Genomic DNA, 230,686 nt, shown 5'->3' with positions numbered 1-230,686 from the left:
CCGTGGTTCATTTATCGTGATTCAAGACATGACGGGCCGTATTCAATTGTATGTGCCACGTAAAGAGCTTGCACCTGAAGTTCTAGAAACTGTGAAAAGTCTAGATCTTGGCGATATTATTGCTGTTCAAGGTTATATCGGTCGTTCTGGCAAAGGTGATTTATATGTTCATATTGAACATTTTGAATTATTGACGAAATCGCTTCGTCCACTTCCAGACAAGTTTCATGGTTTGAATGACACAGAAGTAAAATACCGTAAACGTTATTTAGACTTAATTGTGAATGAAGAAACACGTAAAACTTTTGAAATTCGTGCAAAAGTTGTGTCAGGTATTCGCAACTATCTCATCAATGAACGTTTTATGGAAGTTGAAACTCCGATGATGCATGTGATTCCAGGTGGTGCGTCAGCGCGTCCATTTGAAACACACCATAATGCATTAGATATGCCATTATTCTTGCGTATTGCACCTGAGCTTTACTTAAAACGTTTGGTTGTTGGTGGTTTTGAGCGTGTATTTGAAATTAACCGTAACTTCCGTAACGAAGGTGTTTCAACGCGTCATAACCCAGAATTCACCATGATTGAATTCTATCAAGCTTATGCTGATTACAAAGATCTCATGGCTTTGACAGAGGGTATGCTTGAAAAATTAGCAATCGACATCTTGGGTTCAACAGATGTTCCTTATGGTGAAGAAGTGTATAGCTTCAAAGGTCCATTTAAGAAAATCTCGATGTTTGATGCGATTCTTGAGCATAATCCAAATTTCACTGCTGAAAATGTTTCGGATCGTGAATTCTTGGCAACATTTATTCGTGAAGAGTTAAAAGAGCAAGTTAAACCAGGTTTTGGTTTAGGTCGACTACAAACCATCGTATTTGAAGAAACTGTTGAAACTCAATTACGTCAGCCGACATTCATTACTGAATATCCTGCGGAAACTTCGCCGTTAGCACGCCGAAATGATGATAATCCACATATCACTGACCGCTTCGAATTCTTTATCGGTGGTCGTGAGTTGGCAAATGGTTTCTCGGAATTAAATGATCCAATTGACCAAGCTGAACGCTTCCAAGCGCAAGTTGCTGAAAAAGATGCGGGCGATGATGAAGCAATGCATTTCGATGCTGACTTTATTGAAGCATTAGAATACGGTTTACCTCCTACAGCAGGTGAAGGTATTGGTATCGATCGTTTAGTGATGTTATTTGCCAATGCAGCAAGTATCCGCGATGTGATCTTATTCCCACATATGCGTCATAAAAATTAATTTATGATGTTATAAAAGATGTTGTAAAAAAAGCCACTGAATTCAGTGGCTTTTTTTTACTTAGATAATCAGCGCATTTTAGAAATGAAATACGCCTAAACCATTTTTGATTTCGTCTAAAGTATCTTGAGTGATGATACGGCATTTTTCCGTACCAGTTTTTAAGATATCCATGATGTAATCTGGATCTTTGGCTAGTTCCATACGACGTTCACGGATTGGTGTAATCAACTCTTTTAATACACCTTCAAGACGTTTTTTCACAGTACCATCGCCTAAACCACCACGACGATAATGTGCTTTAAGTTCTTCAACTTCTTCTTTATTTTGATCAAAAGCATCTAAATAAGTAAAGACAATATTTCCTTCAACCTGACCTGGATCTTCAATACGCAGATGGTTTGGATCGGTATACATTGCATTGACTGCTTTTTTGATGTCTTTATCTGTTGCATCTAACACGATGGTATTGCCCAATGATTTCGACATTTTGGCTTTACCATCAAAGCCAGGTAAACGGCTCATATTGGATAAAAGCGCTTTACACTCAGGTAAAACTTCTTGTCCAATTTGACGGTTTAAACGACGAACAATTTCATTGGTCTGTTCGATCATTGGAATTTGGTCTTCACCAACTGGCACGACAGTGGCTTTAAATGCAGTAATATCGGCAGCTTGTGCAACAGGGTAGCAAAGAAAACCTGCTGGAATATCACGCTCAAAACCACGTAATTGAATTTCAGCTTTGATGGTTGGGTTACGTTCTAAACGAGAAACCGTCACAAAGTTTAAATACAACATGGTGAGTTCATTCAACGCGGGTAAGCAAGATTGAACACAGATTGTGGTTTTTGTTGGGTCAATGCCGACTGCTAAATAGTCTGTTGCTACTTCAAGAATATTACGACGAACTTTTTCAAAGTTATCCGCATTATCTGTTAAAGCTTGAGCATCTGCGAGAAGGAGGTGTTGATGATGAGAATCTTGTAAGCCTACTCGTGAGCGCAAAGAACCTACAAAATGTCCCAAATGTAGTTGTCCAGTAGGACGGTCGCCTGTCAAAATCACAGGACGATTATCTTGATTCGTCATTATCGCTTCCAAAGTCTTTGTATAGACAGTCGTGTTTTATGAATGGGCACTATTGTACGAGATAATTTATTTTAATGTCAGCGAAAAATGGTGTAGAACCAATTTTTATCAATAAATGTGAAAATCTACAAAATTTTATATAGAAAAATGAATTTTCACTTTAAAATGACAGGATAACTAAAATTTTGGATAAAAAATGGCAAGTAGTCTATTAATATTATTAGATGATATCGCAGCAGTGCTCGATGATGTTGCCGTCATGAGTAAAATGGCGGCTAAAAAAACTGCGGGTGTTTTAGGTGATGATTTAGCACTGAACGCACAACAAGTGAGTGGTGTAAGAGCAGAGCGTGAGCTTCCTGTAGTATGGGGTGTCGCGAAAGGCTCCTTTATCAATAAATTAATTTTAGTGCCATTGGCTTTGCTGATCAGTGTGGTTGCACCGTGGTTGATTAATCCATTGTTAATGATTGGTGGTTTGTTTCTTTGCTATGAAGGCGTTGAAAAAGTTCTACATAGTTTGCAGCATAAAAAAGCTAAAACAGGTGAGGCTGCACAAGAAGAATTACAACAAATCGAAACTGATTTAGCCACATTTGAAAAAGATAAAATTAAAGGTGCGATACGCACAGACTTTATTCTTTCTGCTGAAATTGTGGTGATTTCTTTAGGCACTGTTGCGACGGCAGCATTTGGTACCAAAGTGATGGTGCTATCTGTCATCGCAATTTTAATGACGGTCGGTGTTTATGGCTTTGTCGCTATGATTGTAAAGATTGATGATTTAGGTTTGTACTTAACCCAACAAACATCAAATATTAAACAAAGCATTGGCCGTGGTTTACTGGTATTTGCACCAAAGTTAATGAAAACCTTAACGATTGTCGGAACCATCGCAATGTTCCTTGTCGGTGGGGGGATCATCACCCATGCGGTATCAACTTTGCATCATTGGTCAGAAGAAGCCGTTGATCATATTCAACATATTCCAACTGTTGGTAGTGTTATTGGTGCATTAACACCAACGTTAATCAATTTACTGATTGGTATCGTCGCAGGTTTAGCCGTGGTATTGGTTGTTGGACTTATTCAAAAAGTTCGTGGTAAATCAACAACAACCTAAATGCAAAGCACATCCTAAACGATAGCCAATTTAAAATAAAAAGGACCGATCTATGCGTTGGAAAGGACGTAGAGAAAGTGATAATGTCGAAGATCGCCGTGGCGGTGGTGGCGTAAAAGCGGGTGGGATTAGTATCCTGGGTTTAATCGTCGCTTTTGTTGCATGGAAATTCTTTGGTGTTGACCCACAGCAAGCCTATCAAGCGACCAAACAGGTGACTTCGGCTGGAGCAAGTCAAAATTCCGAACCCACCAATTTAACCCCTGAACAGCAGGAAACGGCATCTTTTGTTAAAACCGTTTTGGCAGATACCGAAGATACTTGGAAACCGATTTTCCAACAACAAGGTGTACAGTACGTTTCACCTAAACTGGTAATGTTTAGTGGTGCGATACAATCAGGCTGTGGTACAGCTCAATCTGCAATGGGGCCATTTTATTGCCCAGCAGATCAAAAAGTGTATATCGATACCCAATTCTTTAAAGATATGCGCCAACAGATGGGCATCTCTGGGGAAAAAAATCAATCTGAGCTTTCAGCTAAAGATGAAGCGGGTGATTTTGCACAAGCTTATGTGATTGCGCATGAAGTTGGGCATCATGTACAGAATTTATTGGGAATATCGACTCAGGTTCAACAAGCACGCCAGCGTGCCAGTGAAACTCAGGGCAATCAACTTTCAGTACGTTTAGAATTACAAGCGGATTGTTTGGCTGGGGTTTGGGCCAATCGTACACAACAACGCACGCAGTTTTTAGAACAGGGTGATATTGAAGAGGCGATGGATGCTGCTGAAAAAATTGGTGATGACTACTTGCAGAAAAAAGCACGTGGTTATGCGGTACCAGACAGCTTTACGCATGGCACCAGTCAGCAACGTATGCAATGGTTTAACATCGGTATGAATTCTGGTGATATCAATGCGTGTGATACCTTTAAATAGACAGCTATAGATTGTTGGGTTAAAGAAGAGAACATCATGTTCTCTTTTTTTCTCAATCAATTTTTTTTAAGCGCTTTTTATGTTAAAAAATATAACCAGTAATCATCATATTTCAGTTTTTTTTGTACAATTATCTAGATTGTTAAATGGTCTCTTATTTTATATTTTATAAAAAAATGATTGAGTGTTTGATGTGCATTTAAATTAAAAATCTAAAACAGGTTTCGGATGGGTAACTATTTCTTTCTTCAGGTCTTTACAGTCATTTTTGCGCTTTCTATTGCGACTACAATTTTTAATAAGCGAATATTAGGTTTCCCTCAAGCCATTGGTGTTCCCATTGTTTCAGCAATTTTTGTCTTTATTTTGCAATGGGGTGCCAGCTTACTCAATGGCAATCAATTTATCTCGATTAATATTCATAATATTGAAGAAGCTGTACGGCATGTCGATTTTTATGATTTTTTAGTCAATGGTGTCATTTGCTTCATTTTGACCTCTTCAGCACTTAAATTTAAGGTTTCAGATTTAAAAGTTTATTGGAAGCCGATCAGTATCTTGGCAACGATTGCTTTACTGCTCTGTGCTGTATTTTTTGCAGGATTGGTGTTTGGTTTTCAATTCTTGATTGGCAATCCCGTTCCAATTTTAGTTTTATTGTTATTGGGTTCTGCCTTAGGTGCGACAGATCCGATTGGGATCAAAGGTGTGCTCAGTTCAGTACGTGCACCGCATCATCTGATTGTTAAGTTGGAAGGCGAGTCCTTATTTAACGATGCAATGTGTATCGCAGTCTTCATGACATTATTAAATGTCCTCGAAGGAGAGCATTTTAGTTTAATGGCAACGCTACAAACTTTCTTATATGAGATTGTGGTTGCTGTCATCATTGGTTGGGCTTTTGGTCTGGGAATCTTGCGTTTATTACGTGGTAAACATGAGATGGAGTCCTTGATTCTTACCACTGCATTATTGGCATGTGGTTCTTATCTGGTTGCATTATTTGCCCATGCATCCGCTCCGATTGCCTGTGTGATCGGTGGTTTAATTGTAGGTAATAAATGGAAAGAAATTTTACAGGATCGTGAAATTCGTGAGGTCAATCATTTTTGGCATACGGTAGAAGGGATTATTAATTCTTTTCTCTTTACCTTGATTGGTCTAGAAATCTTTATTTTAGATTTAAGCACAAGTTTGATTCTTGGTGGTATTTTTGCTTTCTTTGCTTTGCATCTCTCTCGTTTTGCCGCAAATTTCTTAGCTTTTGCATTTTTCCCATCATTCCGCAAAAAAAGCTATAACGGTAGTCTGGCTATTCTTTCTTGGGGAGGGGTTCGTGGGGGGATTTCACTTGCATTGATCCTTGCTGTGGCAAACGTCCCTGAGTTACGTGACTACAGTAGTATTCTAATTGGTTATACCTTTATCAGCGTATTACTTTCAGGTGTCGTCTGTGGTTTGGGTTTACCTGCAGTCATGAATGCCTTTTATTACAATCCAAATGAAGAAACCCAAGGTTTCAAAGGTTGGTATCAGCGCATGTGCAATAAAATGAACCGTAAAGGCATTAAATATATTGTGGGTGAAGATAACGAAGGGTATGAAACCATCACCATTTATAACCCAGAAGCGTTGGTTGACAAGAAAGCTGCAGATGGTGTGGCCTCTGTACATCATCCTGAAAAAGCGCAAGAAATGAAGCGATTGGAAAATCCAGGTAACTTCTAAATGCAGCGCATTCTGCCAAATGAATAGTTAAGGCATAAAATTGAGCAACTAAAACTTCAATATTCTTAAAGGTTTGTCGCAATAAAAAAGCCAGTAACAATACTGGCTTTTTTATTGGAGCTGTTATTTTGCGTTTTTGCCTAAGAAATCGAGGTAAGGTTTCACCAGAAGTTGCTCTTGTTCTAAAATCGGTAAATGCCCGACTCCTTTTAGAATGATTGGCTCTTGTGCATTTTTCAATAGGCCTTTGAGTTCAGCTGCAGCTTCAACATTGATAATTTGGTCTTTATCTCCCCATGCAATCAATACTGGCTGGTCAATCGAACGTGCTGCAATGGCAAAAGAATCTGGGGTAAATAATTTAGACATGACAATCAGCTGTTCAACCAATTTGGTGGTGTTTGCTGATTGGCTGATCATCAATTTCTCTTGAGCATCTTTTAATTCTTTAGGAATAAAAGGCGGTAGACTGGTGGCAATTTTCATTAAACGATCAAAATCGCCAGGTTTGCTGACAATCATATTACGTAAAGTTGTCGGATCTTTTAAATAAGGAGTATTGGCAGATTTAAATACACCTGCACTATCAATTAAAAATAAAGATTTGGTATCAACAGGGTATTGTGCTGCGTAAAGTAAGGAAATCGAGCCACCCATCGAGTGACCAGCGATATTTAAACCATTGTCTACTTTAATGGCTTCAGCAAAACGACGTAATTTTTCAGTGAGATTGGGCAATGAATAATCAAAATCATTAGGGACTTTACTGTCACCTTGACCTGGAAGATCAGGAATAATCACATGATAATAAGGCGTTAAGTAACGTGCCACACGATTCCAGTTATCACGACTTCCAGCTAGTCCATGAACAAGCATAATGGTAGGTTTGCCAGCTGGTCCGCCTTCACTATAGGCCCAATCAATATCACCGACTTTTACACGTTTGGTTTCCATGCCCGCCCATGCACGTTCTTGTTGAAGCACACTTTGAATGTCAATCGCTGGGGCAGCATAGCTTGTGGTTGATAAGCCTACTGTTACCACAGAACCCATTACCAAAGCCGTCGATAAAATCAGTTTGTTGAAGATTCCTTTCATCTTTGAATACTCTTGTTGTTGTATTTGAGGTACGATTTAAGATTAGATTATGTACAGTCAAATTACATTTGCCTAAAATGTTGAAAGCCTATTTTCAAAGTCAATTTAACGCTGTTTGCCAAGATGCTTATGAATATTATTTTTTATTATTTGATTGATCTAAAAAATGTCAAATCATGAACTCGCTCAGATGATTTTAAATGTCATCATACAAATTCCCCAAGGTAAAGTTGCCAGTTATGGTCAAGTTGCCAAATATGCAGGCTTACCCAAACATGCACGGTTGGTTGGGCGTGTATTAGGACAGTTACCTGAAGATCATGATATCCCTTGGTATCGCGTGGTTAATTCACAAGGGCGAATCAGCCTAAAAAAGCTGGATGAGAAGGGAATGTGTATTCAGACTGCAAAGTTATTGGCTGAGGATGTTGTGGTTATTGATGGCAAAATAAATCTAAAAAAATATCAATGGTCACCTTAGTTCCTCACTATAAAGATAGTGAGGAATGTTTAAAACAAACGGTGAAAATTATTTAATTACTAAAACAGGGATTTGTAATTCAGTTAATAAGCTTTGCGCTACACTGCCCATAATAATTTTTTTCAGTCCGGTACGGCCATGTGAACTGAGAATGACCAAATCAATTTTTAAATCCTGTACAGCTTGATTTAAGGTATGTGCAATATTTTCGCCTTCGAGTAAACGTGTTTCAACTTGCACGCCTTCTGCGGCAAATTGATCTTTTGCCACATTGATATTGGATTGAATAAATTCACGAGCACGCTCAATCAGCATATTGCTTTGACCATGCGCCAAATATTCTGATGCAATATAAGGGTCTAAAGTCATCACCTGTACAACCGTGATTTTACTGTTAAATGCTTTGGCAAATTCAACCGCATGTTTCACAACAGATAATGAGGTTTCTGAACCATCAACAGGAACGAGGATATTTTGATAAGCCATGTCTATTTTCCTTATTTTACCGAAAAGCTGAGTTGAATATTTATTACAATTCTAAGTCTATAGAATCATCATAACGTGAATATGAGATGAATAAAACCGAGTAAATGTGTAGGGATAATTCATATAAATATCATAAATTTAATTAAAAGCATTGGCATCAAGTTACATCGTTTTTTTACTTGCAAATGCAGCTGAATAAAAAGATAAATCAATCAATAAAATAAAGATCGAGATGCAATCAAGCATGATCAAAATAAAGCTTTAAATTGTTTAAACAAAAGCCATACACAATTGAGAAAATATAGAGGCTGAATGAAACAATTGGCAAATTGTAAATCCAGTTCTTCCTTTAAAATGTTTTTAAATATAAATACTGAAAATAATAGGACCTTACAATTTAAACCATGGATTAAAAGGAAAAGACAATGGAATATCAAACAATTATAGTCGAAGAAAAAAATGCAGTTGGATATTTGAGCTTAAATCGGCCTGAACAATTCAATAGCTTTACACCGCAAATGTGCCTTGAAATTGTAGAGGTCTTAACACAATGGAAAGATGATACCGAAATCCGCATTATTGTGATTGCTGCGATTGGAAAAGCATTTTGTGCAGGTCAGGCGATAAACCCAGATTTATTTGATAGCGGTGCTATAGACTTGGGTTTGGTCTTGGAAAAATACTTTAATCCCTTATTAGCGCTCATCAATACACTACCAAAAGTGATCATCTGTGCTGTAAATGGCGTTGCAGCTGGTGCGGGAGCGAGCTTAGTATTGTTATGTGATATCGTGATTGCAGCAAGGTCTGCAAGCTTTTCACAAATCTTTAGTAAAATTGGCTTAATTCCAGACTGTGGTGCAACTTGGTTATTGCCGCGTATGATCGGCTTTGCCAAGGCCAAAGCATTGATGCTGACTGCCGAAAAAATCAGTGCAGATGAAGCTGAACGATTGGGAATGATTTATAAAGTGGTAGAAGATGATCAGTTACAGATAGAGGTTGTTGCTTTAGCTGAGCATTTGGCAAGCCAAGCCAGCCTGAGTTTTGCCTTGATTAAGCAAGCGATGCGGGTCAGCATGCAAAATGATTTTACTAGCCAAGTTAAAGTTGAGCAGGATTTGCAAAGACAGGCAGGGCAGTCAGCAGATTTTTTAGAAGGTGTTCGCGCTTTTTTAATGAAAGATAAGCCAAATTTTAAAGGACGATAAATAACGATTTAAGTTGGGACGCTTTTCAACCTGAAACATCAAAGCTAGTAGAAAAGTCTCATAATAATGTAATGCTATTTGCGCGAAAATAGTGTGCTCGAGGTTATTATAATAAGAAATAAAATTACACATAACATAATTTGATTATGTATTGCATAAATTTAAGCTTTCTTGTAGGATAAATTTAGAGTTAAGCGTCAGTGTAAATACAGCTCAAGGTTAGCGCTTTACATGGACTAAATTATGGAAAGGAAGAGTTCAAATCAGGATATTTTGTCGATTGACCTAAATACCTGTGATCTTTTCTCGGCATTAAAAAACGGATGAATTTATTCAAATAAGGGAAACTAGATGGATATTTTAGATAACCCATTAGAACTATGTGGCTTTGCATTTATTGAGTTTGTTTCGACGGAAAATGGATTAGATCAAATCTTTGAAGCAATTGGTTTTGCTAAAGTCGCAAAGCATAAATCAAAAAAAGTTTATTTATGGCGTCAGGGTAATATTAATATTATCTTGAATTATCAACCTGAATCTTATGCATCATTCTTCTTTAAAGAACATGGCCCATCAGCATGTGCAATGGGTTTTAGAACGCGTGATGCAGCTAAAGCTTTTAAAAATGCAATTGAACTTGGCGCAGAGCCAATGTATTCGCAAGCAGGACCAATGGAATTAAATATCCCAGCGATTAAAGGAATAGGCGGTATGCCAATTTTCTTGGTCGATCGTGATATTTATGAAAATGATTTTGTATTCTTTGATGACGAAAATCGAAATCCACGTCGAGCTGGTTTAAATGAAATTGATCATTTAACCCATAATGTCTATAAAGGACGCATGGATTATTGGGCAAATTTCTATGAAAAAATCTTTAACTTCCAAGAAATTCGCTATTTCGATATCAAAGGTGAATATACGGGTTTAACTTCTAAGGCGCTGACTGCACCTGATGGGATGATTCGTATTCCTTTGAATGAAGACTCAGACAAAGGCAATGGGCAAATTGCCGAGTTTTTGGCTGACTTTAATGGTGAAGGCATTCAACATATTGCTTTTATTACCGATGACTTAATTTCAACATGGGATAAGTTAAAAGGTTTAGGGCTGAAATTTATGACGGCACCTCCTGAAACTTATTATGAAATGTTAAAAGATCGTTTACCTGATCATGGTGAACCGACAGAAGAGCTGCAAAAGCGCGGTATTCTGTTAGATGGCAATACCAAAGACGGTCAGAAAAAACTGTTATTACAGATTTTCTCTGAAAATATGCTTGGACCTGTATTCTTTGAATTTATCCAACGTAAAGACGACGATGGTTTTGGTGAGGGCAACTTTAAGGCATTGTTTGAATCAATTGAACGTGACCAAATTCGCCGTGGTGTATTAGAAGCCAAATAACAAAATCGTACTCAATACAAAAAAGCCAAGAATTTAATTCTTGGCTTTTTGCGATCTTTCACTAAAAAATTAACGTGTTTGTATGTATTGATTCATCGCAGCAACTTCACGTTTAAATAGTTCAAGTTTTTCACTACCCGCGTTGACTGGTAAAAACATTTCACTGTCTAATGCAACAATACAAAATTCCATTGCAAGATGAGCGTTGAAAATAGGTAAACCCACAGCATTGATACCAACAAGTAAGTCACCTTGGGCAATTGCCATACCTTGCTGTAAAGTATTTTCTTTTAAAACAAGAAATTCGTCCCAGTTGGTGGGTTTGACCTGACTATGGTTCAGCGTTGCTTTTTCCCATTCAGAGTGCATCAATGGTTTGATTAGCGCTTCGGGTAAATAGGAGGCAAAAACCCGCCCAGCAGCTGAATTTACTAAAGGCATGATCGAACCGACTTTGGTCACAATTGAAATCGGATGATTTGATTCAATCGACTGTACAACTAATGGGCCTTTAGGTGACCATTTGCTGATTTGAATCCCGCAACCAATTTTACTTTGTAGTTCATAAATAAGGTGCTGAACAAGCTGTAAAACATCAGTGTGTTGGATACAGTTTAAACCTAAACGCCAAGCTTGATCACCAAGCGCATACTGACCACCCTCAAGTTGTTTTGCATAATTCATCCGAATCAAACTGACAAGATAACGATGTACCTTGGCTGGATGCATATCAAGTTTACTCGACAGCTCTTTTAAAATAATCGGCTTATTATGTTCCAAAAGGGCATTGAGAACGGCTAAGCCCACCTCAAGTGATTGAACCCCACCAGACAACTTTTCTTCAATCATTGAATAACCCTTAATCTGCATACGATCTAGCAGTTTTGATGTGCTGTCGATATTTGATTTACATATTTAACACATAGTGCCTGAGCATTGTACAAAATAGAACTTATCTTTTTAAATGAAATCTCAACAGAGTCTCAATGAATGTTATCAGCATACAATTGTTTTTGAAGTGCTGCATATGATTTATTAAACAACAGTACATCATCAAAAGATCTAGACCATTAAAGTTAAGTCGATAAAAATCGGTATTGGAGTCACAAGGCTTCAATACCGATGAATTCTAGCATTGTCCCACAGCAATATTTTAAATGCTGATTGCTGTTATTGCTTAAGATTCAGCAAAACTAGCATTGTGTGCCATTAAAGCTGCTTAATATCGTGTTCAACTAGATCTAGGATGCCAAATCACGAAACATACGATTAATAAACTGAGTAAGTACTCAGTTGGCTTTGGCACCCATATATACTCAATTGAGCATGATTATGCGCCCAATTCGTCTTCATGCAAAAAATGAGTATGTTGAGGCGCACGTTTGGTACGGCTCCACTCATCCAGCATTTCTAATTTCATTTCTTCGGTAATTCGTGCGATTTTTGCATCTGCATGCACATCGTTATAGGTCAGTTCTAAACGATGACCATTGGGGTCAAAGAAATAAATCGAGTGGAAAATGCCATGGTTGGTGACACCAAGAACTTTAACACCCTGTGTTTCAAGATGCTCTTTTGCAATCAATAACGTATCGAGGTCTTCAACTTCAAATGCGATATGTTGAACCCATTGAGGGGTATTTTCGTCACGCCCCATATCGGGTTGAGTGGGCAGTTCAAAAAATGCCAATACATTGCCTTGTCCAGCATCTAAGAATAAATGCATATACGGATCAAAGGCTTTGGTCGAAGGCACATGGTCTTCAGCAAAGGCCAAAATAAAATCCATATTGAGCATTTTTTTATACCATTCCACGGTTTCTTTGGCATCTTTACAACGATAAGCCACATGGTGAATTTTTTTAATCGCAAAGCTCATGATAAAACTCCTTTATCTCTATTCCCAATCTGGTTGTTGTTCTGGGGCTGCATTGAAGAAGGCAGGAAGGGTTAAACAGTGTTGACTAATTGACTCAATCTTTGCAAAAGCGCTTAAATCAATTTTAAAGCGTTTGGCGTTATAGACTTGAGGAATCAAACAACAGTCTGCAAATGTCGGTTGTGTACCAAAACAGAATTGCCCATTTGAATCTTTTAGTTGGGCTTCTAAGCTGTTAAAGCCCGCTATGATCCAGTGTTGGTACCAGTGTTTTTTTTGTTCGTCACTGAGACTGAGATCATGTTGTAAATACTTTAAGACTCTTAAATTATTTAACGGATGAATATCGCAGGCGATCGCTTGTGCAAAAGCACGTACTTTACTACGTGTGATGATATTTTCAGGCAATAATGAAATTGCTGGATAACGTTCTTCCAGATATTCCAAAATACTGAGTGACTGTAAAAAGCTTTGATCTTCATCCACTAAAGTTGGAACACACTGACTTGGATTAAGTGCTTGGTAACACTCTAGCAGTTGCTCATTCTTGACCAAATGCACGGGCTGTATTTCATAACTCAGTTGTTTGAGGTTCAGTGCAATCCGAACCCGATAAGCCGCAGAGCTACGGAAATAACTATACAGTTTCATAGCTCAAGTCTTCTGTTTGATGAAAGCTAAACTGGCGTGCTGGCAAAATGCTATTAGCAACTTCACCAAAGCCCACTCTGATCCCTGCTTTTTCACAATAGCCTTTCATCACAACACGGTCACCATCTTGCAAGAAACCACGTTTTTCGCCATTCGAGAGGGTTAGCGGTTTGGTGGTATTCCATGTCAGTTCAAGCAAACTACCATAAGCATCTTCTGTAGGACCTGAAATTGTGCCTGAACCCATCAAGTCACCGACTTGGACATTGCAACCTGCAATCGTGTGGTGGGTGAGTTGCTGTGCCATTGACCAATACATATATTTAAAGTTGGTTTGGCAAATTACATCAGCGTGTGCTGATTGAGGGCTTTGAACTTCAATACTGAGGTGAATATCATAGCTGTTGGCAATATTTTCCTCTAAATAGCAAAGTGGTTTAGGCTGTTGTTCTGGACCTTTGACTTTAAATGGTTCCAGTGCTTGCATGGTCACTACCCAAGGTGAAATTGCACTTGCAAAAGTCTTGGCATTAAACGGGCCTAATGGTACGTATTCCCATTGTTGAATATCACGTGCCGACCAATCATTGAGCAAAACCATACCAAAAATATGCTCCCAAGCATCTGCAATCGCGATAGGCTCACCCAATTCAGTCGCTTTACCAACGATAAAGGCAGTTTCTAATTCAAAATCGAGTTTACGTGTTGCAGAGAAAACAGGGCGTTCTTGATCTGGTAATTTGATTTGCCCAGAAGGGCGAACAATATCTTTGCCACTGACAATCACAGAGCTGGCACGACCATTATATCCCACAGGAAGTTCGCTCCAGTTTGGAAGCAATGCATTCTTTGGATCTCTAAACATGGTTCCGACATTGGTAGCATGTTCTTTGGACGAGTAGAAATCTGTATAGCCAGAGACTTGAATAGGTAAGTGTAAAGTGACTGTATTTTGCTTAAACAATGCGTTTTGGCGTAAAACCACATCATCACGAAGTATTGGATTTTCAGCAGAGAGTAGACTTTGTAATGTAGTACGAACCTTTTGCCAGTTGTGTTTACCCGTTTCTATAAATTTATTCAGTGTCGCTTGATTAAAACAATCTTGATGTCCATTGATCACTAATAGTCCATGTACCTCTAAGTGGGCAAGGTCTATGACCCAATCTCCAATGGCAACACCCACTCGTTTTGTGCCTTGGGGTGTTTCACTAAAAATACCGTAGGGCAAATTATGTATTGTGAAATCTGATTGTGAGTCAATTTCAAGAAAACAAGTTAAATGTGAGTTCATGATTTGCTTTCCTTGTCTTTAATTTTGTTAGGGGTGATCAAAATCTTTAATGTATTTTCTTAAGTATTTGAAAAACAAATAAATATAAAGCTATTTAGATGCCTTGTTCAAATGACTCAAGCAAGTTGTCAGTGTCTTATCATTTCTATCATACTGAAAATATTTAATTACGCAATACATAATTTGATTACATAATTCATAATAATTGTTATTTGTTGAATTTTCTGCTTATATGCGCGGTTATGAGAAAAGTAAATCAATTATTTTTCGATTAGATATAGGCATTTTTGATTAACTTATGATATACGTAATTTTGAATACAAAAATTACGAGACAAGGATGAGAATAATCATATGTCAAAACATGAGCAAGGAAACCTGAAACATGGTTTAAGCAATCGGCACATCCAGCTTATCGCGCTAGGTGGTGCTATTGGTACAGGATTGTTTCTGGGTATTTCGCAATCGATTAAGCTTGCAGGTCCTTCAGTCATACTCGGTTATGCGATTGCTGGATTTATTGCGTTTTTAATGATGCGACAGTTAGGTGAAATGGTGGTTCAAGAACCCGTCAGTGGTTCATTTAGTCACTTTGCCTACAAATACTGGGGCTCATTTGCAGGTTTTATGTCTGGCTGGAATTATTGGGTACTCAATGTTTTGGTATGTATGGCAGAGCTGAGCGCAATTGGTCTTTATATTCAATATTGGTGGCCTGAAATTCCGACTTGGATTTCAGCATTGGTGTTTTTTGTTTTAATCAACGGTATCAACTTATTGCATGTTAAATTTTTTGGCGAAATGGAGTTTTGGTTCTCTATTGTCAAAATTTTGGCAATCTTAGCCATGATCGGCTTTGGTTCCTACTTACTTGCAACAGGTACAGCAGGGCCACAGGCAAGCATTAGTAACCTTTGGGCATTGGGCGGTTTTTTCCCATTTGGTGTGGAAGGTTTAGTCATGGCAATGGCTGTGATTATTTTTGCCTTTGGTGGGATTGAGCTATTTGGTATTACTGCAGCAGAAGCGCGTGATCCTGATAAAACTCTGCCTAAAGCAGTCAATCAAATTATTTATCGTATTTTGATTTTCTATATTGCAACACTGTTTATCTTATTTGCACTTTTCCCATGGAACCAAATGGCAGAAGGCGGTAGCCCATTTGTAATGGTATTTGCTTCACTGGATAGTCATGGTGTTGCGACCTTACTGAATTTTGTCATCCTTACCGCAGCTGTTTCGGTGTATAACGGGACCAGTTATTGTAGTAGTCGGATGTTACTTGGTTTGGCGCAACAGGGTAATGCACCGAAGTTCCTTAAGCATATTAATAAGCGTGGTATTCCAACCAATGCGGTTTATGTTTCAGCTTTTGTCACAGTTTTATGTGTACTACTCAATTATGCATTTCCAGAAAAAGCATTTGGTTTATTGATGATGTTGGTGGTTGCTGCAATTGTGATTAACTGGGTGGTTATTTCATGGACGCATTTAAAGTTCCGTAAAGCCATGCAAACACAAGGGCAGACCACCAAGTTTCCAAGTATTGCTTATCCATTCAGTAATTATCTTTGCATTATCTTTATGTTGGGTATTCTGGTGGTAATGTCATTCACCGAGAATATGCGTATTGCGGTAATGATGATTCCAGCATGGATTCTTTGTTTGATGCTTGCTTATTATCTGAAACAACGAAAGTTAAAAAATGCACAGCAAAATGTTGTGTTAAATTCTGATGTATAGCAAAAGATTTTAATCTTTGCAAAAGGGCTAAATTGATATTTAGCCCTTTTTTCTTTCTGTGTGATTATTAACCTATACCGAGGAAATTATTCTGCTGCTTTTAAAAACTCAATCAATTGATTGATATCATCGCTTTGTAATCGCTCTCGAATTTTTAGAATTTGCTTCTCATCTAAATCATACAATTTAACTGACTGTAATTTTTCAATCTGATCTTGAGAAAACCGATATTTAATGATTTTTGTCGGTACACCACCGACAATTGCATACGCTGGCACGTCTTGAGTGACGACTGCACCTGTAGCAACGATGGCACCTTCACCTAGCGTTACCCCTTGCATAATCATGGCACGACTGCCAATCCAACAACCATCGCCAATCACCGTATCCCCAGCGGGTAAAAAGCTACGGGTATCAAAAGGAAATGTAGAAATCCAGTCAGGGCGATGTAATTGATTACCACCCATCATGATCACACATTCCGCCCCAAAACAAACAAAGTTACCAATATATAACTGGTCAATTGGTTTCTCTACAGTTGATGGCTTATCATGCAAATAACGCACCACGCAACGTTCAAATCCCTGATCCCAATATGCCGAATAATAAGAATAATTTCCTTTAATATGAATATTGGGATTTTTCACAGTCTTAGAAATAAACTCAAATTCGCACCAGTGTTTTACGGGGGAGTGAATAGCGTCAGTCATGGGAGTACAAAAGCTTAAGTGCAAAGGCTAGAGCGCGTATTGTAACCTTAGATTGAACTTAGATCTTGATCAGCAATTAAAAAATATTCAGTGCATTGGGTTTAAACATCAATTCTTCAGCGATGCCTTGGCTGGTATTCAAGTATTAACCTATTTTTAAATGGATCAAATGCGTGGCATGGGTATGACGAATATGATCAGCACGATGGTTAAAGTAACGATGGGTAATGTCTTTACCTGATAAATCTTCAACCACCTGATAACCCATCATTGCAACTGCATGATGCAATGCTTGCGAAGAAAACGCACCAATCAACGGCTCTTTTAAGAAACGGGTAAACTGTGACACTGCGAAGCTACCCAAACGCTCAATACCTTGTAAGGCTCTATAATCAATCGAATAATCCATCACGACTTGGCTATTTTTGCCAGTAAAGGCTGCAATGTTGTGTAAGGTTGCTAGGGTTGCTTGTGGGGTTAAATAATGGGTTGTGCCCAGCCATGAAAAAAATGCAGCTTGGGTATTTTGAAATCCACTACGCGCCAAAGCATCAGACAATTTTTCTTTTTCAAAATCAATCCCTACAAATTCCACATTGCTTGGGAGCTCACCTGTATTACTGAGCTTTTTTAATTTTTCTAATTTGGTTCTTTGTGTATCAGGATGATCAATTTCAAATATTTTGAGTTGAGGGTATTGCTGGGCCAAGCGTAATACAAAAGAGTCTAGACCAGCGCCAACCAATACATACTGTTGAATATGATCATGTTCAATCGCTTGCTTTAAAAGATCTTCTGTATAGCGAGAACGTCCAACCACTTGTCCAGTCAATTTACCAAAAGTTTGATTCATCAAATTGGAATTTAACGCTTTACGTAGAAGGGCGTTATTTAAAAGTAAGCGCCATTGTGAATTGGTCATTTCAAATGCATAAGGGTCAGAGAATACGGGATCGTTGGCATTTAAATGGTGATTGGCCCTAATTGCTGCTGCCGCTTCAGCAGTTTTACTTGCTCGTCCTGCTTTCATCCTCGTCCTCAATGAATTTTAATTTTTCCTCAATGTAATGCATAGAAAATATTTAACAATGGCAATTTACTTTGAGCAGTTGGTGAAAATTGCTAGTTTTCTTGGTGTCTATATGGCCGAGGTATCTTATTTAGCTTGGCGCAAGATCTGAGCGATGTATGGATGATGCTTGATGTTGATTAAATGGATATGCGAGCAGTGTTATTTTCTAGGTGAATGCAGGATTATTTTGATCTGACTGTTTTTAAATTTTTTTATCTATAGTCACCCTTCACTTTTAAGAATAATGAGGTGGTTTGACTATATATCTTGAGTTTTTGACAAAAATATTTTGAGCCTGTTTGTCTTAGTCAATGATTGATGACGGAATATAAAAGTGATTCGTTTTTTGTTATTGATATTATATTTTTAGCCCAATAAAAAGGGCTGAATCATCAGCCCTAGTATGTGTTAAATATATTCAACACTTACCACTTCATATTCCACTTCACCCTGTGGTGTGGTGATTTTGGCTTCGTCGCCTTCATTCTTACCAAGAAGACCACGCGCAATAGGTGAGTTCACTGAGATCTTATTGATCTTAAAGTCAGCTTCATCATCACCTACAATTTTATAGGTTTTCTTTTCTTCAGTATCCAAATTCTCAATGGTTACTGTCACACCAAAAACCACACGACCTGTTTGTTCGAGTCCTTTAACATCAATGACTTGGCAAGCACCAAGTTTACCTTCGATGTCTTGAATACGACCTTCACAAAAACCTTGTTGCTCGCGCGCTGCATGGTATTCTGCGTTTTCTTTTAAATCCCCATGTTCACGTGCTTCTGCAATTGCAGCAATAATACGTGGACGATCAACAGATTTTAGCTGTTGCAATTCTTTCTCTAAGGCGACCTTGCCTTCAGGAGTCATAGGATAACGTTGCATTGTTGTCCCTCAGTTCAGTATTTTAAAAAATACAGGTTTATAAAATGAAAAAAGCCCGCCACCGATAAGATGACGGGACTTATCGGAAACGAATTAACCTAGTGTTTGCAAATCTTGCAAGCGATATACATCCATTGGCAATTTAATTGCTAAAGCTTGGCATACAGCATCAGCACCATTCAAGGTTGTTGTGTAATACACTTTACCTTGAAGCGCAGAGCGACGGATTGAGAATGAATCCTGCTGAGCTTGTTTACCTTCTGTAGTATTGATAATGAGGTGAATCTCGCCATTTTTCAAGCGGTCGACAATATTTGGGCGACCTTCTGTTACTTTATTCACACGTTCACATTCAATACCAGCTTCTTTAATGACATCATAAGTACCGCCAGTTGCGATAATTTTGAAGCCTAAATCAACCAATTGTTTCGCAATACCCGCGGCACGAGGTTTATCTGAATGACGTACTGAAATAAATACGTGCTTCACTTCACCTTCAGTTGGTTTACCCGGTAAGCGATCATTAGAGCCTAACACAGCTTTATAGAAAGCTTCACCAAAAGTTGTACCAACACCCATCACTTCACCAGTAGATTTCATTTCTGGTCCAAGGATCGGGTCTACACCTGGGAATTTGTTGAACGGGAATACTGCTTCTTTCACAGCAAAATGCGTTGGGATAATTTCTTTTGTGAATCCTTGAGATTCTAAAGATTGACCCGCCATACAACGTGCTGCAACTTTTGCTAATGATTCGCCGATACATTTAGAAACGAACGGTACTGTACGAGACGCACGTGGATTCACTTCAAGAATATAAACGTCATTACCTTTAACAGCAAACTGTACGTTCATCAAGCCAATCACACCAAGCTCTTTCGCCATAGCAACGGTTTGACGACGCATTTCATCCTGAATCTCTTGAGAAAGAGAGTAAGGTGGAATCGAACATGCTGAGTCACCAGAGTGAATACCTGCTTGTTCAATATGCTGCATAATACCGCCGATCACCACATCTTTGCCGTCAGATACACAGTCAACATCGACTTCAGTTGCATCATCAAGGAAATGGTCAAGCAGTACAGGTGCTTCGTTAGACGCTTGTACAGCATCACGCAAGTAACGTTTAAGTTCGTCGTCGTTGTATACGATTTCCATCGCACGACCACCAAGGACATAAGATGGACGTACAACCAACGGATAACCCACTTTAGATGCTTCAGCCATACCTTCTTCAGCAGATTTAACAATGCTGTTGCTTGGTTGACGAAGATTCAAACGTTGAATCATCTGTTGGAAACGTTCACGATCTTCTGCACGGTCAATCGCATCTGGAGACGTACCGATAATTGGTGCGCCTGCTTCTTCTAAAGCACGAGCCAATTTCAAAGGTGTTTGACCGCCGTACTGTACGATAATCCCTTTTGGTTTTTCTGTACGTACGATTTCTAAAACGTCTTCTAAAGTGATCGGCTCAAAGTACAAACGATCAGATGTGTCATAGTCAGTTGAAACCGTTTCAGGGTTACAGTTAACCATAATAGTTTCATAACCATCTTCACGCATTGCAAGAGCAGCGTGAACACAGCAATAATCGAACTCGATCCCTTGACCAATACGGTTAGGACCACCACCGATTACCATGATCTTGTCACGGTTAGATGGATTCGCTTCACATTCGTCATCATAAGTTGAGTACATGTAAGCAGTATCTGACTCGAACTCAGCTGCACAAGTATCTACACGTTTGTAAACAGGGTATACACCCAAGTTCCAACGGTGCTTACGGAATTGCTTTTGCGAAATGCCCATCAAGTCTGCAATACGTAAATCAGATAAGCCTTTTCGCTTAAATGCACGGATATTGTCAGCGTTCAAATCACCAAAACCTAAAGTTTTGATTTGTTCTTCAGACTGAATGATGTCTTGGATTTGAATCAAGAACCAACGATCGATATTGGTTGCAGCAAATACTTCATCTAATGTGAAGCCATGACGGAATGCGTCAGCAACATACCAAATACGCTCAGGACCTGGCACTTTAAGCTCTACCAAGATTTTATCTTTCGCGCCTTCAGTACCCACCGCAATTTTCTCATCGAAACCACAAGCACCGACTTCAAGACCACGAAGTGCCTTTTGTACAGATTCTTGGAAGTTACGACCAATTGCCATGACTTCACCCACAGATTTCATCTGTGTCGTGAGTGTTGCATCAGCTTGTGGGAATTTCTCGAAGTTAAAACGAGGAATCTTGGTTACAACATAGTCGATTGCAGGTTCAAACGATGCTGGTGTTGTTCCACCAGTGATGTCATTTTTCAATTCATCAAGGGTATAACCCACTGCAAGTTTTGCTGCAATTTTGGCAATAGGGAAACCTGTTGCTTTAGACGCAAGCGCAGAAGAACGAGATACACGAGGGTTCATCTCGATCACAACCATACGGCCATCTTTCGGGTTGATACCGAACTGAACGTTTGATCCGCCTGTCTCTACACCAATTTCACGTAGTACCGCTAATGAAGCATTACGCAGTAATTGGAACTCTTTATCTGTTAGTGTCTGTGCAGGTGCAACAGTAATGGAGTCACCTGTATGCACACCCATTGGATCGAAGTTTTCAATGGTACATACAATGATACAGTTGTCGTTTTTATCACGAACAACTTCCATTTCATATTCTTTCCAGCCAATTAATGATTCATCAATCAATAATTGTTTGGTTGGAGAAAGATCAAAACCGCGTTCACAGATTTCAATGAATTCTTCTTTGTTATAGGCGATACCACCACCTGAACCACCCATCGTAAATGATGGGCGGATAATCACAGGGAAGCCGAAACGGGCTTGAATTTCAAGCGCATGTTCCATGCTTTCTGCAACATCAGCACGTGGGCATTCCAAACCAATTTTGCGCATTGCGATATCGAAAAGTTTGCGATCTTCCGCTTTTTCGATGGCTTCTTTGGTCGCACCAATCAATTCAACATTGTATTTTTCTAAAATACCGTTGGCATCAAGTGCCAATGCACAGTTTAATGCCGTTTGACCACCCATTGTTGGAAGAACCGCATCTGGGCGTTCTTTCTCAATGATTTGTGCAACAGTTTGCCACGTAATCGGTTCGATATACGTTGCATCTGCCATAGTCGGGTCAGTCATAATGGTGGCTGGGTTAGAGTTCACCAAAATAACACGGTAGCCTTCTTCACGAAGGGCTTTACATGCTTGCGCACCTGAGTAATCGAACTCACATGCTTGCCCGATGACAATCGGACCCGCACCAATAATTAAGATGCTTTTAATGTCTGTACGTTTAGCCATGATCGCTTCCTTAATTACTTCTTAGATGCTTCAATAAGTTCGATGAAATGATCGAACAATGGGGCACAGTCATGTGGACCAGGGCTTGCTTCAGGGTGACCTTGGAAGCTAAACGCAGGTTTATCTGTACGATGAATACCTTGTAGGGTTTGATCGAACAAAGATTTATGCGTAGCTTTGAGGTTTGCAGGTAAAGTTTCTGCATCTACTGCGAAGCCATGGTTTTGAGAAGTAATCATCACTGTACCATTTTCAAGGTTTTGTACAGGATGGTTTGCACCGTGGTGACCATGTGGCATTTTCACAGTTCTAGCGCCAGAAGCTAAAGCTAGAATTTGATGACCCAAACAAATACCGAAAACAGGTAGATTTGTAGTTTCAACAATGGTTTTTACTGCTGCAATTGCATAATCACATGCTGCTGGATCGCCAGGTCCATTTGACAAAAATACGCCATCTGGATTTAACGCCAATACTTTTTCAGCAGGTGTTTGTGCTGGAACAACAGTTAATTTACATCCGCGGTCTGCAAGCATACGTAAGATGTTGGTTTTGACACCATAATCGTATGCAACAACATGAAATTTTGCTTCTGGTTGAGAAAAGCCTTGGCCCAATGTCCATGAGCCTTCGGTCCATTCAAAACCTTCTGGGTCACAACATTCTTTCGCAAGGTCTAAACCATCTAGACCACCAAAGGCACGTGCTTTTGCAATAGCTTCTTCTTCAGTAATATTATCGCCGGCAAGAATGCATCCGTTTTGTGCGCCTTTGTCACGTAAAATACGTGTCAGTTTACGAGTATCGATATCTGCAATGGCAACGACATTATGTTGTTGTAAATATTCGCCAAGAGACTGAGTAGCTCGGAAATTGCTGTGTAATAACGGTAGGTCACGAATGATTAAACCATTCGCCCAAACTTTATGAATTCGACCTGATTCAGCGTCTTCTTCATTACAACCAGTATTACCGATATGAGGATAAGTTAAAGTTACAAGTTGCTGTGCATAACTAGGGTCGGTCAAAATTTCTTGATAACCAGTCATGGCAGTGTTAAAAACGACTTCACCAGTCGTACTTCCCGTAGCGCCGATCGATGTACCTTTAAAAACAGTACCGTCAGCAAGGGCTAAAATGGCGGGGGTGCTCAAACCATAGCTCCTGAACTAAAACCACAAAAATAGGGCTGTAAAAAAGCGAGTAGACGAAAAAAAAGGAAGGCTTACTAAATCCTACCCTCCTCTTGTCTGCTCGCTTGTAACTTAACAGCGCATTATACGCATGAGCCTCTCGAAAGTCTATTTTATTTCGAGGGATAATCTAAGATAAATACCTTGCTATTTAGCATTAATTCTGCTTTTAAAGTGAATTGTTTGAAATTGTAAGTATTTAAATATTGTCAGACAAATCAAAATCTAAAATTTATCCTTTCAATGTATCTTATTGACTCACATTCCAGGGGGAATCAATATGACTATATCTAAAGAAACTGTTACAAATAAAGTAACAAAAGAGACTGCGGCTTTGAAAGAAGTTGTGACTGAAACTACAGAAAATTTAGAGAAGTTAGGTAAAGAAGCACAGCAAAAAGTTGCTGAAGCGGTTACCGAAACTAAAACTAAACTTGAAGCAGAATCAGAGCAATTAACTGAGCAAGTTCAAGATCAAGTACAAAACTTTAAACAAGATTTGGTACAACGTCTTGATGTGATCAAATCACAATTTTCAACTTCACAAAAAGATTTGGTTGAATTGGCTGATTTCTTAAAAGCAGAATTAAGCATTTTAGTGAAAGAGTTAACTGAAGTTGGTAAAGAAATTCGTGAAGATGTTTCACAAATTTCGAGCAAACATAAAGTACAGTTAACTGAAACTTTAAAGCGTTCAAAAGATCATACTTTAGAAGTTTGGAATAAAGTAACTACAAAACAATAAGATATGTAAAGCTTATATTTTGAGGAAGGCCATTTTTAAGAGAAATGGCAAAAAAAAAGTGAGGCTAGTTGCCTCACTTTTTTATTTTCAAGCACAGTTTACATAAGCGTATTTTAAAATGTATGTAACCAATCACGTTTATTGTGAAAGTCGGCTTGTTGGCCACTGTGTTGCATAGCAAAGAAATGTTGACCTTGCGTGGTATTTAAAACAGCGCTTAAACCCAAAAATAAGTCTGACCATTTTAATTTATTGGCAAGCATGAACTCGCTAAGATCTATGCTGACATTTAATCCATAATGCGTGCGCTTTAACTGGTTTAATTCAATGTCATAAGCAGCGACTGGTGGCATATTTTCAGGATAACGATATTCTTCAAATTGGTAAGCTTGCCAAGCTTGAGAAGGGGATAGATTAATTTCACGATAATAATCTTCACCTTGCACACCAATAAAAATCTCAAAACAGGTATTTTCCCAAAGGAAATCCTGGCGTGGATTTGCTGTAACCAGTTCAGGATAAATTATGAATTGATTGGGATCTCTTAACCAATAACCGACATTGAGTGTATATGGGCTAATTTGTTCAATCGCGCCAACTAGGGAGATACTTTGAAAACGACGATCAAATGCATTCAGTTCGAAACTTGCCATGAAGATAAATCTTAATTTGAAAGATGAGCGTGGCGAACTAAATTAGACAATTTTGGATTTTGTTTCGCAGCTTTTTTATAAAGCAATGCAATTTTACCAATTGTTTGAACAACTTCCGCACCAGTGACATTGGCAATTTCAGTAATTGTTGCAGCACGTGCTTCGCGGTCTTCACCTGTAACCTTGACTTTAATTAACTCGTGATCATTTAAAGCACGGTTTAATTCTTCAACGACACTTTCAGTCAAGCCTTTATCGCCAAGCATTACAACAGGGTTTAACGCATGTCCGATTTGACGTAAACGTTTACGTTCTTGGATAGATAGAGCCGCCATAAAAGATAACCTAATTTTAGAAACGACTTAGTATAACAAAAGCCATATCACTACGCTGTAAATTCTGTAGAAATAATCGATGAAGCTTATTCAAAAAAACATATCAATATCTGTCGATTTAAATCAATATGAATACTGCAATGAGAATTTTTTTCACGTACAATCAGAAGTTAGTTATCGGTTTAGATCAAGAGAGTTATGGCTACACGCATTACCAACCAGAAGTTATCCAAAAGTAGTCGTGCGTGGATGAGAGAGCATTTAGATGACCCTTTTGTGAAAAAAGCACAAAAAGAAGGTTACCGCGCTCGTGCTGCATATAAACTTCTTGAAATTCAAGAAAAACACAAAATGATTAAACCAGGGATGACCGTGGTTGACTTGGGTGCTGCGCCAGGAAGTTGGTCGCAAATCGCAGGTAAACTGGTCGGTGATAAAGGTTTAGTGATTGCTTCAGATATTTTAGAAATGGATGCTTTACCTGATGTTACTTTCTTACAAGGTGACTTTAGAGAAGAAGAAGTTTTCGAAAAATTGTTAAATATTTTAAATGGACGCACTGTAGACGTTGTAATTTCAGATATGGCCCCCAATACATCAGGTAATAGGGCTGTAGATCAACCTCGCCAGATTTACTTGTGTGAACTTGCGTTAGATTTTGCCAACAAGGTTCTTGGACCAAAAGGGCAGTTTTTAGTTAAAGTTTTCCAAGGAACTGGTTTTGATGAGTTCCGAAAGCAAGTCGTGGATAGTTTTGATGTGTTAAAAACAGCAAAACCAGCTGCTTCACGTGCACGTTCAAAAGAAGTTTTTTTAATTGGACAGGGCCGTAAAAAAGTTTCGCAATAGCTGGTGTTTTTGAGGTATGTTCATTCTTCGTAATGAATTGCCAACAAATGCTTGCCAAGTTGTTAAAAATTGTGCATTTTGTACCTTTTTAACCTTTATTGCGAAATTCATTACTCGCTTTTTGTTACGATCAAGCAAGATTGAGCCTGATCAAAATAGTTATATATGGGAATAAAGCTTTGAGCGATTACTTCAAAAATGCCGTATTGTGGCTGGTCATACTGGGTGTGCTGATCTTAATCTTCAGCAATCTCAGTGACCGCAGTAAGCCTTCTGCGATGAATTATTCAGAATTCGTCACAGCGGTGAATGCTGGTCAAATTAGTAAAGTCACAATTGATGGTGAAAGAATAAGCGGCGAAAAAAAGAACGGTTCGAACTTTGAAAGTATTCGCCCAGCAGTTCAAGATCCTGAATTGATGCCTACACTCATCAAAAATAACGTTGTTGTTGAAGGTACTGCACCTCAACGTCAAGGTTTATTGATGCAACTTCTCATCGCAAGCTTTCCTGTGCTTTTAATTATTTTATTGTTCATGTTCTTTATGCGTAACATGGGTGGTGGTGCAGGCGGTAAAAATGGTCCAATGAGTTTTGGTAAATCTAAAGCAAAAATGCTTTCAGAAGACCAAATCAAAGTGACCTTTACCGATGTTGCTGGTTGTGATGAAGCAAAACAAGAAGTTGTGGAAATCGTTGATTTCTTGAAAGACCCTGCAAAATTCAAACGCTTAGGGGCAACAATTCCTAAAGGCGTATTGATGGTTGGTCCTCCAGGTACAGGTAAAACTTTACTTGCGAAAGCGATTGCTGGTGAAGCCAAAGTTCCATTCTTTAGTATTTCAGGTTCTGACTTCGTTGAAATGTTCGTTGGTGTTGGTGCATCTCGTGTGCGTGACATGTTCGAACAGGCGAAACGCCATGCACCATGTATCATCTTTATTGATGAGATTGATGCAGTTGGTCGTCATCGTGGTTCAGGTACTGGTGGTGGTCATGATGAACGTGAACAAACACTCAACCAAATGCTTGTTGAAATGGATGGTTTCGAAGGTAATGAAGGGATTATCGTCATTGCTGCAACAAACCGTGCGGATGTACTGGATAAAGCATTACTTCGTCCGGGGCGTTTCGACCGTCAAGTGATGGTGGGTCTGCCAGATATTAAAGGTCGTGAACAGATTTTGGCCGTGCATTTGAAGAAACTTCCTTCGGTAACAGGTGTTGATCTTAAAGTATTGGCACGTGGTACACCTGGTTTCTCTGGTGCGCAATTGGCGAATCTTGTAAATGAAGCTGCATTGTTTGCTGCTCGTCGTAACAAGAACACCGTCGATATGCATGACTTTGAAGATGCAAAAGATAAGATCTACATGGGCCCTGAACGTAAGTCGATGGTGATCCGTGAAGAAGAACGTCGCGCGACTGCTTATCATGAAGCAGGTCATGCCATTGTTGCAGAAATTCTTCCAGGGACTGACCCTGTGCATAAAGTAACAATTATGCCACGTGGTTGGGCTTTGGGTGTAACTTGGCAGTTGCCAGAACATGATCAAACTAGCCATTACAAGTCTAAGATGTTGAATGAACTTTCAATCTTATTCGGTGGTCGTATTGCTGAAGAAGTTTTCATTGATCAAATGTCAACGGGTGCGTCTAACGACTTTGAGCGTGCAACCAAAATGGCACGTGCGATGGTGACCAAGTATGGTATGTCAGACAAAATGGGCGTGATGGTCTATGAAGATGAAAACCAGAATGGTTTCTTCGGAAATGTCGGTAGCCGTACGATTTCTGAAGCAACACAACAACAGGTTGACCAAGAAGTACGTCGTATCTTGGATGAACAGTATCGTGTTGCGCGTGATATCCTTGAAAATAACAAAGATATTGCACATGCAATGGTAAAAGCCTTGATGGAATGGGAAACGATTGATCGTGATCAAATCCGTGACATCATGGAAGGTCGTGATCCTCAGCCACCTAAGGTTTATGTGGCTGAAAATCCAGTGCTTGATGTAACACCTACAGATGGTCCATCAACACCACCACCATTACCAGCAACCTGATCAGTCAGTGAATAAACAAGAGCCTCAATCGAGGCTCTTTTTTTATACGAAAAAATTCACAGATGAAAAAAAATCACTGTGCTATTAATTTGAATTGCTAAACTAGCCTGAATTGAATAAGGAGAATTGACATGCAACTGATGCCACTGCCCAAGCAAATTTTACAATGTGGGCGTTTGAGTCTGGATTTATCGCAAGCAAATGTCATGGGTATTTTGAATGTCACTCCAGATTCATTTAGCGATGGTGGGAAGCATGATCAAAAAGATCAAGCTGTTGCTTATGCCAAGCAAATGATTGCTGATGGTGCGACAGTAATAGATGTTGGCGGTGAATCTACACGCCCGGGTGCATCTGTAGTCGAGATTGCCGAAGAAATACGTCGTGTTGTTCCTGTGGTTGCTGAATTAGCCAAATTGGATGTCATTATTTCAATAGATACCTCACAGCCAGAAGTCATTCGTGAGGCGGTTAAGGCTGGTGCACATATTTGGAATGATGTCCGTGCTTTAACTCGTCCACATGCCTTAGAGACTGCTGCAGAGCTTAATATCCCTGTGATTATTATGCATATGCGAGGCGAGCCAACCACAATGAATCATCTTGACCAGTATGACGATGTTACTCAAGAGGTAATTGCTGAATTACAGCAACGCGTAGATGATGCACTACAGGCAGGAATTCAGCCTAAAAATATTATGATAGATCCTGGTTTTGGTTTTGCTAAAAATGCGCAACAAAATTTAAAGCTTCTCAATGAGTTTTATCAACTGAACAACATGGGTTATCCAATTTTATCAGCCTTATCACGTAAGCGCTTCATTGGTGACGCTTTAGATGGTGCAGATGCCAATCATCGTGCTGTAGGTAGTGTTACTGCACACTTGCTCAGTATTCAACAAGGCGCGTGTATGGTGCGTGCACATGATGTCAAAGCAATGTCGGATGCAATTAAAGTATGGCAAGCCATGCGCTCTGCAATTTAATGATGAATGATCAATAGTCCCTGATATTGTTTGATCTTTTTTAAAATTAAGATCATCTACATCTGAAAAATTAATCAGTTAAATTGCCCGATCAATTTGGTGAATTGTATAGTTTGTGTTATATAAGCGCGTGAATTGCTGTTTTATTTTAGGTTGCAATGTTTAACGATCTACTTCTCCCAATGTTCGATGATGAATATTATCCAGATATTCTAGTTGCTGAGGTTAAGCAACTTATTGAAAATTTTGCTAAAAAAGTGGCAAAAACCAGCTTTAGTGATGCAGAAATTTATTCTATGGCAAAACTGACTGTGACTGAAATTAATGAAATGAAGCCACAGTTTGAGGATCTTGATTCTTCTTTGGATGGTACTGCAGCTGATTATATTGCTGAAGCAATGATGATGGTGGTGCAAGACCAAGGATATCTCGATATTGAAATGGAAGAACTTGTTGCAAATAGAGAGTGGTAAGCCACTCTCTTTTTTTTGCTATAGATTTTTAGAGATAAATAGGGGAGAGAGCTTAATTCCTTACTTATTTACGCTGCTTATTAAGCTGATTTTTTCGATAAAAACATAAATATGTATTAAATTTAAACATTTAAATATCAATTGCTTAAAGTATGAGCATTGGTGTGTTTGAATGCTTGACGTAGGGTAGATAACTTTAGATAATGCGCACACAGTTTATGGCTATGTAGCTCAGTTGGTTAGAGCACCGCACTCATAATGCGGGGGTCACAGGTTCAAGTCCCGTCATAGCCACCATTTTTATAGACCATGCTCACTGCATGGTCTCTTTTTTTGTGCATCATCAAAAGATCACTAGATACAGATAAAAATTATCATCGTGCTATGAATATTTAGAATACTGAAAAAATTCAGTTGAATGTTTGATTAAGCTTTTTCTGCTAAATAATTTTCTATAAATCTTTGTGTTTGCGTGTCAAGGTAGAATGGCGCAATCAAGGATTGAATGATCTCATCCAATAAGCCATGCTGATCTAAAGCACCTAGTGTATGTGGAACAAAGCGATCTGCTTCGATAAATAAATCGTTTTGATCTAACCCAACCGAGTGTAGTAATTCTTGTAAGCTATATTCGCCAAAGTATTCATAAAATGCTTCGACAACATTTAAAATAACCTGTTGCATATATTCTGTTTGACGTAATTCTTTCCAAGTTTCATAAACAAGAATAAAGAATTCTTCAAAATCAATCGATTGAACTTGAGAGAAAGCCTCTTTTAATGAGCGTTGCTTAACTTCATTCCAAACATGTGTAGCGATATCTGCTAGGTCTTCATTAGGCAGTAGAATGATATTGCTGAGTTGGCTACGGATGGCAGTTGCGAGTTGCTGTTCTAATTTAAGCTCAATATTATGTTGCTGATCTTGAATAAAGCTAATGACTTTCGCGCCAATACGGTTGTGTTTAACCGTGTATTGACGCAGCTGGTTGAGCCAAGGCGTGTTGCTTTCTAAAATCTGGTTGGCAAGCTGTAGGCTAACCTGTTGAATCTGCGGGTTGTGCTGTAAGTTTTCTTGAATATAGTCTCTTAATTGTTCTAATTCTAAGATTTTAAACATCCACAGTTCAAAAGACTCATCTGAGAGTAGATCATTGAAAATGGTTTGACTATGAATGGCATATTGATGAATTTTTTGAGCGACGACACCGATAAATTCAAGAATATCTGCGCCTAAATTCAATTCAAAAGCATATTTTTGCACTACAGACTGCAGTTGCTCAAGTTGAATCACATTTTTTAAAAGAATTTTGTCTGCATTTTGGTAGGTTTGGGAAATAAAATTCTGAATAAATTGCGGATTTTTCTGATCTAAGAGTTGTTTTTTAATAAAGCGAACTTGCTCAAGCAAAAGTGCTTGAGCAAGTTCCTGAGCAAAGCTCGAAGGTGGAGGTGAATTATTCACATTCACGAGGCTTATACACCTGCTTTCCAGCCATTTACAATCGGATAACGGCGTTCACGGCTAAATGCGCGTGAGCTGATACGTGGTCCAATTGAACCTTGACGACGTTTGTATTCGTTGCGGTCGACAAGCTGAATGACTTTTTCCACGATTGCACGTTCAAAACCTTTGGCAATGATGTCTTCTTGGCTTTGTTCTTCCTCAATATATGCATATAGAATGGCATCAAGTACATCATAAGCAGGTAAAGAGTCTTGGTCTTTTTGATCAGGACGAAGTTCTGCTGATGGTGGACGAGAAATAACACGTTCAGGAATCACAGGCGTTTCAGAAATACTGTTACGGTACTTAGCCAATTCAAAAACAATGGTTTTATAAACATCTTTGAGTACAGCAAAACCACCTACCATATCGCCATATAGTGTGCAATAACCGACAGAAAGTTCAGACTTATTGCCTGTTGCAAGCACAAGGTTACCAAACTTATTGGACAAGCCCATAAGCAATGTACCACGTGCACGCGCTTGAAGGTTTTCTTCAGTTGTATCCGCAGGTGAGTTACCAAAGAATGGGAATAAGGTCTGCATAAAGCTATTTACGATAGGATGAATTTCGGCAATACCAAAAGTAACACCCATACGTTTTGCTTGTTCAGTGGCATCTTCCACACTAATTTGTGATGTGTACGTATAAGGCATCATCACGGCTTGAACTTTATCTGCGCCAATCGCATCAACTGCAATTGCCAAGGTTAAAGCTGAGTCGATACCACCTGATAGTCCTAAAATCACACCAGGGAAACCAGAGCGTTGTACATAGTCGCGTGTTGCTAAAACCAAAGCTTGATAGATTTCAGCCATGGTATTTAATGCTGGCGCAGCTTCAACGACTTGATAGGCTTTGTTTTCTATTTGGTAGTCAGCAAAGTAGAGATCTTCTTTAAAGCTTGGTGCTTGTAACGCAACTTCACCTGAATGGTTAATGACAAAACTGGTCCCATCAAAAATGAGATCATCTTGACCGCCCACTTGGTTGATATAAACCACATTGAGGTGGAGCTGTTTTGCCAACTCTTTTAATGTTTCGATACGATGTTGCGGTTTGCCGACTTCATAAGGTGAAGCATTCAAGACCAAAACACTTTCCACATTGAGTTGAGCAAGCTGTTGAACTGTATTTAAAGACCATACATCTTCGCAAATCAGTACCCCGAACTTATGACCTAAGTACTCAAATACAAGATGTTGATGTCCTTCATTAAAATAACGCTTTTCATCAAAAACGCTGTAATTAGGAAGATTTTGTTTGTTGTAAACCCCTAGAACTTGTCCATCTTTCATCACCGCAGCAGCATTGTAGCGTTGACCATCGTCAGTAAGATTGGCAAAACCAAATACCATCACGATGTCTTTAACAGTAGACAGTTTCTCGAAAGCTTGTGCAGTACGCTTTGCTAGGCTTGGGCGTAAAAGCAAATCTTCGGCAGGGTAACCGATTATAGAAAGTTCAGGGAAAACAACAATTTCAGCATTCTGTTTTTTTGCATCATTGGCTTGTTCAATCATTTTTTGAACGTTCGACTCAATATCACCAATGAATGGAGAGAATTGCGCGAGAGCAATTTTAAAACTTTTCATTTAAACCAAATCCTATTCCAATAGGGTAATTTATATACAAATTGTTGATTTTTAAAATGTAGTTATTCAACATATGTATATAGATATCACAGAAATTGCCAAAGGGCGAAACTATAAAATCATTAAAAATCATCAAAAATCTTTATTTTCTTGCAAGGCAAAAATTTCAGACATTGAGTATTTTAACTAAAAAAACGTCAGAAGCTAGTGATTCATTAAGTTTATTCAGTACACCATCAATGACCTCATGAATTTAGTGTATTTTTTTTATAGAAACTAGTGATTTTTCATTATTTTTTGGATTTTATATTGGAAAAAATCAGCTTTAAATATTTTTTGTGAAATGTATCACTTAATTTGTATAAATTAGCATCAAAATAAAGCGCTTAAATTGAAGGATTGACTGAATTTTTATCCAGAATAATATTTTCAATTCGATTTAAATAAATATCTTTGGCGATATCACCTTGTTGCTCAATATTGTAATCGAAATAAGCTTTTCCTTGAATGAGAGTGTAGCGATAAGGGTTATATTTACCAAAACTTAGGTAAAGTGCGGACTGTAAAATCGCCCCCTTAAGTAATACATTCTCATGGCGCTGATATTGATAAACATGAGCCATTTCATGAATAAAAACAGCTTGATAACCCAAGCTCATACAGGAGAAGTCTTCACAATAGTCTGCATCTTTTAAGTGAATATAACCATTGGGCGCCATCAAAATACCAACAGGCTGCCACGGTAAATAAGGATGATTCATCACCTTGACTTGGCTGTAGTCAATTAATTCTCCAAATACACTTTGGCTAATACGAATTTCGCCGTCTGTCAATTTACGATATTTGAATTGATCCAATTGAAGAAGTTGTACAAAGCGCCAAATGAAATTGAACATTGTTTTATTTTGTGCTGTGTAAAAAGTACATCCATAAGTTTAGCACTGATTCAGTGTGACCCAAAGATTAACTGTGGCCCAGATACACCACGATAAAAAACTGTCTATTGTATATATGCTGACATGAAACTTTTCTTGTTGCCTGATTTCAGTTATGTAGCGTATCCGTAGTTAGGGTTCAGTACACCCAAAAATTAAATCATGATTTAAGTAAGCCAAAGCTGATGACTTATCCGCAAAGGTCATTATTTATCAGTAGAGGCAAGCTCAGCCCTTATTTGTCAGACACTTTATTGAATAGTCATAAATTGCCAATGGATTGACCTGAAATGTCAGTGGTATTTGAATCCAGATGACTTACTTTTCCAACATAAATAGGATTTTTTACTTGAAATGTGAATTTGAACTGGTTTTCAGTCAAATCCTTGATCCCTAAATAAACAATAGGTGCTTCATATGTTACTTGCTAAGCCTGTCAAAAAAGTGTTTGCAAAAGCTTTTCCAAGTCGATTGCCTAATTTAAAAGATCAGATTGCGAATATCCCTATTCGTCACTTCAATTTTAAATTTAGCCCAGATGAGTTGGATGTTAAATTTTTTATGCAAAAAGAGTGGGCGACTGCCTATTTTGCCGCATTGTCAATTTTTTTAACTTATGGTGAAGAGTTGGTGATCGAAACTGCACGACATCATCGTGATCAAATACAAGACCCAGTTTTAAAACAGCGTCTAACCAGTTTGATTGGACAAGAGGCAATTCACTCTAAAGTCCATGAAGAATATAATGAAACCATGATTCCAAATAATTTGCCTGTGCAGTTATATCGGTTTTTAGCAGAACAGGTTTTTAATCATACTTTTTTAAAATTCCCACAACCTTTAAAGCTTTCAATGATGGCTGGGATTGAGCATTTCACCGCTGTTTTTGCTCAATATGCCATGACGCATCAAGACATCTTTAATCATTCTCTTGATGAAAAAACACGTGCTTTATGGTTATGGCATATGCTGGAAGAGTCTGAGCATAAAGATATTGCTTATGATACTTATCAAGTGCTTTCTGCAAATTATCCATTACGAATTTCAGGATTCTTTATTGCGTTGATTACTTTGGGTCTAGGCGTAGGTGCTGGCGCATTGATGTTGCCATTTTTACGACGTCCAATGAATAGCTTTAGTCTAAGTTTTTGGAAAGAGGCAAAGGGCAGTTGGGATTTATTATTTAGTCGAGACAATGGTGTTTTTGGTAGCAGTTTAGGCCATATTTTTGATTATTTGCGTCCAGACTTTCATCCTAATGATCATGATACAACTGAGCTTTTAGAATATTTCAAAAAAGAATTACTTGATCCTGAAACAGGCACACTCACCCCTTATTTTGTTAAAGCGTTTACCCCTGCTTTACGGATGTAATTTTATTCAATCTTAGCATTCAAATTTTCTATTCAATATAAAAACGATGTTGTAGATCGATACTGAGCTTTTCCATCAATTTTTGAAGGAAAAGTTTTTTTTAAAGCTGTGATTTTAACCAAGCACTTTATAAAAATTGTTTTTAAGGGACATTCTTTATCAGTGGAGGCAACTCTTAAAAGTGATTGTCTGACAATTATCTAAGGTTGTCATAATTTGCAAACCGAATGAATGCATGTGCCAATGGTAATTGACAAAGCATGTCGTAATTTTTAGCCATCAAAGTAGAGTTTTTACTCAAAAGGCGATCTGTAGCTCATCAGCGTAAAGACGATGAAATGGATTGCCATATTAAATGAATAAAGAGTACCAGCTATGTTCGCTAAGCCAATTAAGAAAGCCGTTGCTAAAGTTTTTGCTGCGGCACCATTCAGTCTGGAAAATCAAACGCCGATTATTCCAATTCGTCATATGAAGTTTGATTTTGATCCAGAGCAAGTAGATCACCGATTTTATATGGATGCAGAATTGGCAAGTGCATATTTTGCGTCATTGTCGATTTTCTTAACTCGTGGTGAAGATCTTGTGATTGATACTGCTCGTTATCATCGTGATTTCATTACCGATCCATTATTGAAGCAACGTGTTACTTCATTGATTGGTCAAGAGGCGATTCATTCAAAAATGCATGAAGAGTTAAATGACGCTTATTTAATTCGTGATTTGCCAGTAAAGCTGTTTCGTACTTGGGCTGGCTGGGCGTTTGAATATGGTTTTGAGCGTCTTCCACAACCGATGAAATTGTCATTGATGGCTGGTATCGAACATTTTACTGCGGTACTTGCAGAATACATGATGAATCATGAAGAAGTGTTCTTCCGTTCGCAAGATGAAAAACAACGGGCAATCTGGATGTGGCATATGCTTGAAGAATCGGAGCATAAGGATATTGCTTTCGATGTGTTTCAAGAATTATCCAATAACTATTTATTACGTATTGCTGGATTCTTTCCCGCATTGATCACGATTTTGGTGCTGATTTCAGCTGCATCATTTTTAGTGCCTTTTTATCGCAATCCTAAGAACCTGATTAGCTTACGTTATTGGAAGGAGATTCCATATAATTTTCGCCTGATCTTTGGCTTAAAAGATGGTGTTTACGGCAGTAGCTTTAAACATATTTTTGATTATCTGCGTCCCGATTTTCATCCAAATGATCATGATACATCTGAATTTTTGGACTATTACAAAGAGAAACTACTGAATCCAAAGACAGGTCTTCTTACGCCATATTTGACGAAAGAATTTTATCCTGCATTGCGTTCATAAAAACCTAAAAGAGATGGATTTAAAGTTTATGGGTATTTTTTCTAAAAAAGTTAAGCCGAGCCAAAATGCTTATGCGGTCGTGACTGGCGCAGGCAGTGGCATTGGACGTAGTTTTGCAATGGAACTTGCAAAACGCGGAGGAACAATTGTTTGTGCTGACATAAATCTGGATGCAGCCAAAGAAACGGTCAGTTTGATTGAATCACAAACTTCAGCTAAAGCATTTGCTGTGCAATGTGATGTGGGTGTGAAAGAGCAAGTAAAAGCACTTTCAGAACAAGCCGAAAAATTAATGAATCATCCTGTAAGCCTGATTATTAATAATGCGGGTGTAGGGCTGGGCGGTAAGTTTGATGAAGTGTCACTGGAAGATTGGCAATGGTGTATGCATGTCAACCTCTGGGGGGTTATTCATGGTTGTCATTATTTTGTTCCTCAGTTTAAGCAACAAGGTTATGGGGCAATTATCAATGTTGCTTCAGCTGCGGGGTATACAGCAGCTCCCGAAATGACCGCTTATAATGTGACCAAATCCAGTGTGTTGGCATTGTCAGAAACCCTTTCAGCAGAGCTTCGTGGTGACAACATTCGAGTGAATGTGCTGTGTCCAACATTAGTGCCTACAAATATTATGAAAAATGGTCGTTTACCTGGTCATTATGCGGGGTTAGCAGATGATTTACTGATGAATCATGCATTTACCACCAGTGATCAGGTGGTGATTAAAACCTTAAATAATTTGGATGCAGGCAAGCTGTACACCATTCCTCAGCCAGATGCAAAACTGTTTTGGATATTAAAACGTGTATCACCCACCTTATATGCCAAAGCGCTGGGTATCGGATATCCATTATTTAACAAATACATCAAATAAGCTGCGAGTAAATCAAGATGACAACAGAAACAACTTTAGCTACGCTGCCTAAAGAGAAAAGCGTAGAGCAAAACTCAGCACAAACTACAGTCGAAGACATTAAACAGGTGACTCAACAGAATACGGCACAAGACAAATCGCTTGAAGCAAAACAGCTTAAAGAAAAAGTACCTGTAGAGAAGCAAGTTGAGGCAAAGACAGTTACAAAGCCAGCGAAAGCAAATCACCCTAAAGCTGAAGTCCAAACTCCAGCTAAAGCTAAAAATAAGGCTGAGGTAAAAGTTGAAACACAAATAAGCGCTCAATCTAAAAAGCTTGAACAATCGGCTGAAGAAAAAGCGCCAAAGACTCAGCACAAAGAAGCTGTGCATATTTATGACACCATTGTGGTTGGTGCGGGTATTTCAGGGATTGCTGCTGCTTATAAAATGAATCAAGCAGGCTATAACGATTATGTGGTCCTTGAAAAAGCCAGTCGTGTGGGAGGAACATGGCGCGACAATAATTATCCGGGCTGCGGTTGTGATGTACCCTCAGCACTTTATTCATTTTCTTTCTCACCAAGCCATAAATGGAGCCATTTATTTGCCAAGCAGCCAGAAATTCTAAGCTATTTAGAAGAAGTGGTGGAAAAATATGACCTTGGTGAGAAAATTGAATTTAATAATGAATTGATCAGTGCCAAATGGGATGAAGCACAACATATTTGGCACTTAGAAACATCAAAAGGTCAATATCAAGCCAAGACGGTGATCTTTACGACAGGACCGATTACTGAACCTGCTTTGCCGAAATTAAAAGGAATTGAAAGTTTTAAAGGTGAAATGTTCCATTCAGCACGTTGGAATCATGATTATGATTTAACAGGTAAGCGTGTTGCAGTGATTGGTACAGGGGCTTCTGCAATTCAGTTTATCCCACAAGTACAACCTTTAGCGAAACAGCTGATCGTATTCCAGCGTACAGCACCGTGGGTACTACCCAAGGCGGATATGGAGTTAAACGAAACGGCTAAGGGGATCATTTCTCGTTTCCCAATCATTCAACAAACTTGGCGTAATAGCATTGCACAGATTTTAAATGGGATTAACTTTGGATTGCGTAATCCTAAAGTATTGGAACCCGTGAATTTCCTAAGTAAGCAATTACTCAAACTACAAATTAAAGATGAAACCTTGCGTAAAGCAGTGACACCGAACTTTACCATTGGATGTAAGCGCTTATTGTTTGCAAACAATTATTATCCAGCACTACAACAAGATAATGTGAATCTGATTGCACATGGTTTGGTTGAAATTGATGGAAATACAGTGGTTGCAGCAAATGGTGAACGTCATGAAGTGGATGTGATTATTTGGGGAACAGGCTTTGAAGTTTCACATCCTCCGATTGGTAAACGGGTTTATGATAGCAATGGTCAAGTCCTTGCTGAGCGTTGGAAAAATAGTTCACCTGAAGCATATTTGGGTGCCAGTATTGAACATGTACCGAATGCGTTCTTGGTCCTCGGTCCAAACATTCTGGTCTATGATTCATTTATTGGTATCGCGGAAGCACAAGTCGGCTATATTATTGATGGCTTGTTAAAAATGCGTGAGCAAAAATTCACTCGCTTTGAAATCAAAGCGGATCTGCTTGCCCATCATAACAAACGTCTGCAAAAACATTTAAAAACCACTGTATTTAATGCGGGTGGGTGTAAGTCTTATTATCTGGATGAAAATGGTCGTAACTTTGCAGCATGGCCATGGTCATTGCAACAATTACGTAACCAATTAAAACAACTAGATTTAAACCATTATAATGTGAGTAAAAAATAAGCTTAGCATTCAATTGCTGAACACTTTTTATGAGAGCCCTAAATTAATTTAGGGCTTTTATTTTTTTGTCTTGTGCGACGATATAATCCAAAAATAATGATTTCAGCTAGGATTAAATTGACCACCCAACCTAACCAAGATTCTAGTTGATAGATGTGAATTGGGGTTAACCAATCAAAATAAGGTTGTAACTGATAAAGCACGATTTTCCATGTCCTTAAGCTCAGTGCTGAAAGGCTCAGTGCAAAACTACGGATCATCCAGTCACGATGTAAAATCCAGCGCTTTTTCAATAAAAAGTATAAAGCGGATAGGGTGGTGATCGCCCAAAGTGAACTTAATAAGACAAAGCTGATTTGTGTGGATAACCCTCCAGCCGCTGAAAAAGCTAAAATTAAGCCACTGGGTAAAGACAGCCCCAAAATGGTGATGATGTAGAGCCAACCACTCCAGCGATGAATTCGGGGATAACGCGTGCGAAAGACACGGAAAAACTGTGTAAATCCAGCGATGAGTACAAAACTACTGCTGATCACATGGATTTTAAAAGCCGCCTGCCAAGGTTGAGTATTGACTACATCTTGCTTTAACAAGAGAAAATACTGATCAGTTTGCCATGGGAAATATTGTAGACATATCGCGACCATGAGATAGCATAAATAAGCATAGATCACGAGTGAAATTAGACTCAAGCTTGAATATGCCAAGTTAGTTTTTGTTTTGTTCATCACTGCTTATAATGGAATGGTGATTGAGAAATTATAGTGGAAGATAGGTTGAAACAGCATATTTATGTTTGGGTATGGCATAGATTTTAAAATAAACCACAGAGAATCCTGATTTATTTATCTTAAAGTAGATCACAAAGCAAACAATTTAATCTAAAATCAATGTGAAAATGCATCCAATATCTTCATAACAAATAGGTATAACAATGAATAAAAGTTTAATCGCACTCGTCGGATTAGGAATGATTGGTTTCCAGAATAGTTATGCACTGGATATTCAACAGTTGCAAAAATCTTGGTCTGGAAAATATGATGAGCAGAAAATTGCTGTTTTCATCCAATCTATCGATCGTAATCAGGTCAAAGGCTATAGTGTTCTCGGTAAAAATAAACAAAATTTCTCAGGAAAAGTACAGACGACTTCACAAGGCTATAAAATTACCGCAACAGAAAGCGGTGCTAAAGCAAGTAGTGGTGTGTTTACGTTTACTGTAAAACAAAATCAGCCGAATGTGTTGGAGTCTAGTTGGGAATCTACAACGGCTAAGGTTAAACCAAAATATTTTGATTTAAAGCCGCAACAGTGTCGCTATCAAAAAGATGTCGGTGATTATCCAGTTGCATCACAACGTTTATTAAAAGATGAGGATCTACAAATTCCTCCTGAAGAACTGGACTGGATGCGTAATGAAATTTATGCGCGTCATGGTTATTCATTTGCCAATAAAGAGATTGCCTCTCAATTTGCTAACGATAATTGGTATATGCCATGCAGTACCAATGTTGAAAATCAATTAACTCAGCTTGAAAAGACCAATATCCAACGTATTAAAAAAATTCGTCCGTATATGGCGAAAATGGAATGGGGTCGTTGATCAATGTTTTGATCATATCTGGTTTAAATGATAGCTAAAGCAAAAGCATTTTAATTTGATTTATATCATTATTTTTGCTTTAAAAAGCTCAAAGTCAGGTGCTTTGAGCTTTTTAAATTTTACGGAAAATGTTAAATAGCTTGGGTATTTTCATTTAGCCAGTTTAAAACATCACCTTCTAAGTGAGGTGCTAATCGTTCTCTGACTGTTTGATGGTACTGATTCAACCATGCTTTTTCATCATGACTGAGTAGGTCTAAAACGATACACGTCAGGTTAATCGGGCACAGTGTTAGTGTTTCGAATTCTAAAAATTGACCATAGGTCGTATCTTCAAAATGCTTAATTTTGTTGACGACAAGATTCTCAATCCGAATGCCGTACTTGCCTTGATGGTATAAGCCTGGTTCATTAGAGGTAATCATCCCTTCACGCATCTTGGTGGATGGTGTGACTGGGGCATAATATGAAATCACTTGTGGGCCTTCATGAACATTCAATGCATAGCCGACACCGTGACCTGTACCATGACGATAATCCAAACCATATTTCCACAGGGTTTGACGTGTGATCGAATCTAAAAGAGGTGATGCAATGCCTTCTGGGAAAACAGTTTGAGCAAGTGCAATATGACATTTTAATACAAGTGTATAATCGCGCTTTTGTTCAATGCTTGCGGTGCCTATAGGAACAACACGAGTAATATCTGTAGTTCCTTCATCATATTGTGCGCCTGAATCAATCAGTAGCAAACCATCACCACTAATCTCGCTAAAGCTTTCTTCTGTAGCACGATAGTGGGGTAATGCACCGTTGGCATTAAAGCCTGCAATTGTCGAGAAGCTTAATCCAATAAAACCTGCTTGTTGTGCGCGAAAGCCTGAAATTTTTTCGTCGATGGTGAGTTCGTTGATCGATTCTTTATCAGCCAGTGCGTTATCTAGCCAATGAAAGAAATGACATAGGGCAACACCATCTTTGGTCATTGCACTGCGTATATGGGTAATTTCAATAGGCTGTTTTTGCGATTTAAATAAGGTGCTTGGATTAATGTCTTGGACTAAACGATTTTGCTGCTCAATGGCTTGTGCAGATGAAATTGAGACTTTAGCAGGATCAATTAAAATATTTTGTTGTTTAAGTTCGAGCAAAAACTCGATGCTTGCGTTATAAGCTAAGATTTCAATGTTATCCAAAGCAAATCTTTGCTGCATTTCAGTTGAAAGTTTTGCATCATCAATAAAAAGCACAGTTCGAGAATGGTCAATATATAAGTGTGCTAAGAACACGGGATTATATTCAACATCACGCCCCCTACAATTCAAAATCCAAGCAATATCATCGAGTGCAGAAATAAAATGCCCCGTTGCTTTTTTCTGAATAAGTTTGTGACGGATCGCAGTTATTTTTTCTAAGCGTGTTTGCGCATTTAAATCATCTGCCATTTGCCAAATGGGTTGTAGGGGTAGTGCTGGGCGTTCAGTCCAAATTTCATCAATTAAATCTAAGTCTGTTTGGATTTCAAATTGCTGGGATTGAGCAACTTGACTTAACGCATCAAACTGTAAGGCGGAAATGGTGTGTCCATTGACTGAAATTTTTGTGTTTTTGGGTAGATGTTGTGAAAGCCAAGCCAAATGTGTTGATGATTCATCAGGTGTCTGCTTTTGTAAAACGTAACCTGTATTTTCCAGTTGCTGTTCAGCTTGTACCCAATATCGACCATCTACCCATAAACCTGCGAAGTCTTGAGTAACTACAATTGTGCCGACTGAACCTGTAAAGCCTGTTAGCCATTGACGTATTTTCCAATAATCAGGTAAATATTCTGACATATGTGGATCTGCACTCATGGCGATAAAAGCATCCTGCTGATATTTCTTCATAATTGTACGAAGGTTTTCTAATTTGTTGGCAGGTGACAAACTGTTCATACTTTTTCCAATTGCATATCAATAGATTTTTGAGAGGGGGTCGATGTTTGATTGAGTAATTTACGAATCGGTTTTCTCATTAACCATAGAACGAGTGCGCCAAGAAGTAAAGCGATGACACATCGCACAAATAGCAAGGGTAATTGGTCAACTTCATGGATAGAAACATGACCACCGATTAAACCTGCCATCAAGTTTCCTAAAGCAGATGCTGTAAACCAAAGCCCCATCACTTGTCCACGAATGATGGTTGGGGCAAGTTTAGTCATGGTTGAAAGACCAACAGGGCTTAAGCATAATTCACCTAGTGTTAAAAGCAGGAGGCTTGATGCGATCCACAATGCAGAAACAGTTCCACCATTTTGGGTGATCAAGTAACTGGCAATGCTCATCACGAGAAAACCACCCGCAGCGAGAAGTAAAGCAATAATGAATTTGGTGATATAGCTAGGGTCACGATTTTGTTTGCCTAATTTAACCCAAAGCCATGCGATGATCGGTGCGAAAATAATAATGAAAAGCGGGTTAATCGATTGAAACCAAACTGCGGGTATTTCAAAGCCAAAGAATTGGCGATCTGTAAAGTCTTGGGCGAAAAGATTGAAAGATGTTGGTTTTTGTTCAAATGCTGACCAAAAAAGTGCAGCGGTGATGAGTAAAATAAAACAGATAATGATTTGTTTTTTCTCGGTATTATTCAAACCAGCAAAGAGCAATAGATAGCTGAAATATAAGGCAATACAAATACAGATTGTGATCGTGAAATATGTGGCGATCTGAATTGGATTGATGTTAACTATCCCAAGAGAAACTAGACCGATAATCAGGCCAACAACGGCAATAAAACCTATGATCATTTGAGGTGCTTTAGGATTGTAATGTACAGGACGAGCCCAGTTATTTTCATTGCCTTGCACATGATTAAATTGTTTTAATTGAGGCACAGTTATTAACTTAAAAATCAGTAAGGCGATTAACATTCCAACGCCACCGATTCCGAATCCCCAGTGCCAACCATGTTCTTTAACCAATAAACCAGTCAATAGTGGGGCAATCAACGAACCTAGATTAATTCCCATATAAAAAATGGAAAATCCTGCATCACGCCGTGAATCTTGAGCCTGATATAAAGTGCCAACAATGACGGAAATACAGGTTTTAAATAAACCAGAACCGATCACAATCAAAACTAAACCAAAATAAAAAAAGAAATGTCCAAATAAAGCTGCCAATGCAATGGATAAATGTCCGAGTGCAATGATCAGTGAGCCGTACCACACAGCGCGCTCTTGACCGAGATAATTGTCAGCAACCCATCCACCCAATACGGTCATTAAATACATACTGCCTGCAAATAAGCCGACAATTGCTGATGCTGTTGGGCGATCTAAACCGAGACCGCCATCAGCAACTAAAGCCGCCATATAGAGGATTAATAAAGGGCGAATACCATAATAGGAAAAACGTTCCCAAAGCTCGGTAAAAAATAAGCCTTTTAATGGTTGTGGGTGACCAAAAAAAGCTTGATCTGGGTCGTGCACTTGTTTGGATAAATGTTGAGGCATCTTCAAGTCCTTTGAAAATGTATGATTAAAAATTTTTAAACAATATATAAAATAAAGTTATTTGTTGGGTGTTTTTTAAAGTAGTGATTTGTAAGTTTTATAGTAAAAATATAAATTTCAGTTTTCTATGCTTATATTGGTATTGTTATGTTTTGATTTTAAATGAATTTTAAAATAAATAGATTATACCAATTGGTATGAATATGTAATAAAAAACCACCCCAAAGGGTGGTCTCTTGTTCGATCTGAACGCGTAACGAATTAACGTTTGATATCGCGTTGAGTTTCGCCAGTATAAAGCTGACGAGGACGACCGATTTTGTACGGGCCGCTGTGCATTTCTAACCAGTGGCTGATCCAACCAACTGTACGTGCAAGCGCAAAGATTACCGTAAACATTTCTGTTGGGATACCAATCGCTTTAAGGATGATACCTGAATAGAAATCTACGTTCGGGTAAAGTTTACGTTCGATGAAGTACGGATCGCTTAATGCAATACGTTCAAGTTCCATTGCAAGCGCAAGTTGTGGATCATTGATACCAAGTGCACTTAACACTTCGTCACAAGTCTCTTTCATTACTTTTGCACGTGGATCGAAGTTTTTATAAACTCGGTGACCGAAGCCCATAAGTTTAACTTCTTTAGTTTTTACTTTTTCCATGAACGGTGCAACATTTTCTACAGAGCCGATTTCATCGAGCATCTTAAGAACAGCTTCGTTTGCACCACCATGCGCAGGTCCCCAAAGTGCAGCAATACCCGCAGCAATACATGCATAAGGGTTAGCGCCTGTAGAACCAGCTAAACGTACTGTAGACGTTGATGCATTTTGTTCATGGTCAGCATGAAGCGTAAAGATACGATCCATTGCTTTAGCAAGAATAGGGTTAACTTTGTAATCACGATCTGCTGGAGTAGCAAACATCATGTACAAGAAGTTTTCAGCATAGCTTAAATCGTTACGTGGATATACGAACGGTTGACCGATTGTATATTTGTAAGTCCAAGCAGCTAAAGTAGGAATTTTAGCAACTAAACGAACTGCAGTGATTTCACGGTGGTCTACGTTTTCAACGTCAAAACCGTTGTGGTAGAACGCAGATAACGCACCCACTACACCACACATAACCGCCATAGGATGAGCATCACGACGGAAACCATTGAAGAAACGGCTAACTTGATCGTGAACCATTGTGTGGTTGCGGACTTTGTTTTCGAAGTCTGTTTTTTGTTCAGCAGTTGGAAGCTCACCGCTTAACAATAAATAGCAAGTTTCTAAGTAAGAAGCTTGAGTTGCAAGTTGAGCAATCGGATAACCACGGTGTAAAAGAACGCCTTTATCACCATCAATGAAAGTGATTTTAGACTCGCAAGAAGCTGTCGCCATAAAACCAGGATCAAAAGTAAAGTGACCTGAAGCCAACACATCCTTAACGTCGATTACATCTGGGCCCAATGTGCCGCTGTAAATTGGTAATTCAATTTTTTTGCCATCAAGCTCTAGAACGGCTTTCTTGCCAGTTGCTGCAGACATTCAATAGATCTCCTGTCCTGGTGGATATTTTATCTAACTTGCTGAGTCATCTTGTAATGTACAAGTCAGACGGATCAAAAATTGCTATTTAGCTTAGTGAGTACTGAAATTTTGTCAATTATACTTATGGATGAAAAAACAATGTTTTCATCAGTAGTTAGTCTAACTTTAACCAGTAAGATTGATCATTAAATTTCAGAGTCGGTCAGTATAATAAGGTAAATTCTAAAGAAGGTGCAGAAAAATAATTGTGATTGCTAGACAGGAAATGGCATTTTTCACCAATATTTTGTGGCTTTTGTAAGTTGCGAAATGCATTGTTGCTGTTTTAAAACCATCTGAATTTCACGACTTACATAGCTTTTGCCATTATTTTTGTGTAAAAAACACCCAAATGAGTTGATGAAATATTTATTTTCATTTTAATGCTTAATTGATTAAAAAATAGTTTTTATTGAAGCTTTTAAAGGATAAAAAATAATCGAATCAGTATAAAAATAGGCATTTAGTTGCCTTAGGAATAATCAAATACCATAAAATCTTGCAGCTAAATTATGAATTATTCACAAACTAAGTCTTTCTTTCTTATTATAAAGCTTTCAGTCAAATCACTGAATTAAATGGCACCCATTTAAAATAGGAATAAAGGACTATTTTAAAATAACATGTTGGGTATCTACTAAAGCTTAACCAGCTGATGAAAAATAAAACAGCAGGGAGAAATCAACCACAGGACGATTTTGTCCGTAATGTTGTGCTTTAGTCTAAATTTATAAAAATAATATAAGTCGTAATTATGTGTAAAAGTAATATGTTTAAATGTCATAAAAAATAACGAGATAGCCTTGAAAAACAGAGGTGGGGGATCTGCTTTATTTTTCAAATGGGTGTAAATGATTCTTATTTGAGTGATTTTTAAAGAAAAAGCCAATTTCGATGGTTTGTATTTTGACAGTGCACGTTTTATAATTCAGTGTCGTTTAAAGTTCAGGCAATTAAATTTGTCTGACAATGCTAGCTTTCCTTCGAATTAATTCCAACAAACTCCGGATGGAGTTTTTACTTACAGGATGCCCGCTGTGAAAAGCAACAGACCTGTCAATTTGTCCATGGGTCAAGTTTTAGATGTAAACTTAAAATCCCCTGTGGCTATTGCATCAATTCTACACCGTCTATCAGGTGTCATCGTATTTTTACTCGTACCGGTACTTTTGTGGCTTTTAGACAAGTCTTTGTCTTCGCCTGAAGGCTTTGCTCAAGTTCAAGCAATCTTTGGTGGCTTCATTGTACGTTTTATCGTATGGGTATTTGTCGCTGGTTTATTATTCCATTTCATTATGGGTATTAAGCACTTACTTGCTGACCTAGGCTTTGCTGAAGAGTTGCAAAGTGGTCGCGTAGCAGCAACTATTGCATTAATCTTGGCTGCGATATCAGTTATCGCTTCATTTGTATGGATCGTTCTCTAATGAAAAGTGCTACAGGTTTAACGGGTTCAGGTTCTCGTGATTGGTATATCCAACGCGTAAGTGCTGTAGTTCTAGCTGTTTATACTGTTGTGGTATTAGGTTGGATTCTGTGCAATGGCGGATTTAACTATGAGCAATGGTTTGGCTTTATGATGACACTTCCGATGAAGATTTTATCTTTATTGGCAGTCTTATCTCTTGTTGCGCATGCTTGGATTGGTATGTGGCAAGTATTCACTGACTATGTGACTACTCGTCAGATGGGTCCTTCAGCTTCAGGTTTACGCATCGTGTTAACTTCAGCAGTGATTATTGCTGTTATTGCATATGCGATCTGGGCAATCCAGATTTTTTGGGCGAATTGATAGGAAAATGTCATGGGCGCTTTAACCCCTAAAGAAGATTATTCAAATATTCCAAGCCAGTTCTTCGATGCAGTCATCGTTGGTGGTGGTGGTTCAGGTATGCGTGCTTCATATCAACTTGCTCAAGCAGGTTTGAAAGTTGCAGTGCTAACTAAAGTATTCCCAACACGTTCTCACACTGTTGCGGCTCAAGGTGGTATTGGTGCATCGCTTGGTAACATGCAAGACGATAACTGGCACTATCATTTCTATGACACGGTAAAAGGTTCTGACTGGTTAGGTGACCAAGATGCAATCGAATTTATGTGTCGTGAGGCGCCTAAAGTTGTTTATGAACTTGAACACTTAGGTATGCCCTTTGACCGTAATGCTGACGGTACAATTTACCAACGTCCATTTGGTGGTCACTCTGCGAACTATGGTGAAAAACCAGTTCCACGTGCTTGTGCTGCTGCCGACCGTACAGGTCATGCGCTTCTTCATACGCTTTATCAAAGTAACGTGAAAATGGGTACTCAATTCTTCGTTGAATGGATTGCATTAGACTTAATCCGTAACGAAGCAGGTGATGTACTCGGTGTAACAGCAATTGACCAAGAAACAGGCAAAATTGCTGTATTCCAAGCCAAAGCAACATTGTTTGCTACAGGTGGTGCTGGTCGTGTTTACCGTGCATCTACCAATGCTTATATCAATACTGGTGATGGTCTTGGTATGGCTGCTCGTGCGGGTATTCCATTACAAGATATGGAATTCTGGCAATTCCACCCAACGGGTGTTGCTGGCGCAGGCGTATTGTTAACGGAAGGTTGTCGTGGTGAAGGTGCAATCCTTCGTAACAAAGATGGCGAACCGTTCATGGAACGTTATGCTCCAACTTTGAAAGATTTGGCTCCGCGTGACTTCGTATCACGTTCTATGGACCAAGAGATCAAAGAAGGTCGTGGTTGTGGTCCTAAAGGTGATTATATCCTACTTGATATGACTCACTTGGGTGCAGATACCATCATGAAGCGTTTACCATCTGTATTTGAGATTGGTAAGAAATTCGCAAACGTGGATATCACCAAAGAACCAATTCCAGTTGTACCAACAATCCATTATCAAATGGGTGGTATTCCGACCAATATTCATGGTCAAGTGGTTATTCCTGAAACAGCGAAAAATGCAGCAGATTTCTATGCAGGTTTTGATAAAGCTGCAAACGAATACACAACCAACGGTACAATGAATTACACAGTGCCTGTAAAAGGCTTCTATGCAATTGGTGAGTGTTCTTGTGTGTCTGTACATGGTGCAAACCGTTTAGGTACAAACTCATTACTTGACTTGGTTGTATTTGGTAAAGCTGCTGGTGAACACATCATCGATTACGTGACTAAACATCACGGTGATGAATACCAACCACTTCCAAATGATGTACTTGTGAACACGTTGAAACGTATCAATCATTTAGATGATTCTACTTCTGGTGAAAATGCACAAGAAGTTGCGGATGCGATTCGTGATATCGTTCAAGACCACGCGGGTGTATTCCGTACTCAAGCCTTGCTTGATGAGGGTGTTAAGCAGATTCTTGCGATTGAACCACGTGTACGTAACATTCATTTAAAAGACAAATCTAAAGTATTTAATACTGCACGTATTGAAGCTTTGGAAGTTGAAAACTTATACGAAGTAGCGAAAGCAACATTGATTTCTGCTGCTGCACGTAAAGAATGTCGTGGTGCACATACTGTTGTAGATTATGAATTGCCTGCTGATGATGAGCACTATTCATATGGTCGTCGTGACGATGAGTGGATGAAACATACTTTATGGTATTCAGCGGATAACCATCTTGAATACAAGCCAGTACGTTACAGCCCATTGTCTGTAGACCCAATTGAACCTAAACCACGTACATTCTAATCGGGAGAAATAAGATGAGTAGAGGTACACGTACATTCGAAATCTACCGCTATGATCCTGATAAGGATAAAGCACCGTATATGCAGACTTTTAAACTAGAGTTGACGGATAAGCATCGTATGTTGCTTGACGCGCTTTTAGCATTAAAAGTTCAAGACGAATCATTAACATTCCGTCGTTCTTGCCGTGAAGGTATTTGCGGTTCAGATGGTGTGAATATCAATGGTAAAAATGGTCTTGCGTGTTTATGGAACCTGAACGATTTACCTGAAAAAATCGTCATTCGTCCATTACCTGGTCTGCCTGTGGTTAAAGATTTAGTTGTGGATATGAATCAGTTCTACGATCAGTATGACAAAATTCATCCATTCTTAATCAATAATCAACCTGCACCACCAAAAGAGCGTTTACAATCTCCAGAAGAGCGTGAGCACTTAAATGGTTTGTATGAATGTATTCTTTGTGCATGTTGTTCAACATCATGCCCATCATTCTGGTGGAACCCGGATAAATTCTTGGGTCCTTCAGCATTGTTGAATGCATACCGTTTCATTATTGATTCTCGTGATACTGCGACACAAGATCGTTTATCACGTCTTGATGACCCATTCTCATTATTCCGTTGTAAAGGGATTATGAACTGTGTGTCTGTATGTCCGAAAGGTTTGAATCCAACAAAAGCGATCGGTCATATCCGTAGCATGTTGCTCGATCAAGCGGGTTAATACGATGTGAAAAAAGGGCGTGCATCTTGGGATGTACGCTCTTTTTTTATTGGATTTTTAATGAGATGGTTGTTTTTTGTTCGAGTGAATGGGATCTAAGCTTTAAGCATTGAAAAAGTATCAACAGACCCGATATAAATGGATGGATAATAATAGATTATTTCTTGTATGTATTTCGCTAATTTATAGGTGGTATGTGTCAAAAAAATCAATTGAAGTGACAGATCATGTTACGATTTAACAAACCACTATATGTGAAAAACACACCATGTTTTTGGTACATTTTTTCTACATAAGTGTGATCCAGATCAGTTTATAAATAATTTTATAAGCAAAGATTAGAACCGCTTTAGAAAAAGCAAAAAAGCCTTTGTTTTTTCTAAGTCGATTTGCAAAAAATTGCTCAGCTTCGGTTGAGTATATAAGTGAGTGATGATGCCATTGAGGGCGTTATGATTCATTGTATGCATTAGTAAAAGCTAATGTTTATAACGCCCCTTGGTCATGAGTATCTGATGGGTGAATGTCAATTTACCGATTTGGCATTATCAATCATGGGAGTGCTTAAAAAGCACCCTCTAATGTTTTTGCAATAGGAAATGGGTCCACAAATGCAAGAAGTTGCTGACGCATTGCGTCTTGATACTGAACTTTCCGCTGATAGTGCAGCGTATATTGAAGAGCTTTACGAACAGTACCTTTCTTCTCCAACCTCAGTAGGTGAGGATTGGCGTCAATATTTCGATAAATTCCCTAAAGGTGACCAACCACACGGAAACATTCGTGAGCAATTCTTATTATTAGGTCGTAATTCAAGTCGTGTTCAGCCTGTTGTGCAAAGTGAAGTAAGTACTGAGCATGAACGTCGTCAAATCGGTGTTTTGCAACTAATTGCAGCATACCGTAACCGTGGTCATCAAAAAGCGAAGCTTGATCCACTAGGTTTGGCTAAACGTGAAGATGTGCCAGATTTAGATCTTGCTGCACATGGTTTAACCAAGTCTGACCTAGATACAGTTTTCAATGCTGGAAATTTGGCGATTGGTAAAACTGAAGCAACTTTAGGTGAGATGGTTAGCGCAATGGAGGCAACATACTGTGCTTCTATTGGTGCTGAATATATGCACATTGTTGACACCAAAGAAAAACGCTGGATTCAACAACGTCTTGAAGGTGCACGCGGTCAGTTCGGTTTCTCGGCAGATCAAAAGAAACACGTACTTGAACGTTTAACTGCTGCTGAAGGCTTAGAAAAATTCCTCGGCAATAAGTATGTTGGTGCGAAGCGTTTTGGTGTAGAGGGTGGTGAATCTTTCATTCCAATGGTAAACGAACTTATTCAACGTGCAGGTTCTGTAGGTTGTAAAGAAGTCGTAATTGGGATGCCACACCGTGGTCGTTTAAACTTACTTGTGAACATCATGGGTAAAAACCCAGCTGATTTGTTTGGTGAGTTTGAAGGTAAAACTTTAGCTAAAAAAGGTTCAGGTGACGTTAAGTATCACCAAGGTTTCTCATCAAATGTGATGACACCTGGTGGTGAAGTTCACTTGGCTTTGGCATTTAACCCATCGCATTTAGAAATTGTTGGTCCTGTGGTTGAAGGTTCAGTTCGTGCACGCCAAGTACGTCGTAAAGACATTGGTGGTGATGACGTATTGCCTGTAATCGTACATGGTGATGCTGCATTTGCTGGTCAAGGTGTCAACCAAGAAACCTTCCAAATGTCACAAACGCGTGGTTATACCGTAGGTGGTACGGTTCATATCGTAGTCAACAACCAAGTTGGTTTTACTACATCTGATCCACGTGATGCACGTTCTACAGAATACTGTACTGACATTGCAAAAATGATTCAGGCGCCAATTTTCCATGTAAATGGTGATGACCCAGAATCTGTATTGTTTGTTGCGCAATTGGCACATGATTTCCGTCATACATTCCGTAAAGATGTTGTGATTGACATGTTCTGTTATCGTCGTCGTGGTCATAACGAAGCAGATGAGCCAGCAGCAACACAACCAATGATGTATCAAGTGATCAATAAAAAAGCGACTACACGTACGCTTTATGCGGATCAATTGGTACAAGAAAAAGTATTAGATCGTTCTGATGCAGATGCTTTAGTTGAAAAATATCGTGAAGATCTTGAAGCAGGTAACCATGTTGCGAATGCTCTGGTGCTTGAACCAAATGATAAAATGTTTGTGGACTGGAAACCGTATCTAGGCCATGAATATACAGATGTTTGGGATACGACTTTCCCAATCGAACGCTTAAAAGAAATTGGTACAAAAATGCGCGAATTACCGGAAGGTTTCGTGATGCAACGCCAAGTGTCTAAAGTGATCGATGAGCGTTTGAAAATGCAAACTGGTGAAATGCCATTAAACTGGGGTGCAGCAGAAACTTTAGCTTATGCTTCTATCCTTGATGATGGTTTCTTGGTGCGTTTGACTGGTGAAGATGTTGGTCGTGGTACATTCTCACACCGTCATGCTAAGCTACATAACCAAGTTGATGGTTCGGTTTATATTCCACTGTGTCATATCAAAGAAAACCAGCCACGTACTGCAATTTATGACTCATTATTGTCAGAAATGGCTGTGCTTGCATTTGAATATGGTTATGCAACAACATTGCCAAAAAGCTTGGTAATCTGGGAAGCTCAGTTCGGTGACTTTGCAAACTGTGCGCAAGTGGTTATTGATCAATTCATCTCATCGGGTGAAACCAAATGGGAACGTGTGTGTGGTTTAACATTACTTCTTCCACATGGTTATGAAGGTCAAGGTCCTGAGCATTCATCTGCACGTCTTGAGCGTTTCTTACAGTTATGTGCTGAAGAAAACATGCAAGTGATTACACCAACGACACCTGCACAGATTTTCCATGCAATGCGTCGTCAGGCAATTCGCCCAATTCGTAAGCCAATGATTGTGACTTCACCGAAGTCATTGCTTCGTCATAAACTTGCAACTTCAACTTTGGAAGAGCTTGCAACTGGTACATTCCAGACTGTGATTGATGAAGTGGATCAAATCAACAAACAAGATGTAACACGTGTTGTACTTTGTGGTGGTAAAGTTTATTACGACTTACTTGAAAAACGTCGTGAAGAAAACTTGAACATTGCAGTGGTACGTGTTGAACAATTGTACCCATACCCAGAAAAACGTCTTGCTGAAGTGCTTGCGACATATCCAAACATAAAAGAACTTGTTTGGTGTCAAGAAGAACCGAAGAACCAAGGCGCATGGTTATTCATTGCTCCTCGTTTATACGAAGGTGTAATGAAGTCTGCTCTACAAGTTCAAATTAGCTATGCAGGACGTGAAGCTTCAGCTGCACCTGCATGTGGCTCACCATATTTGCATGCAAAACAACAAGCTCAGCTCGTGAATGACGCACTTGCGATCGTAGCTGAACAATCAGGAGAATCTAAATAATGGCAACCGAAATTAAAGCACCGGTGTTCCCAGAGTCAGTTGCTGACGGAACAATTGCAACTTGGCACAAACAACCAGGTGAAGCGGTATCACGTGATGAAGTCATCTGTGATATTGAAACGGATAAAGTTGTTTTAGAAGTTGTTGCTCCTGCTGATGGTACTATCTCTGCGATCATCAAAAATGAAGGTGACACTGTTCTTTCTTCTGAAGTTATTGCGACATTTGAAGAAGGTGCTGTTTCTGGCGCTACTCAAACTCAAGCAGTTCAATCTGAAGAGAAAGTAGAACAAGCTGCGGCACAAACTCAAGCGGGTAATGCACCTGTTGTTGAACGTGCTCAAGTACAAGATCAAGCACCTGCAGTACGTAAAGCTTTAACTGAAACAGGTATTGCTGCTGCGGATGTAGATGGTACTGGTCGTGGTGGTCGTATCACCAAAGAAGATGTTGCAAATCATCAAACTAAACCAGCTGCTGCAGCTGTAACACCATTAAGCGTTGCTGTTGGTGAGCGTATCGAGAAACGTGTTCCAATGACACGTTTACGTAAGCGTGTTGCTGAACGTCTTCTTGCTGCTACACAACAAACTGCGATGTTGACTACGTTTAACGAAGTTAACATGAAACCTGTGATGGAAATGCGTAAGCAATATAAAGATGCTTTCGAAAAACGTCATGGTGCACGTTTAGGCTTTATGTCATTCTTTGTTAAAGCTGTAACTGAAGCACTTAAACGCTATCCTGCGGTAAATGCTTCAATCGACGGTGATGATATTGTTTATCATGGTTACTATGATATCGGTGTTGCGGTTTCTTCTGATCGTGGTTTAGTGGTTCCAGTATTACGTAATACTGACCGTATGAACTATGCTGAAGTTGAATCAGGTATTGGTGCGTATGCTGCAAAAGCACGTGAAGGTAAATTAGCAATTGAAGATATGACTGGTGGTACTTTCACAATTACCAACGGTGGTACTTTCGGTTCATTACTTTCAACGCCTATTTTGAACCAACCACAAACTGCTATTTTAGGTATGCACAAAATCCAAGAGCGTCCTATGGCTGTAAATGGTCAAGTTGAAATTCTTCCAATGATGTACTTAGCGCTTTCTTATGACCATCGTATGATTGATGGTAAAGAAGCTGTAGGCTTCTTGGTAACTGTTAAAGAGTTACTTGAAGAGCCAGCTAAACTAATCCTTGACCTTTAATTCTTTAGAATAACAACACGAGTTTAGAGTGATCCTTTAAACTCGTTTTTGGAGATAAGCATGTCTCAGTTTGATTTAGTGGTAATCGGCGGTGGGCCAGGTGGTTATGAAGCGGCAATTCGTGCTGCTCAACTTGGTTTCAAAGTTGCGTGTATCGAAAAACGTGTACACAAAGGTAAGCCATCTTTAGGTGGTACTTGCTTAAACGTAGGTTGTATTCCTTCTAAAGCACTTTTAGATTCTTCTCATCACTATGAAGACACTCTTCATGGCTTAGATGTTCATGGTATTACAGTTGAAAATGTCCAACTTGATCTTCAAAAGCTTCTTGCTCGTAAAGACAAAGTTGTAGATAACTTAACTGGCGGTGTTGCTCAATTGCTGAAAGGCAATGGTATCGAGTGGTTACAAGGTACGGGTAAACTACTTGCTGGTAAAAAAGTTGAATTCACACCATTAGAGGGTGGTGATGTTCAAGTTTTAGAACCTAAATTCGTAATTCTTGCAACTGGTTCTGTACCTGTAAATATTCCTGTAGCAAAAGTTGATGAAGACCTTATCGTTGATTCAACAGGTGCGTTAGAATTCCAAGAAGTGCCTAAACGTTTAGGTGTAATTGGTGCAGGCGTAATCGGACTAGAACTTGGTTCAGTATGGCGTCGTCTTGGCTCTGAAGTTGTTGTGTTTGAAGCATTAGATGCATTCTTACCAATGGCGGATAAAGCGTTGGCGAAAGATTATCAAAAACTTTTAACAAAACAAGGTTTAGATATTCGTATTGGCGCTAAAGTTTCAGGTACTGAAGTGAATGGTCGTGAAGTGACTGTTCAATATAACCAAGCAGGCGAAGATAAAACTCAAACTTTTGATAAATTAATCGTTTGTGTTGGCCGTAAAGCCTATGCAGAAGGTTTATTGGCTGAAGATTCAGGCATTAAATTAACTGAACGTGGTTTGGTTGAAGTAAACGATTGGTGTGCAACGTCTATTGACGGTGTATATGCAATTGGTGACTTGGTACGTGGTCCAATGCTTGCGCATAAAGCAATGGAAGAAGGTGTAATGGCAGTTGAGCGTATGCATGGTCATGCTGCTCAAGTGAATTATGACACCATTATTTCAGTGATTTATACACACCCTGAAGCTGCGTGGGTAGGTTTGACTGAAGAGCAAGCTAAAGAGAAAGGCCATGACGTTAAAACTGGTCAATTCCCATTTGCTGTGAATGGTCGTGCTTTAGCTGCCAATGAATCTGCTGGATTTGTGAAGTTTGTTGCAGATGCAAAAACGGATCGTTTATTGGGTATGCATATCATTGGTCCTGGTGCTTCTGACATTGTTCACCAAGGTATGATTGCACTTGAATTTGTATCTTCAGTTGAAGATTTACAATTGATGACTTTTGGTCACCCAACTTATTCTGAAGTCGTTCATGAAGCAGCGCTTGCTGTTGATGGGCGTGCGATTCACGCGATTCAGCGTAAACGTAAATAACACAAAAATGAGCGGTTTCGACCGCTCTTTTTACTTTTGATGGTTGTTTTTGATTGAATAATCATCTAAAAATAAAAGAACAAACTTTAATAAATGCCGATAGTTATTGCGATGGAAGTCTAATTATTGGTGTGTCATAACAATGTGAAAAGTAGTAAAAGGTAAAACATGAATCTACATGAGTATCAAGCGAAAACGCTGTTAAAAAAATATGGTATGCCAGTTCAAGAAGGCATTTTAATCACTACGCCCGAAGAAGCATCTGCTGCCTTTGAGCAAATTAGTGGCAAATTCGCTGTGATGAAGGCCCAAGTCCATGCAGGTGGTCGTGGTAAAGCGGGTGGCGTAAAAGTTGTTAAGTCAAAAGAAGAAGCAGCTGAATATGCAAAAAGCCTGTTAGGTACTCGTTTAGTCACGTATCAAACAGATGCCAATGGTCAGCCGGTAAATAGTATCCTTGTTTGTGAAGATGTTTATCCTGTAGAACGTGAATTGTATTTAGGTGCAGTGGTTGACCGTTCTAGTCGTCGTGTGACATTCATGGCGTCTACAGAGGGTGGCGTAGAAATTGAAAAAGTTGCTGAAGAAACACCTGAAAAAATTATTAAAGTCGAAGTAGATCCATTGGTTGGTTTACTGCCATTTCAAGCGCGTGATGTTGGTTTCCAATTGGGTTTAAAAGATAAGCAAATCAGCCAATTTGTAACCATCATGACAGGTGCGTACAAAGCATTTGTTGAAAATGACTTTGCGCTATTTGAAATTAATCCACTTTCAGTTCGTGAAAATGGCGAAATCTTATGTGTAGATGCCAAAGTCGGTATCGACTCAAATGCACTTTATCGTTTGCCTGAAATTGCTGCGATGCGTGATAAATCTCAAGAAAATGAGCGTGAGTTAAAAGCATCTGAATTTGACCTTAACTATGTTGCTTTAGAAGGCAATATCGGTTGTATGGTGAATGGTGCTGGTCTTGCGATGGCAACAATGGATATCATCAAACTGTATGGTGGTCAGCCAGCAAACTTCCTTGATGTTGGTGGCGGTGCGACCAAAGATCGCGTCATTGAAGCATTTAAAATTATTCTTTCAGACTCATCTGTACAAGGTGTGTTGATCAATATTTTTGGTGGTATCGTACGTTGTGACATGATTGCTGAAGCGATTATTGCAGCGGTTCAAGAAGTAAATGTAACCGTACCTGTGGTTGTTCGTTTAGAAGGGAACAATGCAGAATTAGGTGCTAAATTACTTGATGAATCAGGTCTAAAATTAATTTCTGCGAACGGTTTAGCTGATGCCGCAGAAAAAGTTGTTGCTGCTGTGAAAGCGTAAGGAGTATCAATCATGAGCGTATTAGTTAATAAAGACACAAAAGTATTGGTACAAGGCTTTACAGGTAAGAATGGTACATTCCATTCTGAGCAATCAATTGCATACGGTACAAAAGTAGTTGGTGGCGTAACACCGGGTAAAGGTGGTCAAACTCATATTGGTCTACCTGTTTTCAATACAATGCGTGAAGCGGTAAAAGAAACGGGTGCAAATGCAACATCAATTTATGTACCTGCTCCATTTGTACTGGATTCAATTGTTGAAGCAGTAGATTCTGGTATTGAGTTAATCGTGGTGATCACCGAAGGTGTTCCAACCTTAGACATGTTAAAAGCGAAACGTTACCTTGAAACTTATGGTAATAATGCACGTTTAATCGGTCCAAACTGTCCAGGTATTATCACACCAGGTGAATGTAAAATTGGGATTATGCCAGGCCATATTCATCAACCAGGTAAAATCGGGATCATTTCTCGTTCTGGTACATTGACTTATGAAGCAGTTGCTCAAACCACTAAGCTTGGTTTAGGTCAGTCTACTTGTATTGGTATCGGTGGTGATCCGATTCCAGGTATGAACCAAATTGACTGCTTAAAACTTTTCCAAGAAGATCCACAAACAGAAGCAATCATCATGATTGGTGAAATTGGTGGTAGTGCGGAAGAAGAAGCTGCTGAGTATATTCAATCTAATGTGACTAAACCTGTTGTTGGTTATATTGCGGGTGTAACAGCGCCTAAAGGTAAGCGTATGGGTCACGCAGGAGCGATTATCTCTGGTGGTAAAGGTACTGCTGAAGAGAAGTTTGCTGCATTTGAAAAAGCGGGTATGGCATATACGCGTAGCCCAGCTGAACTTGGTTCAACTATGTTTGATGTCTTAAAAAAGAAAGGCTTAGTTTAATTCAAAGTTTAAATTTTTAAGCTAAAAAATGGGAGCCAATCGGCTCCCATTTTTATTGGTTGTAGAGTATTGGTTGTAGCTTCTTGATGGTTAGTGTTTAATCTTGTGATCAAGATAAAGGAGATTTATATAAGATGGGTGATCTGTGATTAGCCTTTGACTAAACCACCATCCACAATCAAATTTTGTCCTGTTACAGCGCGTGACCACGGTGATAAAAACATCAGTACGGCATCTGCAAACTGCTCAGGTGTGGTGACTTCTTGCAAGGGCGTAGAGGCAGCGATCAAATCAAACACTTGATCAGGTGTTGCACTGCTGGCATCAGTCTTACGTAATAGACCACCTGAAAGCATATTTACATTAATGCCATACTGACCTAAATCATGTGAAGTGGTGCGGGTAAAGGCCAAAAGTGCTGCTTTAGCTGCAGTATAATCATGATAAGGAACCACAGGATTCTGTACAAGATTGGTTCCAATATTGATGATTCGACCAAAATGATCTTTTTTCATATCTTCTAGTGCAGCTTGGGTGGTGTTTAAAGCGGCTTTTACTGCACTGTCCAATTGTTGTTGCATACTGTGCCAGCTCAACGTTTCAACTTTTGGACGTAGATCACCATCAAATTTAAATGCCAATAGCGCATTATTAATCACTGAGGTGATTGCATGTCCATAATGCAGTTTTGCCTTTTTAAACATCGTGTTGACTTGATCTGTATCAGTTACATCTGCTTTGTAAATAAAAACCTGTTCGGCATGTTCCTTAGCAAGTTGTTGTGCGGATTCTTCACTATTGAAATAATTCACCACAACTCTTGCGCCTTCACGAATCAAAGCATGGGTAATTGCAAGTCCTAGACCACGTGCGCCACCAGTTACTAGAATAATTTGATCTCGTATTTCCATGTTCAAATCAACTCGTTTGATATCAATTTAATTTTAGCACTTTTATCGATCAGACACTTCGATTGAGAGATGAGTTACAAAGTTTATCAATTGCACCGATGCAAAATTAAAAATATAAAAAATATCTAGAGGAATTTAAGCATCTTAGTGCATTAATTACATATGAATATTCAAATAATTAAACTTTTTAAATCCTATCGATGAAATGATGGCTAAGAATGATAGTGGATTGGTTTAACATATTGATCATATTATCTATAATTAAAATGAAACGCATTTTATATTGGATGTGCTTTATCCATTCTGATCTATATGTAGGCTACAATTAGGCTGATCATTTAAGTTACTTATAAACAAATAGAGGAGACAACCATCTTGTTTTTTGATTGGTATAACTCCGATAAAAATGATGAATTGATTAGACCAACCATGCGACCTATTTACCTGCTCAATTTAATGGTCATGTATATATTTTTTATAAACTCAAATGTTTATGCTTTTGATGATCTGGCACTTATGCCAGAAGAGGCACAAAATCAAGTTGTAGAATATCAAGATGAATTATTAGGACAACCAGATCAATTGCAAGATGAGCAAATATTTAAAATTGAAAATCAAGAAAATAGCCTAAGTAATACTGAAATGACCACTGAGCGAAATGATATTTTTTTTGAACAAGATCAATTGCAAAAAAAGTTAGCAGAACAGCATGAGCATGAATTGGCAGATTATTCAATTTTAACCAATAAATTTTATGAAAATGAGCGTATTCGTGTGTTTAATTATACTGCTTATAATGTACAACAATTAAAGACCTCATTGCTCAATCCTTCAAATGATAATCCTGCGTCAAGTGAGCTTTATCTTTCTTTTGGTTATGGTATTGAATTTAAGATCAATGCTTTAAACAAAGTGGGTTATGAATACATCTCTAGTTTTCCTTATGATCGTGGTCAACTATTGCGTCTGTTTTGGATTAGAACGCTGACCTATTAATCATAAATATCTTATCGATCATTTTTTATTACCATGAAGAAATCATGGTGGAAATACTACAACTTGAAACATAAGCTTGTTTAGCACTACACATTAAAAGATTAACTTAAACAAAATGAGATGAAGAGGTGAGTCATCATGTTAAATAAAGTTATTGTGTTGGGTGTAGTTGCTATTTCATTAACTGGCTGTATTGTTGCACCATTTGATGATGGTCATCGAGGTGGTCATGGTCGTTATGATCAGCGACATGATTCGGATCATCGCTGGGATCAGCGTCGTGATGGTCGTTATGACCGAGATCGCAATGATCGTGACTGGAATTGGAAAGGGCGTTAATTCTTTATCTTAAATATGAAAATGGGCAATCTATGCCCATTTTTTAATTAATTTTTTTTTGTAGGGTGGCACTGTTGCACTTTACATTGAAAGTTTAAATATATTTGTGTAGGCAATACTGCCCTTTTTTCGTAGGGGATACCGCAGGAGAGCAATACCCTAGATTATTTTTTTAAATAAACCTGCTTGTACTACACCAGCTTTGGTTTGTTTCTGTAATTGCCATGTTGAAGGTAAATTCAGTTGATTTAAGCCACGATCCGCTTCTACATAAATCAATGCTTGATCAGATAAGTATTGATCTGCCTTTTGAGCCAATTCATCCCATAAATTCAAACTATAGGGTGGATCTAAAAACATTAAATCAAACTGTTCATTTAAATTAGATAAGGCTTGTTGTGCTGTTTGAATTTTCAGCTGACAGTTTTCAGCTTTAAGCAACTGAATATTGTCTTTTAAAAATTTAGCTTGCGTGGCATTGGGTTCAATCATGATGACATGACGTGCACCACGTGAAAGTGCTTCAAATCCTAAAGCACCTGAACCAGCACAAAGATCTAAGACTTTGGCATTTTGAATATCCCACATTAGCCAGTTAAACAATGTTTCACGTACTCGATCAGGGGTAGGACGTAAACCATCGATATCAGCAAAAGGAAGAACTCGACGTTTCCATTCTCCACCAATAATACGTAATTGGTTTTTCACTTTATTATTCACTGATATCAGCCTCAGGTACAGGTGGAGGAGTGGGTTGAGCTGTGGTCGTATTATGACCTTGAGCTGGTATACGGTTTTGGCTAGCCGTATTGGACTGTGTATTTGGCTTAGGTTTAGGCAAGGCATTTGGATCTGCTGCAAGTGAAACATCACCACTTGGCAGTTCACCCGGTTTGATGCCTGCTGTCATTAAGCCACCACTGACTTGATGGTTAAGCGGTACAATTGGATTCTTTTTGCGAGTCAGCAACCAGTAATCAAACACAGGACGAGCAATCTTAGCGGCAGAACCACCATGCTTACCATTTTCCCAAATCACGGCAATGGCAATTTCAGGGTTTTCAGCAGGTGCAAAGCCAACAAATAAACCGTGGTCTAACTGGCGTGCTGAAAGTGCAGCTTCATTATAGCGTTTGCCTTGGGCAATACTCTTGACCTGTGCTGTACCGGTTTTACCTGCGATTTGGTACATTGGTGTACGGATACCACGACCTGTACCTGTTTGAATAACATCAACCATTGCATCACGCATTTTAATCCAGTCTTCATCTGTACCACTGAAGTTGATTTTTCCTGTCGGGGCATTGAGTACTTCATGCTTTTTCGCCCCTTTGGATTCACGTAATACATGCGGTGTGACATGTGCACCGTGGTTGGCGGTAATTGCTGTTGCCATCGCAAGTTGTAATGGAGTCGCAGTAAACGCACCTTGACCAATACTGACAGAAATGGTTTCACCTTTGAGCCATTTGCTTTTTCGGGTACGCATTTTCCATTCAGGACTTGGATATAGACCTGTACTTTCGCTTGGTAAATCTACTCCGGTTTTTTCACCGAAACCAAATTGGCGCATCCATTCATTCATGCGATCTATACCCATCTGGTAAGACAAGATATAGAAGTAAGTATCACAAGAAACCACAATGGATTTATGTAAGTTGACTGAGCCATGTCCAGTCTTTTTCCAGTCACGGAATTTATGTGAATCACCGGGTAAATGGAAATAGCCAGGATCGGAAATAGCAGTTCCCCAATCCACCGTTTTAAAGTGAATACCGCCTAAGCCTTCCATCGGCTTAATGGTAGAGCCGGGAGGGTAAGTTCCTTGGACCGCACGGTTATAGAGCGGTTGATCTAGGTTGTCACGCAAGGCTGTATAGTCTGCATGTCCAATACCTGTTACAAATAAGTTCGGGTTAAAACTTGGGCTTGACACCAGTGCTAATATTTCACCAGTACGTGGGTCAATTGCGACGATTGCACCACGACGATCTTTAAGCTGTTCTGCTGCAATGGTTTGCAGACCATAATCGAGTGAAAGATATAAATCATTGCCTCGAGTTGACTCTTTACGGCCTAAATGACGTAAGACATTACCATGTGCATCGGCTTCAATCGATTCATAACCAGGAACACCATGCAGTAAATCTTCATAGGATTTTTCTACACCAATTTTCCCGATCAGGTTGGTTCCAGCATAACTATCTTTATCAATTGCCTTGAGTTCTTTATCGTTAATACGACCCACATAGCCAATAACATGGGCAAATAGCTCACCATGTGGATAATAGCGGGTCATTTGTGTTTCGATATCAACACCCGGAAATTGAAACTTGACTTCACTAAAGCGCGCAATATCTTGTTCTGTTAGGTTAAGCTTTAAGGTGACTCGTTCTGTTTTTTTAGAGGCTTTAATCCGACTGTTAAAACGGTCAATATCTTCTTGACTCAGATTTAAAATTGGAATTAAACGTTTAACTGTATCATCTATATCTTCGACATCGGCTTTGCTGAGGGTTGCAGTAAAAACAGGGTAGTTATCTGCCAGTAAAATCCCATTACGATCATAAATATAGCCACGTGCTGGTGCGATAGGCTGGAGTCGAATACGGTTTTTATCTGATGCTTCACTAAATTCTTGATGATGAAAAATTTGCAGATAAGCATAACGTGCAACCAGAAGGCACATAAAAAATGAAACAATACCAATCGCAAAAAAGACACGACTACGAAAGATGCGTTTTTCTTGTTGGACATTTTTTAGAGGAAACTGCTGCTTCATACGTCGTCGGCTTTAGTACTTAAAGATGGGTGAATTTAGGGGTCAAACATTTTACCCCAGATTGAGTCTTAAAAATTAAAAAACACAAATAACTCATCAAAATATATTTTAACTCAATCTCTGCAACAAATTTGTTGTGCCTTATGCAGGGCCGTTGACATTTCACCTGAAAAATACGCATCGTTGTAAACATTGAGAAATTGCCAACAGAGCCTGTATGGATTTGACCTTAGCGACATTAAATTTATAGCGTTTTGTATATGAGTGCCAAAATAATTCTGTTAAAGTCGAGCCTTAAGGATAAATAGATTCGACCTAAGTTAAGATTAGGGATAATGGAGAAAATAATGAAAAAAATCTTTCCCTTATTAATGTTAGTAGCTGTCGGAAATTTCGCGCATGCTGATGTTAAAGATTATTTGCCAGATATGAAGGGAATTTTACCAGAGGCAAAGTTTAAGCCTGAAGATGCTTCTAAATGGAATATCGGTGCGGGTGTAACGCAACAGATGGTCCATGCGAATGGTGAATGGGTAAATCCTTATGGAATTGCGTATACTAAATTAGGTGTTTTTTATAATGGCGACCATGAATTTGCTGGTCAAGTCGGCTATAGAATTCCTGTAGTATTAAATGGTAAAGATAAAAATGGATTCTATCTTGGGGTCTATGGCGGAACACTTAAAAGTAAAAAAGTGGACGGAAGTGATGAAGTCCAATATGGTGGTGGTGCCGATTTATCTTATGTTTTATTGAATAAAGAGCGTATAAGTACATTTAGTGTGGGGATGGGTGCAGGTAGTGAACTTCATAATAAAAATGGAGATATGGTCCTGGAAACTCGTCCACAAATACAATTTGCTTATACCTTAAGTGTCGGGTTCTAAAGTTTTTATGATTTTATCCATATCCTTCGACCGCAAATAGAAATAAATACGAGAGTCATGCATGTTGGAATACGTTAATGGTTTGTGGCACGCTTTTACAGCTCGACCTGATCATCTTGCCATTTTAAGTATCATCCCAGTGACAGCCTTTGTAACGTGGGCACACGTTTGGATGGCACTGAAAATGGTATTTTATCCAATCACGTTTTGGGGGTTTCATATTGGTCCCTTACCCGTGGGTTGGCAAGGGATTGTGCCACGCAAAGCTGGGCGAATTTCAGGCATCATCACAGACAATACATTATCCAAACTGGGTTCTTTGCGTGAATTTTTAGATGCAATGGACCCTGAAGATATGGCTCGGATTATCGGTGAACAAGTTGGTTTTGAGCTTGAGCATTTGATTGATGAGGTGATGTTAGATCGTAATGCTGTTTTGTGGGAAAACTTACCTTATTCGATTAAACGACGAATTTATGGTCAAGCGCATAAACAATTGCCGGGTGTCTTAAGAGAACTCGTGACCGAACTGACCATGAACGTCGAGTCACTGGTCAACATGCGGGATATGGTCGTTACTCAAATGGAAGGCGATCGCCGTTTGATGGTCCGTATGTTTTTAAAAGTTGGGCAAAAAGAAATTAACTTTATTTGGCATATTAGTGCTGTAATCGGGAGTTTCTTTGGTATTTTCCAAATGTTTGTTTATGTCTTTGTACCACAACATTGGACGGTACCTTTCTTTGCAGCAGTTTGGGGCTTTTTAACCAACTGGATTGCAATCTGGATGGTTTTCAATCCAGTAGAGCCACATTACGTACGCTATCCACAATTTTTTGAACGTACAAAAGATCGAAAATTTCCATGGATTAAACCTGTTATTCCAAGAATTGGCACTTATAATGTTCAGGGTGCGTTTATGAAGCGCCAAGAAGAAGTGTCAGATGTTTTTGCAAGTGTCGTGACTGAAGATTTGATTACGTTAAAATCAATCATGACTGAAATGATGTATGGTCCTAAGAAAGAAAAAACCCGTCGTATTGTAAAGCGTCATATTAACGAAATTATGGAAACTCCATTGGTTCGGACCTCTTTACAATTGTCTTTAGGACTAAAAGAGTATGCAAAACTCAAGACAGACTTGATTGATCGGTCAATTGAAATTACGATGGTGCCTGTTTGCGACCCTGCGTTTAATGCGAGCCGTGCACAGAAAATTTTTCAGATGTTTAAAGAGCGGATTAGAGAGTTAACCCCAAAAGAGTTTCAAAACCTGTTACGTCCTGCATTTCAGGAAGACGAATGGATTTTGATTGTACTCGGTGGTGTGACTGGATTTTTTGCTGGTCTAATACATTTATTTGTGGCTTTCTTATAAATTTGATGCCATTACGATGATAAGTTTTAATTTGTCATGGCAAACGGTATCATACATATTGTTTTAAATGAGGATGTTTTTTTATGCGCATTATATTACTCGGACCACCTGGAGCAGGTAAAGGTACACAAGCTCAGTTGATCTGTAAGCGCTACAATGTCCCACAAATTTCAACCGGTGATATGCTCCGTGCTGCAATTCGTGAAGGTACTGAATTAGGTCTTAAAGCTAAAAGTGTAATGGAATCAGGTGGTTTAGTATCTGATGAGCTTATTATCGGTTTAGTGAAAGAACGTATTGCACAACCTGATTGTGTAAATGGTTGTATTTTCGATGGTTTCCCACGTACGATTCCTCAAGCTGAGGCTTTAGAGAACGAAGGGATTAGCATTGACCATGTAATCGAAATTGAAGTACCAGACGAAGAAATCGTAAAACGTCTTTCTGGTCGTCGTCAGCATCCAGCATCTGGTCGTGTTTATCACACGATTTATAACCCACCGAAAGTGGAAGGTAAAGATGATGAAACTGGCGAAGATCTTGTGCAACGTCCAGATGACGAAGAAGCAACGATTCGTAAGCGTTTAGGCTCTTATCATAATGAAACTGAACAGCTTGTTGGTTTCTATCAAGGACGTGCAGCTTCTGGGGAAAATGCACCGACTTATAATAAATTGAACGGTTTACGTCCAATAGAAGATGTCCAAAAAGATTTATTTGCGATTTTAGATAAATAAGATCGCATTCAAAGCATTTTTTTAAGCTTTGACAATAACAGAGACCTGATTCATATTAGGTCTCTTTTTTTTTGCAAGAGTGGCGTAAAGAGTGAAGTTCGTATTAATTGCCTTGGTCATTTTGAGTATATTGCTTCTTTTGGGCTTATTGTATATGAGCTTTAAATTGCTACGCAAAGCACAAAAAGAAGAGCTTCAGCAACGCCGTGAAATGAGAAAATCAGGCAATTACCAAGTGCATCCACAGGTGGCTGAAGAGTGGAAACGGCTTAAAAAGTTAAAGAAAGATTTGGAAAATAAAAAGTAAAATAAACAGGGAGATTCATGCTGAGGATAAATTAATCCTTATCTATCATCGCGCTTCATTCTTCCAAATTGATGAATTTAACTGATGAATTTGTATGATTGAGATGTGTAAGCAATTAATTCTAAGTGTTTTGTTTATCCATCTACATTAAATTCAAAGCATTCATATTATAAGAAGACTGTCTAAATGAAATTGATTGCCATAGCAGCACATCGTAGCGAATATTTAGAGCCTATTCATTTTTCAAAGGGGACTTTGCTGAACATAGGCGAAAAGTATCAAGGCTCGGAGAATTGGGACAATTGGTATTTCTGCACAGTCGACAATGGATTAGAGGGGTGGGTTCCTACTCAAATCATTGAATGGATCAATAAGCATCAAGGCTATGCAATCGCAGATTACACAGCGAAAGAACTCAATGTAGATCATGGCGATCTATTGCTTGGAGAAGAACAACTAAATGGCTGGATTTGGTGTAGCAGATTATCTGATGATCAGTCTGGTTGGGTGCCCTTAGAGGTATTAAGTCAGATTTGATTGAGAACTATTTTAAGATGCTAGCTGCTTCTTCAGAAAATAACTTCCTTAGAAAAATGACAAAGCATGATCTTAATTAAACGATGATTATGCTTTGCTAAAATCTCTTGTTTATTCGCTACTTCGTTTTGACTTCGCGTGCAGCGCCAAACTCATATTTATCAGGCCAATTACAAACATCTGACACAATACATTCATTGCATTTAGGTTTACGTGCAATACAGCAGTAGCGGCCATGTAAAATTAACCAATGATGCGAGTCTATAATAAATTCTTTTGGAATCACTTTAATTAAACGATGTTCGACCTCAAGCACGTTTTTACCTACTGCCAGTCCAGTGCGATTGCCAAGACGGAAGATATGCGTATCTACAGCCATTGTAGGCTGACCAAAGGCGGTATTCAGTACAACATTGGCAGTCTTACGACCTACGCCGGGTAAGGCTTCTAAATCAGCACGATTGTCTGGAACTTGGCTATTGTGCTTCTCAATTAAAATCTTACAAGCTTTAATCACATTTTCAGCTTTGGCATTATATAAACCGATGGTTTTAATATATTGCTTTAAACCATCTACACCCAATGCATAAATCTGTTCAGGAGTATTGGCGACAGGGAATAACTTATCAGTGGCTTTGTTGACACTTACATCTGTGGCTTGAGCCGATAAGGTAACGGCGACAAGCAACTCAAATGGGTTTGAGTAATTGAGTTCTGTTTTAGGATTTGGGCGTTGCTCACGTAATCGTTCAAAGAAAATCTGAATCTGCTTTTTGGTCATATTCTTTACAGTCATTATGCATCCTCTTGCAAAACAGATAACTGTTGAATCAATTCATTTAATTGATGTTGCTTATTTTCATCTGCTCGAACACTCAATTGTTTCTCTAGTTTTTTAATTTGAGTCCGTAGTTTAGCCAATTCAATGGTGGTTTTCGCATCTGTAACAATTGGATTTTTTATTGTGGGTTGGTTGATTTCAATGGTAGGTAAAGCCTGACTTTGCTGTGTTATTTGTGCAAAGAGTTCAGTGTCGATTTCTGCACGAACCACAGGGCCTTTACGATGGATACGTTGTTTTTCTTCACGTTGAATATGTGCATAGTAACGACCACGTAAGTCATTTTGTTCTAAGAGACGTTGTTCGTCAGTTGGAATAGGCTGAATGTCTTCAACTAAATCAATGCAATCTACTGGACAGGGAGCAATGCATAGTTCACAGCCAGTGCATAGATCTGTAAGTACGGTATGCATCAGTTTACCAGAACCAATAATGGCATCTACAGGGCAAGCACTGATGCATTTGGTACAACCAATACATTCATCTTCACGAATAATGGCTTTCATGCGTTGTGGACGGCCATCGCTTTGAATTGGCCAGACACTTGGTTCAGCAATGAGTTTATTACGATTGAGTATATCCGCAAGCGCATCTGCAACAGGTTGCCCACCTGGCACACATTTATTGGCTTCTTCGCCTTTTTCTACAATAGATTTTGCATAAGGTAGACACCCATCACGGTGACCACAGAGTCCACATTGTGTTTGTGGCAAAATGGCATCTATTTGCTGAATGAAGGAAAGCGATGAATTCATGTGAATAAAACTTTAAAGAAAAATGAACAAATGCTTGGTAAAAGCGAAGAATATTTTGCAATTTTAGCATGTTTTGTAGTGAAAATCTTTGCTCTAATTTGGCGCTAAGAATGCGCTAATTTAGATCAAAATATCGAATATTTTTTGGTTAAAAACGCCAACAAATTGACATTTTATTTGGGGTTGATTAGAAATTATCATATTGAATTTAAATATTATTTGAAAAAACATTTGAAAAAAGGTTGTGGATTATATACAAAAGGGATTAAATACTTTGCGCCAAAATTTATCATTTTATTAAAAGGGTTGACCTTTTTTGTATCATTTTCTGCTGAGGAATGAGCGTTGAAATATAATAGCCTGAATGACTTTTTAAATTACGTTAAAGCACGTGATCCAAATCAACCAGAGTTTTTACAAGCTGTGGAAGAAGTTATGACCAGTTTGTGGCCATTTATTGAGAAAAACCCAGAATATGCTGAGCACGGTTTGCTTGAACGTCTTGTTGAGCCAGAACGAGCGATTCAATTCCGTGTTTCATGGGTAGATGACAAGGGTCAAACTCAAGTTAACCGTGCTTTTCGTGTTCAATATAATTCTGCTATTGGTCCATTTAAAGGCGGCATGCGGTTTCACCCATCTGTAAATCTTTCTATTTTAAAATTTTTAGGTTTTGAGCAGACGTTTAAAAATGCCTTGACCACACTGCCTATGGGCGGTGGTAAAGGTGGTTCTGATTTCGATCCGAAAGGCAAGTCAGACGGCGAGATCATGCGTTTTTGCCAAGCATTAATCATCGAACTTTACCGTCATCTTGGTTCTAATACAGATATTCCAGCAGGGGATATTGGTGTGGGTGGTCGTGAAGTAGGTTACATGGCGGGTATGATGAAAAAGCTCAGTAATGACACTTCATGTGTATTTACGGGTAAAGGTTCATCATTCGGTGGTTCTTTGGCTCGCCCAGAAGCAACAGGTTTTGGTACAGTTTATTTTGCTGAAGAAATGCTAAAAACTCGTGGTGAAAGCTTCAAAGATAAAATTGTGGTGATTTCAGGTTCGGGCAATGTTGCGCAGTTTGCTGCAGAAAAAGCCATGTACTTAGGTGCGAAAGTGGTTTCATTATCTGACTCAAACGGTACAGTACATGTAAAAAATGGCTTTACTAATGAGCTTCTTGCTGAAGTGATGGAACTTAAAAACGTAAAACGTGGACGTATTTCTGAGTTTGCTTCAAAACACGGTTTTGAATATTTAGAAGGTCAACGCCCTTGGTCAATTCAGTGTGATATTGCATTGCCATGCGCAACTCAAAATGAATTAAATGAAGAAGATGCAGATGTACTGCTTGCCAATGGTGTAATCTGTGTTGCTGAAGGTGCCAATATGCCTTCAACACTAGAAGCTGTAGAAAAATTTGTAGAAGCAAAAATCCTTTATGCACCAGGTAAAGCGTCAAATGCAGGTGGTGTTGCCACTTCTGGTCTTGAAATGTCACAAAATTCGATTCGTTTGGGGTGGACATTTGAAGAAGTGGATGAGCGCCTACATGCAATTATGAAAGAAATTCATCGTAACTGTGTGAAATACGGTACTCAAGCTGATGGTACAGTGAACTATGTAAATGGTGCAAATATTGCTGGTTTCGTCAAAGTTGCCGATGCAATGTTAGCGCAAGGCGTATTCTAATCTCAGTTTGATTTTGAACTTAGAACCGATGCTTTTGCATCGGTTTTTTATTTGAGCGATTTGAAAAACAGCGACAAGCTTATTTGCTCGGAATGGTTTCAACAATTGAGTCGAGTTCATATTGGTATTGAGACTGATCAGCTGCAGGATTGGCAATTTCTGTGCGTTTGACCTTAATAATTTGAGTAGACTTTGAATTATGGGTAAAGCCGTCAATAGAGTCATAAAAATAACTCGCTTCTTTCTCAGTATAATTCTTTTGACCAGTTTCGCTCAATGTTAATTCACGAACTAAAAGACAGGTTTGTGGTGCAACACCAGTACAAGGTCGAGTTTCAGGACCGACCTCTAAAAAAATAATTTGTGGTTGAGTTGCTGTATTTGAAACTTGGGTCTCTATAGATGCAGGCGTTGGAACTTTTTGAGTTGTGGATTCTTGGCTACATGCCATGACGAGCAACGGTAAGAGTAGTGCAATGCTTAATTTGTGATTCATGATTTTACCTTTATCGATCTTGCTGTATTAAAAAATGAGCTTTGCTGCAATCACTATGGATTGCTTAAGTTTCTATTATTGAGTGTATATATTCACTGTTTTTTTTAATTATTGTTCAATATTAGATGTTCTGCATCGATTAAAATAAAGATGCAAAGTTTAAGATAGAAATGTTTTGATAGTCTGATTGAAAAAGCATAAAACTGATTTAAATCTAGGTGTTTATAAATAGTTAAACAAAGAAAAGCTGAAGTTGAACTTCAGCTTTTCTATACAATTATTTTACAGTTTCACGTTCGATAATCATGTCTTGTACATAAGCGTATTTAGACTGATCAGCAGCAGGGTTTTTAATCTCATAACGTTTTACACGAACCACTTGGCGCTCAGCAGGGCTATGAGTAAAGCCTTCGATTTGGTCATAGAAATATGTCCAATCTTTATCTACTTGGGTTTTTACACCATTGTCAGCATATTTGATTTCGCGTACTTGTAAGCACTGCATTTTTCTTACACCAGCAGAACATTCTTTAGTTTCTGGGCTGATTTCTAAGAAAATTGTTTCACCTTGGCTTTGGTATTTAGTTTCAGGTGTCATTTTACCTGTAAATACAACTTTACCACCTGTCGCGTTTACCAAAGTAAGCGTTGGGCTTTCAGTGTTTGCTGTATCGAGTACAAATGCTGTTTTATTTGATTGGAACAATGCCGCAGCAAAACTTTCTTGTTTCATTAATTCAGGAGAACACATCATATTGGTTGATGCGATATTGCCAGTAACCAATAAACCATTTTCAACTTTTGCACTGGTCATTAGTCGGTTACAGCCAGTCGCAACACTTAGACGTTGGTCTGCAAAATTAAGTACGATAGGTTGTTTGGTATCTGCTGGTTGATAAGACCATTGATAAGCATTTAATGTTTGCTCTGCATTACCTTGTTGTTGTAATACTTTCACAGCGGTATCACCCAATTTTTGAATATCGCCAGATTGGCAAGCCGCTAGGGCTAAAGGAAGTACAGCTAATGCTAAATATTTGAATTTCATATTCTATTCACGTTTTAAAAAAACTATGCATAGGATAAACCATGAAACACTAAAAGATATGGATACAATTTATTAATTCGGTTTCAATATGTATCCATATAACTAAAAGTTAAACAATAATTAACAAATTGTTATCATTTCTGCTGAATTTTGATCAATCAGGTTCTTTAGTCAAAACGATAAATATCCATACCTAGCGCGCCCATTGAAAAACTACTGTGCACAATACTAAAGCGATGGCCTGTACCCATGGCGAAAAAAAGAGGCGCAAAGTGCTCAAGTGTTGGGTGATTTTTCTGTAGATAAGGAATGCTATCCCATTCCAATACAGCATCATAATTACTATGGTTGAGTTTGCTCACCACATAATTTCTAAATGTAGATGCCCATTCAGGCACATTCTCATCTTTGCCGTTCCATGACAATTCTCTTAAATTGTGAGTGATACTGCCTGAACCAATCAATAAAATTTGTTTTTCACGGAGTGGAGCAAGTGCTTGACCAATTTGGTAGATCTGATCAGCATGCATATTCATCGGTAAAGAAATTTCAATGACTGGAATATCTGCCTCAGGATACATATGTAATAAAGGCATCCATACACCATGATCACGAGGTCGAGTACTATTTGCATGTGCAGGGAGGTGAGCTTCAGCCAAGAGATGTAGAATTTCTTCCGCCAATTCAGGATTTCCTGGTGCGGGATAGCGAATCTCATACAACGCTTGAGGAAAACCACGAAAGTCATGCCATGTTTCAGGGCGTACACCTGTATTGACTTCTAAAGCCTCACTTTCCCAGTGGGCAGACATCACCACGATGGCTTGTGGTTTTGGCAAATTTAGACCAAGACGATGTAGTGCAGGACCGACTTGTTCAGGATCTAGCGCAAGCATGGGGGAGCCATGTGAAATGAATAAACCTGGGAGTGTTTGTAAGTTCATACCTTTGTGCCTAAATGATCATTGAATACAGCGTGAATTGCCCATTCTAGCTAAAATGTATGCTCTGAATAAGCCTTTTATTTCAACAGACTGTTTCATCAATGCAACTTTTGCCCAATTACATGACTAGCCTGCACGATGATACGGATGATTATGGTTAATACTCATCGCACGATAAAGTTGTTCAATCAGCATAACCCGAACCAATGGATGGGGCAGAGTTAGTTTTGACAGTGACCAGTGCCAAGCAGCAGCTTTTCGCACGGCTTCAGAATGCCCATCTGGTCCGCCAATGGCCAGTGCAACATCATAACCTTCAAGCATCCAGCCTTTCATGGTTTCAGCCAGCTTTTCAGTACTAAATTCACGTCCGCCCACTTCAAGTGCAATCAATACTTCATTGTGTTTCAGTTGGCTAAGAATACTATCGCCCTCAATTTGGCGATATTTTAAAATATCTGCTTCGGAATCATTTTTGCCACGCTTTGCCATCGGGAGTTCAATAATTTGCGTCTGTACAAAAGGTTGGATTCTTTTGAAGTAATCCTCAAAACCAGTTAATACCCAAGCAGGCATTTTTTGACCAATGGTCAGAATACGGATTTTCATATTAACAATTTCTAACGTGGTAATTGCATCATTATAGCGTGATATTGGTTATTCTCAGGCGTACAACAAGAACTGAATGTCTAATTGCTGTTTTTTTAAATTATAGCTATACCAACACGCTTTTAAATTGGATTTATACATGCAAATAGCTTATCCAAATTTTTTAAATTTAAACTATCTTTTCATTATATTGCTCAGCTGTGGGCTTTCAACAGGGAGTATCGCTGCAGAACAACGCTATGATCAGCAAGCTGAACCTGATCGTTTAAACAGTTATTTACAACAAGTGATTCACCCACAAGCGTTTCGAAATTATCAAAATATTCAAGAGCTCGATCGAGTTGCGGCATTCATTAAACAACAACTTGAACAGTTTGCGATTCCTTGTGAATACCAGCCTTATCAAGTCAAAGGCAAAACCTATCGAAATGTAATCTGTCACTTACAAATGGGTCATGCCAAAAAAGTGATTGTTGGTGCACATTATGATGTTTATGGAAATTTCAAAGGTGCTGATGATAATGCTTCTGGTGTGGTGGGGTTAATAGAGATTGCGCGAATTTTAGCAGCCAATAAAGCCAGTCTTAAACAGAATGTTGATTTTGTCTTTTATACATTGGAAGAACCTCCGTATTTCCGTACTGAACATATGGGGAGTTATATTCATGCACAATCCATTTTAAAACAAAAAGATCAAATTCAAGCGGTGTATATTTTGGAAATGATTGGATATTTTGACCATAAAAATGTTCAGGATTATCCATCGGGATTAGCTTTGTTTTATCCCAAACATGGAAATTTTATTGGCGCAGTGAGTAATTTCACTTCACGTGGTTTGGGCGAAAAATATTGTGATGCCATGAAAGCGTTAAAACGCCTTGATTGTCAAAGATTGATAGCGCCATCATTTGTACAAGGCGTGGATTTCTCAGATCATTTGAATTATTGGCGCTTCGATATCCCTGCTATTATGATCACAGATACGGCTTTTTTTAGAAATAAGCATTATCATACCCAAGAGGATACTGTTGAAAAACTCAATTTAAATAAGATGGCAGAAGTCATCAATGGCGTGGTGTATACAGTTTTACAAGACTGATATTTTTCAATCAGATTATATCATTTGCTATTTTGATCAAAGGAGAGCTTATGCAATACGGTGCAATGCAATTGCTCTCGATGTGGATTAAGGATCGGAAAATACAGAATCAATCGGTACATACCTTAGATGCTTATTTTCGAGATGTATCCAACTTTATTGATTTTTGTTATGACAAGCAGATTGAGTTAAAGCAAGTCGAAGCTGCTGATTTAAGAGAGTATGTAGCTTATCGGGTTGAAAAAGATCAGCTTTCGACCAGTAGTTTACAACGGCATTTAACTTCAATTCGTCAGTTTATGAAGTGGGCCAAACAAGGTGGTTATTTAGAAATCAATGCCGCGGATGATTTTCAGATAAAGCGGCAAGCTCGACCATTACCAGGGATGATCGATATTGAAACGGTTAATCAAATCATGGATCAGCCTGAACCTGAAAAGCCAATCGAGAAGCAATTGTGGTTACGAGATAAGGCTATTCTCGAGTTGCTCTATTCCAGTGGCCTACGCTTGGCGGAAGTGCAAAGTTTAACCATACGAGATATTGATTTTACCCGTCATTTATTGCGTATCACGGGTAAGGGGAATAAGACTCGAATCGTACCTTTCGGCTCTAAAGCGAGAGAGAGTCTGATTGAATGGTTAAAAATCTATCGAATCTGGCAGGGGGAGTTCAGCCCTGAATCTTTAGTATTTATTACTCAACGCGGCACAAGTATTAGCCCACGTCAGATTGAAAATCGAGTCAAATACCAAGCACTACGTGCAGGGGTAAATGTTGATTTACACCCACATTTATTGCGTCACTGTTTTGCCAGTCATATGTTATCCAATAGTGGCGATCTGCGTGCAGTACAAGAAATGCTAGGACATAGCAATTTAACCACAACACAGATTTATACCCATGTCGATTTTGATCACCTGGCACAAGTCTATGATCAAGCACATCCAAGAGCTGCTGCATCAAAAATAAAAAATTGACCTTGAATATAAGGCTTTATTAAGCGTTGATCTTTCTATTCTGTAGCGAATAGACCTAGTGAAAAGCACAGTTGGTTTTTTAATAAAATGCATAGTGCTTAAACACATTTAGCACAGAAAAAAGTCGAATAGATAATTGTTTTTAAAAATGCTCTCATGTATATCTAGGTTTGGTATTTATTCAATACATTTCTATTGATTCAATTTTGCAGAAAAATTAGGTCTTTCAATGATCCCTGAACTTGAACAAAAATATAAGCAACTGACTGACGCTCAAAAAGAAATTTTTAAGGGCTATGGCTTACGTCAAATTAAACATTTTGTAGAATTCAGCCTCCCCAAAATTGAGGCAACCTTACCGCAAGAAGGAAAAGTATTGGGTATCAATGCTGAGGGTAAAGTTCAAGCTGTAAATACCGCAACCAATCAGACCTATTTATGGATATCAGACCAACAATGGCAAGCGGCTCAAACAGTGTCTAACCATATTGATTTAAAAGAAGACTTTATTGAGATTTGGCAAGTGCTGGAGCTCAAAAATCAAGATTTGATTGATTTAAGCCATATTCATCGCGATTTTTTAGCAAGCATGGCGAAATAGTTCAATACTCAAATTGAAAATCTTGTTTTTGAATTCGATAGAGCTTCTCTTCATGTAGTGGATGGTGCTCATCAAAATCAGGATGTAGAAAGTCATGAGAAAAGCTCATTCCAATTTTTTTCATGACATTTTGCGAAGCAAGATTATGTTTAGCTGTAAATGCAACAATCTCTTGAAAATTCAGTTCTTCAAATGCAAATCTTAGGCATGCTTGAGCTGCCTCTGTTGCATAGCCTTTATTCCAAAATTTTGGATCAAGTCGCCAGCCAATTTCTATACATGGTGAAAATTCAAATTTTGAGGGTTGTTGATGTAGTCCCACACACCCAATAAACTCTTGGGTTTCAATCAATTCAACGGCCCAAAGTCCCCAGCCTTTGATTTCGATTAAATATTTAATCTGATTTGCCAGTTCGTCACTTTGCTCACGATTTAAAATTTTGGGGAAAAATTGCATCACTTCAGGGTTTGCTGTGATTTTTGCAAATGCATCGTAATCAGAAGCTTGCCATTGTCGAAGTAAAAGACGATCTGTACATAATTCATAAATCATTTTTATTGAGCATCCTGATCAAAGTACTGCTTAGATAGAAAAGAGCGATAATTGTTAACGTATTGCCTCAGTCACATTTGGCTCGATATGCAGATCTTTCTTTTGCGATATACAATTTTACATCGCAGAGATAACCCGCATATTGACCAGCGTTACAGCTTTGGATTTTGTATACGGTATCGATGTGCCAAAAGGTCACTTTCGTTTTTTGACAAGTTCGTTGGAAAATACCGCATAACGTCTGGATCAGCATTTAAATCTGCAAAAGCTTCAAAATCACAAGCTTGCCATTGTCTAAGCATAAGTCTGGGTGTTTCTAGTTGAACGGAGGGATTGAATGTTTTCATATTCACCAATCGTATTTTTTGAATTACAAATCTTCAAGAGGTAATTGAAAGCTTTGTTTAATGATTTGACTTGGGACATCCGTTTTTACACTGGTAATACCATTTTTTTTGGTCAAATGTGTCGACTGAAATTTACGATAGCTTTCTAAATCAGGTACCACCACTTTTAACATCGCATCACATTCACCCAAAATAATATAACACTCCATGACCTGAGGCAGTTCTTTCATTGCTTCAATAAAGGTATCAATGGTTTCAGCATCTTGGCCTAACAACCAGATTCTTGAGAATAGCATCAATTGAAAGCCAATTTTTTGTGGATCCACCACTGTTGTATAGTTTTGGATAACTTTGGCTTCCTCTAAGAGTCGAACTCGTCTTAGGCATGATGAGGGCGAGAGCCCAATCTCACGAGCCAAATCATTATTTTGGATTCGACCATTGGCTTGTAAAGCACGAATGATATTTTTATCAATACGGTCTAACTTAATTAGAATAGTCTTAGATGAAATTTTCATAAATTAGAATTTAATTTGAAAAATAAGCATTATTATAGAATATTTGAAATCCTATTTTAAGCATTTTAAAAGATACTGTTTTCTTCTCTCAGTCAAACTTCAGAAAGGGAAAAGAGATGTCTGTATTTGTACTTTTTGCCTTAACGGTACTTCCGTTAATTTTCACACCAGGACCAGATATATTATTTATCCTGTCACAAGTGATAGGTAAAGATGCGAAAGCAGGCATGATGGCGACAATCGGTATTTGTTCTGGCTATCTGGTTCATTCGATTCTGGTTGCGCTTGGCATTGCCGCAATTATTGTTTCATTCCCAGTATTGTTTGAGACGATTCGATATTTGGGGATCGCCTATTTATTGTATTTGGCATTTCATTTGATTAAATCAGTATTTAGCCAAAAGACATTACGTATTGAGCAGAAAGCAGTTTCAAATCCTATTCGTAAAGGCTTTGTTACGGCATTGTTAAATCCAAAGGGCATGTTGATCTATTTTGCGATTTTGCCACAATTCATCGATAAATCAGGCAACACCGTGTTTCAAGGCTTAGCCTTGTCAGCAATTTTTATTGCTTTGATATTCTTAGTGTATTGTGGTTTGAGCCTTTTGATTGCTCAATTGACCAAAGAGCAGCACATCAATGAACGTAAGCAAAAATGGATTGATGGTGGTTCAGGGACTTTGTTGACCATTGCAGCCGCATGGTTATTGGCAAATTAATCCAAGCAGAAACAAACGGGTGATTCTGAAAAGAAGCCCGTTTTTGCATATTTAGTATTTTGTTACAAGTTTAATGCCAAAAAGTTCACAAATTTAATCAATAAACATACTTAGAAAAATTGCTGAATCTGTCTAAAATGACAGAGTGTAGCAGTATCGATGAACGGGTGGTGTCATCCCTTTGATTGATTGATAATTTATCTTAATTCTTTTGATTATTTATACAGAATCTATACAAATAATGTTATTTATCAATATATAAATATTGTCGAAATAGTAGCCTTACGTGTCTAAGTTAAAATATTTAGAAAAAATGTGAACTGTACGTTCAAGCTTTTTTATGACTTTTTACAGCAGTTTTGCGAATTGTGACTTGACCGAAATGCCAATCACATTGCAAGATAGGACACCTAAATAATTTTAAATGAAGCGTTATTATAACTCTTCTTAACATTTACTTTTGCTAAAACAGCCGAGGATTACATGAAGGCTCTTGTTGCTGTAAAACGTGTGGTTGATGCCAACGTTAAAGTTCGCGTTAAACCGGACAATAGTGGGGTAGACCTTACTAACGTTAAAATGTCAATTAACCCATTCGATGAAATCGCAGTTGAAGAAGCGGTTCGCTTAAAAGAAAAAGGAACAGTTTCAGAAATCGTTGTTGTTTCTATTGGACCAAAAGAAGCGCAAGAACAAATTCGTTCTGCTATGGCGCTTGGTGCAGACCGCGGTATTTTAGTTGAGGCTGATGACAGTCAACTTGGCGCTTTAGAAGTTGCTAAAATCCTAAAAGCTGTTGTTGAACAAGAACAACCACAACTTGTGCTTTTAGGTAAGCAAGCAATTGATGATGACTCTAACCAAGTTGGTCAAATGTTGGGTGCTTTACTTGGCGCTGGTCAAGGTACATTTGCTTCTGTAGTAACTGTAAATGGCGATAAAGTTCAAGTAACTCGTGAAGTTGATGGTGGTTTACAAACTGTTGAGTTAAATACTCCAGCGATCATCACCACTGACTTACGTTTGAATGAGCCACGTTATGCTGCGCTTCCAAACATTATGAAAGCACGTAAAAAGCCACTTGATACGAAAACTCCTGCAGATTTCGGTGTTACAGCAACTTCTAAACTTAAAACAGTTAAAGTTGAACCACCTGCAGAGCGTAAAGCTGGTGTACAAGTGAAGTCTGTAGACGAGCTTGTTGAAAAACTTAAAAATGAAGCGAAAGTGATCTAATACAGAAGGATAAAATCATGAGTATTTTAGTTATCGCTGAGCACGACAATAAGACACTTAACGGTGCAACTTTAAACGTTGTTGCTGCGGCTCAAAAAATCGGTGGTGATATCACTGTATTGGTTGCAGGTTCTGGTGCTCAAGCAGTTGCAGATGCTGCTGCGAAAGTTGCTGGTGTAAGCAAAGTTTTGCTTGCTGATGATGCAGCTTATGCAAACCAATTGGCTGAAAATGTAGCGAAACTTGTTGCTGAATTAGGTAAAGGTTATTCACATATCCTTGCTGCTTCAACAACTACAGGTAAGAATATCTTGCCACGCGCTGCTGCACTTTTAGACTCAAGCATGATTACTGACATCATTGCTGTTGAAGGTCCTAAAACTTTCAAACGTCCAATTTATGCAGGTAATGCAATTGCTACAGTTCAATCTGACGAAGCAATTGTTCTTGCAACTGTACGTGGTACAGCTTTTGATCCTGTTGCTGCTGAAGGCGGTTCTGCTGCAGTTGAATCTGCAGCTTCTACAGGTGATGCAGGTATTTCTAAGTTCATTTCTGAAGAAATTGTGAAATCAGAACGTCCTGAATTAACTGCTGCGCGTATCGTTGTATCGGGTGGTCGTGGTGTTGGTTCTGGTGAGAACTATCATAAAGTACTTGATCCACTTGCTGACAAGCTTAGTGCTGCTCAAGGTGCTTCACGTGCTGCGGTTGATGCTGGCTTCGTTCCTAACGATATGCAAGTTGGTCAAACTGGTAAAATCGTTGCGCCTGATCTCTACATCGCTGTAGGTATTTCTGGTGCGATCCAGCATTTGGCAGGTATGAAAGATTCTAAAGTGATTGTTGCAATCAACAAAGATGAAGAAGCACCAATCAATGCTGTAGCTGACTACTGGTTAGTTGGTGATTTGAATACTGTTGTTCCTGAATTAGTTTCTAAACTTTAATTCTCGAATTAAGTTTCAAAAAACGCGCTTAGGATTTCCTAAGTGCGTTTTTTTATTTTAGAAATTTATTGAATACGTAGATGGATGGTGTGCACGGATAAATAAAGTCGTGATGGTGGTTTATTCACTATTCTAATAAGTGGGTTATTCTCTATTCGAATAAAGAAACTCTGAGTAGCTTCTCTCATCAGTCCTTTTTATAGCGTTATTCAACTTAAAAGCTCTTTTATCGTCGTTTTTCCCATACGGGTTAGTAACCTTGCAAAACTCATATGATTCGCGCTACACGATCTTTTTTTGATTTATAAAAGTGGTTTTAAACATAAGCTGTCATAAAATAAAAATAGTGATCAAAAATGCTATTTTCATTTTTTCTGATCTTAATTTTTATGTTTAAGATGCTGTATCTTGAGTGATTATTTTATCAATAAGTAATTGATGTAACGAGATCAATGCTTTGGCGAAAAGAACAAGAGAGAATCAGTGGATAAATACCTTGAAGTCCAATTTTAAACCCGATAAGATCAAAGTATAAACACAATTAAATTTTCCATCGTATACTGGCGATATACAGAAAATTCCAGTGTAAATCAGCTGTTACAGGCATAACATTGTATTTAATCCTGTAGTGTCTCTTGACCATTCTTTTAATTCTATACTTGTTGGCGCGTTAGACTGGCTGATTCTATCGTTTTAAATCCTTGCGCTTTTCCATTGTTGCTCAATTCCTTATCATCTCACCTAGAACAGCTATAAATATGAAGTGTCCTAAATGTTACGCTGAGAATATCAATGAAGCCATGAAATGTGGTATTTGTGGTACTCGTTTAAAACAGGTTAAACAGACCAACAATTTAACAGGCAATAGCAATGTTGAGTTTTCTGTACGTCGTGAAAATAAGCAAGAGCAGTCAAATCCCACGCATAATATAAAATCTCGTCAGACTCCGCCGAACAATGAAACTGAGAGCAATCAGCATGCTTCTGTAGGTGATAAGGCGAGTGCGTTACTTGAATCATGGCAGCAGAGAGTCGCAAATACTCAAAGAGAGTCGCAAAATCAGCCTAAAAAGAAAAATTTTAAAATTGTCTGGATACTTTTAGCTGTATTTATGTTTGGTCCCGCAGTGCTTGGGGTTATTTCAAGTGTAGTTATTCCTATCGTAATGTCTGTTATTGGGTCATCCAATCAAGATGAGGCCGCGACAACAGAAGAAGCACTACCCGCAAGCGAAGAGGTGGTGTCTAATGAATACCAAGCACGTTATTTTGATATGCAAGCTTATCAAGCACGCTTAGCACAGTATTATGATGCCAAGCATCGTTTTGCGACGAGCCTAAAAGATATTGAAAAGTTTGAACAGACCCAGTTTAGTGATTTTATTTTTGAACAAATTGAAATCACACAGCAAGGGATTTTAGTGGGTAAATTCACTGATGCGCCTGCAAGTCGAATATATATGGTTCCACAGCAGGAAAATAATCAAATTGGTGATTGGCAGTGTTATCGCGTAGCAATCAGTGATGATTTGCTGCAACACTGTGAATTGCTTCAGGCAGATCCATATAAATTATAGAAATTTACAACACTCTATATTTGGAAGTGTTTAGATTTTTTTGATCAGTGGGGTGGACTTAGTATCACTTTCTCATATTTTTTGCCATATCGGATTTTATATGGCAATTTTCATGTTTGAGTTGTTTTAATCGATCCGATACAAACCTGTTTGATGTGATTGATTTTTTACTGATAAACATCGCAAAAATAGTGAATGAAGCACACCATTGAGTATGATTGGATAGATAAAAATAGGTCAGGTTTTGAGATAAAAATACCCAATCATTTATAAATTTAGCGATGCTTAATTGAGCGCCCAATCAGGCGATTTTTTATTGTCAATAAATCGTTAAAATTGTTTAAAAATACTACAAAAAATCATGATTATAGTGTGGTCGGATAGGCACAAAATCGCTTGGTTTTATGCTATACTGTGCGACTGAATTTTAGATTTTGGCTCAACGCTTTTTGAGCTAAATTTTGACTAGCTAGATTATATAAATGAGCAGTTGCTGCTTGCACTGTTTGTAATAAGGAGTATGCATGAGCGTATCGGAAATTAGACCGATTGCCATTGAGGATGAACTAAAAAGCTCATATCTCGATTATGCCATGAGTGTTATTGTATCTCGTGCATTACCAGACGTGAGAGATGGTTTAAAACCTGTTCATCGTCGTGTGCTGTTCGCTATGCACGAGTTAGGCAACGACTATAACAAAGCCTATAAAAAATCTGCACGTGTTGTTGGTGACGTAATCGGTAAATATCACCCACATGGTGATTCAGCTGTTTATGAAACAATTGTTCGTATGGCTCAAGATTTTAGTCTACGTTATCAATTGGTTGATGGTCAGGGTAACTTTGGTTCTGTCGATGGTGACAGCGCAGCAGCAATGCGTTATACCGAAGTCCGTATGCGTAAGCTCACCCATGAAATGTTGGCTGACTTAGAAAAAGATACAGTTGAGTGGGAAGATAACTACGATGGCTCTGAGCGTATTCCTCAGGTTATGCCAACACGTATTCCTAACTTATTGATCAATGGTGTGACAGGTATTGCTGTCGGTATGGCGACCAACATGGCGCCACACAACATGACAGAAGTAGTTAATGCATGTTTGGCTTATGCAAATAATCCGAACATCTCAATTGAAGGATTGATGGAATATATTTCTGGTCCAGATTTCCCTACAGGCGGCATTATCTATGGTAAATCAGGAATTGTAGATGCTTACCGTACAGGTAAAGGTCGTTTGCATATTCGTGGTAAATACCATTTTGAAGAAGACCAAAAAACTGGTCGTACGACGATTGTTTTCACTGAAATTCCTTATCAGGTCAATAAAGCAAGAACCATTGAACGTATTGCTGAATTGGTCAAAGAGAAAAAACTTGAAGGTATTTCAGAACTTCGAGACGAATCTGATAAAGATGGGATGCGTATTGCAATTGACTTAAAGCGTGGTGAAAACGCTGAAGTTATTGTCAATAACTTATTTTTAAATACTCAACTTGAAAATTCATTCAGTATCAACATGGTTTGCCTAGACAATGGCCAACCTAAACTGATGAATTTAAAAGACATCATTGCGGCATTTATTCGTCACCGTCAAGAAGTAGTGACACGCCGTACCATGTTTGAATTACGGAAAGCGCGTGAGCGTGGTCATATCTTAGAAGGTTTGACTGTTGCTTTAGCCAATATTGATGAAATCATCGAAACCATTAAGAGTTCTGCGAATCCAGCTGAAGCACGTGAGCGTTTACTTGCTGGCGAATGGGCGGGTGGAAATGTTGTTGCATTGCTAGAAAAAGCGGGTGCAATTTCAGTTCGCCCGGATGAGATTGAAGGTGAAGATCCAAGTCGCCCATTTGGTTTAGATGGTCAGCTTTATCGTTTATCTCCAGCTCAGGTTGGTGCAATTTTAGAATTACGTTTACATCGTTTAACCGGTCTTGAACAAGATAAGTTACAAGCTGAATATTCTGAAATTTTAGCTCAAATTGCTGAACTTACAGCAATTTTAAATGACTTCAATCTTTTGATGAATGTGATCCGTGAAGAACTTGCATTGGTTCTTCAACAGTATGGCGATGCACGTAAAACGGACATTGTTGAATCACGTATTGATTTCTCTCGTGAAGATTTGATTCCAGAAGAGCAAGTTGTTTTAACTGTTTCAAAAACAGGTTATGCAAAAACTCAACCATTGTCTGATTATGCTGCTCAGCGCCGTGGTGGACGTGGTAAATCTGCAACCTCGATGAAAGAAGATGATTATATTCAACATTTAATCGTGACATCGAACCATGCAACTGTTCTGTGCTTTACCAATGTAGGTAAAGTTTATCGCTTAAGAGTATTTGAAGTACCTCAAGCGTCACGTGGTGCAAAAGGCCGCCCAATGGTGAACTTATTACCATTGGATGCAGAAGAGACCATTACAGCGATTCTTCCTGTAATTGATGCTCCGAAGAAATTTACTGAGCGTTTAACTGAGTTTAGAACTTTTGTCCGTGCCAACGTTGCTCAACTGCGTGAAAACACAATTATCGACTCACATTACGAAGCACTAAAAGCTGCGTTTGCAGAGCTTGGTGAAAATCCAGATGACTTATCAGATGCTTTACGTAAGCAACTCAAAGAAATTGGTATTGAGCTTTCTGCTTCTGATCTTGATGATGAATTAATTGCTGAATTTGCTGAACGTGTAGAAAGTGTGCGTAAAAACTTCTATGTATTTATGGCAACAGCATCAGGTACAGTAAAACGTGTTGAATTAGAGCAGTTTGGTAATGTTCGTTCAAATGGTTTACGTGCCATTGAGTTGAAAGAAGAAGATACTTTAATTGGTGTTGCAATTACTGATGGTGAACAGCAAATTATGTTGTTCTCAAATGAAGGTAAAGCAATCCGTTTCTCTGAAACTGATGCTCGTGTGATGGGGCGTACTGCGAAAGGTGTTCGTGGTATGCGTGTGGCATTGGCTGCAGCACAAACAGAAGAAGATGTTGAAATTGAAGTAGATTCAGATGATGAAGATACTGCAGATTCAAATACCAATGTGGTTAGCCGAATCGTTTCGTTAGTTGTTGTACCAGAAACTGGCGAAGTGTTATGTGCTTCTGCAAATGGTTATGGTAAACGTACACCAGTAGATGACTTCCCAACCAAAAAACGTGGTGGTAAAGGTGTTATTGCCATTAAAACATCTGAACGTAATGGTGAGTTAGTGGGCGCTGTTGCCATCGATGAATCTAAAGAATTGATGTTGATTTCTGATGGTGGAACACTGGTTCGTACCCGTGCTTCTGAAGTAGCGCGAACTGGTCGTAATGCCCAAGGTGTCCGTTTGATCCGCTTAGGTAATGAAGAAGTCTTGGTCGGTGTGGTTGCGGTTGAAGCTGTAGAAGCTGATGATGAGATTATCGATCAGTTAGACGCGATCGAAGGCGAGACTGCTTTAGATTCAGAGAATTTAATTGATTCTGAAAAATTAGTTGATGATGAAACTGTTATGGATGAAGGTGAAACTGAGTCTGATAATACTGAATCTGACGAGTAATTTTTAGAGAAATAAGAAGAGCGCTTAGGCGCTCTTTTTTTTGTAATCTGATCAAGCTTATAAAATCTACAGTTCTGTTTAAATCTTATGAATTGAGCTAACGTTACATAGCTTTTTTCTAACGAAAACCAAATAAAAAATAAATAAAAGTAAATGCGAACAAAGCTATAATCGAGTTTTTGAACATAAAATAAATGCTTAAATTGATCTACTATGTTCCAGAATCACACCTTGAAGCAACTAAACTTGCAATTTTTAAAGCAGGAGCAGGCGGTATTGGTGATTATGAACATTGCGCTTGGCAAGTGTTAGGAACAGGGCAATTTAAACCGTTAAGCGGTGCAAAGCCTTTTATTGGTGAGTTAGATCATTTAGAGCAATTGCCTGAATGGCGAGTGGAAACCATCGTTCCTGAACACAAGGCCAAACAAGTGGCAATCGCTTTAAAAGCAAGTCATCCTTATGAAGAACCTGCTTTTGAGTTTATTCAAATGATTGATATTGAATAATAGTTTAAAAATCTCAACCCTCTTTTGAACAGAGAGGAGGAATTTATAAGCTAAAATTAAACTTTTTGAATAAACAAATCACGATCAAAACGGTATTGTGGGAAGAATACGCCATCTTCAGCACGTTCACCGGCACTAATCACCATGACTGGAAATTCTTTATCACCTAGATTAAGGATCTTACGAACTAAGGGTTCATCAAAACCTTCCATCATGCAACTGTCAAAACCATAAGCACGTAGAGCCAATACCAAGTTTTCACAAGCCAAGGCTGTCGTTTTACTGGCCCAAAGCTTTGCATCAGCTGGGTTAAACGCAGTAACAGGGAGTTGTTTATCTAAAGTGCGTGCAACTTTAAAAGCCACTTTTTTAAAGTTACCTAAAGCATTCAGATAACCAGTTTTATAGTTATATGCGATAAATTTATAATATTGTTTTACTGCTCTTGGCGCTTCAGGCATCGGGAAATGGGTTAAATTGTTTTTTGCCATTTCATCAATACGGTCAATACGTGCCACACATACAATCAGTTCTGCGGCTGTTTTTGCTGATAATTGGCTTAAACAAGCTTTGACTAATTGTTTCTTTTTCGCTTGAGACTGAACCACATAGAATGTCCAAGGCTGAAGATTTGATGAGTTTGGTGCCAATAAAGCCAAATCTAAACAAGCATCTAAAACATCGGCAGGAATTTGCTTTTCAGTGTATTTACGTACTGAGCGACGACTTTCTATGACTTTACGGAAATTTTCAATATCGATATCTTGTGGAGCGGGTTCGTAATAGCGCTTCTTGGTCGTTGTATCTTGTGACATGATCTTTACCCATAATTAAATGAACAGTTTTATTGGATGCAAAATGAGCAAAGCCACTGAATATTAGTCATGCAGTGGCTTTGATCAGATTCTCTCAATTAATTAAATTGAGAGAAGTTTGGCTTACGCTTTTGCATAAATGCGGCAACGGCTTCAGCCATTTCAGGTGATTTAACGCGTTGCATAAAGATCACCGCTTCATCATCCACGCATTGAATAATCTCTTCAAGATTATGCTTCATTAACGCTTTGGTTTGTTTGATTGAAGCCAATGGAAGTGCTGCAAGGGTTTGTGCTTGATGCAAAGCGTGACCATATACATCGTCTTCAATACTATTGATTAAGCCAGCATTGAGTGCTTTTCCACTGTTAAATTTTTGTGCAGTTAACAGCAATTCAGCCGCTTTATGATATCCCGCTTGTTGAATTAAGAGTTTGCTTGAAGCACCCTCTGGAGAAAGTCCTAAGCTGACAAATGGAATTTGGAACAGGGCAGTATTGTCTGCATAAACGAGGTCAGCATGTAAAAGTATTGTTACTCCGATCCCAATCGCTACACCACGTACTGCACAGATCAATGGTTTAGATAAACGTGCAGCAGATTTTAATAATACAAATGGAGGGCCATCACCCTCTTTACCTTCAAATGGTTGTTGAATGAAAGCCATAAAGTCTTTCATATCATTACCCGCACTAAAGTCAGCATCTGCACCACGTAAGATCACCACACGAGCATCACGATCTTGATCAGCTTCATCTAATGCTTTTGCAATCCATAGATACAATTCGCCATACAGTGCATTTTTTGCTTCTGGTCGATTAATTGCTAAAGTCAGTACACCATTCTCTAAATTTGCGTTTAAATGTTGATGTGGCTGTTGAATACAACTAAGTGTCATCGTACTATCCTTGCTTTAAAATTTAATTGGATTTTATGCCCTCATTATGTCGCATATTTGAAATTCTGTTGCAACTGATGAGTTCATAAAAAATTACTTTTATGACTTATAAATTTGATTATCTTGTTTATATTGGACGTTTTCAGCCCTTTCATCTCGCGCATATGCAAACTATTAAAATTGCATTACAACAAAGCCAATATGTAATTTTGGCTTTGGGTTCTGCGCAAAATGAACGGAATACTAAAAATCCTTTTCTGGCATCAGAACGGGAACAAATGATTTTGTCTAATTTTTCTGAAGCGGATCAAAAACGAATCAAATTTGTACATGTTATTGATGTTTATAATGATACTAAATGGGTAGAGCTGGTTAAGTCCTTGGTCAATGCTACAGTTTTAGAGACCGATAAGATTGGTTTAATTGGTCATTTTAAAGATGATTCATCTTATTACTTAAAACTATTTCCAGAATGGCAAATGGTTGAACTGGATAGTTTAGTCGGCTCTATCTCTGCGACCCCGTTACGTGAAGCGTATTATCGTGGTGAAATTTATCAGGTCGAATTTCCTTTGGGCACAGCGGAGTTTTTAGAGAAATTTCAAAAAACGGAAATTTACCAACAATTAAAGTACAAATACCAAACGCAAGACAAATCAAATCTTTAATGTTTTTTGTGTGCATTGCAATACACTGAATAGAAATATATAGAATATGAATGGAGTATTGCATGCAGTTTAAATCAGTCGCTATAAACGGAGCTTTATTGGGGAGCTTCGTTATTTCGATTTCAAGTTATGCCGCGTCTTGGACATTGACACCCAATAGTGATGTTGGATTTCATATCGACTCATTGGGTATGAACATCGTCAAAGGGCAATTTAAGCGTGTGAATTCTGCCCTTAATTTTGATACGAGCGCTCCGCAAAATGCATCTACTGAATTTGTGATGGATGTAAATAGCCTAAGTATTAATAAATCTTCCTTGAAAAATATGATTATGGGTGAAGACTTATTCTATGCTGCTAAATATCCTTCCGCTTCTTTTAAAAGTACGGCATTTAAACCGCTTGCTAATAATAAGTATCTAATTTCAGGTAATTTAACCTTGCGTGATGTGACTAAGCCTGTAACTTTTAATGCGACAATTAAACCCAATCTAAATAATCCAAAATTGCTGGATTTTAGTTCTACTACAGTCATAAAGCGTAGTGATTTCGGAATGAAAAAAGCTGTGGGTGGCGTTGGAGAAAAAGTGAATATCCAAGTGTCTGGGCAGTGGAAAGCACAATAGAAAACAGCAGAGATAGAAAGGGGCAGGGTGCGTTATTTTTTAATTTCATCGTTATTTCGAACCTGTTTTTTGAGTCTAATATTTTAGATGTTCAATTAAAAAATCAATGAATAAGCGGATGTGTCGCTGTTCATACTTATTCTTAGGATAAAGTAGAGAAAATTGTCGTTGAGTACCTGAATATTGTTGTAGGACTTCGACCAGCTTTCCTTGTTTTAAATCATTTTCAATAATAAAACGGCAGGTTTGCAATAGGCCTCCACCATGTTGAGCTAAGGTAATGGTGGCTAAAATATCTTCACTGCAATTTAAGTGTCCTTGCGTCTGAATCTCTACAACTTCATTTTCAATGAGCATCGACCAAGGCACTTCTTTTCCTGTGCTGGGTAAGATAAATTGAATACATTGATGATATTGTAAATCGGCAATCTCAGTAGGTGTGCCATGTTTCTTTAAGTATTCAGGAGAGGCGACAATCAGTAAGTCGGCTTTTTCTAAACAACGAGCGATTAAATTGGATTCAGGTACATTACGCCCCCGAATAGTAAGATCAAAACCTTCGGTAATGAAATCTACATTTTTATTGGTGAGCTGTATATCCAAGTTAATTTCAGGGTAAAGCTGCTGAAATTTAGGTAAGAGAGGTAGAATTCTAAAGTGACCAAAAGGTGTTGGTAAACTCATCCTGATTGTTCCAGAAGGTTGAGCTGATTTATTTTTTAATCTTAATTCGACTTCAGCAATTTGTTTGAGTGCCTGCTGACATTCTAAAAAATATTCCTCACCCGCTTGGGTTAAACGAACATTGCGTGTTGTTCGATTAAACAGTTGAATCCCTAAGCGACCTTCTAAACGAGCAATGGATCGACTTACCGCTGCGGGTGTCAAACCAGCTTGATAGGCAGCCTTGGAAAAACTTCGTTGTTCAGCAACGAGACAAAATATTTCAACACTACTCAACATTGTTCGTTTGAATGTTGTGTTCATTATATACACCATGTAATAACTGAATTGATATTATGAGTATTTATTGTTCATGATGTTAAGAATAGCATGAAGTTAAAGCAACTTAAGGAATAAGTAGATGCAACTTTTTTACACAGCGGGTGCATGTTCACTTGCCCCTCATATCGTATTACAAGAAATTAACCAAGATTTTAATTTAGTGAAAGTTTCTTTTAAAAATCACCAGACGGAACAAGGTCAGGATTTTTTGAAAATTAACCCTAAAGGTCAAGTGCCATTTTTAATCAGTGATGATGGCTTACATTTGAGTGAGGGTGCGATCATTAGCCAGTATTTGGCTGAGGTTGCTAAACGTAGTGATTTATTACCTATATTTGGTGATTTAAAGCGCTATAAAGTATTGGAGTGGATGAACTACATTAGTTCGGAATTACATAAATCGTATGCACCATTTTTTCAAAAAGGGTTTGATGATACGAGTAAAAATATTTTTAAAGAGAAATTATTAAAACAATATATATGGGTCGACGAGCAAATTCATGATTCGGAAAATCTGTTGGGGCAAGGATTTACCATTGCAGAGATTTACTTATTTGTTGTGACTCGTTGGACAACATTGATTAATTTGGACTTAAGTCATTTGAAATCTTTACAGGCTTTTATGGTGCAAATGCAACAACATCCATCTGTACAAAAAGCCATGCAAGCTGAAGGTCTTCTTTAGGAAAAACATCCAATGCCGTATGTTTTATAAATACTGAGTAAAACTACGGCAGCTCTAAGCTTGAAGTATGTGATTGAAGCAAAGTATTTCTATGATGTTTTAACACTGCTTTATAGCGAAAATCGTGGCTGGGTTATTCTAAAAGTTTTTCATTATAGGCATTAAAATAAGATACTTTAATTTAGGACGAGTCGTAGCTCTATAAAGCTTAATCCAGAATAGACTGAGTATTGCGAATTAAATCTAATGTGAGTTTTTCCAATTGTTTAGATTGTTGTTTCCAATGATGCCAATATAGATGTAAATCGGTTCTTGCTTTGGGCATGATTTCAAGCAATTGTCCTGTTGCTAATTCTTTTTGAATTTGCATTTTAGGTACCATGCCATAACCCAAATCGAGCAAAATCGCATCTACAAAAGATGTTGCAGAAGGAATAAAGTGGCATGGATAGCTGCTTGGCATCAAGCCAAAAACGTGTTGTAAAACTTCGGCATGTACATGGTCTTTATCATTAAAAATAACAGCAGGGATATGCCGTAACGTTTCACGTTGAATACCATGCTGAAAGTAAGTGTGAATAAAATTCGGTGTAGCAACCATCCTATAGCTCATTGTACCTAAATGAATCGCCTCACAGCCTTTCATAGGTTTTGATTCGGTCGAGATACAGGCATTGACCAATCCCGCTTCAAGAAGGTGGTGGGTTTGGGTTTGATCATCAATTTTTAAATCTATAACAATTTTTTCTTTGAGTAAGGTATGTTGAATTGTGGGTAATAGCCATGTCACCAATGAATCGGCATTAGTGGCGATATTTAATTTAAAAAATTGTGATTGCGAACTTTGTCCTTGAAGATTCTGAATTAAATTTTGTTCCATCAAGCGATGATGTTGCAGGAAAAGTAACACTTCCTGACCTGCTTGAGTAACTTTACATGGTCTTTCTCGAATGATCAGCACTTGACCAAGTTGTTTTTCCAAAGTTTGTAAACGTAGCGTCACCGCTGATGCTGTGATATTTAAACGAATAGCAGCTTGTTCAAAACTACCTGTTTCGGCAACCGCTAGAAATGCTTCACTATGCTTACTTTGTAACATGCTGATCCTCTAAAAAATTGGGCGTTTTTTATATAAAGATATAAGTTATTTTAAAAATGCCACATTATTGGTAACTAAGAAAAACTTAGCTAAGATAATATTAATTTAAAAATACTCATTTAAAGAGATAAGTTTGGATAATAGCACAGTCCATTCAAAACTTTAAAAGTGTAGTTTTAAAATGTTGCAAAGTTATATGCAGGGGTTGGCTGTTGGGTTTAGCTTGATTATTGCAATTGGCGCTCAAAATGCTTTTGTACTCAAACAAGGTTTAAAGAAGCAACATGTATTTTGGGTTTGCGTGGTCTGTGCCGCATCTGACTCGATTTTAATTTTATTGGGTGTACTGGGATTTTCTAAAGTCATTCAAACGCATCCAGAGTTTGTCGATTGGGCAAAATATTTTGGAGCAACGTTTTTATTGATCTATGGGGCGCAACATTTTCTACAAGCTTTTAGAACATCGACAGGTTTAAAACCGAGTGAAAAAAATGAATCCAAGCTGATGAAAATGCTTCTAATTTGTTTAGCTTTAACTTGGCTTAATCCACATGTTTATTTGGATACAGTGGTTTTAATTGGTTCTATATCGACAAAGTTTGAAGCTACCGCGCTTTATTTTGCGATTGGTGCAGTAACAGCATCGTGGTTATTCTTCTTTAGCTTAGGTTTTGGTGCACGCTTTTTACTCCCGGTTTTTCAAAATCAACGTTCATGGCAAATATTAGATTTTATTATTGCATTGGTTATGTGGGGAATTGCAATCTCTTTGCTGCTTTGATTGGTATTGTTGGATCAAGTCAGCGTAATGATCTTTTTTAATGTGGAAAGAGGGAACAATCTATATCGGGCTTGAGGATGTTTTCAATAAGAAGATTCTAGTCCCTGACACGCTTAAAATCATGTTAACTTTAGAGCGAGTAGGGACTTTTGCAGTTAAGCTTTTTGTAGTGCTTTTAAGTCTTCTAAAACTTGTTCAGCATGTCCAGCCGCTTTAACTTTACGATACTCTTTAACCAGTTTGCCTTGATGATAAATAAATGTTGAGCGCTCAATCCCCATCACTTGTTTACCATACATATTTTTTTCTTTAATCACATCAAAGTGTTTACATAATACTTCTTCTTTGTCACTGATCAGATTAATGGTCAATGCTTGCTTCTCCGTAAAGTTTTGATGTGCTTTTACAGAGTCACGAGATACACCAATGATGGTGGTATTTAAAGCGTCAAATTGGTCTTTTATACAAGAGAAACCAACCGCTTGAGTGGTACAGCCAGGTGTAGAATCTTTTGGATAAAAATATAAAACTAACCAATCTTTAGAGAGCTCAGTGAGGTTGATTTCACCTGTCGTCGTTGGGAATTTCTGATTCGGAAGTTGTATTTGTTCAGTCATTGTTTGTCCTTAAATGCTGTTGTGTTTAAGTTCAAGTGCTAAAAAGGCATAATTTTCATGATAGAGAATATCACCTTTATTCAGTAAAAGCGGCTTTTTAAAAATTGGACCATCGATCAGCGTGGTATGAAATTCACCAGCTTCACCACATGGATCAATCCCACGTTCGATTAATTCATCCACAAAATCAGCTGTTAAAACTCTACCCAAATCTTCAACCTGCATACCGAGGTTTAAATTAATCGTCACAATGATGCTGACAAAACCCAATTGAATAAATTCACCCACAATGTCGAGCCGAGGTTTTTGCCATAATGGCATACATAACTGCAATTGGCTTTGTTCACAGACAGATTGGTTCCATTGCGCATGTCCAATCAGATCAATATCACCGGTAACAAGTGCTTCTGCACCCAGTTGTTTGGTTTGATTGAGGAGATTTACAAATTGATGTTCATAGTCATTCCACGTGGCTGATGCTTTGAGTATAGGTAAACCAATCCGCTCTGCTTGGGCATCAATGATATCAAGCGGCATGGCATGAGAACGAGATCTTTGTCCATGTTCTTCTAGCATGACAATGAGAGCTACGGCTTGCCCACTTTGCAAAGCGTGATATAAAGCTAGGCTACTATCTTTCCCGCCACTATATGAAGCAACAAATTTTTGTTGCTGTATCACAGTATTCCATTGGTCCTGCATATGGTTTTGTATCATCCAATTGTAAAAAGAGCCTGCATGGGCAGGCTCTTTGCAACAAGAAGAAATTATTTCTTCGCTTGTGCTGCTTTCATTGCTTCTTCAGTTAAGGTTTTTAATTTACCTGTTAACTGAGGACCAAAACATGTTTGAAGGTCTTGGTTATTTTTTTGAACGAAAGCAAGTGTTGCTGGGCTTTTCTTTTGGTTAATGGCACTTTGAATTTGCCATTTTTGATCGTTGGTTAACTTACCATCAGATTCAACAGCACAGCTACAGTATTTACTTACTTCAGCAGAAGTTAATTTACCACCTTTAGCTGTTTCTGTTTTACACACGCCAATAAGTGCAGATTTAACATTTGCACTCTTATAGGCTTGTTGAACTGCATTTGATTCAGCAGCAAAAGCTGTAGATCCCATTAAAGCCGAAGCTGAAAATAAAGCAGAAAGAATAAGACTTGATTTTAAATTTTTCATAAACAGTACCTTGTTATTGCGGTATATAACGTGTTGGGTCTGCAATACCTGCATCCTTAAAACCTTCTTTACGAAGTCGGCAGCTATCACATTTGCCACAAGCACGTCCTTGGTCATCTGCTTGATAGCATGAAACCGTTTGACTATAGTCTACGCCATGTTCGATGCCTAAGCGTATTATATTCGCTTTGGATAAATGTAACAGAGGTGTTTCAAATTTAAGAGGTTTTCCTTCTACACCGACTTTCGTTGCAAGACGAGCCATGTTGGCAAAGGCCTCGATAAACTCTGGGCGGCAGTCAGGATATCCTGAATAATCAACAGCATTGATACCAATCACGATCGCTTGAGCATCAAAAACTTCTGCTGCTGCAAGTGCATAAGACAAGAAAATGGTGTTACGTGCTGGAACATAAGTTACAGGAATACCATCTGTTTCATGATCAGGAACATCAATGTTAAGGTCTGTAAGCGCTGAACCGCCTAAATTACCTAAATCGATATTAATCACACGATGTTCTACACCTGCACGTTGTGTTAAAGCGCGGGCTGCATCGAGTTCAGTGGTAGAGCGTTGACCATACATAAAACTTAGGGCAATACAGTCATAGTTTGCTTGAGCCCAAGCCAAACACGTCGTTGAGTCTAAGCCACCAGATAATAAGACTACGGCACGAGGGCGCATATCCAACTCTCCAAATATTAATAATTGACGATAAATTTAACGACCAGTTTCATCGTTCCAAAGCAATTTATGTAATTGCAACTGGAAGCGAACAGGGAGATGGTCTTCTAAAATCCATTGTGCTAAATCGCGTGCAAGCTGAGGCAAACGTGCCGCACCTTTTTCCACTGCAAAAGCAGGAGAAAACCATACTGTGCTGACTTTTTGCGCTAAAGCGTATTGTTCAACTTGCTGTTTAGACCATTCATAGTCTTCACGATTACAAATCACAAATTTGATTTGATCATGTTGAGTTAAATGATCAAGGTTACTGAGTAAATTTCGTGCAACCTCACCCGAAGTTGGGGTTTTTAAATCTAAAACTTTTGAAACACGTGGGTCGACTTTAGAGACATCTAGAGCGCCGCTGGTTTCTAAAGAAACTTCACAACCTAAATCTGCCAAACGTTGCATTAAGGGTAAGGCATTGGGCTGAGCGAGCGGTTCGCCACCTGTGACACAGATATAAGGCGTTTTATAATCTAATGTTGTTTGAATTATTTGGTCAAGCGATTGGCGTTCGCCACCTTCAAAAGAATAGGTGGTATCGCAATAGGTACAGCGTAATGGGCAACCTGTTAAACGAATAAAAACAGTCGGTAAACCCGCAGTGTTGGCTTCACCTTGCAATGAATAAAAAATCTCCGTGATACGCAGCCCCGCAGACGGATCAGAAACAGGAATAGTCGAAGAACGAAGAGAATTCATGAAATTTACCACAGATTACAAAATGAAAAATCTCTACGATCACGATTGACCGTAGAGATGAGAAGCGATTGCTACGCTAGATAACTAAAATTCCACGAGGGAATATAAATTAGTCTTCGCGAAGCAATTCGTTCAAGCTTGTTTTAGCACGCGTTTTAGCATCAACTTTCTTGACAATAATTGCAGCATATAAACTATATGTACCACATTTAGACGGTAGGCTGCCTGAAACAACCACAGATCCAGCTGGTACACGACCATAATGGATTTCACCAGTCTCACGGTCAAAAATCTTAGTCGATTGACCAATGAATACGCCCATTGAAATGACTGAGCCTTCTTCAACAATCACGCCTTCAACGATTTCAGAACGTGCACCAATAAAGCAGTTATCTTCAATGATTGTTGGGTTTGCTTGAAGCGGTTCAAGTACACCACCAATACCTACACCACCTGAAAGGTGAACATTTTTACCGATTTGAGCACATGAACCTACAGTCGCCCATGTATCAACCATTGTGCCTTCATCTACATAAGCACCAATGTTTACATAAGAAGGCATCAATACGACATTTTTCGCTTGGAAAGAACCTTTACGCGCAACAGCAGGTGGTACAACACGTACACCAGCAGCTTTAAATTGTTCTTCAGTCCAACCCGTAAATTTAGTCTCTACTTTGTCATAGAAACGAAGATCACATGATTCAATTGGCTTGTTATCGTTTAATTTAAAAGACAATAAAACAGCTTTTTTCAACCATTGGTGAACAATCCATTCACCGTCAATTTTTTCAGCTACACGAAGTGTACCGTTATCTAAGCCAGCAATGGCTTCTTCAACAGCTTGACGTACTTCAGCAGGACAATCTACTGCTGTAAAGTTGGCACGGTTTTCAAACGCTTGTTCAATGATCGTTGAAAGCTGAGACATGATCTTCCTTCCCAAAAAATTTTAAAAGATTCTACACCAAATTCGACTCGGATTAGATATAAAATCTAGTTTCAATCGAAAAAACTAATCTTATAATTTAAAATAAAACAACCAAATAAGTGAATTGTTAAGTTTTTATTTATTTTATTTCTTTTAAAAACAACAATTAATATCCAATTGTATCAAAAAATAACAAAAAGTAATCAATTTCTCTATTAATTGTGAAGAACGAATCACATATGATCGTTTCGAGTCCAACACATTAATGATTAAAGAACAAACTCTATTTTTTGAGGAGACATAAATGAAAGTGTTAAAATTATTGGCTGTTACAGCTGCATTATCTGCTTCTGGTTTAGCAATGGCTGATGGGTCTGTTGTTGACCAAGGTTATGCATTTGAAGCAAACCAATTAATCCCTACAGGCGCTCGTCTTGAAGTCGGTACAACAGGTTACGGTGGTGCTTTACTTTGGACTGCAAACCCTTATGTTGGTTTAGCATTGGGTTATAACGGTGGTGATATTTCTTGGACTGATGATGTTTCTATCAACGGTACAAAATACGATGCAGATATGGACAATAAGTTAGCTTATTTAAATGCTGAGATTCGCCCTTGGGGTGCTAGTCAGAATATTTGGGCTCAAGGTTTATATGTAGCAGCTGGTGTAGGCTATGTAGATTCTGAGTATGATCTGAAAAAGCGCTCAAATGACGGCACTATTAAAGTAAATGGAAATAACTATAACTTTAATGGTGAAGTTTCAGGGAAAATGAGCTATGAAAACAATATTGCTCCATATGTAGGTTTTGGTTTTGCGCCTAAGATCACTAAAAATATTGGTGTATTCGGTGAAGTTGGTGCGTACTATACTGGTAACCCATCTGTAAACTTAGCTTCAAAAGGTGAGTTCGTAAACGTAAACGGTGCTAATTTTGATAGAGATTTAGCTGCTGAAGAAAACAAAATCCGTAACGATGACAAATATAAATGGTTACCAGTTGGTAAAGTGGGCGTAAGCTACCATTGGTAATTTATTGATTATCATGTAATAAAAAACGAGCTTCGGCTCGTTTTTTATTTTGAACTTGGTATTTTTGATAGCTGAATTGAATTTTTAGATGAATCAAAAGCGATAGCCAACTCGAATTCCATGTGCAAAAGCATCATTATGGCCCACTTCAGATAAAGTTGAATTTTGGACAATTGAAGTATTGGCATCTAAGTCGCTAACTTTTGCTTTATTGAATTTAAAATATTTAACCCCATAAGAAATAAAGCTCTGCGGATTGATGTTATATAAAGCACCCAAGCCTAGAGCATAAAAGCCATCAGAAGGATTTAAGGTTCCAGCGGGATTAGCATTGCCTGAGTCCCATGAAATATCTGTAGTGGCAACCCATTGCTGTGAAAATACATGCGCAAGCCCAAGCTTTACAGACCATTGATCCTTGTTGTAATCAATCAGATTAAAAGGTTTGATCAGTTCAGGGTATTGTTCAGCAGCAATCTTAACCACTGCACCAAATTGTCTAGGTTGAATTTCAAAATCTTTCCAATTGACCCACCTCAAATTGCCATAAAGAATATTCGATGGTGTTAAACCTGTCTGAAGATCCAGATTGACGGATTGAGGTGTGGTGATTTGTGTTTTCGCAGAAGGAATAATACTTAAAGTTTGCGCTGCCACATCCTCAGTGATTGCAGATTGATGATTGATCTTGGAGCGATAGGTAATCGCAGTTTTTACTGCATACTCTGGAATTTGATAGCTTAAACCTGCAAGCCAACCATGACCTGAACTTTGTTTTAGCTGTGCATGATAGCCACTCATCGCTGAATAGTTTGCTCCAAAGACTTTGAGTTCACCCTCGAACTGTTGATAAATGCCGCCAGCATATATATTCCAATTCGTATTAGGTTGATAACCCAAGAGCATCGAAAGATTTTGGCTTTTAAAATTAAATTGACCCGATTCTAAAAGTTGCTTTCCAGCAAAGCTCTGTGGGCGATATTCATAACTAAGATCAACACCATAAGGCTGATCATAAATCAGTCCAAATGAAAGTTGTGGGGCCATTTGCAGTTTTGCAGCAGCATTGACAAAGTGGTAATTGTTGACAAGGTTGCCTGTGGAAAAATCTTCAACGCCGAGTTGTTTGAATTGCTCATGTTGAGGGAGTTGCCCTGAAACATCTGCATAGAGCCCTGCATAAGACAATTCTACATAATGATTCGGTTCTAAAAAAGCAAGGATAGACTGGTCAGATTTCTCCATACCTGCGGCATGGCTAAAAAGAGGAACAAAACTTCCAAGGGTTAAGCCCCAAGCAATAGAATTCATTCATTCCCCCCCGAAATAAATTGATCAGTGATAAAGATAAGACTAAATTTTATACTAAAAAGCCATGCTTATAATAAAATATTAAATAAAATCAAATAGATTAATTATTCTTAAAAGTTTGTGTTTAATTTTTAAATGATAAAAAAGAGAGCCGTAGCTCTCTATCTTTGATCATCATGACTATTTGATGGTTTCTTTATTGACGATTTATTCCTTGATGACTTAATTTCTTTCTTAATCATTTATCTCAAAGTTTAATCATCAGGATAGGCAATTTTTTTCAATGCTTTGATATCGGCTTCTGGTGAGCAGAGTGAAATAAACTCATAGCCATAGCCACGAAGTAAATGGCCTTTACGAACCGCAATCCATGTTGTATTTAAACCAAAAATATCAGTATCGATTTGTTTTAGACGCTTATCACGCTCTGTGTCATAAGCGACATCATTGACAATACCAACACCCATTCCCAGTTCAACATAGGTTTTGATCACATCGGCATCCAGTGCTGACATGACGATATCTACATCTAAATTGGCATCTTCAAATGCTTTATCAATTTTAGAACGTCCTGTAAAACCACCGTGGTAGGTGATAATTGGAAATTCAGCCAATTTTTCTAAGGTAATCTCTTTAGGATTCAGCTTAGTCAGTGGGTGATCTTGTGGCGTAATGATACTGTGTTTCCAGTTATAGAAAGATACACTGCCCAAATTATCTTCAGTGGTTAGAGATTCAGTTGCAATACCGATATCAGCCAAACCAAGCAATAACATTTCAGAGATTTCAACAGGGCTAGCTTGTTGCAAAATCAAATGAACTTTGGGAAATGCTTTTTTAAATAAATTGACAATCGGTGGTAACACATAACGTGCTTGTGTATGTGTTGTTGCGATTGTAAGCGTACCTTCATCAACTTTATTAAAATCATCGGCAAGACGTTTAATATTGTCAGCATCAATAAGCATGCGTTCAACAATACTCAACAGCGCTTGACCAGGTTCTGTCAAACCTAATAACCGTTTGCCTTTACGAACAAACAGTTGGACACCCAATTCATCTTCTAAATCTTTAATATGCTTACTGACACCAGATTGCGAAGTATAAAGTGCAGCAGATGCTTCGGTTAAGTTGTAATTTTGACGAACTGTTTCTCGGATAATTCGTAATTGTTGAAAGTTCATGATGTTCGATACCTCAAATGTGGATGAATAGGGGTAATATTCATCCTGTCGTCGATTACGCGACTTGATTTTCAAATAGGTGAAGTGTAGATGCACTTACCCAAACTGTTTGATTTGGTCGATATTGATGTAATTTTGCTTCATCAGGATTTAAAGCAATTTCAATCAGTTGTCCTTGACGATCTTGTAACTCTGCCATGACTTTACCCGCAATCCACAACTCACGTAAGAAGGTTGCTTGAATTGTATTTTCAGTCGGTTGCGTGTGAATTTTCAATTCATTTGGACGAGCAAAGGCAATCACTTTACCATTTGCGGTTTGTGTCGCCGTAGGCAGTTGGATGCGATCTTCACCAATTTGAATGATGCCTTGATGGTTTTCACCTTCAAAACGGTTTGCTTGACCTAAAAAGTCAAATACAAACGGGGTTGCAGGCTTTTCATAAACTTCACGCGGTGAACCAATCTGTTCAATATCACCTTTGTTCATCACCACGATTTGATCAGCAACTTCTAAGGCTTCTTCTTGGTCATGGGTTACAAAGATTGACGTGATATGTAATTCATCATGTAAAGTCCGTAACCAACGGCGTAATTCTTTACGTACTTTGGCATCCAATGCACCAAATGGTTCATCTAAGAGCAATACACGTGGTTCAACAGCTAAGGCACGTGCCAATGCAATACGTTGGCGTTGACCACCAGACAATTGCGCTGGATAACGATCTGCCAAGAAACCAAGTTGTACCAAATCCAATAAACGGGTAACACGTTTTTTGATTTCAGTTTCATTTGGTCGAGTCGCCTTTGGACGAACACGTAAACCAAATGCAACATTGTCATAAACAGTCATATGACGGAACAGTGCGTAATGCTGAAATACAAAACCAACTTGACGTTCACGCACGTGAATATTAGTTGCATCTGTACCTTCAAGGATAACTTGTCCTCTATCCGTTGATTCCAAACCAGCAATAATACGCAGTAATGTGGTTTTACCACAGCCAGAAGGACCAAGCAGGGCAACCAATTGACCTTCTGGAAAATCTAGCGATATGTTTTTAAGTGCATGGAATGCACCGAAGTTTTTTTCAATATTTTTAACTTGAATACTCATGTGCAATTCCTTAAGAAACAGTTGATTCTTTACTTTCGCGATCTTGTTTTTCTTGGCGATATTCAACCCATGTTTTTAAAATTAGGGTAATGATGGCCAAAAATGCTAACAATGTTGAGACGGCAAAAGCAGCACTAATCGAATTTGGTTCGTTATATAAAATTTCAATATGCAACGGTAAGGTATTGGTTTCGCCACGAATATGACCTGAAACCACAGATACTGCACCGAATTCACCCATGGCGCGTGCATTACACAAAATCACGCCATAAATGAGACCCCATTTAATATTTGGAATGGTAATTTTCCAAAAGGTTTGCCAACCCGAAGCACCCAGCACAATTGCAGCTTCTTCTTCTTCTGTTCCTTGTGCTTCCATCAATGGAATTAATTCACGTGCAACAAAAGGAACGGTAATAAATACAGTTGCAAGGATAATGGCCGGTGTCGCATAGAGGATTTTAATATCATGTTCAATTAACCATGATCCAATCCAACCTTGTGAGCCAAAGATCAAAACCAGCATTAAACCTGCAATCACGGGTGAGACTGAAAATGGTGTATCAATAATGGTGGTTAAGAATGATTTTCCACGGAAATTAAACTTGGCAACACACCATGCTGCTGTAACACCAAAAATCACATTTAAAGGTACTGCAATGGCAGCAGTCAATAAGGTGAGTTTGACCGCAGACAGGGTATAAGGGTCAACCAGTGAGGCAAAGTAGACTTGAATCCCTTGTTTAAATGCTTCAACAAAAATAAGCACCAACGGTAGAATTAAGCAGCCTAAAAAGAAAATCAGACCAATAATCAGTAGGGTATTACGTACCCAAGCTGGTTCACGTGTCGCATCACGAGATTGCAGTTTTTCAGCCAAAGCATTGCTGTTGGTATTTAAGCTCATCGTGCGGTTCTCCCTGTACGGCGACTTGCCCAAGCTTGTACCAAGTTAATTAGGAACAAGATAAAGAAAGAAATCACCAGCATCACCACTGCAATTGTCGTCGCACCTGCATAATCATATTCTTCAAGACGGGTAATGATCATTAACGGAGCAATTTCAGTTTCGTAAGGAATATTTCCTGCAATAAAGATGACCGAACCATATTCACCTACACCGCGAGCAAATGCCAATGCAAAGCCAGTCAGTAAGGCCGGAAACAAAATCGGTAAAATGATTCTTGTCACGATCTGAAAACGATTTGCACCCAATGCAGAAGCGGCTTCTTCTAGCTCAGTTTCAAGATCACTTAAAACTGGCTGTACTGTACGAACCACAAAAGGAATACCAATAAAAATTAAAGCAAGCGTAATACCCAGTGAGGTATAGGCAATTTTAATCCCTAAAGGCTCAAGCAAGTGACCAATCCAACCTGTTGATGCATATAAAGAGGTTAACGCAATACCTGCGACCGCTGTAGGTAATGCAAAGGGTAAGTCCACCAATGCATCTACTATACGTTTACCAGGGAATGAATAACGGACTAAGCACCAAGCCAATAAAAAGCCGAAAATTACATTGATCAAGGCTGCAATTAGGGCGGTGGTAAAACTGAGCTGTAATGATTTTAAAATACGTTCAGAGCTCAAGATTTCCCATAAACCATCCCAACCTACGCCTAATGATTTTATGAATACGGCAGACAGTGGTATCAGTACGATTAATGATAGATACGCTAGGGTGAAGCCTAGTGAAAGACCAAAACCTGGCAGCACTCGGGATCGCTGCGACATGATGACTCCTCAAAAGAGAGAAAGCTTATTGAAATCAATAAGCAAATTTAAAACGATTTTGCAAGCTTAAAAGGCAATGATTAAATTGCAAATTTAAATAACAACTTGTTGTCATCAGTATTACTGATAAAGAAGTTTTGCTTATCAAAAATTAAATGATCATAAATTTCAGGAAAGTGTCCAAAGCCTGATGCAACATTGATATGCCCAACCTGACCTAAATTTCGCGGCCTAATTTTCCACGCTTTCGCAAGCTTCTGTGCATCTTCAAAATTTAACCAAGGATCATTTTCAGAAATAATCATTTCAGCAGGGACTGTAATTTTCAACTCATGAAAATAAGCTTCATAGTCACCGATACTGTTTCGAGCAAAACCAGCCTCACCAAAACGTGCTGGATTAGCTGGTGCAACTAAAATAATTTTTCTTACTTTAGCTGCGATTTCAGGGTGCTGAGCCAAAGCAGCAACCGTGGTTAAACATCCGAAACTATGTGCAACAATTTGAACAGGTTGCGTAGCATTGACGACAGTCGCAACAAATTGGGCAATCCAGTCTTTAAGAATAGGTAAGTTCCAATCTTGTTGTTGTACGCGCGAGCAAGACATGAGTTCACGTTGTAATTTAGACTGCCAGTGATCGTAATCACTACCACCAACGCCTGGAACAATAATTGTATGAATCATGTCTATGCTCCTGTTTCCTTTCGCTTAAGTTTATTTTAAACAGTTATTTGCTACTTGCATTGGCTTTGACGATTTGATCAAAAACACCATTATTTTCAAAATGTTGCTTTTGAACTTTAGTCCAACCACCAAACTCTTTATCAATTGTGACCAATTTTAACGGTTTGAATGTTGTCGCATACTTTTGCAAGATTGCTGCATTACGCGGACGGTAGAAGTTTTTCGCTGCAATGTCTTGACCAGCAGGTGAATACAGATAATTTAAATATGCTTTTGCTAAGTTTAAGTTACCGTCTTTTTCAGCATTCTTTTCAACAATTGCGACAGGTGGTTCTGCCAAGATCGACAGTGATGGGGTAATGATTTCAAATTTACCTGGTTGTTCACGTGTAGATAAATACGCTTCATTTTCCCAAGCCAATAACACATCACCAATGCCACGTTCTGCAAATGTCGTCGTAGAACCACGTGCACCAGAATCAAGTACTTTAGTTTGTTTATAAATTTGACGTACAAACTCTTGTGCTTTCGCGTCTGAACCATATTTATGTTTTGCCCAAGCCCATGCTGCTAAATAGTTCCAGCGTGCTCCACCTGAAGTTTTAGGGTTTGGTGTTACAATTTCTACACCTGGTTTTACCAAATCGCCCCAGTCTTTGATGCCTTTCGGGTTACCTTTACGGACGAGGAAAACGATTGTTGATGTGTACGGTGTAGAGTTTTGTGGGAATTTCTTTTGCCAGTCTTTTGGCAATAAATTTGTATTTTGCGCAATTGCGTCGATATCTGCTGCTAATGCTAAAGTCACTACATCTGCTTGCAAACCATCAATAACCGCGCGTGCTTGTTTACCAGAGCCACCATGTGATTGTTTAAACTGGATGTCTTGACCCGTTTTAGATTTCCAAAACGTTGCAAATTGTTTGTTAAAGTTATCGTACAATTCTCGTGTTGGATCATAAGATACATTTAAAAAATCTTTTGCAGCAACGCTGAAAGATGTGGTTGAGATCAGTACTGCTGCCACAGCAAATTTAAGTTTAGAGAACTGCATTTTTTTGCCCCATTTAATTCTGAAGTTCGGTAAGATGGAGTGAGGATAACGCTAGTCTTTATCCATAAAAAATAATAAAAAACGAATTTTATATGAATAAAAGAGAAAAAGAAAATGCTGATATTGCTTATAGTATTCGTGCAAAGCCATAGGAAATTGCTTAATGATCTGTTTTAAAAATGCTCAATTTGTTGATTCTATTTCACTTTTAGATCGAGCATTTCATTATGGAGATGGTTGTTTTAGCACAGTTCGATTACATCAAGATGTTATGGAGTTGGAACTTTTACATCGTGCTCGATTGAAGTTGGCAGCTGAACGTTTATTTTTAGATGTGAATTTTGAGTTGTTGGATCAGACGCTACAATGTTTAAGACAAAAAAATGGAATATTAAACGGTACATTGAAGATCATCATTAGTCGAGGCGATGGCGATCGTGGCTATGCGATGCCTGAACATGAGGCCGATCTTTATGTGGTTTATTATCCAAAAACAACCGCGTGCTTCCAGCCTGAATTAATTCACAGTGGTGTATTGGATCAAGCAATTGGTTTATTGATGCCGAATTTGGTGGGTTTAAAAACCTTAAACCGTTTAGAACAAGTGTTACTGAAAAAAGAAGCTCAGGCAAAAGGCTGGTTAGAAGCATTAGTCACAGATGTACAAGGTTCAGTTGTTGAAGGTGTGAGCAGTAATTGTTTTATTCGGATAAACAATAGATGGATTACGCCTGAACTTCGTTATAATGGTGTACATGGTGTGATGCGTGCCGAGATTTTGTCACGGATGCAACATTATGGTGTCACCTGTGAACAGCGTTTTATCGATATGGATGAAATTCGACATTTTCAAAGCCTGTTCTTTTGCAATGCCCTCAGTCCAATGAAAGTGGTCGAAACGTTGAATCATCAACATCTAGACACTCAATCCTGTGTTGAGTTATTTAATACTTTAAATTTAAGTCAGTTTAATTCTCATGCCTAAAACCAAACCTAAGCCAAAATCTAAAAAGAAAACTCAAGCCCAAGTGAGCAATAACATCTATAAAGGCATTGCGATCGTTCTGGTTGTTTTTTTGATCATAACTGCAATCATTTTAAAAATGAGTATTTTTAAAGCGTATCCAGTGACGGGTCAAAAACAAAAGCTGTCTATTTCAAATGGTGAAACCTATACCGGTTTTATTGATCAATTGGCCAAGGACGATAAGGTTAGTTTTCCAATCATTCTTAAGCTTTATCGGAAAATTTTCATTCATGACACCATGAAAGCTGGTGTGTATGAAGTCACTAAAGGTATGAATGTACGCCAAGTATTAGAAATGGTTTCTAATATTGAAAATGCCCAGATGAGCCGACTTTTGGTGATAGAAGGGACGACAGCGAAGCAATTAATTCAGTCATTAAAAAAAGATCCATTGGTTGAAAAATCGGTGATTCAGCTTCCGAGTGGTGAAATGCTAAAAGCCTTAAATATTCCTTATGATCACCCAGAAGGTTTATTTGCACCTGATACTTATTTCTTTGATAAAGGTGTAACGGATAAGCAAATCTTGACTGACCTGTACCAACGTCAAATGAAAATTTTAGATGAAGCTTGGGAAAAACGCGCGCCAGATTTACCTTATAAAAATAAATATGAAGCCTTAATCATGGCATCGATTATTGAAAAAGAAACCAGTGTAGACAGCGAGTTACGTCAGGTTTCAGGTGTGTTCTATCGTCGTTTAAAACTGGGCATGCGTTTACAAACCGATCCTACCGTGATTTACGGGATGGGTGATAAATATACGGGTAAGATTTCAAAGCAGGATTTACGTACTCCGAGTGCTTATAATACATATACGATCAATGGTTTACCGCCAACACCGATTGCATTACCAAGTAAAAAAGCCATTGAAGCGACGATGCATCCAGATAACTCTGAAAACATTTACTTTGTTGCTACAGGTAATGGTGGGCACAAATTCACAGCCAATCTGAATGATCATAATCGTGCAGTGCAAGAATATATTCAAGTTATGCGGTCTAAGAATTAAGGAATGAGCATGTTTATAAGTTTTGAAGGTACTGAAGGTGTAGGAAAAACCACGCTCATTCAAAAGTTATTTGATTACTTTCAACAACAAGGTCAACAGGTTGTTTTAACACGTGAGCCTGGTGGTACGCCGTTAGCTGAACAAATCCGTTCATTATTGCTGTCGGTCAATCATGACGAACAGATGAGTAATGACACGGAGTTATTGCTGATGTATGCAGCACGAGCACAACATTTGGAAGCTGTGATTTTACCTGCCTTGGCTGAGGGCAAGATTGTACTCTGTGACCGTTTTGTCGATTCAAGTTTTGCTTATCAATGTGCTGGTCGCGGGTTAAGCCGAGAGAAATTACAGCTGCTCAATGAAAATTTTGTTTCTAAAATGCCAGATATTACTTTTTGGTTGGATGCGCCAATTGAATTGGGAATGAACCGTGCCCGCGCACGCGGTGCATTAGACCGCTTTGAACAAGAAAAAGTGGTGTTTTTTGAATCGGTACGCAGTGGGTTTTCTGAAATTCATTTGCGTGATTCTCAACGAATGAAACGCTTAGATGCGACTCAAGCACCAGAGCAAGTATTTGCTGAGGCGTTGAGCTACTTAAAATAAATACCAATCAATTCTCTAAATAAGTGAAATTGAGCAATTTATTCTATTGATTTGAACGATAAAGGGGCTGTTGGCATTTCATAAATGGCTTGCGTTGGAGGCTAAAATTGAGCAGGCAAGGCATGAAAGGAAGAGAATAGCGAGACTATTTTCGAGTTTCATAACGCAGACTGAGATAATTTTAGTCACAACCCTTCGGGACTTAAGTGTTTTTTGTCACTACTTCGTTACGAACCACTCATTTAGAATGACTAAATTTCGTATTTCGTGCCTAGTATTGCCTAAAAAACACTTATAGTCGCAAACATAGATGAATTGTCAACAGCCCCTAGTGTTTTGAACCGAAAAAGTCTTTATATTGTTTTAGGTCAGGGATATAAAGACTTTAATTATGAAAAGCTCGAAAGCTGAAATCGTACAATTCTTACAGCAATTTTTTTCACCTAGCTTACAACGTTGTGAAATTGAAGAAGTAACTGAAAAAGGAGCTTCTTTGGTTTGGCACGTCAGTGATCAAGATATACGTCCAGGCGGAACTGTTTCAGGTCCAACCATGATGGCCTTGGCTGATTTTGCACTTTATGTTGCGATTATGGGTGAAATTGGTTTAGTCGGTTTGACAGTTACGACCAATATGAATATTAATTTTTTACGCAAGCCAACAGGTGGTGTTGATATTCGCGGCGTGTGTAAATTGATGAAAGTGGGTAAAGCTTTAATTGTCGGTGAGGTCTGGATTTATTCTTTAGGTTCGGATGATCCTGTTGCGCATGTGACAGGAACGTATTCTGTTCCACCACAAAAATAAATCATTCAGGGATTTTAAAAGTGCGTATTGGACGAAATTTTTTATAGTCCTTACTGGGTTTTTTGATGGTGTGTTAATGCTCACTATTTTTAGTGCTGGTTAAATTGTTTTGATCATCAATCTATATTTTTGGTTATAGCGTCATTAACAATAGACTTCTTGCATTAGTCCTTTTTAAAGCCATAGATCATCATAAAATCCCCCTCATCCTAGCCTTCTCCCAAAGGGAGAAGGGACTTTCAATACCAATCTGATTCACTCAACATGGCCATTTTTTGATTTATGAAAGATCTTTAATGGATACTTAAATCATGTATGGGCATGGAATCATGAATATCAAAAGAATAATAAACAATCAATTGTATTGATTGATATAGATGCAATTACAACTTGAGTGATATATTGAGTTCTGCAAGGGATAATGCTAATTTATTCATAATAAATAGTTTATTTTGAAAATTAATATAGATTAAATGGAATAAAGAATATGTCATCAGGTCATGAAGTCGTAGATTTGTTTAAGGAACAGGTTTTTCCTTTATCAGATAAATTGACGGAGATGTTGAATGAACACTATTCACATCAAACTGAACGCCGTGGTTGCGGTTATACGCAGGCTACACGCGTATTGGCTGAGTACATTAATTTTCCGCGTGATCAAGTTGAAGCAACTGATTTAAAAATATTTAAAGATTATGATTTTAAGAAATTAAAAAAGATCCTTGAGCAAAAAAATGCTTATGGTTTAGATATTGATGATTGGCATAACTTAGATCAAAATAAATCGATTCAAAATTTTCTTACTCAAGCCAAAGATGATGAGTTTAAAGCCTTAGTTGAACAAGAAGTTGCAATCCAAGCAAACTTAAGACGCTTATCGCAACAAGCACAATTAGAAGAAAGCCATGTGATTTGCGCTATGTTGGAAGATGTGATTTTACCCAAAACAGCAGATGAAACAGGTTATGTTGAAATTGCGACGCTTGACGGCAAGCCTAAAGTGGGCTCATGTCCAATGGCAGAAGCATTTTTCTTAAAGATTGCCCATCGTTCCATGTTAAGACAAGGCTCAATCAACATTTTTGTAGATGATCAAAATCGTCCGCTGTTGATTGAAAAAATGAACATGGGGGATAATCATTCCTGTATAAATTTACAACCTTTATTGATGAATGGAATCCGTATTCCGATTGGTTCTTTATTTTCTGTCGATTATGATATTGAACAAATTGCCAACAAAGTCCCCAATCAAGAGTTTAAAGGCTATATTATTCCCTATAAAGAAATTCAAGGTTTTTGGTTTTTGCGATTAACCACTTTAGCCATTTCACCTGAGAATCGACAAAGGGCATTTACGACACATTTTGAACAACAAGTGAATAATGGGCTTTTTAGTCCTGACACAACACTTATAAAACAACTCAATGATGTTGCAAAATCACAATTGAGAGCACTCAGTCTCGGATAGCTTTATGTTAAATGTTTGTTTTTCTCCACGCTATTTTGCTCAAACACATACCAATAGCATGGAAAAACTTGTTGCAGTCGCAGAGCAACTACAGCAATTTAATCATTATAAATTTCATGAACCACAACAAATTGATCCAGAAATTTTAAAGGCCTTACATTCGCCTAAATATGTTGAGGCTTTTTTAACAGGACAACCGGCAAAACTGGCAACGTTTGCTGGTTTTAAGCCTTGGAATGAACAATTAAGGGATGCGGTACTCTCCATCAATGCTGGGCAATTGTTGGCAACTGAACTGGCATTCCAACATGGGATTGCCGCCAATATTGCGCAAGGGTTTCACCATGCCAATTATGAATATGGCGGCTCATATTGTACTTTTAATGGTTTGGCATTAATTGCACAACATTATGCAAATAAGCGCATCTTTATTTTGGATTGCGATCAGCATGGTGGTGATGGGACGGCTGATTTTACTCGCAGATTAGATAATTTATATAATTTTAGTATTTACGGATTGGCTTTTGGCTACCCCACGTATGAGCGGGCGGAAAGCCGTCATATTCACACCAAGCATGGAAGTTTTGCTCAATATACCATGGCATTGCATGAAGCGTTTCAGCGAGCCAATGAATGGAAAGCAGATATTATTATTTATCAGGCAGGGATGGATTGTCATCAAGCAGATCCTTATGGTTCAGCATGGTTTACGACAGAGTTGATTCAAAAAAGAGATGAAATGGTGTTTAACCTTGCTAAACGTGACAATATTCCGATCATGTTTGTACTTGCAGGGGGCTATCAGAACTTAGATGATTTAGCAAAATTACATGCTGAAACTTTTCATATAGCGCATCGTATTTATTATGGAAAAAATAAAGACTAAACTCGCTGTTAAATTTGGCTGGAATACCGTATTTTTTGGCTGAATTTAGTAATGTACGATCTGTATAAATCCATACAATGATAATTATTCTCATTTATGGTGGTTATCATGTTTATTCAAAATTTAGAAAACTTTCCAATCGTTCGTATTAGTTATCAAGCTGAAGATGCAGTTTCAGTTGATGAAACAATTGCAATTTATGAGTCATTATTGAGTCGCAAAGAAACTTTTGTTTTTATCAGTGAAGGGGCCTTTCCTGAACAAAAAAATGATCATGAAGAACGCAAGCAAGTTGCAGCATGGGTTAAAGCAAAACGTGAAATTTTAACCCAATATGTGAAAGCATTGATTCATATTGAACCTGATGAAAATATTCGACTTGAGACGCAAAAATTTGCCAATAACTTTATTAAGTTTACAGGCTATCCGATGTTTATTGTAGACAATCAACAACAAGCGCAGAAAGTCATCGACGCTGTTTTAAAGTGATAAATATATAGGCAAACCATGCTTGATAATGTGGATCCTTTTTTTGTAGATCAAATAGACCAAGCAATTATTGTATTAAAAATACATCAGCAAGTTCCTGATTGGGAGCTTGCGTCACATCAGCATGTAAAAAGCCAATTGATGATGACAGTGAATGGCTTAATTACTGTGGAAACACCATCTGGTATTTGGGTTGTTCCTGCGCAACAGGCTTTATGGATTCCATCAAATGTGCCACATAAAGTCAGTAGTTATGGTGTCTCTTCTGGCTATGTTGCATTTATTGACCGCCAACTTGATCATCTTTTAGAACCGAATTGCACCATGTTGCAAGTGACAAATTTGCTGAATGCCTTATTGGAAAGAGTTGAAACCTTGTCTGATACGGTATTTTCAGAAAAAGACTTCCGTTTGCAGCAATGCTTGTTAGATGAAATTCAATTAGTTGTAAAGCCAACATTTTATTTACCCATTCCACAAGATCTTCGTTTAGTTAAATTGACCCGCCATTTATTAAAGCATCCTGAGCAGAATCAAAGTTTGGCTGAATGGGCAAAGTTATGCTGTATGAGTGAACGAAGCCTTACACGAACTTTTCATCAAACGACAGGGATGAGTATTAATCAATGGCGAAGAAAGTTACATGTTGTACTGGCATTACAGTGGTTAACAGAAGGAGATTCAGTGCATCAGGTTGCGATGAAATTAGGCTATGATAGTGATAGCTCATTTATTGTAATGTTTAAGAAAATAATGCAGCTTTCTCCTCGAAATTATATGCAGCAAACATAAGGTTTTATTTTTAAGTAGAAGAATTTATTGCATTTTATCAAAATGAATTTATAACTTTATGAATTATTAAAAGATTTGCACTGTCGCATTTTAGCTTGAAAAATTTAAATTGATTTGCGTAGACGATGTCTGACCTTGCGCTACTATATCTGTAGCGGTGCCTCTCCTTGTGTTATCACATTCTTGCGCTACAAACAAAGCAGTGCTTTGTTCTTGCTCAAGTGCTTTGTTTTACTCAGAATGAAAAAACCCATTTTTAGTAATTGATGAAACATGATCAAATAATAAAAAAAGCTTTGATTTATATTCAGTGAATTATGCTGATGCATATAAAATTTTGAAACCACTAAAGCTAAAAGTAAAAATTGATAATATCTCCATAAAAAATAGCCAGAGTGATCTGACTATTTTTTGTGATTTCAAAGGATTTTAAACTGCTTCATTTACCAATGGGGTTTCAACTGTAAAGTTTGGTGGTGTTAATACCGTTTTTCTTAACTCAGGTGAAAGCTCAGGATAATCAAGCGTGTAGTGTAGACCTCGTGATTCTTTACGCTGCATAGCACAACGAACAATCATCTCTGAAACCATGACCAAATTACGCAGTTCAATCAAGTTCTTACTGACATGATAATCCTGATAATATTCAGTAATTTCTTTCTTCAACATTTCAATACGATGCAATGCTCGTTGTAAACGTTTTGTGGTTCTTACAATTCCGACATAGTTCCACATGGTTTGGCGGAGCTCATCCCAGTTTTGCAGAATCACAACATCTTCATCAGGATTGGTCGATTGTGAAGCATCCCATTCAGGCACGGTCGGTATATCAAAGTGATGATTAAACTTTGCCTCTATGTCCTTGGCAGCACTCATACCATATACAAAGCATTCAAGCAGTGAATTGCTGGCCATACGGTTAGCCCCATGTAACCCTGTATATGACGTTTCACCAATCGCATATAAACCAGCTAAATCAGTTTGGCTATGTTCATCGACCACCACACCACCGCAAGTATAGTGCGCAGCGGGAACAACTGGGATCATATCCTTAGTGATATCAATACCAAGTTCCAATAAGCGCGCGTATAAGGTCGGGAAATGTTCTTTAACAAATTCAGCTGGTTTATGACTGATGTCTAACCAGACATGACGGATGCCTAAGCGTTTGATTTCATAATCAATGGCGCGTGCAACAATGTCTCGTGGTGCAAGTTCAGCACGTTCATCAAAGCGCAGCATAAAGCGTTCACCATCAGGTAAACGTAAATACGCACCTTCACCACGCATTGCTTCCGTAATCAGAAATGAGCGTGCTTGAGGATGATATAAACAGGTTGGATGGAATTGATTAAATTCCATATTTGCGACACGACAGCCTGCACGATATGCCATGGCAATACCATCGCCTGTGGCAATATCAGGATTTGATGTATATAAATAAGCTTTCATTGCACCACCACAAGCAAGGGCAGTAAATGGCGCTAAAAAGGTATGAACTTTTTCGTTGTTTTCATCAAGTGCATAAAGACCGACCGCACGATTGGGCTGTTGTTTATGTCCTAATTTATGTGTGGTGATTAAATCAATCGCAATGTAATTTTCAAAAATATGAATATTTTTCTTTTCTTGAGCGCGTTGAACCAGTGTGGTCGAAATGGCTTTACCTGTGGCATCGGCTGAATGAATAATGCGACGTTGTGAATGTCCACCTTCACGAGTGAGATGTAATTGTTCATCTTCATCTAATGTAAACTGCACACCATGGTTGAGTAAAAAATCGACAGAAGGTCGACCACCTTCAACGGTATGTTTGACTGCATCAATCTCACATAACTGTGCGCCTGCAATCATAGTGTCATCAATATGCTGTTGAATTGAATCTGTTTCATCAAGTACAGCAGCAACACCACCTTGTGCAAAATATGTGCTTGCATCGGTTAAGGTTGATTTCGCTAAAACAGCAATATTAAAATGTTCAGGCAAAGATAAGGCTAAACTTAAGCCTGCACCGCCACTCCCCACAATAACCACGTCAAATTGATGAGTTGTACTTAAATTAGACATGTCCATCAGCTAATTTGAAAAATGTTTGCTAATAACACTCTTTTTTTTAACAAATTACAATAGTCACATGTGTCAGATTTTAGTATAAATAAGATATTCCAAGGCTTTTAATATAAAATTAAGTAAAGTCTTGTTTTATAAAAAAATGTAAACATATTTTTACGTAACGATATTAAATAATATGTTACAAACATTTTTAAGCAAATAATCATCAGATGCGGGTTCGTGAGAAATGAGTAATGGTCTAATACAAAAAGGAATGTATGCAGCAGTATTTACTGTCGCTGCGGCAACATCACAAGTTCAAGCTTCAACACCTGTGGATTTTTCTAACTTGGTTGAACAAGTCAGTCCAGCTGTTGTAAGTGTTAATGTTGTTAAAAAGTTATCTCAGGAAGAGTTGTTACAGCAACAAGTACCTGAAATTCTAAAGCGTTTCTTTGGTAATCAAATCATTATTCCACAACAACGCGCGCCACAAGAAAAGACTGCGTATGGTAGTGCATTTTTTATTAGTAAAGATGGTTATTTACTGACAAATCACCATGTGGTTGAAGATGCATCTAAAGTGACGATTATGCTGAATGATCGCCGTGAAATTGATGCAAAAGTGGTGGGCAGTGATGAACGTACAGATGTGGCTTTATTGAAAGTTGAGGGGAATAATTTCCCATCATTATCTGTGGGTAATGTAGATCAACTTAAAGTCGGGCAGCCTGTTCTAGCAATCGGTTCGCCATTTGGTTTTGATTATTCTGCATCAGCAGGGATTGTCAGTGCCAAGTCACGTAATATGATGGGTGAAACCTCTGTTCCATTTATCCAAACTGATGTGGCATTAAATCCGGGTAACTCAGGTGGTCCGCTATTTAACCAACAAGGTCAAGTTGTTGGCGTAAACTCTCGTATCTTTAGTGGTACGGGGGGGTATATGGGCTTGTCATTCTCTATTCCAATTGATGTAGCAATGGATGTTGCTGATCAGTTGAAAAAGAATGGTAAAGTAACCCGTTCTTATCTTGGTGTAATGCTGCAAGATATCGATCGAAACTTAGCAGAAGCTTATAAATTAGATAAACCAGAAGGTTCGTTGATTACTCAAGTTGCACCGAATTCACCTGCAGAAAAAGCGGGCTTTAGATCAGGCGATGTAATCTTAAAATATAATGGTTCGCCAATATCACGCACCTCTGAATTATTGAATTATTTGAATCGTACTCAACCTAATCAATCTGTTAAGCTCGAAGTTTTACGTGACGATAAACCAAAAGTAATTACAGCAACTTTAACTGTTGCACCAGATGATACCCCTGCAAAAGTTGACAATACCAACACTTCGGCTAAACCAAATAAAGGCCCTATCATTGGTGTTGCGATTCGTGCTTTAACTGAACAAGAAAAGAATCGTTTAAATGTTAAAGGTGGTGTGTTTATTCAAGATGTGACCAGAGGTGGCTTAGCTGCACAGTCACGAATTTTACCTGGTGATGTGATCACCCAAGTAAATAACAAGAAAGTAAATACACCAAATGATTTTGTAGATGCTATTTCAGAGCTACAGAAAAATACGGTAGCGCGTGTAGCGATTGTTCGTGAAGGGCAACATGCTATGATTGGATTACGTATTCAATAAATACAACTGATCAGAATCAGCCACTCAAAGAGTGGCTTTTTTATGTCAAACTTATACGGATGGTTGAAAGAGTGGAAAAGGAAAGAAGATATGAGTTCAGTATTTGATTTAAGAATCAAAGTAAAACCAGAGCATATAGATGTCTTAGGTCATGTAAACAATGTGGTCTATGTACAATGGATGCAGGATGTTGCATCTGCACATATCGAAACATTGGGTGTTGGACTCGATCAGTATTTAGAAATGAAACATGCAATGGTTGCTGTAGAACATCATGTTCAGTATCGCAAAGCAGCAATGTTAGATGATGATGTTATTTTGAGAACTTGGTTATACGAGATCAACGCACTTTATTCTTTCCGTCAGTATGCTTTTTTTAATGCCAAAGACCAAAGCTTGCTCTTTACTGGCAATACCAAATGGGCATGTATAGAAATTGCTTCAGGGCGTCCGAAACGGATGTCACCGACTTTTATCCAAGCCTATCAGCCCATTGATCCTGAAATAGATCCTTTTGATTTAAGTTCAATTATTTAAATTACTTGGATTTTTAGATGAAGTGCAATAACACATAAAGAAAATCTTATATTTAATGAAAGCGACCTCTCTGTTTTACAAGAGAGGTCGGTAAATTTTATATCAATTCGACTCGTGGAAAGTCTACTGGCGTATCTAGTGCAATATTGATGTAGTTAGTGAATATATTCAAAGCCACATGCGCCATAATCTCAACGATTTGTTGGTCATTAAAACCTACATTGCGAAGAGTTGTGATATCAGCGTCAGTCATCTGAGCTCGTTGATTGACCACCTTTAAAGCAAAAGTCAGTGCTGCTGCTGTTTTATCATCAGCTGCTTTTCCTATTTGTGCTTCAGCCATTTCAGCAGCGCTTGCGCCAGCATTTTGACCGAGTACAGTATGTGCTGCTAAGCAATATTCACAGCGGTTTAAATTGGCGATTGCAACAGCAATCTGTTCACCTAATTTTGCACCAAGCGTACCTTTACCTAAAGCAGCGAAAGCGGACCACATGCTTTGTAACGCTGCTGGCGAATTTGCCACTGCCTTAAACATATTTGGAGTCGTACCAAAAGCTTGTTGAATTTGAGTTAATAAAGGCTGACTTGCTTGGGGTGCGAGTTGAGTGTCAAGGTTGATACGTGACATATTGATCTCCTTAAAAGGATCGTAGTGATAGTAGAAGTGCATCAAACTTTGATTATTATGTGTAAATTTTTTGTATGATTAGATACAATATGTTCATAAAATATATCAATTCGTTCAAATGAAAACTATTCACCCCATTGATCGCCTGTCAGGTCTGCTTGATCGATTCCGCATGCAGGCAGAGTTGTACCATACTGGTGTATTATGTGGCGTCAGCCATTTTGATGCTTGTGAAGGGTATGGCTATTTACATGTCTTACGTCAGGGACAACTGGAAGTCAGTCATCCAGCTATGACGCATTTGCCAAGACGCATGCGTTTTGATGAACCAACGCTACTTTTTTATCCTGGGCCAATTACACATCATTTTCATAACCCGCCCAGAGAAGGTGCTGATTTTACCTGCGCGCGGTTGATACTGGATGGTGGACAACAGAATCCACTGGTAAGGGCATTACCTGCCGTAATTGCACTTCCTCTAGCGCGTGTACAAGGATTGGATCAGGCGCTTGCACTATTATTTGCTGAAACCGACCATGCCCATTGTGGGCAACGATTATTAGCGAATCGCTTATTTGAAGTAGTGGTGCTTCAACTATTACGTTGGCTATTAGATCATCCTCATGAAGCAGGGGTAAGCACTGGACTTATTATTGGCCTTTCAGATCCACGTTTGGCGCGCACGCTGGTGGGAATACATGAATATCCGGGTGAATCGTGGACACTAGAGCGCATGGCTGAACTGGCATGTATGTCTAGAACAGCTTTTGCCAATACCTTCCGTGATGTGATGGGACAGACACCAGCTGAATATTTAACAGACTGGCGTATTGCTTTGGCACAAAGTAGATTGCGTGAAGGGCATTCAATTAAAATATTGGCTGAAGAACTGGGTTATGCTAATCCATCAGCATTATCTCGCGCATTTTCAGTCAGAGTAGGTATGTCTCCCCGAGAATGGTTGACCAGCCATCCTGTCTAATGCTTAGTGTAATGATTTATGACTTAACTTAAACACTTCATCGATTGGAAAATTGAGCAGGGGAATCAACCATTACGGCTTCAGCACCTAACTGTTTTGCTATTCGATAGTCTGCTTCAGAATTGATACCGAACAGGACAATACGATTTGCTGCTTGTGTCTTAAAGCAGTTCATAATTTCCTTATCCCAAACAAACTCTGCTTTTGAACGGCCTTCACCTAAGGTATAGGTTTCTACAACCTCAACCTGCCGTCTTAACTCCAAACCGTGCCATCCAATTGGTTCTTGAGCAGCCTGACAATTATGGTTCAGCGCGACACGGGCTAAAATATCCCGAGTATCATCTCTTGCAACAAAATACGGAATTTGACCGACCTGTTTGACAGCATCTGTATAACGGCGTTCAGTGGAGTAGAGCCTAACTCGATTAAGTGAGTTAGTCGAAACGAGTACACGTTTAATAGCCGTAGCAATTTGCACCGGATCTGCATCAGGCGATTTAATATCAATATAAAAAGTGGTTCGAGGAAATTGAGTAAGCACCTGTTGAAGTGTTGGGATACGGATTCCTTTACCTCTCCATGGGTAAATTGTTTGTTGTCCTGTATTGCGGGCGACATTCCATCCTGCATCCAAGCCCTGTAATTGTTTTACAGTATATGCAGAGACCAAACCTTGGCCATTACTTAAAGCATTCAGATTATTAGGACGATAGAGTACAGGAACACCATCATTGCTTAACTGTACGCTGATCCAGATCACATCTGCGTGATTCCTTAGAGCGAGATCAATTGCATAGGCTGTGTTCTCAGGCGCATCCGCCGTTCCACCGCGATGTGCAACAATTAGTGGTGATTGACCCGTTTGATTTGAGTAAGGCGCTGCATTTAATGCCATGCTATGTAGTCCATGACCGAATATGCATATCAACATGATGTTTTTAAACAAACTATTTTTCATAATAATATTGCAACCTATGGATTAAAATTTATAGCCATATTGGAGTCTTATGCCATTTTCACTATATTTTTTCGCGAACTGTCCTTCATAATTGACCGAAAACCCGTGGGTGTTGGCGATATCGACATTGAAACCAAAATTGATGATGCCTGTGTTCTGATTATTGGGAACATCTAAATAACCAGCATCTCCAGCAATCAGTGAGTTATTTGATATAAATGTTAATTTGCCCGCTTTATCATTATTTTTTAGACGGTTTTGCCATGCTAAGCTTGCATTTAAACTTAGAGATGTTGTATCCCATACGTTCCATTTTTGAGATATATCCAGACCGACAGTTGAAGATACACGGTCAATATTCGTTTTTTCACTATTTAGTGAATAGTATCCATTACTTTGTTGAATGGAATCATTTTCTAAGTAGTCGTATGCAACACCGATAAATGGTTCCATATATAGGTTATTGCGTTGCAATGCATAGCCCATCTCAGCGTTCAACTGATAAGTACGACCATTGTATTTTGCATTAAATTGACCATCATTCTGATCATTAAATCGTGATTTAACCTCATTACGTCCCAATGTACCACTGAAACGAAAATTGATTTGATCAATTTGAGTCCCTGTATAGATACCGAACTGATAATTATCGATTTTAGCATTGGCATTATTTTTGTTATTTAAATCTTTGGTATTAATGGCTGCAGTTATTCCGATTGCCCAATCTCCAAGTGTAGTATCTGCGCCTAAAGCTAGACCCTGCCTCTGAACATTATAATCATGCATCTTGGCATTGCTGAGATTATTCCATTCCCCCAGACGAGACTTGCTTTTTGAGTCTGAAAAATCTATCCAAGCATTATTACTGTTCTCCTGATTACGTTGAATATAGCGTAGACGTTGATTGGTTAAACGACGATTGCGATCCATATCCTGAAATTCTTCTGTCAGAATATCGCCATGAATTGATGCAATTTGGGTCGCTTTTTCAGCTCTAGCTTGCTCCAATAACTTTGCTTCAGCAGCGGCTTTATCGGCAGCGGCTTTATCGGCAGCGACTTTTTCCGCGGCAGCTTTATCGGCAGCGGTTTTCTCAGCAGCGGCTTTATCGGCAGCAGCTTTTTCAGCAGCGGCTTTCTCTGCGGCAGCTTTCTCTGCGGCAGCTTTCTCAGCAGCGGCTTTTTCCGCGGCAGCTTTATCGGCAGCGGCTTTCTCAGCGGCAGCTTTTTCAGCAGCAGCTTTCTCTGAGGCAGCTTTATCGGCAGTGGCTTTTTCCGCGGCAGCTTTATCGGCAGCGGCTTTCTCAGCGGCAGCTTTATCGTTAGCAGCTTTCTCTGTAGCAGCTTGATCCGCGACAGCTTTTTCAGCAGCAGCTTTCTCTACGGCGGCTTTCTCTGCGGCAGCTTTATCGGCAGCGGCTTTCTCTGCGGCAGCTTTCTCTACGGCAGCTTTATCGGCAGCGGCTTTTTCCGTGGCAGCTTTATCGGCAGCAGCTTTCTCAGCGGCAGCTTTTTCAGCAGCGGCTTTTTCAGCAGCGGCTTTTTCCGCGGCAGCTTTATCGGCAGCAGCTTTTTCAGCAGCAGCTTTATCCGCGGCAGCTTTATCGGCAGCAGCTTTCTCAGCGGCAGCTTTTTCAGCAGCGGCTTTATCGGCAGTGGCTTTATCCGCGGCAGCTTTATCGGCAGCAGCTTTCTCAGCGGCAGCTTTTTCAGCAGCAGCTTGATCCGCGGCAGCTTTATCGGCAGCAGCTTTTTCCGCGGCAGCTTTTTCAGCAGCGGCTTTATCGGCAGCAGCTTTCTCAGCGGCAGCTTTTTCAGCAGCAGCTTGATCCGCGGCAGCTTTATCGGCAGCGGCTTTTTCAGCAGCGGCTTTCTCTACGGCAGCTTTATCGGCAGCGGCTTTCTCAGCGGCAGCCTTGTCAGCAGCGGCTTTTTCCGCGGCAGCTTTTTCAGCAGCAGCTTGATCCGCGGCAGCTTTATCGGCAGCGGCTTTTTCAGCAGCAGCTTGATCCGTGGCAGCTTTATCGGCAGCAGCTTTCTCAGCGGCAGCTTTTTCAGCGGCAGCTTTTTCAGCAGCAGCTTTATCCGCGGCAGCTTTATCGGCAGCGGCTTTTTCCGCGGCAGCTTTATCGGCAGCAGCTTTTTCCGCGGCAGCTTTATCGGCAGCAGCTTTCTCTGCGGCAGCTTTATCGGCAGCGGCTTTCTCTGCGGCAGCTTTCTCAGCAGCGGCTTTTTCCGCGGCAGCTTTCTCAGCAGCGGCTTTATCGGCAGCAGCTTTTTCCGCGGCAGCTTTATCGGCAGTTAAGTCCCTGAATTGTAATTTAAGTTTCTTATCTTCTTCAGTTTTTGTTAATTCTGGTTGAATATTTTCAGTAGCAATCGATGTAAGATAGTTATTATTAAATATTCCATTAATTTTTGTAGCATCCATTAAGGTATATTCATTACCTTGATAGCGGAGGGTATCATTTTTCCCAAGTAATTTATCTGGGCTTTGTTCATAGGTCTGGAAGTTAGCTCCATTTAAATAAGCATTACCCCGAACAACCAATTTGTCCACTTGCTCATTTTTGTCTCTAATTTTGGCTGAATATGTGGCGTCAGGGCTAAATTTAATATCTCCATTAATAGTAAATGTACTAAATCCTGTTTGATTGTAAAGTGATGGTGCAAATCTGCCACTATTGATTTCGATTGTTGCAGACTGACCTTGACCAGACAGTGTCCCTAATTTATTGACAATAATGCCTGAAGATAAAGATCCTGTGATATCAATACCACCTTCATTAATGAAAGTATTGCCTGCATAGGTATTGTTTCCCGATAACTGTAATGTTCCACTGCCTTTTTTAATCAGACCACCGCTACCAGCGATATTGTTTGACCAAGTATCGAATGAACATTCAGCTGCATCACAACTACGTTCTCTGGTTGTGCCAATATCATATTTTATCCCTTGGCCCATATTGACGGTGAAATCACCATTTCCAAAAGTATTGGCCAGATTATCCAGATCATCACCCAAATTTTGTTTTACATCCTCAGCAAGCATGTTTTTTACATCATCCGCTGAAGCAAACATTGCTGGTCCTTTAATGGCGTTTTCCAGATCAATTTTTCCCCAACCAAAGTATTTATCAATTACTTTGGCACGACCGTCAGTTACTCTACCATTTTCATCCATATCAGCAGCTGTGGTTTTTAAAACAGAAACAGTCTGGCTGGAGCTCATATAGGGAAAGCGTTCCATAAGAACAGCGAGAGCACCTGTGGCATGTGGTGCAGCCATTGAGGTTCCAGTCATATACTCATAATTATCAGCAAGCTTTCCATCTTCAACTTTAAATGTTGAACTATAAATTCCTGTTCCGGGCGCTGCCACACACCACAATGCGGTATAACCACATTGTGAAGACCCTGTATACAGTGTTTCTTTGGTGCTATCGTCATTCACCAAAATTTGAGTTTGTCGAAGACCTTGACCGACTTGTTCCCACAAATAGTCTTCTTTGCCAATTGCAAGATTTGCTTGACGTAAATATTTTTTATTTTGAAAAGTAACTTCAAAAAATTGTAAATCATCACCCGCACTGAGCGTTTCACTATCTTCTGGAACAGTGATTTCTTTACTGCGAACCAATGTTAGATTACTGACAGTAAGATAATTGGGCAGTAAGTCATTATAAACGATAGGCATCCCTTGAAAGGCACCAGGTTCGTTATAATGATTGTAATTTCCAGCAGCAAAAACGTTGACTACGCCTTGTTTTCCAGCTTCTCGAAGGGCCCTGATTTGGTTGACAAGCCCATTGTTTGATTTGTCATTTGCCCCAAAATTGAATTTTTGACCATTACGTTCAATTATACCGTCTTCAGCTTCAACTACATCTTTCACTGTAATTGAAATTTTAGATTCCCCCCTTTTCGTGGGGGTGGTCGTATATATGACTCGATTTAAAAAATCATAGGGTTTGGTTTTATCAGACTTTTTTTCAAAGTCTTTTACTGTTGATGTGCTTATACCATCGATACCAATCAAGTCTTTCCATTGAGGATCTCCAGGATTGATGCCATAGTCTTTATCTCCCTCTGTACCCCAGCTATTATTAATTAGACGAACTGCCGTAGTGTCGAGAAAAGGGTAAATATTATTATTCATATGTTGTGCAAAAATATCTGCACCATAGGCTACGCCGTGCATGCCTTGATCATTCTTTTTAGCACCAATGATCCCAGAAACATGAGCGCCATGGGTATAATCTTCGGCATTGAATCCGTCAGCTACTTTACTGCCGATACTTAAGTCTGAATTATGTTCTTTACCATCTTTATTGGGGGTTACAAATGTGAGTTTGTCAGTAAGTTCGCTTATTCCTGAGGGAAAGTCTGAATCTGCAACCCCAATGGCAATTCCCTTACCCGTATAGCCTTTTTCATAAGCATACTGCGCACCAATACGACTTAGTCCCCAATTGGCATTGAACTCATCAGTTTCAGCACGCAGTGGTACTGCAAAGGAGGACGATGAAATAATCGGATACCCCAGCAAAATACTACGTAACAGTATGCTTAACGTTTTTTCTTTAAATATACGTTTCATCTAAATTTTTTAACCCTGTAAGTTTTTGTTTCTGTCGTTTATGTATGTGGAGTGAAAATAACTCAGTGATTTTTAACTTAATTTAAACCATGCCATCATTTATATTTAATATTGTAAATATATGATTTTACCAAGGTTTATATATTTTTTGTCGAGCCTTTACGTTCGACAAGTAAATGAATCATTTGGATGTTATTTAATTTATTTTGTCCTGTGACAAAATAAATTAAATAATGGGACGATACCATAATGATTTAAATAATCAATTTTTTTTGCATAAATAATTGTAAAAATTATACGATTTTTATGATCAATTCTTATGCGTTGATTGACTGACTATCTTCATGTGTCACTGAGAAAATACACTTAAAAAAAACACTCAGATGAGCAATCGCGAATTTCAAAAAAACATTAAATTAGACCAGAGCTAATGGTTTTTTGCCGTGGATATTGTGCGCAATTTTTAGCGATTTTGTGATTAAACCCGTTTCCAAATGGATACCATAGATTTGTATAAGTCTTCTGTAATTCTATTCATATTGGATCATGCTTTGCGCATACTGAGATTGCTCAATGTAGACAGTAAGTGCAATGATAACTACATCAAAAGGCTCCTTAGCTTATGAATTTTATTATTAATTTGATGAAATTTTTCATGTAGTTAAATATGTACTGTTTCGTTAAACAGCATCTAGAATCTAGTAATTTTTTAATTAATGAAGTGGTAATCTATGAAAAGTTTGACCAAGAATATTCTGATCATCGGTGGAAAAGGCAAAAATGGACGACGCGTCGTAGAGAAATTAAAGTCGCATAAATTTAATCCAATTGTCACTACTCGTACCATCAATGCGCATGTAGAAAATGAACGGTATTTTGATTGGAATGACAGCAGTACATTTGGCCCAGCACTGAAGAATATTGAAATCGTTTACATTGTTCATCCAGATACTTCAATGTCAGGAGCAGAACAACAGCTTGAAGGATTGATCACAGAAATGATGAATCAGTCTGTTTCCAAAGCTGTATTATTATCAGGCAGAGGTCAAGCACCTGTTGAAAAGTGTGAAAAAATTTTAATGCAGGCTGAACTTGATTGGACGGTCATTCGTTCAGCATGGTTTAACCAAAATTTCAGTGAAGGTCATTTTCTACATGGCATAAGATCTGGCGAAGTGACGTTTATGGCAGATACTGTAAAAGAACCATTCGTTGACTTGGAGGATTTGTCAGATGTTGTGGTTGAATGTCTGACTGATGATTTACATAACGGCAAAATTTATGAAGTCACAGGATCAGAGTTATTGACTTTTGCAGAAGCGGTGAATGCTATCGGAGTAAAGCTTAAGCGAAATATACAGTATCAATATCTTAATCAAAAAGCATATAAACAATATCTGCAAAATGCAGGATTGGATAATTTTATTGCAGAACATATGGCGCAGGCATTTTTTGAAATATTAGATGGACGAAATGAAAGTATCGGCAAAGGTGTTACTCAGGTTCTGGGGCGAGATCCGATTAAATTCACTGATTTTGTAAAATCAAATAAATTCTAGTTTTATGATTTATAAGGTAGCAAAGCGATGTCTTCAGAATTATCAATTTCACAGAAATATTTAACCAAACTGGGCGTGGAAGGTGAGTATTTACCTACGCTTGAGAGTCTAAAAAAGTTGTTATTTCTACATGTAACCAGCATCCCGTTTGGAAATATTTCTTCTTTTCTTGGTGATAACGTGTCTATGGAATTATCACAGATCGCAGATAAATTACTTGATCAAGGACGAGAAGGCTATTGTTTGGAACAGAGTACGCTGACTAGAACAGTATTAAGTGAACTGGGATATGAGGCTTTTAATCTTTTGGGGCGCGTATATTATCAATCTCAACCTATAGAAGCTCCGATTCGTACTCATCTGGTGACTGTGGTAAAACTGGTGGATAAATTATATTTATTTGATCCCAGTTTTGGTGGAACGACTCCGACAGCCGTTCTTTCACTGGATAAGCTCGGGGAAATTCAGAATACACCGCATGAAGCTTTCCGTTTTATTGATGTAAAAGACAGTGGTGTTGCTGAAAGTGCCCTGACAGGTGTGAAGATTATGCTTCAAGCTTATATACGTGATGAGTGGGTCAATATTTATGCACTTGATCCAGAACAGAAAATCTCGGAGTCGGATGCTGTGATTGCCAATTGGTATATTGCAACATCACCAGATTCTATATTTACTCAACATTTGATGCTTGCTGCAGTTACTCCAGATGAACGAATAAACTTAAGTGGAACGACTGTAAAGATCCATGGTAAAAATCATTCAATAAAAAAAGAGCTCACAAGCGAAGATGAATTTCGCGAATATCTTGAGAAGTATTTTAAAATTAATACACCACAATTGAATGTAGCTTTAATATTTAAAAAAATAATCAATCCTGCCGAGTGAAAGATGCGCTTCTAAGAACAACAAGCAACGCTTGCAACCTGTTGAACAGACCTGAATGAATCATCGAAAACAGGTATAAGTCAGATTCACGATAATCATCAGGTTGCAGCTTGCGCATATTTTCAGCATAGTATGTCAGTGGAATATCATCCTTGGAATTAATATTCAATATATGAATAAATAAGAAATCTCAGAGAAAATCTTAAGAATGAATGGAGGAAACCTTGGGTCTAAAGCTGCGGAAAAACCGTGCGCCTTCGCCAAATAATGTCTGTCCCTTGAGTAAGAGTATGGCACTGCTACGGGGCGCTTGGACTGCAGAAATCATCTGGTGTTTAAGTGCTGGACCACGTCGATTTGGCGAGTTAAGAGCTGACTTGCCATCAATTACCGCAAAAGTATTGACAGAACGTCTACGTCATTTGGAAAATAAAGGAATTATACAACGTCTGCCAATCCCGACATCGCCGCCCTCTGTAGAATACAAATTAACAGTTATTGGTGCAAAATTCCTACCCGCTATTCACGCAATCGCCAAAATTGGTGATGAACTCAAATTTGGCATGCCAGATTCCGAAGCTGATTTAAATGAATACAAAAGCTAAGCATGAAAATACTTTGAGTTAAAAATGTTTTACACAATACCTTTTTAATATACGCAGCTGTGGTTTATTCCTGCGCAGGATTATTTTTAAAGGATTCTCTAAACTCAGAAGGTGAGTAGTTAAACGTTTGGGAGAATACTCGGCTGAATGCAGCCTGAGAGGAATAGCCAACAAGCTCTGCAATATGAAAAATACTTTTTTGCGTAGTTAATAGCAATTCACTGGCTAATCGCATTCTCAGCGATTTTAAATATTGTATTGGGGTGGTCCCGACAGATTCTGTAAATTTCTTGTAAAAGCTTGATTTAGAATAATTGGTAGATTTTGCGAGTTCTTCAACGGTCCAGTCAAAATGCGGGTGATTATGCATTAAAGACATGGCTTTACTGATCATCGGTTCCTGTAATGCTGAAATCCAGCTTTTATGATTCGGTTCAACAGTGCTAAGCCAGCACCGAATTGACCAGATAAATAATAGATCAATAATTCTGGTCAGCATAATCTGACTGCCTATCGAAGGTGCTTTAAGTTCCTGTTGAATTGCATGAACAGTGATTGGAACCCATTCTGCAATAATATTTGTGGCTTTACAGGTAAAAGGGACATGAATAAAAGCAGGTAACCCCTCGGCAATAGCTGAGCCATAAATACCTGAAAAATCGATTGTACAGGTGATGATTTTAGCATCCTGAAATGCATCTGTATTCAAGCTTATACTGTGAAAGTTACCAGGTAAAACCACAACTATGTCGCAATGTTTTAATTCCAGATGATGTTCAAGATGATCCATTGTTAAAAGGCATTTTTCTTTCTGAATAATATGTATATAGCCATGATTTGGAGAAAATTCTAGTATTTCTCCAGACAAAAGAGTTGAAATACTATGGATTTTGCCTGCTATACCTGATAACCGATAGATATCAAAAAAAGTATCTGAAAACGAACTAAGCATATTTTTGGAATTCCGAGAAAAATACTGTTTCTGCAAAAACTTTGCATTCTTGGTGATTGTTAGCTTGTGATTTATGTCTAATAATCATTGCAAGAAGCTTTGACTGACCAAAAGTATCAATTATTAATTCGCTCTTAATAGTTATGCCACGAAACTTCTTGAAAAGCTAGATCACTTGAATATGAACATAATAATTTTATGGAGTAGCGAATGGGTTTAAAACTTATGATTATATCGGTAGATGTTTTTTGTAGGGAGCAGCTACCTTTTTAGCTGGTTAATGATTTTGCGAAATATCGGAAAATCTGAGGTTGTGAAAAGCATAATAAAATATTGAAAAAGAGATATAACATGGACGTTATAAGCCACTACAAAAAACATCTGTTGTTGCTGTTGGTTGTATTATTTCTTGTTGGAATAGTATGGTATTTAAAGCCAGAAACCAATACTGTAACAGCCCCATCAAGTTCAAACTCCGCGTTACAAAATCAGCAATCGTTGAGTACTGTTGCGTCAGTTTCTGATACAAATCAGCAAGTCTTAAAGTTTCATGGTGTTATGCCTGAGTTGGCACCATCACTGCGGGGGACAGAGGTAAACTGTCCTTTACAGGTTGATACTAAAGGGCAGTTGGTTTTATCGCGTGGAATTCGTGACTGCTTCGATTATTTTCTTTCAAGTATTGGTGAAAAAACGGAAAGCAGTATTGTTGCTGATATTCGTCAATACCTTGCTGGTCTTCTACCAACGACCGCTCAACCTTATTCTTACCAACTACTTGGTAAGTATATTGATTATCTACATCAGCGTGAAAAGTTACCTGCAGCACAGTCCAATAGTGCAAAGGACTTTAAAACAGTTGCGTCAGCTATGGTTAAACTGCGCAGGCAGATTTTTACGCCACAGGAAGCAGATGTGTTTTTTGCACAAGAAGAAAGCTATGACCAATATGCAATTGCTCAGTATGCCATCAATAATGATAAACGCTTAAGCACAGATGAGAAGGCAGAAAAAAGTGCAGCATTGTTGAATGAACAGCCAGAAGACCTGAAAGCAAGTATGCAGCCGATTTTACAGTACAACCAATTACAGGAATTGACCACTGAAATTAATCAACGTGGAGGTTCAGCGAGTGAGCTGTACGAGATGCGTAAAAAATTAGTCGGTGCAGCAGCAGCAGATCGCCTGACTCAGGTTGATTTACAGGAAAGCCAGTGGCAAAAAAAAGTGGATAGTTATCTTGCAGCAAGGGCACAAATTACGGCGAGTCAGCAAGATGCGGCTCAACAACAGGCTGCAATAAATGAATTACGCAATAGATCTTTTAGTAGCCCAGAAGAACGAATCCGTGCACAGACTTTTGAACAGATGCAGGCGAATTCGAATAAAAAAGTGGCTGAATAGGCAATGAGGAAACGATCAACAACAGAAATATAGCATTGAGAGTTAGACAAGGAGATTTTCAGGGAAATATTTTGAAGTATCAAGAAATCAATGTAATACAAAAATAATGTTCAAATATATGGAGTCTTGAACAATGAAGAAAGTAATCCCGGCCTTGGTATTTGGGGCCCTTATATTCACATCAGTTAATAGCTCAGCAATTGTAACTTCAAGTTATCAGAATTGCGGTATAAAAGACAATCAAGCTGGTTGTAGTCAAACATCTGCAACAGATTGGGGGCTATTTTCTAAAAAAACAGATTATGCCAAAACCAAGTATCCATTGGTGTTTGCACATGGTTTATTTGGTATTGCACAGATTGGACCTGTCAATTACTGGTATGGTATTCCCCAGGATTTAAGCCGTCAGGGTGCAAATGTATTTGTCACCAATACATCTGCTGCAAACTCAGATGCAGTACGTGGTGAACAATTACTTAAACAAGTTCTCACGATTCAGGCCTTAACAGGTGCAGAAAAAGTTAACTTGATTGGTCATAGCCAAGGTGTGCAAACTGTACGCTATGTTGCGGGTGTTCGTCCTGATTTGATCGCATCAGTAACAGGTATTGCAGGTTCAAATAAAGGTAGCGATATTGCAGATTTGGTGGAAACAGTCATACGTAAACCAGCCAGTGAATATGGTCTTGATAAAACTATCGGCGCTATAATAAATGTGTTTACAGGTATAGAAAGTTTTCTGGGTGGTACTTCTAGTAATAGTGGAACATATGATCAAGATGTTTTAAGTGCACTTGCGGGTTTGACCAAGGCAGGAGCGGGTGAGTTTAATGCCACATTCCCTCAAGGTATTCCCGTGACTGAATGTGGGTCAGGAGCTGCTACAGTGAATGGTGTGAATTATTATTCATGGTCGGGTACAGGCACACTTACAAACTTACTGGATCCTTCAGGTTATGGGATGGTTGCTGGTGCGGCATGGATAAAGTTAAGAACTGGTAGTGATAGTGATGGTTTAGTGCCAAGATGTTCATCTCATTTGGGTAATGTCATTCGTGATAACTATCCACAGAACCACCTAGATGAAATTAATCAGTTCTTGGGACTTGTTGGCTCTGGTGCTGGTGCAGACCCCGTTCCGCTATATAGTCAGCATGCCAATCGTTTAAAATTGGCAGGTTTCTGATTTTTAAATTCAATGTTTTTTATGAAGGAAAGTAGGAAATTAGTTTTCTACTTTTCCTCAGTTTAAGATCGTTAGCAAAAATAATGGATGAAAAGCATAAATTTTAGAGTGTCATTATTTTAGTTAAGATAAATGATAAATCATTGAGTAGGTCCATCGCTTTTTGTTCATCTAATTCAGAAGTGGTGATACGTATAGCTTTAATATCCAGGCCTAATGAAAACTCTTTTCCAAGTCTGACTTTCCATCCCATTAGCGCGAGTTGATAGGCTATTTCCTGTGCTTGTGCATGTTCGATCCATAGATTTAAACCATCACAATAACTTATATCTAGAAGCTTTTGATCCAATAATTTTTTAACGATTTCTTGATTTTTTGTTTGATATTGTATTTTTGCTTTATTGATTAATTGATGAACTTTGTCCGATGTCATGAGCGAAAATATCATCTTTTGTAAGATATGACTCACCCAGGTACAGTTTGGATTTAGTTTCATCCTTAGTCTGGTCGCGGTCTGAGGATCACAATTGATAAATGCAAATCTAAAGTCTGGACCTAAAAATTTTGATACAGATCTTATTACCGCCCAATGTCGGGTAGATTCAGGCACAATGTGATAATAAGGGGTTGTGGCAAGTAATGAAAAGTGATCATCAATAATAATGAGTACATCAGGGTATTCAGAAAATAACTGATGTAATTCTTGTGCCGTTTTAGCATCAAGACTATAACTGGTCGGATTCTGCGCTCTTGGTGTAATGACGATTGCTTTGGCTTTTTGCTCTAGTGCTTTTCTTATACTATGAATATCATAGCCTTGTGCTGTGACTGGGAAAAACACCATATTAAAGCGATTCACCTGTAAAGTATGAATACTGGTAATGAAACCTGGTTGCTCGATTGCAATACTGTCAGATTGGATTAAATGTGCATTGAGAATTCTTTCAATTGCATCAACCGCACCATGAGTAAATTCAATTTCAGCAATTTTATGGCTGATGTCAGCAAAAACTTCATTTCGAGCAAAGGTTTCCAAATCTGGAAGCTTGGTACTGTCACCATATAAATAGGGTGCACTAAAATTAAAGTTGATGTCATGTAACTGAGGTAAAAAACCTTGGCATGGATTTCCATGCGCGAGGTCAAAAAATGTTTGATTGGTTTTTTGATGGTTTTCAAAACTATTAATTTGTGGATTTTTACGGACTTGAGTGCCTGCACGCCCTTTGGATATAACAATCCCCATTAAGGCTAAATCTTTATAGGCGGCAGCAACAGTATTACGATTGACTTCTAACTCAGTGGCTAAAGCACGAATATTGGGTAATAATTCTCCCTCCTTCAAAATCCCATTCTGAATAAGTTCTCGAATACTATTTTGAATGTCTTGAGATGTTTTACCTTTAATTTCAGCCATATAGATCCAATCATTTACTTTCAAACCCGATCAAGTTATTTAACCAGTCTTCAAGTACAAGTTTTGCTTTGTCTGCCAGTATATTGCCATAATATTGATTCTCAAGTCTTAAATCCAGAATATCTATCTTATGTTGCCTTAATTCATCAGTATGACCGATGAGCCATCTTTCAAATTGTTTAGGATCGGCTTCTGCATGGAACTGTAATGCCATAATATTATTTCCTACACTAAATGCTTGATTTGGATAATAAATTGAACTGGCTAAGTGCGTGCCAACACTAGGCAAATCAAATGTATCACCATGCCAATGTAAAACGTGTATACCTTCAAGAAACCTTAAAGGTGATGCAAATGCCTGAGCACTCAAGGATAAGCGGCCCCATCTTATTTCTTTGATATGGCCTGGATATACTCTTGCACCTAAAGCAGTTGCAATCAGTTGGGCACCCAAACAAATACCAAAAGTTGCATAATTGGCTGTTAATCGTTGCTTTAATCCCGCGATGATTTCTTTTAGATAAGGATAGGTGCTTAAGTCATATGCACTGATTGGCCCGCCAAGAATGATAAGCGGGTCTTTTTCTTGTAAGATAGTACTCAGATCATCTACACCTGCTTGAAAAACGCAAATGTCATAGCCCATCTGTTTTAGTACGGGAGTAAAGCTTCCGGTATCCTCAAAACTTAAAAATTGGATCACATTAATAACGTGGTGTTTTATCATGTTCATGTTTGTCTCTCAGTGAAATAAGTGTGGATCAGCGCTATGAATCAAACTGAATTGGATGACTCTTCATTCTGTTGAAAAACTGAATCAGCGGTTGTATTTTGATAAGAATATTGAGAAGACAACGTTCTCATCTGACCATTTTGATAAATAAGAACACGCATATCTTCAGTCACTTGTACAAAATCAACTTCAATAGAATCAATCACTTTCAATGTTGCGATGAGTTGCTGAATCGAATTTTGTGAAGCAAGATGATTGGGTGTAAAAGTACCGAGTAACTTTTTTTCTCGATATATATTGATCTGATAGTGAGTTTTCATCGTGATGCTCTATTCAGTAGGCCAGTAATAACTGTCTGGTTTGGAACGTGCGCCAAAAATTGCTTGTCCAATCCTGATATCTGTTGCACCTTCAGCGATCGCAAGTTCAAAATCTCCAGACATACCCATTGAAAGCCGTTGTATCTCTGGGTATTTTTCTGAAATTTGATCTCTTAGGGTTTTTAAAAGCTGAAAACACTGTTTGACTTCAGTAGGGACATGGCTATGTATTGCCAAAGTCATCAATCCAACAATTTTTATGTAGGTAAAAGGCATACATTGTTCTATGAAATGTTCTAGCTCGTGAGGCTGAATGCCATATTTACTGCTTTCACCTGATGTGTTGACTTGGACAAAGACAGGCATAATCCGCTTTTCTTTCTCTAAGGCGTTATTCAGTTTGTAAGCAAGTTCGACGCGATCTAAGGCATGGAATTCACTGATAAATTGGGCTACATATTTCACTTTATTGCGCTGTAGATGCCCAATCAGCACCCATTTTAAATTGCTAAGTTGTTTTAGTTCATCATATTTACCCTTGGCTTCAAGAACTTTATTTTCCCCTACACAGTCATATCCTAGCGCGTGAATTGCTCGAACATGTTCTGCTGAAAATGTCTTACTGACAGGCAATAATCTGATTTCGGAAGGATCTCGATTTACCTTGAGGCAAGCTTTCTCAATCGTTAATTTAACTTCACTCAGTCTGTCTGAAATAATCTCGTTTAACACAATATTGACCTATGACAAAATTATTTATTGTATAGAACAATATCATGAGATTATTTGATAAACAAATCTATATAAATGCGATTACTGAGAAGGACAACTCATTGATATTTAATGATTGAATAGGGGGGTGATAATAGGGGTGAACAATATTTGAGAAATTTTTCCTTTGTTTTTTGGTATTTAGCCTATACAAATCATAGTAGTACAAACAAATGTTTAAATATTGTTATCAGATTAAATATGAAATAACAGTGCAAGAAATTCTAATAATTACTGTTCTGAAAAAAGAATATTTCTTTTGCGATTCAGTGTTTGAGCATTGTTCAGCTTGGTACATAACGATGAGTAAGTAGGGCTTTACACTGCTTGTTATTATGAACCTCTAGATTCAAAGCATGGATTGGCACAGTTGATAAAACAATACACAGGACGTCTTATTTTTATATGTAATTACTATATTTTTGACCATGTTCTGCTTATACTGTGCAGCAATTAAGATATTTCATTTTTTGCACGTCATAAGTACTTTTGATATTGAGTACATGATTGTGTACATATTTTTAGAGTAGTGTATGGCAGTAGCTAAGAAATCCGTTAATATCAACAATATACGTAATTTTTCGATTATCGCTCATATCGACCACGGCAAGTCAACACTTGCAGACCGTTTCATTCAAATGTGTGGTGGATTGCAAGACCGTGAAATGCAAGCTCAAGTCTTAGACTCTATGGAGCTAGAGCGTGAACGTGGGATTACCATTAAAGCGGCTTCTGTAACCTTGTACTATACCCATCCAAATGGGCAAGAGTATCAATTAAACTTTATTGATACACCGGGACACGTGGACTTCTCTTATGAAGTATCGCGTTCTCTTGCTGCTTGTGAAGGAGCATTGTTGGTTGTCGATGCTGCACAAGGGGTTGAGGCGCAATCTGTTGCAAACTGCTATACCGCAATTGAGCAGGGTCTAGAAGTATTACCCGTCCTGAATAAAATCGATTTGCCACAAGCAGAACCTGAACGTGTTATTCATGAAATCGAAGAAATTATCGGTATTGAAGCAACACATGCACCAACATGTTCGGCAAAAACAGGTCTAGGTGTAGAGTCTGTTTTAGAGACATTGGTTGACATTATTCCAGCACCGCAAGGTGACCGTGACGCACCTTTACAAGCCTTAATTATTGACTCTTGGTTTGACAACTATTTAGGTGTTGTATCACTAGTTCGTATCAAGCAAGGTCGTGTGCGTAAAGGCGATAAAATGTTGATGAAATCAACAGGTCAATCGCACATCATCACTTCGGTTGGTATTTTTAATCCAAAACATACCGATACAGGTATTTTAGAAGCGGGTGAAGTTGGCTTTATCATTGCTGGGATCAAAGACATTTTTGGTGCGCCAGTTGGTGATACGATTACCTTGGCAACCACACCTGATGTTGCAACTTTACCGGGTTTTAAAAAGGTAAAACCACAGGTATATGCGGGTTTATTCCCAATTGATGCCAGTGATTTTGAACCATTCCGTGAAGCGCTACATAAGTTACAAATTAACGATTCAGCCTTGTTCTTTGAACCTGAAAGCTCAGATGCTTTAGGTTTTGGTTTCCGTTGTGGCTTCTTGGGAATGCTACACATGGAAATTGTACAAGAACGTCTAGAGCGTGAGTATGATTTAGACTTAATTAGCTCTGCACCTACCGTAATCTATGAAGCATTGATGAAAAATGGCGAAACGATTTATATCGATAGCCCATCTAAAATGCCTGATGGTTCAACGGTTGAAGATTTACGCGAGCCGATTGCTGAATGTCATATTTTAGTGCCTCAAGAATACTTGGGGAATGTCATGACTTTATGTATCGAGCGCCGTGGTGTGCAAAAAGATATGAAATTCTTGGGTAACCAAGTATCAATTACCTTTGAAATTCCAATGGCAGAAGTGGTTATGGATTTCTTTGATAAATTGAAATCTTGCTCACGTGGCTTTGCTTCACTGGATTACAATTTCGTGCGTTTTGAGAGTTCATCTCTAGTTAAGGTTGATGTGTTAATTAATGGTGATAAGGTTGATGCTTTGGCAATGATTTGTCATCGTAATGATGCACGTCACCGTGGTATTGCTTTAGTTGAAAAGATGAAAGACTTGATTCCGCGTCAAATGTTTGATGTGGCGATTCAAGCTGCAATTGGTGCACAAATCATTGCACGTTCAACAGTTAAAGCGATGCGTAAAAACGTATTGGCTAAATGTTATGGTGGTGACGTTTCTCGTAAGAAGAAACTGTTATCGAAACAAAAAGAAGGTAAGAAACGCATGAAGCAAGTGGGTAGTGTTGAAATCCCACAAGAAGCGTTCCTTGCTGTGTTAAAAGTAGAAAGATAAAAACTAGAGGTCTTATTGCTCATGGATTTTGATTTTAATTTAATTCTCGTTCCTGCAACGCTTATATTTTTTGGGCTATGGTTACTGGATAAGTTTGTACTGAAACAACGTGCAACAAAAGGTAAGGGGAATGAAAATGTCATCATTTCATGGGCATATGATTTCTGGCCTGTTCTAGCAGTGGTTTTGGTGTTGCGTTCATTCTTATTTGAACCATTTAATATTCCTTCTGATTCTATGGTACCGACTTTAGAAACAGGTGATTATATTTTGGTGAATAAGTTCCAGTACGGTGTGCGTTTACCGATCACCAATACCAAGATAATTGATATTGGTGAGCCACAACGTGGTGATGTTGCTGTTTTTCGTTATCCAGAAAATCCAAAAATTAGCTATATCAAACGTATTATTGGTTTACCGGGTGACCATCTTGAATTCAATAATGGTCAACTTACAATTAATGGTAAAAATGTTGAGCAAGTACCTGCTGAGTTTAGTCGTGAAAAAGATATTTTAGATACGCCTAAGTCAATCTACTATTATGAAACGATGGGTACACATAAGCATTTAGTTCGTTTGTTAGAAGGTCAAAATACTTTGGTTTCAGCATTTAATTATGCACAGAAAAAACAAGACCTACCTTATGTAGCAACTGCAAATGACCGCTTTGTAAAATCAAATGGTCAAAGTTGGGAAGTGACTGTTCCAAAAGGCCATTATTTTGCCATGGGTGATAACCGTGATCAAAGTGCAGACAGTCGTTTTTGGGGCTTTGTACCTGAAGAGAACTTAACTGGTCATGCAATATATGTGTGGATGCATAAGGAACCTGGTTTAAAAATACCTTCGTTTAGTCGAAATGGAGCAATTAACTAATCGGTTACAGTTTAGAAAATCAAATAAAGGTCAATTTTTATTGACCTTTATTTTTATCTGTTAAAGCTATCAAGTTGTCTTGATTTATAAGAAAAATGAAATAGAACAAATGATTTAAACTAGCAACTTGATGCAGTTTCAAGGATAATAGCGCGGTAAAGTTTTTTATCACACCAGGGTTTGCAGTGGATAAAAAATTTATAACAATTGAAAATGATCAGTGGGTCTGCAGCAGTATATTTGACTCAATTATATGATTATTTTCAATTGCGATTAAAGATTATTCATTCTGAGCTGTTGGATAAAAAAAATGCGTAAAAATCAACAAGGCGCTTCATATATTGGAATTTTACTGGGGATAATTGCTTTAGCTTTTATGTTGAAAATCATAGTTGCTGTATGGCCTTTATACTGGGATGATCGTGTGATTAATAATCAAATTGTAGAGCAGATAAAGAATAGCTCTGCTGAAATCACACCAATGAAATTTGCAACAGAAGTTGATAAACGGTTAGAAATGAACAATATCCGAGATACTAAACTTGAGGATATTGCGACTGTATCAACTAAAGATGGTTTACAAGTGACTAAAAAATATGAAGTACGAAAAAATTTCATGCTGAATATAGATTTAGTCCTCACTTTCGAGAAGAGTTTTGATCAAAGGTCAGTTGAAAGTAAGTGATCCTCGCTTACAGAGTAGAATCGGTTACCAGTTTAAACAATACGAGTTATTACAACTCGCGCTGACTCATCGCTCGGTGAGTCACAAATACAACTATGAGCGCCTAGAGTTTTTAGGTGATGCATTGTTGGGTATGATCATCGCAAACTACTTATATCATGCGTACCCTCATGAAAATGAAGGGCGTTTGACGCGTATGCGCGCAACTTTGGTACGCCAAGAAGCACTGGGTAAAATTGCCAATGATTTAAAGTTAAGTCAAAGTTTAATTTTAAGTACAGGTGAATTGAAATCAGGCGGTCATCATCGTGAGTCAATATTAGCAGATACAGTTGAAGCAATTATTGGCGCAATTTATACCGAAACGCGAGATTTGCCTTTGTTGGAATCGATTGTTTTAAAATGGTATGAACCCTATTTAGATCATATCGAACCGACAGATCAACTCAAAGACCCGAAATCACGTTTACAAGAATATCTACAAGCTCGTAAAAAGCATCTCCCAGTTTATGAGGTCGTAGATATTCAGGGTGATGCACCTAACCAGCATTTTAAAGTAGAATGTACGGTAGATGGCTTGCCTAAAATGATGGGTGAGGGATCAAGTCGCCGTTTTGCAGAACAAGCAGTCGCGGCGGATTTTTTAAAGATATTGGAGCAGTAAACTGCATGAGTACACATTCCGATCACAATGATGCTGATCACGAGCCGTCTGAAAACGGTAATGAGTTAATTAATCAATTTTTTAGCTCGCAAGGTACAGAAATCCCTTCGGATTATCGAAGTGGATTTGTTGCAATTGTAGGACGTCCAAACGTGGGTAAATCGACATTGATGAACCATTTATTGGGTCAAAAATTGTCAATTACTTCACGTAAGCCACAAACGACGCGCCATAAAATCATTGGTATTGATAGTCGTGAAAAGTCTCAGGCTGTATTTGTTGATACGCCGGGGATGCACAAGAAAGAAGTGCGTGCGATCAATAAAATGATGAACAAAGCTGCACATTCTGCATTGCGTGATGTCAATTTGGTTCTATTTGTTTTAGATGCCCAGAAATGGACACCAAATGATGACTTGGTTTTAGAAAAACTGCAAAATGCAGAAATGCCAGTCGTTTTGATTATCAATAAAATCGATACCTTAGAAAATAAGCGTATGATTTTACCGTTGATCCAAGAACGTGCGAAGTTGATGAATTTTGCTGAAATTGTTCCTGTTTCAGCATTACGTGGTGCAAATTTGGATCATTTGCGTGAAGCGATTGAAAAGTATCTACCATTCCAGCCACCATTATATTCTTTAGAACAGTTAACTGACCGTTCAGAACGTTTTCTTGCCAGTGAAATCATTCGTGAGAAAATTATGCGTCAGTTAGGTGAAGAGCTGCCTTATGATTTAACGGTTCAAATTGAGTCATTTAAAATAGAAGAAGCGACAGTGAATGAAAAAACTGGTCGTCCTAAGGCTGCATGTACTTATATTGATGCTACAATTTTTGTTGATCGCCCTGGGCAAAAAGCCATCGTGATTGGTGAAAAAGGTGCTAAGCTGAAGAAAATTGGTATGGATGCTCGTGTCGACATGGAAAAAATGTTTGAGCAAAAAATCATGCTAACACTTTGGGTGAAAGTTAAAGGTGGTTGGTCTGATGACGAACGTGCTTTAAAAAGTTTAGGCTACAGCGATATTTAATTGACTTTTTGGGAACTGAAATGATTCGAGTTATAGCAATTCTTGCTTGCATAATCATGTTACAAGGCTGTATCACTAAAATTGTGACAGTTCCCGTCAAAGTTGCTTATAAAACCACAAAAGGCGTGGTTAAAGGCACTGCTGCGGTTGTAGGCGCTGTTATTCCTGACGGGGATGATGACGATGATAAGAAAAAACAAAAGGATGATTAAGTTCAAGCTAGATGCGTAATGAAATCTTGCATGGTTATTTAATCCATCATCGAAAATACAGAGAACGTAGTCATATTGTGCACTTATTTACACAAGAGCATGGTCGTGTCGACGGTATTCTTAGACAAACCCCACCACCACAATATCAACCGATTACTTTACAAGCGTCGGGAAAATCCGAGCTTAAAAACTTTTCAAAACTCGAAATACTCAATCAACCGATTTTCTTTTATGGGGATGCTTTCTTTTCAGGCTTTTATTTAAATGAATTGCTACTTCGTTTATGTCCGCTTGAAGAAATGATGTCTGAAACATTTCAGCAATACCATTTAACTTTACAACATTTACAAAAATTGGCTGAACATCCACAAGCTGATTTATTTCTTCGACAAATTTTACGCCAGTTTGAACACGCACTGTTAGAAGAGTTGGGTTATCCACTGGATTATGGGCATGATTCAAATCAACAAGAGATTATGCTGACCCAACGTTATCAATTTCAATTGGCCGAAGGCTTTACACCAGTGTCATATACCTCGTCTGGGACGTTGCTGGGCCAACAAATTCTAAGCATGGCAAATTATGAAAAGGGTAGGGATTTTAGCCCAGAGCAGTTACAATTATTGGCTAAACTCTATCGACAAATGATTACTTCACTTTTAGGTGATCGACCATTAAAAAGTCGTCAGCTTTGGGTTCAAAATGCTCAATCTAAAACGTTGAGCCGTTAATTTTATTTTATTGGTTAATTAGGAGAATGTTATGGCCGCATTGCTAGGTGTAAACATTGACCATGTTGCAACCCTCAGACAAGCACGTGGAACGACTTATCCTGATCCTGTGAAAGCTGCATTAATTTGCGAACAAGCAGGGGCGGAAGGCATTACTTTACACTTACGTGAAGATCGTCGTCATATTCAAGATGATGATGTGCGCCGTATGCGACCTGTATTGACGACAAGAATGAACTTGGAAATTGCTGTAACTGATGAAATGGTTGCATTTGCAAAAGAGATTCAACCACATCATGTGTGTTTTGTGCCAGAGAAACGTCAAGAAATCACCACAGAAGGTGGTTTAGATGTGCTTGGGCATTTTGAAGATGTTAAAGCTGCGACTCAGGCATTAACTGCAATTGGTTGTGATGTATCTTTGTTTATTGATGCTGATTTTGCACAAATCGATGCTGCAATTGCTTGTGGTGCACCCACTATTGAATTACATACGGGTGCTTATGCAGACGCTAAAACTGCTGAAGCTCAACAGATTGAACTCGAAAGAATTATTAAAGGTACTGAGTACGCTGCATCTAAAGGTTTGGTCGTTAATGCTGGTCATGGTTTGAATTTGGACAATGTGGCTGCAATTGCTGCAATTCCTCAGATTCATGAACTTAATATTGGACATTCGATTATTGCCGAAAGTGTATTTGTTGGATTGGAACAAGCTGTAAAGGACATGAAGGCCGCACTTCATGCAGCTGGTTAATTTAATTTTTGATTTACGTTGTTGAATATTGATCATGTCGAATATGAATTATGATGAGCTTATGCAACCTGTGATTGCTTTTTTAGGCTGTGAAACGCCAAAGGCATGGTTGGATGAGGCATTGAACAATCTCCCATTGCTCATGCAGGATCATGCGAATTGTGAAAAGAAAGCGGCTGGAACAGCAATGAACTTGATGTTTCGCTACAGTTTTTTTACCGATTTGCAGATCAAATTAGCACAACTTGTGCGTGAAGAAATGTTGCATTATGAACAAGTGTTAGAGTTTATGAGCAAACGTGGTCAAGAATGGAAAGGTCTGAGTGCAGGTCGTTACGCAGGTGGTTTGCGTAAAGAAATTCGTACTTATGAACCAGAAGCTTTGATTGATGTTTTGGTGATTGGTGCATTTGTTGAAGCTCGTTCTTGTGAACGATTTTATGCCTTAGCGCCATTGGTAGATGATGAGTTGGGTCGTTATTACCGTTACTTGCTGAAATCTGAGTCTCGTCACTATGAGGACTATTTAGCTTTGGCTTTAGATGTTGCTAAAACTGCTAAATTAAAAGATCCAGAAGAGGATATTCAGCAACGCATCGAATTGATTCGTGAAGTAGAGAAGGATTTGATTTTAACGCCTGATAAGACTTTCCGTTTCCATAGCGGTGTGCCGGTTTAACTGCTTGACTAATTAAAAACTGAATTTAAAAAATAGACCAAAGCATTGCTTTGGTCTATTTTGTTGGGCTGTTTAAGAAAAACCAGATGGAACTGTTGCTTTAGGCAGTTTCGATACCTGTCCAGCCTGCATCTGGATAACGTTCACCTTGTATCTGATCAGGTGCAAAAAGTTGATCAAGTTGCAGAATTTGTTCATTCGTGAGGTTAACTTGATTGGCTTTAAGGTTATCCTGTAAATAATTTAAATGTCGTGTCCCAAAAATTGGCGTGACATGAGCATGTTTGCGCAGTAACCAAGCTAAGGCAATTTGTGCATTGCTGTGTTGCCATGACTGACATAAGTCGCTAAATTTTTTCAGTAATAGCTGGTTTGACTGAAAGGCTTCACCCTGTAATCTGGGTAAGTTTTTTCTGAAATCATTCTCAGGCATTGTTTCTGGATTTAAATCTGCTGTGAGAAATGCCCGTCCTAATGGACTATAAGCAACAAATTCAACATTCAGTTGCTGACAAGTGTTTAATAAACTTTGTTCAGGTTCACGTGACCAAAGGGAATATTCACTTTGGACTGCTGTAACAGGCGCAATAGCACAGGCTTTTTCTAAGGATTGTGCTGAGATTTCAGAAAAGCCAAAACTTTTAATTTTGCCTTCTTGAACCAAATCTGCAAGCGTAGCTGTAACATCTTCAATTGGGATTTCAGGTTGTCTCCGATGACAATAATATAAATCAATTTGTTCAATACCTAAGCGTTTTAACGAAGCTTCACAGGCGCTACGGATATAATCTGGCGTATTATCAATACGGCGTTTATAGTGATTTTCAGCACGGACAATACCAAATTTAGTCGCGATTACCATTGCCTCTCGTTCAGTTCGATAGTGTGCAATAAATTGCCCCAATAACTGTTCATTGTGTCCATGACCATAAGTATCCGCAGTATCAAAAAAATTAGTACCTGCATGAAATGCTTGTTCCAAAATCTGTAATGAGTTTTGATCATTAGTTTGACCATAAAACTCACTCATTCCCATACAACCTAAACCCATTGGTGAAATTTTAAGATGTGTTTGACTTAATTTTTTCATTTTGATTGACCTTTAATGATGAGGTGATCTTTAGCCCATGAATCATGTAACCATTTTTCAGTTTTGCGGTGGCCAGGAAAACTGACCCAGACAATATCTCTTTCAAAAATAATGGGCCGTTGGTTTTTACCAATAATGACCCAAAACCAGCGACCATCATTTAAGTTGCGCATTTTGACTTTTATGCCTGCAATCTTTTGTGTTTTTCCATTGATGTGCACGTTTTCATCATGCTGATCGATCCAATGAATCTCTCGATGTTGCAGTAAGTCTGGTGCATAGTGTTGTAGAAAGTCATCACTGATTTTTTGCGCTTGCGCTTTTGTGGGCAAATGACCGTTGAGAAGGCTTTCATCTAAATATGAAAATCCTTTTAAATGGCCTCTTTGATCCGATAAATAACTGAAATTTTCGCAATTCAGTTTGAGAGATGGTAATTTCTGATAGCGGACCAATTGCACATGCTGTTGGTCGCTCAGCACATCTTGTTGATACACTTTTTGATAATGCGAAGGTAAAAATTCAGACAAAAAGTGAGTCATATTATTCACCTGCGTTGTTGTGATTATTGCTGCTGGATCATTTGCAGAACATGATGTGATCAGTAGTGTACTACTGAGAATGAATGCATATTTCATATGATTGACGCCCTAAAAAGTTGAATTTTTATTTGGGGGGATCACGGCAATAGCTTCGACTTCTACCAAAACATCTGGATGAAATAATTGTGCAACACCAATCAGGCTACTTGCTGGTGGCAATTCAGCTTGAATAAATTGATCGCGAACTTTACGAATTGTTGCAAGCTGATCAGGTTGTAAATTACGGACATAGATGGTCAGTTTGACCAGTTGTTGAGTACTCACATTCGCTTGATGTAATGTTTTTTCAATATTTTGAAAAACCAAGAGCAGTTGCTGTTCAAGACCAGCCTGTAAGATATCGCCATTTTCTGTGATAGGGACATGCCCAGATAAGTACATCGGTTGCCCTTGTTCTACAATGATTGCCTGTGAAACATTGGGAATTGTGGCGTATGTTGGGTTGATAGGACGCAATAAGGTATTTGGTGCTGATGCGTGATGATGCTGCTGCATGGTGACCTCAGATGAATTTTTATTTTGTGCATGTGTGAGAGGACTGTTAAAGAACAGACCCAATAAAATAGGGAATATGTAAAATTGAGATGACATATTTTGAGCCTATGAAAAAACAATAGAGAGATTGTGCTTAAATTTCATTTTTTATAGAATAGTCATTATTGATGGTTTTAAATTCCAAAAATGAAATGTTAGATGATCTGAGTTTATTTATCGCAATTGTTGGGGCGGGAAGTTTTAATAGGGCTGCACAACAACAGAATATACCCGCAGCTACACTGACGCGTCGCTTGCAAAAATTAGAAGAGAGCTTGGGGTGTAAGCTATTACACAGGAACAGCCGAGGTTTGAAATTGACTCAGGAAGGGCAACGTTACTACGATCGCTGTCAACCCTTAGTTAGAGCGTTACTGCAAAATACCCATGAAATAAAAGAGGAAACTACACAGGTTAAAGGTCAAATCAAAATTCTAGCACCGATGAATCTGGCAATATTTCCGTTAAAACAGTTTTGGAATACCTTTCTACAAAGATATCCAGAGATTGAACTTGAATTACAACTGGACAATGCTTTAGATGATTTAATGGCTCAGGGGGCAGATCTCGCCTTACGCGTAGGTAAAATGGCTAATAGTGCCTATATTCAAAAGCGGCTGGGAAGTGTTCAAACCTGTATTGTGGCATCACCAGATTATTTAGATCGGCATCTCATTCAGACACCACAAGATTTAGATCAACAAGACTGGTTATTGGCATATCCCTTAGAACAACTTGAACTTAGGCAACATCAACACAGTTATACATTTAAAATTCAGTCGTATCGATTGAAAGTGAATGAAATCAGTTTATGTGTAAATCTAGCAGAACAGGGACTAGGATTAAGTTATGTTCCACTGACTCAATGTGAAGATGCCTTGAATTCAGGCAGATTAAAACGGGTGCTTCCTGATTGGCAATTACCAATTCGAGATGTTTATGCTGTTTGGCAGGCGCAAAAGGTCATGCCTGCACGAGTAAGAGTTTTTATTGAAGAGTTAGCTGAATTTTTCCAGCAACAAACATGGAATGATACTGCCCCATAAAAGTGAATGGGTATTCTTGTTTATTTGTCACAGCCTGTGTCTAGTCCTGAAATAAAAAAAGCCCACTTTGATAAGTGGGCTTTTAGAATTTGGCTCTCCAACCTGGGCTCGAACCAGGGACCTGCGGATTAACAGTCCGTCGCTCTACCGACTGAGCTATTGGAGAATCTGAATGCGATTATAAGGATATATCTTTATGGGTCAAGCCTTTCCTGTCATCTTTTCTTCATTTGTACACTGTATGGTTTTTATTTGAACAATCTATAGATAATTTAAAAAAATTGATTCTGACAGTTGCAATAGTGAAACGGTCTTGTTAGATTAAAACCATAAAGAGTGTTTAAGTTTGACTTAAACAGTGTGGATTTAAAACCAACTTGCCAGCACTAAATGGCTAAATAGGAGACAGCGAATGAATACGCTTACTATTTCTCAAATTTTTGAAAATTTCTCAGTCTACCAAGAAAATTACCTTTCAATCCTGCAAGATCCTGAACAATATTTTATCCAAGTTGAACAAGCCTATTTAGATGTTTGGCCATTTACTGAAAAAAAACTGTATTTGGGCGATCTGTTACAACTTTGGTTTAGTGAAAAATGGCTCATTAATACACCGTGTCGATTATTAAATTCATCCAGTCAGGTTTCATCAAGTTCAAACACGCAAGCTACTCAAAAACGCATTCAACGTACACAAGATTTTTATCTGTTTCAATTGAGTGGAAGTACCTTATCAGGTTCTAACCATGCGCAAATCTGGTCAGTTTCAGAACAAAAAGTGCTTTATGTTTCTTTGGATCGCATCTTTAAATATTACTGCTATTTTGAATCGATTGAACGCCCAAAAAACCATCCTCAAAACCCATTTAAATTGTTTCAACACGCGATTTAATCAAACGCATTGAGAACGCTTTTAAGTGTGACTTTAAATCTGCTTAAAAGCTTCAATTGCTCGAATACGACTTTGTTTTAAGTCCACAATTGGCTTTGGATAATTGAGCTCAATATTGGGATTTTTTGCATAAGGTTCATGAATGGTTTTTGCGTCTAAATGTGCAAGTTCTGGAACCCACTGTCGAATGTAGTCACCTTGTGCATCGAATTTCTGCGATTGGCTGATAGGGTTAAAAATACGGAAATAAGGTACGGAATCAGTTCCTGTGGATGCACACCATTGCCATCCTCCGTTATTGGCAGCCAAATCCCCATCAATAAGATGTTGCATAAACCATTGCTCACCTAAACGCCAATCAATCAATAGGTTCTTGGTGAGAAACATGGCGACAACCATACGGATCCGATTATGCATCCAGCCTGTGTGAAGTAACTGGCGCATACCTGCATCGACGATAGGAATCCCTGTCTGACCTGTTTGCCAAGCGCTTAAATCATTTGCAGCATCGCGCCATTGTAGTTGCTGTGTTGGCATTTTAAAGGGCAAGTGCTTTGACACACGCGGAAAATCAAACAGGATATGCTGATAAAACTCACGCCAAAGCAGCTCATCAAGCCATGTTTGTTGTCCAATATGATCAATAGAAAAATGTCCAAATTGTGCTCGAAATAGGGCATTGAAACACTGTCGAATTGAAAGGATGCCTATATTTAAATATGCTGAAAGCTGGCTGGTGGCTTCAATTTGGGGAAAATCACGTTCAAGTTGATAATGACGGACTTTATTTTCAATAAATTCATCCAAGACATTCAAAGCATATTGTTCGCCAATTTGCCATTGCTTGTTGATCTGATTCGGATCGAATGTAAAACCAAGCTCGGCCAAAGTTGGCAGGCTATTGTTATCCAACTCGCCCACATCTATTGCATCATTTAAGGCTTGAGTCTCAGGAGTAGGGAAGCATTGCGGGATCGAAATACTCAGTTGTTCATAGCAGTATTTTTTAAATGCACCGAAGACTTGATAGGGTTGATTGGATTTATTGCGAATTGAACCGACAGGGAACAGAGTGCGATCATGATATAAAACCAAATCACGGTTACTTTGATTCAGTTGTGTTTGAACTTGGAAATCTCGATTTAATTCATTAACACCGCACTCAATATTGGCGTGTACATTTTCAATGTCCAGTTTTTGACAGAGTTGATCGATCTCTGCTGCAATGTTTTCCCATAAGGGAACAGTGCGGATAATCAACGGAATTTGAATAGAAGCAAGTTCTTGTTGAATGGCTTGAATTTGTCGTAAATAGAAATCAAGCTTAATCGGTGCATCGTCATGCATCCGCCATTGTTCAGGTGAAAGAATCACCAGTGCAATTACAGGACCGCTTTGCGCTGCATGCCATAGGGCAGTATGGTCTTGAATACGTAAGTCTTGACGGAACCAAAGAAGTTGTTTTTGCATAGGATTGATAGGAATGGATTCATTCACACTAGGTTTTCATCAATTTAAACCAATACGCATAAAAAAGGCAAAGTAAAAACTTTGCCTTTTCGATCAGATCAAGCAGATCTTAGTGGTGATGACCACCTGCACCGTGTACATGACCGTGCTCTAATTCTTCTGGAGAAGCATCACGAACTTCTGCGATTTCAACTTCAAAAGTAAGATCTTGGCCAGCTAATGGGAAGTTAGCATCAACGATGATGTTGTCGCCTTCGATTGCTTTAACAGTAACGATTTGAACACCATCATCAGTTTGAGCTTGGAACTGCATACCAGCTTCAATGTTCTCAACACCTTGGAACATTTGAGCAGGAACTTCTTGAACGAGGTCAGGGTTGTATTCGCCATAACCTTCAGCAGCTGGGATAGTGACTGTAAATTTGTCACCTACAGTTTTACCTTCTAAAGCTTTTTCTAAACCAGGAATGATGTTACCTGCGCCATGTAAATATGCAAGTGGTTCACCTTGTGATTTATCGAGAGTTTCACCCTCAGCGTTAGTCAGCGTATAGTGGAAAGAAACCACGTTGTTATTTGCAATAGCAGTCATGTTATTGATCCATTCGGTAATCGATAATTTTAAGGCTACATCATAAAGTGAAAAGCAATTTTTGTAGACTAAAATTACTAAAAAATTGCATTTTCATCTGTATTTTGACCATTTTTTCATAAATATGGGCAAAAACTTAAATTTCAATGCAATTTTATTTTTGGCGCGATTTTTCGTGTAACAAAATCTTTAGCCGTTAACAAGCCTGCATGAGCATAGCCATATATCGTCGCTTGATGAATACGATATAAAGACACATACATCGATTTTGCCACGAAGCCTTGAACATTAACCTGACCAAGTAGCTCACCGACCGCTTTATTTTCACTGAGTGATACCAGTGAACCTTTGTCTGCGAACTGGAACATTGGCTGTGGTCGTCCTTTGATGCGTGCATTCATTGCATCTACTAGAAACGAAGCTTGTTGACTTGCGACTTGTGCACGTGGACCAAGTGGTGCTTCTCTTGCATCTAAGATACAGTGGGCGCAATCACCAAAGGCAAAAATGTTTGGATCAGCCTGAGTCTGTAAGGTTGCGTATACGTTTAAACGCCCCATACGATCTTTTTCAAAGCCTGCTAAATTGGCAATTACTTTAGGGGTTTTTATCCCTGCTGCCCAAACTTTTAATTGTGCTTCTACGGATGTGCCATCACTAAAATAGACTTTTTCAGCATCTACTTTTTCAACACGTTTGCCCGTTAATACATCTATTTTCATTCGTTGTAATTGCTGTGTGGCATGCTCAGCCATTTTTTCAGAAAGTGCAGGTAAGATACGATCAGCGCCTTCAACCAAAGTAATTTTGACATTGTTTGGGTTAATTTTATTTAAACCATATTTATAAAAGTTCTGTTTGGCTTGAACCAACTCAGCTGAAAGTTCAACACCTGTTGCGCCTGCACCAATCACGGCAATGTGTAATTCACGATCAATATTTTTATTTTGAGCATCTAAATACAAGTGCAGTAAGTCCTGTTGGAAGACTTCTGCTTGTTGGCGACTGTCGAGATAATGACAAAACTCTTTAACCCCAGGCGTATTAAAGTCATTGGAGACTGAGCCGACTGCCAGAATTAAGGTGTCATATTGCAGGGTGATTTGCTCTTGATTGGATTCATATTTACTGGTTTGGGTTTTGCTAAGCTCGATGGTTTTGTTATCACGATCTAAATGTTCAAAACGACCCAAGACAAATTCATAGTGATGCTTGGCTGCATGTGCATAATAATTGGTTTCTTCATCACTTGGGTTCATGGTGCCAGCTGCAATTTCATGTAGCAATGGCTTCCAGATATGGGTGAGTTTTTGGTCAACAAGGGTGATTTTGGCTTTTTTACTCTTTCCAAGCGTATCACCGAGTTGTGTCACCAGTTCTAAACCACCAGCGCCACCACCAACAATCACGATATGATGTAGATTTGACATAGAAAACCTAAATTGTTGTTATGAAAATAGAATGGCATAAATATGCCATTCTATTTAATTGTTTAGGTTTTTTTTGTATTACAGGTTACATAATTATAATAAATCTAACTAAATTGGTTGGTTTTAATTAAATCCCAAAAATTGACTTGATCCATTCGATTAAACGTTCAAACCAAGAGGCTTGTTCGATATGCACTTCATCTTCAATATCAAAACTTTGAATCAGTTGATTGTTTTGGTAAACATTCACTTTTGCCAAATGCATGATCTTTTCTAAAGGTGCGGTAAGTGATGTCTCATTCAGTTCAACATTCAAATGGGTTTGAGTTGTTGTAAGCGGTTCAACTGCTGCCAAGAGACCATTTGCCTCAGTTTTCATGATACGGCTATTTACAACATCAAAAGTCGCTAAATCAATTGGTGTCGCATCGTTATATAAAGATGTGGTAATGAGTTGAGGTTTTTTTGCTTCAACCTTAAACATTTTTAAGGTGGATTTAACTACAGGAAGCTCAGCAATCAATTGTTTGTCTTTAATTGCGACTTCATCACGGGTGTAGGCATAGCCCAAGTTTAACAGTTTATGTGCAATTTCCGCGCGTTTAACTGCACTTTTTGCACCCATCACCACCACAATTAAACGACGATCAGGAGACTCTGTAATGGCAGAAGGACGATGCGCTGTCAGTGCTAAGTTATAGCCGGCTGCTTTGGTGAAACCCGTTTTTAAACCATCTACACTTGGATCAGACTTTAAAACAAGGTTGGTGGCATGATGAAAATGTTGGTTATAACTAAAACTTGGCATCACTGAATAATGCATATATTCAGGGGTTTGTGATGTTACTGCTTGACCTAAGATCGCCATATCATGAGCTGACGAAAAATGATCAGGCATGGTAATACCTGGAGGGTTGGCAAAATGAGTATCCGTCATGCCCAAGGCTTGTGCTTCTTGGTTCATACGAGCAACAAATGCAGGTACGCTACCTGAGATACGTTCTGCCAGCGTTACTGCTGCATCATTGGCAGACATCACAATCAATCCAGCAAGAAGTTGGTCAATTGAGATTTGCTCACCTTGCTTCAGGTACATTTGAGATTCATCCCATTGCACGATTTGAACTACGGGGGTTGCAGTAATAATCTCTTCTTTTTTGATATGACCTGCTTTGAGTTCTTTCAACGCAATATAGGCGACCATCATTTTGGTCATGGATGCTGGCGCACGCTGTACATGACTATTATATTCAGCAATGGTTTGACCCGATTGTGTATCTAATATTGTCCAAGCTTCAGCTTCAACAGATTGCGGATTAATATTAAGTAAAGCGGCGTTAACAAACGTGGAGCAAACCAAGCCAGTTATCGCGATAAAAGAAGCAAGAATTTTCAACAGATTTACCTTTAAGCCAATCCTATGGCAAGAGTGCATAAACTTTGCGAATGCTATGCCTTTTTTGCACTCTTCGCTAGTCAGAATCGTAGAGAATTGCGACTAAAATCGCCTGACTTTGTAAAAAAATGCTAATCTAATTGGTAATTTCTCACTGTCTATTTTCGAATATATATTTATGTTGCATTATCAGATTGAATTTGACGATTACCGTCAGCACCTCATTCATGTCACATTGCGCTTTTTGGCGAACCCTACTCAAGTTTTGTCACTTCCTACATGGATTCCTGGTAGTTATTTGATCCGTGAGTTTTCTAAACATATCGAATCTGTGAAAGCCTATGATGAAGCGGGTCGTCAACTGCAAATTAATAAGTTTGAAAAAAATAAATGGCGTTTATATAACACCGACCATGAACTGATTACTGTTGAATATGATGTTTACGCCTATGACCTTTCGGTACGTGGTGCATATGTCGATCAAACCCGTTTATATGTCAATCCTGCTTGTATTTGCCTAGGGTTGCAAGACCAAGAAGAATCAGCAATCGAAGTTGAAGTATTTTTACCTGAAGAATTAAAGCATTTTCAAATTGCCACAGGTTTAGAGTCAAGAAGCTTGGTGAAAGGGCGCTATACCTTAAAAGCCAACAATTATGCACAATTGATTGATGCACCATTTGAATTGGCGGATCAAACCCGTTTTAGTTTTGAAGCGAATGGGATTCCACATGAATTTGTGGTTTCTGGTCAGCATACAATGAATGCAGCGCGTATGAAGCAAGACCTTGAAAAAATCTGTAGTACAGAAATTTCAATGTTTGGTTCAGCACCTTTTGAAAACTATACTTTTATGACCATGGCAACTGGCAATAGTTATGGTGGTTTAGAGCATCCGAATAGTACCAGTCTGATTTCGCCACGTGATGATTTTCCTAAAGCAAATGAACCTGTAGAGCCTTCTGCGGATTATCAACGCTTCCTTGGGTTGTGTAGTCATGAATATTTTCATTCATGGTTGGTTAAATTTATCCGCCCTGAAAACTTTGCAAATTACGATTTAGATCAGGAAGGCTACACCTCACTGTTATGGATTTTTGAAGGTTTCACCTCTTATTATGATGATTTGATTCTGTATCGTAGTGGTGTGATTTCTCAAGCATCTTATTTAAAGTTGCTAAAAGGGCAAATTGATCGTTATCTACAGAATCCGGGACGTTTTATTCAATCTGTTTCAGAGTCTAGTTTTGACGCTTGGATTAAATTTTATCGTCAAGATGAAAACTCAAATAATGCTGGAACCAGTTATTACAATAAAGGCTGTTTGGTTGCACTCAGTTTAGATTTAGGTCTACGTTTACGTGGTTCTAGTTTGGATGCGTTAATGCGCCGTTTGTATGAAAATACCCAAAAGGGCATGCAAGTCAATGAGCGTACGATTGTCGAACTGTGTAATGAACTGACTGGCGATAATTGGATCGAACAGATTAATCATTTGATTAATACCACAGATGAGCTACCACTGGATCAATTGTTCCCTGAATTTGGTTTGAGCTATAGCTTACAAAATGAAAAAGCACTTCCATTCGGTTTGAAAGTTGCTGAAAAAGCTGAGGGTGTTATCATTCAGCAAGCGCGTCGTGATGGTGTTGGCGCAAAAGCAGGTCTGTCTGCCAATGATGTGATCATTGCGATTGATGGTTTAAAAGCATCTGAAAAACTTTTAAACCAATATGCAAAACAGCAAGGTCAATTTACGGTTTATGCATTCCGCCGAGATGAGTTTTTACAATTTGAGTTGCAAGGCGGCGAAGTTGCATTGACTACGGTTGAGTTGACTGTATTAGATCAAGCCAAAGCTGAGAAATGGTTAAAGGCTTAATTAAGTTGTGTACCCCCAAAAACCGATGTTAAAACACATCGGTTTTTTTTCGCCTAAAATTTAACGTGGTATGATCAATCAATTACCACGATATGTTGAATATCCATAAGGGCTAATCAACAGTGGAATATGATAATGTTCAAGACTTCCATCAATCACAAAAACCACTGGAACTTCTGGGAAAAAAGCACGTTGGTTATTTTGTTTAAACCATTCACCAGTTTGAAAAGTAACCTTATAGACACCTTTATCTAATACTTTGTTTTCAGGGTATAAGGATGAAATTCGCCCATTACTATCAGTACTTCCCTCATTAATTTTTACCCATTTATCTTTTTGTTGCGCTTCAAGAATGACTTTAACATTGCTTGAAGGTAAGCCATTTTCAAGATTTAATACATGTACGCTTAATGGGTTTTGGGCAAAACAAAGCCCAGAAAAGAGGGTTGCTGAAATAGCTAAAGTTAATTTTTTCATCATCAATTTTTACTAAGACTAAAATCACTATGTTAAGGTTAAGTTGAAGTGTTGCCGTTAAAAAAATGTAAAATTATATTAATTGTTAAAATTTAACGATGTATGGGGATTAAATAATTTTTATTTAACAATTAGATAGATAATTAAAATAATAGATAAAACAGTATCGTTGAGAGATTTCTAAATGAAATGCTTAGGCTTGCAAACGAGCCAGTCTAAAAAACGATGCATATTTTATTTAGATGCTTGTATAAGTTAGAAACCGATTTGACTGGATAAATACCCTATAAAAATTTTTTCAGATTTAAACTTACATACTATCCTTGGCGATTTATAAGACTAATTATAATGTGATTCGAGGCAGCCAAAAAAATTCAAGCAAACCTTAGCCTTGTGGTTTTTAAAATGTTATAGTCAAATTTAATTATTAAGTTTTTATAAATAAAATATTAATCTATTGTTTGTAGTGAGTGCTTAAATCTAGTCTTGTATCTGCTTCGTCGTGGTCTAACAGGATGTGCAATTCATACATTCGACAGTGAGAAGGAAAAGATAATATGAAAAAATCTCTTTTCAATATACCAAGTATAGTTTTGTGTGGCGTTCTAATCTTGGTGACATCTGTTGCGCGAGCAGACGGTACAGGCAAGCTACAGTTTCTATATACCGCTTATTTGGATGTACCTGCCTTGTTTCCAAAAACACTTGCTTCATGCAAGAAATTTGACGCATCGACAGAGCCAGAACTACAACGCTTGTATGATCAGTGGTATCAACAGCACGGACGTTATCAAAAGGAATTGCAACAACTGATATTTAAATATCTTAGTAAACAAATGGGGACAGCAAAAACAAAGAAGGTTATTGCTGAGATCAAAAAAGAAGTTAAAGGGGAGCTAGTAAGCTTATATTTTCCACAAAATCATACGTGGACCGACAATTGGTTTTGTACTAAATTGCTCCCTGAAGATTTGACAGGGAAGGGCTTAATGTTGAATTACGCAGACTACGTTGAGGAACTTAAGCAGAAAGTAAAATAAAGACATTTATTTTAATTTAAGCGACTTTCTGATTTTGAAATCAGTCAAAGTCGCTAAGTCGATAAATCTGCAATGATTTATTTCAACCCAAATCTGCAACAAAAGTAAAACGAGGTAAATAAGCTAAAGCGTCATCCATTTTTATATTCATGATTCCCAGTTAAGAGAAATCAACATATTTGTCATTAAACTTTCTAACTGTATATTTTAAAATCATCCAACAATAAATTTATTCTAAATTCATAATACAAAAGGGTAATGTCAATGAAAAAGCGTTTCTTAAAGCTCTTCACAATTGCATGTGGTTTAGGCATAGCTCCACTTGGATTTGCTGCAAATTGTTCAAGTACAATCAGCAATAATGCTGTGGCAAACTTAACTGTACCAGCAGGTGCAACATGTACCTTAAATAGTACATCCGTTGAGGGAAATGTGAATGTACTCAATGGTGGGAGTTTGATTTTAAATAATTCTTCAGTGAGTGGAAATGTGCAAGCCAATACAGCCAAAGTATTGAAATTGGTCAATTCTTCTGTTGAGGGGGATGTGCTTGCAGGTCAGGTTTCGTCAACATTGAGCTTAAATAAATCCATGATTTCAGGAAATTTACAATGCTCTACACTGACGAAACTACAAAGCAGTATGAGTAGTGTTGAAGGTAAAACTATAGGGAAGTGTCGTTAAAGATCAAAAATATCTGTCAAAAAAGCACTCAATATTGAGTGCTTTTTTGACGCTTAAATTTTTTGAACAATGACTTAAGCTTCGATGGCTTGTACCGCAATTTTTTTCGCAGGATCAACTTTACGACGTACCACTGGAACAGGTTCACCATAATATTGACGATCTGCAAAATAGCTTGAACGAACCATTGGAGCAGCCCAGATATTTCTGAAACCAAGTTTGTGACCGTGTGCAGTATAACGCTCAAATTCTTCTGGTGTAACAAAACGGTCAATTGGTGCATGTTCTTTAGAAGGCTGTAAGTATTGACCAATTGTCACATAATCAACACCATGTGCATGTAGATCATCTAACAGGGCAATCACTTCTTCTTCGGTTTCACCAATACCCACCATCAAACCACATTTTGTTGGCACATCCGGGCAGTATTCTTTAAACATTTTTAATAAGTTTAAAGAATGTTGATAGTCTGAACCCGGACGCATCGCTTTATAGAGGCGAGGTACTGTTTCGATGTTATGGTTGAATACATCTGGTGGACATTCGGTCATGATACGCAGTGCAATATCCATACGACCACGGAAATCTGGAACCAATATTTCTAATAATGTTTTTGGACTGAGTTGACGTGCTTCTTGAATACAATCAACAAAATGTTGCGCACCACCATCTAAAAGATCATCACGGTCTACAGAGGTAATCACTGCATACTTTAAACCAAGATTGGCGATGGTTTCTGCCATATGACGAGGTTCATCAGGATCAAGTGCATTTGGACGACCATGTGCAACATCGCAGAACGGGCAGCGACGGGTACAAATATCACCCATGATCATAAAGGTTGCAGTACCACCACCGAAACATTCTGGAAGGTTAGGACAAGCTGCTTCTTCACACACAGTATGTAATTTTTGTGCACGTAAAGTGGTTTTGATTCGTTGAACTTCATCAGGCGCAGCCATTTTGACACGAATCCAGTCCGGCTTTCGTGGTGCTTCAACCGTGGGAATAACTTTTACAGGTATACGAGCAACTTTTTCCGCGCCACGTAATTTGACACCCTGTTCTGGTTTACGGTTCTCTGACATATTCAACTTTTCCACTGTTTTCTACGGGGGAGATTATGCTCATTATAGCGGAAATGCAAAAAGATAGGGCAAAAACACTATTCATATACTAAATGTCGTTATCACAGAATATATGCATGCGAAATACAGAAAATTGTTTTGGTTTAGGTCATAATATCGCATAAGACAAGATATAGACTGAATTTACTATAAGGAGCTTTGAATGCCACGTAAGAAAGAAGTCGTTAGTGGGAAATTTGTGAAATACGATGCGGTCGTACTTGGCTCTGGTCCTGCTGGTGAAGGCGCGGCAATGAAGCTTGCTAAATCGGGTAAGCGTGTTGCAATTGTAGATATTCGTGAGCAACTTGGTGGTAACTGTACCCATGTCGGCACCATCCCAAGTAAGGCTTTACGTCAAACAGTTTCAAGTATTATCCGTTACCAACGTGATCCAATGTTTAAAAAAGTAGGGGATTGGAAACAATTCACTATGAAGCAAGTTTTGCGTAATGCGCATAAAGTGATTCAACAGCAAGTTGATACCCATTCACGTTTTTATGACCGTAACCATATTGATGTATTTCACGGTCGCGCATATATCCAAGATAAAAATACGGTGATAATTTTTAGCGAAGATGGTGTTAAAGAAACTTTAGTTTTCAAACAGCTTGTGGTTGCCACAGGTAGCCGTCCTTATCACCCACAAGGTTTAGACTTTAATCATCCGCGTGTATTTGATTCAGATAAAATTTTAGATTTGGATTATCCAATTCATAAAATTATCATTTATGGTGCGGGTGTAATTGGTTGTGAATATGCATCTATCTTTATTGGCTTAGACCATAAAGTTGACTTGATCAATACACAGCATCAGCTGCTCAGTTATCTCGATGATGAAATTGCTGACGCGTTGTCTTATCACTTACGTGAACAAGGCGTGTTGATGCGTCACAATGAGCAAATTGATCATTTAGAAACGTTTGATGATCATGTGGTCTTGTATTTGCAAAGCGGTAAAAAAATTAAAGCTGATGCCATTCTTTGGTGTAATGGTCGTTCAGGAAATACCGATGGTTTAGGTCTTGAAAATGTAGGCATTACACCAAATAGCCGTGGGCAACTTGCGGTAAATGACCAATATCAAACCGAAGTTGAAAATATCTATGCGGCAGGTGATGTGGTGGGTTGGCCATCTCTTGCTTCTGCAGCATATGACCAAGGTCGTTGCGCTGGTTCAAATATGAGCGGCGAAGAAAATGTTAAACCAGTGAAAGATATTCCAACGGGGATTTATACCATCCCTGAAATTTCATTCTTTGGTAAAACTGAAAGTCAGTTAACTGCTGAAAAAATTCCATATGAAGTTGGACAAGCATCATTCCGTCATTTGGCACGTGCGCAAATTACAGGGGATACAGTTGGTGAACTTAAACTGTTATTCCATCGTGATACCTTAGAGTTATTAGGTGTGCATTGTTTCGGTAATAATGCGGCCGAAATTATTCACATTGGACAGGCTGTGATGCAAAGTGGAAACAATACCATTAAGTATTTTGTTGAAACGACATTTAACTATCCAACAATGGCAGAAGCCTATCGTGTTGCAACATTGAATGGTATGAATCGTTTGTTCTAAACAAATATTCAGAATTAAAAACCCGTAAGTGATCTTGCGGGTTTTTTTATGCCATATTTAAAAGATTTGATGTGTGAACTGCATAGTCTTAAGTGGTTCAAAGGTTTATCATAGCGGCAGTTAAACTTGTGGATGACGCTATGAAAATTGTTGCAGATGAAAATCTAGCATTTACTGAATATTTCTTTTCAGAATTCGGAACCATTCATCAAGCAGCAGGACGCAATTTGACTCATCATGATGTGAATGATGCAGATGCGTTATTGGTACGCTCTATAACAAAAGTCAATGAACAGTTGATCCAAGATACAGCACTAAAATTTGTCGGTAGTGCAACCATAGGGACAGACCATTTAGATATTCCAGCATTAGAAAAGCATCAAATTGCATGGTCAAATGCAGCTGGTTGCAATGCACAAGCCGTTGCAGAATATGTCATCACGGCTTTACTGTATCTCAATCAGGATTTTCTAGATTTAGGGAAAAAGTTTACTTTAGGCATTATTGGTCTAGGCAATGTGGGAACACGATTAGCATATATGGCTCAGTTGTTGGGCTGGAATGTAATTGGCTATGATCCCTTGGTACAACGAGAAAATGTTCAGCAAGTTGAATTTGACGCCTTATTAAAGAAAGCCGATGCGATCAGCATACATGTGCCTTTAACCCAAACAGGGCCGTTTGCAACACATCATTTAATCAATGCTGATGCATTGGCGCTAATGCAGCCTGAAACCATCTTAATTAATTCAGCGCGTGGTGCTGTTGTTGAAGAAGCGGCATTAATGGCAGATATCTTAAAAACACGTCGTAAAGTGGTGTTGGATGTTTTTGAACATGAGCCTGAGATTTCACAACGTCTATTGGATTTAATTACAATTGTGACGCCACATATTGCGGGTTACAGTTTGGAAGGTAAAGCACGTGGTACTCAGATGATTTATGACGCATTTTGTAAAACATTTGCCTATACTGCACATAAGAAATTTGAATCACAATTACCTGCATGTGAACAATATTTTTATGGCAATAACATTAAACAAACGCTAAAAAAATACTTAGCTGAAATTTACAATATTCAGCGAGATGATGAAAATTTAAGAGATTGCTTAAAGGACGGTAAGGTGGATCAAAAAGCTTTTGATTACCTTCGTAAAACTTATCCTTTGCGCCGTGAGTGGGCTGCTCATGGAGGGCCAAAAGCATGAGCATAGATTTTAAACCGACTTGTGATATTCAGGCGCTTAAAGCACGAGCAAAACTCTATAGACAAATTCGCCAATTTTTTATTGAGCGTGATGTTTTAGAGGTTGAAACTCCGATCTTGTCTCAAGCAGGTGTAACTGATGTCCATCTGGCTTCTGTACAGGCTCAGCGTCATCTACATGGCAAAAAACAAACGCATTATTTACAAACTTCACCAGAGTTTGCCATGAAGCGTTTATTGGCGAGTGGCAGTGGTGCGATTTATCAAATTTGTAAAGTTTTTCGAGATGATGAACATGGGCGTAAGCACAATAGTGAATTTACCATGTTGGAATGGTATCGTCCGCAATTCAGCTTGAAAGATTTGATGCTAGAAGTCACTGATTTATTAAATGTGGTTTTGGCTGAACGTTTTGGTGAAGTTCGACCAACCGTGCTCAGTTATAAACATGCATTTATCGATCGTTTAGACTTGAATCCACTGCAAGCAACATTGCAACAATTAAAAGATGCAGCACACCGTGTAGGACTTAATCTAGATTTGGGTGATGATCGTTTAGCCTATATTGATTTGTTATTTTCTCATATGGTTGAGCCAAGTTTAGGTTTTGATACGCCGGTATTTTTAACTGATTTCCCCCCAGAATTGGCCTCGTTGGCAAAGACTAAATTGGATGAGGATGGTGAGTTCGTTGCTGCACGTTTTGAGCTCTATATCGAAGGGTTAGAACTTGCCAATGCCTATGATGAGTTAATTGATGCTGAGGTTTTGCGTAGTCGTTTTCAAACAGATAATGCAGAGCGTGAAAAGCTGGGCTTATATGTAATGCCCATCGATGAGTATTTGCTCGCTGCTTTACCGAATATGTCGGAATGTGCGGGTATAGCTTTGGGGATTGACCGTTTGTTAATGGTGGTAATGAACCAAATGAAGTTGGAAAAGGTGATTACATTTCCTGCGGATGTGTCGTAGTTAATTTAGCATGCCTAGTTAGCTTTTAATTAGGTATGCAATAATGCGTTGATTAATATATGATTATTTGAATAAAACAAATAATTAAAGAATGACCGAATGAAACCATATTTTATACAAGATGATGATGCAAATTACTTAAATCCAGATTATATTTTTGATATCTTTGTTGTGAAAATTTCTAATTTAGCCTCTTTTTTTGTATTATCAAGCATAAAAGAGGCTAAAAATAATGGAGGATTAGAGAGTAAAAAATCAATAGATACTCTTGATGTGCGTAGTTGGATGAATAACTTTATTTGTTTATATCCAAAATTTGATTTGATTTCTGATACATATAAATGCGAAAACAAAGAGCTATTTGCATTTGAAATGTCTGATCTAATCCATACAGAAATACATACAGCATTGGATAGGGATAAAATTTCACATATCAACTCTATTTATGAAAACAATACTTTTAAGTATTTTGAGATCATCTATATAGATTCTGATCAAGCTACTATCAGAGAATTTGAATCAGAAGAATTAGCACAAGCTTGGATAAATGAGAATTTTGCGATTATTTAAATATCAGTAAAATGATTAAAGGAGTCGATTATGAGTTTTTATACAGAATTACATATACACAATAATGACTTTGAAGAAATTGATATCTCTAAGCATAAGCAGAAAATTCTTGAAATTTTAAAAGAAGATGCTATTCATGAGGATGTGTATGTTGATTTACTGAATGCTTTTAGCAAGGGAAAAGCAGATTTTGCAGTTCATTCACTTTATCTATTTGAATTATTAGTGAAAATTGTACCGTTATTACCTCAAGCAAGTTTTGAAAGCCGAGGTTTAGGTGAAGAATTCTTTTTCACATGGATACTCTGTGTAGAAGACGGAAAAATTATTTATAGAAATGAGCCGTGGAATACCCCAAACCCTTTTAGCTAAGCATTTTGAATTTATAAAAAAACGCCTCTCATTACTGAGAGGCATTTTTTTATACCGTATGATGATGATGACCTAACTCATGCTTTAAATCAGCAATCGCTTCAATACGTTTTTGAATCAACATTTCACCGATATCTGGACCTTGAATATCTGAGGGTAAATCCGATGCTTTAATCGTGCGTACAGTTTTCATTGCATCTAATAGGTAATGCGCTTGTGGGTATTCGCGATTTTCTAAACCTAAACGGCCTTTAGCATCACATTCACAGGCTTGTGCAAAAGCTTCAACACGCTCAGGACGACGTAGCACATCTAAACGCTGTAATAAACGCCATAAGGTGCCTGGTTTTAAGGTAAAAGCCTGATGACATTTTAAATGTTCTTTACATACTGCTAGAGCAAGCTGTTTTGTTTGAGTGGGCACACGTAAACGATCACATACATCTGTGACAGGCTGAATCCCACGTTCTTCATGCATGATATGACGAGGTAATTCATCTTTCGGTGTTAAAGCTTTGCCCAAATCATGTACCAATACAGCAAAACGAACATCTAAAGAATAATTGGCTTTACATGCTTGCTGTAAAGACATCAGTGTATGAATACCGCAATCAATCTCAGGATGATATTCAGGTCGTTGTGGAATGCCAAACAGGGCATCTATTTCAGGAAAGAGTACTTTTAATGCACCACACTCACGTAACACTTCAAAGTAAACATCTGCATGACGTTCCATTAAAGCACGAGAGGTTTCTTTCCAAACACGTTCAGGTGTCAGTGCTTCTAATTCACCAGATTCAGCCAGTTGACGCATCAATGCAAGTGTTTCATCAGCAATACGAAAACCATATTGTGCATAACGAGCAGCAAAACGAGCCACACGTAGTACGCGTAACGGATCTTCTGCAAAAGCGTCTGAAACGTGGCGTAGGATTTTATGTGCTAAATCATCTTGTCCATGATAGGGATCATACACTTGACCTGCTTCATCCATCGCAATGGCATTGATGGTTAAGTCACGACGAATTAAATCCTCTTCCAAGGTGACATCTGGATCGGTAAAAAACTCAAATCCATGATAACCGTGTCCCGATTTACGCTCAGTACGGGCTAGGGCATATTCTTCTTTTGTTTGGGGATGTAAAAACACAGGGAAATCTTTCCCAACGGGTTGATAACCTTGGGCAAGAAGTTGCTCTGGCGTGGCGCCAACAACAACATAATCCTTTTCGTGATAGGGATGACCGAGTAAATGATCTCTAACGGCACCGCCTACTAAATAAACTTGCATGAAAAAACCTCTATTCTTACTGCCATCATGCATCAGAATAGAGGTTTTCTCAAGTACAGAACTTGAGTGATTGACTAAAGTTCTGCGGTATTGATGTTAAATTGACTTCAAGCTTAGCCTTCAGCTTGTTGAATCTCAGCAACGGTTAAAGCTGTCATATTAACCAAACGACGTGTTGTCGCTGTAGGTGTTAAAATATGCACAGGTTTAGCAGCACCAAGCAAGATAGGACCAATAGTCACATTATTGCCTGATGTTGATTTTAACAAGTTGAATGAAATATTTGCCGCATCAAGATTTGGCATAATCAACAAGTTCGCTGAACCTTTGAAGCGTGAATTTGGGAATGCAAAATGACGAATATTTTCATCAAGTGCAGCATCTGCATGCATTTCGCCATCTACTTCTAATTCAGGTGCGATTTCAGTCAAGATTTCAAATACTTTACGCATTTTTTGTGCACTTGGATCATTTTGATCTGAACCAAAGCTAGAATGCGAAAGTAATGCAACTTTTGGCGTCATACCGAAACGACGAACTTCTTCAGCAGCTAAAATAGTCATTTCAGCAAGCTGTTCAGCAGTCGGGTTAGTATTTACATAAGTATCAGCCATAAAGATATTGCGATCTTCAAGCATCAATGCATTAAGTGTAAAGAAGTTATTACGACCTTCTTTTAAACCAATCACATTTCTCACAAAGTCTAAATGGATATCATAACTTGCATAAGTACCACATAGCATACCATCTGCAAGACCATGACGAACCAACATTGCTGCGATTAAGGTAGAACGACGACGTGTTTCACGTTGTGCATACTCAGGTGTTACACCTTTACGTTGCATCAAGTTGTAATAGTCATCTGCAAACTTATCGTAATCAGGATTTTTTTCTTGATCTACGATGGTAATATTTACACCATGTTCAAGACGTAAACCTAATTTCTTGATATTCGCTTCAATGACTGCAGTACGGCCAACCAGAATAGGTTGTGCCAAACCTTCATCAACTGCGATTTGAATCGCACGTAATACACGAAGATCTTCACCTTCCGCATAAGCAATACGTTTAGGCGCTGTTTTCGCTTGTGCAAAAATTGGTTTCATCATCAATGCTGAATTATAAACAAATTCAGATAGACGTTGACGATAAGCCGAGAAATCCGCAATTGGGCGACTTGCAACACCTGAATCCATTGCAGCTTGTGCAACAGCCGGAGCAATTTCAAGAATTAGGCGTTGATCAAGTGGACGTGGAATTAAGTAATCACGACCAAATGATGCAGATTTTTCACCGTAAGATGCAGCATCCGCTTCAACATGTGCCATACGTGCAATTGCATGTACACAAGCAATTTTCATTTCTTCATTAATCGTCGTAGCGCCAACATCTAGTGCACCACGGAAGATATAAGGGAAGCAAAGCGCATTGTTTACTTGGTTCGGATAATCTGAACGACCAGTTGCCATGATTACATCTGGACGTACTTCATGCGCATGTTCAGGTAAAATCTCTGGATCTGGGTTTGCCAATGCAAAGATGATTGGATCAGCCGCCATAACTTTAACCATTTCTTTGGTTAAAATGCCTGCCGCAGAAAGGCCAAGGAACATATCGGCATCTGCAATCACATCTGCAAGTTGAGTACCCTCAATATCTTGCACATAACGCTTTTTAGACTCGTCCAAGCCTTCACGTTTAGTGGTCAATAAACCGCGTGAGTCAGCAACCACGATATTTTCTTTTTTAGCACCAATTGCACACAGCAAGTCTAAACAAGAAAGTGCCGCAGCGCCTGCACCTGAAGCAACAATTTTGATTTCGTCAATTTTTTTGCCATTCAATTGCAAAGCATTGAGAAGGGCTGAACCTACGATAATTGAGGTACCGTGTTGGTCATCATGGAACACAGGGATTTTCATGCGTTCACGAAGCTTTTGCTCAATATAAAAACACTCTGGTGCTTTAATATCTTCGAGGTTAATACCACCAAAAGTAGGTTCTAAAGCCGCAACGATATCAACAATTTTGTCAGGATCATTTTCAGCAATTTCAATATCAAAAACGTCTACACCAGCAAACTTTTTAAATAATACGCCTTTGCCTTCCATTACAGGCTTAGATGCTAATGGACCAATATTACCTAGACCTAAAACGGCTGTACCATTACTGACCACTGCAACCAAGTTGCCACGAGCAGTATAAAGCGCTGCTTTTGAAGGGTCTTTTTCAATTTCTAAACAAGGCGCTGCCACACCTGGTGAGTAAGCAAGCGCAAGGTCATGTTGATTGACAAGTTGCTTACTTGGCGTAACGCTAATTTTTCCTGGTGTTGGAAATTCGTGATAGTAAAGGGCTTGCTGTTTTAAAGATTGATCATCCATCTGAATCTCGATTATTACATGTTCCAGCGAGGCTGGTGGTTTGACTAAATTTCATCGAATATAACATTTGTTGAGCGATACCGACAGTCAAAAAATAGTTATTTCAAACAAAGTAATAGATATAAAGTCTAAAAAAATTAACAAATCTTTATAAGTTTATGCTGTTCCAAATATTTTGTGCTGTCCGCAGATGACAATGCTTTGGAAAAGTAAAAGCCTTGTAAAATATAACAACCGTGTTTTTGTAAAAATAACGCTTGTTCTTTAGTTTCAACGCCTTCAGCGACCAAGGTAATGCCGATTGCATTGCCCATAGCAATAATCGCATTGACGATTGCTTCGTCTTTTTCTTGGCCAATTTTTGAAATAAAAGCACGATCTATTTTTAAGATATCAAAAGGATAACTGGTTAGATAAGCTAAAGATGAGTAGCCTGTTCCAAAATCATCCAAAGAAATCGAAATATGGCGATCTTTTAATTGTTGTAGGAGAAAATTAACTTCTTCTGACTTATCAAACAAAGACGATTCAGTGAGTTCTAGTTCAAGCATATCACCTGAAATATTATATTTTTTAAGGGCGTAGTCGATATCTTTAACCAACTGCCCACGGTAAATTTGTTGTGCCACAATATTGATCGATACCCTAAAATGATCAAAACCAAGGGATTGCCACTGCTGTATTTGCTTACAGGTTTCATGTAATACAATTAAACCAATATCTGAAATGAGGCTGGTTTCTTCAGCAAGCGGAATAAAAATGTCTGGCAAGATATAACCCAAAGTTGGATGTTGCCAACGGACTAATGCTTCAAAACCATAAATACGTTGAGTTTTAACACAGATTTTAGGTTGATAATGTACGGTCAGTTCTTTGTGCTTTATGGCTTTTCTTAATTCGTTTTCTAAGTTGATCCCTTGATTGAGCAACGGCGTTTTTTTGTTTGAATAAAAATATACGGTATTTCCACCTAAACGCTTGGCTTCGTGTAATGCTGATTCTGCATGACCATTGAGACTGTCGAGCTGTAAGCCATGCTCTGGATATAGCGCAACGCCAATAGAAATGGTGATGGTTTGTTCTTGTTCATTAACATCAAAAGGTTGTTTAAAGGCATCTAAAATATGTTGTGTATGTTGATGAATATTGATGTTATTGCTACTTAAATTATAGATCACTGCAAAATCATCATTATTTAAATAAGCGATCAAAGAGGCATTTGGACAACATAATCTTAATCTGTGAGCGACTTGTTTTAATAATTCATCACCTTCTTTATGGCTCATAAATTCATTGAATAATTTAAAACGGTCAATGTTGATACGTAAAACCGCAAAATTTTTAAATGAATCAGAATAGTGAATTAAATAATTATGCAGTTGTTGTTTGAAATAAAAGCGATTTGGTAAATCGGTTAGGATGTCATAATGTTCTAAATACGAGAGTCGTTGTTCTTGTTTTTTACGATCAGTTAAATCGGTAATAATACCGACATAGTTGGAAAATTTATTTTTTTCATCATAAATTGCATTGATGTGTACCCAGAGTGCAAGTTTTTTTCCTGAGGTAAAATCAATCTGCAATTCAGACTCAAATTCTCCTTTTTGAATTAAACTTTGAGTAATCACATTATACATTTGTTGGGTACGAGAATTATTATTGATTGTGATATCAAATAGATGATTTCCAACAATATTATGTTGTTTATAATCTAAGAGTTTTTCAAAATAAGGGTTTACTTCTAAGTAGCATAAATTATTATCTAAAATGAAAACACCTTCAGCCACTTGAGCTAATACATTTGCTGCGAGTTTTAGCTTTTCTTGGTCAGTCTTTTCTTTTTGAATATCGCGTTGGATTCCCACCATTCTAAGCGGTTTGTTATTAATGTTTTTAGAAACCACTTTGCCAATGTCTTGAATCCAACACCATTGACCATCTCGCTTAACACGGTAGATTGCCTCAAAGCGCTCAGTTTTGCCTTTGAGATGTTGTTTCAGGATGGTTTTATAATTGACAATATCATCAGGATGAACATATTCATCTACGCTATTGTGTTTTAGATTGAGTTGCTTGAATTCTGCACCGCTTTTTGAGTCGGAAATCTCAAAAGTTCTTTTTTCAATATTCCAGACCCAAGAATGAATACCCGCTGTTTCATGGGCAAAAGCTAAATTGGCTTGATGATTTTCTAAGCGGTCATTCATCTGTTTAAAATCGAAAATTCGTTCTTTTACTTTTTGTTCTAATAAATGATTATGTAACTGCAATTCACTTTTCATGACCTGTGTTTTTGAGATTTCATTTTTAAGTTGTATTTCTAAGCCTTTATAATTTGCAAGTTGTTCTTGTGATTGCTTAAATAAAAACTTATTTTTCAGATCTAATATTTCAGAATTAATATAAATTTTATGTGAAGCATAAGTGCTAAAGAATAATAAAGAGAACCAAACAATGAAAATAGTGCTATAGATTTCATTGGTATTTTGAGGGAAAAGCAGGGGGAGCGTGAGCACCGGAATTGCAGAAGGAACAAATAAAGCAATAAAATAACTAAATCTTTGGTTGAGAAAATTCATTGCTAAAACATATGAAAAACTCAGCAAAAAGCTAGATAACAGAAATGAAAAAAATGGGTCAACTACATTTGGCATCATCATAAATTCTAAATTGATGATATAAACGCCAATCCCAAATAAGCTTCCTAAGATCAAACAAGAAAACTGAAAGAAAAGATCAATATGTTTAAATACTTGAACTTTATTTTGTTGTAACAGATAGGTAGAAGACAAAAATCCCGATAATATAAATAAAACAGTCAGAATAAACCAACCGCTTAATAATTCAGAGGAGGTCTTAAATAAGTAAAGATAAATTAAAGCGTCACAGATACACGTAAAAAATACCCAAATAAAAAATATCCGGATATCTTTGATTATCTTTCTGATGTTCGACGAATTCACATCATATGAAAGAAGCTCTTCCTGAACATCATTCATTAGCGCTTGCACCTCTGCTATTTTTAGAATGTGTAGGTTTAACGGAGCAACTATTTAAAATTTGCTAATTAATAGTTTCTTTGGAATTAAAATACTGTGAAATCATCCAATTTGCAATTATTTTACATGACATACATCACTTTTTAAAGCTTTGATAATTCAAAATTGATAATGCAACTACAGGTGCTGTTTCAGTTCTTAAAATACGATCACCGATGCACCAATTTTTAAATCCATATTGGTTGGCCTGATCAATTTCGGCTTCATTTAAACCACCTTCAGGGCCAATTAAAAGGGCAATATCTGGGCTTATGTCTTTCAGTACATCTGTCTGCTCTTTTTCAGGCGCAAGGACAAATTTACTCTGCGGTAATTCAGTTTTGATCCATTCATTTAGACTTAATGGCGCTAAAATCTGCGGAACAAGATTCATACCACACTGTTCACAAGCTGCAATCGCTATACCTTGCCAATGATCTAATTTTTTTTGATCTCGATCATATTTTAAACGCATTTCACAACGTTCTGATGTGAGCAGTTGAATTTGAGATACGCCCAATTCCACAGCTTTTTGAATCGCATAATCCATACGATCGCCCTTACTCATGACTTGTCCAAGTAGCGCTGTAAAAGCAGGGGTACGATTATCTGGATTAAATGAATTGACTAAAACAGAAGCAGATTTTTTAGCGACTGCTGTTAAAGTCACTTCATATTCACCGCCTTGTCCATTGAACAAGGTGGCTTTTTCACCCACTTGTGCACGCAATACTTTGACCCAATGATGAAATACTGTTTCAGTGAGTTCAACCGTAGTTTCGACAGCTAAATCAGTTTCAATATAAAAACGGGGCATGCAGTTTTACTCACAAGTTGATGATGCAATTTTGATTTAAGCTAAACCGAGATCAAGTACCAATTGGCGGTTTGGCTCAGTATGATTCATGCTATAGAAATGCAAACTTGGTGCACCTCCTGCAATAAGGCGTTCACACAGTTTGATCACAACTTCATGTCCAAAGGCTTTGATACTTGCAGTGTCATCACCATAGGTCGCAAGTTGCTTACGAATCCAGCGCGGAATTTCTGCACCTGTCCCATCTGCAAAGCGGATTAAATTGCTTGCATTGGTAATAGGCATAATTCCTGGCGCAACAGGAATATCAATTCCTTGTTTTTGGATACGCTCTACAAAATAGAAATAGGCATCTGGATTAAAGAAAAATTGAGTGATGGCTGCATTTGCACCAGCTTTGACTTTTTCTGCAAAGTGCTTAATGTCTGCATCAAAGTTGTCAGCTTGTGGGTGCATTTCAGGATATGCCGCAACTTCAATTTTAAAATGATCACCTGAGTGTTCACGAATAAAACGGACCAAATCAGCTGCATAAGGCAGTTCACCTAGGCCGACTTGACCAGAAGGTAAATCACCTCGAAGCGCAACAATACGATCAATCCCTTGAGCTTTATAGATATCGAGTAATTCAGCAATACGTACTTTGTCATCACCAATACATGAAAGGTGAGGGGCAACAGGTGTGCCTTTACCATTAAAGTCAGCAATTGCGGCTAATGTACGTTCACGCGTTGAACCACCAGCCCCATAAGTAATTGAGAAAAACTCAGGATTTAAAAGCTGTAATTCTTGATGAACAAGCTTAAGTTTTTCCGCCCCTGCATCAGTTTTGGTCGGGAAAAACTCAAACGAAATTGGAACACGTTTGGTCATGGTTAAATCCTTTTTTATTCATACTTTTTAATTTGTTCTAACCTCTTCGAAGTCCTTTCCTAAAAGGAGAGGACTTCGCCTTTATATTCATTTACAGATTAATGAATATGCTTTCTCCCTAAGGGAGAAAGCTAAGGAGAGGGGATTAAAACTTAGTACTTATAAGCCTCAGATTTAAATGGACCTTCAACTGCAACGCCCAAGTAATCAGCTTGAACTTGAGTCAATTGCGTCAATACACCACCAAAACCAACAACCATTGCAGCAGCAACTTCTTCATCTAATTTCTTAGGAATCAATTCAACACGGATGTGTGCTGCTTTTTGATCTTCTGGAAGATCAGCAAATTTTTCTGCGAATAGGTGCATTTGACCTAATACTTGGTTTGCAAAAGAACCATCCATCACGCGTGAAGGGTGACCTGTTGCATTACCAAGGTTAACCAAACGACCTTCTGAAAGAAGAATCAGGTAATCATTTTCATTTTCTGTACGATACACTTGGTGTACTTGAGGCTTAACTTCAATCCACTTGTAACCACGTAAATAGTTCGTATCGATTTCAGTATCAAAGTGTCCGATATTACACACCACTGAACCTGCTTTTAATGTATCTAACATTGCAGAATCACATACGTGGTAGTTACCTGTTGTTGTAACGATCAAATCAGTATTTTGAAGAAGGTCTAGGTTAATATCTTCTTTTTTACCTGTTTGTACACCATTTTTATATGGAGAAACAACTTCATAACCGTCCATACATGCTTGCATTGCACAAATTGGGTCAATTTCAGTTACACGTACAATCATACCTTCTTGGCGAAGTGATTGAGCAGAACCTTTACCAACATCACCATAACCAATTACTAGCGCACGACGACCAGATAACAACATATCTGTACCGCGTTTGATGGCGTCATTTAATGAATGACGGCAGCCATATTTATTGTCGTTTTTAGATTTTGTGATTGAATCATTCACGTTAATTGCAGGAACTTTTAAAGTACCATCACGGAACATTTCGTTTAGGCGTTGAACACCCGTAGTCGTTTCTTCTGTAATACCATGAATTTTAGCAATAAGTTCAGGATATTTTTCATGAACAACAGCAGTTAAATCACCACCATCATCAAGAATCATGTTGGCATCCCAAGGCGTACCATTAACATTGATTTGTTGTTCAAGACACCACATGTATTCTTCTTCAGTTTCACCTTTCCAAGCGAATACTGGAACACCAGATGCGGCAATTGCTGCTGCTGCATGGTCTTGAGTTGAGAAGATGTTACATGAAGTCCAACGTACTTCTGCGCCTAATTCAACCAGTGTTTCAATTAAAACAGCAGTTTGAATGGTCATATGAATACAACCCAGAATTTTTGCGCCAGCAAGAGGTTTTGCTGCTGAATAACGTTTACGTAAGCCCATCAATGCTGGCATTTCTGCTTCAGCAAGTTTGATTTCTTTACGACCGTAGTCAGCGAGGGAAATATCTGCAACTTTATAATCTGTAAATGAAGCATTAACCGCGTTCATCACGATCTCCTTTATATTAAAAAAATATTGATCATTCAGTTCGCGGATGCCGTTGTTGATCAGCACGAAGGTCTGACCGAATCGTCGAGCCTAGCGATTTCACATTTATGTGCCTGTGAAAAAGTCGCAGCATCCCTCGACTGGCGACTATTGTACCTAGATTTTAATAGAGTTCAAATGTAGTTGGTTAATATTCAACTAAAAGATAGAATTGTTTTTCAATCGCTAAGCTATGCAAAAATATGATCAGTATTTACTGATCTATAAACAGAAATAAAATCAAGATGATGCATTTAAGCGTTTGCCAAGTGCTAGAGCTGTACCAAGATGATTACAGTATTTGTGATTATGCTGCGTGCTTTGCTTTTTTTATCTCTGGTTTTTTTTGTTTAAAAAAGTGAATATCGGGGAGATTAAATTGATGGATATTGTAAAAATAATAGATCAGCATAGCTTTGCATTGCGACAAGCTATTGAGCAGGCTTCTCTTGAACAGCGGAAAAGTTTGGTGAAAGCTGTTTTTGCTTTTTATGAAAAATTACCGAACTTTCAATTTGCTATTGAACAAAATTATCAAATTAAAATTGATAAAAAACAATTGTTTCAGGATATTGATCAAGAGAATTTAATTGATTATCAAAAGCGGATTCGACAATCAAATGCTTCCGTAGATGAATATGCCGATGATTATGAGGAATTAGCGGCCATTGAGGTGATTTCTTTGGATGCCTTTTTCTTGATGGTATCAAATCAAAACAAAAGTCAGCATTTAGTGGCTTTGTTTAATGCGATGATTGAAGTACTGGATTATTATGAGAATTTTTCAGAAAACTCAATCTATTGGAATGAAGTTTTAGAAAAAGAAATTCTTTTACAAGAGCAGATTATCAAACAGATTGCTACACATATTATTTTTGATGAATCCATTTATTGTGTGCATTATCAAACAATAGAGTTTCCTGATTTGGATTAACTGATTTGGATTAAAGAGAATGAAAAAAATCGTATTGATCACATCGATTCTGACAGCGACATCAGCTTTCGCCAATGATTCTACAGGCTATGTGGGAACAGGGGGAATTGGGTACCTTAAAAATAAAAATATTGCCATGCAGCGTGAAGACTTATTCATTAGTAAAAAATTAATTAAGGTCGATTATCAATTTAAGAACCTCAGTAATCAGGATATTACTGAAACTGTTTTGTTCCCTTTACCACGAGTTGATAATGCTTTTGAATCCGATTTTGCCCACACTGAGGATTTATTAAAAAGTTTTAAAATTCAGGTTAATGGAAAAGCGGTTCAACCGACAATGCATGTGCAGACATTTATACAAAGAGATGAAAAGTCTAAAGCGATTGATGTCACTGAGTTATTTAAACAATGTGGTTTTTCACAAACTGAAATGTTAAATCCTTGGAATCGCAAAAGTGATGAATATGGGGTATTTGAAAAGAAACTAAAAGGCTGTTCAAACCCTAAAGTAAAAAGTATTTTGCCTAAAAATCCAGATGAAGTCATCAACTGGTCATCACAAGTGGTTTATAGCTGGAAGCAAACTTTTAAATCCAATTCAATTACACAGGTAAAACATCAATATAAACCTTTAGTGGGTGGTTCGGTTGCACTATATCCAGATGAATATAATCAACAATTTTGTATGGACAGTAATTTTAAGAAAGGCTTGAAAAAAGCACAGTCGGAACATTCGCCTTTTAATGCACTGAGTTATATTTTGACTACTGGGGCAAATTGGGCAAAACCGATTGAAAATTTTAAATTGACTATTGAACGTGATCCGGGAGAGTTGGTATCGTTTTGTTGGAAAGGTAAAGTCAATAAAATTAGCCCGACACAATTCCAAATGGTTGAGAAAAACTTTGTACCTAAACAAGATTTAGATGTAATTTTTGTGCATTTAGGTAATTAAATTAGTGAATCAAATTTAAGCCCATTTTATATGGGCTGAAATTTATAAATTAGACTGAGGTGTCTTCAGCTGACTTGGCTTTTTCAGCCCAAAAATCAGCTTTTTCTTCATCAACATCAACGCCCATCCCATGTTCATAAATACAAACAAGATCACGCATGGCTTGAACTTCACCCAGTTTTGCTGCTTGCTCAACCAGCTCTACTGATTTCACTAGATCTTTTTCAACCACATCGCCACGGCGATAGAAATTGGATAACTCTAAAATCGCAGCAGGATGTTGATGTTTGGCCGCTTGCTCTAACCAGCGGTGGGCATGTTCAAAATAAGCCTTGGCTTCTTTAGGATCCTCTTCAAGGATATCTTTTGCATAATAAGCATAGCCTTCACCTAACCAATACATGGCTTCAACATGGCCTAATTGTGCTGCTTTAAGTGCCCATTCTTCTGCAAGTTGATTGTTATCTTCATCTTCACTTTGCATATATATTTCAGCAAGTTCAAATTGTGCAGCTGGATTACCCATTGCAGCACGATTGAGTAATTCTGAAGGGATTGAAAGTGGTTTAGACATAAAAATACCAATACGAGGCAATAAATTTGATAAAAAAAAAGCCAATCCGCAGATTGGCTTATGATTATAACTGATTTTTGTGAAACAGTTTAAATGAGTAGCATCACACTTGTGATTAAGCTGATACCCACACAAAAGCTGGCAGCCAATTTCATTTTTAAACTGTAATAGCTTAATAACACCCCAACAAATAATGCTGAAAAGGTTAGTACTCCAACCCAAATGCTGAGCATGCTGCTCAGCTGCCCTGACATGACACAAATGATCAGTGAAATCAGCAGTAAAGCCCAACCAGTAATAGAAGAAAGTTGGGTTTGTTTGAGGCTTAGTTCATGTCCATAGATCTGTTTTTGATGCTTCGACATTGCGCTGGCAAGCGCGATAAAAGCCAAGCTAGACAAAGACCAAATTAATAAGAAGAAAATCACGCTGAAATCTCCTTACTTGAAGGTACATTTCTGGCTTTTTTGACAGGAAGCCCTTTATGTTTTTTAACTTTATAAAATGAGTAGAAAAACAAAATCGCAAGCGCCCATGTCATTAAATCAAAAGACGCAATCATCCATTGGTCATTGGCAATGCTGTTCCAAAGTGCTTGACCACCCGTGATAAAATTGACAATAGGCAATAGGGCAAAAGCAACACCAGAGAACAATAGAAGTTCTAGCCAAGCTTGACGATGCGGGCGAATCGCTGCATAAATTAACGTAGCTAACCATACAATAAAGAAAGCTCTAATTTCCCAATTTAAGCGTGTTTCTATTTCAAATGGAATGAAACGATTGGCGTAGAAGTAGGCTGCACATGCAATAGGTAATCCAATCACAGCGGCAATATTCATCACTTCAACAAAACGATAACCAAATGATTTATAACCTTGTTTTTGTTGTTGCGGCGCACGTTTGACGCACCATAAGATCAGCCCCGTTGCAACCATTAAGGTGCCGATTACACCAGAGAAGAACAATAACCAGCGGAAGGTTAAATCAAGACCACGTGCTTCATGCAATACAGTCACCACATTGTATATCCCCATTGGGATAGAGGCATTGTTTGCTTGAGCCGCTTCACTGATGTCTTTGCCTGTCACGCCATCGAATTTTAAAATGGGGTAAACACCACGCTGAACCACACTTTTAGCATATAAAGCGCGAAGTTCAATGGTCGCATTGGATGTATTTGGCGCAATGATTTGAATAGAAGCAATCGGATTTTCTTTCCACTGCGCTTGTGCTGTGGTAATAAGTGGGGTTAAGTCGGTGAGTGGCGCAGGATGACCAACATCTTGTTGATGTTTTTTGCCTCTTTCGCCTCGCGAGCGTTGTTCATTTTGACCTTGAGTTTGATTTGTATTTGCGGATCCAGAACGGTTTTCAGCATTTCTATTGCGAGCATTATTTTGCTGAACTGCACCGCCGCGCATCTCTTGAAAAAACTCTTGTCGATCTTTATAGACTTGGTTGATTCCCCAAGGCATAAACATAAACATCAGTAATAACAAACCACTGAAGGTGATCATGATATGAAAGGGAAGGGCAAAAACAGCTGTGGCATTATGTGCATCTAACCATGAGCGTTGTCCTTTACCTGAACGGAACGTAAAGAAATCTTTAAAAATTTTTTTATGGGTAATAATGCCGCTGATAATTGCCACAAACATCAGCATGGTGGCTAAGCCAACAATCCAACGTGCCCAAATACGATCAAATCCATACAGTTCAAAGTGAAAGCGATATAGAAAGCCACCACCACGAGTGTCTCGTGCTTGAATAACTTGTCCAGTTGCACTGTCTATGGTGATTCTTTCCCCACCACGACGCGCTTGTAGATCTTCACCTTGTTTACGAATATTTAATTCAGTTGTGGTCTGTCTAGAATTGGGTAATTGAATCGTCCAACTACCAGCATCAGGATAGTTCTTTTGTAGATAATCTAAGGCAACTTGGGTTTGCTGTACTTGAGAATCACTTGGAACGGATTGATGTATTTCTGGTTTCATCCAAGCCGTTATTTCAGACTGAAAGAAACTCAATGTTCCTGTCAAAAAAATTGCATAGAGTAACCAACCAAGAATTAAGCTTGCCCATGTATGTAACCATGACATAGATTGGCGTGGACCTTCAACTTTTGCATCTACGCGCATCTTAATTCCCCATCATTTTATAAATGACAAATAAAATGATACTTGGAATCAGTATGCCTAAGCTGGCTTTTGATGTCTTATTGACCATAAAAACCCAAATGAATGCAGCACAGTGAATACAGAAAGCAAGTAGCGTTGCACTCATCGCAGCCGTGGCACGATAATCAGCAAATGTTTTTGCAATCACTATAGCGGACAAAGACGCAAGCAGATAACCACCAAGAATTGCCAGGGCAAAACGATAGAAAATCATGACGCGATATTGTATGAGAGAGGGTGCGAATTTAGCTCGTGTTGATACAGTCGGAGTTGAAACTGATGCGTTTAGTACATCGAGTTCAGTCTGGCTATTCATAGGCAATCAAATACGGAAAGGTTAAAAATTAAGTAAATAATAACAATTATCATTTACTTTTTAAATACAAAAGTTAAATTTGATTAAAATAAAGCACTGGATTTATTTCAATTTTTATGTGCAGGCTTGGCTACAAGTTTATCCAGAATAATTGAAAAATTCTTATAATTTTAGATGGTTATACGATCTTATTGTGACTATATTCTTGAATATGTGCCTTCGAACATAAAGCATACAGCGTATTCCGATATTTATTTATATCTTGTAGTGACATCTTGGAAAACAATAATATGGAAATTAAATAATGTTTATTCATGCTGAAGACGCGAAACGATTGGCAGCCAATTCAAACTTAAATATAGATCTATATAAAGTTCGTTTGGCTCAAATGATTGAAGAGAATGCCAAGCAGGGCAATACTGCTGTTTTTACAGTTTTGCCTAAACATCTAGCTTTAGAGGATATTCGTGGGCTTTCTTCTGAGTTAAGCCAATTGGGGTATCACATCCGCTTTGAAGTGGATGAGTTTTTTTATAGTTTTAATGTGTTTTGGAATTAACTCGGCAATATAGGCCATAGTTTTGAGCATGGCCTATATTGAAGAATTAGCAGGTATTGCTTGTTTATGATTCTTTTTGATATTCATTGATGACTTCGAGCGCGGCACGAAATGCTTCTTGGGTTGTGGGTGCGCCACAGTAAGGTAGGCTGTGTAATAACACTTCCTGAATTTCTTCAACTGTTGCGCCATTATTCAATGCACCACGAATATGACCTTTTAGTTCGGTTGGGCTTTTTTGTGCAACTAAAAATGCAATGGTAATCAAAGAGCGGTATTTACGTGGTAAAACACCCTCACGTTGCCAAGTTGAACCCCATGCATGCTCATTGATCCAGTCTTGCAAAGGTCTTGTAAAAGCAACAGTGTTGTCTTGAGCGCGTTTTACAAAACTTTCCCCCATTACTTCTGTACGGACTTTTAAGCCATTTTCATAATCTTGTTGAGACATCGTCTTTTTTCCTCAGCTGTTATATTTTTAACACTATACCGAAATAGGCAAATAACCCATTGGCAATATGTCTATGTTAAAAAACAGCGATGGTGAATCGCTGTTTATGGTTAAGGTTTTATATTGCCTTATCTGTTAAATGGCATTTACCAAATCGAGTTAAGTTGAGTGAAGATGAGGATTTTCTAATACCAACACCTGCTCTAATTTTTCATCAAAAATATCTGTGAGCATACTGTCATAACGAAGTGCATTATATTGGGTTAATTTTGTGGCTAAATCATCGCTGATTAAGCCACGAGTGACTGCATCCTGTATGCGCTCTTCAAATGTTAGCCCTTGATATTCACCTTTAGATTCCGCTTTTTTAAAGCTATTCCAATCGTCTTCAACAGTTGTGAGTAGATTAAAGGTGGCTTCCATTCGTCCAAAAGCATCATTCGGATCAACAGTATAATAAACCTGCGTTTTTAAATAATCTCGGAACGGGTTATCTTGCATGAGCAGTTCCGCTGCTTCACTCTTTTGACGATCACTTGGTTTTTTGATCGGTCGACCAAATGGGAAACAAACAAATTTAACCAGACTTGATGCAATTTGAATCGGAAAATTATCAAATAAGCCATAAAATGCTTCTTGGGCATCATAAAGCGTTTCGTCTAATGCAAGTTTGGCATGTACCTGTTCTTGCGAGGATCTCTGACCATTTTCATAAAATTTGAGAATGGCTGTTGCAATAAACATTTTGGAGTGAATGTCAGCTAATCGCCCTGAGAGCATTTCTTTACGTTTAATATCACCGGCTAACAGTCCAAGACACATATCTGCGGTTAGGGCAAAGTCAGTACTGAATCGATTGATGATTTTATAATAAGGTTGAGTAAGAGCATCTGATGAGTCAGGTCTTTGACTACTTGCCCCAAACCATCCATAAGTGAATGCACGCGCGCCACGGTTTAGGGTGTAGCCTAAATGTTGATATAACATGGTGTTAAATGTATTTAAGGCAGAGGCTTTATCTTCGGCCTGTAACAGTTGTAATTCCTCAAATAAATAAGGATGGCAACGCATTGAACCTTGACCAAAGATCATTAACGAACGGCTTAAGATATTTGCCCCTTCAACTGTTATCGAGATCGGAATGGCTTGATACATATTGGCAAGAAAGTTACGCGGACCTTGTTGAATACCACGACCACCTGTGATGTCCATACCATGATTGACGATTTTTCGCATCGTTTCAGTGGCATAGTATTTTGCCATCGCGGTCATAACAGCGGGTTTGCCACCTTGATTTAAACCACAAGTGACTAAATAGCGGAAAGCTTCCAACATATAGGTATGGCTGACAATGTCACTGCTGACTTCTTGCACCCCTTCAAATTTACCTACTGATAATTTAAATTGTTGACGAATTTTAGCGAATGCACCTACAGATAAATACGTCATTTCACCTGCGGCTGTAGACAGTGCTGGAAGGGAAATACCACGTCCAACAGCCAGACATTCCATCAGCATACGCCAACCATTCCCGGCATTTTTTGCGCCACCAATAATCCAGTCAATTGGAATAAAGACATCTTTACCTTCGACTGTACCATTCATAAATGGAGAACCACCTGGATGGTGTCTTGGTCCAACCTCTACGCCTGCATGAGAAGCGGGTATAAGTGCACAGGTAATACCATACTCAGTTTTAGTTTTATCTCCCAATAAGCCATCTGGGTCATACAGTTTGAAAGCGAGACCGACTACTGTTGCAACGGGTGCTAGGGTAATCCAGCGTTTTGAGAAATTCATCTTTAAGCCAAGTACTTGTTGACCTTCGAACTCTCCATAACAAACCACGCCAGTGTCAGGAATCGCTCCAGCATCAGAACCCGCTTCAGGACTGGTGAGTCCAAAGCAGGGAATTTCTTCGCCCTTGGCTAAGCCGGGTAAATAACGATTTTTTTGTTCGTCTGTACCATAATTCAGTAAGAGCTCACCCGGTCCTAATGAGTTAGGCACCATACAGGTCACAGCCGTTGTTAAAGAGCGTGAGGCAATTTTGCTCATAATGCGACTTTGTGCAAAAGAGCTAAATTCACGACCACCATAAGTTTTAGGGATGATGAGTCCAAAAAAGCCATTGTCTTTAATAAATTGCCATGTCTCTGCGTTAAGGTCTTTATTTTGATGAATTTCCCATTCATCTAGCAACTGACAGAGTTGTTCAACCTCATGATCTAAAAAAGATTGCTCTTCATTACTAAGCGTCGGGTAGGGATAATTGTTAAATTTTTCCCAATCTGGCGCCCCCATAAATAATTCTTTTTCCCACCAACTGGTACCCGCATCCAATGCTTCACGTTCAGTGGTACTCATGCTTGGCATTGCATTGGCTAATGTTTTATAGGCCAGTTTAGTCAAAACTTGCATTCGCAGTGGTTCAATCAGTAATACTAAACTGATGAGAATAAGCGGAAGACCAAGGATGAGAGACCATGGGCTGATCACTGCACTCAGAATTGCAATGACAATCGTAGTAATACTTCCGACTGTTCGATGAAGTGCAAAAAAGAAAACGGCCCAGAGTGAGATGATTTGAATAAGTATTGCGATGAGTAATAGCATTAACATATTACCTCTACAGTTTTAATATTAATTTTGGGATCGGAAATACATCATTGAAGCTTATTCTTTCATCAAAGATGTGATGAAAAATTAAACATGTAATTTATTAATAACGATTTTTTCACTTACTATTCAAGGTAAAAGTATTGTTGTTTTGTGAGTATAAGTTAACCAAAGCATATTTATTGTCATATCATGACCAGAGTCTTGGGGGAGTAAATAAATTTTCCATTCATTTGCGCATTCACTTTTTAGACAGACTTGAATGATTTAAAAATTTAAACAGTATTTAGCTGATTTTTGTTTGAGCTGTTTGACTTGTTTTATGTCGCTGAAGCGCGTCGATGTGTTTTTAATGGCTTTCAATTTGCTGCTCAGTCTGTAAGAATCAGCAAGATAAAATTTTTAATGATTAAAATAATAAAGCACAAGACAGCATGGATTATTATTGCTCTCGGTCGGAATGACTATTTTTACAAGAAAATGCTTAATTTTTGTACAAATATTGATATTAATGCAATATTTGTGATGTACCATTTTTTTACGAAATGTCGTTATCACAGATCTTACGTTGACTGTAATATCAGGAAGGCTGATACTCTTGGGGTTAAATTTAAGCAAGTCGGTTCGTAAGGGCTGGGTCACAAGCTCGGTTCTCAAAACACAATTTAAAGCAAGGGGCTATATATGGCTGGTGGAAAGTCAACAATCATTTACACACTGACTGACGAGGCGCCATTGTTGGCGACTTATTCGCTACTGCCGATCATTGAGACCTTTACTAAGCCAGCTGGCGTAGAGATTGTCAAAACTGATATTTCTGTAGCTGCTCGTGTTCTTGCAGAATTCGCGGAATACTTAAGCGATGAACAGAAAGTATCTGACAACCTTGCGCATTTAGGGCGTCTTACTCAAGATCCAGACACTAACATTATCAAACTCCCAAATATCAGTGCATCTGTTGCTCAGTTGAGCGCATGTATTAAGGAACTTCAGTCAAAGGGTTATGCAATCCCAGACTATCCTGAAAATCCAACAACTGAAGAAGAAAAAGCAATTAAGGTACGTTATAGTAAGTGCCTTGGTTCAGCGGTGAATCCAGTGTTACGTGAAGGTAACTCTGACCGTCGTGCACCTGCAGCAGTGAAAAACTATGCGAAGAAACATCCACATTCAATGAGCGAATGGAAGCAGTGGTCACAAACACATGTTTCGCATATGGATGAGGGCGATTTCTACCACGGTGAAAAGTCAATGACACTTGACCGTGCGCGTAACGTAAAAATGGAACTTATCACCAAAAATGGTGAGAGCATTGTGCTTAAGCCAAAAGTTGCATTACTTGATGGCGAAATCATCGATTCAATGTTTATGAGCAAGAAAGCGCTTTGCGATTTCTATGAGAAAGAACTTGATGATTGCCGTGAAGCAGGCATTTTATTTTCGTTGCATGTAAAAGCAACCATGATGAAAGTTTCACACCCGATTGTATTCGGTCACTGTGTAAAAATTTACTATAAAGAAGCATTTGAAAAGCACGCTAAGTTATTTGATGAGTTAGGTATTAACGTCAATAACGGTATGGCTGGTCTTTACGAGAAGATTGCAACTTTACCAACATCATTACGCGAAGAGATCATTGAAGATCTTCACGCTTGCCAAGAACACCGTCCTGCACTTGCAATGGTGGATTCAGCGAAAGGTATTACTAACTTCCATTCACCAAATGATGTGATTGTAGATGCATCTATGCCTGCGATGATTCGTGGTGGCGGTAAAATGTGGGGTGCTGATGGTAAGCAGTATGATTGTAAAGCTGTTATGCCAGAGTCAACATTCGCACGTATCTACCAAGAAATGATTAATTTCTGTAAGTGGAATGGTAACTTTGACCCACGTACTATGGGTACTGTGCCAAACGTTGGTTTGATGGCGCAAAAAGCTGAAGAATACGGCTCACATGACAAAACTTTTGAGATCACTGAGGCGGGTGTTGCAAACATCACAGATCTTGAAACTGGTGAAGTGTTGATGTCACAAAATGTTGAGGAAGGCGATATCTGGCGTATGTGTCAGGTGAAAGACGCACCGATTCGTGACTGGGTAAAACTTGCGGTAACGCGTGCGCGTAACTCAGGTATGCCTGCAATCTTCTGGCTTGACCCATACCGTCCGCATGAAAATGAATTGATTAAGAAAGTACAAAAATACTTGAAAGATCATGATACAGCGGGTCTTGATATCCAAATCATGTCACAAGTACGTGCAATGCGTTATACGCTTGAACGTGTTGCTCGTGGTTTAGATACAATTTCAGTAACTGGTAACATTTTACGTGATTACTTAACTGACTTGTTCCCAATCATGGAATTGGGTACTTCTGCGAAAATGTTGTCTATCGTTCCGTTAATGGCGGGTGGTGGTATGTACGAAACAGGTGCGGGTGGTTCAGCACCTAAACACGTACAACAGCTTGTAGAAGAAAACCACTTGCGTTGGGACTCTCTTGGTGAATTCTTGGCCTTGGCTGTTTCTTTAGAAGAGCTAGGTATTAAAGAAGACAATGCGCGTGCTAAGTTATTGGCGAAAACATTGGATCAAGCAACTGGTCAATTGTTGGATAACGATAAGTCTCCATCACGCCGTACAGGTGAGCTTGACAACCGTGGTAGCCATTTCTACCTTGCGAAGTTCTGGGCTGAAGCACTTGCTGCACAAAATGACGATGCTGAATTAAAAGCCAAGTTTGCACCACTTGCAAAAGCATTGGCTGAGAACGAAGACAAAATCCTTGCTGAGCTTGCAGCTGTTCAAGGTAAGCCAGCGGATATCGGTGGTTACTATGCAGTTGATACCACTAAGGTTGAAGCTGTAATGCGTCCAAGTGCTACGCTTAACGCTACACTTGCAACTGTTTAAGTTTTAAATGCTATAAACCGACGATCTTGTTGGTGAGAAAAGCCGATGCATACGCATCGGCTTTTTTTATTGATGGCATAAATCTTTGTTTAAGTTATGTATTTGCAAGGTTTTGTATGAATCAATTTAAATGATGAGGGGGTGATTGGTCTTAATTGGTCTTGAGTTTTTTAGTTATAAAATAAAAATGCCCAATGAAATTCATTGGGCATTTTTACAATAAGCGGCAATTGCTTTATAGCTGAGAAGGATTAAATCCTAGCGACCATTACGTCCACGGCCACGTGGTGCTTTGGTATTTGGGCGGGTGGTACCATTGGTCTTACGACGTGGTTTTTCACCATCTTCCATTTGCCAGATACGTTTAGTTCCAGATTTCTTTGTTGAACCATCTTTATTCTTACGAACAATTGGTTTTCCACCTGTACCGCCAGGTTTCTTCACATAAGAGCGTGAGCGGTAAGGTTCATCTGCTGGAATATTTTGGAAGTCTGGATAAAGTAATGGTTCAATTTCTTTGGTTTCACCAGGTTGTAAACCCATTTGCACCAAATCAATTGCGCCAATCTTGGTACGGATCAAACGTAAAGTCGGGAAACCAACAGCCGAAGTCATACGACGGACTTGACGGTTACGGCCTTCACAAATAGAAATTTCAATCCAAGATGTTGGAATATTGGCACGGAAACGTACTGGTGGATCACGATCCCATAACCATTCAGGTTGTTCAACTTTATTCGCTTGAGCAGGTAAAGTCATACCATCTTTTAGCTCAACACCTTTACGCAACTGTTCTAGGGCTTCTTCAGTCACATCACCATCAACTTGCACCAAATAAGTTTTAAATTTCTTATTGGCGGGGTTGGTAATGTATTGATTTAAACCACCATGATCAGTTAAAAAAACTAAACCTTCAGAGTCCATATCGAGACGACCCGCCAAACGCAAAGTCGAGTCATCTACGAAGTCAGACATCGTCATATGTGCTTCGTCTTTACGAAACTGGGAGAGGACGTCATAAGGTTTATTAAGAATGACAATTTTCACTTTAGACCACTAATAAATATCAATAAAATTTTTGAGTTTGATAAAGTTACCCGTTTGAAGAGAGTTGGGTAAAGATAAAGACTACGATATGTGCGCTACTATATCAGATTACGCTTTGTATTCTTCAACTTTATTTATTTACCTAGGCTGAGTTGTAAATACATTTTTCTTAGGCTGGGGATCTTAAGGTGCGAGGTCTTTTAGAATGGGGTGATGATTTTATCTTGTTAGAGCGTATCTTAAGTAAATGAACGAGTAGCATGCATTTTTGGGCTTAAATTCTGAGCCAATTTTCAACGACCTCTCTAAAATTTTATAGTTTGAGCGACTATATTTTTACTTAATCTTGATGTCCTCATTAGACAATAATAGTTGTCTAATTGATATATACAATTTAATGGCAAATTATAAGATGGATGCTGAATATAAGAAGTCGTATAGGTAAACCATGCAAGTGAATAGCAAGCTGCCGCCATTGGGAATGAGTGAAAAAATACACAAGAAGATTGCAAAGGTATCAGGAGCTTTATTGGGTGCAGTTAATCCTGAAAGACAAGCTAAGTTACCAAGAGAGTATGAGCTAAGTCCGCATGTAGACTATAAACGATATGGAAGTACGCATTATGGCGTAATGATTCCTGATTTGCCTGAACCATTTAATTATTTATCTTGGGCTTCAGTTATTGGATATGTTGGATTTCCGATCACAGATATGCAATATCAAATATCACCTAGAGGTAAAGGTGATACAGCCTCTTTAGTGCATGGAACGGCTTTGTCTACAACACAAGAGGCCTATACAACGTATTCTGTACAAGACGATATAAAATTTACTCAGAATCCTTTTTCTGTGAATTTTAACGACCAATCTATATTGTATGAAGACGATGCTAAAGGGTATTTTTTAGTCAGCAATAGAGAAGATTTGCAAGTTAATATCGGACTTCAGCCAACAAAAGCAATTTCTTGGTTTGCTTATGGTCCATTTTATAAACATTTCAGTGTTTTAATGAGATATGAGGGGACTCTGACTCAAAAATACAAGAGTATAAAAGTACAAGGACTTTGTACACTTGAGTCGTGGAAAGCTGTAGCGATTTCGATGCTTAAAAATAAATGGTTAGCCGAGAATGTTCAGTTGCCAGTAAAAATATTTAGCTATCAAGTCATTAATATCGATACAGAACAGCAATTATTGTTGGCGATGATTTGTTATGAGTCGCAGCCTATATTGACCTCGGTATATTACCGAAATGTTGGTGGTCGTTCTATTCAATACAATGGAGATATTGTATTTGAGGTCACAAAGTTTAAGGACAATAAAGAAATAACGCCTGATGGATATGCAATGCAAGTGCCTGATCAGTTTAAATGGATTGCATATCATGATCATAAAAAAATATTCGAAATCAATGCAACTGTGGATACACCATATTGTTTTGGATTAGCCGCAGGTTATGTGACTTCGTATGCGTGGGAAGGTGAATTTAATGATTTAAAAATAACAGGTCGTGGGTATATGGAATATATTGATAGACGTTAATCATGATCTTTTCAAGTTGTTTTTACAGCCAAAAAATGAAAGATCAAAAATGCTAGATCTATTGAAGAAAAGAGATTGGGGGTAGGTAGATTTTTTTGCTAAAACATGGGTAGGGCTAATATTTAAACGTAACTTGCAAACAACATCCAATGAACCTAAATCTTATGATAGAAAAAAAGCTGTACCACCTTTGGGTAGTACAGCTTTTTTGAATAGCGTAGATCTCAAGTTTTAATCAGTGATCACAAGCTATTAGTTGGTTGATCATGTTGTTTAGTGGTCATGTTTTAGATATTCAGGTTCTTTAGGTAATTTAAAACTACATAAGAAACAGATCACTAACATGACAATCACATAAAGGAAGAAGGTGCTTTCAATACCCGCTGCTTTGAACTGTAGTGCGACAGACGGCGCAGAACCACCAAAGATTGCATTACCCACAGCGTAAGAGAAACCAACACCCAATGCACGAACATGTGGTGGAAACATTTCTGCCTTAACCAATCCACTGATAGAGGTATAGAAGCTGAGCAACATCATGAGGAAAATAAGTAACAGAGCAACCATCAATGGCGAATAACTGAAATGTGGCATCCAGATCACCATGACTGGATAGATGAAAATCGCCATAGTACCACTGAACGCAAGCATTGCAGCACGACGGCCAATGCGGTCAGAAATAGCACCAAACACAGGTTGTGCAAGCATAAAAATAAAGAGTGAAGCTGTCATAATGAATCCGACAGTTTTACTATCTACACCCATATTGGTGAGGTAGGTCTTTGAATATACTGTAATCACATAGAAGGTGAGAGAACCCGCAGAGGTATAACCTACAACCAATAAGAAGGTTTTCCAGTGATTTTTAAACAGTTCACTTAAGCTTCCAGATTCTTCTTTATCACTGTCTTCGCTAGATAATGTTTCTTCCAAACGGCTACGTGCAAGTAGGGAGATAATTGCAGCAATACCACCAATGACAAAAGGAATACGCCAGCCGCCATCAAGCAATTGCTGCTCTGATAGGAAGGCCAACATAATAACACCGAGCAAGCTTGCTAATAACTGACCACCTGACAAAGTGACATACTGGAAAGAAGCAAAAAAGCCTCGTTGACCTTTTAAGCCAAGCTCACTCATATAGGTTGCTACAGCACCATATTCACCACCTACAGATAAACCCTGTAGCAGGCGAACAAGTAAAAGTAGGAAAGGTGCTGCCATTCCAACTTGTTCATAGGTTGGGAGTGCGGCAAATAAGAAAGAGCTTACTGCCATAAGGCAGATGGAAATGACCATTGATTTTTTACGGCCATGTTTATCGGCAATTCGTCCGAAAACCCAGCTACCAATTGGTCGCATAAAGAAGCTGGCTGCAAAGACACCCCATACATAAATTGCTTGAGTACCGGAGTCCATATCAGGTGCAGTTAATGCTTTAGTGAAATATGCCGCAAACACAGCATAAATATAAAAATCAAACCATTCTACTAAGTTTCCTGAAGCTGCGCCGACGATACCGCGTATACGACCTCGCTTCTCTTCTTTAGTGTAAGTTTTATCCATTATTTACATCCATGAGATAGGTTGAATCGCAATAAATTCAAAATTCATTACGATTTGAAAAACAGGAATAATGTTAAAGATTTTAAGACTAAATAATAATTGCAAAGATGGTTAATTTGATTGGAGGTCTTAGGATAGGCAGAAAGAATTAAAAAATGAATTTTGATTTATTTTTTCATTAAAATTCATGTGAAAACATATAGTAAAAGTGAATTACTTTTGTAATTAATCTTAACTTGATGGTGATTTTGTGTAAATTATTTTTTTAAAATATAAATCAATGGCAAAAAATACCAATAATAAAAATAAAATTACCGATTTTTGTTTGTGATCTATTGTGGTGCATAATTTAATGTAATGAAATATAAGAATATATTGTGGTTTTAAGGTGGCTGGTTTGGTCATAAATCTATTGTCAAAATGTTATAGATTTTTAAATTAAATGGCGAATATAAAATCAAAAAATTAGAAATAATGTTTATAGTGTAAACGTATAGTAGCTCTCACTTTTAAAGATCTGACTCTTGGAAAATTTATGTGTATGGAAAAGTAAAGCTAATACTTTTATTTTAAACATTGGAGTGATTGAGCTTGTCGATTTATATAAAAAATGATGGTTTGAGTGATATTAAATAATGAAACATTGTGCTTTATTCAGTAGAGAAATGTTGTTATTCCTCGTATAAATCTCAAAAAATGTACGAATTAGACTAGACTGATATGCGCTAAGAAGGGTTAGAAGTATTGTCTATTTGGCAATTATTTTGGATTTGCCAACTATAATAAAAGGGAGAACCTGAACAATGGGTTATCAGAAGATCGTAGTACCTGCCGATGGTAGCAAAATTACTGTAAATGCAGACTTGTCACTGAATGTTCCAAATCATCCAATCATTCCTTTTATTGAAGGGGATGGTATTGGGGTTGATATTACTCCAGCCATGAAAGCTGTTGTAGATGCCGCAATTCAAAAAGCATATGCTGGCAAACGTTCGATCGAATGGATGGAAGTTTACTGTGGTGAAAAGGCAGATAAAATCTATGGGACCTATATGCCTGAAGAAACTTTTGAGGCACTGCGGGAATTTGTGGTTTCGATTAAGGGTCCATTAACTACGCCTGTGGGTGGTGGTATTCGTTCATTGAATGTCGCTTTACGCCAAGAACTCGACCTTTATGTTTGTGTACGTCCTGTACGCTGGTTTGAAGGAGTGCCGTCACCTGTTCAACACCCTGAACTGACTGATATGGTGATTTTTCGTGAAAATTCCGAAGATATCTATGCGGGTATCGAATGGAAAGCGGATTCTCCTGAAGCGAAAAAAGTCATTAAATTCTTAAAAGAAGAAATGGGTGTGACTAAGATTCGTTTTGAAGATAATTGTGGGATTGGTATTAAACCTGTATCGAAAGAAGGTACTCAGCGTTTAGTACGTAAGGCGATCCAGTTTGCGATTGATAATGATAAGCCGAGTGTAACTTTAGTGCATAAAGGCAACATTATGAAATATACCGAAGGTGCATTCAAAGAATGGGGTTATGAACTGGCAATTGATCGTTTTGGTGGTGAGCTGATTGATGGCGGCCCTTGGGTAAAAATTAAAAATCCAAGAACGGGTAAAGAGATCATTATTAAAGATGTCATTGCCGATGCCTTTCTACAGCAAATCTTAATGCGTCCTTCTGAATATTCTGTGATTGCGACACTTAACTTAAATGGTGACTATATTTCTGATGCGTTGGCAGCTGAAGTAGGTGGTATTGGAATTGCGCCGGGTGCAAATATTGGTGGTGCAATTTCTGTATATGAAGCGACTCACGGTACAGCACCGAAATATGCAGGCCAGGATAAAGTAAATCCAGGTTCTATTATTCTTTCTGCGGAAATGATGCTTCGTGATATGGGGTGGATTGAAGCTGCTGATTTGATTATTCAAGGGGTGTCGGGAGCGATTGCTGCGAAAACTGTTACCTACGACTTTGAGCGATTGATGCCAGGTGCAACTTTGCTTCGCTGTTCTGAATTCGGTCAAGCAATCATTGATAACATGGATAGCTAATTAAAAGATAGATGCACTAAAGTCAGTATAATCAAAGGTCTGCCAAGTGCAGACCTTTTTGTTATTTATGGTTTGGCTATTTTATTCTAGAATCTAAGTATATTTATTAAACTTTAGAATGTGAGTAATTGCACCAACAACTGATTACTGTAGACTGTTTTTAGCCGTTGTTTGAAAAAATATTAATTATATTTTAAGGGGTTAATCGAATGAACATAGAAAAAGATCCTAAAATACTGGTTGCTCCACTTGATCAATTAAATTTTTTACACGAAGCCAAGCAATATATTGATAAAAATCTTACCAGTACTCAAGCCTATTATCTAATGACCAGTAAGCCGCCAGTTTGGTTGAGGGCTGCGTTTAAGCTAAGAGATTTTTTAAGCCGGCATTTAGGTGGTGTGCAACCTATTCAAGGCTTTGGTGAATCAACTAAACCACTTCAAGTGGGTGGAAAAGCAGATTTTTTTGATGTGGTTAAAGTCTCAGATCGTGAGCTTTTTTTACAGTCAACCGATAAACATTTGAGTGTATTGCTGGTTTTACAAATCGAGGAATATGATGAGCTTAGAAATGAATTAACGATATGTACTAGTGTAGTGACATATAATCTTTTTGGGAAAATTTATATGCTGCCTGTTTCTTTGGTTCATGGTTTTATTGTTCAGCAATCACTTAAAAACCTTCAAATTAAATCTTGAAACTCAAGGATTTGAACTATGACAAAATGCTGTAAAACTTGGCAAAAAAAGTCATATTTATACCTTAATTGTAGATGAAAACTTCTGTAAATAAGAAAACTCCTGTGTAAATAGCAATTTAAATCATTTGTTGATATTTTGTTGAAACTTAAATGGAGTGTTGGTTGTGAAAAAAGTATTGTTGGTTATCTTAGCTTTAGGGATTTCTCATCATGTATTTGCTAAAGACGTACACAAATGTGTAGTTAAAGGTTCGGTAACTTACCAATCTAGGCCTTGTGCTGGAACTGCTACTGTAAATCCACAGCAACAACTTCAACAAAAATTAACCCAACGAACTGCAAATCAAACTTCGATACAGCAACAAAAAACTCAGTCTGAAATGCATCAGTATTCTCAACAGCAACACCTGCAACGCCATTCAGGAAATGGAACTTCCAATGAGATTCCAGATACCGTTGAAGGTAAAAAGAAAAGCTTGGCTATAGCGCAAGAAGCTTATAAACAAACGAAAAATCGTTAATTGTTTTTTAAATTTGCTTAGACCGTTTTTGTTTTATGGGCAACTGGTTTTTATTGAAATAGCTTTGGAAATAAGCTCAATATAAAACAATAACTTGATTGATGAAGGGTATTGTTGGAAGTGATTGCTGAAGCTTCTAAATCACAAGGTAATATGCTTTTTAGGTAAGTTTCTCGCTTTAAATAAATAGAGGATTGTAATCCTATGGCTGTAGGCGAGTAATGTATTGGATGGGAATATTCTGTTATATTAACCAGCCTAGTTAAATTTATTTAAAGCCTTGAATTTATGTCACAGACAAGTTCGAAAAAATTTTATATCTTTGCGACATTAGCATTGTTATTTCCAGTATTTTTAGTTGGAATGGCTTTTCTTGCGGCTAAAAGTGATGCCGAAACCAAACGGGAATATGATCAAATTCGCCAAGAACATGCTGAAAAGATTGAGTTGCAAAAACAACAGCAAAAATTAGAGCAACGAAACTTATCGCAACCTGAAACGAAGAATGCAGTGTCTTGATAAGCAATCTTTAATGAAAAGTCATTAAGGCTAAAGCTAAAAAAACCGCCAGATTTGGCGGTTTTATTTTTCATCAAAAATTATTTATTTTTGTCTTTCAACTGAGGGATTGCAGATCCTGTACCGACAGCCAATAAACCAGTATTGGTATAAATACCAAGTTTTGCACGGGTGTCCGTGATATCAAGATTACGCATAGTCAATTGGCCGATACGATCAGCAGGACTAAACATTGAATCACCTTTTTCCATGGTTAAACGCTCAGCTTCATAAGTGAGGTTCTCTGATTCAGTGTTCATAATCGTGTAGTCATTACCACGACGAAGTTCTAAAGTCACAGTACCCGAGATTGCTTTAGCAACCCAGCGTTGTGCTGTTTCACGGAGCATCAATGCTTGCGAATCGAACCAACGACCTTGGTACAATAAGCGACCTAGACGTAAACCATTGATACGATATTGTTCAATAGTGTCTTCGTTATGAATACCAGTTACAAGACGTTCATAAGCAATATGAAGAAGTGCCATTCCCGGAGCTTCATAGATGCCACGAGATTTTGCTTCAATAATACGGTTTTCGATTTGGTCAGACATACCTAGACCATGACGACCACCAATACGGTTGGCTTCAAGAATGAATTCAACAGGGTCTTCAATACGTTTGCCATTTAATGCAACAGGAAAGCCTTCTTCAAACGTTACAGAAACTTCTTCAGCTTCAACTTTTACGTCTTCTTTCCAGAACGCAACGCCCATAATTGGCTCAACGATTTTGATGCCTGCATTGAGGTATTCAAGATCTTTCGCTTCGTGAGTTGCACCCAACATGTTTGAATCTGTTGAATAGGCTTTCTCTTTCGACATTTTGTAATCAAAACCATTGTCGATCAAGAATTGTGACATTTCAGCGCGACCGCCTAATTCATCAATAAATTGCTGATCTAACCAAGGTTTGTAAATTTTAAGTGCAGGGTTGGTTAATAAGCCATAACGATAGAAACGTTCAATATCGTTCCCTTTATAGGTTGAACCATCACCCCAAATATTAACATCATCTTCTTTCATTGCTGTAACAAGCATTGTACCTGTTACTGCGCGACCTAATGGTGTTGTGTTGAAATAAGGAACACCACCAGTGCTGATATGGAATGCACCACATTGAATTGCAGCAATACCTTCCAATGCAAGTTGTAAGCGGCAGTCAACCAATCGGGCTTTTACAGCACCGTAGTTTTCAGCTTTACGCGGAATTGCATCGTAGTCATCTTCATCAGGTTGACCTAAGTTTGCTGTATAAGCATAAGGTTCTGCGCCTTTTTGTTTCATCCACAATAAAGCTGCTGAAGTATCTAGACCACCAGAGAAGGCGATACCCACTTTTTTGCCTACTGGTACATTCTGCAAGATCGTTGCATTATCAGTCATTGCTCGTCCTAACTATTTCGAAAGAGGCACCACATACATGGGTGGCCAAAGAGAATTTTATAAACGCAGTATTGTAGCACTTTTTCAATCAATGTTTTATTGGATTTGAAGGTTAACATTGAAAAAAATAACAATTTATTGCGCGAAATTAATTTACTTAAATGACTCATGCACCTCATTTAAAGACTTATAAGAAAAGTCAAATTAACGAGATGTGAAATTTAATAAATTGATATAATTTTCTAATTATTAAAAACTTTTAATCCTATGCAATTAAATAAAACGCTCTACTATACGCATAATACTTTGTTTGGCTTTTACGGTATTTTGTTGCTTATATTAATTTTCTGTGCACTAACTTCGGGGTTTAATTCCACTGGTTTTGTAGGTGTAGTATTTGCTTTTGCGGTGTTGTTTGGTTTGGCATACTTACATTATAAAGCCGCTATTGAAGTTGAAAAAGGGAGTGAAATAGGGAGATTGATGTCTACCATTATTGGATTTTTATTCTTGATTGGATTTCCAGTAGGAACTTGTATCGGGCTGCTGATTTTGCTGAATGTGCGTAAGGCCAAATGGCAGGCTGCGGATTGACCTATGTTAAAAGTAAGATAAATTGGATGTATAGAGTTAATCCAATATATCTGATTTGTTCAGGATCATAGTTGATCATTTAAACCAATAAACTGCTTTTCAATCGGAGTAAATACATGTTCACTTCGTGCAATCAGATAGAATCCAATATCTCGATATTGTTCGGGTGTTTCTCGATAATATTGAATATTAAATTTTTTAATCAGTGACTTTGCAATCATTGAAATTCCCATACCCAATTGAGTGAAATTGACTAAGGCTTCATGATCATAAATATGGGTTAATTCACCTTTGGTTAAATGATAATCTGTATAAATATGATCTAAAGTGGTTGCATAACAGCATTCTTCTGAGGCAAGTAAAATATTTTGATGATTGAGACAGTCTTCAAGGCTGTCATGGTTGATGACATTTTTCCCAATAATCACCAATTGATCATTTGCCTTTTGAATATACTGAATATTTTTCTGTTTTGGGTGACCTAAAACATAAGCGATATCTAGGTTTCCGCGTAAAATTTCATCTTCAATATAGCCTGTAGCACCTGTTTTCATAGTGATTGAAAGCTCAGGGTAGGTTTCATAAAGTTGGCTAAATGACGGGTAGAAACGCATTCCGCCTAAACTGGTGTTGGTACCAAAGCGTAAATATTTTTCCTGCTGATAGATTTTATTTTCTGTTTCTTCCCATGTGAAGATCATTTTTTTGTATTGCTGATATAAATTCATTCCTGATTCGGTCAGCTCAACACCTTTGGGTTTTCGGATGAATAGTTGACGTTTATAGTGATTTTCAATCTTTTTTATTTTTGCAGTCATATTCGATTGTAAATAATTGAGTTTATTTGCTGCTGCGGTAATGCTTTTTAGTTCAGCAACAGTCACAAATGATTTGATATCACCCATATCGATATTCATTTTAATTCCTCAATAATGCATTGAATAAGTACTGACAATAAAGCACCTGCTTTAGCATCAAAAAAAATGATGTATACATTAAAACATAGCATTATTCATGATGCCATTTATTTTCTATACTCTATGTACTTTCCATCTGTTGAGTACAGCAAATGAATCTTCGAGTGATTGGTGCAATTGTATTATTGTGTCTCGTCTGGGGATCTTTGTGGGGATTGGTCAAACATAGTTTGCAAATATTTCCGCCATTCTTATTTATTTCTACGCGTTTAATCTTAGCTGCGCTTACCCTTATGTTGGTTCAAGTACTGTTAAGAAAATCCGTTTTACCCGCAAAAGGTGAATGGCAAAAACTGATGATCTCAAGTTTGATGATTTGTATTGGTTTTTATGCAACACAAACCTTTGCCATGCAATTTGTTGATTCAGGATTGTCTGCGGTTTTAGTGTTTACTATGCCTATTTTTATTGGTGTATTGGCGCATTATATTTTAAATGAGCGTTTAAATAGCCAAAAAATGATTGGGTTGGTTCTTGGCACATTGGGCTTGGTTGCGATTCTTTGGCCACAATTACATCATATTCATTTGAATTTATCGTTAATTGGTCAAGCTTTCTTAATCTTGTCTGGCTTCTTCTGGGCTTTAACCACAGTTTATATCAAACAGAATTTTGCAACTTATGACAAAATCAAATTGACCTTTTGGCAGTTGTTGATGGGTGGGGTGGTGATTCTGATCGGCGCTTTAATTTTTGAACCTGTAGATGTTAAAGTTTGGATGAATCCGCTCAATGATTCAATCCTGTTCTATATTGCTGTGATTGGAACTGGTTTTGCCTTTGCCTTGTGGAATTGGATTGTGAGTCAGGTAGATACCTTTGTTGCGTCTATTTCAATCATGTGTATTCCTATTCTAAGTTTATTTTTTGGTTATGTGCTTTGGCATGAGCCGATTACAATCAACATTATTATCGGTGCGGCATTTATTTGTTCAGGAATTATTTCAAGTTCTTTAAATCTTAAAATCAAGAAAAAACCTGCAACCTTATTGAGTTGTGAGCATCGTTAAATCAATGAGTGGACATTGTTGAATTAATTTATAGTTGATTAAATTTTTATGTAATTTTTCAATTAAAGTAAAAAGCAAAATCAGTGAAAGTTCATTGATTTTGCTTTTTTTCTGTTTTTTATATTTTTTGTTTAATACGATGCCTTTACGCTTATTTTAACTGATTTTTAAATTGGTCTGACTAATTTTGGTTTTGCAGTATTTCCAAACCCGATAATAAACTTAAATCAGTGTTACTAAAAAGTGCATTAAAAAATAGCATACGACTAAAGTTGTATAAAATTGGTTTAATTTAAAAAAATACGATATAAAACAAATGAGTTATTCGATTTGAAGCCCTGAAAGCTGAAGGATTGGTCTGTGAATAGGTCGAAATATTTGCAATATTGGTCATACCAAAATAATTAATTGAGTGCCAACTATTGATCTTTAAATCAGCAAAAATTAATATTAAGTAGCAGTTAGTGCAAAATTTTTTAATTTAAAACTAAATTGGTCATACCAATTATTGAGAAATAAATGGATGATTCAATGACATTCCACGTTCTAGCAAGCATTTCAAGGAGATGACAATGCTTCAACATTGGCAACAGATTTATGATCCGATGGGCAATATCTGGGTATCCAGTGCCATTGCGCTGATACCAATTATCTTTTTCTTTTTAGCCCTTGCTGTATTCCGCATGAAAGGAAGTGTTGCGGGGACAATTACAGTTGTATTGGCTTTACTGGTTTCATTATTTGCTTATCAAATGCCAACGATGATGGCATTGGCATCATTGGTCTATGGTTTCTTTTATGGTTTATGGCCAATTGCATGGATCATTATTGGCGCAGTATTCCTATATAAAGTTTCAGTAAAAACAGGGCAGTTCGATATTATTCGTTCTTCGATTTTGTCGATTACGGAAGATCAACGTCTGCAAATGCTTTTTGTTGGTTTTGCTTTTGGTACTTTCTTGGAAGGTGCGGCTGGCTTTGGTGCACCTGTTGCGATTACCGCTGCGTTATTGGTGGGGCTTGGTTTTAAACCACTTTATGCGGCGGGTCTATGTTTGATTGTGAATACAGCACCTGTGGCATTTGGTGCAATGGGGATTCCAATTATTGTGGCTGGACAGGTTTCTGGTGTAGAAACAATGGAAATCAGTCAGATGGTTGGACGTCAGTTGCCATTTATGGTTCCAATTGTGCTGTTCTGGATCATGGCAATTATGGATGGTTGGCGTGGTGTAAAAGAAACCTGGCCAGCTGTGATTGTCGGTGGTGGTTCTTTTGCGCTAGCACAATATTTGACTTCAAACTTTGTGGGTCCAGAATTACCCGATATTACTGCTTCAATTGCGTCTCTGGTTTCATTAACGATTTTATTAAAATATTGGCAGCCAAAGCACATTTTCCGTTTTGCAAATGAAGATGACAGCATGAGCGAAAATCTTGCTGCACAAAAACAGCAGAAATATAGTCTTGCTCAAATTGCCAAAGCATGGTCTCCATTTGCGATTTTAACTGTGATGGTCACAATTTGGAGTGTAAAACCATTTAAGGATTTATTTACCAAAGATGGTGCACTACATGATTTAGTGATTTCTATCAAAGTGCCATATTTGCATCAAATGATTCAAAAGATGCCACCTGTTGTTGCTGAAGTAAAAGACTATGATGCAATTTATAAATTTGATTGGTTCTCAGCGACGGGTACCGCAATTATTATTGCTGCAATCATTACTATTATTTTCTTAAAAATGAAGCCAAAAGAAGCAGTAGTTACTTTTGCTGAAACCATTAATGAATTAAAAATTCCAATTTATTCGATTGGTATGGTGTTGGCATTTGCTTTTATTGCTAACTATTCAGGAATGTCTGCAACCTTGGCTTTGGCATTGGCACATACGGGTCAAGCATTTACATTCTTCTCTCCATTCTTAGGATGGTTAGGTGTATTCCTTACAGGTTCGGATACTTCTGCAAATGCTTTGTTCGGGGCATTACAAGCCACCACTGCACAACAAATTGGTGTCCCAGAAGTATTACTGGTTGCTGCAAATACCAGTGGTGGTGTCACTGGGAAAATGATTTCTCCTCAATCAATTGCAATTGCATGTGCGGCGGTGGGGCTGGTAGGTAAAGAGTCTGATCTGTTCCGTTTTACGGTTAAACACAGTATAACGTTTACTGTAATGATCGGTATTATTATTACACTACAAGCTTATGTGTTCCCATGGATGATTCCATGAGCATAAAACGTCACTGAATGAGGAAAGCAGATGAAAGTCTCTGACAAAGTGGTACAAAGCCTTCGTATGTTAATTGAAGAAAAAAACATGCAAGTCGGAGAACGTTTACCTGCTGAACGAAAATTGTGTGAACAACTGGGCGTATCCCGTTCCTCTTTAAGAGAAGCGATTTCTCAACTGACCAGTACTGGAATGCTGGTCAGCAAAGGCGGGGCGGGGACCTATTTACAACAAATCCCCGTGAACTGGTCGCAAAACCAGATTGTTGAATCTTTAAGTAATTTGATTGATGAAGATCCAGCATATCGTTTTGATGTGCAAGAGGCGCGAACAATCCTTGAGGGTGGTTCAGCTTGGTATGCGGCACAACGTGCAACCCCTAAAGATCTGGCTCAGATTCGCGAATATTATGATCAGATTTCATATTTTCAGTCGATTGGAGATGATGAGCAAGCTTCACTTGCCGATGCTAAATTTCATTTGGCGATTGCTGAAGCATCGCACAATTTAGTGTTGATACAGATGATGCGGGGCGTTTTTGATCTGTTGCAGTTTAACGTGCTCTTGGGTAGACGCAAAGTGTACTCAGAAACACATCGATTTGATCAATTGCATGATCAGCATTTTAAAGTGATGGATGCAATTGAACGTCATGATCCAGATGCTGCAAGAGATGCAGTCTGTGGACATATAGAATTTGTAGTACAGCAAGTGCGTATGATTGATGAGGAAGAAGCCCGTCGTCAGCGTGCGAGCCGATTAAACAGGATATGAGCATGATTATTTCTTCTGCGAATGACTATCGTGAAGCCGCGCGACGTCGTTTACCCCCATTTCTTTTTCATTATATTGATGGTGGTGCGTATGCGGAATATACACTAAAACGAAATGTAGAAGATTTATCAAAAATCGCTTTAAGGCAACGTGTTTTAAATGACATGTCTCAGTTAAGCCTAGAAACAAAATTGTTTGATGAAACTTTATCTATGCCTGTTGCGTTGTCTCCTGTTGGATTAACAGGGATGTATGCACGCCGTGGTGAGGTTCAAGCTGCCGTGGCAGCAGATAAAAAGGGCATTCCTTTTACCTTATCGACCGTATCTGTTTGCCCGATTGAGGAAGTTGCACCAGCAATTAACCGCCCAATGTGGTTTCAGTTATATGTGCTACGTGATCGTGGCTTTATGAAAAATGCTTTAGAGCGAGCCAAAGCTGCGGGCTGTTCAACCTTGGTGTTTACTGTTGATATGCCTGTACCAGGTGCGCGCTATCGTGATGCACATTCTGGTATGAGTGGTCCGAATGCAGCGATGCGCCGTTACATGCAGTCGTGCTTCCATCCGCATTGGGCTTGGAATGTCGGTTTGCTGGGTCGTCCACATGATTTAGGCAATATTTCCAAATACTTAGGAAAGCCGACTGGACTTGAAGATTATATCGGTTGGTTGGGCAATAACTTTGACCCGTCTATTTCATGGAAAGACCTTGAGTGGATTCGTGAATTTTGGGATGGCCCGATGGTGATTAAGGGGATCCTTGATCCTGAAGATGCCAAAGATGCGGTACGTTTCGGTGCCGATGGTATTGTTGTATCAAACCATGGTGGTCGCCAGTTAGATGGTGTCTTATCGTCTGCGCGTGCGCTTCCGCCAATTGCAGATGCCGTCAAAGGGGATATTAAAATCCTTGCTGACTCTGGTATTCGTAATGGTTTGGACGTGGTTCGTATGTTGGCATTGGGTGCAGATACCTGCATGCTCGGACGTGCTTTTGTCTATGCATTAGGGGCAGCAGGTGGTGCAGGCGTTTCTAATCTGCTTGAGTTAATTGACAAAGAAATGCGTGTCGCAATGACTTTGACAGGTGCCAAAACAATTGCAGACATTAATGCTGATTGTTTAGTCAAGTTAGACAAAGCATTGGATGCGTGATGTATTTTTGATACGTCATCAAGCTAAATGACAGTGTTCAATTTGATAGACGCAAATATCGTCCATGCAAATTTCATCTGTAGTGCTTTGAGGCAGAACGACCTTATAACATGATGTATTTGCAAAGCATCAAATGAAAAGATGTGATTTAACGAGTTTTCGGATGAGCAGGGTTCAAGCTACTTTTCATCAAAAAAGTAGTTTGAACTGATCGTTGATCCCTCAATACAAATAATATTGAAAAAAACGCTGTCGGAATGAATGCCTTATTGAATGAGATTGAATAAGGATTCATCAATAGGATAGGGAAAATGCAATCTAATATTGATTCACAACACACCATTCAGCAATTGATCAACATCGTCGGTCAGCAACACGTTTTAACTCATGATCATGCTACCCGCTTGTATCGTCAGGGGCGTCGTTATGGCTCAGGGCAAGTGCTGGCTGTTGTGGTTCCCGGAACTTTGTTTGAACAATGGCAAGTGCTACAAGCTGCTGTAAATGCAGACTGTATTGTGATTATGCAAGCTGCAAATACTGGCCTTACGGGTGGTTCAACACCTTTTGGTGATGATTACGACCGACCCGTTATTTTAATGAGTACACGTCGTTTGGCGGGTATACAAGTGATTAACCAAGGTCAGCAAGTGATTTGCTTACCTGGTGCAACTTTAGATCGTCTTGAAAAAGAGTTGGCACATTATAATCGTGAGCCGCACTCAGTGATTGGTTCATCTTGTATTGGTGCATCGGTTTTAGGTGGAATATGTAATAACTCAGGTGGAGCATTGGTCCGCCGAGGTCCTGCATATACTGAACTGGCACTTTATGCACAGGTCAATGCGTCAGGTGAGTTAGAGTTGGTCAATCACTTGGGGGTGAACTTGGGTGACACACCTGAAGAAATTTTGACAAAACTCGAAAATAAAAACTATCAACTCAATGATGTTATTAATAATGCGAGTTGTTGTGCTTCTGACCATCGTTATGCACATGATGTTAAACAGGTTGATGAAAATACGCCTGCACGCTTCAATGCTGATCCATCACGTTTATTTGAAGCTTCAGGTTCTGCAGGTAAAGTCTGTGTCTTTGCAGTACGTTTAGACACCTTTGAAAAAATTCCAAGTCAGGTATTTTATGTGGGGACCAACTCACATGATGATTTGACGGAAATCCGTCGTTTCTTACTCAAAGATTTGCCAAGATTACCGATTGCGGGTGAATACATTCATCGTGTTGCCTATGATATTGGTGCTGAATATGGCAAAGATACTTTTATGTTTATCGAAAAATTTGGTACGGCAAAAGTGCCTGCTGCATTTGCATTAAAAGATAAGGTGGATGGATATCTCGAAAAAATTGGCTTACGTAGTTTGTCTGATAAAGTGTTGCAGATGGTGACTAAACTGTTGCCCAATCATTTGCCAAAACGGATGAATGAGTTTCGTGATTTATATGAACATCATTTGATGATTCGTATCGAAAATCAGGATGTTGAGCAAGTTGAACTTTTTTTAAAAGATTATTTTCAACATAAAACATCAGGTGATTTTTTCCATTGTACGGATGAAGAAGGGCGTAAGGCTTTTTTACATCGTTTCGCAGTGGCAGGTGCAGCAATTCGTTATCGTGATACGCATCGTTCGGAAGTTGAAGATATTGTTGCGCTGGATATTGCTTTACGCCGTAACGACCGTGAATGGGTAGAAACTTTACCTCAAGAGATGGATGATTTAATTACCCATAAATTGTATTACGGACATTTCCTCTGCCATGTGTTTCATCAAGATTATATAGTCAAAAAAGGGGTAGATCCTTTGGCGATGGAACATCAAATGTGGCATTTGCTGGATAACCGTGGTGCAGAATATCCTGCGGAACACAATGTAGGGCATTTATATATTGCGAAACCTACTTTAAAAAATCATTATCAAAAGCTTGATCCAACCAATAGCTTTAATGTCGGCATTGGGCAGACCAGTAAATTAAAATACTGGAAGTGATGATATTGAGGCATGTTAATTTGATTTGTTTATGGTGGTTTATCAGATAAACAGTCTTTTTAAAAAGTGCTAGATGATGAACTGATTTATTTAATGAAAATAGCCATGCAAAAGCATGGCTATTTTTTATTTCTGTTCGCCTAATTTGGAGGAAATAAATCCAAGTACAAAAGCACTGATAAAGAAGGTAACAACCGTGTAGAGTGCAGATTGTGTGGTAAACCAAATTGCAATGGTTAAGATCGTAACGATCGCTGTACAAATCCAAATCGCCAACCCTGAAGTTGCTGAAGGTTGTTGAGATGGAGCTGGGTCAATTTGATCTGGTGTGGACGGGTCTTCTTTGGTATTTAAATCGTGAATAGGGTCATGTAGATTCACACCATAAAAGAAATAGGGATGATCATCAAAACGAGCAAGCTCGATACGTTGCATTTCAATAAAAGAAATTTGTTGTGAATGATCTTGTGCCGAATTTTCAATGTGTTGTAACAATTGGGTTAAGAAATGAGCATCATTTAAATCCAAGGGCAAACCACTGGTGCGCAATAAAATGTACTCAGGATAATGTTGTTCGATTAAAGATTTAAAGTCATCAAAATGATAGCTATTTTCTGCACCAAAAATTTCTATAAATAAGGGTTTACGCGCTGCTAAATTGACGAGTGCTTGCTGTTGATCAATAACTAAATAAGCATACTGACTCTCACCAAAGTCCTCTTGGCGTTCTTCAAGATCAACTTGGTTGCGTTCATCGTTGATATCAAGATCATCTATATATCTTGTCCAGAAAATATTTTCTTGCTTAAACAGCATAAACCATAAAATCGGAATGAATGCATTTGCTTCGAGTTCAAAAGATGCGCTTTGAAAAAACTCTGCCCATTGATTTTGACTACCTCTTGGCATATGGCTAAAGGTAGAACTGGTTAAAAATACTGGGTGGCTCATAAGGTTGATGCCTTTTCTTATTTACTTTTATTCAGCAGTTATATTGCAAAATAACGAAAATTGACACAGAAGATTGTTATAAAACTGTATAACACTTTTCTTTTGAGTCATATCAAGATATGTTGCTTCTCGCTGTGGGTAAGACAGATAGAATTGACACTATATACGATGAAAATATCAAAAATTGTCATCAAAAAAAAAATAAAACTCGATAAAGTAGTATGCAACAAGTTGCAAAGCCAAACTTAAAGGATTCATCATGACAAATAGCTATGCAAATATCTTAAAACCACTCCATCTGGGATTTACGACTATTAAAAATCGTGTCGTGATGGGTTCAATGCACACAGGTTTAGAAGATCGTTTTTATAACTACCCAAAACTTGCTGCATATTTTGGAGAACGTGCCAAAGGTGGTGTTGGGCTAATTATTACAGGGGGGATTTCCCCAAACCGCCAAGGTTGGTTGTTGCCAGCCGGTGGTACGATGAATACTTTAGGTGATATTGCACCACACCGTTTAGTCACACATGCTGTACATAAGCATGGTGCAAAAATTCTGATGCAAATTCTGCATGCAGGGCGTTATGGTTATCAACCGTTTGTTGTATCTTCAAGCCCAATCAAATCACCGATTTCGATGTTTAAACCACGTCAGATGAGTGACAAACTGATTCTTGAAACCATTCAAGATTATGCTGAAACAGCTAGTCTGGCAAAAAAAGCCGGCTATGATGGCGTAGAGATTATGGGTTCAGAAGGCTATTTGCTGAATCAATTTTTAAGTCGCCATGTGAACCAACGTGAAGACCGTTGGGGCGGGCCAATTGAAAACCGTATGCGTTTGGCAGTCGAAATTGTAAAAGCGATTCGTGCCAAAGTCGGTGAAAAATTTATTATTTGCTTCCGTTTGTCGATGCTCGATTTGGTCCATGACGGTAATACCATGGATGAAGTGATCACTGTTGCACAGGCCTTAGAAAAAGCAGGTATTACTTTACTCAATACCGGGATTGGTTGGCATGAAGCACGTGTACCCACAATTGTAACTTCCGTACCGCGTGCTGCATTTGTAGATTACACCGCAGAAGTGAAAAAGCATGTCGCTGTACCTGTCATTGCTTCCAATCGAATTAATATGCCTGATACTGCTGAGGAAATTTTGGCTGCAGGTAAAGCTGATATGGTGCAAATGGCGCGTCCATTATTGGCAGATGCTTTTTGGGTGAGTAAAACCGCAACCAATCGTGTTGATGAAATCAATACTTGTATTGCATGTAACCAAGCCTGTTTAGATCATAGTTTTCAAAATAAGCGTGCAAGTTGTTTGGTGAACCCACGAGCAGCGCATGAAACTGAACTGGTTTATCTTAAAACAAAAAAACCGAAGAAAATTGCGGTTGTTGGCGGTGGTGTTGCTGGAATGTCAGCAGCTACTATTGCGGCAAGTCGTGGACATCAGGTGACTCTGTTTGAAGCCTCTACTGAGGTCGGTGGGCAGTTTAACCTTGCTAAAGTTGTACCAGGTAAAGAAGAATTCCATGAAACCATACGTTATTTTAAGGTTCAGATTGAAAAAACTGGTGTGGACTTACGTTTAAATACCAAGGTGAATCGTGAGCAACTAGAACGTGAAGGTTTTGATGATGTGGTGATCGCAACAGGTGTGATTCCACGGGGTCTAAATATTGAGGGTAGTAACGCACCGCAAGTATTGTCTTATGCGGAAGTATTGCGTGGTGCACCTGTTGGAAACAGAGTCGCTGTTGTTGGTGCTGGTGGTATTGGTTTTGATGTATCTGAATATTTATTGAAACCTGAGCATCAGCAGCAACCACAACCCTTGGCGGATTGGCAACGCGAGTGGGGTGTAGACCCAAATCCAAACTATATGACTGAAGGTGGTTTTGTTCCTGCTGAAGTAGATCAACCGATTCGTCAAATATATTTGATGCAACGTAAAACCACACCTCTTGGTATTGGTTTAGGTAAAACTTCTGGTTGGGTACACCGTGCACAATTGAAAAAACATGCGGTAAGAATGATGCGTGGCGTGCAATACAAGTCTGTCACCAATGAAGGATTATGGATTGAAAGCAATGGTCATGATCAATTATTACGAGTCGATACGATTGTGGTGTGTGCAGGTCAGGAATCCGTTAAGGATTTAATGCCTCAAGAGGGTGAGTCAACTCTAGCAAATTACCATATTATTGGTGGTGCAAAATTGGCTGGTGAGCTTGATGCAAAGCGTGCGATTCGTGAAGGTGCTGAAATAGCAGCTAAACTTTAATCAAAATCATCTATTTTGATGAAACAATATGCATTTGAATGGTTTAAGTCTATTTTTTTCTTGTCAGAGTTGGAAAAGCTTAGTATTCTTGCGCACATGGAAGCGTGGCAGAGCGGTTTAATGCACCGGTCTTGAAAACCGACGAGGGTGTGAGTCCTCCGTGAGTTCGAATCTCACCGCTTCCGCCACATTGAAGTTTCCGACACTGTTTAACACTATATAAGTATTTACTTATAAGGTTAAAGTTGGAAACAAATGACATAGTAAGCTATGACACAGTACGTCAATGAGCGGTTCTAAAGTAGTAAAAAATGCAGTAAGATAATCTCTTACTGCATTTTTTTTGGTTTATACGTTATGGCTGCTCGTGGAATCAATAAACTGACTGCTTTACAGGTAAAATAAGCAAAAGCAAATCCTGATAAAATGTATAAGCTTCCCGATGGAGGTAATCTTTACTTACGTATTGATTCCAGTGGTAGCAAATACTGGAGATTTAACTATACTCGTCCTTATGTTGGTAAATGCAATGATTTATCGCTCGGCACATATCCTAAAGTTACCTTGGAAGAAGCACGTACAGTTCGTGACGATTATAAAAAGTTATTCAAGCAGGGAATTAATCCAGCAACAGTACGCTTAGAAACCAAGAATCGAAGCAGAGCATACCTTTCTTGTAGTCAGTGCAGAGTGGCTTAAAAAACGAGAATTGGAAGGCAAGCAAGATGAAGAGACCCTTCGCCGTTTAAATCACGATGCTTATCCCTATATAGGTGATATGAGCTTCCCACAAATCACTGTAGAAGTATTAGAAGCAAAAGTCTTTCAGCGCATTATTGACCGTGAAGCATTGTCTGTCGCCAAACGTCAGATTTGAATCAAATCTTTAAATCAGCGCGTAAAAAGAAGGTGATTCAATCCAATCGAAGATATTGAATTACCTAATCCACTGGGTGGGAATTTTGCTGCGGTGACTGAGGAACAAGACCTTGCACCAATGCTAAATAAAATTTGAGGTACTTAGGAGAACGTTATTTTTAAAGACTTTATGCAACAAAGCCCCTAAGCCTCTAAATAAGAAATAACTAATTTCAGGTATTGCAGAGTAGAAAATTTAAAAATATATTCTTGAGAAGGGTGTTTTTTAATCGATTTTTTGTTGATTTTAGTGAGAATATTTCTTCAATATAATTTTATCTAGGGGTGGGTTATGAGTAATGATTTAGGTTTAAGAATACATACATTAAATGTAGGACAGGGTGATAGTCAATTTATAGAGATATTTAATAGTCGAAATGAGGTTGTTCAATTAATTTTAATTGATGTTGGAAATAAAGGAAGTTTTAATAAAATAGTTGAATATCATCAAGAAAACTTTAAAAAAACTAATGCAATGTCTGCTACGGATGAATATTATCAAGTTAATACACTTATTATAACCCATTGGGATGCGGATCATCATCAAGGATTAAGTGAAGTGATATCAAACCAAAATTATAAATTAGAACTTGAACAGGTATTCGGACCATTAGAAAATTCAAAATATAAGTGTGATATATTTTATGCAAATAAGCACTTCAATTCTAATTTAGTTTCTAAATTTGATATTTCGAAAAATAATTTCCCTGAAAATACTATTTATTCTATTTTAAAAGACAAGAAAAACAAGGATATAGAAATAAATATATACGCAAAAAATGCTAAGGTAGTTTCTTTTAGTGGTAGTGTCGTTTTAGATCATACAGAAAAAAATCAATCAAGTATTGGGATATTAGTTAAAGATAATAAAACAGGATTTATATACTATACAGGAGGTGATCTTACTGAATTACAAGAAAAAAAATTAGCAAATAGTTCTGATCCATACCCATTTATTGATAGCCTAAAAGTGAGTCATCATGGATCTAATGGTTCTTCATCTAATGACTTCTTGGCAAGTATTAAACCAAGAACTAAAGATAATAGATTAAAAACAGGTCTAGCAATATTATCTCATGGGAATCGTCATGGACACCCACATGGAGATGTAATGCAGAGATTAGCCAATAATAACTTCGTCATGATTTCAACAAGTAAAATTAAAAAAGAGTCTAAAATTCCAAACATTTGTGACTTACTTATTTTAAATAGTGGTCATATTGTACAAGAGCCAACAAATACGAAGAATGGGCAATTAAATACAATTAAAGCATCTGTTACTAATTATAATTCAGGGAAATCAGTAGGGAATATTTATATATATAAAGAGGGTGTTTCTAATTTTAGTTTTAGGTCAGATTATAGTGATAACAAAACTGCGTTATGGAATTTTATAAGGTGTTTGGATGAAAGTGTTAAAACTGATTATGATCCTACAAAATCTACTTGCAATATCCCCAACTTACCACTTGAGTATCCATTTTCATCTAAACTAGATAATTGTCATATTGTTGATAATGGTGATTCTTTAGGATTTACATGTGATATTGAAAATTTTGATATTGGAAGCATTCAAGAAAAGTTTGAGCTAAAAGGTGCTATTTTAAAAAATGAGTTGAAAGCTACATATAAAGCATCAGTTTCATCTGCATCAAAAAAAGTTATAGATGGCGCAGATTTAGATTTAAGAGACGTTTTTAATTTTTTAAATTTCGAAAATTATTATTATTTTGATTTTTTAAAATTAATAAATGGTTTTATTGTAATTGATGAAATGTCTATTAGCCATAATTACGAATTTAAAAATAATACATTTGTAGACATATCTTTACAAATTGCTAGTGATATTGAAATAAATGAAAAAATAAAAATAAATAGTGGTTTTCTTAAGCTTTATTCTTTATTTAGTGGTGGAAATGAATCTCCATTATCATTTAATGATATATTGCTACACACCACCATTAAAATAAAAAATGATCTTGGGGAAGAAAAAGAATTACAAGCAAGTATGAGTTTATTGAATTTGCCAACTACAGATTTAAAAATTGATATAAAAGATAATATTAATTTGGCAAACTTAGTTTCTATAATTCCGAATTTCGATAACAAAAAAATAGAAAATTGGTGTAAATCATTAGAGTTAGATAGAATAAATTTAAAAAAAATGTCTTTGCAAAATAATTGGGGTAATTATGGTAGACTCGAAAAGTTTGAAATAGGCTTTTATGTTGATTTGATTAAAGGTAAAGACATAATATTAGATTTAAGTGTATTTTACGGTCAAAAGAGCACTATTATTTCAGGCGCATTACTTCAAAATGTAGATCTTTCAGGTAAATCTATTTCTCTAAGGTATATCTTGGATTCAATGGGCTTTGGAATTAATGGGCTTGAATTTATACCTCAGACTGTTCTAGATTTATCAATATCTGATTTGAGTTTTTCAGCAAATTTAAGTGAAAGCAAATACTCACTACATATTGAGCTTGATACACTTTTTACATTTGAACAATCTCTTGCAAAAGGCAAAAGTGTTTCATTAACAGTTTCGAAAATTGAATTGAGTATTGAAAAGTATGAAAATTCTACAGAAGTAGAGTTAATCTTAGGGGCTATGTTTGATACAGATAAAAGAGAAGCAGATGATATTGATGAGAATAATATTTTCTTAACAGCAAATTATAATTCTGAAATTAAAAAATTTAGTATTGGTTTGGATTTATACGATTTTGATGTACTTAATATTACAAAATTAGTAAATATTGAACCACCAACTGAATACTTTTCAGCTGAAATAAAAAAATTATCTATTAAATTTAATCCTTTTTTATTGTATACAGAGCTAGTTGTTGGATTTTCTCGAAATATTCTTTCAACGACACTAACATTTAAAATTACAACTTTCGAAGTCGATGAAGAATCTAAAGTTAAATATAGTGGGTATGTTATATTTTTAGGTGTAAATACAGAATTCACTCAAACTATTGGTCGTAGTGCTAAAGATAATATTATAAAAATTTCAATTAAAAAGCTTAATTTATCAGATGTAATAGATTATTTTTTAAGAAATCCTGAGTTATCGAAACATTTTAAATTAGATATTAATGCGTTAGAAATTACAATTGATAATGAGGGTTTCAAACTTCATTCGCAAATAGAGAATTTTTCGCTAGGTGAGGTTATAAGCATCACGGATAATGTACTAGATTTTAATATTGGAAAAGCACCTGAAATATCAATATCGACAAAACTGTTAGAAGTAAAAGCTTTTGATAATACATTTAGTGCTCAAGGTGGTCTTGCTGTTAGTTCTAAAGGCGTATCTTTCTATGGCGGTACAGTAGGTCAAATTGAAAATATATTTGGTGTTAAAGGACTTGGGCTAGATCAGTTCTTTATTAGTTTAAATCAAACTTATACTCCACCTGCTTTTGCTGTTGGATTTATTGGCAAATTAAGCTATACGGCTGATAGTGGAAAAAAATTTAGTGGTAGTACAGCAATATACTTTAGTCCTAATATCCCAAATGAACAATTACTTGCAGTAAATTTCAATGAAATTAGGCTTTCAGATATTGTTTATAGTGTTCTAGATCTTAAGGGGAATGATGGAATAAAAGGAATTATTGAATCTATCAGCATTGAATCGTTGGAGTTTGCAAACGAACTTGAAGAAAATACGGATGTTACAAAGTTAAAAGAAATAGTTATTTCTCATGATCCTGATACTAAATCTAATGATTTGGATTTAATTGATCATAATACTTATGGATGGATCGAGAAAGGTAATTATATTCTTGAAAATAAAAATAAATTCAGAATGTACTTCTTCTCAAAAAATACAGAAGGAAGTGCAATTGGAAAGTATAAATTGTCCAAATATGTTTCACTTTATGCATGCACCAGTGCTAATGGGATTAGTTTGAATGAAGCAACATTTGAAGCAGGTTTCGCTTTTTCAGGTAATTTAAATTTTCTTGGTGTTTCACAAGTTGTTAATTTTTCTGCAAACCCTAAAGAGGGTATGTTTTTATACTACGAAATGGATAAATCAATTCAGCTACCTCTAGGCAGTGGGAATCTTATTAAATTATCAAGAATGGAGGATGATAGAAAAGGGCCAATTCTGTCTTTATCAACGTATGATAAGAATCGGCATTTTTACTTATCTGCTAAATTAGTTGTTTTGAATGGTTTACTTAATTTTGCAACACGAATATTGATGGAAAATAATCATATTTCTTTTCTGTTGTATCATGAAGTCATGGGGTTTAAAACTTCTATATATGTCTCAAGTTCATTTGGTAAATTTGAAAATGCAAACATTGAGCTTCAGCTTAAGTTTGTATCATCAGGCTTTTCGGATATAACTTCGATTATAAAACAAGAACTTTATAATATTTCAGATTCTTTAAATCGTCGAACAAACGAAGCTAAAGCTAAAGTTGAATTAGTTAAAACTGAGTTGGAGAAATACACGAAAAATATTAAAGAAACTTCAAATAAATTGGATGTTAAATATCGTGATTTGGCATCTTTAAAGAAAATATCATATCCGTGGTATAAAGCTTATAAATATATAGAGCTAGGTATACGCATAGCATCAGTTGGTGTTGATATTGCCGTTTTACTAGCATACAGATTGGGGCAAATCGGACTTTTAGAAGCCACTCTTGCTATGCTAGATCTTGTTCAGGCCATGCTTGATGCATCTCAAGAAATTTCTGAATCAGTTATTAAGCGTATTGGTGATGTTATTGCGGGTATAGGTCAAGGTTTAGATTGGGTTATTAGAATTGAAAAAATTGAAGCAGAATTAAAAGTTTCTTTGGATTCTAGGTCATTCTATATTAAGCCTGATATCAGATTATTTGGTGGTGAAAAGTCTGCTATTGAAGATTTCTATATTGAACACAATGGTAATCTGTATGAAGAACTTATTAAAAAAATAAAAAAAGAACTTAAGTTAAATTATACTGGCGATAATTTTAAAGGAATTATTGATGATGTGTATGGTCCTCATGCCCGTTTAGATTATTCACTCTATAATGGAACTTTTGATGATTTTAAACAACAAGATGAAGATGAATTGAAAAGATTTAATTCATATAGGAATCTTGAATTAGCAGAAAGCATAGATGTTCTTTTTGATGCATTTGATCCTAGTGATAATTCAAATATAGCTGAATTAACCAATCAATTTGACTCAACTTTAATTGAAGAAATTGAAGAAAATTTAAAAGATGTGAATCTATCTCTTAAAGATGAATCATTCTTTGCTGATGAGGTAAAGTTAAAAACTCAATTTGCATTAAATGATATAAAAAATGAGTTAAGTGAAAGCTTTAGTAAGTTGCAATTTAGTAATAATATTGAATATCAGAATTTAAAGAGAATTAGTGATATTGCAGAAGATAAAATTGTTCAATATGGAGATATTGTCACCCACGCAAAAGTTTTAAGAGAAAATAATATAAATGATACTGAAAAACTAATTAACAAATTAGGAACTTTTGCTAAGAAAATTGATAGCTTTAAAAATCATGATCTAAAAAATATTCATTACCAAGTTGAACAGGATCACGATGAACAGCTTGATCAAGAAGTTTCAGAAGAAATTATTCAAAAGTATAAAACAATAGGCGAGGATAATAAGCTATCACCTTATTACAAAATTATTTTCTTAACCAATGCAGGAGTAGGTCTGGCTACATTAGGGAAGAGGGATGATTCAATTGAAAGTTTCACAACAGCGTTAAATTACGCTAGAGAAACAATGGGTTTAGATTCTCATGAGGAAAGCGTTATTAATAATTTAATGTTGCATTATTGGAATATTGGTTTAGGAGAGGGCTAAGTTATTGACGTATGGGTACTGAGTTGTTTAAATTTTTAACTTAGTTCATTTACTATAATTCGAAAACTAATTTTATACAAAATGGGAATCGAACTCCAAAAAGGTATAGTTGATTGGAATGTGATGTTGAAACAACTAGAAACAAAGAATTTTTTGTAGTAAAAATTTAAATAAAGTTTATTTATATACAGTAACTTGGGTTTTTAGTTTGACTGTCACCGCTTCCGCCAAATATCTTAAAGGGAATCAAATGAATAGTTTGATTCCCTTTTTCTTTGGCAAAATTTTGGCACTATTCGAAATTTTAGCTGATGACTACTCAAGTCCATTGACGGTGCTACACAACATTTGGCTGCTATTGTATTGATCGTGATCTCAGCGAATAGCGGCATCCAGAGCCGTTCCAAACTGGACAAAATATTTTTTCATAGATTTTAGCTGCAGGCTTATTCATATAAGAATCATCGTGCTGAATAAGCCTTTAGAGATAGGTTTGTGCAACAAAACCGTTTCTAAGCAAAATGCTGCTTTAAAAAGGGTATTACGCATTCTGAATATTGTTCAGGAAAATCTCGGTAAATATAAGTATGTTCTGCATCCGCGAAGATTTTAATTTCTACTTTTGTTACATGGTCGAGCCCTACTTTAAGCCGGTGGCCAAACTCGGGTGGAGTATAAATATCTTTTTCTCCATACATTAATAAGATGGGGGGTTGATATTTTACCTGTGTAGATTTTGCTAACGGATTGAGTTCCTGATTAAGCTTAGGTAGCAGTGTATTTGATACCTTGAGCATTGCATGAGCGACTGGATAATGTTTCCAAAACTCTGGTAATGTCGGAAATGCGCCTTCAAATACTGCAATTTTATATGGGTGTCCATCTTTTGCTAATGAGCATAATCCCCAAGCCGCACCAAATGACGCACCAATTAAACCTACATTTAATTCGGGTGTCCGCTTTTGAGCATATATCCCTGCATGATATACATCATTGGGATAGTCAAATGAGAATCCTTCACTTTCTCCAAAACCATTAGCATCATAAATAAGTACGTTATAGCCATTTTTTAAAAATAGATCCGCATGTCCGTAACGGAGCCAAAATGCTTTAGCCGCTTTTCCCATTGGATGAGCAAGTACTAAAGTTGCTTTTGCCGCTGGTGCACTTTTCCAATAACCAGCGAGTGTTTGCTGGTCAGTTAAGGGAATAGTGACAGCCTCCCAGTCTTCTTTAGAAATAGCTTGAGGCCAAATCCAAGGTACTTCGAATCTTCCAAAAAATGGCTTTCGTAGAATTTGGTGAGCAATTTTTTTCATTTTGGTTATCCAATATTTTTCAAAGTTTATAATATCCAATAAAGTTCCTTTTTGGAACTTGTATTTCAAAATGTATTACTTATTGATTTTCTTTATGGAAATTGGGTATAGCTCATATTTTAATCATCTTAATGATACATCGGACAAACATGACGAATACGTTGAAATCAAGAAATGGAATAAATCAATTATCATTTATTTTTTAGTTACATATAGAGCGCAATACCCATAATTCGAGTTAATAAGCCAAATTACTGAAAATAGATCCTGCAACAAAAAAATTGTCGTGTTTTAAAAGTCCAAGTAGTGTTTCTGGCATACTGTTGTTTTACCTTTATGCAGATTAATAAAGGCAAAATCATCATTTGCGGTGTGAACCAGTAAATTATGTTTTTGTTAGTGCTAGTATCCGAGACTACAACCAGAATATACAATACGACAAGGCTGTAAATTTTCACTTAAACAAAACACTAATGCACCTTTTTTAGCCCCATCCTCTGAAAAATCAAGTAAAATTTTTGATTTTTGACCATCATTAATTGGATCAGCTATAGCAACACAGCGATTAGAATATGTTTTAGATACTTCACATTTTTGTCCGCCATCCTGTTGACACGCTTTTAATGCTTTTGTTTGTGCCTCATCTTTAGATTTAAAATTTCTTGTAAAACCAATTGGACGCCCTTTTAAGCCTTTACTTTTATCTTCTGCAATTGCACCCCATAATGTTTCAATCATAGGGTACAAAGTTGGATTTTGATTCGTATATCCACCACTTCCTCCACCTGGAATAGGTGCGCAACCTTGAGCACCTTGCCCACCTATTGGATAATAGCCTGCAGGACAATTCCCTTCAGCATGTACATTCTCAATAGTTAAATAAATGATAAGAATAAAGAAAATGGATAAATAAAAAAACTGATTATTTGTCAATGTCATTCATTAAACTCCTTTAAAATCATGGCTTAATAATAAGGAAAGCTATGAATTATTTTAAATAAATTCTTTATTCTAAAAACTAGCATTTTTTCAAAAACAAGGGAAATGATTCTTTCGGAATACTATTATATTTTCGCAGTATTCTTTTCGCTTGATTCCAAAAATTTTCGATTCCATTAATATGATTTTTCCCATTTGCAAAGCGATTAGAACAATTAATTCTATGATGGCAGAACCCCGCATCATCTAGAGCATTGTAACTACGCCATTGATCAGTATAGACGATGCTATCAGGTGTTATTTTCTTTGCAATTACAGACATTAAGGTACTTGATTTAGTATCTCGAATAACAACGGTATAGGCCACGCCATTACGCTTTAATAATCCAAAAACTATCATTTTATTCGTGGCACCACGACAAGGCTTACCCTTAGAAGTGCAGCCAAAATAGCTTTCATCTAACTTAATCTCACCATCAAATATTTCGAGAGCTTTTATCTCTAAATAATAAGCAATAATTTTACGAATTTTAGTAATGAACAGCGTAGCCGAATTATGATGAATTTCTAATAAATCAGCAGCTGCTCTTGCAGTCAGATCGAGCACGAAAATACTCGAAATTTTAATTGAGTTTTCTTGTTTAATTTACAATTGGTTCGCTTTATTTTCATAGATTAGCACCTTGTTAATCTAGTATAGCTTCTAATTTTTTATACCCAACGAAATTTTAATAGGGAACTAAATTGCCTAAAACTAATTGATTGTATATAAAACAAAGTTGTTGCTCTCCTTATTTAAAGAGGAAAGAAAATATAAAAATAAAAGGTGTAAATATATTTAAAAGATAAATAATTTAATATGATAGGAACGCAAAATCACCCACTATGAATCAAGGTGGCTTAGTAAAGAATTTTGAAGCATTATCAGCCCTCCTTTTTTAAAGGAGGGTGTTTTATGAATTTTTATCCAATAATTTAGCTTAATTAACTGGCAATACTCACTAGTAGATACTTTCTTATCAGTTCAAGTTCACTACTATGGGGAGTTTAATTTCAAATCATTCAATACGCTGTATTTTACGAGGAGCTGTTTCTTTAATAAAGAAACTGATGACTACACCAATACTTGTACCGACTAAGCTCAAATAAAAAATATTTTGAATACCATAACGTTCTGCGACTATTCCCGATAGGACTGGCGCAATACCTCCACCAAATATTTCTCCAGCACCGACGACTAAGCCGATTGAAGATGCAACTAAACCCGCGGGCGCAGATTCTGCCGCAATCGGTCCAGAAAGAAGTGCAATCAATCCTAAACTGAAAAAAGACAAGATAAATAATAAACTGAATAGACCAAGTAACGAAGGTGCTGCATTTGAGAATAAAAGAATAAAGATGGTTGAGCCAATGAAACTTAAGATTGATGCTGCACGACGGCCAATCCAGTCAGAGAATGATGGGATCAAGAATTGTCCTAAAAAGCCACCAAAACCAATTGCAGATACAATGATTCCCATGTCCTGTACATTCAATTTAAGGTGATTCTCTAGATAAAGTGGTAGCATTGCACTGATGACAAATACACAAGACATTGTGCAAAATAATCCAATCATACTGAGTAAAATATTACGGTTTTTTAATACAGCAATCCAATTCACTTTTTCTTGATTCTGAGTTTGTTTCTCTAAAATAAGTAATTGTCCACCTTGCGTTTGTTCAGGTTCACGTAAAACAAAAAAGAGAAATACTGCAAGAATAAAACCAGGAATAGCCACGACCCAGAAAACTTCACGCCATGAAGGAAGAACAAGCATTAATTGCGTCGCAATGATGGGTCCTAATCCTAAACCAAATAAAGCAAATCCACTCTGTTGTAGTCCTTGTAACATTCCTCTACGTGATGGTTTTGCTGCTACAGCAGTTGCTGCAAAACTGGTCGGACAAAAGGCACCTTCTGAAACACCCATGAGCGCACGTATAAGAATCAAACTGGTTAGCCCCATGGCAGCACCAGAAAAGCCAGATGCGAGTGAGAAAACAACCAAAGAAAGAATGAGGATTTTACGATGACCAATTTTATCTGAAAGCCGACCAGCAAAGATTGCGAAAACACCCCAAGTAACACCTAGAGCACCAAAAATTAAACCGACATCTTGATAGTTTAAAGAAAGATCTTTCATGATGGACGGAAGAAGAGGGGCAATGATCCAGCGATCTAATCCGACTAAACCAAATCCGAGTGTGAGTAAAAGTACGATCTTCCATTCGTAAGACGTGTCCCATTGTTTTTGCATTTTGTATTCCTTGTCATTCGCGAAGTGTTTAACTCGCGATTCCTGCGAGTTGACAAAAAGTATAATTTGCTTTTTTGGACTTTTTTGTTCGATTAGACCGAACAGTCTTGTCGATAAAACGTCCATTGTTATCGACTGTGGTATGACTTAATTTTTAATTGTGTCATGAGGACGATTGAGGAAATAGGATGAATACATATACAACAAAATTCGGAAGTATAGATAATTTCGAAAAAGGTTCAATTGAAATGATTCAAGGCAAACCATCACATTATGTATTTTCTAATGTGTTTGAAGTTGCGAGTCTAGCGGAGCCTTATGAAAAAACGGTTGTAGGGATTAATCAAAAATATGTGATCGAATCAATTCGTGCAGAAGGTACTTCAGAGTGGTTCTGTTGTGCACACGATGAATTTGTCATTTCAATGGATTGTGAGGTTCGTGTTGAATTTTTAAAACTGGAACAAGCAATAGATACTTCAATCGAAGGGACTCAGGCTGCAGGTGATCAACCGAAAGGTAAACCCATGGGTTATGTGGTACTAAAAAAAGGCCATCAAGCCATTCTGCCTGTCGGCACAGCCTATCGTTTCAATAGTCAAAAGCCAGCAACGCTGATTTTACACACAATTAAAGGACCACTTTCTGTCGAGAAATGGTCAGAAATTTGTTTGAAGTAATAGGAGATTAGGGATGAACTCTGCACAAAATACATTTGCAAGTGAGCAAGTTGAAATCATTGGGAAAAATGAAACTACAGGGTATATCACATTTAAACTTGGCAATTTCATGCTTAGTCGTGATGAGTATTTTGCCAAGATTACATGGACTGCAAAAGGGAGTGAGCACTCACACTTAATGTCTGTCGATGCATTTTTAAGAGCAGTTATGCGTGATGTTGCTTGGGGGTTCTTCTACGGTTGGGTCAACTTCGATCATGTGATTGGAACTCAAAATCACTACGGTAGCGTCGATATGTATGCCGGTACATTTAATGGTGTACTCAATGCTGTTGGTGTGGACTACGTTGAAAATTTTGAAACACCAAAAATCATGGCAACATTTAAAGCCATTTTACATGATTGGGTAAATGCAGACTTTGATCCATTTGCAGCACCGGAAGAAACTGGTAGCGCGTTCGGTCGAAAAAATGGTGAAAATATTGAAGCGATTGATCGTTATCGTATTGCAACCAAACGCATGCCAGGTATGACAGGAGATTCGCCATTACGTGATGATTTACCAGTCAATCGCCAGTTTGCAGATGTAGATCAAGACGAGCCTTTAGTGCATTGTGAGCCTGGATTTGAAGGTGAACTCAGCGCATTTAATTTGTTTAAATATATGTCTCGTTCAGATGTGACGTGGAATCCGTCAGTGACTTCAGTTTGTAAGGCGAGCTTATTCTGTCCAACCACAGAAGAATATATTTTACCGATTTTCCATGGCAATGACCGTGTGGAATGGTTTATGCAAATTTCTGATGAAATTACATGGGATATTGCTGATAAAAATGATGGAAAACCTTTTGCACGTATTCTCATGAAAGCAGGTGATATCTGTGCAATGCCTGCCAATATTCGTCATCAAGGCTATTCAACAAAACGTTCGATGCTTTTAGTTTGGGAAAATGCAACACCTGATTTACCAGAAAAATATGCATCTGGTGAGTTACCACCTTATCCAGTGTCATTCTAAGCACATGTTCTCGGGCTAAGTCGAACAGTGAAGTAGATTTAGCCCTATTCAAAAGGTTTTTAAATATGAATACGCAATTACGTGTTGATGGGACAGTTGTACCTGAACAAAAGGTATTGGATCTGATGAAAGTAAATACACAACTTTTTATTAATGGTAAATTTGTTCCTGCCATAAGTGGTGGAACGATTGATGTACTCAATCCAGCAACAGGTGAAGTAATTACCAAAATTGCTGCGGCAGAAGCAGAAGATGTGGATGTTGCAGTGCAAGCCGCGCAAAAAGCTTTTCCTGCATGGGCGGAAACACCAGCAGCAGAACGCGGTCGTTTATTGTTGAGATTGGCTGATTTGATTGAAGAAAATTCAGAAGAATTGGCTCAGCTTGAATCTTTGGATACTGGACATCCAATTAAGGATTCACGCCGTTTAGATGTACCACGTACAGCAGCTTGTTTCCGTTATTTTGGTGGTATTGCTGACAAGATTGAAGGCAATGTGATTCCCGTTGAACAAGGTTTTTTAAACTATACCACACGTGAGCCGATTGGCGTGGTTGGTCAAATTGTGCCATGGAACTTCCCACTGATGTTTACCAGTTGGAAACTTGGTCCAGCACTTGCAGCAGGTAATGTTGTGGTGATGAAGCCTTCAGAAGTTACACCATTATCCACCCTCAAAATCGCTGAATTGATTAAAAAAGCTGGCTTTCCTGATGGAGTGGTGAATATTGTTCCAGGTTATGGCCATACCGCAGGTCAACGCTTAGCTGATCATCCTGATATTGGAAAAATCTCTTTTACAGGATCAACACAAACAGGGCGCGGTATTGTCAATGCCTCTTCAGGCAACTTGAAACGTGTACAGCTTGAACTGGGTGGTAAAGGGGCGAATATTGTCTTTGAAGATGCCAATCTTGATGCCGCTGTAAATGGTGCGGCTTGGGCAATTTTCCATAATCAGGGGCAAGCATGTATTGCGGGTTCGCGTTTGGTATTACATGAAGAAATTGCAGATCAATTTTTAGAGAAGTTCGTTGCTTTAGCACAATCTATTCGTTTAGGTGATCCTTTAGATCCAGATACAGAAATGGGGCCTTTAACATCAGAATTACATCGTGACAAAGTTTTGGCATACGCCAAAATTGCAGTGGAGCAAGGTGGGAAAATTTTGCTCGGTGGTACTGCGCCGCAAGATGCTCGTTTGAAAAATGGATATTTCGTCATGCCAACTATCGTTGAAGCAAAAGTAGATGATCGTGTTGCGCAAGAAGAAGTTTTCGGTCCTTTTGTTACTGTTATTCGTTTTAAGGATGATGCCGAAGCATTACAAATCGCCAATGGGACTGAATACGGCTTGGGAAGTGGTTTATGGACAAACAATCTACAACGTGCACATTTATTTGCTAAGAAAATCAAAGCTGGCATGTGCTGGATTAATAGCTATAAACGTGTCAATCCAGGTAGCCCATTTGGTGGTGTAGGCAAGTCAGGTTATGGGCGTGAAATGGGCTTTGAGGCGATCCATGACTATACCGAAGTTAAATCGGTATGGATCAATGTTGATGCCATAATACCGCCGCACTTTCAACGAGGGGAATGAAATGCAAAATTTTCATTATAAAGCACTCCCAATCAATGTTTATTTTGGAAATGCAGAATCGCAAAAGACCAAAAGTATTTTAGTGGACAATGGCTTTTCTTCAGTTCTGGTGATTACAACACCAGAACAAGAAGAAACAGGCTTAATGATGGCAAAGCAGTTGGGTGAATTGGCTGTGGGTGTTTACCCACATGCAGTGATGCATGTTCCAACCGGTGTTGCTGATGAAGCGATTCAGTTTGCAACCAAAAAGAATATTGACTGTTGTTTGGCTTTGGGTGGTGGTTCGACGATTGGACTTGCTAAGGCGATCGCATTAAAAACTGGAATTCCAATTGTCGCTATTCCAACGACTTATGCAGGTAGTGAGATGACCACAGTCTATGGTTTGACTGAAAATAATCTCAAAAAAACAGGCAAAGATATCAAAGTACTTCCTAAAGTCGTGATTTATGACCCTGAATTAAGTCTGACTTTACCTGCTGGTATTTCCGCAAGTTCAGGAATGAATGCAATGGCACATGCGGTTGAGGCACTGTATGCACAGGATAAAAATCCGATTATTAGCATGATGGCAATTGAGTCGATTAAGTCACTTAGTCAGGCTTTGCCAAAAATTGTGAAAAACTCACAAGATATCGAAGCGCGTAAGCAAGCCACTTATGGTGCTTGGCTTGCTGGGATTTGTTTGGGTTCAGTTGGCATGGCAATTCATCACAAACTTTGTCATACCTTGGGTGGAACTTATAATCTACCCCATGCACAGGCACATGCTATTACTTTGGCATATTCAGCACATTATAACCGCAAGGCAGATATCCAAGCCATGGATCAACTTGCTCAGGCACTCGGTGGGCAAAGTCATGAACAAGTTGGACAACTGATTTATAAACTTAATCAACAACTGGGTATTCCATTGGCTTTAAAAGATATTGGGTTGCCAGAAGACGGTCCAAGCGAAGTGGCTCGCATTACCTGTGAAAGCCCATATTACAATCCGAGAAGTTATGAAAGAGATGAATTGGAAACACTTCTTCAAAGGGCTTATCTCGGTTTAGAGCCGAGATAATTTGCTTGATCAAAAAGGGAGTTTTGATATGCATGACGTCACGATGAGTGCAATAAATAGTTTTGAACAGATTCAAAATCCACGTTCTAAAATGTTAATCCAAAAATTAGTTAAAGCGATTCATCAATATATCAATGAGGTGGAATTAACCCAATCAGAGTGGGAAGTGGCAATAGATTTCTTGACGCGAACAGGGCAACTTTGTCATGACCAGCGTCAAGAATATATTTTACTTTCAGATGTACTTGGCGTATCTATGTTGGTGGATGAAATTAACCATAGCAAAAATCTAGCACAAACACCGAGTACTGTTTTTGGTCCATTTTTTATTGCCAATATGCCGATCCGCAACTATGCAGAAAGTATTATTGAGAAAAATATTGGTGATGAAATTCCCCTGTTAGTTAAAGGGAAAATTTTAAATCAGCAGGGTGAAGCAATCGTGGGTGCCAAAATAGAAGTATGGCAAACAGCAGAAAATGGCATGTATTCGGGGCAAGATCCTCTGCAAACAATCTCCAACTTACGTGGTGCATTTATCAGTCAGATGCAGGGTGAATATGCATTTAAATCTATTTTACCAGTCAGTTATCAGATTCCTTCTGATGGAACAGTAGGTGAACTTTTAAATTATTCCGAACGTCATTTTTGGCGGCCTGCACATATTCATTTCATGATCACAGCTGAAGGGTATCAACCTTTAGTCACTCACTTATTTATTCAGGATGATGAATATTTGAATACTGATGCCGTATTTGGCGTCAAAGATCGGTTAATTGTTGGTTTTCAGCAACAGTGTTCCAGCGTGGAAGATCAGACTCAATTTACCTTCAATCAAAACTATAACTTAATCGAATATGACTTTGTTCTCAGTCAAGGGGAATGATGATGTCGACACGAATCAAGCTTTGTGAGGTCGGTGATTTTTCAGATCAACAGGTCTTAAAAGTCAATCATCCGTTAAAAATAGACAAAAGCATTGTGATTATTCGCAAAGATGGGAAGTTTTACAGCTATGAAAATGTTTGCCCTCATTTTTTAGTACAGCTTGATTACCGTTCAGGGCAATTTTCAATTTACCAAAATCAAGTGATTATGTGCGCACACCATTCAGCACTTTTTGATATAGAAACAGGTTTATGTATCGATGGACCATGCAAAGGTCAAAGTTTAATTAAAGTTGAAAATGAACAAATTAATCAAGATCTCTATTTTAAATAATTGTTCTGAATTCGTGAACACTGAAGTTGATCAAAGATGATTTTTTAAGCGATGGAACTAGATTAATTTAGACATGTTTAGGATGACATTTATTTTAACTAAATTAAGGAAAATTCAATGGTTATGAAGAAACTTATACTCGCATTATTTATACCGACAATACTTGTTTCGTCTTTGGCGTTTGCAGCTGACACTAAAAAGCCCAATGTTTTGGTGATTGTGGCTGACGATCTTGGCTTTTCTGATACAGAGCCTTTTGGTGGTGAGATTTCTACCCCGAATATTAAAAAATTGGCTAAAGAAGGTGCTATTTTAACTAATTTTCATACGGGTCCTACTTGCTCAGTGACTCGTTCAATGTTGTTGACAGGTAACGATAGTCACCAAGCTGGCTTTGGTACGATGGCAGAATATTTACAACCAGAACAGAAAGGTAAATCAGGTTATGAAGGTCGTTTGAATAATCGTGTTATTACCCTAGCTGAAATTTTAAAAACGCAGGGATATGTATCATTCGTTACAGGTAAATGGCATTTGGGTGCAACGGAAGATAGCCATGCAAAAGCGCGTGGCTTCGATCGCTCATTTACACTCATGCCAGGAGGTGCTGCACATATGGATGCTAGCCAAATGTTCCCTGGAAATTATAAAGCACGATATTTTGAAGATGGTCAGGAGGCAACTTTACCAAAAGAATTTTATTCAAGTGACTTCTTTACCAGTAAAATGATTTCCTATATGGAAAATGACCGTAAAAAAGGTCAACCATTCTTTGGATATTTGGCTTTTACTGCACCACACTGGCCTTTACAAGCACCAGATCAATATTTAAAGAAATATGATGGATACTACAAAGATGGCTATGAAAAAATTCGTCAAACACGCTTAGAGCGTATGATCAAATTAGGCATTATGCCAAAAGGAACCAAGGTTAATAACCCGTTGGTAGATGCATTCCCAGCTTGGGATAAGTTAACCGAGGTACAGAAAAAAGATCAAGTGAAGACCATGCAAATTTATGCAGCGATGATTGATAACATGGATCATAATATTGGTCGTGTGATTAATTATCTCAAACGTAGTGGTGAACTTGATAATACTTTGATTTTATTTATGTCTGACAATGGTGCAGAGTCTGCCACACCAGAATCATTAGGCACCACTGAAGACAAAAATGGTATTCGTGAATGGGTAGATACCACATTTGATAACAGCCCAGAAAATATGGGTAAAAAAGGTTCTTATGTAACACTTGGGCCTCAATGGGCGCAGGTTGCATCAACGCCACTGCCTTATTTCAAAAGTATTTTGTCAAATGGTGGAATTCATGTTCCAGCCATTATTCGTTATCCAAGCAAAATTAAATCTGGACAGATTCAACCTGAAACGATTCATGTGATCGACTTTGTCCCAACAATACTTGAGCTGACAGGTGCTCAAAGACCTGAAAGTTATAAAGGTAACTCATTATTAAAAATGGAAGGTCGTTCATTCTTATCTGCGTTTAAGGGAAGAGCATTACCAGAACGTGCATTAGGGTGGGAATTTAATACACGCAGAGCTTTGTATAAGGGCGATTGGGCTGTTCAATATCAAGCACCACCTTATGGCACTGGTGAATGGGAACTTTACAATCGAAAAATTGATCCATCATTCTTGAAGAATTTGTCATCTCAAAATCCAACAAAAATGCAAGAGTTAGCAAAAGATTGGGCGGATTACGCACAGCGTGTTGGTGTGGTGGAGGCTCCTGTTCGTTATAAATATGGCCAAATGAACTGCTTCTACGATAAGTGTATTCAACCTGAGTTCTTAAAAAAATTATCTAAGCAATAACCCATATAAAAACAAAAAGTAGTTTCCTATTGAATCAAGGTACGAGCTTATCAATGTTGATTGATCATCTACTGGTGATGGGTTCATCTTGTATTCACTAGAAAATATCATTTTGCTGGCTGTCTAAGAGATTTTGGCATGAAGAGTTTTCATAGTGTAGTGCTGTTGGGGAGTATTTTTCTAGCAGCCTGTGGTGCTCCTCCAAAGCAGGAACACGTAAAAACTTCACTGAAGTTAGGAAGTTTAGCCCAATGTAAACAATATTTGGGGCTTCCTCATGATTGGCGAAAAGACCCTCAGGCAGGTATGGTCAAAATTCATGGTGGAACGTTCAATATTGGGAACAATAAAAGCTACCCAGAAGAGCAAGCACTTTATAAAAGTGAGCGTACAGTCAGTGACTTCTGGATCGATGCGACAGAAGTCACTAATGCTCAGTTTCAAAGTTTTGTAAACGAAACAGGTTATGTGACTGAAGCGGAAAAGCAGGGTGAAGCAGCTGTATTTTATCAGCCGACACAGCCAGTATCAGAATTGGCATGGTGGAGTTTAGTCAAAGGTGCAAACTGGAAGCAGCCTTGGGGAGAAATTGCTGAACAGAAAATTCAGGCAAACGAACCTGTCCGGATGATTACACTGAAAGATGCGGTGGCGTATGCAAACTGGTTAGGTCGAGATTTACCTACTGAAGAGCAATGGGAATATGCAGCTAAAGGTTTTAGTAAAGTACATGATACTCATGCCGATAGCGAACATGTTGATGCAAATGTTTGGCAAGGAGAGTTTCCATATCAAAATGAAAATAAAGATGGGTTCACTGACGTTGCCCCAGTAGGGTGCTTCAAGGCCAATGGATTTGGTTTATTCGACATGATTGGAAATGTATGGGAATACACAAATAGTCCATTCAAAGGCACACATGATGATCACATGGGCATGCAACAGCTCAATACAGATCAAGCTCAAACATTTAATCGTTACACGATCAAAGGAGGATCATTTCTTTGTGCAGCGAATTATTGTCAGCGCTATCGAGCTTCTGCCCGGCACCCGCAAGAAATTGACTTGGCTATCAGCCATGTCGGTTTTAGGACGATTAAAAATATTAAATAATTTAATGGATTAGATATGAATAAAAATATAATTGCAGTGCCATTGTTTACAGCAATGGTGGCAATGGTGAACTGCACCTATGCAAAAGAGATTAACGTTGATGTAATACTAAAAAACCTATATGCCGATCGGAATTTTGATGACTCAGCCAAACCCTCAGTAGGAAGCTGGAGTCAAAGTGTTATTGCACGTGGTAATACTCAATATGCATTATCAGATGACACAAAGTTGCTTTTTACTGGATCGGTACAATATGCGAGACGTTTGAGCGAAGATAAGCATTTAAATGACATGATTTTACCTTTTGATGTAAATACACAAAAACAGGCTTCAAGCTATAATAAAGTAGCTGGATCAATGGGGGTACAGCATAAAAATCACAAAGTCACTTGGGGAGAACAATGGGTAGATACGCCACTGGCGACTACAGATTATAGTCGGCAACTGATCACTATTTATCAAGGTCTATTATATTCTGGTCAATTGAATGAACAGTTAAATGTGGATATTGGCTATTTAGATAAATATTCACCACGAAATGAAGAAGATTTTAGAAAAATTTCTGTCAACAAAAAAGAATCTGATGGATTGGCTTATATTGATTTAAAGCACAAAGCTTTCGATAATAAATTACAGACTCAGATTTTTGTGAGTGAATTAGAAGATTTATATAATCAATACTCTATAGGACTGAACTATAAAAATAGTATTGAACAATTTAGATTCAATACTAAACTTAGATATTATTATACAGAAGAAACAGGTGTTGAACTGCTTGGTAATATAGATAACCAATATATTGGGCTACTTCACGAGATTAGTTACGGGCCAAATACTATTGGTTTGGGCATCCAAAAAATTGAAGGAGATAGTAATTTCCCAATGTTAGATAGTGCCGTTCCTGTCCTCAGTTATATTAACTGGACACAAGGTACATTCAATAAGGCAAATGAACTTTCATATCATGTTACCTTCAATCATGATGCAAGTTGGGCATTACCAGGTTTAAATCTTTTACTCCGTTATGTAGATGGCCAAAACTATATGATCAATGGTCAAAAAGGATTTGATGAAAGTGAATTTGATATCATTATGAATTATCGTATGAATGAAGGACGATTTAAAGGACTTGGTTTTCAGTGGCTAAACTTAAATTATAAAAATGATCTTAAAGGTGATTACATTGAGAATAGATTCTTTACCACTTATACGATGAATTTTTAAAGATTTTAGAATCAAGAGGGGATTTTTCCCTCTTTGATTTATTTTATAGGCGTCGGTTGATAAGCAAAAAGAACAACACTATCTTTGGTTTTTTTCCATATCGACAGTGTGCGATTTTTTAATTTAACAGGTTTACCTTGTAAAAGCAGTTCAGCTTCAAATATTGCAAAAGTTAAAAGGTTATCTGAAAACTCGACAATATTTTCAATATTATAATCAATTGTTTTATAAATATAATACTGATTTTCTAATTTTTGCATATAGCTAGAAAGATGATCTATTTTAGCACTACTATGCACATAGATCAGTTCTGGATCACATAAGCTTTCAAATTTTTTATAATCTTTTTGTGTTAAGGCTTGAAAGCGTTCTTTCTCAGCCATTTTTACAAGGTGAATATAATCCATAAAATAAAATCCGAGGTTTAAATCATTTATTCTATTTCAAATTGGAGGAGGAATTTGTTTCTAAAATGGAAACAATCAGTTTGTATAATTAAAAGAATAGACAATTTCTTTATTCAATATAATAAATATAAGCCTATAAATGATAAGTAAGTCCTATGATAGATAAAAGTGCGGCATCCTTAGCCGAGATGCTCTCTCAAATCCAAGATAGTTCGACCATTATGATTGGTGGCTTTGGAACAGCAGGACAACCCGCAGAGCTGATCGATGGGCTGATTGAACTTGGCGTTAAAGATCTGGTGATTGTCAATAATAATGCAGGTAATGGCGATTACGGTCTGGCTAAACTGCTTAAATCGGGTGCAGTCCGTAAAATCATTTGTTCTTTCCCACGTCAGTCTGACTCTTGGGTATTTGATGAACTCTATCATGCGGGCAAGATCGAACTGGAACTGGTTCCTCAAGGTAATCTTGCGTGTCGTATTCAAGCCGCAGGAATGGGCTTAGGGGCAGTATTTACCCCAACAGGCTTTGGTACCTTATTGGCAGATGGTAAAGAAACTCGTCATATCGATGGCAAAGACTACGTGCTTGAATATCCGATTAAAGCAGATTTTGCACTGATTAAAGCACATCAAGGCGACCGTTGGGGCAACTTGGTTTATAACAAATCAGCACGTAACTTTGGTCCAATCATGGCGATGGCTGCAGATGTCACCATTGCGCAGGTTTCAGAGGTGGTTGAATTAGGTCAACTCGATCCTGAACACATTATTACCCCAGGAATTTTTGTTCAGCATGTGGTTGCAGTTGATGCAGCTAATGGTAATGGAGAATAACAATGAGCTACCAAAAACTAAGCCGTGACCAAATTGCTGAACGTGTTGCCCAAGATATTCCCGATGGTGCTTATGTCAATTTAGGTATTGGTTTACCGACCAAGATTTCAAAATATCTGCCAACAGATAAAGATGTATTCCTGCATTCTGAAAATGGTTTATTGGCTTTTGGTCCTCCACCAGCCAAAGGTGAAGAAGATCCTGAGTTGATTAATGCAGGCAAAGAATATGTCACCATGCTAACGGGTGGCTCGTTTTTCCATCATGGTGATTCCTTTGCCATGATGCGTGGTGGACATTTGGATATTGCTGTATTGGGCGCATTCCAAGTGGCAGCCAATGGCGATCTTGCCAATTGGCATACCGGTGCGCCAGATGCGATTCCTGCGGTGGGTGGTGCAATGGATTTGGCTGTAGGAGCCAAGAAAGTCTTTATCACCACCGATCATGTGACCAAGCAAGGTGAACCTAAGATTGTTGAAGAACTGAGCTATCCAGTAACAGGTAAGCATTGTGTTGATCGTATTTATACCGACCTATGCGTGATTGATGTGACCACTGATGGCTTAAGAGTGCTTGAAAAAGTTGCAGGTCTGAGCTTTGAAGAATTACAGGCTTTGACGGGTGCTCAATTGATTGATGCGACACAGGGATAATAAATCCCTCCCTTGCGGAATGATTAAATCTCCCCTAACCCCTCTTTATGAAAGAGGGGAACTTCTTCTTTTACAAAGAGGTGAGCTACGGTAGTAGCAGCGCAAGGGAGATTATTTAAGGATATAAACAACATGAAAAACGCTTACATCATAGATGCCATCCGTACCCCATTTGGTCGTTATGCCGGTGGTCTTGCGCAAGTCCGTGCAGATGATCTTGGTGCTATTCCAATTCAAGCATTGATACAGCGTAATCCAACGGTAGATTGGCAGCAAGTCGATGATGTGATTTATGGCTGTGCCAATCAGGCTGGTGAAGACAATCGTAATGTTGGGCGTATGTCAGCATTATTGGCAGGTGTGCCATACCAAGTGCCAGCAACCACTGTCAACCGTTTATGTGGATCGTCACTGGATGCGATTGCTATGGCAGCTCGCGCCATTAAAGCCAATGAAGCAGATTTAATCATTGCCGGTGGCGTAGAAAGCATGAGCCGTGCGCCCTATGTGATGGGTAAGTCGGACAGTGCTTTTGGACGTAGTCAAAAGATTGAAGACACCACCATGGGCTGGCGCTTTATCAATCCAAAACTCAAAGAATTGTATGGTGTGGACAGCATGCCACAAACTGCTGAAAACGTGGCAGAACAATTCAATATTAACCGTGCGGATCAAGATCAGTTTGCGCTGAATAGCCAACAACGTACCGCAGCAGCACAAGCTCAAGGCTTTTTCCAAAATGAGATTGTGCCCGTCACTATTTCACAGCGTAAAGGTGATGCTGTGCTTGTGGATACTGATGAACATCCACGTGCATCAACCACTTTAGCTGCACTGACAAAACTTAAAGGTGTGGTAAAAGCTGATGGTACGGTCACGGCGGGCAATGCCTCTGGGATTAATGATGGTGCAGCGGCGTTATTGATTGCTTCAGATGAAGCTGTAGAAAAATACCAATTAAAACCACGTGGCAAAATTATTGCAGCAACCACGGTGGGTGTTGAACCAAGAATTATGGGCTTTGCACCCGCGCCTGCAATCAAGAAACTGCTTAAACAAGCTGATCTTAGTTTAGCGCAAATGGATGTGATTGAACTGAATGAAGCTTTTGCTGCCCAAGCTTTGGCGGTAACCCGTGATTTAGGTTTGGCAGATGATGATGCACGCGTCAATCCCAATGGTGGGGCGATTGCTTTAGGTCATCCTTTGGGTGCATCAGGTGCCAGACTGGTGACCACAGCCTTAAATCAACTTGAACAGATCAAAGGTAAATATGCCCTATGTTCAATGTGTATTGGGGTAGGGCAAGGTATTGCCTTGATTATTCAAATAACTTAACTTTATCAGATAAGTGATTATGTTGTATTAATTCAATATCCCAATCAGGAATTGTATCTAGACGAGCAATTAAAAAGTCTAAAAGTTTACGAATTTTTGAAAGATTTTTTGAATTCGCAGGAAAGACGGCTCGTAAGCTATAATTTAATAATGGAAAGTCAGATAGGATGGCGGTAAGTTGGTTGTTCATTAAGTATTTATGGGCAACTAACGTAGGTAGACATACTATCCCCCCTTCACTTAACGCAAAATCACGCAATAAATGAACTGATGAAGATACGATCTGTATATTTATTTCCATCTCTTTAAATTCATTATCATTTAAATATTGAATTCTATTTCGAGTAGGGTAGCCAGAGTAATATCCAATTTGAATTTCTTTTAACTGTTCAGGAACTAGAATATGTTTAATATTCTGGAGATACTTAGGCGAGCAACATAAGACACGATTGACATTAAATAGTTTACGTTCAATTAAGCTTTCACCTGTTGGAGGAAACATTTGAAAAACAATGTCAAAACCTTCTGCAATAGGATCAATAATTCGATCATTGACGACAATATCGATATCTAGATCAGGGTACTCTTTTAAAAAAGTAGCTAAAAAATGACCAAAATAATCTATGGCAAAACCAGGTGCCATATGGATTCTCAGACGACCTTGCATTTTTGAAGTAGCATGTGCCATTTCATCAGCTAGTATTTCAAAACTTTTTATAAGCGATGCGCACTCCCTATAATATTTTTCACCAATATCTGAAAGCCTTACGGAGCGAGTGCTACGGTGAAAAAGTGGCGCTTTAATAAAATTTTCTAGTTGTTGAATTCGATTGCTAATTACTGATCGAGTTACTCCTAATTGTTCTGCAGCTTTAATAAAGCTGCCACTCTCAGCTACTCTTACAAATGCTTCCATGCATTGTAATTTATCCATTTCAGCGTTCCTCTAATAATTTCTTAATTTTGCTGGTAAAATTAAAATTTCTTAATTCCATAATAGCATTTGTTAGACTAAAATTTAGTTTGGAGTTTATTTACAAGTATAGGCGAAATCAGCAATATAATTTTAAGATGAACAAGCCTGTACCAAAAAAGCTATCTCACAATTAATTAATCTTCTTACAACCACGCTTTTGATCAATCGCAGACATCTCTCGAACTGGTTGGACTCAAACAACCTATGATATACTGGATCAAAAGATAAACACACAAAATCAAAACTACTTAGACAAAGATTAATATTTAAAGTTTTATCAATTTTTTGAGACGATGGTAAAGCCTCATACCCCGATATAAATCTCACTTGCAATGGGAGCTTTAGAAAATATGCTGAAAGTTGTTTATATATAGCCGAAATTGATAAAATGAATTTGGTTTAGCGCTTAAATTATTTTGTGTAAGTTACCTTTTTATAAAGGATTAGTGGACGTGATAGCTATTTTAAATTATCTAAATTAGGCTCAAGATTACCTTTCAATTGAGTCTTAATCTTGTAATTTCATATAGTTTCCTCTGTAGCATAATTTTTAAGTTAGAAATGACAATAACCATAATTATATGTTTTCAATAATTTTAAGTTGTTATATGAGCATTTTGGTGAAAATTTGTTTAAATCAAAGCAACTATTAGTAGACTAAAATAATATAAGTATCTGATTAGTATTAAATAATAAATATGGCATTGAGTTTGCAGAAAGCAGATCATTTTCTAGGAAATGCATATGAATATACTCACACCATCTATCTTGAAATCTTCAATATTTGTTCTGAGTGCTCTAACTAGTGCCATCGCAATTGCAAATGAAACACCACAAAAAAGTAATGAGGATATTGATGCTGTTACTTTAGCGTCAGTGGTCGTAACGGGAAGTCGCCGAGCTGTTAAAAGCCCGTTGGATACACCAGCACCTGTCGATATTTTGTCTGAAGAACAGTTGAAAAATACTGGAACGTCTGATTTATCTAAAGCACTAACAATTTTAGCACCGTCATTTACATTCCCTTTAGAACCAGCGGGTGCATTTGCTGCGCAAATACCAGCAGGAGCATCATTACGCGGTTTAGCCTCTGATCAGGTTTTAGTCTTGATTAATGGTAAGCGTCGCCATACAGGTGCAATATTTACTCGACAAAATTTAGCGAATGGTCGTGGTGCGGCATCTGTAGATTTAAGTTTAATTCCATTAAATGCAATTAAACGAGTTGAAATTTTGAGAGATGGTGCTGCTGCGCAGTATGGTTCAGATGCAATAGCAGGTGTGATTAATATCATACTCAAAGATGATGATGACCATGGTGCAGCCTCTTATCGTTTTGGGCAGTTTTCATCAGGTGAAGGCGAACAACATAAGTTATCATTATGGAAAGGATTTTCTTTGCCGAATGATGGAAGCTTAACCTTCGCCATTGAATATGGCAGTCAAGATTATGCGAATAATACCAACCCAGATAACCGTAGATTCTATCCACAAAGTTATCCTAATGCGGAATATTTAGAAGCAAACTCACCATATCGTAATTGGCGTTTTGGTTCACCAAAGGTAAATGACCAAGTCAATTCAGTGTTAAATGGCGAATTACCACTTACCGATACGATTAAATTGTATGGTTTTGCAACTTATGGTTATAAAGAAAGCGTTGGGCAAAACTTTTATCAGCCACCTTCAACCAATACAACTTTAAATCAAAACCCATATTATTTAGCACGTTATCCACATGGAAGAATCACGACATCAGTATATTCATTGTATGACCATGCAATTACAGCAGGGTTGAAAGACAATGATTTTCTGGATGGAA

Annotated in this window: 204 protein-coding genes, 3 tRNA genes and 2 pseudogenes (2 of these 209 running past the window's edge); 117 read left to right on the top strand and 92 right to left on the bottom strand. The window is 38.0% G+C overall.

What is annotated here, in order from left to right:
* Nucleotides 1-1,276, top strand: partial view of a lysine--tRNA ligase gene (lysS, locus tag AC07WY_RS07560; RefSeq protein WP_004717379.1) — the 3' portion only. The gene continues 251 nt to the left of window position 1, outside the view; the window shows 1,276 of its 1,527 coding nt (coding positions 252-1,527); its start codon lies beyond the left edge, outside the window; the stop codon is at nucleotides 1,274-1,276.
* A 78-nt stretch (nucleotides 1,277-1,354) separates the two neighbouring features.
* Here lysS and trpS read toward each other — a convergent pair whose 3' ends face one another.
* Nucleotides 1,355-2,368, bottom strand: coding sequence for a tryptophan--tRNA ligase (gene trpS, locus AC07WY_RS07555; protein ID WP_494736074.1), 1,014 nt, complete (start codon nucleotides 2,366-2,368; stop codon nucleotides 1,355-1,357).
* A 196-nt stretch (nucleotides 2,369-2,564) separates the two neighbouring features.
* Between trpS and AC07WY_RS07550 the strand changes: the two genes are divergently transcribed.
* The 3 genes from AC07WY_RS07550 to AC07WY_RS07540 all read left to right on the top strand — a co-directional run bounded on the left by AC07WY_RS07550 (nucleotide 2,565) and on the right by AC07WY_RS07540 (nucleotide 6,162).
* Nucleotides 2,565-3,491 (top strand): DUF808 domain-containing protein, encoded by a 927-nt coding sequence (locus AC07WY_RS07550; RefSeq protein WP_494736073.1) that lies wholly within the window; start codon nucleotides 2,565-2,567, stop codon nucleotides 3,489-3,491.
* Between the two features lie 52 nt (nucleotides 3,492-3,543).
* Complete coding sequence (gene ypfJ / locus AC07WY_RS07545; RefSeq protein WP_494736072.1) at nucleotides 3,544-4,434, top strand: KPN_02809 family neutral zinc metallopeptidase; 891 nt, start codon at nucleotides 3,544-3,546, stop codon at nucleotides 4,432-4,434.
* Between the two features lie 228 nt (nucleotides 4,435-4,662).
* Nucleotides 4,663-6,162 carry a cation:proton antiporter gene (locus AC07WY_RS07540; protein ID WP_494736071.1) on the top strand — a complete coding sequence of 500 codons (1,500 nt, stop codon included), beginning with the start codon at nucleotides 4,663-4,665 and terminating at the stop codon, nucleotides 6,160-6,162.
* Nucleotides 6,163-6,285: 123 nt separating this feature from the next.
* Here AC07WY_RS07540 and AC07WY_RS07535 read toward each other — a convergent pair whose 3' ends face one another.
* Nucleotides 6,286-7,260, bottom strand: a complete 975-nt coding sequence (locus AC07WY_RS07535) for an alpha/beta fold hydrolase (RefSeq protein WP_494736070.1) — start codon at nucleotides 7,258-7,260, stop codon at nucleotides 6,286-6,288.
* A 166-nt stretch (nucleotides 7,261-7,426) separates the two neighbouring features.
* Between AC07WY_RS07535 and AC07WY_RS07530 the strand changes: the two genes are divergently transcribed.
* Nucleotides 7,427-7,741 (top strand): MGMT family protein, encoded by a 315-nt coding sequence (locus AC07WY_RS07530; RefSeq protein WP_262086626.1) that lies wholly within the window; start codon nucleotides 7,427-7,429, stop codon nucleotides 7,739-7,741.
* Between the two features lie 48 nt (nucleotides 7,742-7,789).
* On the opposite strand, the gene AC07WY_RS07525 is transcribed toward AC07WY_RS07530, so the two are convergent.
* Complete coding sequence (locus tag AC07WY_RS07525) at nucleotides 7,790-8,227, bottom strand: universal stress protein (protein ID WP_004717364.1); 438 nt, start codon at nucleotides 8,225-8,227, stop codon at nucleotides 7,790-7,792.
* Nucleotides 8,228-8,652: 425 nt separating this feature from the next.
* On the opposite strand from AC07WY_RS07525, the gene AC07WY_RS07520 reads away from it, so the two are divergent.
* Together AC07WY_RS07520 and hppD are read left to right on the top strand one after the other, a co-directional pair.
* Entirely contained in the window at nucleotides 8,653-9,438 is a 786-nt protein-coding gene (locus tag AC07WY_RS07520) for an enoyl-CoA hydratase-related protein (RefSeq protein WP_262086625.1), read from the top strand.
* Between the two features lie 351 nt (nucleotides 9,439-9,789).
* Nucleotides 9,790-10,845: a 4-hydroxyphenylpyruvate dioxygenase gene (gene hppD / locus AC07WY_RS07515; RefSeq protein ID WP_494736069.1), complete on the top strand. Its 1,056-nt coding sequence runs from the start codon at nucleotides 9,790-9,792 to the stop codon at nucleotides 10,843-10,845.
* A 69-nt stretch (nucleotides 10,846-10,914) separates the two neighbouring features.
* Here hppD and AC07WY_RS07510 read toward each other — a convergent pair whose 3' ends face one another.
* From AC07WY_RS07510 to fahA, 4 genes are all read right to left on the bottom strand, one after another.
* On the bottom strand, nucleotides 10,915-11,694 hold the full coding sequence (locus AC07WY_RS07510) for an IclR family transcriptional regulator (protein WP_056518097.1): 780 nt from the start codon (nucleotides 11,692-11,694) through the stop codon (nucleotides 10,915-10,917).
* A 481-nt stretch (nucleotides 11,695-12,175) separates the two neighbouring features.
* Nucleotides 12,176-12,724: a VOC family protein gene (locus tag AC07WY_RS07505; protein WP_262086624.1), complete on the bottom strand. Its 549-nt coding sequence runs from the start codon at nucleotides 12,722-12,724 to the stop codon at nucleotides 12,176-12,178.
* An 18-nt stretch (nucleotides 12,725-12,742) separates the two neighbouring features.
* Nucleotides 12,743-13,375: a maleylacetoacetate isomerase gene (maiA, locus tag AC07WY_RS07500; RefSeq protein ID WP_494736068.1), complete on the bottom strand. Its 633-nt coding sequence runs from the start codon at nucleotides 13,373-13,375 to the stop codon at nucleotides 12,743-12,745.
* Nucleotides 13,362-14,669 (bottom strand): fumarylacetoacetase, encoded by a 1,308-nt coding sequence (gene fahA / locus AC07WY_RS07495; protein WP_494736067.1) that lies wholly within the window; start codon nucleotides 14,667-14,669, stop codon nucleotides 13,362-13,364. Before fahA ends, maiA begins: the two co-directional genes overlap by 14 nt.
* A gap of 353 nt (nucleotides 14,670-15,022) precedes the next feature.
* Between fahA and AC07WY_RS07490 the strand changes: the two genes are divergently transcribed.
* Nucleotides 15,023-16,411 carry an amino acid permease gene (locus AC07WY_RS07490; protein WP_004823234.1) on the top strand — a complete coding sequence of 463 codons (1,389 nt, stop codon included), beginning with the start codon at nucleotides 15,023-15,025 and terminating at the stop codon, nucleotides 16,409-16,411.
* Between the two features lie 86 nt (nucleotides 16,412-16,497).
* On the opposite strand, the gene AC07WY_RS07485 is transcribed toward AC07WY_RS07490, so the two are convergent.
* The 5 genes from AC07WY_RS07485 to carA form a co-directional block, all read right to left on the bottom strand.
* Complete coding sequence (locus AC07WY_RS07485; protein ID WP_419335377.1) at nucleotides 16,498-17,121, bottom strand: CatB-related O-acetyltransferase; 624 nt, start codon at nucleotides 17,119-17,121, stop codon at nucleotides 16,498-16,500.
* 145 nt (nucleotides 17,122-17,266) lie between these two features.
* Nucleotides 17,267-18,151 carry a class I SAM-dependent methyltransferase gene (locus tag AC07WY_RS07480; protein WP_434279143.1) on the bottom strand — a complete coding sequence of 295 codons (885 nt, stop codon included), beginning with the start codon at nucleotides 18,149-18,151 and terminating at the stop codon, nucleotides 17,267-17,269.
* 450 nt (nucleotides 18,152-18,601) lie between these two features.
* Complete coding sequence (greA, locus tag AC07WY_RS07475) at nucleotides 18,602-19,078, bottom strand: transcription elongation factor GreA (RefSeq protein WP_004717337.1); 477 nt, start codon at nucleotides 19,076-19,078, stop codon at nucleotides 18,602-18,604.
* 93 nt (nucleotides 19,079-19,171) lie between these two features.
* Nucleotides 19,172-22,405, bottom strand: a complete 3,234-nt coding sequence (gene carB / locus AC07WY_RS07470) for a carbamoyl-phosphate synthase large subunit (RefSeq protein WP_004717334.1) — start codon at nucleotides 22,403-22,405, stop codon at nucleotides 19,172-19,174.
* Nucleotides 22,406-22,419: 14 nt separating this feature from the next.
* The gene (carA, locus tag AC07WY_RS07465) at nucleotides 22,420-23,559 is read right to left on the bottom strand and encodes a glutamine-hydrolyzing carbamoyl-phosphate synthase small subunit (protein ID WP_004823230.1); all 1,140 of its coding nucleotides are present in this window, start codon (nucleotides 23,557-23,559) and stop codon (nucleotides 22,420-22,422) included.
* A gap of 319 nt (nucleotides 23,560-23,878) precedes the next feature.
* Between carA and AC07WY_RS07460 the strand changes: the two genes are divergently transcribed.
* Entirely contained in the window at nucleotides 23,879-24,343 is a 465-nt protein-coding gene (locus AC07WY_RS07460; RefSeq protein ID WP_004823229.1) for a hypothetical protein, read from the top strand.
* A 113-nt stretch (nucleotides 24,344-24,456) separates the two neighbouring features.
* On the opposite strand, the gene AC07WY_RS07455 is transcribed toward AC07WY_RS07460, so the two are convergent.
* Together AC07WY_RS07455 and yhbY are read right to left on the bottom strand one after the other, a co-directional pair.
* Nucleotides 24,457-24,996 carry a DOMON-like domain-containing protein gene (locus AC07WY_RS07455; protein ID WP_004717328.1) on the bottom strand — a complete coding sequence of 180 codons (540 nt, stop codon included), beginning with the start codon at nucleotides 24,994-24,996 and terminating at the stop codon, nucleotides 24,457-24,459.
* 11 nt (nucleotides 24,997-25,007) lie between these two features.
* Nucleotides 25,008-25,331 carry a ribosome assembly RNA-binding protein YhbY gene (gene yhbY, locus AC07WY_RS07450; RefSeq protein ID WP_004717326.1) on the bottom strand — a complete coding sequence of 108 codons (324 nt, stop codon included), beginning with the start codon at nucleotides 25,329-25,331 and terminating at the stop codon, nucleotides 25,008-25,010.
* 198 nt (nucleotides 25,332-25,529) lie between these two features.
* On the opposite strand from yhbY, the gene rlmE reads away from it, so the two are divergent.
* From rlmE to AC07WY_RS07425, 5 genes are all read left to right on the top strand, one after another.
* A complete protein-coding gene (rlmE, locus tag AC07WY_RS07445; RefSeq protein WP_004717323.1) occupies nucleotides 25,530-26,180 on the top strand; it encodes a 23S rRNA (uridine(2552)-2'-O)-methyltransferase RlmE in 651 nt (216 codons plus the stop codon).
* Between the two features lie 179 nt (nucleotides 26,181-26,359).
* A complete protein-coding gene (gene ftsH / locus AC07WY_RS07440; RefSeq protein WP_004823226.1) occupies nucleotides 26,360-28,249 on the top strand; it encodes an ATP-dependent zinc metalloprotease FtsH in 1,890 nt (629 codons plus the stop codon).
* 131 nt (nucleotides 28,250-28,380) lie between these two features.
* Nucleotides 28,381-29,235, top strand: coding sequence for a dihydropteroate synthase (gene folP, locus AC07WY_RS07435; RefSeq protein ID WP_262086616.1), 855 nt, complete (start codon nucleotides 28,381-28,383; stop codon nucleotides 29,233-29,235).
* Between the two features lie 158 nt (nucleotides 29,236-29,393).
* On the top strand, nucleotides 29,394-29,708 hold the full coding sequence (locus tag AC07WY_RS07430) for a DUF5713 family protein (RefSeq protein ID WP_004717317.1): 315 nt from the start codon (nucleotides 29,394-29,396) through the stop codon (nucleotides 29,706-29,708).
* A 220-nt stretch (nucleotides 29,709-29,928) separates the two neighbouring features.
* A tRNA-Met gene (locus tag AC07WY_RS07425) sits at nucleotides 29,929-30,005 on the top strand.
* A gap of 129 nt (nucleotides 30,006-30,134) precedes the next feature.
* Here AC07WY_RS07425 and AC07WY_RS07420 read toward each other — a convergent pair.
* From AC07WY_RS07420 to AC07WY_RS07410, 3 genes are all read right to left on the bottom strand, one after another.
* Nucleotides 30,135-31,178, bottom strand: coding sequence for a hypothetical protein (locus AC07WY_RS07420; RefSeq protein ID WP_434279144.1), 1,044 nt, complete (start codon nucleotides 31,176-31,178; stop codon nucleotides 30,135-30,137).
* A 5-nt stretch (nucleotides 31,179-31,183) separates the two neighbouring features.
* Complete coding sequence (locus AC07WY_RS07415; protein WP_004717311.1) at nucleotides 31,184-32,809, bottom strand: NAD+ synthase; 1,626 nt, start codon at nucleotides 32,807-32,809, stop codon at nucleotides 31,184-31,186.
* A 386-nt stretch (nucleotides 32,810-33,195) separates the two neighbouring features.
* Nucleotides 33,196-33,705, bottom strand: coding sequence for a hypothetical protein (locus AC07WY_RS07410; protein WP_262086613.1), 510 nt, complete (start codon nucleotides 33,703-33,705; stop codon nucleotides 33,196-33,198).
* Nucleotides 33,706-34,161: 456 nt separating this feature from the next.
* Here AC07WY_RS07410 and AC07WY_RS07405 point away from each other — a divergent pair, with 456 nt between their 5' ends.
* From AC07WY_RS07405 to AC07WY_RS07390, 4 genes are all read left to right on the top strand, one after another.
* Entirely contained in the window at nucleotides 34,162-35,118 is a 957-nt protein-coding gene (locus tag AC07WY_RS07405) for a metal-dependent hydrolase (RefSeq protein WP_034612484.1), read from the top strand.
* A gap of 375 nt (nucleotides 35,119-35,493) precedes the next feature.
* On the top strand, nucleotides 35,494-36,447 hold the full coding sequence (locus tag AC07WY_RS07400) for a metal-dependent hydrolase (protein ID WP_034612487.1): 954 nt from the start codon (nucleotides 35,494-35,496) through the stop codon (nucleotides 36,445-36,447).
* Between the two features lie 28 nt (nucleotides 36,448-36,475).
* Nucleotides 36,476-37,321, top strand: coding sequence for an SDR family NAD(P)-dependent oxidoreductase (locus AC07WY_RS07395; RefSeq protein WP_154129208.1), 846 nt, complete (start codon nucleotides 36,476-36,478; stop codon nucleotides 37,319-37,321).
* A gap of 293 nt (nucleotides 37,322-37,614) precedes the next feature.
* Nucleotides 37,615-39,141, top strand: coding sequence for a flavin-containing monooxygenase (locus tag AC07WY_RS07390; RefSeq protein ID WP_419335457.1), 1,527 nt, complete (start codon nucleotides 37,615-37,617; stop codon nucleotides 39,139-39,141).
* A gap of 38 nt (nucleotides 39,142-39,179) precedes the next feature.
* Here the strand turns inward: AC07WY_RS07390 and AC07WY_RS07385 are convergent, their stop codons facing one another.
* Nucleotides 39,180-39,869 carry a DUF2306 domain-containing protein gene (locus AC07WY_RS07385; RefSeq protein WP_494736066.1) on the bottom strand — a complete coding sequence of 230 codons (690 nt, stop codon included), beginning with the start codon at nucleotides 39,867-39,869 and terminating at the stop codon, nucleotides 39,180-39,182.
* A gap of 206 nt (nucleotides 39,870-40,075) precedes the next feature.
* On the opposite strand from AC07WY_RS07385, the gene AC07WY_RS07380 reads away from it, so the two are divergent.
* Entirely contained in the window at nucleotides 40,076-40,744 is a 669-nt protein-coding gene (locus AC07WY_RS07380; protein WP_494736065.1) for a YARHG domain-containing protein, read from the top strand.
* Between the two features lie 131 nt (nucleotides 40,745-40,875).
* Here the strand turns inward: AC07WY_RS07380 and AC07WY_RS07375 are convergent, their stop codons facing one another.
* From AC07WY_RS07375 to gltA, 3 genes are all read right to left on the bottom strand, one after another.
* The gene (locus tag AC07WY_RS07375; RefSeq protein ID WP_494736064.1) at nucleotides 40,876-42,678 is read right to left on the bottom strand and encodes an aminopeptidase P family protein; all 1,803 of its coding nucleotides are present in this window, start codon (nucleotides 42,676-42,678) and stop codon (nucleotides 40,876-40,878) included.
* Nucleotides 42,675-44,243 (bottom strand): peptide MFS transporter, encoded by a 1,569-nt coding sequence (locus AC07WY_RS07370; protein WP_494736063.1) that lies wholly within the window; start codon nucleotides 44,241-44,243, stop codon nucleotides 42,675-42,677. Before AC07WY_RS07370 ends, AC07WY_RS07375 begins: the two co-directional genes overlap by 4 nt.
* A 261-nt stretch (nucleotides 44,244-44,504) precedes the next feature.
* Nucleotides 44,505-45,779, bottom strand: coding sequence for a citrate synthase (gene gltA / locus AC07WY_RS07365; RefSeq protein WP_004717293.1), 1,275 nt, complete (start codon nucleotides 45,777-45,779; stop codon nucleotides 44,505-44,507).
* Between the two features lie 1,070 nt (nucleotides 45,780-46,849).
* Here gltA and sdhC point away from each other — a divergent pair.
* The 9 genes from sdhC to sucD all read left to right on the top strand — a co-directional run bounded on the left by sdhC (nucleotide 46,850) and on the right by sucD (nucleotide 58,644).
* Nucleotides 46,850-47,248, top strand: coding sequence for a succinate dehydrogenase, cytochrome b556 subunit (gene sdhC / locus AC07WY_RS07360; RefSeq protein ID WP_126606943.1), 399 nt, complete (start codon nucleotides 46,850-46,852; stop codon nucleotides 47,246-47,248).
* A complete protein-coding gene (gene sdhD, locus AC07WY_RS07355; protein ID WP_004717289.1) occupies nucleotides 47,248-47,613 on the top strand; it encodes a succinate dehydrogenase, hydrophobic membrane anchor protein in 366 nt (121 codons plus the stop codon). Before sdhC ends, sdhD begins: the two co-directional genes overlap by 1 nt.
* 12 nt (nucleotides 47,614-47,625) lie before the next feature.
* Nucleotides 47,626-49,524, top strand: a complete 1,899-nt coding sequence (locus AC07WY_RS07350) for an FAD-binding protein (protein ID WP_004717286.1) — start codon at nucleotides 47,626-47,628, stop codon at nucleotides 49,522-49,524.
* Between the two features lie 14 nt (nucleotides 49,525-49,538).
* Nucleotides 49,539-50,249: a succinate dehydrogenase iron-sulfur subunit gene (locus AC07WY_RS07345; RefSeq protein WP_004717284.1), complete on the top strand. Its 711-nt coding sequence runs from the start codon at nucleotides 49,539-49,541 to the stop codon at nucleotides 50,247-50,249.
* 611 nt (nucleotides 50,250-50,860) lie between these two features.
* The gene (locus tag AC07WY_RS07340) at nucleotides 50,861-53,698 is read left to right on the top strand and encodes a 2-oxoglutarate dehydrogenase E1 component (protein ID WP_004717282.1); all 2,838 of its coding nucleotides are present in this window, start codon (nucleotides 50,861-50,863) and stop codon (nucleotides 53,696-53,698) included.
* Complete coding sequence (gene odhB / locus AC07WY_RS07335; protein WP_004717280.1) at nucleotides 53,698-54,912, top strand: 2-oxoglutarate dehydrogenase complex dihydrolipoyllysine-residue succinyltransferase; 1,215 nt, start codon at nucleotides 53,698-53,700, stop codon at nucleotides 54,910-54,912. The genes AC07WY_RS07340 and odhB overlap by 1 nt, the downstream gene beginning before the upstream one ends.
* Before the next feature lie 60 nt (nucleotides 54,913-54,972).
* Nucleotides 54,973-56,406, top strand: a complete 1,434-nt coding sequence (lpdA, locus tag AC07WY_RS07330) for a dihydrolipoyl dehydrogenase (RefSeq protein ID WP_494736062.1) — start codon at nucleotides 54,973-54,975, stop codon at nucleotides 56,404-56,406.
* Between the two features lie 168 nt (nucleotides 56,407-56,574).
* Nucleotides 56,575-57,741, top strand: coding sequence for an ADP-forming succinate--CoA ligase subunit beta (sucC, locus tag AC07WY_RS07325; protein WP_004717276.1), 1,167 nt, complete (start codon nucleotides 56,575-56,577; stop codon nucleotides 57,739-57,741).
* A gap of 12 nt (nucleotides 57,742-57,753) precedes the next feature.
* Nucleotides 57,754-58,644, top strand: coding sequence for a succinate--CoA ligase subunit alpha (sucD, locus tag AC07WY_RS07320; protein ID WP_004717274.1), 891 nt, complete (start codon nucleotides 57,754-57,756; stop codon nucleotides 58,642-58,644).
* Between the two features lie 149 nt (nucleotides 58,645-58,793).
* Here sucD and AC07WY_RS07315 read toward each other — a convergent pair whose 3' ends face one another.
* Nucleotides 58,794-59,555, bottom strand: coding sequence for a 3-oxoacyl-ACP reductase (locus tag AC07WY_RS07315; RefSeq protein WP_494736061.1), 762 nt, complete (start codon nucleotides 59,553-59,555; stop codon nucleotides 58,794-58,796).
* A gap of 375 nt (nucleotides 59,556-59,930) precedes the next feature.
* On the opposite strand from AC07WY_RS07315, the gene AC07WY_RS07310 reads away from it, so the two are divergent.
* Nucleotides 59,931-60,551: a hypothetical protein gene (locus AC07WY_RS07310; protein ID WP_494736060.1), complete on the top strand. Its 621-nt coding sequence runs from the start codon at nucleotides 59,931-59,933 to the stop codon at nucleotides 60,549-60,551.
* Between the two features lie 138 nt (nucleotides 60,552-60,689).
* Nucleotides 60,690-60,890 (top strand): hypothetical protein, encoded by a 201-nt coding sequence (locus AC07WY_RS07305; protein WP_004823192.1) that lies wholly within the window; start codon nucleotides 60,690-60,692, stop codon nucleotides 60,888-60,890.
* Nucleotides 60,891-61,049: 159 nt separating this feature from the next.
* Here the strand turns inward: AC07WY_RS07305 and rsmD are convergent, their stop codons facing one another.
* Both rsmD and mrdA read right to left on the bottom strand, forming a co-directional pair.
* A complete protein-coding gene (rsmD, locus tag AC07WY_RS07300; RefSeq protein ID WP_035371214.1) occupies nucleotides 61,050-61,598 on the bottom strand; it encodes a 16S rRNA (guanine(966)-N(2))-methyltransferase RsmD in 549 nt (182 codons plus the stop codon).
* A gap of 4 nt (nucleotides 61,599-61,602) precedes the next feature.
* Complete coding sequence (gene mrdA, locus AC07WY_RS07295; protein WP_262086607.1) at nucleotides 61,603-63,672, bottom strand: penicillin-binding protein 2; 2,070 nt, start codon at nucleotides 63,670-63,672, stop codon at nucleotides 61,603-61,605.
* Between the two features lie 347 nt (nucleotides 63,673-64,019).
* Between mrdA and AC07WY_RS07290 the strand changes: the two genes are divergently transcribed.
* From AC07WY_RS07290 to AC07WY_RS07270, 5 genes are all read left to right on the top strand, one after another.
* The gene (locus AC07WY_RS07290) at nucleotides 64,020-64,559 is read left to right on the top strand and encodes a hypothetical protein (RefSeq protein ID WP_004823189.1); all 540 of its coding nucleotides are present in this window, start codon (nucleotides 64,020-64,022) and stop codon (nucleotides 64,557-64,559) included.
* A gap of 61 nt (nucleotides 64,560-64,620) precedes the next feature.
* Entirely contained in the window at nucleotides 64,621-65,937 is a 1,317-nt protein-coding gene (locus tag AC07WY_RS07285) for a DUF445 domain-containing protein (RefSeq protein WP_004717262.1), read from the top strand.
* Nucleotides 65,938-66,020: 83 nt separating this feature from the next.
* Entirely contained in the window at nucleotides 66,021-66,674 is a 654-nt protein-coding gene (gene adk / locus AC07WY_RS07280) for an adenylate kinase (RefSeq protein WP_004717260.1), read from the top strand.
* 91 nt (nucleotides 66,675-66,765) lie between these two features.
* Entirely contained in the window at nucleotides 66,766-66,981 is a 216-nt protein-coding gene (locus tag AC07WY_RS07275) for a hypothetical protein (RefSeq protein ID WP_151956223.1), read from the top strand.
* A 186-nt stretch (nucleotides 66,982-67,167) separates the two neighbouring features.
* Nucleotides 67,168-67,518, top strand: coding sequence for an SH3 domain-containing protein (locus AC07WY_RS07270; protein ID WP_262086606.1), 351 nt, complete (start codon nucleotides 67,168-67,170; stop codon nucleotides 67,516-67,518).
* A 118-nt stretch (nucleotides 67,519-67,636) separates the two neighbouring features.
* Here the strand turns inward: AC07WY_RS07270 and nth are convergent, their stop codons facing one another.
* On the bottom strand, nucleotides 67,637-68,314 hold the full coding sequence (nth, locus tag AC07WY_RS07265) for an endonuclease III (protein WP_034612511.1): 678 nt from the start codon (nucleotides 68,312-68,314) through the stop codon (nucleotides 67,637-67,639).
* Entirely contained in the window at nucleotides 68,314-69,114 is an 801-nt protein-coding gene (locus AC07WY_RS07260) for an RnfABCDGE type electron transport complex subunit B (protein ID WP_494736059.1), read from the bottom strand. The genes nth and AC07WY_RS07260 overlap by 1 nt, the downstream gene beginning before the upstream one ends.
* A 345-nt stretch (nucleotides 69,115-69,459) precedes the next feature.
* Between AC07WY_RS07260 and gdhA the strand changes: the two genes are divergently transcribed.
* Complete coding sequence (gene gdhA, locus AC07WY_RS07255; RefSeq protein ID WP_004823182.1) at nucleotides 69,460-70,803, top strand: NADP-specific glutamate dehydrogenase; 1,344 nt, start codon at nucleotides 69,460-69,462, stop codon at nucleotides 70,801-70,803.
* Between the two features lie 79 nt (nucleotides 70,804-70,882).
* Here gdhA and AC07WY_RS07250 read toward each other — a convergent pair whose 3' ends face one another.
* The 4 genes from AC07WY_RS07250 to rlmH form a co-directional block, all read right to left on the bottom strand.
* Entirely contained in the window at nucleotides 70,883-71,299 is a 417-nt protein-coding gene (locus AC07WY_RS07250) for a DUF4377 domain-containing protein (protein WP_262086604.1), read from the bottom strand.
* Between the two features lie 277 nt (nucleotides 71,300-71,576).
* Complete coding sequence (locus tag AC07WY_RS07245) at nucleotides 71,577-72,347, bottom strand: META and DUF4377 domain-containing protein (RefSeq protein WP_004717248.1); 771 nt, start codon at nucleotides 72,345-72,347, stop codon at nucleotides 71,577-71,579.
* A 167-nt stretch (nucleotides 72,348-72,514) separates the two neighbouring features.
* Nucleotides 72,515-73,291 (bottom strand): dioxygenase family protein, encoded by a 777-nt coding sequence (locus tag AC07WY_RS07240; protein WP_004717246.1) that lies wholly within the window; start codon nucleotides 73,289-73,291, stop codon nucleotides 72,515-72,517.
* A 126-nt stretch (nucleotides 73,292-73,417) separates the two neighbouring features.
* Nucleotides 73,418-73,900 carry a 23S rRNA (pseudouridine(1915)-N(3))-methyltransferase RlmH gene (gene rlmH / locus AC07WY_RS07235; protein ID WP_004717243.1) on the bottom strand — a complete coding sequence of 161 codons (483 nt, stop codon included), beginning with the start codon at nucleotides 73,898-73,900 and terminating at the stop codon, nucleotides 73,418-73,420.
* A 139-nt stretch (nucleotides 73,901-74,039) separates the two neighbouring features.
* Between rlmH and AC07WY_RS07230 the strand changes: the two genes are divergently transcribed.
* From AC07WY_RS07230 to AC07WY_RS07220, 3 genes are all read left to right on the top strand, one after another.
* The gene (locus AC07WY_RS07230; protein ID WP_494736058.1) at nucleotides 74,040-74,999 is read left to right on the top strand and encodes a M28 family peptidase; all 960 of its coding nucleotides are present in this window, start codon (nucleotides 74,040-74,042) and stop codon (nucleotides 74,997-74,999) included.
* Nucleotides 75,000-75,079: 80 nt separating this feature from the next.
* Nucleotides 75,080-75,979 (top strand): tyrosine recombinase XerC, encoded by a 900-nt coding sequence (locus tag AC07WY_RS07225; protein WP_162242547.1) that lies wholly within the window; start codon nucleotides 75,080-75,082, stop codon nucleotides 75,977-75,979.
* 229 nt (nucleotides 75,980-76,208) lie between these two features.
* Nucleotides 76,209-76,580 carry a hypothetical protein gene (locus AC07WY_RS07220; protein WP_004717237.1) on the top strand — a complete coding sequence of 124 codons (372 nt, stop codon included), beginning with the start codon at nucleotides 76,209-76,211 and terminating at the stop codon, nucleotides 76,578-76,580.
* 1 nt (nucleotide 76,581) lies between these two features.
* Here AC07WY_RS07220 and AC07WY_RS07215 read toward each other — a convergent pair whose 3' ends face one another.
* The 3 genes from AC07WY_RS07215 to AC07WY_RS07205 all read right to left on the bottom strand — a co-directional run bounded on the left by AC07WY_RS07215 (nucleotide 76,582) and on the right by AC07WY_RS07205 (nucleotide 77,998).
* Nucleotides 76,582-77,133, bottom strand: coding sequence for a GNAT family N-acetyltransferase (locus AC07WY_RS07215; RefSeq protein WP_096734789.1), 552 nt, complete (start codon nucleotides 77,131-77,133; stop codon nucleotides 76,582-76,584).
* Nucleotides 77,134-77,285: 152 nt separating this feature from the next.
* On the bottom strand, nucleotides 77,286-77,435 hold the full coding sequence (locus tag AC07WY_RS07210) for a hypothetical protein (protein ID WP_494736235.1): 150 nt from the start codon (nucleotides 77,433-77,435) through the stop codon (nucleotides 77,286-77,288).
* Nucleotides 77,436-77,503: 68 nt separating this feature from the next.
* Nucleotides 77,504-77,998 (bottom strand): Lrp/AsnC family transcriptional regulator, encoded by a 495-nt coding sequence (locus AC07WY_RS07205; protein ID WP_004717233.1) that lies wholly within the window; start codon nucleotides 77,996-77,998, stop codon nucleotides 77,504-77,506.
* 116 nt (nucleotides 77,999-78,114) lie between these two features.
* Here AC07WY_RS07205 and AC07WY_RS07200 point away from each other — a divergent pair, with 116 nt between their 5' ends.
* The 6 genes from AC07WY_RS07200 (at nucleotide 78,115) to AC07WY_RS07175 (ending at nucleotide 86,540) form a co-directional block, all read left to right on the top strand.
* Complete coding sequence (locus AC07WY_RS07200) at nucleotides 78,115-78,720, top strand: LysE family translocator (protein ID WP_494736057.1); 606 nt, start codon at nucleotides 78,115-78,117, stop codon at nucleotides 78,718-78,720.
* Nucleotides 78,721-79,203: 483 nt separating this feature from the next.
* A complete protein-coding gene (locus AC07WY_RS07195) occupies nucleotides 79,204-79,956 on the top strand; it encodes an electron transfer flavoprotein subunit beta/FixA family protein (RefSeq protein WP_004823176.1) in 753 nt (250 codons plus the stop codon).
* Nucleotides 79,957-79,973: 17 nt separating this feature from the next.
* The gene (locus AC07WY_RS07190; protein ID WP_004717227.1) at nucleotides 79,974-80,906 is read left to right on the top strand and encodes an FAD-binding protein; all 933 of its coding nucleotides are present in this window, start codon (nucleotides 79,974-79,976) and stop codon (nucleotides 80,904-80,906) included.
* A gap of 758 nt (nucleotides 80,907-81,664) precedes the next feature.
* A complete protein-coding gene (locus tag AC07WY_RS07185) occupies nucleotides 81,665-82,483 on the top strand; it encodes a zinc ribbon domain-containing protein (RefSeq protein WP_494736056.1) in 819 nt (272 codons plus the stop codon).
* Nucleotides 82,484-83,007: 524 nt separating this feature from the next.
* Complete coding sequence (gene gyrA / locus AC07WY_RS07180; RefSeq protein ID WP_494736055.1) at nucleotides 83,008-86,031, top strand: DNA gyrase subunit A; 3,024 nt, start codon at nucleotides 83,008-83,010, stop codon at nucleotides 86,029-86,031.
* A gap of 194 nt (nucleotides 86,032-86,225) precedes the next feature.
* The gene (locus tag AC07WY_RS07175; protein WP_419335403.1) at nucleotides 86,226-86,540 is read left to right on the top strand and encodes a YqfO family protein; all 315 of its coding nucleotides are present in this window, start codon (nucleotides 86,226-86,228) and stop codon (nucleotides 86,538-86,540) included.
* 56 nt (nucleotides 86,541-86,596) lie between these two features.
* On the opposite strand, the gene AC07WY_RS07170 is transcribed toward AC07WY_RS07175, so the two are convergent.
* Both AC07WY_RS07170 and AC07WY_RS07165 read right to left on the bottom strand, forming a co-directional pair.
* Nucleotides 86,597-87,355: a nitroreductase family protein gene (locus AC07WY_RS07170; RefSeq protein WP_004717220.1), complete on the bottom strand. Its 759-nt coding sequence runs from the start codon at nucleotides 87,353-87,355 to the stop codon at nucleotides 86,597-86,599.
* 98 nt (nucleotides 87,356-87,453) lie between these two features.
* Nucleotides 87,454-88,254 (bottom strand): enoyl-CoA hydratase-related protein, encoded by an 801-nt coding sequence (locus tag AC07WY_RS07165; protein WP_494736054.1) that lies wholly within the window; start codon nucleotides 88,252-88,254, stop codon nucleotides 87,454-87,456.
* A gap of 101 nt (nucleotides 88,255-88,355) precedes the next feature.
* On the opposite strand from AC07WY_RS07165, the gene AC07WY_RS07160 reads away from it, so the two are divergent.
* Entirely contained in the window at nucleotides 88,356-88,922 is a 567-nt protein-coding gene (locus AC07WY_RS07160) for a nicotinate-nicotinamide nucleotide adenylyltransferase (protein ID WP_034612542.1), read from the top strand.
* Nucleotides 88,923-88,984: 62 nt separating this feature from the next.
* The gene (locus tag AC07WY_RS07155; protein WP_494736053.1) at nucleotides 88,985-89,548 is read left to right on the top strand and encodes a YceI family protein; all 564 of its coding nucleotides are present in this window, start codon (nucleotides 88,985-88,987) and stop codon (nucleotides 89,546-89,548) included.
* A 75-nt stretch (nucleotides 89,549-89,623) separates the two neighbouring features.
* Here AC07WY_RS07155 and AC07WY_RS07150 read toward each other — a convergent pair whose 3' ends face one another.
* On the bottom strand, nucleotides 89,624-90,535 hold the full coding sequence (locus AC07WY_RS07150) for a LysR family transcriptional regulator (protein WP_494736052.1): 912 nt from the start codon (nucleotides 90,533-90,535) through the stop codon (nucleotides 89,624-89,626).
* A gap of 97 nt (nucleotides 90,536-90,632) precedes the next feature.
* Between AC07WY_RS07150 and gstA the strand changes: the two genes are divergently transcribed.
* Complete coding sequence (gene gstA / locus AC07WY_RS07145; protein ID WP_494736051.1) at nucleotides 90,633-91,238, top strand: glutathione transferase GstA; 606 nt, start codon at nucleotides 90,633-90,635, stop codon at nucleotides 91,236-91,238.
* A 208-nt stretch (nucleotides 91,239-91,446) separates the two neighbouring features.
* On the opposite strand, the gene AC07WY_RS07140 is transcribed toward gstA, so the two are convergent.
* Nucleotides 91,447-92,337 carry a LysR family transcriptional regulator ArgP gene (locus AC07WY_RS07140; RefSeq protein WP_262086596.1) on the bottom strand — a complete coding sequence of 297 codons (891 nt, stop codon included), beginning with the start codon at nucleotides 92,335-92,337 and terminating at the stop codon, nucleotides 91,447-91,449.
* Between the two features lie 181 nt (nucleotides 92,338-92,518).
* Here AC07WY_RS07140 and AC07WY_RS07135 point away from each other — a divergent pair, with 181 nt between their 5' ends.
* On the top strand, nucleotides 92,519-93,118 hold the full coding sequence (locus tag AC07WY_RS07135; protein WP_262086595.1) for a LysE/ArgO family amino acid transporter: 600 nt from the start codon (nucleotides 92,519-92,521) through the stop codon (nucleotides 93,116-93,118).
* Nucleotides 93,119-93,273: 155 nt separating this feature from the next.
* Here AC07WY_RS07135 and AC07WY_RS07130 read toward each other — a convergent pair whose 3' ends face one another.
* From AC07WY_RS07130 to dapD, 6 genes are all read right to left on the bottom strand, one after another.
* Complete coding sequence (locus AC07WY_RS07130) at nucleotides 93,274-93,735, bottom strand: peroxiredoxin (RefSeq protein ID WP_494736050.1); 462 nt, start codon at nucleotides 93,733-93,735, stop codon at nucleotides 93,274-93,276.
* Between the two features lie 9 nt (nucleotides 93,736-93,744).
* On the bottom strand, nucleotides 93,745-94,437 hold the full coding sequence (locus AC07WY_RS07125; protein ID WP_494736049.1) for a Dph6-related ATP pyrophosphatase: 693 nt from the start codon (nucleotides 94,435-94,437) through the stop codon (nucleotides 93,745-93,747).
* Between the two features lie 65 nt (nucleotides 94,438-94,502).
* Nucleotides 94,503-94,913 carry a hypothetical protein gene (locus tag AC07WY_RS07120; protein ID WP_004717195.1) on the bottom strand — a complete coding sequence of 137 codons (411 nt, stop codon included), beginning with the start codon at nucleotides 94,911-94,913 and terminating at the stop codon, nucleotides 94,503-94,505.
* Between the two features lie 13 nt (nucleotides 94,914-94,926).
* The gene (gene queC, locus AC07WY_RS07115) at nucleotides 94,927-95,598 is read right to left on the bottom strand and encodes a 7-cyano-7-deazaguanine synthase QueC (RefSeq protein ID WP_004717194.1); all 672 of its coding nucleotides are present in this window, start codon (nucleotides 95,596-95,598) and stop codon (nucleotides 94,927-94,929) included.
* Nucleotides 95,599-95,634: 36 nt separating this feature from the next.
* The gene (gene queE, locus AC07WY_RS07110; RefSeq protein WP_004717192.1) at nucleotides 95,635-96,345 is read right to left on the bottom strand and encodes a 7-carboxy-7-deazaguanine synthase QueE; all 711 of its coding nucleotides are present in this window, start codon (nucleotides 96,343-96,345) and stop codon (nucleotides 95,635-95,637) included.
* Between the two features lie 109 nt (nucleotides 96,346-96,454).
* A complete protein-coding gene (gene dapD, locus AC07WY_RS07105) occupies nucleotides 96,455-97,276 on the bottom strand; it encodes a 2,3,4,5-tetrahydropyridine-2,6-dicarboxylate N-succinyltransferase (RefSeq protein ID WP_034612558.1) in 822 nt (273 codons plus the stop codon).
* A 304-nt stretch (nucleotides 97,277-97,580) separates the two neighbouring features.
* Here dapD and carO point away from each other — a divergent pair, with 304 nt between their 5' ends.
* The gene (carO, locus tag AC07WY_RS07100) at nucleotides 97,581-98,309 is read left to right on the top strand and encodes an ornithine uptake porin CarO (protein ID WP_004823152.1); all 729 of its coding nucleotides are present in this window, start codon (nucleotides 97,581-97,583) and stop codon (nucleotides 98,307-98,309) included.
* A gap of 93 nt (nucleotides 98,310-98,402) precedes the next feature.
* Here carO and AC07WY_RS07095 read toward each other — a convergent pair whose 3' ends face one another.
* The 7 genes from AC07WY_RS07095 to AC07WY_RS07065 form a co-directional block, all read right to left on the bottom strand.
* Nucleotides 98,403-99,620, bottom strand: coding sequence for an OmpP1/FadL family transporter (locus AC07WY_RS07095; RefSeq protein WP_494736048.1), 1,218 nt, complete (start codon nucleotides 99,618-99,620; stop codon nucleotides 98,403-98,405).
* A 254-nt stretch (nucleotides 99,621-99,874) separates the two neighbouring features.
* Nucleotides 99,875-100,804 carry a CysB family HTH-type transcriptional regulator gene (locus AC07WY_RS07090; RefSeq protein WP_004717184.1) on the bottom strand — a complete coding sequence of 310 codons (930 nt, stop codon included), beginning with the start codon at nucleotides 100,802-100,804 and terminating at the stop codon, nucleotides 99,875-99,877.
* A 55-nt stretch (nucleotides 100,805-100,859) separates the two neighbouring features.
* The gene (locus AC07WY_RS07085) at nucleotides 100,860-101,921 is read right to left on the bottom strand and encodes a sulfate/molybdate ABC transporter ATP-binding protein (protein WP_004823148.1); all 1,062 of its coding nucleotides are present in this window, start codon (nucleotides 101,919-101,921) and stop codon (nucleotides 100,860-100,862) included.
* A 10-nt stretch (nucleotides 101,922-101,931) separates the two neighbouring features.
* Nucleotides 101,932-102,828 carry a sulfate ABC transporter permease subunit CysW gene (gene cysW / locus AC07WY_RS07080; protein ID WP_004717181.1) on the bottom strand — a complete coding sequence of 299 codons (897 nt, stop codon included), beginning with the start codon at nucleotides 102,826-102,828 and terminating at the stop codon, nucleotides 101,932-101,934.
* On the bottom strand, nucleotides 102,825-103,658 hold the full coding sequence (gene cysT, locus AC07WY_RS07075) for a sulfate ABC transporter permease subunit CysT (RefSeq protein WP_004717179.1): 834 nt from the start codon (nucleotides 103,656-103,658) through the stop codon (nucleotides 102,825-102,827). The genes cysW and cysT overlap by 4 nt, the downstream gene beginning before the upstream one ends.
* An 80-nt stretch (nucleotides 103,659-103,738) precedes the next feature.
* Nucleotides 103,739-104,344 (bottom strand): RBBP9/YdeN family alpha/beta hydrolase, encoded by a 606-nt coding sequence (locus AC07WY_RS07070; protein WP_494736047.1) that lies wholly within the window; start codon nucleotides 104,342-104,344, stop codon nucleotides 103,739-103,741.
* 43 nt (nucleotides 104,345-104,387) lie between these two features.
* The gene (locus AC07WY_RS07065; protein WP_004823146.1) at nucleotides 104,388-105,398 is read right to left on the bottom strand and encodes a sulfate ABC transporter substrate-binding protein; all 1,011 of its coding nucleotides are present in this window, start codon (nucleotides 105,396-105,398) and stop codon (nucleotides 104,388-104,390) included.
* A 163-nt stretch (nucleotides 105,399-105,561) separates the two neighbouring features.
* Here AC07WY_RS07065 and pabC point away from each other — a divergent pair, with 163 nt between their 5' ends.
* The 8 genes from pabC to AC07WY_RS07025 all read left to right on the top strand — a co-directional run bounded on the left by pabC (nucleotide 105,562) and on the right by AC07WY_RS07025 (nucleotide 112,489).
* Nucleotides 105,562-106,383 carry an aminodeoxychorismate lyase gene (gene pabC / locus AC07WY_RS07060; protein WP_096734779.1) on the top strand — a complete coding sequence of 274 codons (822 nt, stop codon included), beginning with the start codon at nucleotides 105,562-105,564 and terminating at the stop codon, nucleotides 106,381-106,383.
* Entirely contained in the window at nucleotides 106,376-107,437 is a 1,062-nt protein-coding gene (mltG, locus tag AC07WY_RS07055) for an endolytic transglycosylase MltG (protein ID WP_494736046.1), read from the top strand. The genes pabC and mltG overlap by 8 nt, the downstream gene beginning before the upstream one ends.
* Before the next feature lie 9 nt (nucleotides 107,438-107,446).
* Nucleotides 107,447-108,046 carry a dTMP kinase gene (gene tmk / locus AC07WY_RS07050; protein ID WP_419335409.1) on the top strand — a complete coding sequence of 200 codons (600 nt, stop codon included), beginning with the start codon at nucleotides 107,447-107,449 and terminating at the stop codon, nucleotides 108,044-108,046.
* 391 nt (nucleotides 108,047-108,437) lie between these two features.
* Nucleotides 108,438-108,854: a PaaI family thioesterase gene (locus AC07WY_RS07045; protein ID WP_151803289.1), complete on the top strand. Its 417-nt coding sequence runs from the start codon at nucleotides 108,438-108,440 to the stop codon at nucleotides 108,852-108,854.
* A gap of 487 nt (nucleotides 108,855-109,341) precedes the next feature.
* A complete protein-coding gene (locus tag AC07WY_RS07040) occupies nucleotides 109,342-110,322 on the top strand; it encodes a hypothetical protein (RefSeq protein WP_004823139.1) in 981 nt (326 codons plus the stop codon).
* Nucleotides 110,323-110,326: 4 nt separating this feature from the next.
* A complete protein-coding gene (locus AC07WY_RS07035) occupies nucleotides 110,327-111,208 on the top strand; it encodes an arginase family protein (protein ID WP_034616257.1) in 882 nt (293 codons plus the stop codon).
* Between the two features lie 108 nt (nucleotides 111,209-111,316).
* Nucleotides 111,317-111,697 (top strand): hypothetical protein, encoded by a 381-nt coding sequence (locus tag AC07WY_RS07030; RefSeq protein ID WP_034616260.1) that lies wholly within the window; start codon nucleotides 111,317-111,319, stop codon nucleotides 111,695-111,697.
* Between the two features lie 18 nt (nucleotides 111,698-111,715).
* Nucleotides 111,716-112,489, top strand: coding sequence for an AraC family transcriptional regulator (locus AC07WY_RS07025; protein ID WP_494736045.1), 774 nt, complete (start codon nucleotides 111,716-111,718; stop codon nucleotides 112,487-112,489).
* Nucleotides 112,490-112,918: 429 nt separating this feature from the next.
* On the opposite strand, the gene nadB is transcribed toward AC07WY_RS07025, so the two are convergent.
* Nucleotides 112,919-114,562 carry an L-aspartate oxidase gene (gene nadB, locus AC07WY_RS07020; RefSeq protein WP_262781076.1) on the bottom strand — a complete coding sequence of 548 codons (1,644 nt, stop codon included), beginning with the start codon at nucleotides 114,560-114,562 and terminating at the stop codon, nucleotides 112,919-112,921.
* 226 nt (nucleotides 114,563-114,788) lie between these two features.
* Between nadB and AC07WY_RS07015 the strand changes: the two genes are divergently transcribed.
* Nucleotides 114,789-116,189 (top strand): Do family serine endopeptidase, encoded by a 1,401-nt coding sequence (locus AC07WY_RS07015; protein ID WP_004823133.1) that lies wholly within the window; start codon nucleotides 114,789-114,791, stop codon nucleotides 116,187-116,189.
* Nucleotides 116,190-116,279: 90 nt separating this feature from the next.
* The gene (locus tag AC07WY_RS07010; protein ID WP_419335459.1) at nucleotides 116,280-116,726 is read left to right on the top strand and encodes an acyl-CoA thioesterase; all 447 of its coding nucleotides are present in this window, start codon (nucleotides 116,280-116,282) and stop codon (nucleotides 116,724-116,726) included.
* A gap of 97 nt (nucleotides 116,727-116,823) precedes the next feature.
* Here AC07WY_RS07010 and AC07WY_RS07005 read toward each other — a convergent pair whose 3' ends face one another.
* Nucleotides 116,824-117,357 carry a carboxymuconolactone decarboxylase family protein gene (locus tag AC07WY_RS07005; protein ID WP_234623276.1) on the bottom strand — a complete coding sequence of 178 codons (534 nt, stop codon included), beginning with the start codon at nucleotides 117,355-117,357 and terminating at the stop codon, nucleotides 116,824-116,826.
* Nucleotides 117,358-117,475: 118 nt separating this feature from the next.
* Between AC07WY_RS07005 and AC07WY_RS07000 the strand changes: the two genes are divergently transcribed.
* A complete protein-coding gene (locus AC07WY_RS07000; RefSeq protein ID WP_494736044.1) occupies nucleotides 117,476-118,339 on the top strand; it encodes an AraC family transcriptional regulator in 864 nt (287 codons plus the stop codon).
* 37 nt (nucleotides 118,340-118,376) lie between these two features.
* Here the strand turns inward: AC07WY_RS07000 and AC07WY_RS06995 are convergent, their stop codons facing one another.
* Together AC07WY_RS06995 and AC07WY_RS06990 are read right to left on the bottom strand one after the other, a co-directional pair.
* Nucleotides 118,377-119,237 (bottom strand): glycerophosphodiester phosphodiesterase family protein, encoded by an 861-nt coding sequence (locus AC07WY_RS06995; protein ID WP_419335414.1) that lies wholly within the window; start codon nucleotides 119,235-119,237, stop codon nucleotides 118,377-118,379.
* A gap of 84 nt (nucleotides 119,238-119,321) precedes the next feature.
* The gene (locus tag AC07WY_RS06990) at nucleotides 119,322-123,899 is read right to left on the bottom strand and encodes a S8 family serine peptidase (RefSeq protein WP_494736043.1); all 4,578 of its coding nucleotides are present in this window, start codon (nucleotides 123,897-123,899) and stop codon (nucleotides 119,322-119,324) included.
* 731 nt (nucleotides 123,900-124,630) lie between these two features.
* On the opposite strand from AC07WY_RS06990, the gene AC07WY_RS06985 reads away from it, so the two are divergent.
* From AC07WY_RS06985 to AC07WY_RS06975, 3 genes are all read left to right on the top strand, one after another.
* Nucleotides 124,631-125,458 carry an NAD(P)H-binding protein gene (locus AC07WY_RS06985; RefSeq protein WP_494736042.1) on the top strand — a complete coding sequence of 276 codons (828 nt, stop codon included), beginning with the start codon at nucleotides 124,631-124,633 and terminating at the stop codon, nucleotides 125,456-125,458.
* Nucleotides 125,459-125,485: 27 nt separating this feature from the next.
* A complete protein-coding gene (locus AC07WY_RS06980; protein WP_419335417.1) occupies nucleotides 125,486-126,346 on the top strand; it encodes an arylamine N-acetyltransferase family protein in 861 nt (286 codons plus the stop codon).
* A 224-nt stretch (nucleotides 126,347-126,570) separates the two neighbouring features.
* Nucleotides 126,571-126,951 (top strand): winged helix-turn-helix transcriptional regulator, encoded by a 381-nt coding sequence (locus AC07WY_RS06975; RefSeq protein WP_419335418.1) that lies wholly within the window; start codon nucleotides 126,571-126,573, stop codon nucleotides 126,949-126,951.
* Between the two features lie 64 nt (nucleotides 126,952-127,015).
* Here AC07WY_RS06975 and AC07WY_RS06970 read toward each other — a convergent pair whose 3' ends face one another.
* Nucleotides 127,016-127,903 (bottom strand): AraC family transcriptional regulator, encoded by an 888-nt coding sequence (locus AC07WY_RS06970; protein ID WP_151802995.1) that lies wholly within the window; start codon nucleotides 127,901-127,903, stop codon nucleotides 127,016-127,018.
* Nucleotides 127,904-128,254: 351 nt separating this feature from the next.
* On the opposite strand from AC07WY_RS06970, the gene AC07WY_RS06965 reads away from it, so the two are divergent.
* Both AC07WY_RS06965 and AC07WY_RS06960 read left to right on the top strand, forming a co-directional pair.
* Nucleotides 128,255-129,307 (top strand): lipase secretion chaperone, encoded by a 1,053-nt coding sequence (locus AC07WY_RS06965; protein WP_494736041.1) that lies wholly within the window; start codon nucleotides 128,255-128,257, stop codon nucleotides 129,305-129,307.
* A gap of 133 nt (nucleotides 129,308-129,440) precedes the next feature.
* The gene (locus tag AC07WY_RS06960) at nucleotides 129,441-130,493 is read left to right on the top strand and encodes an esterase/lipase family protein (protein ID WP_494736040.1); all 1,053 of its coding nucleotides are present in this window, start codon (nucleotides 129,441-129,443) and stop codon (nucleotides 130,491-130,493) included.
* 103 nt (nucleotides 130,494-130,596) lie between these two features.
* Here the strand turns inward: AC07WY_RS06960 and AC07WY_RS06955 are convergent, their stop codons facing one another.
* Genes AC07WY_RS06955 through AC07WY_RS06940 form a run of 4 tightly spaced genes read right to left on the bottom strand, consistent with a single transcriptional unit; the run spans nucleotide 130,597 to nucleotide 133,695 of the window.
* Nucleotides 130,597-131,910: a GntR family transcriptional regulator gene (locus tag AC07WY_RS06955; RefSeq protein WP_494736039.1), complete on the bottom strand. Its 1,314-nt coding sequence runs from the start codon at nucleotides 131,908-131,910 to the stop codon at nucleotides 130,597-130,599.
* 10 nt (nucleotides 131,911-131,920) lie between these two features.
* The gene (locus AC07WY_RS06950; protein WP_419335422.1) at nucleotides 131,921-132,643 is read right to left on the bottom strand and encodes a glutamine amidotransferase; all 723 of its coding nucleotides are present in this window, start codon (nucleotides 132,641-132,643) and stop codon (nucleotides 131,921-131,923) included.
* A 41-nt stretch (nucleotides 132,644-132,684) separates the two neighbouring features.
* Nucleotides 132,685-132,963 (bottom strand): hypothetical protein, encoded by a 279-nt coding sequence (locus AC07WY_RS06945; protein ID WP_419335423.1) that lies wholly within the window; start codon nucleotides 132,961-132,963, stop codon nucleotides 132,685-132,687.
* A gap of 9 nt (nucleotides 132,964-132,972) precedes the next feature.
* Complete coding sequence (locus AC07WY_RS06940; protein WP_494736038.1) at nucleotides 132,973-133,695, bottom strand: YggS family pyridoxal phosphate-dependent enzyme; 723 nt, start codon at nucleotides 133,693-133,695, stop codon at nucleotides 132,973-132,975.
* A gap of 572 nt (nucleotides 133,696-134,267) precedes the next feature.
* On the opposite strand from AC07WY_RS06940, the gene lepA reads away from it, so the two are divergent.
* From lepA to AC07WY_RS06895, 9 genes are all read left to right on the top strand, one after another.
* Nucleotides 134,268-136,085 carry a translation elongation factor 4 gene (gene lepA / locus AC07WY_RS06935; protein ID WP_004717093.1) on the top strand — a complete coding sequence of 606 codons (1,818 nt, stop codon included), beginning with the start codon at nucleotides 134,268-134,270 and terminating at the stop codon, nucleotides 136,083-136,085.
* 21 nt (nucleotides 136,086-136,106) lie between these two features.
* A complete protein-coding gene (gene lepB / locus AC07WY_RS06930; protein WP_419335426.1) occupies nucleotides 136,107-136,961 on the top strand; it encodes a signal peptidase I in 855 nt (284 codons plus the stop codon).
* 310 nt (nucleotides 136,962-137,271) lie between these two features.
* Nucleotides 137,272-137,646 carry a DUF4845 domain-containing protein gene (locus AC07WY_RS06925; protein ID WP_004717090.1) on the top strand — a complete coding sequence of 125 codons (375 nt, stop codon included), beginning with the start codon at nucleotides 137,272-137,274 and terminating at the stop codon, nucleotides 137,644-137,646.
* Nucleotides 137,618-138,310 carry a ribonuclease III gene (gene rnc, locus AC07WY_RS06920; protein ID WP_004717088.1) on the top strand — a complete coding sequence of 231 codons (693 nt, stop codon included), beginning with the start codon at nucleotides 137,618-137,620 and terminating at the stop codon, nucleotides 138,308-138,310. Before AC07WY_RS06925 ends, rnc begins: the two co-directional genes overlap by 29 nt.
* Nucleotides 138,311-138,315: 5 nt before the next feature.
* Nucleotides 138,316-139,344 (top strand): GTPase Era, encoded by a 1,029-nt coding sequence (era, locus tag AC07WY_RS06915; RefSeq protein WP_494736037.1) that lies wholly within the window; start codon nucleotides 138,316-138,318, stop codon nucleotides 139,342-139,344.
* 20 nt (nucleotides 139,345-139,364) lie between these two features.
* Entirely contained in the window at nucleotides 139,365-139,556 is a 192-nt protein-coding gene (locus AC07WY_RS06910) for an NF038104 family lipoprotein (protein ID WP_004717085.1), read from the top strand.
* An 11-nt stretch (nucleotides 139,557-139,567) separates the two neighbouring features.
* Nucleotides 139,568-140,287 carry a DNA repair protein RecO gene (gene recO, locus AC07WY_RS06905; RefSeq protein WP_004717082.1) on the top strand — a complete coding sequence of 240 codons (720 nt, stop codon included), beginning with the start codon at nucleotides 139,568-139,570 and terminating at the stop codon, nucleotides 140,285-140,287.
* 31 nt (nucleotides 140,288-140,318) lie between these two features.
* The gene (pdxJ, locus tag AC07WY_RS06900; RefSeq protein ID WP_004717080.1) at nucleotides 140,319-141,044 is read left to right on the top strand and encodes a pyridoxine 5'-phosphate synthase; all 726 of its coding nucleotides are present in this window, start codon (nucleotides 140,319-140,321) and stop codon (nucleotides 141,042-141,044) included.
* A 34-nt stretch (nucleotides 141,045-141,078) separates the two neighbouring features.
* Nucleotides 141,079-141,723 carry a MiaE family protein gene (locus AC07WY_RS06895; protein ID WP_034616324.1) on the top strand — a complete coding sequence of 215 codons (645 nt, stop codon included), beginning with the start codon at nucleotides 141,079-141,081 and terminating at the stop codon, nucleotides 141,721-141,723.
* 100 nt (nucleotides 141,724-141,823) lie between these two features.
* Here AC07WY_RS06895 and AC07WY_RS06890 read toward each other — a convergent pair whose 3' ends face one another.
* The 3 genes from AC07WY_RS06890 to AC07WY_RS06880 are packed head-to-tail and all read right to left on the bottom strand — an operon-like array spanning nucleotide 141,824 to nucleotide 144,006.
* Nucleotides 141,824-142,813 carry an aldo/keto reductase gene (locus tag AC07WY_RS06890; protein WP_494736036.1) on the bottom strand — a complete coding sequence of 330 codons (990 nt, stop codon included), beginning with the start codon at nucleotides 142,811-142,813 and terminating at the stop codon, nucleotides 141,824-141,826.
* Nucleotides 142,810-143,451, bottom strand: a complete 642-nt coding sequence (locus AC07WY_RS06885; protein WP_494736035.1) for a hypothetical protein — start codon at nucleotides 143,449-143,451, stop codon at nucleotides 142,810-142,812. Before AC07WY_RS06885 ends, AC07WY_RS06890 begins: the two co-directional genes overlap by 4 nt.
* A gap of 12 nt (nucleotides 143,452-143,463) precedes the next feature.
* Nucleotides 143,464-144,006 (bottom strand): RidA family protein, encoded by a 543-nt coding sequence (locus AC07WY_RS06880; RefSeq protein ID WP_262086573.1) that lies wholly within the window; start codon nucleotides 144,004-144,006, stop codon nucleotides 143,464-143,466.
* Nucleotides 144,007-144,101: 95 nt separating this feature from the next.
* Here AC07WY_RS06880 and AC07WY_RS06875 point away from each other — a divergent pair, with 95 nt between their 5' ends.
* Complete coding sequence (locus AC07WY_RS06875) at nucleotides 144,102-144,995, top strand: LysR family transcriptional regulator (protein WP_262086572.1); 894 nt, start codon at nucleotides 144,102-144,104, stop codon at nucleotides 144,993-144,995.
* Between the two features lie 90 nt (nucleotides 144,996-145,085).
* Here the strand turns inward: AC07WY_RS06875 and AC07WY_RS06870 are convergent.
* Nucleotides 145,086-145,161, bottom strand: a tRNA-Asn gene (locus tag AC07WY_RS06870).
* 246 nt (nucleotides 145,162-145,407) lie between these two features.
* Between AC07WY_RS06870 and AC07WY_RS06865 the strand changes: the two genes are divergently transcribed.
* Complete coding sequence (locus tag AC07WY_RS06865) at nucleotides 145,408-145,887, top strand: hypothetical protein (protein ID WP_262086571.1); 480 nt, start codon at nucleotides 145,408-145,410, stop codon at nucleotides 145,885-145,887.
* Nucleotides 145,888-145,920: 33 nt separating this feature from the next.
* Here the strand turns inward: AC07WY_RS06865 and AC07WY_RS06860 are convergent, their stop codons facing one another.
* From AC07WY_RS06860 to AC07WY_RS06845, 4 genes are all read right to left on the bottom strand, one after another.
* Nucleotides 145,921-147,357, bottom strand: a complete 1,437-nt coding sequence (locus AC07WY_RS06860; RefSeq protein WP_494736234.1) for a cryptochrome/photolyase family protein — start codon at nucleotides 147,355-147,357, stop codon at nucleotides 145,921-145,923.
* Nucleotides 147,358-147,466: 109 nt separating this feature from the next.
* Nucleotides 147,467-147,949 (bottom strand): FKBP-type peptidyl-prolyl cis-trans isomerase, encoded by a 483-nt coding sequence (locus tag AC07WY_RS06855; protein WP_004717066.1) that lies wholly within the window; start codon nucleotides 147,947-147,949, stop codon nucleotides 147,467-147,469.
* Nucleotides 147,950-148,092: 143 nt separating this feature from the next.
* On the bottom strand, nucleotides 148,093-149,379 hold the full coding sequence (locus AC07WY_RS06850; protein ID WP_262086570.1) for an NAD(P)/FAD-dependent oxidoreductase: 1,287 nt from the start codon (nucleotides 149,377-149,379) through the stop codon (nucleotides 148,093-148,095).
* Nucleotides 149,380-149,506: 127 nt separating this feature from the next.
* Nucleotides 149,507-150,775, bottom strand: coding sequence for a D-alanyl-D-alanine carboxypeptidase PBP6B (locus AC07WY_RS06845; protein ID WP_262086569.1), 1,269 nt, complete (start codon nucleotides 150,773-150,775; stop codon nucleotides 149,507-149,509).
* Between the two features lie 178 nt (nucleotides 150,776-150,953).
* On the opposite strand from AC07WY_RS06845, the gene AC07WY_RS06840 reads away from it, so the two are divergent.
* Nucleotides 150,954-152,657, top strand: coding sequence for a M61 family metallopeptidase (locus AC07WY_RS06840; RefSeq protein ID WP_151956934.1), 1,704 nt, complete (start codon nucleotides 150,954-150,956; stop codon nucleotides 152,655-152,657).
* A 78-nt stretch (nucleotides 152,658-152,735) separates the two neighbouring features.
* On the opposite strand, the gene uraH is transcribed toward AC07WY_RS06840, so the two are convergent.
* Entirely contained in the window at nucleotides 152,736-153,137 is a 402-nt protein-coding gene (gene uraH / locus AC07WY_RS06835; protein WP_004717057.1) for a hydroxyisourate hydrolase, read from the bottom strand.
* 554 nt (nucleotides 153,138-153,691) lie between these two features.
* On the opposite strand from uraH, the gene AC07WY_RS06830 reads away from it, so the two are divergent.
* Together AC07WY_RS06830 and AC07WY_RS06825 are read left to right on the top strand one after the other, a co-directional pair.
* Nucleotides 153,692-154,174 (top strand): hypothetical protein, encoded by a 483-nt coding sequence (locus tag AC07WY_RS06830; RefSeq protein WP_262086568.1) that lies wholly within the window; start codon nucleotides 153,692-153,694, stop codon nucleotides 154,172-154,174.
* A gap of 264 nt (nucleotides 154,175-154,438) precedes the next feature.
* Nucleotides 154,439-154,858, top strand: coding sequence for a hypothetical protein (locus AC07WY_RS06825; RefSeq protein WP_494736034.1), 420 nt, complete (start codon nucleotides 154,439-154,441; stop codon nucleotides 154,856-154,858).
* A gap of 74 nt (nucleotides 154,859-154,932) precedes the next feature.
* Here the strand turns inward: AC07WY_RS06825 and lipA are convergent, their stop codons facing one another.
* Nucleotides 154,933-155,946 carry a lipoyl synthase gene (gene lipA, locus AC07WY_RS06820; protein ID WP_004717052.1) on the bottom strand — a complete coding sequence of 338 codons (1,014 nt, stop codon included), beginning with the start codon at nucleotides 155,944-155,946 and terminating at the stop codon, nucleotides 154,933-154,935.
* Between the two features lie 202 nt (nucleotides 155,947-156,148).
* On the opposite strand from lipA, the gene sthA reads away from it, so the two are divergent.
* The 5 genes from sthA to AC07WY_RS06795 all read left to right on the top strand — a co-directional run bounded on the left by sthA (nucleotide 156,149) and on the right by AC07WY_RS06795 (nucleotide 160,685).
* Nucleotides 156,149-157,564, top strand: coding sequence for a Si-specific NAD(P)(+) transhydrogenase (sthA, locus tag AC07WY_RS06815; protein ID WP_004717049.1), 1,416 nt, complete (start codon nucleotides 156,149-156,151; stop codon nucleotides 157,562-157,564).
* A gap of 140 nt (nucleotides 157,565-157,704) precedes the next feature.
* Complete coding sequence (locus AC07WY_RS06810; RefSeq protein WP_239045239.1) at nucleotides 157,705-158,772, top strand: 4-phosphoerythronate dehydrogenase; 1,068 nt, start codon at nucleotides 157,705-157,707, stop codon at nucleotides 158,770-158,772.
* Nucleotides 158,769-159,743, top strand: a complete 975-nt coding sequence (epmA, locus tag AC07WY_RS06805) for an EF-P lysine aminoacylase EpmA (protein ID WP_494736033.1) — start codon at nucleotides 158,769-158,771, stop codon at nucleotides 159,741-159,743. The genes AC07WY_RS06810 and epmA overlap by 4 nt, the downstream gene beginning before the upstream one ends.
* Before the next feature lie 99 nt (nucleotides 159,744-159,842).
* Nucleotides 159,843-160,313: a hypothetical protein gene (locus tag AC07WY_RS06800; protein WP_004717043.1), complete on the top strand. Its 471-nt coding sequence runs from the start codon at nucleotides 159,843-159,845 to the stop codon at nucleotides 160,311-160,313.
* A gap of 30 nt (nucleotides 160,314-160,343) precedes the next feature.
* On the top strand, nucleotides 160,344-160,685 hold the full coding sequence (locus AC07WY_RS06795) for a hypothetical protein (RefSeq protein ID WP_004717040.1): 342 nt from the start codon (nucleotides 160,344-160,346) through the stop codon (nucleotides 160,683-160,685).
* Nucleotides 160,686-160,734: 49 nt separating this feature from the next.
* Here the strand turns inward: AC07WY_RS06795 and AC07WY_RS06790 are convergent, their stop codons facing one another.
* The 6 genes from AC07WY_RS06790 to ahcY form a co-directional block, all read right to left on the bottom strand.
* A complete protein-coding gene (locus AC07WY_RS06790) occupies nucleotides 160,735-161,976 on the bottom strand; it encodes a multifunctional CCA addition/repair protein (RefSeq protein ID WP_494736032.1) in 1,242 nt (413 codons plus the stop codon).
* A gap of 113 nt (nucleotides 161,977-162,089) precedes the next feature.
* Nucleotides 162,090-164,360, bottom strand: a complete 2,271-nt coding sequence (locus tag AC07WY_RS06785) for an NADP-dependent malic enzyme (protein ID WP_004717035.1) — start codon at nucleotides 164,358-164,360, stop codon at nucleotides 162,090-162,092.
* A gap of 137 nt (nucleotides 164,361-164,497) precedes the next feature.
* Nucleotides 164,498-167,359 carry a sensor domain-containing protein gene (locus AC07WY_RS06780; RefSeq protein WP_494736031.1) on the bottom strand — a complete coding sequence of 954 codons (2,862 nt, stop codon included), beginning with the start codon at nucleotides 167,357-167,359 and terminating at the stop codon, nucleotides 164,498-164,500.
* A gap of 136 nt (nucleotides 167,360-167,495) precedes the next feature.
* Nucleotides 167,496-168,215 (bottom strand): 16S rRNA (uracil(1498)-N(3))-methyltransferase, encoded by a 720-nt coding sequence (locus tag AC07WY_RS06775; RefSeq protein ID WP_419337947.1) that lies wholly within the window; start codon nucleotides 168,213-168,215, stop codon nucleotides 167,496-167,498.
* Between the two features lie 36 nt (nucleotides 168,216-168,251).
* Nucleotides 168,252-169,088, bottom strand: coding sequence for a methylenetetrahydrofolate reductase [NAD(P)H] (metF, locus tag AC07WY_RS06770; RefSeq protein WP_494736030.1), 837 nt, complete (start codon nucleotides 169,086-169,088; stop codon nucleotides 168,252-168,254).
* A 152-nt stretch (nucleotides 169,089-169,240) separates the two neighbouring features.
* A complete protein-coding gene (ahcY, locus tag AC07WY_RS06765) occupies nucleotides 169,241-170,623 on the bottom strand; it encodes an adenosylhomocysteinase (protein WP_494736029.1) in 1,383 nt (460 codons plus the stop codon).
* A gap of 421 nt (nucleotides 170,624-171,044) precedes the next feature.
* Here ahcY and AC07WY_RS06760 point away from each other — a divergent pair, with 421 nt between their 5' ends.
* Nucleotides 171,045-171,596, top strand: a complete 552-nt coding sequence (locus tag AC07WY_RS06760; protein WP_494736028.1) for a hypothetical protein — start codon at nucleotides 171,045-171,047, stop codon at nucleotides 171,594-171,596.
* A gap of 19 nt (nucleotides 171,597-171,615) precedes the next feature.
* Nucleotides 171,616-172,554, top strand: coding sequence for a DUF4424 family protein (locus AC07WY_RS06755; RefSeq protein ID WP_494736027.1), 939 nt, complete (start codon nucleotides 171,616-171,618; stop codon nucleotides 172,552-172,554).
* Nucleotides 172,555-172,603: 49 nt separating this feature from the next.
* On the opposite strand, the gene AC07WY_RS06750 is transcribed toward AC07WY_RS06755, so the two are convergent.
* The 4 genes from AC07WY_RS06750 to AC07WY_RS06735 all read right to left on the bottom strand — a co-directional run bounded on the left by AC07WY_RS06750 (nucleotide 172,604) and on the right by AC07WY_RS06735 (nucleotide 175,626).
* Nucleotides 172,604-173,128 carry a tetratricopeptide repeat protein gene (locus tag AC07WY_RS06750; protein ID WP_004717016.1) on the bottom strand — a complete coding sequence of 175 codons (525 nt, stop codon included), beginning with the start codon at nucleotides 173,126-173,128 and terminating at the stop codon, nucleotides 172,604-172,606.
* An 89-nt stretch (nucleotides 173,129-173,217) separates the two neighbouring features.
* Nucleotides 173,218-173,556 carry a DUF3325 domain-containing protein gene (locus AC07WY_RS06745; RefSeq protein WP_494736026.1) on the bottom strand — a complete coding sequence of 113 codons (339 nt, stop codon included), beginning with the start codon at nucleotides 173,554-173,556 and terminating at the stop codon, nucleotides 173,218-173,220.
* Nucleotides 173,553-175,271, bottom strand: a complete 1,719-nt coding sequence (locus tag AC07WY_RS06740) for a PepSY-associated TM helix domain-containing protein (RefSeq protein WP_494736025.1) — start codon at nucleotides 175,269-175,271, stop codon at nucleotides 173,553-173,555. The genes AC07WY_RS06745 and AC07WY_RS06740 overlap by 4 nt, the downstream gene beginning before the upstream one ends.
* Before the next feature lies 1 nt (nucleotide 175,272).
* Nucleotides 175,273-175,626, bottom strand: a complete 354-nt coding sequence (locus tag AC07WY_RS06735; RefSeq protein WP_262086561.1) for a hypothetical protein — start codon at nucleotides 175,624-175,626, stop codon at nucleotides 175,273-175,275.
* A 304-nt stretch (nucleotides 175,627-175,930) separates the two neighbouring features.
* Here AC07WY_RS06735 and AC07WY_RS06730 point away from each other — a divergent pair, with 304 nt between their 5' ends.
* Nucleotides 175,931-176,185: a hypothetical protein gene (locus AC07WY_RS06730; protein ID WP_314337417.1), complete on the top strand. Its 255-nt coding sequence runs from the start codon at nucleotides 175,931-175,933 to the stop codon at nucleotides 176,183-176,185.
* Nucleotides 176,186-176,249: 64 nt separating this feature from the next.
* Here the strand turns inward: AC07WY_RS06730 and AC07WY_RS06725 are convergent, their stop codons facing one another.
* Both AC07WY_RS06725 and AC07WY_RS06720 read right to left on the bottom strand, forming a co-directional pair.
* Nucleotides 176,250-176,636, bottom strand: a complete 387-nt coding sequence (locus AC07WY_RS06725; RefSeq protein ID WP_004823072.1) for a carboxymuconolactone decarboxylase family protein — start codon at nucleotides 176,634-176,636, stop codon at nucleotides 176,250-176,252.
* A 159-nt stretch (nucleotides 176,637-176,795) separates the two neighbouring features.
* Entirely contained in the window at nucleotides 176,796-179,252 is a 2,457-nt protein-coding gene (locus AC07WY_RS06720; protein ID WP_494736233.1) for an acyl-CoA dehydrogenase, read from the bottom strand.
* 687 nt (nucleotides 179,253-179,939) lie between these two features.
* On the opposite strand from AC07WY_RS06720, the gene AC07WY_RS06715 reads away from it, so the two are divergent.
* Nucleotides 179,940-182,171 (top strand): NADP-dependent isocitrate dehydrogenase, encoded by a 2,232-nt coding sequence (locus AC07WY_RS06715; RefSeq protein WP_494736024.1) that lies wholly within the window; start codon nucleotides 179,940-179,942, stop codon nucleotides 182,169-182,171.
* A gap of 258 nt (nucleotides 182,172-182,429) precedes the next feature.
* On the opposite strand, the gene AC07WY_RS06710 is transcribed toward AC07WY_RS06715, so the two are convergent.
* The gene (locus AC07WY_RS06710) at nucleotides 182,430-183,218 is read right to left on the bottom strand and encodes a pseudouridine synthase (RefSeq protein WP_004823066.1); all 789 of its coding nucleotides are present in this window, start codon (nucleotides 183,216-183,218) and stop codon (nucleotides 182,430-182,432) included.
* Between the two features lie 448 nt (nucleotides 183,219-183,666).
* On the opposite strand from AC07WY_RS06710, the gene AC07WY_RS06705 reads away from it, so the two are divergent.
* Nucleotides 183,667-184,761: a DUF6670 family protein gene (locus AC07WY_RS06705; protein WP_494736023.1), complete on the top strand. Its 1,095-nt coding sequence runs from the start codon at nucleotides 183,667-183,669 to the stop codon at nucleotides 184,759-184,761.
* Between the two features lie 273 nt (nucleotides 184,762-185,034).
* On the opposite strand, the gene AC07WY_RS06700 is transcribed toward AC07WY_RS06705, so the two are convergent.
* Entirely contained in the window at nucleotides 185,035-186,327 is a 1,293-nt protein-coding gene (locus tag AC07WY_RS06700; RefSeq protein ID WP_004823065.1) for an MFS transporter, read from the bottom strand.
* A gap of 803 nt (nucleotides 186,328-187,130) precedes the next feature.
* Here AC07WY_RS06700 and icd point away from each other — a divergent pair.
* The 4 genes from icd to AC07WY_RS06680 all read left to right on the top strand — a co-directional run bounded on the left by icd (nucleotide 187,131) and on the right by AC07WY_RS06680 (nucleotide 190,130).
* Complete coding sequence (gene icd, locus AC07WY_RS06695) at nucleotides 187,131-188,387, top strand: NADP-dependent isocitrate dehydrogenase (RefSeq protein ID WP_096734735.1); 1,257 nt, start codon at nucleotides 187,131-187,133, stop codon at nucleotides 188,385-188,387.
* Between the two features lie 209 nt (nucleotides 188,388-188,596).
* Nucleotides 188,597-189,088 carry a DUF2867 domain-containing protein gene (locus tag AC07WY_RS06690; RefSeq protein WP_494736022.1) on the top strand — a complete coding sequence of 164 codons (492 nt, stop codon included), beginning with the start codon at nucleotides 188,597-188,599 and terminating at the stop codon, nucleotides 189,086-189,088.
* A gap of 166 nt (nucleotides 189,089-189,254) precedes the next feature.
* Nucleotides 189,255-189,611 carry a hypothetical protein gene (locus AC07WY_RS06685; RefSeq protein WP_034616240.1) on the top strand — a complete coding sequence of 119 codons (357 nt, stop codon included), beginning with the start codon at nucleotides 189,255-189,257 and terminating at the stop codon, nucleotides 189,609-189,611.
* 288 nt (nucleotides 189,612-189,899) lie between these two features.
* Entirely contained in the window at nucleotides 189,900-190,130 is a 231-nt protein-coding gene (locus tag AC07WY_RS06680) for a hypothetical protein (RefSeq protein WP_004823058.1), read from the top strand.
* Nucleotides 190,131-190,210: 80 nt separating this feature from the next.
* On the opposite strand, the gene argG is transcribed toward AC07WY_RS06680, so the two are convergent.
* Nucleotides 190,211-191,554 carry an argininosuccinate synthase gene (gene argG / locus AC07WY_RS06675; protein WP_004724905.1) on the bottom strand — a complete coding sequence of 448 codons (1,344 nt, stop codon included), beginning with the start codon at nucleotides 191,552-191,554 and terminating at the stop codon, nucleotides 190,211-190,213.
* Between the two features lie 267 nt (nucleotides 191,555-191,821).
* Between argG and AC07WY_RS06670 the strand changes: the two genes are divergently transcribed.
* Entirely contained in the window at nucleotides 191,822-192,148 is a 327-nt protein-coding gene (locus tag AC07WY_RS06670) for a hypothetical protein (RefSeq protein ID WP_494736021.1), read from the top strand.
* 65 nt (nucleotides 192,149-192,213) lie between these two features.
* On the opposite strand, the gene AC07WY_RS06665 is transcribed toward AC07WY_RS06670, so the two are convergent.
* Nucleotides 192,214-193,065, bottom strand: a complete 852-nt coding sequence (locus AC07WY_RS06665; protein WP_262086554.1) for a LysR family transcriptional regulator — start codon at nucleotides 193,063-193,065, stop codon at nucleotides 192,214-192,216.
* Nucleotides 193,066-193,217: 152 nt separating this feature from the next.
* Between AC07WY_RS06665 and AC07WY_RS06660 the strand changes: the two genes are divergently transcribed.
* From AC07WY_RS06660 to dld, 5 genes are all read left to right on the top strand, one after another.
* Nucleotides 193,218-194,135, top strand: coding sequence for a DMT family transporter (locus AC07WY_RS06660; RefSeq protein ID WP_209827170.1), 918 nt, complete (start codon nucleotides 193,218-193,220; stop codon nucleotides 194,133-194,135).
* Nucleotides 194,136-194,701: 566 nt separating this feature from the next.
* Nucleotides 194,702-196,372, top strand: a complete 1,671-nt coding sequence (lldP, locus tag AC07WY_RS06655; RefSeq protein ID WP_171066957.1) for an L-lactate permease — start codon at nucleotides 194,702-194,704, stop codon at nucleotides 196,370-196,372.
* Between the two features lie 30 nt (nucleotides 196,373-196,402).
* Complete coding sequence (lldR, locus tag AC07WY_RS06650; RefSeq protein WP_166782099.1) at nucleotides 196,403-197,146, top strand: transcriptional regulator LldR; 744 nt, start codon at nucleotides 196,403-196,405, stop codon at nucleotides 197,144-197,146.
* 2 nt (nucleotides 197,147-197,148) lie between these two features.
* Nucleotides 197,149-198,303, top strand: coding sequence for an FMN-dependent L-lactate dehydrogenase LldD (gene lldD / locus AC07WY_RS06645; RefSeq protein ID WP_004823052.1), 1,155 nt, complete (start codon nucleotides 197,149-197,151; stop codon nucleotides 198,301-198,303).
* 311 nt (nucleotides 198,304-198,614) lie between these two features.
* Nucleotides 198,615-200,312 carry a D-lactate dehydrogenase gene (dld, locus tag AC07WY_RS06640; RefSeq protein ID WP_494736020.1) on the top strand — a complete coding sequence of 566 codons (1,698 nt, stop codon included), beginning with the start codon at nucleotides 198,615-198,617 and terminating at the stop codon, nucleotides 200,310-200,312.
* Nucleotides 200,313-200,438: 126 nt separating this feature from the next.
* Here dld and AC07WY_RS06635 read toward each other — a convergent pair whose 3' ends face one another.
* Entirely contained in the window at nucleotides 200,439-201,263 is an 825-nt protein-coding gene (locus tag AC07WY_RS06635; RefSeq protein WP_494736019.1) for a hypothetical protein, read from the bottom strand.
* 259 nt (nucleotides 201,264-201,522) lie between these two features.
* Here AC07WY_RS06635 and AC07WY_RS06630 point away from each other — a divergent pair, with 259 nt between their 5' ends.
* From AC07WY_RS06630 to AC07WY_RS06615, 4 genes and pseudogenes are all read left to right on the top strand, one after another.
* Nucleotides 201,523-203,556, top strand: coding sequence for an oxidoreductase (locus AC07WY_RS06630; RefSeq protein WP_494736018.1), 2,034 nt, complete (start codon nucleotides 201,523-201,525; stop codon nucleotides 203,554-203,556).
* 98 nt (nucleotides 203,557-203,654) lie between these two features.
* Nucleotides 203,655-203,744: transfer RNA gene (locus AC07WY_RS06625), tRNA-Ser, on the top strand.
* Nucleotides 203,745-203,913: 169 nt separating this feature from the next.
* Nucleotides 203,914-204,568, top strand: a pseudogene (locus AC07WY_RS06620) (tyrosine-type recombinase/integrase); the annotation flags it as partial.
* 198 nt (nucleotides 204,569-204,766) lie between these two features.
* Nucleotides 204,767-210,331 carry a ComEC/Rec2 family competence protein gene (locus AC07WY_RS06615; protein WP_494736017.1) on the top strand — a complete coding sequence of 1,855 codons (5,565 nt, stop codon included), beginning with the start codon at nucleotides 204,767-204,769 and terminating at the stop codon, nucleotides 210,329-210,331.
* Between the two features lie 512 nt (nucleotides 210,332-210,843).
* On the opposite strand, the gene AC07WY_RS06610 is transcribed toward AC07WY_RS06615, so the two are convergent.
* From AC07WY_RS06610 to AC07WY_RS06595, 4 genes and pseudogenes are all read right to left on the bottom strand, one after another.
* Nucleotides 210,844-211,650, bottom strand: a complete 807-nt coding sequence (locus AC07WY_RS06610) for an alpha/beta hydrolase (RefSeq protein ID WP_166782135.1) — start codon at nucleotides 211,648-211,650, stop codon at nucleotides 210,844-210,846.
* Nucleotides 211,651-212,052: 402 nt separating this feature from the next.
* Nucleotides 212,053-212,589: a DUF4189 domain-containing protein gene (locus AC07WY_RS06605; RefSeq protein WP_494736016.1), complete on the bottom strand. Its 537-nt coding sequence runs from the start codon at nucleotides 212,587-212,589 to the stop codon at nucleotides 212,053-212,055.
* A gap of 82 nt (nucleotides 212,590-212,671) precedes the next feature.
* Nucleotides 212,672-213,261, bottom strand: a pseudogene (locus tag AC07WY_RS06600) (IS1595 family transposase); the annotation flags it as partial.
* A 386-nt stretch (nucleotides 213,262-213,647) separates the two neighbouring features.
* On the bottom strand, nucleotides 213,648-214,886 hold the full coding sequence (locus AC07WY_RS06595; RefSeq protein WP_004724861.1) for an MFS transporter: 1,239 nt from the start codon (nucleotides 214,884-214,886) through the stop codon (nucleotides 213,648-213,650).
* A 188-nt stretch (nucleotides 214,887-215,074) separates the two neighbouring features.
* Here AC07WY_RS06595 and AC07WY_RS06590 point away from each other — a divergent pair, with 188 nt between their 5' ends.
* The 9 genes from AC07WY_RS06590 (at nucleotide 215,075) to AC07WY_RS06550 (ending at nucleotide 224,648) form a co-directional block, all read left to right on the top strand.
* The gene (locus AC07WY_RS06590) at nucleotides 215,075-215,566 is read left to right on the top strand and encodes a cupin domain-containing protein (protein ID WP_105713660.1); all 492 of its coding nucleotides are present in this window, start codon (nucleotides 215,075-215,077) and stop codon (nucleotides 215,564-215,566) included.
* 13 nt (nucleotides 215,567-215,579) lie between these two features.
* On the top strand, nucleotides 215,580-216,584 hold the full coding sequence (locus tag AC07WY_RS06585) for a hydroxyquinol 1,2-dioxygenase (protein WP_494736015.1): 1,005 nt from the start codon (nucleotides 215,580-215,582) through the stop codon (nucleotides 216,582-216,584).
* Between the two features lie 65 nt (nucleotides 216,585-216,649).
* Nucleotides 216,650-218,185 (top strand): aldehyde dehydrogenase family protein, encoded by a 1,536-nt coding sequence (locus AC07WY_RS06580; protein ID WP_494736014.1) that lies wholly within the window; start codon nucleotides 216,650-216,652, stop codon nucleotides 218,183-218,185.
* 1 nt (nucleotide 218,186) lies between these two features.
* Nucleotides 218,187-219,254 (top strand): maleylacetate reductase, encoded by a 1,068-nt coding sequence (locus AC07WY_RS06575; protein WP_494736013.1) that lies wholly within the window; start codon nucleotides 218,187-218,189, stop codon nucleotides 219,252-219,254.
* Nucleotides 219,255-219,282: 28 nt separating this feature from the next.
* Nucleotides 219,283-220,140 carry a dioxygenase family protein gene (locus AC07WY_RS06570; RefSeq protein ID WP_494736012.1) on the top strand — a complete coding sequence of 286 codons (858 nt, stop codon included), beginning with the start codon at nucleotides 219,283-219,285 and terminating at the stop codon, nucleotides 220,138-220,140.
* A 2-nt stretch (nucleotides 220,141-220,142) separates the two neighbouring features.
* Nucleotides 220,143-220,475 (top strand): Rieske (2Fe-2S) protein, encoded by a 333-nt coding sequence (locus tag AC07WY_RS06565; RefSeq protein ID WP_494736011.1) that lies wholly within the window; start codon nucleotides 220,143-220,145, stop codon nucleotides 220,473-220,475.
* A 117-nt stretch (nucleotides 220,476-220,592) separates the two neighbouring features.
* Nucleotides 220,593-222,311, top strand: a complete 1,719-nt coding sequence (locus AC07WY_RS06560; RefSeq protein ID WP_494736010.1) for an arylsulfatase — start codon at nucleotides 220,593-220,595, stop codon at nucleotides 222,309-222,311.
* A gap of 138 nt (nucleotides 222,312-222,449) precedes the next feature.
* Nucleotides 222,450-223,424, top strand: a complete 975-nt coding sequence (locus tag AC07WY_RS06555) for a formylglycine-generating enzyme family protein (protein WP_494736009.1) — start codon at nucleotides 222,450-222,452, stop codon at nucleotides 223,422-223,424.
* Between the two features lie 15 nt (nucleotides 223,425-223,439).
* Nucleotides 223,440-224,648: an OprD family outer membrane porin gene (locus AC07WY_RS06550; protein ID WP_494736008.1), complete on the top strand. Its 1,209-nt coding sequence runs from the start codon at nucleotides 223,440-223,442 to the stop codon at nucleotides 224,646-224,648.
* 38 nt (nucleotides 224,649-224,686) lie between these two features.
* Here the strand turns inward: AC07WY_RS06550 and AC07WY_RS06545 are convergent, their stop codons facing one another.
* Nucleotides 224,687-225,055: a nuclear transport factor 2 family protein gene (locus AC07WY_RS06545; protein WP_494736007.1), complete on the bottom strand. Its 369-nt coding sequence runs from the start codon at nucleotides 225,053-225,055 to the stop codon at nucleotides 224,687-224,689.
* Nucleotides 225,056-225,210: 155 nt separating this feature from the next.
* Here AC07WY_RS06545 and AC07WY_RS06540 point away from each other — a divergent pair, with 155 nt between their 5' ends.
* The 3 genes from AC07WY_RS06540 (at nucleotide 225,211) to pcaF (ending at nucleotide 227,888) form a co-directional block, all read left to right on the top strand.
* Nucleotides 225,211-225,894 carry a 3-oxoacid CoA-transferase subunit A gene (locus tag AC07WY_RS06540; RefSeq protein WP_494736006.1) on the top strand — a complete coding sequence of 228 codons (684 nt, stop codon included), beginning with the start codon at nucleotides 225,211-225,213 and terminating at the stop codon, nucleotides 225,892-225,894.
* A gap of 2 nt (nucleotides 225,895-225,896) precedes the next feature.
* Nucleotides 225,897-226,550 (top strand): 3-oxoacid CoA-transferase subunit B, encoded by a 654-nt coding sequence (locus AC07WY_RS06535; RefSeq protein WP_494736005.1) that lies wholly within the window; start codon nucleotides 225,897-225,899, stop codon nucleotides 226,548-226,550.
* A gap of 132 nt (nucleotides 226,551-226,682) precedes the next feature.
* On the top strand, nucleotides 226,683-227,888 hold the full coding sequence (pcaF, locus tag AC07WY_RS06530) for a 3-oxoadipyl-CoA thiolase (protein WP_494736004.1): 1,206 nt from the start codon (nucleotides 226,683-226,685) through the stop codon (nucleotides 227,886-227,888).
* Here the strand turns inward: pcaF and AC07WY_RS06525 are convergent.
* Nucleotides 227,872-228,822: a LysR family transcriptional regulator gene (locus AC07WY_RS06525; RefSeq protein ID WP_004724832.1), complete on the bottom strand. Its 951-nt coding sequence runs from the start codon at nucleotides 228,820-228,822 to the stop codon at nucleotides 227,872-227,874. The two genes, pcaF and AC07WY_RS06525, sit on opposite strands and share 17 nt — an antisense overlap.
* A gap of 786 nt (nucleotides 228,823-229,608) precedes the next feature.
* On the opposite strand from AC07WY_RS06525, the gene AC07WY_RS06520 reads away from it, so the two are divergent.
* Nucleotides 229,609-230,686: the start of a TonB-dependent receptor plug domain-containing protein gene (locus AC07WY_RS06520; protein WP_004724830.1), read on the top strand. It continues 1,418 nt past the right edge of the window; only the first 1,078 of its 2,496 coding nucleotides appear in the window; the start codon lies at nucleotides 229,609-229,611; the stop codon falls past the right edge of the window.

This window comes from Acinetobacter sp. GW821-FHT01C12, from assembly GCF_059422625.1.
This window is presented reverse-complemented; position numbering and strand designations above follow the sequence as displayed.

What these genes read in the sequence shown, in the direction of transcription:
- cysT (WP_004717179.1), bottom strand. Translation starts at nt 103,658, where the DNA reads ATGTCGCAGCGATCCCGAGTGCTGCCAGGTTTTGGTCTTTCACTAGGC.
- pdxJ (WP_004717080.1), top strand. Translation starts at nt 140,319, where the DNA reads ATGGCCGCATTGCTAGGTGTAAACATTGACCATGTTGCAACCCTCAGA.
- AC07WY_RS07175 (WP_419335403.1), top strand. Translation starts at nt 86,226, where the DNA reads ATGCTTAAATTGATCTACTATGTTCCAGAATCACACCTTGAAGCAACT.
- AC07WY_RS07375 (WP_494736064.1), bottom strand. Translation starts at nt 42,678, where the DNA reads ATGAACAGTTTGTCACCTGCCAACAAATTAGAAAACCTTCGTACAATT.
- lepB (WP_419335426.1), top strand. Translation starts at nt 136,107, where the DNA reads ATGGATTTTGATTTTAATTTAATTCTCGTTCCTGCAACGCTTATATTT.
- AC07WY_RS06540 (WP_494736006.1), top strand. Translation starts at nt 225,211, where the DNA reads ATGATAGATAAAAGTGCGGCATCCTTAGCCGAGATGCTCTCTCAAATC.
- AC07WY_RS07185 (WP_494736056.1), top strand. Translation starts at nt 81,665, where the DNA reads ATGAAGTGTCCTAAATGTTACGCTGAGAATATCAATGAAGCCATGAAA.
- folP (WP_262086616.1), top strand. Translation starts at nt 28,381, where the DNA reads ATGCAACTGATGCCACTGCCCAAGCAAATTTTACAATGTGGGCGTTTG.
- AC07WY_RS06950 (WP_419335422.1), bottom strand. Translation starts at nt 132,643, where the DNA reads ATGAACATGATAAAACACCACGTTATTAATGTGATCCAATTTTTAAGT.
- AC07WY_RS07025 (WP_494736045.1), top strand. Translation starts at nt 111,716, where the DNA reads ATGCTTGATAATGTGGATCCTTTTTTTGTAGATCAAATAGACCAAGCA.
- AC07WY_RS07455 (WP_004717328.1), bottom strand. Translation starts at nt 24,996, where the DNA reads ATGGCAAGTTTCGAACTGAATGCATTTGATCGTCGTTTTCAAAGTATC.
- sthA (WP_004717049.1), top strand. Translation starts at nt 156,149, where the DNA reads ATGCCACGTAAGAAAGAAGTCGTTAGTGGGAAATTTGTGAAATACGAT.
- AC07WY_RS06670 (WP_494736021.1), top strand. Translation starts at nt 191,822, where the DNA reads ATGCAATTAAATAAAACGCTCTACTATACGCATAATACTTTGTTTGGC.
- AC07WY_RS07170 (WP_004717220.1), bottom strand. Translation starts at nt 87,355, where the DNA reads ATGTCACAAGATACAACGACCAAGAAGCGCTATTACGAACCCGCTCCA.
- AC07WY_RS07340 (WP_004717282.1), top strand. Translation starts at nt 50,861, where the DNA reads ATGCAAGAAGTTGCTGACGCATTGCGTCTTGATACTGAACTTTCCGCT.
- AC07WY_RS07165 (WP_494736054.1), bottom strand. Translation starts at nt 88,254, where the DNA reads ATGACACTTAGTTGTATTCAACAGCCACATCAACATTTAAACGCAAAT.
- lepA (WP_004717093.1), top strand. Translation starts at nt 134,268, where the DNA reads ATGGCAGTAGCTAAGAAATCCGTTAATATCAACAATATACGTAATTTT.
- AC07WY_RS06885 (WP_494736035.1), bottom strand. Translation starts at nt 143,451, where the DNA reads ATGAAATATGCATTCATTCTCAGTAGTACACTACTGATCACATCATGT.
- AC07WY_RS07385 (WP_494736066.1), bottom strand. Translation starts at nt 39,869, where the DNA reads ATGAACAAAACAAAAACTAACTTGGCATATTCAAGCTTGAGTCTAATT.
- AC07WY_RS06545 (WP_494736007.1), bottom strand. Translation starts at nt 225,055, where the DNA reads ATGGATTATATTCACCTTGTAAAAATGGCTGAGAAAGAACGCTTTCAA.
- AC07WY_RS06860 (WP_494736234.1), bottom strand. Translation starts at nt 147,357, where the DNA reads ATGCAAAAACAACTTCTTTGGTTCCGTCAAGACTTACGTATTCAAGAC.
- AC07WY_RS07415 (WP_004717311.1), bottom strand. Translation starts at nt 32,809, where the DNA reads ATGAAAAGTTTTAAAATTGCTCTCGCGCAATTCTCTCCATTCATTGGT.
- AC07WY_RS06840 (WP_151956934.1), top strand. Translation starts at nt 150,954, where the DNA reads ATGTTGCATTATCAGATTGAATTTGACGATTACCGTCAGCACCTCATT.
- AC07WY_RS06610 (WP_166782135.1), bottom strand. Translation starts at nt 211,650, where the DNA reads ATGAAAAAAATTGCTCACCAAATTCTACGAAAGCCATTTTTTGGAAGA.
- AC07WY_RS06800 (WP_004717043.1), top strand. Translation starts at nt 159,843, where the DNA reads ATGAAACCATATTTTATACAAGATGATGATGCAAATTACTTAAATCCA.
- AC07WY_RS06605 (WP_494736016.1), bottom strand. Translation starts at nt 212,589, where the DNA reads ATGACATTGACAAATAATCAGTTTTTTTATTTATCCATTTTCTTTATT.
- AC07WY_RS07535 (WP_494736070.1), bottom strand. Translation starts at nt 7,260, where the DNA reads ATGAAAGGAATCTTCAACAAACTGATTTTATCGACGGCTTTGGTAATG.
- AC07WY_RS06995 (WP_419335414.1), bottom strand. Translation starts at nt 119,237, where the DNA reads ATGGCATTAAATGCAGCGCCTTACTCAAATCAAACGGGTCAATCACCA.
- AC07WY_RS07045 (WP_151803289.1), top strand. Translation starts at nt 108,438, where the DNA reads ATGAAAAGCTCGAAAGCTGAAATCGTACAATTCTTACAGCAATTTTTT.
- metF (WP_494736030.1), bottom strand. Translation starts at nt 169,088, where the DNA reads ATGACCAAACGTGTTCCAATTTCGTTTGAGTTTTTCCCGACCAAAACT.
- pabC (WP_096734779.1), top strand. Translation starts at nt 105,562, where the DNA reads ATGATCTGTTTTAAAAATGCTCAATTTGTTGATTCTATTTCACTTTTA.
- AC07WY_RS07010 (WP_419335459.1), top strand. Translation starts at nt 116,280, where the DNA reads ATGAGTTCAGTATTTGATTTAAGAATCAAAGTAAAACCAGAGCATATA.
- sdhC (WP_126606943.1), top strand. Translation starts at nt 46,850, where the DNA reads ATGCCCGCTGTGAAAAGCAACAGACCTGTCAATTTGTCCATGGGTCAA.
- AC07WY_RS06615 (WP_494736017.1), top strand. Translation starts at nt 204,767, where the DNA reads ATGAGTAATGATTTAGGTTTAAGAATACATACATTAAATGTAGGACAG.
- AC07WY_RS07550 (WP_494736073.1), top strand. Translation starts at nt 2,565, where the DNA reads ATGGCAAGTAGTCTATTAATATTATTAGATGATATCGCAGCAGTGCTC.
- gyrA (WP_494736055.1), top strand. Translation starts at nt 83,008, where the DNA reads ATGAGCGTATCGGAAATTAGACCGATTGCCATTGAGGATGAACTAAAA.
- AC07WY_RS06825 (WP_494736034.1), top strand. Translation starts at nt 154,439, where the DNA reads ATGAAAAAGCGTTTCTTAAAGCTCTTCACAATTGCATGTGGTTTAGGC.
- AC07WY_RS06945 (WP_419335423.1), bottom strand. Translation starts at nt 132,963, where the DNA reads ATGAAAACTCACTATCAGATCAATATATATCGAGAAAAAAAGTTACTC.
- AC07WY_RS06560 (WP_494736010.1), top strand. Translation starts at nt 220,593, where the DNA reads ATGGTTATGAAGAAACTTATACTCGCATTATTTATACCGACAATACTT.
- AC07WY_RS06590 (WP_105713660.1), top strand. Translation starts at nt 215,075, where the DNA reads ATGAATACATATACAACAAAATTCGGAAGTATAGATAATTTCGAAAAA.
- AC07WY_RS06735 (WP_262086561.1), bottom strand. Translation starts at nt 175,626, where the DNA reads ATGAATAGCCAGACTGAACTCGATGTACTAAACGCATCAGTTTCAACT.
- AC07WY_RS06575 (WP_494736013.1), top strand. Translation starts at nt 218,187, where the DNA reads ATGCAAAATTTTCATTATAAAGCACTCCCAATCAATGTTTATTTTGGA.
- pcaF (WP_494736004.1), top strand. Translation starts at nt 226,683, where the DNA reads ATGAAAAACGCTTACATCATAGATGCCATCCGTACCCCATTTGGTCGT.
- AC07WY_RS07015 (WP_004823133.1), top strand. Translation starts at nt 114,789, where the DNA reads ATGAGTAATGGTCTAATACAAAAAGGAATGTATGCAGCAGTATTTACT.
- AC07WY_RS07135 (WP_262086595.1), top strand. Translation starts at nt 92,519, where the DNA reads ATGTTGCAAAGTTATATGCAGGGGTTGGCTGTTGGGTTTAGCTTGATT.
- AC07WY_RS07525 (WP_004717364.1), bottom strand. Translation starts at nt 8,227, where the DNA reads ATGGCTTATCAAAATATCCTCGTTCCTGTTGATGGTTCAGAAACCTCA.
- AC07WY_RS07270 (WP_262086606.1), top strand. Translation starts at nt 67,168, where the DNA reads ATGAAATTGATTGCCATAGCAGCACATCGTAGCGAATATTTAGAGCCT.
- AC07WY_RS06755 (WP_494736027.1), top strand. Translation starts at nt 171,616, where the DNA reads ATGAAAAAAATCGTATTGATCACATCGATTCTGACAGCGACATCAGCT.
- AC07WY_RS07140 (WP_262086596.1), bottom strand. Translation starts at nt 92,337, where the DNA reads ATGTTACAAAGTAAGCATAGTGAAGCATTTCTAGCGGTTGCCGAAACA.
- AC07WY_RS06785 (WP_004717035.1), bottom strand. Translation starts at nt 164,360, where the DNA reads ATGGATGATCAATCTTTAAAACAGCAAGCCCTTTACTATCACGAATTT.
- sucD (WP_004717274.1), top strand. Translation starts at nt 57,754, where the DNA reads ATGAGCGTATTAGTTAATAAAGACACAAAAGTATTGGTACAAGGCTTT.
- lldR (WP_166782099.1), top strand. Translation starts at nt 196,403, where the DNA reads ATGAAAGTCTCTGACAAAGTGGTACAAAGCCTTCGTATGTTAATTGAA.
- AC07WY_RS07250 (WP_262086604.1), bottom strand. Translation starts at nt 71,299, where the DNA reads ATGAATCACAAATTAAGCATTGCACTACTCTTACCGTTGCTCGTCATG.
- AC07WY_RS06690 (WP_494736022.1), top strand. Translation starts at nt 188,597, where the DNA reads ATGAACATAGAAAAAGATCCTAAAATACTGGTTGCTCCACTTGATCAA.
- AC07WY_RS07380 (WP_494736065.1), top strand. Translation starts at nt 40,076, where the DNA reads ATGAATAAAAGTTTAATCGCACTCGTCGGATTAGGAATGATTGGTTTC.
- AC07WY_RS06955 (WP_494736039.1), bottom strand. Translation starts at nt 131,910, where the DNA reads ATGGCTGAAATTAAAGGTAAAACATCTCAAGACATTCAAAATAGTATT.
- AC07WY_RS06890 (WP_494736036.1), bottom strand. Translation starts at nt 142,813, where the DNA reads ATGAAAAAATTAAGTCAAACACATCTTAAAATTTCACCAATGGGTTTA.
- AC07WY_RS06715 (WP_494736024.1), top strand. Translation starts at nt 179,940, where the DNA reads ATGGCTGGTGGAAAGTCAACAATCATTTACACACTGACTGACGAGGCG.
- queE (WP_004717192.1), bottom strand. Translation starts at nt 96,345, where the DNA reads ATGAATTCTCTTCGTTCTTCGACTATTCCTGTTTCTGATCCGTCTGCG.
- AC07WY_RS07190 (WP_004717227.1), top strand. Translation starts at nt 79,974, where the DNA reads ATGAGTATTTTAGTTATCGCTGAGCACGACAATAAGACACTTAACGGT.
- AC07WY_RS07315 (WP_494736061.1), bottom strand. Translation starts at nt 59,555, where the DNA reads ATGGAAATACGAGATCAAATTATTCTAGTAACTGGTGGCGCACGTGGT.
- AC07WY_RS07130 (WP_494736050.1), bottom strand. Translation starts at nt 93,735, where the DNA reads ATGACTGAACAAATACAACTTCCGAATCAGAAATTCCCAACGACGACA.
- AC07WY_RS06880 (WP_262086573.1), bottom strand. Translation starts at nt 144,006, where the DNA reads ATGTCATCTCAATTTTACATATTCCCTATTTTATTGGGTCTGTTCTTT.
- AC07WY_RS06570 (WP_494736012.1), top strand. Translation starts at nt 219,283, where the DNA reads ATGCATGACGTCACGATGAGTGCAATAAATAGTTTTGAACAGATTCAA.
- rlmH (WP_004717243.1), bottom strand. Translation starts at nt 73,900, where the DNA reads ATGAAAATCCGTATTCTGACCATTGGTCAAAAAATGCCTGCTTGGGTA.
- AC07WY_RS06565 (WP_494736011.1), top strand. Translation starts at nt 220,143, where the DNA reads ATGTCGACACGAATCAAGCTTTGTGAGGTCGGTGATTTTTCAGATCAA.
- AC07WY_RS07240 (WP_004717246.1), bottom strand. Translation starts at nt 73,291, where the DNA reads ATGAACTTACAAACACTCCCAGGTTTATTCATTTCACATGGCTCCCCC.
- AC07WY_RS06535 (WP_494736005.1), top strand. Translation starts at nt 225,897, where the DNA reads ATGAGCTACCAAAAACTAAGCCGTGACCAAATTGCTGAACGTGTTGCC.
- cysW (WP_004717181.1), bottom strand. Translation starts at nt 102,828, where the DNA reads ATGAGCTTAAATACCAACAGCAATGCTTTGGCTGAAAAACTGCAATCT.
- AC07WY_RS06910 (WP_004717085.1), top strand. Translation starts at nt 139,365, where the DNA reads ATGATTCGAGTTATAGCAATTCTTGCTTGCATAATCATGTTACAAGGC.
- AC07WY_RS07225 (WP_162242547.1), top strand. Translation starts at nt 75,080, where the DNA reads ATGTGGATTAAGGATCGGAAAATACAGAATCAATCGGTACATACCTTA.
- AC07WY_RS07485 (WP_419335377.1), bottom strand. Translation starts at nt 17,121, where the DNA reads ATGACTGACGCTATTCACTCCCCCGTAAAACACTGGTGCGAATTTGAG.
- lpdA (WP_494736062.1), top strand. Translation starts at nt 54,973, where the DNA reads ATGTCTCAGTTTGATTTAGTGGTAATCGGCGGTGGGCCAGGTGGTTAT.
- AC07WY_RS07345 (WP_004717284.1), top strand. Translation starts at nt 49,539, where the DNA reads ATGAGTAGAGGTACACGTACATTCGAAATCTACCGCTATGATCCTGAT.
- AC07WY_RS07285 (WP_004717262.1), top strand. Translation starts at nt 64,621, where the DNA reads ATGTTGGAATACGTTAATGGTTTGTGGCACGCTTTTACAGCTCGACCT.
- AC07WY_RS07305 (WP_004823192.1), top strand. Translation starts at nt 60,690, where the DNA reads ATGTTAAATAAAGTTATTGTGTTGGGTGTAGTTGCTATTTCATTAACT.
- mltG (WP_494736046.1), top strand. Translation starts at nt 106,376, where the DNA reads ATGCCTAAAACCAAACCTAAGCCAAAATCTAAAAAGAAAACTCAAGCC.
- lipA (WP_004717052.1), bottom strand. Translation starts at nt 155,946, where the DNA reads ATGTCAGAGAACCGTAAACCAGAACAGGGTGTCAAATTACGTGGCGCG.
- AC07WY_RS06550 (WP_494736008.1), top strand. Translation starts at nt 223,440, where the DNA reads ATGAATAAAAATATAATTGCAGTGCCATTGTTTACAGCAATGGTGGCA.
- sdhD (WP_004717289.1), top strand. Translation starts at nt 47,248, where the DNA reads ATGAAAAGTGCTACAGGTTTAACGGGTTCAGGTTCTCGTGATTGGTAT.
- AC07WY_RS06720 (WP_494736233.1), bottom strand. Translation starts at nt 179,252, where the DNA reads ATGCTATTACTCATCGCAATACTTATTCAAATCATCTCACTCTGGGCC.
- AC07WY_RS07195 (WP_004823176.1), top strand. Translation starts at nt 79,204, where the DNA reads ATGAAGGCTCTTGTTGCTGTAAAACGTGTGGTTGATGCCAACGTTAAA.
- AC07WY_RS06795 (WP_004717040.1), top strand. Translation starts at nt 160,344, where the DNA reads ATGAGTTTTTATACAGAATTACATATACACAATAATGACTTTGAAGAA.
- AC07WY_RS06865 (WP_262086571.1), top strand. Translation starts at nt 145,408, where the DNA reads ATGAATACGCTTACTATTTCTCAAATTTTTGAAAATTTCTCAGTCTAC.
- AC07WY_RS07230 (WP_494736058.1), top strand. Translation starts at nt 74,040, where the DNA reads ATGCAAATAGCTTATCCAAATTTTTTAAATTTAAACTATCTTTTCATT.
- AC07WY_RS07095 (WP_494736048.1), bottom strand. Translation starts at nt 99,620, where the DNA reads ATGAATTCTATTGCTTGGGGCTTAACCCTTGGAAGTTTTGTTCCTCTT.
- dld (WP_494736020.1), top strand. Translation starts at nt 198,615, where the DNA reads ATGCAATCTAATATTGATTCACAACACACCATTCAGCAATTGATCAAC.
- AC07WY_RS06960 (WP_494736040.1), top strand. Translation starts at nt 129,441, where the DNA reads ATGAAGAAAGTAATCCCGGCCTTGGTATTTGGGGCCCTTATATTCACA.
- trpS (WP_494736074.1), bottom strand. Translation starts at nt 2,368, where the DNA reads ATGACGAATCAAGATAATCGTCCTGTGATTTTGACAGGCGACCGTCCT.
- AC07WY_RS07150 (WP_494736052.1), bottom strand. Translation starts at nt 90,535, where the DNA reads ATGAACACAACATTCAAACGAACAATGTTGAGTAGTGTTGAAATATTT.
- rlmE (WP_004717323.1), top strand. Translation starts at nt 25,530, where the DNA reads ATGGCTACACGCATTACCAACCAGAAGTTATCCAAAAGTAGTCGTGCG.
- AC07WY_RS06725 (WP_004823072.1), bottom strand. Translation starts at nt 176,636, where the DNA reads ATGTCTCAACAAGATTATGAAAATGGCTTAAAAGTCCGTACAGAAGTA.
- AC07WY_RS07505 (WP_262086624.1), bottom strand. Translation starts at nt 12,724, where the DNA reads ATGAGCTTTGCGATTAAAAAAATTCACCATGTGGCTTATCGTTGTAAA.
- AC07WY_RS07160 (WP_034612542.1), top strand. Translation starts at nt 88,356, where the DNA reads ATGACTTATAAATTTGATTATCTTGTTTATATTGGACGTTTTCAGCCC.
- gltA (WP_004717293.1), bottom strand. Translation starts at nt 45,779, where the DNA reads ATGTCTGCAGCAACTGGCAAGAAAGCCGTTCTAGAGCTTGATGGCAAA.
- AC07WY_RS07155 (WP_494736053.1), top strand. Translation starts at nt 88,985, where the DNA reads ATGCAGTTTAAATCAGTCGCTATAAACGGAGCTTTATTGGGGAGCTTC.
- AC07WY_RS07000 (WP_494736044.1), top strand. Translation starts at nt 117,476, where the DNA reads ATGAAAACTATTCACCCCATTGATCGCCTGTCAGGTCTGCTTGATCGA.
- epmA (WP_494736033.1), top strand. Translation starts at nt 158,769, where the DNA reads ATGAGCATAGATTTTAAACCGACTTGTGATATTCAGGCGCTTAAAGCA.
- AC07WY_RS07200 (WP_494736057.1), top strand. Translation starts at nt 78,115, where the DNA reads ATGTCTGTATTTGTACTTTTTGCCTTAACGGTACTTCCGTTAATTTTC.
- AC07WY_RS07430 (WP_004717317.1), top strand. Translation starts at nt 29,394, where the DNA reads ATGTTTAACGATCTACTTCTCCCAATGTTCGATGATGAATATTATCCA.
- AC07WY_RS06855 (WP_004717066.1), bottom strand. Translation starts at nt 147,949, where the DNA reads ATGACTGCTATTGCAAATAACAACGTGGTTTCTTTCCACTATACGCTG.
- AC07WY_RS06810 (WP_239045239.1), top strand. Translation starts at nt 157,705, where the DNA reads ATGAAAATTGTTGCAGATGAAAATCTAGCATTTACTGAATATTTCTTT.
- ypfJ (WP_494736072.1), top strand. Translation starts at nt 3,544, where the DNA reads ATGCGTTGGAAAGGACGTAGAGAAAGTGATAATGTCGAAGATCGCCGT.
- AC07WY_RS06595 (WP_004724861.1), bottom strand. Translation starts at nt 214,886, where the DNA reads ATGCAAAAACAATGGGACACGTCTTACGAATGGAAGATCGTACTTTTA.
- sucC (WP_004717276.1), top strand. Translation starts at nt 56,575, where the DNA reads ATGAATCTACATGAGTATCAAGCGAAAACGCTGTTAAAAAAATATGGT.
- AC07WY_RS07125 (WP_494736049.1), bottom strand. Translation starts at nt 94,437, where the DNA reads ATGCAGGACCAATGGAATACTGTGATACAGCAACAAAAATTTGTTGCT.
- AC07WY_RS06585 (WP_494736015.1), top strand. Translation starts at nt 215,580, where the DNA reads ATGAACTCTGCACAAAATACATTTGCAAGTGAGCAAGTTGAAATCATT.
- adk (WP_004717260.1), top strand. Translation starts at nt 66,021, where the DNA reads ATGCGCATTATATTACTCGGACCACCTGGAGCAGGTAAAGGTACACAA.
- AC07WY_RS06700 (WP_004823065.1), bottom strand. Translation starts at nt 186,327, where the DNA reads ATGGATAAAACTTACACTAAAGAAGAGAAGCGAGGTCGTATACGCGGT.
- AC07WY_RS07460 (WP_004823229.1), top strand. Translation starts at nt 23,879, where the DNA reads ATGACTATATCTAAAGAAACTGTTACAAATAAAGTAACAAAAGAGACT.
- AC07WY_RS06830 (WP_262086568.1), top strand. Translation starts at nt 153,692, where the DNA reads ATGAAAAAATCTCTTTTCAATATACCAAGTATAGTTTTGTGTGGCGTT.
- AC07WY_RS07400 (WP_034612487.1), top strand. Translation starts at nt 35,494, where the DNA reads ATGTTCGCTAAGCCAATTAAGAAAGCCGTTGCTAAAGTTTTTGCTGCG.
- AC07WY_RS07005 (WP_234623276.1), bottom strand. Translation starts at nt 117,357, where the DNA reads ATGTCACGTATCAACCTTGACACTCAACTCGCACCCCAAGCAAGTCAG.
- AC07WY_RS07245 (WP_004717248.1), bottom strand. Translation starts at nt 72,347, where the DNA reads ATGAAATTCAAATATTTAGCATTAGCTGTACTTCCTTTAGCCCTAGCG.
- AC07WY_RS07220 (WP_004717237.1), top strand. Translation starts at nt 76,209, where the DNA reads ATGATCCCTGAACTTGAACAAAAATATAAGCAACTGACTGACGCTCAA.
- AC07WY_RS06555 (WP_494736009.1), top strand. Translation starts at nt 222,450, where the DNA reads ATGAAGAGTTTTCATAGTGTAGTGCTGTTGGGGAGTATTTTTCTAGCA.
- AC07WY_RS07370 (WP_494736063.1), bottom strand. Translation starts at nt 44,243, where the DNA reads ATGCCTCAACATTTATCCAAACAAGTGCACGACCCAGATCAAGCTTTT.
- AC07WY_RS07510 (WP_056518097.1), bottom strand. Translation starts at nt 11,694, where the DNA reads ATGATTGAAGAAAAGTTGTCTGGTGGGGTTCAATCACTTGAGGTGGGC.
- AC07WY_RS06635 (WP_494736019.1), bottom strand. Translation starts at nt 201,263, where the DNA reads ATGAGCCACCCAGTATTTTTAACCAGTTCTACCTTTAGCCATATGCCA.
- greA (WP_004717337.1), bottom strand. Translation starts at nt 19,078, where the DNA reads ATGCAACGTTATCCTATGACTCCTGAAGGCAAGGTCGCCTTAGAGAAA.
- yhbY (WP_004717326.1), bottom strand. Translation starts at nt 25,331, where the DNA reads ATGGCGGCTCTATCTATCCAAGAACGTAAACGTTTACGTCAAATCGGA.
- argG (WP_004724905.1), bottom strand. Translation starts at nt 191,554, where the DNA reads ATGACTGATAATGCAACGATCTTGCAGAATGTACCAGTAGGCAAAAAA.
- AC07WY_RS07040 (WP_004823139.1), top strand. Translation starts at nt 109,342, where the DNA reads ATGTCATCAGGTCATGAAGTCGTAGATTTGTTTAAGGAACAGGTTTTT.
- era (WP_494736037.1), top strand. Translation starts at nt 138,316, where the DNA reads ATGAGTACACATTCCGATCACAATGATGCTGATCACGAGCCGTCTGAA.
- AC07WY_RS07035 (WP_034616257.1), top strand. Translation starts at nt 110,327, where the DNA reads ATGTTAAATGTTTGTTTTTCTCCACGCTATTTTGCTCAAACACATACC.
- tmk (WP_419335409.1), top strand. Translation starts at nt 107,447, where the DNA reads ATGTTTATAAGTTTTGAAGGTACTGAAGGTGTAGGAAAAACCACGCTC.
- AC07WY_RS07120 (WP_004717195.1), bottom strand. Translation starts at nt 94,913, where the DNA reads ATGAAAAATTTAAAATCAAGTCTTATTCTTTCTGCTTTATTTTCAGCT.
- maiA (WP_494736068.1), bottom strand. Translation starts at nt 13,375, where the DNA reads ATGAAACTGTATAGTTATTTCCGTAGCTCTGCGGCTTATCGGGTTCGG.
- AC07WY_RS06660 (WP_209827170.1), top strand. Translation starts at nt 193,218, where the DNA reads ATGAATCTTCGAGTGATTGGTGCAATTGTATTATTGTGTCTCGTCTGG.
- AC07WY_RS06775 (WP_419337947.1), bottom strand. Translation starts at nt 168,215, where the DNA reads ATGCCCCGTTTTTATATTGAAACTGATTTAGCTGTCGAAACTACGGTT.
- AC07WY_RS06790 (WP_494736032.1), bottom strand. Translation starts at nt 161,976, where the DNA reads ATGCAAGTTTATTTAGTAGGCGGTGCCGTTAGAGATCATTTACTCGGT.
- AC07WY_RS06525 (WP_004724832.1), bottom strand. Translation starts at nt 228,822, where the DNA reads ATGGATAAATTACAATGCATGGAAGCATTTGTAAGAGTAGCTGAGAGT.
- dapD (WP_034612558.1), bottom strand. Translation starts at nt 97,276, where the DNA reads ATGTCTCAGCTTTCAACGATCATTGAACAAGCGTTTGAAAACCGTGCC.
- nadB (WP_262781076.1), bottom strand. Translation starts at nt 114,562, where the DNA reads ATGGACATGTCTAATTTAAGTACAACTCATCAATTTGACGTGGTTATT.
- AC07WY_RS06630 (WP_494736018.1), top strand. Translation starts at nt 201,523, where the DNA reads ATGACAAATAGCTATGCAAATATCTTAAAACCACTCCATCTGGGATTT.
- carO (WP_004823152.1), top strand. Translation starts at nt 97,581, where the DNA reads ATGAAAGTGTTAAAATTATTGGCTGTTACAGCTGCATTATCTGCTTCT.
- AC07WY_RS06980 (WP_419335417.1), top strand. Translation starts at nt 125,486, where the DNA reads ATGTCTTCAGAATTATCAATTTCACAGAAATATTTAACCAAACTGGGC.
- fahA (WP_494736067.1), bottom strand. Translation starts at nt 14,669, where the DNA reads ATGAACTCACATTTAACTTGTTTTCTTGAAATTGACTCACAATCAGAT.
- hppD (WP_494736069.1), top strand. Translation starts at nt 9,790, where the DNA reads ATGGATATTTTAGATAACCCATTAGAACTATGTGGCTTTGCATTTATT.
- AC07WY_RS06875 (WP_262086572.1), top strand. Translation starts at nt 144,102, where the DNA reads ATGTTAGATGATCTGAGTTTATTTATCGCAATTGTTGGGGCGGGAAGT.
- AC07WY_RS06730 (WP_314337417.1), top strand. Translation starts at nt 175,931, where the DNA reads ATGTTTATTCATGCTGAAGACGCGAAACGATTGGCAGCCAATTCAAAC.
- AC07WY_RS06740 (WP_494736025.1), bottom strand. Translation starts at nt 175,271, where the DNA reads ATGCGCGTAGATGCAAAAGTTGAAGGTCCACGCCAATCTATGTCATGG.
- lldP (WP_171066957.1), top strand. Translation starts at nt 194,702, where the DNA reads ATGACAATGCTTCAACATTGGCAACAGATTTATGATCCGATGGGCAAT.
- AC07WY_RS06895 (WP_034616324.1), top strand. Translation starts at nt 141,079, where the DNA reads ATGTCGAATATGAATTATGATGAGCTTATGCAACCTGTGATTGCTTTT.
- AC07WY_RS06925 (WP_004717090.1), top strand. Translation starts at nt 137,272, where the DNA reads ATGCGTAAAAATCAACAAGGCGCTTCATATATTGGAATTTTACTGGGG.
- AC07WY_RS06780 (WP_494736031.1), bottom strand. Translation starts at nt 167,359, where the DNA reads ATGAATGATGTTCAGGAAGAGCTTCTTTCATATGATGTGAATTCGTCG.
- AC07WY_RS07085 (WP_004823148.1), bottom strand. Translation starts at nt 101,921, where the DNA reads ATGAGTATTCAAGTTAAAAATATTGAAAAAAACTTCGGTGCATTCCAT.
- recO (WP_004717082.1), top strand. Translation starts at nt 139,568, where the DNA reads ATGCGTAATGAAATCTTGCATGGTTATTTAATCCATCATCGAAAATAC.
- AC07WY_RS06750 (WP_004717016.1), bottom strand. Translation starts at nt 173,128, where the DNA reads ATGTCTAAACCACTTTCAATCCCTTCAGAATTACTCAATCGTGCTGCA.
- AC07WY_RS07030 (WP_034616260.1), top strand. Translation starts at nt 111,317, where the DNA reads ATGTTTATTCAAAATTTAGAAAACTTTCCAATCGTTCGTATTAGTTAT.
- AC07WY_RS06705 (WP_494736023.1), top strand. Translation starts at nt 183,667, where the DNA reads ATGCAAGTGAATAGCAAGCTGCCGCCATTGGGAATGAGTGAAAAAATA.
- AC07WY_RS07210 (WP_494736235.1), bottom strand. Translation starts at nt 77,435, where the DNA reads ATGCTTAGACAATGGCAAGCTTGTGATTTTGAAGCTTTTGCAGATTTA.
- AC07WY_RS07520 (WP_262086625.1), top strand. Translation starts at nt 8,653, where the DNA reads ATGGAATATCAAACAATTATAGTCGAAGAAAAAAATGCAGTTGGATAT.
- AC07WY_RS07350 (WP_004717286.1), top strand. Translation starts at nt 47,626, where the DNA reads ATGGGCGCTTTAACCCCTAAAGAAGATTATTCAAATATTCCAAGCCAG.
- mrdA (WP_262086607.1), bottom strand. Translation starts at nt 63,672, where the DNA reads ATGAAGCAGCAGTTTCCTCTAAAAAATGTCCAACAAGAAAAACGCATC.
- AC07WY_RS07290 (WP_004823189.1), top strand. Translation starts at nt 64,020, where the DNA reads ATGAAAAAAATCTTTCCCTTATTAATGTTAGTAGCTGTCGGAAATTTC.
- queC (WP_004717194.1), bottom strand. Translation starts at nt 95,598, where the DNA reads ATGCGCCCTCGTGCCGTAGTCTTATTATCTGGTGGCTTAGACTCAACG.
- carB (WP_004717334.1), bottom strand. Translation starts at nt 22,405, where the DNA reads ATGGCTAAACGTACAGACATTAAAAGCATCTTAATTATTGGTGCGGGT.
- AC07WY_RS07490 (WP_004823234.1), top strand. Translation starts at nt 15,023, where the DNA reads ATGTCAAAACATGAGCAAGGAAACCTGAAACATGGTTTAAGCAATCGG.
- AC07WY_RS07395 (WP_154129208.1), top strand. Translation starts at nt 36,476, where the DNA reads ATGGGTATTTTTTCTAAAAAAGTTAAGCCGAGCCAAAATGCTTATGCG.
- lldD (WP_004823052.1), top strand. Translation starts at nt 197,149, where the DNA reads ATGATTATTTCTTCTGCGAATGACTATCGTGAAGCCGCGCGACGTCGT.
- AC07WY_RS07070 (WP_494736047.1), bottom strand. Translation starts at nt 104,344, where the DNA reads ATGATTCATACAATTATTGTTCCAGGCGTTGGTGGTAGTGATTACGAT.
- AC07WY_RS07205 (WP_004717233.1), bottom strand. Translation starts at nt 77,998, where the DNA reads ATGAAAATTTCATCTAAGACTATTCTAATTAAGTTAGACCGTATTGAT.
- AC07WY_RS06970 (WP_151802995.1), bottom strand. Translation starts at nt 127,903, where the DNA reads ATGCTTAGTTCGTTTTCAGATACTTTTTTTGATATCTATCGGTTATCA.
- uraH (WP_004717057.1), bottom strand. Translation starts at nt 153,137, where the DNA reads ATGATGAAAAAATTAACTTTAGCTATTTCAGCAACCCTCTTTTCTGGG.
- AC07WY_RS06680 (WP_004823058.1), top strand. Translation starts at nt 189,900, where the DNA reads ATGTCACAGACAAGTTCGAAAAAATTTTATATCTTTGCGACATTAGCA.
- AC07WY_RS07215 (WP_096734789.1), bottom strand. Translation starts at nt 77,133, where the DNA reads ATGATTTATGAATTATGTACAGATCGTCTTTTACTTCGACAATGGCAA.
- AC07WY_RS06580 (WP_494736014.1), top strand. Translation starts at nt 216,650, where the DNA reads ATGAATACGCAATTACGTGTTGATGGGACAGTTGTACCTGAACAAAAG.
- AC07WY_RS07065 (WP_004823146.1), bottom strand. Translation starts at nt 105,398, where the DNA reads ATGCAGTTCTCTAAACTTAAATTTGCTGTGGCAGCAGTACTGATCTCA.
- icd (WP_096734735.1), top strand. Translation starts at nt 187,131, where the DNA reads ATGGGTTATCAGAAGATCGTAGTACCTGCCGATGGTAGCAAAATTACT.
- AC07WY_RS06665 (WP_262086554.1), bottom strand. Translation starts at nt 193,065, where the DNA reads ATGAATATCGATATGGGTGATATCAAATCATTTGTGACTGTTGCTGAA.
- nth (WP_034612511.1), bottom strand. Translation starts at nt 68,314, where the DNA reads ATGACTGTAAAGAATATGACCAAAAAGCAGATTCAGATTTTCTTTGAA.
- AC07WY_RS07405 (WP_034612484.1), top strand. Translation starts at nt 34,162, where the DNA reads ATGTTACTTGCTAAGCCTGTCAAAAAAGTGTTTGCAAAAGCTTTTCCA.
- AC07WY_RS06990 (WP_494736043.1), bottom strand. Translation starts at nt 123,899, where the DNA reads ATGAAACGTATATTTAAAGAAAAAACGTTAAGCATACTGTTACGTAGT.
- AC07WY_RS07540 (WP_494736071.1), top strand. Translation starts at nt 4,663, where the DNA reads ATGGGTAACTATTTCTTTCTTCAGGTCTTTACAGTCATTTTTGCGCTT.
- AC07WY_RS06985 (WP_494736042.1), top strand. Translation starts at nt 124,631, where the DNA reads ATGAAAAGTTTGACCAAGAATATTCTGATCATCGGTGGAAAAGGCAAA.
- AC07WY_RS07090 (WP_004717184.1), bottom strand. Translation starts at nt 100,804, where the DNA reads ATGAACTTTCAACAATTACGAATTATCCGAGAAACAGTTCGTCAAAAT.
- AC07WY_RS06965 (WP_494736041.1), top strand. Translation starts at nt 128,255, where the DNA reads ATGGACGTTATAAGCCACTACAAAAAACATCTGTTGTTGCTGTTGGTT.
- gstA (WP_494736051.1), top strand. Translation starts at nt 90,633, where the DNA reads ATGCAACTTTTTTACACAGCGGGTGCATGTTCACTTGCCCCTCATATC.
- ahcY (WP_494736029.1), bottom strand. Translation starts at nt 170,623, where the DNA reads ATGAACGCGGTTAATGCTTCATTTACAGATTATAAAGTTGCAGATATT.
- AC07WY_RS07410 (WP_262086613.1), bottom strand. Translation starts at nt 33,705, where the DNA reads ATGTTCAATTTCATTTGGCGCTTTGTACAACTTCTTCAATTGGATCAA.
- AC07WY_RS06850 (WP_262086570.1), bottom strand. Translation starts at nt 149,379, where the DNA reads ATGTCAAATCTACATCATATCGTGATTGTTGGTGGTGGCGCTGGTGGT.
- AC07WY_RS06760 (WP_494736028.1), top strand. Translation starts at nt 171,045, where the DNA reads ATGGATATTGTAAAAATAATAGATCAGCATAGCTTTGCATTGCGACAA.
- AC07WY_RS07260 (WP_494736059.1), bottom strand. Translation starts at nt 69,114, where the DNA reads ATGAATTCATCGCTTTCCTTCATTCAGCAAATAGATGCCATTTTGCCA.
- AC07WY_RS07530 (WP_262086626.1), top strand. Translation starts at nt 7,427, where the DNA reads ATGTCAAATCATGAACTCGCTCAGATGATTTTAAATGTCATCATACAA.
- AC07WY_RS07480 (WP_434279143.1), bottom strand. Translation starts at nt 18,151, where the DNA reads ATGAAAGCAGGACGAGCAAGTAAAACTGCTGAAGCGGCAGCAGCAATT.
- odhB (WP_004717280.1), top strand. Translation starts at nt 53,698, where the DNA reads ATGGCAACCGAAATTAAAGCACCGGTGTTCCCAGAGTCAGTTGCTGAC.